At 36.2% G+C, this 230686-nt stretch carries 207 protein-coding genes and 3 pseudogenes; 118 read left to right on the top strand and 92 right to left on the bottom strand.

The features are described 5' to 3' along the window. Positions 1-71: 71 nt before the first annotated feature. Positions 72-377: a hypothetical protein gene (locus tag JML65_RS06740; protein ID WP_202270306.1), complete on the bottom strand. Its 306-nt coding sequence runs from the start codon at positions 375-377 to the stop codon at positions 72-74. Beyond that, on the bottom strand, positions 364-651 hold the full coding sequence (locus JML65_RS06735) for a helix-turn-helix domain-containing protein (RefSeq protein ID WP_237390800.1): 288 nt from the start codon (positions 649-651) through the stop codon (positions 364-366). Before JML65_RS06735 ends, JML65_RS06740 begins: the two co-directional genes overlap by 14 nt. 312 nt (positions 652-963) lie before the next feature. Between JML65_RS06735 and JML65_RS06730 the strand changes: the two genes are divergently transcribed. Further along, positions 964-1923, top strand: a complete 960-nt coding sequence (locus JML65_RS06730; protein WP_202270305.1) for a hypothetical protein — start codon at positions 964-966, stop codon at positions 1921-1923. A gap of 597 nt (positions 1924-2520) precedes the next feature. On the opposite strand, the gene JML65_RS06725 is transcribed toward JML65_RS06730, so the two are convergent. From JML65_RS06725 to JML65_RS06700, 6 genes are all read right to left on the bottom strand, one after another. Next, positions 2521-2928, bottom strand: coding sequence for a DUF6527 family protein (locus tag JML65_RS06725; protein WP_202270304.1), 408 nt, complete (start codon positions 2926-2928; stop codon positions 2521-2523). Continuing rightward, positions 2915-4093 carry a ThiF family adenylyltransferase gene (locus tag JML65_RS06720; RefSeq protein ID WP_202270303.1) on the bottom strand — a complete coding sequence of 393 codons (1179 nt, stop codon included), beginning with the start codon at positions 4091-4093 and terminating at the stop codon, positions 2915-2917. Before JML65_RS06720 ends, JML65_RS06725 begins: the two co-directional genes overlap by 14 nt. Then, a complete protein-coding gene (locus tag JML65_RS06715) occupies positions 4068-4769 on the bottom strand; it encodes a multiubiquitin domain-containing protein (protein WP_202270302.1) in 702 nt (233 codons plus the stop codon). Before JML65_RS06715 ends, JML65_RS06720 begins: the two co-directional genes overlap by 26 nt. 342 nt (positions 4770-5111) lie before the next feature. Further along, entirely contained in the window at positions 5112-7598 is a 2487-nt protein-coding gene (locus tag JML65_RS06710; RefSeq protein ID WP_202270301.1) for a S8 family peptidase, read from the bottom strand. Positions 7599-7601: 3 nt separating this feature from the next. Further along, complete coding sequence (locus JML65_RS06705; RefSeq protein ID WP_202270300.1) at positions 7602-8804, bottom strand: AAA family ATPase; 1203 nt, start codon at positions 8802-8804, stop codon at positions 7602-7604. 827 nt (positions 8805-9631) lie between these two features. Continuing rightward, on the bottom strand, positions 9632-10864 hold the full coding sequence (locus JML65_RS06700; RefSeq protein WP_202270299.1) for an MFS transporter: 1233 nt from the start codon (positions 10862-10864) through the stop codon (positions 9632-9634). Between the two features lie 121 nt (positions 10865-10985). On the opposite strand from JML65_RS06700, the gene JML65_RS06695 reads away from it, so the two are divergent. Then, a complete protein-coding gene (locus tag JML65_RS06695; RefSeq protein WP_237390799.1) occupies positions 10986-11843 on the top strand; it encodes a helix-turn-helix domain-containing protein in 858 nt (285 codons plus the stop codon). Between the two features lie 60 nt (positions 11844-11903). Here JML65_RS06695 and JML65_RS06690 read toward each other — a convergent pair whose 3' ends face one another. The 10 genes from JML65_RS06690 to JML65_RS06645 all read right to left on the bottom strand — a co-directional run bounded on the left by JML65_RS06690 (position 11904) and on the right by JML65_RS06645 (position 21061). Then, a complete protein-coding gene (locus JML65_RS06690; RefSeq protein WP_410669002.1) occupies positions 11904-12866 on the bottom strand; it encodes an alpha/beta hydrolase in 963 nt (320 codons plus the stop codon). 228 nt (positions 12867-13094) lie between these two features. Then, positions 13095-14033, bottom strand: coding sequence for an EamA family transporter (locus tag JML65_RS06685; protein ID WP_202270297.1), 939 nt, complete (start codon positions 14031-14033; stop codon positions 13095-13097). A gap of 3 nt (positions 14034-14036) precedes the next feature. After that, a complete protein-coding gene (locus tag JML65_RS06680; RefSeq protein ID WP_202270296.1) occupies positions 14037-15200 on the bottom strand; it encodes a MalY/PatB family protein in 1164 nt (387 codons plus the stop codon). Beyond that, positions 15190-16065, bottom strand: coding sequence for a DUF3737 family protein (locus JML65_RS06675; protein ID WP_202270295.1), 876 nt, complete (start codon positions 16063-16065; stop codon positions 15190-15192). Before JML65_RS06675 ends, JML65_RS06680 begins: the two co-directional genes overlap by 11 nt. A 356-nt stretch (positions 16066-16421) precedes the next feature. Continuing rightward, entirely contained in the window at positions 16422-17171 is a 750-nt protein-coding gene (locus tag JML65_RS06670) for an SDR family NAD(P)-dependent oxidoreductase (protein WP_202270294.1), read from the bottom strand. Positions 17172-17213: 42 nt separating this feature from the next. Next, on the bottom strand, positions 17214-18392 hold the full coding sequence (locus JML65_RS06665; RefSeq protein WP_202270293.1) for an NAD(P)-dependent alcohol dehydrogenase: 1179 nt from the start codon (positions 18390-18392) through the stop codon (positions 17214-17216). Between the two features lie 38 nt (positions 18393-18430). Then, a complete protein-coding gene (locus tag JML65_RS06660; RefSeq protein ID WP_202270292.1) occupies positions 18431-18889 on the bottom strand; it encodes a cyclophilin-like fold protein in 459 nt (152 codons plus the stop codon). Between the two features lie 5 nt (positions 18890-18894). Beyond that, on the bottom strand, positions 18895-19371 hold the full coding sequence (locus JML65_RS06655; protein ID WP_202270291.1) for a cyclophilin-like fold protein: 477 nt from the start codon (positions 19369-19371) through the stop codon (positions 18895-18897). A 14-nt stretch (positions 19372-19385) separates the two neighbouring features. Beyond that, positions 19386-20315, bottom strand: a complete 930-nt coding sequence (locus JML65_RS06650) for a cyclophilin-like fold protein (protein ID WP_202270290.1) — start codon at positions 20313-20315, stop codon at positions 19386-19388. A gap of 185 nt (positions 20316-20500) precedes the next feature. Beyond that, complete coding sequence (locus JML65_RS06645) at positions 20501-21061, bottom strand: DapH/DapD/GlmU-related protein (RefSeq protein ID WP_202270289.1); 561 nt, start codon at positions 21059-21061, stop codon at positions 20501-20503. A gap of 530 nt (positions 21062-21591) precedes the next feature. Between JML65_RS06645 and JML65_RS06640 the strand changes: the two genes are divergently transcribed. Together JML65_RS06640 and JML65_RS06635 are read left to right on the top strand one after the other, a co-directional pair. Further along, complete coding sequence (locus JML65_RS06640) at positions 21592-21819, top strand: hypothetical protein (RefSeq protein WP_202270288.1); 228 nt, start codon at positions 21592-21594, stop codon at positions 21817-21819. Between the two features lie 446 nt (positions 21820-22265). After that, positions 22266-23228, top strand: a complete 963-nt coding sequence (locus JML65_RS06635; RefSeq protein WP_202270287.1) for a hypothetical protein — start codon at positions 22266-22268, stop codon at positions 23226-23228. A gap of 87 nt (positions 23229-23315) precedes the next feature. Here JML65_RS06635 and JML65_RS06630 read toward each other — a convergent pair whose 3' ends face one another. Next, positions 23316-24203, bottom strand: a complete 888-nt coding sequence (locus JML65_RS06630; RefSeq protein WP_202270286.1) for a hypothetical protein — start codon at positions 24201-24203, stop codon at positions 23316-23318. A gap of 194 nt (positions 24204-24397) precedes the next feature. Continuing rightward, complete coding sequence (locus JML65_RS06625; RefSeq protein WP_202270285.1) at positions 24398-25039, bottom strand: hypothetical protein; 642 nt, start codon at positions 25037-25039, stop codon at positions 24398-24400. Between the two features lie 185 nt (positions 25040-25224). On the opposite strand from JML65_RS06625, the gene JML65_RS06620 reads away from it, so the two are divergent. From JML65_RS06620 to JML65_RS23980, 6 genes and pseudogenes are all read left to right on the top strand, one after another. Further along, on the top strand, positions 25225-27960 hold the full coding sequence (locus JML65_RS06620; RefSeq protein WP_237390798.1) for an RHS repeat-associated core domain-containing protein: 2736 nt from the start codon (positions 25225-25227) through the stop codon (positions 27958-27960). Continuing rightward, the gene (locus tag JML65_RS06615; RefSeq protein ID WP_202270283.1) at positions 27960-28463 is read left to right on the top strand and encodes a hypothetical protein; all 504 of its coding nucleotides are present in this window, start codon (positions 27960-27962) and stop codon (positions 28461-28463) included. Before JML65_RS06620 ends, JML65_RS06615 begins: the two co-directional genes overlap by 1 nt. Before the next feature lie 32 nt (positions 28464-28495). Continuing rightward, positions 28496-28690: pseudogene (locus tag JML65_RS06610) on the top strand (RHS repeat-associated core domain-containing protein); the annotation flags it as partial. 264 nt (positions 28691-28954) lie between these two features. Further along, positions 28955-29482 (top strand): hypothetical protein, encoded by a 528-nt coding sequence (locus JML65_RS06605; protein WP_202270282.1) that lies wholly within the window; start codon positions 28955-28957, stop codon positions 29480-29482. A gap of 6 nt (positions 29483-29488) precedes the next feature. After that, complete coding sequence (locus JML65_RS06600) at positions 29489-29884, top strand: hypothetical protein (RefSeq protein ID WP_202270281.1); 396 nt, start codon at positions 29489-29491, stop codon at positions 29882-29884. 60 nt (positions 29885-29944) lie between these two features. Next, positions 29945-30070, top strand: a complete 126-nt coding sequence (locus tag JML65_RS23980; RefSeq protein ID WP_262896489.1) for a hypothetical protein — start codon at positions 29945-29947, stop codon at positions 30068-30070. 130 nt (positions 30071-30200) lie between these two features. On the opposite strand, the gene JML65_RS06595 is transcribed toward JML65_RS23980, so the two are convergent. Then, positions 30201-30575 (bottom strand): winged helix-turn-helix transcriptional regulator, encoded by a 375-nt coding sequence (locus JML65_RS06595; protein WP_202270280.1) that lies wholly within the window; start codon positions 30573-30575, stop codon positions 30201-30203. 113 nt (positions 30576-30688) lie between these two features. On the opposite strand from JML65_RS06595, the gene JML65_RS06590 reads away from it, so the two are divergent. Next, positions 30689-31657 (top strand): NmrA/HSCARG family protein, encoded by a 969-nt coding sequence (locus tag JML65_RS06590; protein WP_202270279.1) that lies wholly within the window; start codon positions 30689-30691, stop codon positions 31655-31657. A 597-nt stretch (positions 31658-32254) separates the two neighbouring features. Here the strand turns inward: JML65_RS06590 and JML65_RS06585 are convergent. The 5 genes and pseudogenes from JML65_RS06585 to JML65_RS06565 form a co-directional block, all read right to left on the bottom strand. Then, positions 32255-32485: a hypothetical protein gene (locus JML65_RS06585; RefSeq protein WP_202270278.1), complete on the bottom strand. Its 231-nt coding sequence runs from the start codon at positions 32483-32485 to the stop codon at positions 32255-32257. 145 nt (positions 32486-32630) lie between these two features. Beyond that, positions 32631-33647, bottom strand: a pseudogene (locus JML65_RS06580) (TraM recognition domain-containing protein); the annotation flags it as partial. Between the two features lie 3 nt (positions 33648-33650). Beyond that, positions 33651-33809 (bottom strand): annotated as a pseudogene (locus JML65_RS24095) (tyrosine-type recombinase/integrase); the annotation flags it as partial. Positions 33810-33872: 63 nt separating this feature from the next. Continuing rightward, entirely contained in the window at positions 33873-34691 is an 819-nt protein-coding gene (locus tag JML65_RS06570; protein ID WP_202270277.1) for a phage integrase SAM-like domain-containing protein, read from the bottom strand. Between the two features lie 110 nt (positions 34692-34801). Beyond that, entirely contained in the window at positions 34802-35422 is a 621-nt protein-coding gene (locus tag JML65_RS06565; RefSeq protein WP_202270276.1) for a helix-turn-helix domain-containing protein, read from the bottom strand. Between the two features lie 669 nt (positions 35423-36091). Between JML65_RS06565 and JML65_RS06560 the strand changes: the two genes are divergently transcribed. Genes JML65_RS06560 through JML65_RS06550 form a run of 3 tightly spaced genes read left to right on the top strand, consistent with a single transcriptional unit; the run spans position 36092 to position 37160 of the window. Then, entirely contained in the window at positions 36092-36673 is a 582-nt protein-coding gene (locus JML65_RS06560) for a hypothetical protein (RefSeq protein WP_202270275.1), read from the top strand. Position 36674: 1 nt separating this feature from the next. Further along, the gene (locus tag JML65_RS06555; protein WP_202270274.1) at positions 36675-36812 is read left to right on the top strand and encodes a hypothetical protein; all 138 of its coding nucleotides are present in this window, start codon (positions 36675-36677) and stop codon (positions 36810-36812) included. Positions 36813-36818: 6 nt separating this feature from the next. Then, positions 36819-37160, top strand: coding sequence for a hypothetical protein (locus JML65_RS06550; RefSeq protein ID WP_202270273.1), 342 nt, complete (start codon positions 36819-36821; stop codon positions 37158-37160). Between the two features lie 47 nt (positions 37161-37207). Here JML65_RS06550 and JML65_RS06545 read toward each other — a convergent pair whose 3' ends face one another. Both JML65_RS06545 and JML65_RS06540 read right to left on the bottom strand, forming a co-directional pair. Further along, on the bottom strand, positions 37208-37795 hold the full coding sequence (locus tag JML65_RS06545; protein ID WP_202270272.1) for a recombinase family protein: 588 nt from the start codon (positions 37793-37795) through the stop codon (positions 37208-37210). Positions 37796-37855: 60 nt separating this feature from the next. After that, a complete protein-coding gene (locus JML65_RS06540; RefSeq protein WP_202270271.1) occupies positions 37856-38398 on the bottom strand; it encodes an antirestriction protein ArdA in 543 nt (180 codons plus the stop codon). A gap of 379 nt (positions 38399-38777) precedes the next feature. Here JML65_RS06540 and JML65_RS06535 point away from each other — a divergent pair, with 379 nt between their 5' ends. From JML65_RS06535 to JML65_RS06505, 7 genes are all read left to right on the top strand, one after another. Then, positions 38778-41399, top strand: a complete 2622-nt coding sequence (locus JML65_RS06535) for a P-loop NTPase fold protein (protein WP_202270270.1) — start codon at positions 38778-38780, stop codon at positions 41397-41399. Continuing rightward, the gene (locus JML65_RS06530) at positions 41392-43074 is read left to right on the top strand and encodes a DUF6035 family protein (protein ID WP_202270269.1); all 1683 of its coding nucleotides are present in this window, start codon (positions 41392-41394) and stop codon (positions 43072-43074) included. Before JML65_RS06535 ends, JML65_RS06530 begins: the two co-directional genes overlap by 8 nt. 341 nt (positions 43075-43415) lie before the next feature. Beyond that, positions 43416-43811, top strand: a complete 396-nt coding sequence (locus tag JML65_RS06525; RefSeq protein WP_202270268.1) for a hypothetical protein — start codon at positions 43416-43418, stop codon at positions 43809-43811. 1 nt (position 43812) lies between these two features. Continuing rightward, on the top strand, positions 43813-44343 hold the full coding sequence (locus JML65_RS06520) for a hypothetical protein (protein WP_202270267.1): 531 nt from the start codon (positions 43813-43815) through the stop codon (positions 44341-44343). Between the two features lie 4 nt (positions 44344-44347). Continuing rightward, positions 44348-44668, top strand: a complete 321-nt coding sequence (locus JML65_RS06515; RefSeq protein ID WP_202270266.1) for a hypothetical protein — start codon at positions 44348-44350, stop codon at positions 44666-44668. A gap of 331 nt (positions 44669-44999) precedes the next feature. Continuing rightward, positions 45000-47081, top strand: coding sequence for an ATP-dependent nuclease (locus tag JML65_RS06510; RefSeq protein WP_202270265.1), 2082 nt, complete (start codon positions 45000-45002; stop codon positions 47079-47081). Next, positions 47072-48763 carry a UvrD-helicase domain-containing protein gene (locus JML65_RS06505; RefSeq protein WP_202270264.1) on the top strand — a complete coding sequence of 564 codons (1692 nt, stop codon included), beginning with the start codon at positions 47072-47074 and terminating at the stop codon, positions 48761-48763. Before JML65_RS06510 ends, JML65_RS06505 begins: the two co-directional genes overlap by 10 nt. 73 nt (positions 48764-48836) lie before the next feature. On the opposite strand, the gene JML65_RS06500 is transcribed toward JML65_RS06505, so the two are convergent. The 6 genes from JML65_RS06500 to mnmE form a co-directional block, all read right to left on the bottom strand. Then, positions 48837-49733 carry a hypothetical protein gene (locus JML65_RS06500; RefSeq protein ID WP_202270263.1) on the bottom strand — a complete coding sequence of 299 codons (897 nt, stop codon included), beginning with the start codon at positions 49731-49733 and terminating at the stop codon, positions 48837-48839. 17 nt (positions 49734-49750) lie between these two features. Next, positions 49751-50059: a helix-turn-helix domain-containing protein gene (locus JML65_RS23975; protein ID WP_202270262.1), complete on the bottom strand. Its 309-nt coding sequence runs from the start codon at positions 50057-50059 to the stop codon at positions 49751-49753. 257 nt (positions 50060-50316) lie between these two features. Further along, positions 50317-51384 (bottom strand): hypothetical protein, encoded by a 1068-nt coding sequence (locus JML65_RS06490; protein WP_202270261.1) that lies wholly within the window; start codon positions 51382-51384, stop codon positions 50317-50319. Then, positions 51381-52607, bottom strand: coding sequence for a tyrosine-type recombinase/integrase (locus JML65_RS06485; RefSeq protein WP_202270260.1), 1227 nt, complete (start codon positions 52605-52607; stop codon positions 51381-51383). The genes JML65_RS06490 and JML65_RS06485 overlap by 4 nt, the downstream gene beginning before the upstream one ends. After that, positions 52600-53151, bottom strand: coding sequence for a helix-turn-helix domain-containing protein (locus tag JML65_RS06480; protein ID WP_202270259.1), 552 nt, complete (start codon positions 53149-53151; stop codon positions 52600-52602). The genes JML65_RS06485 and JML65_RS06480 overlap by 8 nt, the downstream gene beginning before the upstream one ends. Before the next feature lie 267 nt (positions 53152-53418). Continuing rightward, positions 53419-54804: a tRNA uridine-5-carboxymethylaminomethyl(34) synthesis GTPase MnmE gene (gene mnmE, locus JML65_RS06475; RefSeq protein ID WP_047486685.1), complete on the bottom strand. Its 1386-nt coding sequence runs from the start codon at positions 54802-54804 to the stop codon at positions 53419-53421. Between the two features lie 435 nt (positions 54805-55239). Between mnmE and JML65_RS06470 the strand changes: the two genes are divergently transcribed. Both JML65_RS06470 and JML65_RS06465 read left to right on the top strand, forming a co-directional pair. Next, entirely contained in the window at positions 55240-56292 is a 1053-nt protein-coding gene (locus JML65_RS06470; RefSeq protein ID WP_202270258.1) for a hypothetical protein, read from the top strand. A gap of 19 nt (positions 56293-56311) precedes the next feature. Further along, on the top strand, positions 56312-56827 hold the full coding sequence (locus JML65_RS06465) for a hypothetical protein (protein ID WP_202270257.1): 516 nt from the start codon (positions 56312-56314) through the stop codon (positions 56825-56827). A 1036-nt stretch (positions 56828-57863) separates the two neighbouring features. Here the strand turns inward: JML65_RS06465 and JML65_RS06460 are convergent. Continuing rightward, positions 57864-58334: an Lrp/AsnC family transcriptional regulator gene (locus tag JML65_RS06460; RefSeq protein ID WP_047486679.1), complete on the bottom strand. Its 471-nt coding sequence runs from the start codon at positions 58332-58334 to the stop codon at positions 57864-57866. 142 nt (positions 58335-58476) lie between these two features. Here JML65_RS06460 and JML65_RS06455 point away from each other — a divergent pair, with 142 nt between their 5' ends. The 8 genes from JML65_RS06455 (at position 58477) to JML65_RS06420 (ending at position 70969) form a co-directional block, all read left to right on the top strand. Continuing rightward, positions 58477-59868 (top strand): MFS transporter, encoded by a 1392-nt coding sequence (locus JML65_RS06455; protein ID WP_202270256.1) that lies wholly within the window; start codon positions 58477-58479, stop codon positions 59866-59868. Positions 59869-59987: 119 nt separating this feature from the next. Continuing rightward, on the top strand, positions 59988-60737 hold the full coding sequence (locus tag JML65_RS06450) for a metallophosphoesterase (RefSeq protein ID WP_202270255.1): 750 nt from the start codon (positions 59988-59990) through the stop codon (positions 60735-60737). A 262-nt stretch (positions 60738-60999) separates the two neighbouring features. Further along, complete coding sequence (locus tag JML65_RS06445) at positions 61000-61914, top strand: helix-turn-helix domain-containing protein (protein WP_084087223.1); 915 nt, start codon at positions 61000-61002, stop codon at positions 61912-61914. A gap of 217 nt (positions 61915-62131) precedes the next feature. Further along, a complete protein-coding gene (locus JML65_RS06440; protein ID WP_202270254.1) occupies positions 62132-63277 on the top strand; it encodes an efflux RND transporter periplasmic adaptor subunit in 1146 nt (381 codons plus the stop codon). Positions 63278-63286: 9 nt separating this feature from the next. Continuing rightward, entirely contained in the window at positions 63287-66427 is a 3141-nt protein-coding gene (locus JML65_RS06435) for an efflux RND transporter permease subunit (RefSeq protein WP_202270253.1), read from the top strand. A gap of 17 nt (positions 66428-66444) precedes the next feature. Beyond that, entirely contained in the window at positions 66445-67857 is a 1413-nt protein-coding gene (locus JML65_RS06430; RefSeq protein WP_228450282.1) for an efflux transporter outer membrane subunit, read from the top strand. A gap of 59 nt (positions 67858-67916) precedes the next feature. Next, positions 67917-68471 carry a DUF2652 domain-containing protein gene (locus tag JML65_RS06425; protein WP_047486658.1) on the top strand — a complete coding sequence of 185 codons (555 nt, stop codon included), beginning with the start codon at positions 67917-67919 and terminating at the stop codon, positions 68469-68471. A gap of 326 nt (positions 68472-68797) precedes the next feature. Next, entirely contained in the window at positions 68798-70969 is a 2172-nt protein-coding gene (locus JML65_RS06420) for an outer membrane beta-barrel protein (RefSeq protein ID WP_047486654.1), read from the top strand. A 571-nt stretch (positions 70970-71540) separates the two neighbouring features. Here JML65_RS06420 and JML65_RS06415 read toward each other — a convergent pair. The 5 genes from JML65_RS06415 to JML65_RS06395 all read right to left on the bottom strand — a co-directional run bounded on the left by JML65_RS06415 (position 71541) and on the right by JML65_RS06395 (position 77566). Further along, entirely contained in the window at positions 71541-73805 is a 2265-nt protein-coding gene (locus tag JML65_RS06415) for a glycoside hydrolase family 3 C-terminal domain-containing protein (protein ID WP_202270252.1), read from the bottom strand. A gap of 190 nt (positions 73806-73995) precedes the next feature. Continuing rightward, on the bottom strand, positions 73996-74802 hold the full coding sequence (gene metQ / locus JML65_RS06410; protein WP_179140087.1) for a methionine ABC transporter substrate-binding lipoprotein MetQ: 807 nt from the start codon (positions 74800-74802) through the stop codon (positions 73996-73998). A 69-nt stretch (positions 74803-74871) separates the two neighbouring features. Continuing rightward, entirely contained in the window at positions 74872-75528 is a 657-nt protein-coding gene (gene metI / locus JML65_RS06405) for a methionine ABC transporter permease MetI (RefSeq protein ID WP_115917357.1), read from the bottom strand. Continuing rightward, positions 75521-76549 (bottom strand): methionine ABC transporter ATP-binding protein, encoded by a 1029-nt coding sequence (locus JML65_RS06400; RefSeq protein ID WP_047486640.1) that lies wholly within the window; start codon positions 76547-76549, stop codon positions 75521-75523. The genes metI and JML65_RS06400 overlap by 8 nt, the downstream gene beginning before the upstream one ends. 18 nt (positions 76550-76567) lie before the next feature. Further along, positions 76568-77566: an EamA family transporter gene (locus JML65_RS06395; RefSeq protein WP_202270251.1), complete on the bottom strand. Its 999-nt coding sequence runs from the start codon at positions 77564-77566 to the stop codon at positions 76568-76570. A 632-nt stretch (positions 77567-78198) separates the two neighbouring features. Here JML65_RS06395 and JML65_RS06390 point away from each other — a divergent pair. From JML65_RS06390 to JML65_RS06310, 17 genes are all read left to right on the top strand, one after another. Then, positions 78199-78951: an SDR family NAD(P)-dependent oxidoreductase gene (locus JML65_RS06390; protein WP_202270250.1), complete on the top strand. Its 753-nt coding sequence runs from the start codon at positions 78199-78201 to the stop codon at positions 78949-78951. Positions 78952-78966: 15 nt separating this feature from the next. Then, positions 78967-79401: a MarR family winged helix-turn-helix transcriptional regulator gene (locus JML65_RS06385; protein WP_084087239.1), complete on the top strand. Its 435-nt coding sequence runs from the start codon at positions 78967-78969 to the stop codon at positions 79399-79401. A gap of 212 nt (positions 79402-79613) precedes the next feature. Beyond that, positions 79614-80546, top strand: coding sequence for a ring-cleaving dioxygenase (locus tag JML65_RS06380; RefSeq protein WP_047487149.1), 933 nt, complete (start codon positions 79614-79616; stop codon positions 80544-80546). Between the two features lie 67 nt (positions 80547-80613). Continuing rightward, positions 80614-80910: a GNAT family N-acetyltransferase gene (locus tag JML65_RS06375; protein WP_047486631.1), complete on the top strand. Its 297-nt coding sequence runs from the start codon at positions 80614-80616 to the stop codon at positions 80908-80910. A 165-nt stretch (positions 80911-81075) separates the two neighbouring features. Then, positions 81076-82029 carry a VOC family protein gene (locus tag JML65_RS06370; RefSeq protein ID WP_115917360.1) on the top strand — a complete coding sequence of 318 codons (954 nt, stop codon included), beginning with the start codon at positions 81076-81078 and terminating at the stop codon, positions 82027-82029. Positions 82030-82034: 5 nt separating this feature from the next. Beyond that, positions 82035-82655: an alpha/beta hydrolase gene (locus JML65_RS06365; protein WP_202270249.1), complete on the top strand. Its 621-nt coding sequence runs from the start codon at positions 82035-82037 to the stop codon at positions 82653-82655. A 106-nt stretch (positions 82656-82761) separates the two neighbouring features. Beyond that, positions 82762-84372, top strand: a complete 1611-nt coding sequence (locus tag JML65_RS06360) for a Na+/H+ antiporter (RefSeq protein ID WP_115917362.1) — start codon at positions 82762-82764, stop codon at positions 84370-84372. 145 nt (positions 84373-84517) lie between these two features. After that, positions 84518-84829 carry a hypothetical protein gene (locus JML65_RS06355; RefSeq protein ID WP_047486620.1) on the top strand — a complete coding sequence of 104 codons (312 nt, stop codon included), beginning with the start codon at positions 84518-84520 and terminating at the stop codon, positions 84827-84829. A 10-nt stretch (positions 84830-84839) separates the two neighbouring features. Beyond that, positions 84840-85424: a Crp/Fnr family transcriptional regulator gene (locus JML65_RS06350; protein ID WP_047486617.1), complete on the top strand. Its 585-nt coding sequence runs from the start codon at positions 84840-84842 to the stop codon at positions 85422-85424. A gap of 562 nt (positions 85425-85986) precedes the next feature. Then, on the top strand, positions 85987-86862 hold the full coding sequence (locus JML65_RS06345; RefSeq protein WP_202270248.1) for a pirin family protein: 876 nt from the start codon (positions 85987-85989) through the stop codon (positions 86860-86862). A 44-nt stretch (positions 86863-86906) separates the two neighbouring features. Next, positions 86907-87596: a hydrolase gene (locus tag JML65_RS06340; RefSeq protein ID WP_047486610.1), complete on the top strand. Its 690-nt coding sequence runs from the start codon at positions 86907-86909 to the stop codon at positions 87594-87596. A 60-nt stretch (positions 87597-87656) separates the two neighbouring features. Next, positions 87657-89429: an amidohydrolase gene (locus JML65_RS06335; protein WP_202270247.1), complete on the top strand. Its 1773-nt coding sequence runs from the start codon at positions 87657-87659 to the stop codon at positions 89427-89429. Between the two features lie 184 nt (positions 89430-89613). Continuing rightward, positions 89614-90045, top strand: coding sequence for a DoxX family protein (locus JML65_RS06330; RefSeq protein WP_202270246.1), 432 nt, complete (start codon positions 89614-89616; stop codon positions 90043-90045). Then, positions 90042-91409, top strand: coding sequence for an alginate export family protein (locus JML65_RS06325; protein WP_202270245.1), 1368 nt, complete (start codon positions 90042-90044; stop codon positions 91407-91409). The genes JML65_RS06330 and JML65_RS06325 overlap by 4 nt, the downstream gene beginning before the upstream one ends. Positions 91410-91610: 201 nt before the next feature. Beyond that, a complete protein-coding gene (locus tag JML65_RS06320) occupies positions 91611-92339 on the top strand; it encodes a M17 family peptidase N-terminal domain-containing protein (protein WP_202270244.1) in 729 nt (242 codons plus the stop codon). Between the two features lie 82 nt (positions 92340-92421). Further along, positions 92422-92853 (top strand): hypothetical protein, encoded by a 432-nt coding sequence (locus tag JML65_RS06315; RefSeq protein WP_202270243.1) that lies wholly within the window; start codon positions 92422-92424, stop codon positions 92851-92853. Positions 92854-92978: 125 nt separating this feature from the next. Next, positions 92979-95105 carry a type IA DNA topoisomerase gene (locus tag JML65_RS06310; protein ID WP_202270242.1) on the top strand — a complete coding sequence of 709 codons (2127 nt, stop codon included), beginning with the start codon at positions 92979-92981 and terminating at the stop codon, positions 95103-95105. Positions 95106-95486: 381 nt separating this feature from the next. Here JML65_RS06310 and JML65_RS06305 read toward each other — a convergent pair whose 3' ends face one another. Beyond that, a complete protein-coding gene (locus tag JML65_RS06305; RefSeq protein WP_202270241.1) occupies positions 95487-95888 on the bottom strand; it encodes a hypothetical protein in 402 nt (133 codons plus the stop codon). A gap of 297 nt (positions 95889-96185) precedes the next feature. Between JML65_RS06305 and JML65_RS06300 the strand changes: the two genes are divergently transcribed. The 4 genes from JML65_RS06300 (at position 96186) to JML65_RS06285 (ending at position 100010) form a co-directional block, all read left to right on the top strand. After that, positions 96186-96608, top strand: coding sequence for a PaaI family thioesterase (locus tag JML65_RS06300; protein ID WP_047486584.1), 423 nt, complete (start codon positions 96186-96188; stop codon positions 96606-96608). Positions 96609-96729: 121 nt separating this feature from the next. After that, positions 96730-97074 (top strand): phage holin family protein, encoded by a 345-nt coding sequence (locus tag JML65_RS06295; RefSeq protein WP_202270240.1) that lies wholly within the window; start codon positions 96730-96732, stop codon positions 97072-97074. Positions 97075-97423: 349 nt separating this feature from the next. Next, positions 97424-99418: a S9 family peptidase gene (locus tag JML65_RS06290; protein WP_202270239.1), complete on the top strand. Its 1995-nt coding sequence runs from the start codon at positions 97424-97426 to the stop codon at positions 99416-99418. Positions 99419-99515: 97 nt separating this feature from the next. Then, positions 99516-100010: a DNA-deoxyinosine glycosylase gene (locus tag JML65_RS06285; protein WP_047486576.1), complete on the top strand. Its 495-nt coding sequence runs from the start codon at positions 99516-99518 to the stop codon at positions 100008-100010. Positions 100011-100583: 573 nt separating this feature from the next. Here JML65_RS06285 and JML65_RS06280 read toward each other — a convergent pair. From JML65_RS06280 to JML65_RS06255, 6 genes are all read right to left on the bottom strand, one after another. After that, entirely contained in the window at positions 100584-101618 is a 1035-nt protein-coding gene (locus JML65_RS06280; RefSeq protein WP_202270238.1) for an aminoglycoside phosphotransferase family protein, read from the bottom strand. After that, positions 101609-102517: a sugar phosphate nucleotidyltransferase gene (locus tag JML65_RS06275; RefSeq protein WP_202270237.1), complete on the bottom strand. Its 909-nt coding sequence runs from the start codon at positions 102515-102517 to the stop codon at positions 101609-101611. Before JML65_RS06275 ends, JML65_RS06280 begins: the two co-directional genes overlap by 10 nt. Next, positions 102507-103904: a Gfo/Idh/MocA family protein gene (locus tag JML65_RS06270; RefSeq protein ID WP_115917379.1), complete on the bottom strand. Its 1398-nt coding sequence runs from the start codon at positions 103902-103904 to the stop codon at positions 102507-102509. Before JML65_RS06270 ends, JML65_RS06275 begins: the two co-directional genes overlap by 11 nt. A gap of 226 nt (positions 103905-104130) precedes the next feature. Further along, entirely contained in the window at positions 104131-105207 is a 1077-nt protein-coding gene (locus JML65_RS06265; RefSeq protein WP_202270236.1) for a serine hydrolase domain-containing protein, read from the bottom strand. 88 nt (positions 105208-105295) lie between these two features. Next, on the bottom strand, positions 105296-106831 hold the full coding sequence (locus tag JML65_RS06260; protein ID WP_202270235.1) for a hypothetical protein: 1536 nt from the start codon (positions 106829-106831) through the stop codon (positions 105296-105298). A gap of 58 nt (positions 106832-106889) precedes the next feature. Further along, positions 106890-107582 (bottom strand): AIM24 family protein, encoded by a 693-nt coding sequence (locus JML65_RS06255; protein ID WP_047486564.1) that lies wholly within the window; start codon positions 107580-107582, stop codon positions 106890-106892. Positions 107583-107830: 248 nt separating this feature from the next. Between JML65_RS06255 and queA the strand changes: the two genes are divergently transcribed. The 5 genes from queA to JML65_RS06230 all read left to right on the top strand — a co-directional run bounded on the left by queA (position 107831) and on the right by JML65_RS06230 (position 113180). Then, the gene (gene queA / locus JML65_RS06250) at positions 107831-108880 is read left to right on the top strand and encodes a tRNA preQ1(34) S-adenosylmethionine ribosyltransferase-isomerase QueA (RefSeq protein ID WP_047486560.1); all 1050 of its coding nucleotides are present in this window, start codon (positions 107831-107833) and stop codon (positions 108878-108880) included. A gap of 70 nt (positions 108881-108950) precedes the next feature. Next, entirely contained in the window at positions 108951-109985 is a 1035-nt protein-coding gene (rlmN, locus tag JML65_RS06245; RefSeq protein WP_047486557.1) for a 23S rRNA (adenine(2503)-C(2))-methyltransferase RlmN, read from the top strand. Between the two features lie 74 nt (positions 109986-110059). Next, complete coding sequence (locus JML65_RS06240; protein ID WP_202270234.1) at positions 110060-111010, top strand: sterol desaturase family protein; 951 nt, start codon at positions 110060-110062, stop codon at positions 111008-111010. 241 nt (positions 111011-111251) lie between these two features. After that, entirely contained in the window at positions 111252-112130 is an 879-nt protein-coding gene (locus tag JML65_RS06235) for a hypothetical protein (protein ID WP_084087276.1), read from the top strand. A 72-nt stretch (positions 112131-112202) separates the two neighbouring features. Then, positions 112203-113180 carry a polyprenyl synthetase family protein gene (locus JML65_RS06230; protein WP_115917385.1) on the top strand — a complete coding sequence of 326 codons (978 nt, stop codon included), beginning with the start codon at positions 112203-112205 and terminating at the stop codon, positions 113178-113180. Between the two features lie 55 nt (positions 113181-113235). Here JML65_RS06230 and JML65_RS06225 read toward each other — a convergent pair whose 3' ends face one another. Together JML65_RS06225 and JML65_RS06220 are read right to left on the bottom strand one after the other, a co-directional pair. Then, positions 113236-114027 carry a hypothetical protein gene (locus JML65_RS06225; RefSeq protein WP_202270233.1) on the bottom strand — a complete coding sequence of 264 codons (792 nt, stop codon included), beginning with the start codon at positions 114025-114027 and terminating at the stop codon, positions 113236-113238. Between the two features lie 184 nt (positions 114028-114211). After that, positions 114212-114505, bottom strand: a complete 294-nt coding sequence (locus JML65_RS06220; protein ID WP_047486547.1) for a hypothetical protein — start codon at positions 114503-114505, stop codon at positions 114212-114214. A 137-nt stretch (positions 114506-114642) separates the two neighbouring features. Between JML65_RS06220 and JML65_RS06215 the strand changes: the two genes are divergently transcribed. Further along, positions 114643-117075: a thiamine pyrophosphate-dependent enzyme gene (locus JML65_RS06215; RefSeq protein ID WP_202270232.1), complete on the top strand. Its 2433-nt coding sequence runs from the start codon at positions 114643-114645 to the stop codon at positions 117073-117075. A 170-nt stretch (positions 117076-117245) separates the two neighbouring features. Beyond that, a complete protein-coding gene (locus JML65_RS06210; protein WP_202270231.1) occupies positions 117246-118097 on the top strand; it encodes a GLPGLI family protein in 852 nt (283 codons plus the stop codon). 43 nt (positions 118098-118140) lie between these two features. Here the strand turns inward: JML65_RS06210 and JML65_RS06205 are convergent, their stop codons facing one another. Beyond that, the gene (locus JML65_RS06205) at positions 118141-118557 is read right to left on the bottom strand and encodes a carboxymuconolactone decarboxylase family protein (protein WP_202270230.1); all 417 of its coding nucleotides are present in this window, start codon (positions 118555-118557) and stop codon (positions 118141-118143) included. Positions 118558-118773: 216 nt separating this feature from the next. On the opposite strand from JML65_RS06205, the gene JML65_RS06200 reads away from it, so the two are divergent. Both JML65_RS06200 and JML65_RS06195 read left to right on the top strand, forming a co-directional pair. Next, positions 118774-119505 (top strand): hypothetical protein, encoded by a 732-nt coding sequence (locus JML65_RS06200; RefSeq protein ID WP_202270229.1) that lies wholly within the window; start codon positions 118774-118776, stop codon positions 119503-119505. A gap of 179 nt (positions 119506-119684) precedes the next feature. Further along, positions 119685-120254, top strand: coding sequence for a class I SAM-dependent methyltransferase (locus tag JML65_RS06195; RefSeq protein ID WP_202270228.1), 570 nt, complete (start codon positions 119685-119687; stop codon positions 120252-120254). Between the two features lie 31 nt (positions 120255-120285). Here the strand turns inward: JML65_RS06195 and JML65_RS06190 are convergent, their stop codons facing one another. Beyond that, positions 120286-120669, bottom strand: coding sequence for a winged helix-turn-helix transcriptional regulator (locus JML65_RS06190; protein ID WP_202270227.1), 384 nt, complete (start codon positions 120667-120669; stop codon positions 120286-120288). A gap of 166 nt (positions 120670-120835) precedes the next feature. Between JML65_RS06190 and JML65_RS06185 the strand changes: the two genes are divergently transcribed. Then, on the top strand, positions 120836-121897 hold the full coding sequence (locus JML65_RS06185; protein WP_047486540.1) for an NADH:flavin oxidoreductase: 1062 nt from the start codon (positions 120836-120838) through the stop codon (positions 121895-121897). A gap of 464 nt (positions 121898-122361) precedes the next feature. On the opposite strand, the gene JML65_RS06180 is transcribed toward JML65_RS06185, so the two are convergent. Continuing rightward, on the bottom strand, positions 122362-123564 hold the full coding sequence (locus JML65_RS06180) for an aminopeptidase C (protein WP_047486539.1): 1203 nt from the start codon (positions 123562-123564) through the stop codon (positions 122362-122364). 317 nt (positions 123565-123881) lie between these two features. Here JML65_RS06180 and JML65_RS06175 point away from each other — a divergent pair, with 317 nt between their 5' ends. From JML65_RS06175 to JML65_RS06125, 11 genes are all read left to right on the top strand, one after another. Then, positions 123882-124400: an RNA polymerase sigma factor gene (locus tag JML65_RS06175; protein ID WP_047486537.1), complete on the top strand. Its 519-nt coding sequence runs from the start codon at positions 123882-123884 to the stop codon at positions 124398-124400. Positions 124401-124412: 12 nt separating this feature from the next. Next, on the top strand, positions 124413-126860 hold the full coding sequence (locus JML65_RS06170; protein WP_202270226.1) for a vWA domain-containing protein: 2448 nt from the start codon (positions 124413-124415) through the stop codon (positions 126858-126860). A gap of 64 nt (positions 126861-126924) precedes the next feature. Then, the gene (locus tag JML65_RS06165; RefSeq protein WP_202270225.1) at positions 126925-129693 is read left to right on the top strand and encodes a hypothetical protein; all 2769 of its coding nucleotides are present in this window, start codon (positions 126925-126927) and stop codon (positions 129691-129693) included. 3 nt (positions 129694-129696) lie between these two features. Further along, positions 129697-134214: a TonB-dependent receptor plug domain-containing protein gene (locus JML65_RS06160; protein ID WP_202270224.1), complete on the top strand. Its 4518-nt coding sequence runs from the start codon at positions 129697-129699 to the stop codon at positions 134212-134214. 131 nt (positions 134215-134345) lie between these two features. After that, positions 134346-134849 carry a GbsR/MarR family transcriptional regulator gene (locus JML65_RS06155; RefSeq protein ID WP_115917399.1) on the top strand — a complete coding sequence of 168 codons (504 nt, stop codon included), beginning with the start codon at positions 134346-134348 and terminating at the stop codon, positions 134847-134849. Positions 134850-134997: 148 nt separating this feature from the next. Then, positions 134998-135810 (top strand): DCC1-like thiol-disulfide oxidoreductase family protein, encoded by an 813-nt coding sequence (locus tag JML65_RS06150; protein WP_202270223.1) that lies wholly within the window; start codon positions 134998-135000, stop codon positions 135808-135810. A gap of 10 nt (positions 135811-135820) precedes the next feature. Next, entirely contained in the window at positions 135821-136603 is a 783-nt protein-coding gene (locus JML65_RS06145) for a fatty acid desaturase (protein ID WP_202270222.1), read from the top strand. A gap of 2 nt (positions 136604-136605) precedes the next feature. Continuing rightward, the gene (locus tag JML65_RS06140) at positions 136606-137061 is read left to right on the top strand and encodes an SRPBCC family protein (RefSeq protein WP_202270221.1); all 456 of its coding nucleotides are present in this window, start codon (positions 136606-136608) and stop codon (positions 137059-137061) included. Positions 137062-137135: 74 nt separating this feature from the next. Further along, positions 137136-137840, top strand: coding sequence for a YqjF family protein (locus tag JML65_RS06135; protein WP_202270220.1), 705 nt, complete (start codon positions 137136-137138; stop codon positions 137838-137840). A 79-nt stretch (positions 137841-137919) separates the two neighbouring features. Beyond that, positions 137920-138819, top strand: a complete 900-nt coding sequence (locus tag JML65_RS06130; protein ID WP_202270219.1) for a TIGR01777 family oxidoreductase — start codon at positions 137920-137922, stop codon at positions 138817-138819. 48 nt (positions 138820-138867) lie between these two features. Then, entirely contained in the window at positions 138868-140310 is a 1443-nt protein-coding gene (locus tag JML65_RS06125) for an alpha-L-fucosidase (RefSeq protein ID WP_202270218.1), read from the top strand. 60 nt (positions 140311-140370) lie between these two features. Here JML65_RS06125 and JML65_RS06120 read toward each other — a convergent pair whose 3' ends face one another. Further along, positions 140371-141252, bottom strand: coding sequence for a hypothetical protein (locus JML65_RS06120; RefSeq protein WP_202270217.1), 882 nt, complete (start codon positions 141250-141252; stop codon positions 140371-140373). Positions 141253-141739: 487 nt separating this feature from the next. On the opposite strand from JML65_RS06120, the gene JML65_RS06115 reads away from it, so the two are divergent. From JML65_RS06115 to JML65_RS06105, 3 genes are all read left to right on the top strand, one after another. After that, positions 141740-142003 (top strand): hypothetical protein, encoded by a 264-nt coding sequence (locus JML65_RS06115; RefSeq protein WP_047486520.1) that lies wholly within the window; start codon positions 141740-141742, stop codon positions 142001-142003. Positions 142004-142230: 227 nt separating this feature from the next. Further along, positions 142231-143619, top strand: coding sequence for a dihydrolipoyl dehydrogenase (gene lpdA, locus JML65_RS06110; protein ID WP_047486518.1), 1389 nt, complete (start codon positions 142231-142233; stop codon positions 143617-143619). Between the two features lie 100 nt (positions 143620-143719). Further along, positions 143720-145663, top strand: a complete 1944-nt coding sequence (locus JML65_RS06105; protein WP_202270216.1) for a S9 family peptidase — start codon at positions 143720-143722, stop codon at positions 145661-145663. 169 nt (positions 145664-145832) lie between these two features. Here JML65_RS06105 and JML65_RS06100 read toward each other — a convergent pair whose 3' ends face one another. Together JML65_RS06100 and JML65_RS06095 are read right to left on the bottom strand one after the other, a co-directional pair. Beyond that, entirely contained in the window at positions 145833-146654 is an 822-nt protein-coding gene (locus JML65_RS06100; RefSeq protein ID WP_202270215.1) for a hypothetical protein, read from the bottom strand. Positions 146655-146724: 70 nt separating this feature from the next. Next, positions 146725-147300: a Crp/Fnr family transcriptional regulator gene (locus tag JML65_RS06095; RefSeq protein ID WP_047486516.1), complete on the bottom strand. Its 576-nt coding sequence runs from the start codon at positions 147298-147300 to the stop codon at positions 146725-146727. A 191-nt stretch (positions 147301-147491) separates the two neighbouring features. Here JML65_RS06095 and JML65_RS06090 point away from each other — a divergent pair, with 191 nt between their 5' ends. Next, positions 147492-148292: a patatin-like phospholipase family protein gene (locus JML65_RS06090; RefSeq protein ID WP_047486514.1), complete on the top strand. Its 801-nt coding sequence runs from the start codon at positions 147492-147494 to the stop codon at positions 148290-148292. A 90-nt stretch (positions 148293-148382) separates the two neighbouring features. Here the strand turns inward: JML65_RS06090 and JML65_RS06085 are convergent, their stop codons facing one another. The 5 genes from JML65_RS06085 to JML65_RS06065 all read right to left on the bottom strand — a co-directional run bounded on the left by JML65_RS06085 (position 148383) and on the right by JML65_RS06065 (position 153223). Further along, positions 148383-148823: a hypothetical protein gene (locus JML65_RS06085; protein ID WP_084087319.1), complete on the bottom strand. Its 441-nt coding sequence runs from the start codon at positions 148821-148823 to the stop codon at positions 148383-148385. 930 nt (positions 148824-149753) lie between these two features. Continuing rightward, entirely contained in the window at positions 149754-150458 is a 705-nt protein-coding gene (locus JML65_RS06080; protein WP_047486512.1) for an ABC transporter ATP-binding protein, read from the bottom strand. A gap of 80 nt (positions 150459-150538) precedes the next feature. Continuing rightward, the gene (locus JML65_RS06075) at positions 150539-151090 is read right to left on the bottom strand and encodes a hypothetical protein (protein WP_202270214.1); all 552 of its coding nucleotides are present in this window, start codon (positions 151088-151090) and stop codon (positions 150539-150541) included. Positions 151091-151476: 386 nt separating this feature from the next. Beyond that, positions 151477-152172 (bottom strand): LytR/AlgR family response regulator transcription factor, encoded by a 696-nt coding sequence (locus tag JML65_RS06070; RefSeq protein ID WP_202270213.1) that lies wholly within the window; start codon positions 152170-152172, stop codon positions 151477-151479. Then, on the bottom strand, positions 152165-153223 hold the full coding sequence (locus tag JML65_RS06065) for a sensor histidine kinase (protein ID WP_084087325.1): 1059 nt from the start codon (positions 153221-153223) through the stop codon (positions 152165-152167). The genes JML65_RS06070 and JML65_RS06065 overlap by 8 nt, the downstream gene beginning before the upstream one ends. Before the next feature lie 183 nt (positions 153224-153406). Between JML65_RS06065 and JML65_RS06060 the strand changes: the two genes are divergently transcribed. After that, positions 153407-154525: an acyltransferase family protein gene (locus JML65_RS06060; protein ID WP_202270212.1), complete on the top strand. Its 1119-nt coding sequence runs from the start codon at positions 153407-153409 to the stop codon at positions 154523-154525. Positions 154526-154642: 117 nt separating this feature from the next. Here the strand turns inward: JML65_RS06060 and JML65_RS06055 are convergent, their stop codons facing one another. After that, complete coding sequence (locus tag JML65_RS06055) at positions 154643-155458, bottom strand: helix-turn-helix domain-containing protein (protein WP_115917423.1); 816 nt, start codon at positions 155456-155458, stop codon at positions 154643-154645. 57 nt (positions 155459-155515) lie between these two features. Further along, a complete protein-coding gene (locus tag JML65_RS06050; RefSeq protein ID WP_202270211.1) occupies positions 155516-156511 on the bottom strand; it encodes an SDR family NAD(P)-dependent oxidoreductase in 996 nt (331 codons plus the stop codon). Positions 156512-156708: 197 nt separating this feature from the next. Here JML65_RS06050 and JML65_RS06045 point away from each other — a divergent pair, with 197 nt between their 5' ends. Then, a complete protein-coding gene (locus JML65_RS06045) occupies positions 156709-158037 on the top strand; it encodes a retropepsin-like aspartic protease (RefSeq protein ID WP_202270210.1) in 1329 nt (442 codons plus the stop codon). Between the two features lie 135 nt (positions 158038-158172). Here JML65_RS06045 and JML65_RS06040 read toward each other — a convergent pair whose 3' ends face one another. Together JML65_RS06040 and JML65_RS06035 are read right to left on the bottom strand one after the other, a co-directional pair. Then, positions 158173-159636, bottom strand: a complete 1464-nt coding sequence (locus tag JML65_RS06040) for a RagB/SusD family nutrient uptake outer membrane protein (protein ID WP_202270209.1) — start codon at positions 159634-159636, stop codon at positions 158173-158175. A gap of 8 nt (positions 159637-159644) precedes the next feature. Then, positions 159645-162599, bottom strand: coding sequence for a SusC/RagA family TonB-linked outer membrane protein (locus tag JML65_RS06035; RefSeq protein ID WP_202270208.1), 2955 nt, complete (start codon positions 162597-162599; stop codon positions 159645-159647). A gap of 791 nt (positions 162600-163390) precedes the next feature. Here JML65_RS06035 and JML65_RS06030 point away from each other — a divergent pair. The 3 genes from JML65_RS06030 (at position 163391) to JML65_RS06020 (ending at position 166242) form a co-directional block, all read left to right on the top strand. Further along, entirely contained in the window at positions 163391-164176 is a 786-nt protein-coding gene (locus JML65_RS06030) for a hypothetical protein (RefSeq protein WP_202270207.1), read from the top strand. Positions 164177-164321: 145 nt separating this feature from the next. Beyond that, on the top strand, positions 164322-165227 hold the full coding sequence (locus tag JML65_RS06025; protein ID WP_202270206.1) for an NAD(P)H-binding protein: 906 nt from the start codon (positions 164322-164324) through the stop codon (positions 165225-165227). A 94-nt stretch (positions 165228-165321) separates the two neighbouring features. After that, positions 165322-166242, top strand: coding sequence for an AraC family transcriptional regulator (locus JML65_RS06020; RefSeq protein ID WP_202270205.1), 921 nt, complete (start codon positions 165322-165324; stop codon positions 166240-166242). An 85-nt stretch (positions 166243-166327) separates the two neighbouring features. On the opposite strand, the gene JML65_RS06015 is transcribed toward JML65_RS06020, so the two are convergent. Further along, on the bottom strand, positions 166328-166507 hold the full coding sequence (locus JML65_RS06015; RefSeq protein WP_202270204.1) for a hypothetical protein: 180 nt from the start codon (positions 166505-166507) through the stop codon (positions 166328-166330). Between the two features lie 102 nt (positions 166508-166609). Next, positions 166610-166825: a hypothetical protein gene (locus JML65_RS06010; RefSeq protein WP_202270203.1), complete on the bottom strand. Its 216-nt coding sequence runs from the start codon at positions 166823-166825 to the stop codon at positions 166610-166612. A gap of 243 nt (positions 166826-167068) precedes the next feature. Between JML65_RS06010 and JML65_RS06005 the strand changes: the two genes are divergently transcribed. From JML65_RS06005 to JML65_RS05965, 9 genes are all read left to right on the top strand, one after another. Then, positions 167069-168589: an adenosine kinase gene (locus JML65_RS06005; RefSeq protein ID WP_202270202.1), complete on the top strand. Its 1521-nt coding sequence runs from the start codon at positions 167069-167071 to the stop codon at positions 168587-168589. Positions 168590-168853: 264 nt separating this feature from the next. Next, positions 168854-169603, top strand: a complete 750-nt coding sequence (locus tag JML65_RS06000; protein WP_084087346.1) for a sulfite exporter TauE/SafE family protein — start codon at positions 168854-168856, stop codon at positions 169601-169603. Positions 169604-169616: 13 nt separating this feature from the next. Continuing rightward, positions 169617-169859 (top strand): MoaD/ThiS family protein, encoded by a 243-nt coding sequence (locus JML65_RS05995; RefSeq protein ID WP_084087348.1) that lies wholly within the window; start codon positions 169617-169619, stop codon positions 169857-169859. A gap of 5 nt (positions 169860-169864) precedes the next feature. Further along, the gene (locus JML65_RS05990; RefSeq protein WP_115917442.1) at positions 169865-170281 is read left to right on the top strand and encodes a molybdenum cofactor biosynthesis protein MoaE; all 417 of its coding nucleotides are present in this window, start codon (positions 169865-169867) and stop codon (positions 170279-170281) included. Positions 170282-170328: 47 nt separating this feature from the next. Continuing rightward, positions 170329-171204 carry a formate dehydrogenase accessory sulfurtransferase FdhD gene (gene fdhD / locus JML65_RS05985; protein WP_202270201.1) on the top strand — a complete coding sequence of 292 codons (876 nt, stop codon included), beginning with the start codon at positions 170329-170331 and terminating at the stop codon, positions 171202-171204. Beyond that, the gene (locus JML65_RS05980; RefSeq protein ID WP_202270200.1) at positions 171201-171551 is read left to right on the top strand and encodes a DUF7009 family protein; all 351 of its coding nucleotides are present in this window, start codon (positions 171201-171203) and stop codon (positions 171549-171551) included. Before fdhD ends, JML65_RS05980 begins: the two co-directional genes overlap by 4 nt. Before the next feature lie 20 nt (positions 171552-171571). Beyond that, entirely contained in the window at positions 171572-173965 is a 2394-nt protein-coding gene (locus JML65_RS05975; protein WP_084087355.1) for an FdhF/YdeP family oxidoreductase, read from the top strand. Positions 173966-173978: 13 nt separating this feature from the next. Beyond that, positions 173979-174491 carry a molybdopterin-dependent oxidoreductase gene (locus JML65_RS05970; RefSeq protein WP_237390797.1) on the top strand — a complete coding sequence of 171 codons (513 nt, stop codon included), beginning with the start codon at positions 173979-173981 and terminating at the stop codon, positions 174489-174491. Positions 174492-174517: 26 nt separating this feature from the next. After that, positions 174518-175432: a bestrophin family protein gene (locus tag JML65_RS05965; protein ID WP_202270199.1), complete on the top strand. Its 915-nt coding sequence runs from the start codon at positions 174518-174520 to the stop codon at positions 175430-175432. A gap of 36 nt (positions 175433-175468) precedes the next feature. Here JML65_RS05965 and JML65_RS05960 read toward each other — a convergent pair whose 3' ends face one another. From JML65_RS05960 to moaA, 5 genes are read right to left on the bottom strand one after another with little or no spacing between them, the layout of a single operon-like run. Continuing rightward, complete coding sequence (locus JML65_RS05960) at positions 175469-176509, bottom strand: ThiF family adenylyltransferase (RefSeq protein ID WP_202270198.1); 1041 nt, start codon at positions 176507-176509, stop codon at positions 175469-175471. 5 nt (positions 176510-176514) lie between these two features. Continuing rightward, positions 176515-177126: an NTP transferase domain-containing protein gene (locus tag JML65_RS05955; RefSeq protein ID WP_202270197.1), complete on the bottom strand. Its 612-nt coding sequence runs from the start codon at positions 177124-177126 to the stop codon at positions 176515-176517. Further along, the gene (moaC, locus tag JML65_RS05950; RefSeq protein WP_084087363.1) at positions 177104-177583 is read right to left on the bottom strand and encodes a cyclic pyranopterin monophosphate synthase MoaC; all 480 of its coding nucleotides are present in this window, start codon (positions 177581-177583) and stop codon (positions 177104-177106) included. Before moaC ends, JML65_RS05955 begins: the two co-directional genes overlap by 23 nt. Positions 177584-177588: 5 nt before the next feature. After that, on the bottom strand, positions 177589-178833 hold the full coding sequence (locus JML65_RS05945) for a molybdopterin molybdotransferase MoeA (RefSeq protein ID WP_237390796.1): 1245 nt from the start codon (positions 178831-178833) through the stop codon (positions 177589-177591). Then, complete coding sequence (gene moaA, locus JML65_RS05940; RefSeq protein ID WP_202270196.1) at positions 178790-179776, bottom strand: GTP 3',8-cyclase MoaA; 987 nt, start codon at positions 179774-179776, stop codon at positions 178790-178792. Before moaA ends, JML65_RS05945 begins: the two co-directional genes overlap by 44 nt. A gap of 200 nt (positions 179777-179976) precedes the next feature. Here moaA and JML65_RS05935 point away from each other — a divergent pair, with 200 nt between their 5' ends. Next, positions 179977-180819 (top strand): helix-turn-helix domain-containing protein, encoded by an 843-nt coding sequence (locus JML65_RS05935; RefSeq protein WP_202270195.1) that lies wholly within the window; start codon positions 179977-179979, stop codon positions 180817-180819. 11 nt (positions 180820-180830) lie between these two features. Here JML65_RS05935 and JML65_RS05930 read toward each other — a convergent pair whose 3' ends face one another. Continuing rightward, positions 180831-181778, bottom strand: coding sequence for a beta-1,6-N-acetylglucosaminyltransferase (locus JML65_RS05930; protein ID WP_047486473.1), 948 nt, complete (start codon positions 181776-181778; stop codon positions 180831-180833). 445 nt (positions 181779-182223) lie between these two features. Here JML65_RS05930 and JML65_RS05925 point away from each other — a divergent pair, with 445 nt between their 5' ends. From JML65_RS05925 to JML65_RS05915, 3 genes are all read left to right on the top strand, one after another. After that, entirely contained in the window at positions 182224-182928 is a 705-nt protein-coding gene (locus JML65_RS05925; protein ID WP_228450287.1) for a DEAD/DEAH box helicase, read from the top strand. Between the two features lie 76 nt (positions 182929-183004). Then, positions 183005-183199 carry a cold-shock protein gene (locus JML65_RS05920; protein ID WP_047486471.1) on the top strand — a complete coding sequence of 65 codons (195 nt, stop codon included), beginning with the start codon at positions 183005-183007 and terminating at the stop codon, positions 183197-183199. 255 nt (positions 183200-183454) lie between these two features. Further along, positions 183455-183997, top strand: a complete 543-nt coding sequence (locus tag JML65_RS05915) for a MaoC family dehydratase (RefSeq protein WP_237390795.1) — start codon at positions 183455-183457, stop codon at positions 183995-183997. A gap of 68 nt (positions 183998-184065) precedes the next feature. On the opposite strand, the gene JML65_RS05910 is transcribed toward JML65_RS05915, so the two are convergent. From JML65_RS05910 to JML65_RS05895, 4 genes are all read right to left on the bottom strand, one after another. Further along, positions 184066-184854: a hypothetical protein gene (locus JML65_RS05910; protein WP_202270194.1), complete on the bottom strand. Its 789-nt coding sequence runs from the start codon at positions 184852-184854 to the stop codon at positions 184066-184068. A gap of 25 nt (positions 184855-184879) precedes the next feature. Beyond that, positions 184880-185104 carry a hypothetical protein gene (locus tag JML65_RS05905; RefSeq protein WP_202270193.1) on the bottom strand — a complete coding sequence of 75 codons (225 nt, stop codon included), beginning with the start codon at positions 185102-185104 and terminating at the stop codon, positions 184880-184882. Continuing rightward, positions 185097-185435, bottom strand: a complete 339-nt coding sequence (locus tag JML65_RS05900; protein WP_047486466.1) for a cupin domain-containing protein — start codon at positions 185433-185435, stop codon at positions 185097-185099. Before JML65_RS05900 ends, JML65_RS05905 begins: the two co-directional genes overlap by 8 nt. Before the next feature lie 142 nt (positions 185436-185577). Beyond that, positions 185578-185796, bottom strand: a complete 219-nt coding sequence (locus tag JML65_RS05895) for a hypothetical protein (protein ID WP_202270192.1) — start codon at positions 185794-185796, stop codon at positions 185578-185580. A 422-nt stretch (positions 185797-186218) separates the two neighbouring features. On the opposite strand from JML65_RS05895, the gene JML65_RS05890 reads away from it, so the two are divergent. The 7 genes from JML65_RS05890 (at position 186219) to JML65_RS05860 (ending at position 193494) form a co-directional block, all read left to right on the top strand. Then, a complete protein-coding gene (locus JML65_RS05890) occupies positions 186219-187316 on the top strand; it encodes a calcium:proton antiporter (RefSeq protein ID WP_115917459.1) in 1098 nt (365 codons plus the stop codon). A 258-nt stretch (positions 187317-187574) separates the two neighbouring features. Beyond that, the gene (locus JML65_RS05885) at positions 187575-188135 is read left to right on the top strand and encodes a helix-turn-helix domain-containing protein (protein WP_228406264.1); all 561 of its coding nucleotides are present in this window, start codon (positions 187575-187577) and stop codon (positions 188133-188135) included. Positions 188136-188654: 519 nt separating this feature from the next. Beyond that, positions 188655-188924, top strand: a complete 270-nt coding sequence (locus JML65_RS05880) for a hypothetical protein (protein WP_052188562.1) — start codon at positions 188655-188657, stop codon at positions 188922-188924. 66 nt (positions 188925-188990) lie between these two features. Further along, positions 188991-189485: a CinA family protein gene (locus JML65_RS05875; RefSeq protein ID WP_047486461.1), complete on the top strand. Its 495-nt coding sequence runs from the start codon at positions 188991-188993 to the stop codon at positions 189483-189485. Positions 189486-189645: 160 nt separating this feature from the next. Further along, positions 189646-191598, top strand: a complete 1953-nt coding sequence (locus JML65_RS05870) for a KUP/HAK/KT family potassium transporter (RefSeq protein ID WP_047486459.1) — start codon at positions 189646-189648, stop codon at positions 191596-191598. A gap of 177 nt (positions 191599-191775) precedes the next feature. Further along, a complete protein-coding gene (locus JML65_RS05865; RefSeq protein ID WP_202270191.1) occupies positions 191776-192258 on the top strand; it encodes a hypothetical protein in 483 nt (160 codons plus the stop codon). A gap of 72 nt (positions 192259-192330) precedes the next feature. Beyond that, positions 192331-193494 carry a serine hydrolase domain-containing protein gene (locus tag JML65_RS05860; protein WP_202270190.1) on the top strand — a complete coding sequence of 388 codons (1164 nt, stop codon included), beginning with the start codon at positions 192331-192333 and terminating at the stop codon, positions 193492-193494. Positions 193495-193701: 207 nt separating this feature from the next. On the opposite strand, the gene JML65_RS05855 is transcribed toward JML65_RS05860, so the two are convergent. Together JML65_RS05855 and JML65_RS05850 are read right to left on the bottom strand one after the other, a co-directional pair. After that, positions 193702-194232 (bottom strand): DUF4442 domain-containing protein, encoded by a 531-nt coding sequence (locus JML65_RS05855; protein ID WP_202270189.1) that lies wholly within the window; start codon positions 194230-194232, stop codon positions 193702-193704. 5 nt (positions 194233-194237) lie between these two features. After that, a complete protein-coding gene (locus JML65_RS05850; RefSeq protein ID WP_202270188.1) occupies positions 194238-194786 on the bottom strand; it encodes a TetR/AcrR family transcriptional regulator in 549 nt (182 codons plus the stop codon). A gap of 207 nt (positions 194787-194993) precedes the next feature. On the opposite strand from JML65_RS05850, the gene JML65_RS05845 reads away from it, so the two are divergent. After that, on the top strand, positions 194994-195404 hold the full coding sequence (locus tag JML65_RS05845; RefSeq protein ID WP_202270187.1) for a 5-fold beta-flower protein: 411 nt from the start codon (positions 194994-194996) through the stop codon (positions 195402-195404). 152 nt (positions 195405-195556) lie between these two features. Here the strand turns inward: JML65_RS05845 and JML65_RS05840 are convergent, their stop codons facing one another. The 3 genes from JML65_RS05840 to JML65_RS05830 all read right to left on the bottom strand — a co-directional run bounded on the left by JML65_RS05840 (position 195557) and on the right by JML65_RS05830 (position 197801). Then, complete coding sequence (locus JML65_RS05840; RefSeq protein ID WP_202270186.1) at positions 195557-196045, bottom strand: hypothetical protein; 489 nt, start codon at positions 196043-196045, stop codon at positions 195557-195559. A gap of 339 nt (positions 196046-196384) precedes the next feature. After that, entirely contained in the window at positions 196385-197233 is an 849-nt protein-coding gene (locus JML65_RS05835) for a sialate O-acetylesterase (protein WP_202270185.1), read from the bottom strand. A gap of 1 nt (position 197234) precedes the next feature. Then, positions 197235-197801 (bottom strand): TetR/AcrR family transcriptional regulator, encoded by a 567-nt coding sequence (locus JML65_RS05830; RefSeq protein ID WP_202270184.1) that lies wholly within the window; start codon positions 197799-197801, stop codon positions 197235-197237. A 243-nt stretch (positions 197802-198044) separates the two neighbouring features. Between JML65_RS05830 and JML65_RS05825 the strand changes: the two genes are divergently transcribed. After that, entirely contained in the window at positions 198045-199292 is a 1248-nt protein-coding gene (locus JML65_RS05825; protein ID WP_202270183.1) for a hypothetical protein, read from the top strand. A 219-nt stretch (positions 199293-199511) separates the two neighbouring features. Next, positions 199512-199664, top strand: a complete 153-nt coding sequence (locus JML65_RS23820) for a hypothetical protein (protein ID WP_237390794.1) — start codon at positions 199512-199514, stop codon at positions 199662-199664. 58 nt (positions 199665-199722) lie between these two features. Here the strand turns inward: JML65_RS23820 and JML65_RS05815 are convergent, their stop codons facing one another. After that, positions 199723-199914, bottom strand: a complete 192-nt coding sequence (locus JML65_RS05815; protein WP_202270182.1) for a DUF5808 domain-containing protein — start codon at positions 199912-199914, stop codon at positions 199723-199725. 143 nt (positions 199915-200057) lie between these two features. Then, positions 200058-200516, bottom strand: coding sequence for a hypothetical protein (locus tag JML65_RS05810; RefSeq protein WP_115917478.1), 459 nt, complete (start codon positions 200514-200516; stop codon positions 200058-200060). A gap of 739 nt (positions 200517-201255) precedes the next feature. Between JML65_RS05810 and JML65_RS05805 the strand changes: the two genes are divergently transcribed. The 3 genes from JML65_RS05805 to JML65_RS05795 all read left to right on the top strand — a co-directional run bounded on the left by JML65_RS05805 (position 201256) and on the right by JML65_RS05795 (position 207444). Beyond that, positions 201256-202434, top strand: coding sequence for a hypothetical protein (locus tag JML65_RS05805; protein WP_202270181.1), 1179 nt, complete (start codon positions 201256-201258; stop codon positions 202432-202434). 19 nt (positions 202435-202453) lie between these two features. Beyond that, complete coding sequence (locus JML65_RS05800; protein WP_202270180.1) at positions 202454-205936, top strand: T9SS type A sorting domain-containing protein; 3483 nt, start codon at positions 202454-202456, stop codon at positions 205934-205936. Between the two features lie 1073 nt (positions 205937-207009). Next, on the top strand, positions 207010-207444 hold the full coding sequence (locus JML65_RS05795; RefSeq protein ID WP_202270179.1) for a bleomycin resistance protein: 435 nt from the start codon (positions 207010-207012) through the stop codon (positions 207442-207444). 132 nt (positions 207445-207576) lie between these two features. On the opposite strand, the gene JML65_RS05790 is transcribed toward JML65_RS05795, so the two are convergent. Continuing rightward, positions 207577-209979 carry a hypothetical protein gene (locus JML65_RS05790; protein WP_202270178.1) on the bottom strand — a complete coding sequence of 801 codons (2403 nt, stop codon included), beginning with the start codon at positions 209977-209979 and terminating at the stop codon, positions 207577-207579. A gap of 428 nt (positions 209980-210407) precedes the next feature. On the opposite strand from JML65_RS05790, the gene JML65_RS05785 reads away from it, so the two are divergent. Continuing rightward, positions 210408-211352: a pentapeptide repeat-containing protein gene (locus JML65_RS05785; RefSeq protein WP_202270177.1), complete on the top strand. Its 945-nt coding sequence runs from the start codon at positions 210408-210410 to the stop codon at positions 211350-211352. A 45-nt stretch (positions 211353-211397) separates the two neighbouring features. After that, positions 211398-211616 carry a DUF4287 domain-containing protein gene (locus JML65_RS05780; protein WP_047486426.1) on the top strand — a complete coding sequence of 73 codons (219 nt, stop codon included), beginning with the start codon at positions 211398-211400 and terminating at the stop codon, positions 211614-211616. Positions 211617-211753: 137 nt separating this feature from the next. Here the strand turns inward: JML65_RS05780 and JML65_RS05775 are convergent, their stop codons facing one another. The 3 genes from JML65_RS05775 to JML65_RS05765 form a co-directional block, all read right to left on the bottom strand. Further along, on the bottom strand, positions 211754-212542 hold the full coding sequence (locus JML65_RS05775; RefSeq protein ID WP_047486424.1) for a PhzF family phenazine biosynthesis protein: 789 nt from the start codon (positions 212540-212542) through the stop codon (positions 211754-211756). Between the two features lie 193 nt (positions 212543-212735). Next, on the bottom strand, positions 212736-213272 hold the full coding sequence (locus JML65_RS05770) for a DUF3575 domain-containing protein (RefSeq protein WP_202270176.1): 537 nt from the start codon (positions 213270-213272) through the stop codon (positions 212736-212738). A gap of 89 nt (positions 213273-213361) precedes the next feature. After that, positions 213362-214516: a helix-turn-helix domain-containing protein gene (locus tag JML65_RS05765; protein WP_202270175.1), complete on the bottom strand. Its 1155-nt coding sequence runs from the start codon at positions 214514-214516 to the stop codon at positions 213362-213364. Positions 214517-214759: 243 nt separating this feature from the next. Here JML65_RS05765 and JML65_RS05760 point away from each other — a divergent pair, with 243 nt between their 5' ends. Next, the gene (locus JML65_RS05760; protein ID WP_202270174.1) at positions 214760-215845 is read left to right on the top strand and encodes an alpha/beta fold hydrolase; all 1086 of its coding nucleotides are present in this window, start codon (positions 214760-214762) and stop codon (positions 215843-215845) included. Positions 215846-216165: 320 nt separating this feature from the next. On the opposite strand, the gene JML65_RS05755 is transcribed toward JML65_RS05760, so the two are convergent. The 3 genes from JML65_RS05755 to JML65_RS05745 all read right to left on the bottom strand — a co-directional run bounded on the left by JML65_RS05755 (position 216166) and on the right by JML65_RS05745 (position 220200). Continuing rightward, on the bottom strand, positions 216166-217650 hold the full coding sequence (locus JML65_RS05755) for a GNAT family N-acetyltransferase (RefSeq protein ID WP_202270173.1): 1485 nt from the start codon (positions 217648-217650) through the stop codon (positions 216166-216168). 217 nt (positions 217651-217867) lie between these two features. Continuing rightward, entirely contained in the window at positions 217868-218920 is a 1053-nt protein-coding gene (locus tag JML65_RS05750; protein WP_202270172.1) for a serine hydrolase domain-containing protein, read from the bottom strand. A gap of 155 nt (positions 218921-219075) precedes the next feature. Beyond that, a complete protein-coding gene (locus JML65_RS05745) occupies positions 219076-220200 on the bottom strand; it encodes a helix-turn-helix domain-containing protein (protein ID WP_202270171.1) in 1125 nt (374 codons plus the stop codon). 729 nt (positions 220201-220929) lie between these two features. Between JML65_RS05745 and JML65_RS05740 the strand changes: the two genes are divergently transcribed. From JML65_RS05740 to JML65_RS05730, 3 genes are all read left to right on the top strand, one after another. Beyond that, positions 220930-221937 (top strand): OmpA family protein, encoded by a 1008-nt coding sequence (locus tag JML65_RS05740; protein WP_202270170.1) that lies wholly within the window; start codon positions 220930-220932, stop codon positions 221935-221937. A gap of 167 nt (positions 221938-222104) precedes the next feature. Then, a complete protein-coding gene (locus tag JML65_RS05735) occupies positions 222105-222587 on the top strand; it encodes a hypothetical protein (RefSeq protein WP_202270169.1) in 483 nt (160 codons plus the stop codon). Further along, positions 222562-223107 carry a helix-turn-helix domain-containing protein gene (locus JML65_RS05730; protein WP_047486412.1) on the top strand — a complete coding sequence of 182 codons (546 nt, stop codon included), beginning with the start codon at positions 222562-222564 and terminating at the stop codon, positions 223105-223107. Before JML65_RS05735 ends, JML65_RS05730 begins: the two co-directional genes overlap by 26 nt. Before the next feature lie 136 nt (positions 223108-223243). Here the strand turns inward: JML65_RS05730 and JML65_RS05725 are convergent, their stop codons facing one another. Next, on the bottom strand, positions 223244-224065 hold the full coding sequence (locus tag JML65_RS05725) for an alpha/beta fold hydrolase (RefSeq protein WP_202270168.1): 822 nt from the start codon (positions 224063-224065) through the stop codon (positions 223244-223246). Positions 224066-224342: 277 nt separating this feature from the next. Here JML65_RS05725 and JML65_RS05720 point away from each other — a divergent pair, with 277 nt between their 5' ends. From JML65_RS05720 to JML65_RS05705, 4 genes are all read left to right on the top strand, one after another. Continuing rightward, complete coding sequence (locus JML65_RS05720) at positions 224343-224933, top strand: Crp/Fnr family transcriptional regulator (protein ID WP_202270167.1); 591 nt, start codon at positions 224343-224345, stop codon at positions 224931-224933. A gap of 183 nt (positions 224934-225116) precedes the next feature. Continuing rightward, on the top strand, positions 225117-225509 hold the full coding sequence (locus tag JML65_RS05715) for a Rid family hydrolase (RefSeq protein WP_202270166.1): 393 nt from the start codon (positions 225117-225119) through the stop codon (positions 225507-225509). A gap of 542 nt (positions 225510-226051) precedes the next feature. Then, on the top strand, positions 226052-227161 hold the full coding sequence (locus JML65_RS05710) for a serine hydrolase domain-containing protein (protein WP_202270165.1): 1110 nt from the start codon (positions 226052-226054) through the stop codon (positions 227159-227161). A 236-nt stretch (positions 227162-227397) separates the two neighbouring features. Then, positions 227398-228360, top strand: a complete 963-nt coding sequence (locus JML65_RS05705; RefSeq protein ID WP_202270164.1) for a beta-1,6-N-acetylglucosaminyltransferase — start codon at positions 227398-227400, stop codon at positions 228358-228360. 309 nt (positions 228361-228669) lie between these two features. Here the strand turns inward: JML65_RS05705 and JML65_RS05700 are convergent, their stop codons facing one another. Next, on the bottom strand, positions 228670-230571 hold the full coding sequence (locus JML65_RS05700; RefSeq protein WP_202270163.1) for a reverse transcriptase domain-containing protein: 1902 nt from the start codon (positions 230569-230571) through the stop codon (positions 228670-228672). Positions 230572-230686: the final 115 nt, after the last annotated feature.

Here is a 230686-nt window from a genome sequence, read left to right as displayed (position 1 = left end):
TTCGGTTACGAAACTTGAAGTATTATCTTCGAACCAGTTTCTTGCAGATATTGATCGAATTTTAAATGTACTTAATAAACAATTTTGAAGTTTAAAAAATCAATAGTGCTTTTACAATCTGGATGATATGATGGTGTATATTTTATATAACCAAAATCTTGTAGTTCCTTAAAATATTTATGATAGGTCGGAGTCGTTTTGATGTGTGATTGAAACATCAATTTACTTCTACTAACGAATATAATTTCTTTATCATTTTGGATGTATGCGATTTTGATGATTGCAAGTAATAATGTAATATGCCATACAGTGAGTCTTTCATCTGCTGTAATTTGAATTAAATAATTGAGCCAATTAACTGTATTATCCTTTTTCATTTTCAAACAATTTTTTTAAATCATCTAAATTGTAATAATACGATCCTAAGACTTTTTTAAATTTAACCTTTCCTGTTACCCTAAGATTTTGGAGTGTAGCTGGAGAAATATTCATGAAAGCTCGTACAGACTTACTTCTTATCCATTCTGGATCTATATTCTTTGGCGTAGATCTAACAGAGTGTAGTTTTTCATCAAATATTCTTTCTATATCAAGCAATAGTTGGATTTTAAATTCCTGCAAATCTTCTTTTGTTAATAATGATATTTCCATTTTTAATATTTACATCAAATATATAATTAATGTTATTATTTGTTTGATTAATAGTTGTTTATGTTTGTTTTTTTTAGTATGAATAAAGTTTAATATATAGTCAATTTAATAATGGCTCAATACTTTAAAAAAAGTTTGATATAAACGTCTGCAATTAGGAAATGAAAAGAAAATGTAGGACAAAAAATACTTTAGTTAAGGGGTGACAATCAATTGATATAAATTCACGAAGAGTTTAAAAAGATATAAGTTTTCAGCTATCTCTTTTTTAATTGTGTATAATGATTTGTTTAACCTTATTCGTAATTGAGTATGATTATTAAGTATTATTTAAATTCGGAAAGTAATAAAAATCTCTACTGCCAGCTTAGTGATGAAAATATTAAAGTAACCTTTGATATGAAATATAATATTGATCCTCAAAGTTGGGATTATAGTAGTGAGAAATTATGTAATTCAGATCCTCATTTTTTTACCTTAAAAAATTTTAAAATACATCTCTTCAGTAGATCTGTTGAGTTACAAAAATCCGGAAAAGATTCGGTTGTAGAAGTCTTAAAAGAAGAAGCTTTACATTTATTTCATGATTCTGGGATTAATGGAATTTCTAAGAATGTCTTTAATTTTTATGCAGATAAATTCGGATTAGATAGATATGATAAGTATATACGGGCATTTGAAAAGTATACAGGACTACAACAGAAAGATTATAAAGTTGAAATTATAGGTTACATGCTACATTTTCATACTGAAAATGTAATCTATGAAATGGATACTTATACCGGGAGATCTTTGTTGCTTAAGGAAATTATTAAAAACAAAAGATATTTAGATATAATGGAGTTGACTGAGGTAAGCATGTGGAGTGAAATATATGATGAAAATATTGGTAAGCATAACTTCCTTTCTAAGATGTCTGACGAATTTGAGATGTGTCTTAATGATAATTTTAAGAGGACAGCAGTATTGATAGAAGCAAATGAGAGTATTAAGAACAGAAAAACTGAGATACGAAAAATGTTCCAAAAGTTTATTGATCAATCCAATAAAAATGTTAATTGGATTGATTTAGCTTGGGAAATAAGTGAAGAAATTCTATTTCCTTTAGCGGTTATTACGATGACAAGTATATTTGATTTAACCATTTGTTGCCAAGAATATTGTGAGTTGAATTTCTATAATGAGAATGAAGAATGGGAGACTGTTTTTCTGGATTGTGGACTTGAAGAAGATAATAGCATTCAAGGGTTTCATATTAGACTTCTTAAGTAAAGTAGATTCAACAATTGATTCATTGAAATAACTTTAGAGATTTAGCAACTCTGTAAAAGAGGTTCAGAGGTTCGAATCCCTATCTCCATTTAGGGAGTCTTTTACAAAAGATTCTTTTTTAGCATTAACAAGTACTTCTATTTCATTTTCAAATGATTCTGGAATAAAATATTGAATATTGTAAGGTTAGAGAGGAAGGGATTCGAACTTATTTTGTTTTTAACCCTGTTAGCGCTGTTTTCCGACTGTTGTTTAATCGCTTTGCCACGATTCTGCCACAATCTTTGTTTATGCGCTCAAAACTGCGTTTTTTATGTCTCGGCGGAAAGGGAGGGATTCGAACTAACTCGTCCCAGCCACTTTTAAACCTCATTTTCAAGTATATTTTAAATTACTGCCATGATTCTGCCACTAAAAATTATAGGCAAAATTCAACACTTAATCATTATATAACGACTTCAAAGAACAACCATAAATCTGTAATGTCAAAGATAATAATTATATATTATTTGGTAATACACGGTTTTATGTAGTGTTTAAAACCATCTAATTATATCAGGCCAATATTAATAAGTAGCCTGATATTAAAATATGAACCTAATTAAAAAACTTGAATATACGTTTCCAAATACTAGATTTAGGAGATTGTAAATCGTCTGCAACTACTGTCGCTTTAGGTTCAAAATATTTATCCTTTATCGATAAGTCTTTTTCACGCCCTCTTTCTATTTCTTCTTGTGTCCAACGACCGGCAAACTCGATATTATTATTTTTAATCCAGTAATGAGATTTGCACTTGAAACTCCAGTTTCCGATGGATGGGTAAAGCGTTATCGATTTTCCGTTGAAAGATAATTTCCAATCGGTAGGTGAGATGGGTGTTACAACCTCATTCCCACAGCCACACGCACATTTATGAATGGCAGTGCAATATTCTAAGGATATATATAAAACACCTTCTTCAATATGTTCTGGAATAAAATCCACAAATTTATGTCGTAGCATCTTCATTAAAAATTTTAGATACACCGATAGAATAGGAGCTGTGATGTTCATTCTCTAAATCAACATAGATCCCGCTATACTTCTTCCATTTTAAAATGGCTAAAATACCGTTCATTGCGTTTAGTTCTGCAATTTGAATATTAGAACCATATTCGTTATTATCAGAATCGTCTGAAAAAATACGTAGAGGTAAGTGGTCGTTTTTCGTTGGGTTAGCGGAGGTTACTCTTAGTGCGCCAGTGAGCTTATCGTCAACAATGTTTACTCCAAGACCAACATCACTAAATGCTACACCTTTATCCACCAAATAATCTGTTATCAATTTTCGTAAAGTATTTTTATCTATGCAAATAAATACATAGTCTAGATGAGATAATTCACTCAAATTTTGTTTTGTGATAAAATAATCGTGAACGAAAATGTTTTTGTGCATACGTGAATAAATTTCATAAAAATACTCAGTTTTTTTCTTGTTCATCTTCAAGTCCTCGATCGATGCTGCTCCTGGCGATCGAAAAGCATTGTGCTGATCAAAGTAATCCGCATCATAAATATGAATTTCTTTTACTGGAGTTTTGGTTACCATATCCAGGATATAGGATCCGGTTCCACCAAGACCAACAATGCCTATCTTCTGGTTGCTAATTTTACTATTTATCAATTCGATATTTGCCCGACTGGAATTTGTATCAATATATTGAAATACGGTTTCGTTACTGTTATCTTCAATTACTTTAAACGTTTGTGCAGTGACCGTGGAATCGGTATATTTAGCCGGACCAGAAATTAAATCCACATATCGCGTAACCTTTTGGTAATAATCGGGATAGCCATTGGGTGGCTTATTTGAAAAAGTTTTACTTACCGTGATTTCATGATTCAGCGCTGTTGGCAAAGGATTGTTTTGAATTGAAGTAATGTACGATCCATCTACTTCGCAGGGATCATCTCCAATAAAATATATTACGTGGTTGTCGGGTGTAGTTGTTCGTTCACTACTACTTAAAGTAAGTGTAGATACTAAAATGCCATACTGTATTTCTTTAGCAGTATTCATGTAGGGAATGTGATGGATAAGTAAATATCCACCACGTACCTCAATTTCATAACCATCGTCTCTCAGACGTTTAAGGTCGGGACTATGATTTATCAGTTGCTGTGACATCGAAAATCATTTTATTTTTAACACGAACCTCAGAACCCTTAACCATTGTGCCTTCAGGCTTAGGAGACCAGCCTCTACTATATGTAACTGTGTAGCCTTTGCCTGGGCTAGGGTCATATATACCAAAAGCTAACACCACAAGCTGCTCAAAAGAAATGTTTTCCTCAGTCCAATTATGCTGACGGGCATTCACTATTATCGTAAATTGCTTCGACTTTGGTTTTGAAAAAAAACGCTCTTTACCTGGCCGTGCTAAATCAACCTCTTCATCGTCGAATATCAGATCATCCTCCCAATCAGCATTAATATCCAGAAAAATATCATCCTGATCAGAAATATTTCCTAATTGCCTAATCTGAACCCCTCGAATATGCTGCTTGTACCAAATGAAAGAAACACCATTGATAAAGAATTCAAGCTTTTTCTTGGTGAAAAAGTACTCCATTTCAGGTCTTGCAAGGTTTACCCGTGTCTCATTATCTATCAGCTCATCTTGATAGGGTTTGGCTATTGATAGGTAAAGTTCTGTTTCCAGAGGAATGCCCGCAAGTTGCTTCAATTCAGCGCCTGTTATATATTGTTCGAATGTTTCGAAATTCTTTCCCTCGACCACAAACTTTAGTGGTGTTTTAGGGGTAGGGGTATTTGACCCCTCAGGTAGATTATTTAAATCCATCGTGATTAAATTAAATTTTAGTTACTAATAAATGATTATTACCTATCATTTCGGTAATAAAATGGGACTACACCCATAGTAATCAACAGTTAACTTGCAATAAGATATTTACTTAGTTATTGCCAGGCCCTACTAGCTGGATTATCCAGATTAGGTTTAAAATCACGAAAAGCTTGTTTTATTCAAATAAAGGAAGTAGTTTTGAAGTGCAAATAAAAAATCTACCGGTAGCCTTGCAAGGGCTGTCGTTCCTTTAAGGAATCAAGCCAGGTGGTTTTCGCCTGGTTTTTTTATTAATTTCTTTTTTATTTCATTATAATACTTATTCTGTTTTTAATCAAATTAAACACGTGGCACAACTCGAGCTGCTGTTTTTATATCAACTGCTCTCACACCCAACGATTGAAGCATCTGTCTCATGTCATTAAAAACGGGCTTCTGTTTTGTTGGGTCGGAAATAGTCAGTATTGCGGTGAATGGTACACCTTCCCGAGGAATGGTGACACCATCACGTGCTAAATATTCCACATCTAACTTCCATTCTGTTGTCGGTCCAACACCCCTTGGAAATGTCTTTTCGTATACCTTTACCGGACTCCATTTAAATGAATGCTCTATAAGATCCTTTTCATAAAGACTTCCTTCGCCTTCATCGGGGGTATAGATTGCATTTAGACGACCAAGATATCTGCCATCTTTTTGCATCTGCCGTAAGGCTGCATCTATATTAATACGAACAAACTCAGATCCGTAGTTGTAGTTCAGTCGTGGCGTGCTAACAATCGTCAGCTTGGCGTGTCCCATGCATTTTCCGTTCTGCACCAGGCTGGGTGGCCACGAAAACTTAAAGCTCATTTTATGCCCACTGATTGCTCTATTTGCGAAAACCAGTGTAATTGCTGATGGATCTCCATTTAATATCTCGTTCGAACCATTTGGGATTCCAAAGCCTACAAGATCTTTTGTAACGTTCCTTAAATTTTTGTCGTTCATAGATTCAGGTAGCATCGCATGATGGACACTGAGCGCTATAAGAGTTTCTCTAGAGACCATTCCCTCAATGTTGTGATCCAAACTTGCTAAGGTTTTTGCTACATTTGGGGCCGCATAACTAGTTCCGCAGCCATCTACGACCGAACCGCTTGGGTCTAACGATAGTAATCCGTGACCTAAGTTTGAATGCTTCGTGCCAGAACCTCCGACATGAGCCAAATCAGGTTTAAGTCCCGTTCTTAGACCTGGTCCCCTGCAGCTATAGTTGCTTAATGCGTAGGGTACCACGTTGTCCAGATGGGGCGGGTTCAAGGCTGCAACACTTAAATTTCGACAGCTTTCCGCTGGCTTTTTCATGGCGTCATTTCTGGAAGACGCCAATGTTTTTAATGCTTCAAAATGATCTTCTGGCCATTCCTTTCGCATATCTCGGGGGTGAGTATTTCCAGCAGAAATAACAAATATAATATCGTTTTCCTCTGCAATCCTGTCAAGTATTTGTGCAGGGAAACTGTAACCGGTTGTAGATACATGTTCTTCGATATTTAAGCTGAAATTAAATATTCTCACACCAGTTCTGGCTTTCAGATCCTGTACAGCACTTTCAAGTTCGTCAAAGAATTCCATAGCCCTCGAAAAATAGGTGTCATATCGATCTGGTTTTGGTAATATGTCAAGATCGATGATTTTGCATCCGTCAACTTCTCTACAAATAGCACTACCATTTAAGGTCTGACCAGCTATTGCAAGACCTGCAATAAAAGTTCCGTGGTTTTCGTCCTTATCAGTTGGACTTATTAAACCCCATCGTTCTTCAACCCAGTTGCCATATACATCCGATACACCCCCATCAACAATACAAATCTTTGGGTACGATTCATCTTCGTAGAATTCTGGAACAGGAAAATAATCACCTTTTTCCCAAGAGTCTATTGAATCACTCTGTTTTACAATCGGGGGTAAACTAATCTTTTTAACCAGTGGATGATTTCCAAGGAAGGTTAAGAGAATATTGTGCCTTTCCACATTCAGATCGATTTCTTTTTTGTCTTCATTTTTATTGCTTGAAGAACTTTGAAAAACAAGCTGGATTACAGCAGGTAGATCACTTTGTTCTAGTTTTACTCCATAAACGGCAGAACTGTCACCTGTAGCAATTCTTGAAACCACTAAACCTTTTAAGATATCTCTAAGTCCAAGTACAAAAGATTGAAATAGATCAAACTTGTAAGATGGTAATATGTCCCAGTCCTTCCTTAATGGAATGAACTCAAACAGTTCTATTATATATGAACCGCCCGTCTGCGGATTAGACAACCATTCCACTGCATCTTTTGTGGAAAAAGTTCTCTTATCACTTGCAGTATAAGGTAGAATTTCTTGGATAGCACCAACTTCACTTTTTAGTCTGGAAGGACTTGGTTCAAGCTTACCGGTAGTTTTGTTTTCTTTGTACCTTGTTTCTGTTTCGGCCTGGCCTACACTATTACTTATAGTATCGATCGCGTCTGGATTCAATTCTACAAATAGTTCTCCTAACTCACCAGCTCCAATAACCGGCGCAATGTCTTTTTTAAATAATTTAGTTGTAGGGCGATGGCTTTTTGCTAGGGCAGCCTGTTTCAAATTCACTTTTGCGTATGAAACCTTTGCAAAACTACTGACCATTTGCATGTTTTTGATTTCATTAAGCTGATGTTTAAGGTTTTCTCGATGTTCTCTAAATTCTGCATCGCTTCCCGCGAAAAAGTCTTTTGCGGGACCACCTCCATTATTTTCCAACGCTTCTATGAAGTCGCTGGAATTTAAAACGATTTGAACAGGACTATTTGCCATAACTTAAATTTTTTCAGGGTCTTTATGCTTAGATAATTGCTTGCTTAAAGTAGACGCTGTCATACCGAATAATGGTGCAATATCTTTTTGTTTAAATGAATACACTTTATCATTTAGTAGCATAGCTATAAATTGATCATCACTATGTAACATGACATTTCTTTTCTTAGTTTCCACTCTGCCGGAATTTAATAAAGTAAACTGCTTGATTATGTCTACGAAACTAATTTCCTTATTAAGAACAGAAGATCTTTTTAGCCATTTCGCGAGCATTTGCGCGTCTGCACCCGAAGATCCTTCCAAAGACCAAGCTAAAAACTTTATTTCATTGTCATCAAAATCTAAAGGTGCTACGAATTTTTCTAATAAGTGTATCATTACCTCAGGATTTGGCTTAGGTATTTCTACTTGAATATCAAACCTTCTCCAAATGGCCGGATCTAATAAGCTTTCATGATTTGTGACACCTATCGTAAATCCCTTTTCTCTTCTCGTATCCAGACTTTGCAGTAGAGTATTAACTACTCTTTTTACCTCACCAACTTCCTGTGGATCATTCCGGAGTTTCGCGATTGCATCAAACTCATCAAGTAGCAATACGCAATTATAACGATTTGCAAATGCGAATAAATTCCCAATATTTCGGGATGTAGTTCCTAAATAAGAAGACATTAAGCCTTCTAATCTTGCTAAAACTACCGGTAAGCCAATTTGTTTAGCAATCCACATTGCTAGATGAGTTTTACCTGTTCCTGGTGCACCATAAATTAAGCATGAACTCGCAGGATTGGCATCTACCTCCTTTAATTGATCGAATTTATTCCATTCGTCAACTACAGATTGTATAGCTATTTGTATGTTTTTATCAAATAAAGGTTCCTCTGATGGAAGATTATCTGGAAAAAAAATCTCAGCTAAAGGGGTGGACGTTTCTTTATCAACTGGAATTGCAGTTTTGTGTGTTATTTCTTCTCGTGTGGTAACAATGAACGATTTTTGCATTTTACTTGGTGACATTTCAGCGCTCGCCTGTGAAGACGATAGGATTCCTTCTAGTGATTTTGCTTCCTTACTGTATCCATCCTTTTCGAAACTTTCCTGCAATCTTTTAATTTGATGTAGGACTGCATCGTTAGGTGTGGCTAGCGCAGATCGGCAAAGAGCCTGAACTATACTAAAGTATTTGATCATCGTGATATCTTTCATAATATTTTACATAGCAAATATAAAGATATAATTTCCATAAATACAAATTAAATTTCCTGTTTTTGATATTTATTTCCAAAATAACATAATAATTTCCATATTTAAATTTTTATTGCATATTGTAATATGCTTATAAACATCATTTTATAAATAATGGATCACTTAAAAGCCATAAAAAAAACTTCAAAATTTCTATTCAAAATATTGAAGTTTTATGGATGGCTGCTATGAAACATGGAGAGAAGTTTAGCTTTGTTAACCAATAAGAGATGGATTGACAAAGGAGGATATATCGGGTTGCCTCAAAAGACTTTAAATCTTCTTGAATGTCTAGGTGTTGATCTCTACTGCGATCGGAACCATCCTTTTCAAATAGTATAAGACCTCTATTTTAATCCTTTTTGAATTACTGCCACGATTTTGTCAACTGAATATAAGTTTACCGATTACCAATAAAGTAAACTTCAAAATTCTATGTCGAACATGAAGTTTATTCTGCTGGTAGCCATTTAGCTTGACTCTGTTAATTCAACTGCACTACGATAGTCGGGGTGATAGGATGGCTTAAACTTAATGTAGCCGTAATTATGTAGTTCCTTAAAATATTTATGATATGTGGGCGTTGTATAGATATGGGACATGACCATGAGTTTACTTCTGCCAACCCGTATTATTTTGCTCAATAGGCTAATCTTGTTATGGCAAGGAGAAGTTAAAAGGCATTCAAATCTTACAGTACACAACAAAATTAAATAATCTGCTGTGTACTCATGTTACATTTATTACAATTAAAATGTCAGTTATCGAACCTTTATGTCTTAAAGCTGTTACTTACTATCGGTATATGAACTAAGCGTTCCCTGAAGTTTTTCTGATGACTTGATTATAATCGTCCTTTTGCGGAATGCAATCATTGCTGCTAATGTGCCAACAACAGCACAGCAGATGCTGAAAGTAAATACACCATTTGTACCTGCTAAATCAAAAGTAAATCCACCGACTGAAGCCCCGATTGTAATGGATAGCTGTATGACCGCAATCTGTATACCTCCTGCGCTTTCGGCCTCATCAGGTACGGTGCGTGTCAGCCAGTCTACCCAACCCACCTGTATCACTCCAAAGAACATTCCCCATAATGCTACCAATATTGTTGCAACGATTACCAGGTTACCAAAAGCCATAAGCCCCAATACGGAAACACTCATTAATAAAGCCGCAAGAATTAACGAACGGTTCATATCCCATTGCAAAGGGTAACGTGAAAAGGTAGCACCTAAAAAGTTAGCTATTCCGAATACCAGTAACACCAAAGTCAGTGAATTGCCGTGAACATCTGTTATGGTTTCGAGGAATGGTCTTAAATAAGAAAAGAAAATAGCGTAGCTCATAAAAACAAAAAATGTGGCTGCCATTCCCGTTTTAATTTTGGGACGGGTAAATATCCTGAACAGAGACCTCAATTTTGTCGGACTTCCATTTGGCATGGATGGTAATGAACTTAGCTGCCATATAAAAGATATTACACCAATTATCGCTGTAATAAGAAATACGTTTCTCCAGCCAATGTGCATTCCGAGGAAGCTGCCAAGCGGTGCGGCGAGGACTGTTGCAACAGATACAGCTCCAAAGATGATAGATAAGGCTTTGGGAACAAGGTTTTTGGGAACTAACCTCATTGCAGTAGCCGCAAGCATTCCCCAGCAGCCCCCAATGCCGATACCCAATAGCACCCGCCCAATCAAAAGCACAGTGAAATTTGGAGAATAGGCAACCAGCAAATTTGAAACAGTAAGCAATACACTGAACGACATGAGTACCCATCTCCGGTCTATGCGTTGTGTCAGCAATGCCGTGAACAAGCTGGCCACCATCGCAACAGCGGCTGTCACGGATATTGCCTGACCTACTACACCCTCGCTCACGCCCAAATCAGATGCCATAGGAGTTAGCAAACTTGCGGGCAGAAACTCCGCTATTATAAGCCCTGCTACTGCAAGAGCGATTGAATTTACCGCATTCCATTGCGGCTGTACATTTATTTCTGTAGTCTTATCTTCCATTTATTTTCCTGTTAATAATAACTGGAGCAAAATTACCAAGACGATTGTTCCGTTATGTTATAAATTATACAGGTATAATGTCAAATATTACCTATTTTTGTAAGCAACTTATATTACTGTTATGATGCAGCCCGAAGAAACGCAAAAAATAATACTATTGAAAGCCCCTTCCGTGGAGCAATTTCCGGAAGATTTTCAGTCACGTTATCACACCCATGTCTATTGCCAGCGGGGCAACATCAAATTCAGGTTCAATAACCAGGTCTTTGGATGTAAAGCAGGGGAGTTTATTTTTTGGCTTGCAGGTAGTGAAGTTTCAGAAATATCACTATCCAAAAACTTCATGGCAACAATACTGTTTGTGGAAAAGGATTTTCTCATGGACAATCTTCCTAACCTTACTTTAGGCATAGATTCGATTGTTCACCATCGGATAAACCCGCTATTGCACCCGGATAAAGAAGACAGGGAAAAAATCTTAAAAAATTTTCAATTAATCTATGAAAGGTTTGAAGATACCGACCATCGTTTTTATGTTGAAGCCCTGAAGTTACAAATGCAACTGTTTGTACTGGAAATGTGGAGCATTTTTGCAGGGCAGCTTGATAGGCGTAGGCGTTCCATACAGTCGGGAACATTGTATGAAAGGTTTGTACAACTGGTGGAAGAACATTGTATGAAAGAACGAGAGGTACGGTATTACAGCAATGAATTAAATATCACGCCTAAATATCTGAACCAGATCTGCAAGGCGAATACAGGTGTTACTGCTTCCCAATGGATACAACGCTATACGAAAGAACGGATTATCGTTTTGCTGCGGGATAAAAACCTGATTATTTCCGAAATTGCAGATGAAATGGGGTTTTCGAGCTACTCATTTTTTACCCGATATGTAAAAAAGGTGCTGGGCATAAGTCCGAGCGAATACAGGCAGCGGTTACAAGAAGAGGCAGCTAACAAAAGGACAAAAAAATAAGACTGTCATTTTTTGTTTGACAGCCTTATAAAAAATTTATCGAAAGAGGATTAAATTTCTTTACTTCAAATTATCCGCAAAGAATTTTTCCAGTTTATCAAATGGAATAATATCAACCTTGTCATACAAATCCACGTGAACAGCATTAGGAATTATGATTAACTCTTTCGGTTGGGAAGCTGCTTTAAAAGCGTCTTCGCTGAAATAGCGTGAATGTGCTTTTTCTCCTGCAATCATCAAAATCGGTCTTGGGGAAATCTCTTTGATATAGGTTAAAATGGGCATATTCATAAAAGACAAGGCATTTGTCGCATTCCATGCACCTGTTGAGTTTAGAGAACGCTCGTGAAACCCTCTTGGTGTACGGTAGTAATCGTGATATTCCTTAACAAACTGCGGTTCATCGCCCTTTAGTTTTTCTGCGTTTAATATTGCTCCGGGCTGGAATATTCCTGCTTCTGCATCTTTCCACCTTTGTTCACCCAATTGCTCTAAAACTTTAGTACGTTGTTCCAATGTTACAGCATCATTATAGCCTTTTGACATTACTCTTGTCATATCATACATACTGGTTACTGCAACGGCTTTAACACGTTTGTCTACAGCAGTGGCATTTAAAGCGAAACCAGCCCAGCCACAAATTCCGATGATACCAACTTTGTTCCGGTCAATATTTTTCTGTATGCCCAGAAAATCTATTGCCGCACTAAAATCCTCTGTGTTGATGTCGGGCGAAGCAACGTTACGAACTTCGCCACCACTTTCTCCTGTGAATGAAGGGTCGAATGCAAGAGCCACAAAGCCACGTTCTGCCATCTGATTGGCATACAAACCCGAAGACTGCTCTTTCACCGCACCAAATGGCCCGCTAATCGCCAACGCAGGTAGCGGCTCATTGCCGGGATTTTTCGGCGTATACAAATCGCCTGTCAGTGTAATGCCGTAACGATTTTTGAATGTTACTTTTTGACGTGTTACTTTATCGCTCAACTTAAATGTATAATGTTCTTCTGTTTTACTCATTGGTTCTGATTTTTTTGTTTCCTCATCCGTTTTTTGCGCTTGCTGACAAGAGCCTAAAATCATTAAGACTGCTGCCATTACTATTGTTAATTTCTTCATCTTATTTCTTTTTTTAAATTACTAGAATGTAGTAGTTTATATTTTTTAAACAATACAAAGTTAAATACCAAAGGTTGTATCTATGCTACATATTTTACCGTAATAATGTCAGATATAGAACCTTATTCTTTACAACTCTTTCTTCTGTTTTTTTAATCCTATGATGCTTACGCTTGATAGAATGATGATAAGCCCGATTATTTGAAATGCCGATACCTGTTCGTTTCCAATTCCAACGCCAATCAGAATAGCTATTACAGGATTGACGTATGCGTGTGTGGCTATTTCGGTTGCGGGGCGAATCTTTAAAAGCCATATATAGGCTGAATAAGCTAATATTGAACCTAATAAAATCAGATAGAGTAATGAGAGCCAAGAGGAACTTGAAACCTGCACCCATTGGATTGTGGTTGTTTCGCCTGTAGAAAAGGCGAAAATCCAAAACATAACACTTGCAAAAAGCATCTGCCATGCCGAACCTGCAAAGGCGTTTACTTCTTCGCTTTTTGATGAACGGTATTTGGTATAAAGCGTTCCAATCGCCCACGAAATACAACCGATAACCAATAAAAGAATACCGTAGTGCCGATGTTCGTGTGTTACTGTATCATAACGAAACTGCTCTATATAAAGCATTAAAACACCGAGAAAGCCGATAATAATTCCCGAAATTGTCCGTAAACTGCTGAAATTGGCTTTCCACATTCTTACATCAAGTGCCATTATCCAAATGGCTGTAGAGCTTGCCACAATAGCAACCAGGCTACTGCTGACGTACTTTTGTGCGAGCATGACGACTGCCATATCAATAAAGAGCAATACAATACCGCTAACCGCAGATTTTTGTATCAGCGTTTTGCTGAATACAGGCTCACCCTTAAACCAGCACCAAAGCAATAAAAGCAATCCGGCAGAAGTGAAACGCAATGCTCCGAGTAAAAACGGCGGCAGCCCTTTGAGGGCAACACCAATGAAATAGTAGGTTGAACCCCAAACAACAAAAATCAGGAAGTAAGCAATGATAATACCCAATGCTGATACACCTTTTGTGTTCAGTTCCTCCTTCATTAGCTACTGCTGTTTTAGTAAATCGTACATTTTTTCTAATCCCTCTATAAGTAGCTGACGTGGGCAGGCGATATTAATGCGGATGAACCGTCCTTCCTTATCGCCATACATCGAACTGTCATTGAGCCACAGCTTTTGTTCCTGCAATAGTTTTTCAATAATTTCCGTACTCGGCATTCCCACCGCTCTGCAATCCACCCAAACCAAATAGGTTGCCTCTAATGGCAGTACGCATAAATGGGGCAATTGCTCCTTAAAGAATTGTAAAAGCATCTTATAATTCTCCCGCAGGTATAGTTTTAATTCCTCCAGCCATTGCTCCCCTTCATTATAGGCCGCTATAAGGGCTTCGACGGCAAAAACATTGATTTCGCACACTTCGTTTATGTTGAGTGCCTTGTCGATTTTCTTTCTGAAAGTTTCGTTTTCGGCAACGATATTGGCGACCTGGATACCTGCCATATTAAAGGCTTTGGTCGGTGCAATGCAGGTAACGGAGTTTTTCAAAAATGTTTCGCTGATTGATGCAAACGGCGTGTATTTGTAGCCCTCGTAGGTCAAATCACAATGAATTTCGTCTGATACTACGATAACATTATTGCTGAGACAGATTTCCCCGATGCGTGTCAGTTCTTCCCGTGTCCATACCCGGCCAGCTGGATTGTGCGGATTACAGAGCAGCATCAGTTTTACGTCAAAGTTTGCCGTTTTCCTGTCGAGGTCTTCAAAATCTATGCGGTATGTTCCGTTATCCAACACAAGTTCATTTGTTACCAATCTGCAATCGTTGTTTCGGATGCTCGAGAAGAAGCAGTTGTAAACTGGCGATTGTACCAGCACTTTATCGCCTGCTTTTGTCAAGGCTTTGATAATGGCAGACAAGGCAGGAACTACACCCGAAGTAAAAAGAAGCCAATCTCTGTTTAGGCTAAAACCGTGTCTTCTGTCAAACCACGAAATGGTCGCCTCGAAGTATGCCTGTGGAACTTTGGTATAACCGAAAATTCCGTGTGCTGCTCTTTTTATCAAAGCATCTATAACAGGCGGTGCGGTGCGAAAATCCATATCGGCAACCCACATTGGCAAAACGTCCTCGTCTTTTGCCGTGTCCCATTTGTAAGAGTTGGTGTTCCTGCGGGGTATTATCTCATCAAAATTATATGGCATCGCATTCCTCTGTTACACATTCTCCGGTTTCGATGATTTCACAAGCTCCGGGATTTCTGTAGTTCTCGTCCAAAATAATTTCGCCAATGCTTTTGGCTTTGATAACTCCGCTCAAAGGATTTTTAACACTTATGATATGGTTGGTAATTTCGGCGTTTACGCTGCTGTACTCAAATGAAAGATTACAGTCGTCCATAAACTCGCAGTTTTCCAAAACAAGGTCGGTGCAATAGCAAAATGGCTGCTCGCCTCCGATTTTGCAATTTACCAATCGCAGGTTTTTGGAATGCCAGCCTAAATACTCACCAATGATTACCGAATTATAAACCGTTACATTTTCGGTTTTCCAAAAAGCATCTTTACTGTCAAGATAGGCGTTTTTAATCACGATATTTTTAGCACCATCGAAAGAATAATCGCCCTGAAGTTTAAAACCTTCAATCTCGATATTTACACAGTTCATAAAAATATAGGGCGCTTCTTTGGCTTCAACATTTTTGATTTTGATGTTACGGCAGCTCCAAAGGGTTTCGCCTGCGTTAGGGAATTTTACGTTTTCAAGCTCGATACCATCTACTTCACGGAACATTTTAGGAGCTTCGACAACGCTGTCAATCATTCGGATATTTTTTGAATGCCAAATGGCAGCACGGCTGTAAACGGTAAACAAACTATTTTTGATAATTGAATTGTCGTTATGCCAAAACGGGTATTTGCACATGAAAGTGCAGTTGTCTGCTTCAATATTGGCGGCTTCTTTCAAAGCCGATTCGCCGGGATAAAACTTTACATTATCCAGTTTAAGGTTTTTTGAACCGTATAGAGGGCGCTCTCCCTCATAAAATCTATTGCTGATTGTATCCATATCTCTTTTTACTTATAAATGACCAGTATACAAAGCTATTGGCTCTATTGTATATGTATGTTACAGATTGTACCGTTAAAATGTCACATATAAAACCTATTGCGTTAAAGAATGTTAAATTAAGTATCTGCTTATTTTAGAAAGGGTTTGAAGTCCGTATCGGGTGGGTCTTCTTCCATCATTTGTTATTGGCGAGTTCTGTTATTATTCCAACTGTTAATGTTCTTTATGTTATTACAAGCGGAGGCGAAAAAGTTTCTAAATAAAAAAATGGCGATGGTATTTGAACCATTGCCATTTTTTATTTTAATCTGTTTAGTGTTATTTTTCTGTTTCGCCTGTTCTAAATGAGTTTCTTAAACAATGCTCAAACCTCCATCCACTGAAATAGGCTGACCTGTAATATAGCTTGCTGCCGGACTAAAGAGCCACAATACGACTTCTGCGATTTCTTCAACCTTACCCAATCTTTTAATGGGTGTACCGTTCTTAAATGTCTCTTCCGAAAACTTGCCGCTTTTTATCATATTGTCCACCATTGGGGTTTCAATAGTACCGGGGCAGATTGCGTTAATCTGAATACCATGTGATGAGTATTCTACTGCCGCACCTTTGGTCAAACCCAAAACGCCGTGTTTTGCAGCGTGATAGGTAGAAAGACCCAATCCACCTACTAATCCTCCAATGGAAGAGTTGTTGACAATAGCACCGCTGTCCTGCTTTTTCATTTGCTGTATCTCGTATTTCATACATAGCCAAACACCTTTTAGGTTGATGTTCATCACCCGGTCGTATAATTCTTCGGACACTTCGTCAATAGGTGTAACGGGCATCATAATCCCTGCATTATTGAAAGCTGCATCCAATCTTCCGTACACCTCAACGGTTTGTTCAATCATTGCTTTTACTTCTACATCTTTACTTACGTCACATTTAATGGTAATGGCCTGTCCGCCTTTGGTTGTAATCTCATCCACTACCGATTGTGCAGCTTCTTCAGAAATATCCGACACAGCCACTTTCGCACCTCTGCTGCCAGCCATAAGGGCTACAGCCTTTCCCATACCACTTCCGGCTCCGGTTACTAATACTACTTGTTCTTTCATGATATTTACTTATTCTTTATTACTGAATTAATCAAACTTACGTTAGAAAGTTGTCGCATCTATGACGTAACGGTAACGAGCCTGATTATTGACTACTTTATCCCAGGCATCATTGATTTCTTCTGCCTTAATTACTTCGATTTGCGGGTATATTTTATTTTCGGCACAATAATCCATCACTTCCTGTGTTTCAGGAATGCCACCGATGAGCGAACCGTTAAAGTTTACCCTGTTGAAAATCATATTGAAATTATTGATGGTGAGTTCGCCATTAATAGGTTGCCCCACTTGCGTGAAAAATCCGTATTTCTTTACACAATCAATGTAAGGGGACATTTCGTAGGCATAGGGAACCGTTGAAATCATAAAGTCGAGTTTGCCTTTGTACGGTTTTAAATCTTCCGCCGATTTTACCACAATTACTTCCTTCGCACCAAAGCTTTTGATGTCTGCAATTTTGGACGGTGAAGTGGTAAATGCATAAACATCCGCACCTTTGGATACCGCTAATTTTACAGCCAAATGCCCCAATCCTCCAATGCCAATCACACCAATTTTGTCGCCTTTTTTAAATTTCACTTTCATCATTGGAGAGTAGGTGGTAATTCCGGCACAAAGTAATGGTGCAGCATATTTCAAGTCGATACTTGTTGGAATTTTAATTGCAAAATGTTCCGTAACCACGATGTTGTTAGCATAACCACCCTGCGTAATTCCAGATGGTGATGACCCTTCGGGAGAGCCATAAGTCCCTGTCATTCCTACTTCGCAATGATGTTCTTCTCCATGTTTGCAACTTTCACATTCCATACAGCTATTTACCATACAGCCCACACCAGCTTTCTCGCCCACCTTGAATTTGGTCACATTTTTGCCAACGGCGGTAACGATGCCTGCAATTTCGTGTCCCGGAACCTGTGGATATTGCTGCTTGCCCCAATGCCCTTTAATGGTATGGATATCCGAATGGCAGATACCCGAATATTTTATTTCAATTAAAATATCGTTTTCGCCAACAGGTCTGCGTTCAAATGTCCACGGAGCCATTTTACCCGTTGTGTTTCTTCCTGCGTAACCTTTTGATTTTATATTATTGCTCATATTATTGTTGCTATTGGTTTGAGAAAAAAGGTTTAGAGGGCTTACAAGCATCAACCCTGCACCTGCGAGACTTGTTTGCTGAATAAATTTCCTCCTGTTGAGATTGTTTTCCTTTTCCATAATTCAAATATTATTAACTGCGTTTGTGATTGACTTTCTTATTCTAATTCAAACTTAACATTTACTGTCCCGGAGCCTAATGCGGCTGCGTAACCTGATGTATTATCTACCTTTCCAATTCTCGTATAGTTATAAGACGTTGAGAATGATTTGTAGAATAAAACCAATGTACGGCTGCCGTAAAGCATAATATCTCCGTTCTGTATAGAGCCGGGATTTCCAGCGTTGGATGGAAGATTATTAGGGAAGTCGTAAAATTTTTCATTATTGTTCAGTTCGCCCATATTCATAGTAAGCGGCAGCATTGCTTTGAATGCGCTTGCAGTGGCGTTATCATAAAGCGAAGCGCTAAAGACGGAAGAACCAACTGTTATTTTCAGCCTATCACCGGAAACAGGGTCGTTTATAATCGGGTCATCATCTTTACTGCAACCTACAAAGGATAATGTAAATGTTAGAGCAACTATCGCTACAAATAATCTTTTAATATTTTTCATACTCTTTATAATTTTTCCAGTTCAAACGTAACCGTTACATCTCCCGAACCCAATGCAGATGCCAACCCTGTTGCATCGTTTACTTTTCCCAATCTCGTGTAACTATAAGAGGTTGTAAACGTTTTGTAAAATAACACCAATGTGCGTGAACCAAACAGCATCAAATCGCCGTTTTCGATAGTACGGGGATTTGATGAATTTGTTGGAAGACTTTTCGACAGGTCTGTATGTTTTTCGTTGCGAAGATGGTCTGCCATTTCTAAAGTCAAAGGCAGCATTTTCTTAAATTCTTGTGCCGATTTATTGTCTGCAAGTGTGGCTGTAAAGGTTTTTGAGCCAACCTTTATTCTGATTTTCATCGTTTCCATTTTGTCTCCTGTTTTTTGCTCTGTTCCTGAACTTTGATTATTGTTTCCACAGGCTGACGCACTGCTGCCTAGTACAGTAATTAAGAGTGCTGTTAAAAAAAATAGATTTTTCATATTTTCTGTATTTTTTAATCCAATTCATATTTTACGGTTACGCTTCCCGAACCTAAAGCGGCAGTCAGACCCGTAGGGTTATTAACCGTCCCAATCCTTGTGTAGCTGTATGAAGTGTTGAATGTGGCATAAAACAGTACCAGTGTGTTTGAACTGTATAGCATCAAATCGCCGTTTTGTATCGTACCGGGGTAGGTGTGGTTTGAAGGAGGATTACTTGGCAAACTGGCAAATTTTTCCACTCCACCCAATTCACTCATATTAAGCGTAAGTGGCAGCATTGCTTTAAAGGCGGTTGCCGTTGCATTATTGGCCAAAGTTGCATTAAACACGGTTGTACCTACGGTTATTTTAAGTTGATTGGAACTTGATGTAGCATTCCATTTGGCATAGAGGGTAACATTACTATTCAGCGTGTAGCTGCTTCCTCCGGCGTAATCTGTCCCTGTACCATCAGCACTTGTGTTCCAGCCAGCGAAGGTATGACCGCTGCGACTGAACCCTGTTCCGCTGTTCAGTGTAACGGTCGTTCCTCCGTTTTGGGTAACAGCTGAGGGGGCTGTACCACTTGTTGCTCCATTGGTGATGTAGGTAAGTGTATATTGTGTAGTGCTTACTGCTGTCCAGTTTGCATAAAGGATAACATCGTTCGCCAACGTATAGCTGCTGCCTCCTGCATAATTAGTTCCTGTACCGCTGGCATTGGTATTCCAGCCTGCAAAGGTGAAACCGTTTCTGCTTAACCCTGTTCCGTCATGCAATGAAATATTGGTTCCACTTACCTGTGTAATGGCAGTGGGCGTAGTTCCGCTTGCTCCATTGGTATTATAGGTCAGGGTTGAGCGGGTGATAGCAGGGTCATCATCTTTGCTACAACTTGTAAAACAGATGAAAATTGTCAGTAATGCTATAAGAGATATAGCCAGATTTTTAATATTTTTCATTCTTTACCGTATTAAATTAGTCACCATGTTGCTTAAACTATTCTTACGCCATTGGAAGAACGTTCAAAACACCGCTAACGGCAACAATACAAAGGTAAAGTTTGAAGGCTGTTTGTATGTTACAGATTTTACAGTGATAATGTCACATATAATACCTGTAACATACTTTTGTTTAATTCATTCAATTAAATCTCCTTAATGATTTTTGCAGGAATACCACCTACAATTGTATTATCAGGAACATCTTTGGAAACAACGGCTCCTGCGGCTACCACAGCATTTTCACCAATTGTCACTCCCTGTAGAACGGTTGCACCAGCGCCAATCCAGGCATTCTTCTTAATATGAATAGGTTTGGGGATTAATGAGTGTCGTTGTTCGGGCGATAGACCATGCCCCTCTGATAATAGACTTACTTTTGGCGCTATTAGCACGCCGTCTTCAATGGTAATTCCTCCCAAATCAAGGAATACACAATCAAAGTTGATAAATACGTTTTTCCCGATTTTTGTATGCTTTCCATAGTTGATGTACAGGGGAGTGAAAACGGCAACGCTTTCATCAATTTGCGAACCTGTAATTTCGCTCAATAAACGCCTTACTTCGTTCGGGTCGGCTGTGCTGTTCATCTGAAGCAGCAACTTTTTTGTTGCAAAAGATGCCTCCCGCATTTTATAGGCTTGTGGGTCGCCCGGTAAAATAACCTCACCGTTTTTTAACCTTTCAAATATGTCTGTTGTTTCCATAGAATTAGATTTTTGTTATACAAATTTAAAATAAAAGTCTTGCAGTCGTGTTACTGTAAGGCTCAATTACCATTTCTGACGGACTTGTTATTTTAATTTACTAATGAGAGTTTACTCTTATTGCATTAAGTGCTGTGAATTGGGGTCGTTTTTAATGCGCTCAATTTCAATCGATACAATATTCAGAATGTCCAGCTTTAGCTGTTTGTAACTGTTCTCGATTACCAGCTTATAAAAGGAATGTAAAGTAGGATATTTCTTTTTATTTTCTTTCTTTTCCGAATTGAGTTTGTAACTGGTTAAAGAAAAACAGAGATTCTGTTACAACTTCCCTTAATCTAGGTACTCAAATTGTGTTCATAGTTCTGGACTTTGTCATAGAAAATAAAAGTAAGAACATTTTTAAAATTGAAAGCAGCGGGACTTGTAGGTATTTATTCATAAGCGTTAGCAGGTAGTTTTGATAATGGTGCTACATATCAAAAATTTGATTCAAATGCTATAATTGCTACCAAAAAAATGAAATTACTATGGACACTATCAAACTCGAACAGGCAATTATTGATCTTACAGGACATAAAGTACCAGTTTTAAAAAATGGACTTTATGATCGGTTCCGCTCAAATCAGCCTGTATCTGTTATTGGAAAAGAAAGAAGGATATTGATCTTAGCTGGTTCAAGACCATCCAGATACAGAAAAAGGACGTTGGATGGGTGGCGATATCTACAAAGATCCGAACCATACTTTTTTAAATAGTATAAAACCTCTATAGTAATCATTTACAATTTACTGCCATGATTCTGACAAATGAATATAAATAGTTGGTTAAAGCAATGAAAAAACTTCAACATTAGGTTCTATGGAATATTGAAGTTAAGTTGGTGTCATTAATTATTGCTGCAACAATTCAACAGTACTTCGATACCCAGAGTGGTAGGAAGGAATATATTTAATATACCTGTAATTCTGAATTTCCTTAAAGTATTTATGATACGTTAAACTAGGTAAATAAAAATATAAATAATCTGAAATATTTCTTGATACTGTAAAATGAACTGTATCAGAATGATAAATTAAAGATTTATTTTAGATATTCATTATGAGTATCAACAAGAAATAATTTGATTTTTTAGCGAATTGATAAGCAATAAATTATAATTCTTTATTGTTATTAATCTATCTAAACAATAAAATTTATGCTTATGGAAATAGATCTTATGGAAATACTTTTAGAAGGAAAACACAGCTTTGAATTTCAGGACTACTGTGAAAGATATTTTGATGCTGTTTATGGAACAGACTTTCAGCGGGTAGCTTCCTATGGAAATAATGGAGATGGGGGTAAAGATGGATACATTTCAGAAACCAAAGAATATTTTGCTATATCTTCTAGAAGCGATGTCAAAACAAAGATCAGGCAGGACTTTGTCAGCTGTGTCACTAAAAATTACAATATTGAAATTTTCAATTTTGTTACTAATCGAATTTCTACTTCTGATGAATTGGCTGTGGTTGATAAATTAAGAATGGATAATCCAGGCATCAAAATTAATGTGATCACCCATAAACATATGGCGGCTAAAATAATGAAGATGCCTAGCCAGCAAATTAGGGCAATACTTTGTAGATCTGTGGATTTTCAGGATGATCATACAGTCTTTTTCACAGCAGATGAAAACAAGAAGATATCATTTCCTTTCTTGCAGTCGGTCAAAGATTCTTATCCTTATTATCTAATGGTACTGGTACTATTTATTTTGGTGATAGGGATTGGAGTATATTATCTATTTTCGTCAAATGAGCGTGTCTGGAAAATTTCAATGATGAGTTTGCTTTGTACTCTTCCAGTATTCTTATATTTTTTTAAAGATAAACTGCAAAAAAACAAATTCCCACATAAAATTTTATACTTGGTTTTGGGTGAAAAATTGCCTGTAGAGAGAGAAGTTTTGTTTGATGAACAATCACATATTTCAATTCGCAGAAATGCACCTTGGCATTTTACTTTTAACATAAGATCTGCTAATTGTATCAAAAAGGGATGTAGTGGGAAGGTTTACTTATATCGGTCTGAGCAATATAACCTCATTGGACGATGTGAAAATGATAAGATCAACCATGTTTATAAAGTTGACAGTAATTTTTATGGTGATTTGCTTTTGTAATAACTGATTTGTTAGACCAAATAGAAAATTAAAATACATTTTGGAGACTCCTGATAAAGAGGATGAATAGAAACGCTTAGATTTTATCTAGGCGTTTAAGGGAATCACATTATTTGGATCAGACTTGTCACGGAACTCAAATCTGTTTAAATCAACAACAAATGTCGTTCCCTCGATCAATAGCTCCAATTGTCCCAGCTCATTCCTGTTAGCCGGTATAATCTGGCTAATTTCATCGAGACTGTACGCAAGATCGTATTCAAGCTTTAAGTCATGGTATATGAGACCGAATTTAAGTGGTAAATTTGTAGCATGGTTTTTCCCTATTGGGTCAATTGTTCGTACGTCTGGAATCTCTACAAGCCTTACCGTTTCAGTATTCATGACACTTTCCTTTTTGAGATCAATAACGCGTCCGCTTATGGGTTCATATAATATATTATATGTTCTATTTTTGTCACTGTAATAATCTCCCAACCCTTTGAGCTCAATATCAGGTTTTCCCTCAATGGACCAGAAAATATCATTTTCAGGATCAACAACATATTGATTTCCGCAGATGTTCACTTTGACAGGATGACCATCAATTCTCTTGTTGTAAACTTCTTGGTTGACCATTAATTCAAAGTCAGTTTTCTCCATCATATCTTTGGTAGTACACCCATACTTCTGACTGAAACCCAAAGGATCAATTTCAGTAATCCGTGGTATTTCAACAATAACGCTGGTCTCAAAATAAGGATCAAGGATTATTTTTCCAGTGTCATCAAAACTGGGATCGATCACGATAAAATCATGATTTTTAGACAATGGGCTATAATTAAAGGAATAGTGTGTCCCATGATCTTTCATATAAGCAAAGCTGATAGCATTGCTTGGATTCTCTTTTTCAATTAACGCAAGCCTGTCAATATCAAATTGAAAAATTGTTTTCTCAATTTCAACCTCCGGTAATTTTCTGTTTTCTTTATCCATAATAATTTGATTTATTTTATGGGTAAAAATGACCTGAAAATTAATGGCTTAATATAAACATGAATTCTATGGAAATATTTGGCGTTTACAGGCATTATTTTAGTTCAATACATTAAAATTGAACGGGTAGATGACACACTATATGCTGAATATTTTTTGTTGATAGTTTCTTTGGTGGTCTCAGGTAAGGGGCTTTAAATCTTAGGGCTATTTCGTTTTTTATGACTCATAATTTCGTTTGCTCTAGGTGAAATTCGCATCTTTTTAGTCTCTTTAGGTTTTCGGAAATGATACAGTTTCAAATATTCTCTTGTTGTCAAAAGCTTGCTGTTAAGCTGAGTTTTATTGATTATTGATGGTTCATCCATTACTAAATCAATATGTTTAATTGCTTCGCTTACACCAAATTGAGTTTTTTTACCAGACTTTTGATGTTCGGGGAACAATGGAGTAATTATCTTAAAACCATATGAAAATTTAAGCTTTTCATAAACAATGGTTAAATTTCCATTTTTATAATCTGCAATCAAATGATTTTTATACTCTTTCCAGGCAAATCTTTCATCATTATCATATATAGGAACTGATGTAGGTATATCTAACCTTGCAAGTTCAAATTCTTTATTAAGGAGAGTCTTGACATCTATCATCTGCTCGGTTGCTTCTGCAGTGTGTTCCATCTTTAAATCATGATAAAACAATTGGAGTTTCCCATTAGATTCACATCCGTTTATTATGGCTAAAGGATCTAAATTACTTATCATTGGAATCTTATAAACAATAAAATTTTTAACAGTTTGATCATATAAAACATCAACGATCTGATTATTTTCCATATTGAAATACAAGTAATAGGAATCATCATCATCAATAAAATAGTCATAATAGTAATATGCTAGGTGGATATCGTTCTCAGGATCGTCCAAAGAATGTAGAGAATTTTTGAATACATCAACTTCGAATATTTGACTGCCGAAAGGGCTGGGAGTATTTTATCTATGACAAGGCAGACCGTATGATTATGTCCCAGGACGCTGTAATGGGAGCAGCAAAACAATGGCTTTTCACTAAGTACGATGATTCTGGCAGGCCTGCATATACGGGTATCTACACATCCGATCAAGCGAACGGACCTGCGGGAAGAGAGATTGAGCAAAACCGTGCAGATGCACTCGCTAGAAATAACGTAAAGAGAACATCAGCGGTTGGTTTTACAGATGTAAGCGGAATGCAGGTTTATTATGATAATTCTGCTTCCAGTTATCCGAATTCCGGAATTAAGGTAATGAGCATTAATTATTATGATACTTATCCTGCCGGAATGCCAGCTTTTACCAATACCTTCTCTCAGGATGTATTATATGATAACTCTTCTGATGTCCGAACCACAAAGGGGCTTCATATGGCATCATTTGTGAAGAACATTGAAGATGATAAGTGGACAAAGAACTATACGTATTACGATACCAAAGCAAGGCAGATTGGGACATTAACTCAGAATCATCTTGGAGGGTATACAGATACACAGCTTGAACTTGATTTTTCAGGAGTAGTAAAAAGATCGATTACCCTGCATCAGAAAACTGCTGGAGAAACTAGTGTTATGGTGAAAGAACGTTTTGTGTATGATAGCCAAAACAGATTAAAGCAGAATTTTCATCAGGTGGACAATCTTAGTGAAGAACTTCTTGTAGAAAACACTTATAATGAGCTTTCCCAATTATCCAATAAAACTGTTGGTAACGGTATTCAGAGCATGGATTATACTTATAATATCCGTGGGTGGATGACTGATATCAATAAAAATCAGATGAGCGTTGCCAATATGGGCGGAAAGCTGTTTACCTACAAAATCAAGTACAATCAGAAGCAGGGAATCACCAATCCTGACACCGCTTTATTTGCCGGAAAAAATGTAGAAGCAAAATATAACGGGAATATTGCGGAAGTAGATTGGAGGATTGTTGAGTCGACAGGAAGTTTCCCCTCTCTAACGCCTAAACGCTATGGATATGTATATGATAAATTAAACAGACTTACCTCAGGATATTATCAGAACCCTAACAATCAGAACAGTAAGGAGCATACCGAATCCGTAGATTACGACATCAATGGAAATATTACCAGCCTTTATCGTACATCGGTACAGAAAAGTGGAGAGACAGTTCCTTCATTGATTGACAACCTGGTATATACATATACTGGAAACCAGGTGACCAAGATAGATGACATCTCTCAGAACCCTTCGGGATATGAGGGTGGAGGTCAAACAATAAACTATACCGCAAACGGAAGCATGAAGAATATTTTGGATAAGGGGATCAATACCATATTGTATAATTACTTGGAACTTCCAAATGCTGTAACCGTCAATATTCCATCGGGCAATGAAAAAGCTACAATCAATACCCTGTACGACGCAGATGGCACAAAACTCCGTAAGATTAATAATACGGTGATTGATGGAGTAGCTGGGCCAACCACTACAAAATATACAACGGACTATCTGGATGGATTTCAGTATACTAAAAAAGAGTTTATAACTCCAGGAGACGGAAGCTCAGCATCTTATTCAGCTACATCAGAAACGGCGAAGGCACTTGAAACAGAGGCTTATTCTTTCGATCAGGGGCTTTTACCTCCTGCAGAGCTTCCCAGGGAAAAGAATCCGGATCTTCAATTTTTTCCGACCTCAGAAGGATATTTTGATTATGCAAAAGATCAGTATATTTACCAGTATAAAGATCATTTGGGTAATATTCGGCTAAGTTTTGGGAAAAACAGCGCAGGAGTTCTTGAAATTACCGATGCTAATGACTATTATCCCTTTGGTATGAATCATCTGAAAACAGGAAACTCATTCTTTGCACCGGGCAGTTATAAAAACTACAAGTATAACGGAAAGGAGTTGCAGGAGACGGGTATGTACGACTATGGAGCAAGGATGTATATGGCTGATCTTGGAAGATGGGGTGTAATAGATCCATTGTCGGAGAAAATGAGAAGTTATAGTCCTTATAATTATGCGTTTAATAATCCAATAAGATTTATAGATCCAGATGGTAGAGCTCCTTTTACTGATTATAAGCTTTTACAAAATGGTGAAATTCAACGAATAAATTCTCTTGATGGAAGTGAAAAGAGAAAAGATGATAGACTTTTCACAACAGATGTATCTGGAAAAGTAACATCAAAAAGTAGTGTTTTTACAATCGATAAAAATAATGCTAGTGATATCTCTATAATAGGACAATTAAGTCAAACGAATGATGCTAAATTAAGTGATTATAAAGGAATGGCAATGAATCCTTTCTTTTCGGAAGGAATCACCAATAATTTAAATATAGCATTTAACTTATATAATTTTTTAGATAACAATACAAGCACTGGAATTGAATTTACTCTTAATAAATATAGTGATAAAGGGAATGATTTTTTTCAAATTGCTTCTATGCACGATTATGATACCTCTGTTATCCGTTCAGATATACAATCACAGGATAATTTAATTTGGTCAGTTCACAATCATGATGGACCTACTGGATTAAATTATAAAAATGTATCAAATCAATTTGACACTGATTTTAATTCAGCAAAGAGAATTATGTGGGCGAATTACAAGAAAAATTTAGGGTATCCTAGTTTTTTTATTGTAAATGATAATTTGAGGTTGATTCAAGTAACAAGGAATGGTCCAAATACAACTACAACGTATCAATTCAATACTCAGTTTTTAAAAACTATAAAAAGAAAATAATGAAAAATCTAAGTTTAACAGTAATATTATTATTGTCTTTATCATGTTCACAAAAAAAAAACTATAGAGAAAATAATTTTGAAAATAACTTATTTGCAAAAATTGACTCGTTCTATTGTGACTCAGGAATAAAAAGACTATTGATTGTAAGACATCAGAAACTTAACAAACAAGATTTTATACAGATTAAGGTTGGTTATGATTACGATCTAGATTCACTAACTTATTGCAGGGAAAAAAATCATGTATTTTCTGTCTTCTACAATGATAATTATTTTAAAAATAAACTTAAATATAATATCGTTAAAAAGGATTCTCTTTTAAAAAATTATGATTATTTAAACAATAAATATTCTGGAAATATATTATATCATAACCTTTGTGATGAAATATACGAAGTTAATGATGAGAGTTTAATTCTATTAAATAAAAACAACCCTATTATTAAACGATTGTTTAATTACACCTCTGCATTTGTACCAGAGCCACCACCAGCAAAATAGTGATAGTAATTTTCGCTGAATCCTGCTAAAATTATAATAATAACGGAAAGGAGTTGCAGGAAACAGGTATGTACGACTATGGAGCCAGGATGTACATGGCTGATTTAGGAAGATGGGGTGTTGTGGATCCTTTAGCTGAACAATATAGAAGATGGTCACCTTACAATTATGCAGTAGATAATCCAATAATGTTTATTGACCCTGATGGTCGTGGTACAGAAAGTACTCATACAGATAAATTTGGAAATGTAGTGAAGGTTGTAGAAGATGGAGATTTAGGGGTTTATCGTCATAATGGTAATACTAAAGAAACCCAACAAGAACTTAATCAAAAGTATTCTAAAGAAAATACTTCGGGAGGTGGAGAGAGAATGACAAGAACACTTGTTTGGAATTCCTTTACAGAATTTGATGGAAGTGGTTAGGAAGCAGGTAAAATAAATTTTGGATCTTATCAAGCAAGAGATTGGTTGGCAAATTTCAGCAAAGTAATGTCTAATGATAATAAATTCAAAGGAGGCTTTTTTGCAAGGATGAGTTATGCTTGGAATGGAGGTAATGGTAATAAGTATGATTATAAAACACAAAATGGAAACGGGTTATACGCCGGTTCACAAATAGCAGAAGGCGTATATGTTTCAGCCAGAGATGTTGGAAATTTTGCTGTAGGAAGGGCCTCTTCAATAACAGGACAGCCTAAGATGGATTTCATGCTCAACGCAGGAGGATTTAATTTAACTCATAGTAATGTGTATGTAAATCAGATGACAGATAGTTCTTTTTCTAAAACGTCTTATGATTTTCAAGTGGGAATGGTTGGTTCTTTAATTAATCACATATATTCAGCTAAATCTAATAAGGATGGTGAAATAGATGGTTTGATTAATAATTTTAATAAAAATAATAATGCTGGTTGGAATATAGCACCAAACATCACTCCAGGAATGGGCTGGAGGGTAGATTATAAAGATCAAACTGTATTTTTCCCTCCTAAAAAATTAAATGAACCTACAGACTAATATATTATGAAGAATATCTTATTTTTATCATTAATAACATTTACATTAATTTCTTGTAATAAGAAAAATGAAACTATTTTATTAAATAATATTACCAGTAAAAATACTTTTTGGAGTTTGAAAATAATTGATAAAGACAAAACGAATTATCTTGGTCAAAATTATGTTTTTCAAAATAATAAAACCTATTTATTGTACCAATCTTTTGCGGAAAATAGTTTAGGAGTTGAGTATCTGGATTTACATTCTAATGAAAAAAGAGAATGGGATTATAAAAATCAAAGATTTTATTTAAGTATCAGTGATCCTAATTTTGTTTACAAAGTAGTTAATTATAATAAAGATACTCTCTGGCTTAAAAATAATCATAATGATTTTATTTTAATTAAACATTATAAATGATTTTCTATTTCCTTTATTAATCCAGTATTAAATAAAGAGAAAATTTTAAAGAATGTGGGAATGCACCGTCAGATACGAAAAATCATTAAGTCTAAAGGAGCCTTCAACTCCGAACAGGCGCTAATGAAATTGATGTATCTGATCATAAAGGATATCGCAAAAAAAATGGACGATGCCAATGCATAACTGGGGCTTGACCATATCCCAACTTTATATTAGATTTGGGGATAGGCTCAAACTCGAAAGAGGTTTTTAAATTTTAATCCTATGACACAGTTGGTGTTACACTCCCTTACAGTAGAACTTAATATACATTTTATTCTGCGGAAACGAATTCTCCTTTTTCATTGACAATTTCATTGCCCCATTTAGTAATGGCTTCTAAAACAGGGACAAAGCTGCTACCGAAATCGGTGAGGCTATACACAACTTTAATAGGCGGTTTTTTGCCATATACTTTTCTGAAAACAAGACCATCTTTTTCTAATTGCTTTAACTGTAGACTCAAAGTCATTTCGGTGACAGAGGGTATTTCTTTGCGAAGTTTGTTATATCTTTTGGGTTCGTCCTTTAGGTGATAGAGGATGACTGCTTTCCACTTTCCACCTACCAAATCCATTGTTAGACTTACTGTACAGGGATAAGCTTTCCCATTCAATTTTACAAAATCACCAATACATTCCGTTTTCATATCTCAAGCTTTTTGGGCCTATCTATTTTGATAGTTATTGCAAAAGTAATATACTAAAATTAGTTTTGCAACTATAATAATTATAGTATTTGAATTTATTAAATAGAAAAAGAATGAGAACAGACTTAAAAGAGAATGTACATGGCTACAAGCCCCTCATCACTGTTGTTGGGGTATTGGGTAAGCAGGGTTTAAGTGTTGCCCGAACATTGTTGGAAAGTGGACGTTACCGGGTACGGGGGATTACCCGACGTATTAATTCAGCAGAAGCGATGAATTTGGCTAAGCAGGGGCTTGAACTTGTGGAGCTACCCCTCGACCTCGGATATAAAGAAGATTTTATAAAGGCTTTTCGGGGTTCAGATGGTGTTTTTATGATGACACCGAACATTGCTCCGCCTGCAACCCACGAAATGGAATTGGGAAAACAATTAGCAGATGCAGCAGTTGAAGCAGGGGTGCGGCATATTGTATTCAGCAGTTTAGAAAATGTAGATAAAATTTCGATGGGTAAAAAATTTGCTCCTCATTTTACAGACAAGGCTAAAGTTGAGGAGTATATTCGGACACTCCCTATCACAAGTTCATTTATTTACATGTCCTTCTTTTATACCAATCTGTTGGAATTCTATACGCCTAAGATTAAAGGTGATACCCTTGTATTTCCGATTTATTTGCCAAAGGATTTCCGTGCGCCATTTGTTGATCCACTTACTGCGACGGGGCCCGCCGTTCTGACAATTTTTTCAAATCCAGACAAGTATGCGGGTAAGTCGTTGCCTGTAATCGGAGAGATGATCTCACCTCGGGAAATTGTCGACACATTTGTCAGGGTTACGGGAAAAAAAGCGGAATATAGTTCTGCTTATACGCGAGAGGAACTACTTCACCATTTCCCTGAATTCGTTTTAAATGAGACTTTGGTACGTGAGCTTCTGGGAATGGCGGAGTATGCTGTTGAATACGGCTATTTTAGAAAAGACCGTGACCTGAAATGGAGCAGACAAGAAAATCCCCCCACGCTCACCTGGGAACAATTTCTTCGAACTACTGGTTGGAAAGGAGAAAAGCTTTCGTACTGATCCGCGTCGCATTGATCCGCATTGTACCATCCTCAGCAGGTAGATCTGCGTTAATAACCTGCCGGTTTGCCTTTTGAGAATCAACTATCCTCTCTTTAAGCTGCTACCAAAGTATAGGGTAATACGTCAAAAATTGCCGCGTAAAATGCATTATTTCAATTAGTTGTAATTTAATCAACTTGTTGAATAATTTGATCAAGTGCAAAAAAGAATTCAGTATTAAATTTGAAAAGTATAAAACTGAGAAGCTACCACCATAATTTATTGTTAGTGTGTTTAAAGATTTGCTGGTAGCTCTCAAGTTTTATTATGGTAACTTGCTTGGTAAGGACAATATGTACAGTCGAATATAAGTATTCATTAGGTATGATTATGTCCAATCATTGAATGAGAATACCATGTAGACAGGTTTAAATCAAGCTAAATTTTCATATTTTAATTCTCGTAAGTCTAACGGCTGCCATTATCTAATTTTTTTTCATAGCCATATATCTGGTAGCTGTTACGACTTTTTATTCTTATTCAGGTGATAACAATATGGATGGGTACTTATTAAAAGTTTGATTTAATACAATTATTTAATAAGCCTTTTCTATTTTAGCTTTTTGAAATCCCCAAAAAATCAGTCTCTTTAACAATAAGGCCTTTAACTGAATTACCCTCTAATTCAGTTTTTATATTGTTAATTTTCATTTCTAATGTCTTAAGTTCTTCCTCCTTTTTCTGGATAAGAAGATAAGGGAAAATTTTTAATCTAAATGATTCTTGTGGAAGGCCTGAAAATACCAATATTTTTAGAGTCTGTACTTCTTTTATCCTGATAACCATATATAAATGTCAGCTAGTGAAACAAATTTCTTATACTAAATCTAATCCTTTACTAAATAATTTAAACTGACGTAAATATAAAAATAAGGCATTAACAGGAAACAGCTTAGGTATCAGACTAAAACTGCTCTTTTTTAGTAAAGCACTATTTTTTTTTGTGCAGGTGAGCTAAATCTGGGTCATTGTTGATTCGATCCAATTCTTGTTCAATAATTCCATTAATATCTAATTTAATTTGCCTATAATTCCTTTCAATAACTTGTTGCATATTATCATTTCCATTTTCATCAATAAAAGATGTGATTTCGGGGATTTTTTGATACGATTTTGTCTCTGCTGCGACCTTTTCATTGTCCACGACAATCTGGGCATGAAATATCTTCTGTTCGATGCGCTCATCGAAGTTGTCCGCAACTGATCCTACAAACATTCCTTGGGTCAAGGTACTAATCTTTGACGCTGGAATCAAACTGTCAAGCTGTGTTGAAATGGATGTAGATTTATCATTTCGGTTGATGGTCATACTTTGTCTTTTCTGCAAAACTTTTCCAAAGCGATCAGAAAGTGTCTTTGCGGTCTCTCCGACGACCAAACCACTAATTATATTACCTACTAAATTTTGTATTACTTTACTTTCTTTATCACCGTAATCTCTCGTCAGCTGCGAGTAGTCCTGAATACCAAAGAGAGACGAGATTTTCAGTGAACGTGCATAAGAAATATAGTCTAAACCACGTATATATATTGTTGGTAACTCATCAATGATAATGGAACATTTTAGTTGATCTTTTTTGGAAATTAGTTTAATAATTCGTGAGTTATACAATCCTAAAGCTGCAGAATAAATATTTTGCCGATCCGGGTTGTTGCCAACACATAGTATTTTTGGTTCCTTCGGGTTATTAAGATCTAAAGTGAAATCATCTCCCGACATAACCCAGTACAATTGTGGAGAGATCATTCGAGACAATGGGATTTTAGCAGAAGCAATCTGCCCTTGTAACTGGTCCTGTGCGCCACCAAGCCATGCATCCATAAAGGGGGACATATAGTTTTCCAATTCTGGATATGAGGTCAATATGGTAAATACGTCCTCATACTTTTTGTTCAACAGCTCTATTGCGTGAGGGAAGGTACAATATCTGCCCTTAATCTTAGCATAAATTTGTGTAGTTTTTATATCCTTATGACCTAGGAGTTTTGAAACGGTATAAATATCTGTCCCAGCTGCGATTTGTAAAGTTGCAAATGTGTGTCTGAAGCCATGAAATGTAAAATGCTTAGTTATTTCAGCATTGATTAGCCATTTTTTTAAAGCTGATACAACATGGTCATATTTTAATCCCTCAAAGACCTTGGAATCTGGCTTACCACGGGTACCTAATAATTAGATCACCTGATCTGAAACAGGATAATATTCCGCACTTTCTGTTTTCTCTTGATTATAAATTATGTAATAGTTCCCTTCAGTACCATGAATTTCATTCCACAGAAGCTTTTCAATATCCGAATACCTAAACCCTGTCATGGCAGAAAACAGTCCTGCTTTTTTTACAATAGGGTTGGGGCAATCGGCTAAAGCAAGGATTTCTAATTCTTCTAAAAATAAAAACGGTCGATGAGTTTCCTGAGGCTTAATACTTTCTATTATTGAACCTAAATCGGTTGGTAAGAAATGTTTTTTAAAGGCTTCTTTTAATGTTAATCTGAATCGACTATAGTAAGCAACTGCTGTATTTTTTTTTATTCCTTTTTTTTTTCTTCCAATAGAGGGGCATGATAAAAGATAATCCGCATATTCTTCACATAAAGTTTCATTTAGTTCAATGTGAGGAACGTTAGATCCTGCAAATGAGATAAAATATCGAACTGACATAACCCAATTAAAGCAGTTACCTCGTTTGGCAGCTTCATCTCTGAAGAAATCTAAGAAATTCGATTTCATTTTAGCATCGGATGTAAAATCAAATCTTTTGCTCTGTAGTTCGATCTGACGTTGAGCCCTTACATACTCAGCTAAAGCGAGGGTTTCTTTGTTTAAATCTTTTTCTGTTTCGTTTTTTGGACGATTGTATATATATAATTTTAAATATTGCTTTCTCTGCATTATTCCAGTATCTGGATTATAAATTGGTGGGTATATTTCCAGATATAAGGATTGTCTATTTCCCGAAATAGGTTTTTTCCTTAAAGTAACTTTTGACATAATATCTGATTCTAGTGTTAATATTAAATAGTGGATAGTCTTCTTCAACCTTAATGGTTGCGGAAGGTTCTATTTGGCCTAGAAGTGCCAAATTCAGTCTCTATAAATTATTAACCACTGTATTTGCCCAGTAAAATTCTCTTCAGCAAGTGTTCGATCTTTACTTTAGGGACATATACAAATTTTCCCTTTTGGAATTTGGGGATGTTATGTCTTGCTATAAGACTTTTTAAAGAAGTTTCCGAAATACTGTATTCTTTTTGAATTTGCCCAATTGTAAAACAATCTTTTAATGGTGTCCATTCAAGATTTTCTGAATTTTCAGTTGGAGTATTATTAGCTACAGAGGGCCGGATCTCGAATAATCCATCTATATCTTTTTTCAATATTCGTATCCTTCTGATGGACAAATTTGCAGAAGGAATTCTTCCACTAATGACCATTCTATAAATAGTTCTTTTGTCACATTTCAATAATGCAGCAGCTTCTTTTACAGTTAAATAATCAAGGGTTTTTATATTAAAGTATCCTTTATCCCTTTCGATACGATTGATGGTTTTATCCGGTTTTTCAGTTTCCGCTTGGCTTGCTTTAATTTTCTCCTCTCTGACTTTTGCTTTGTAGGCTCGTTTAGCACAGATATCACCACAGTATTTTGTTACTGTAGTTCTAGCGATGAATTCCGTCCCACAAAACTCGCAGATCTTCTTGATTTTAATATTTGAACTCATAATATTTTATTTGTGGGAGATCAAACACACTTAAGATACAATAAGGTACGTTTAGTAGCATTAAGGTTCAATAAGATACCTTAAGTGACATAATCTCTCCCTGGTTAAAAAAAATAAAATATTTATGGTTTGGGGGGCAAATAGGGGGCAAATTTTAACAAAACAAACCAACATCCGAAAAACCATTACAAAATCAATTGTTTTGTAATTAGTTGATAGTCAGACTGTTGGTTTGTTTTAGTTTGTTCTATTTTGTACGTCTACTTTCCGATACAAAAGTAGTTAATACTGATTATCAATTATTTAAAATAAATAGTAGCAATATAGAATCAAATAAAGCTGTTCTTCAAATTCCCCATGACAATATTTACTTAAAATATTCGCAAGAATTTCATCATGGTAAAAATACCATTTTAGGTATATAGAATAATAAACAAAAGATTCGTTACTAAGTTCTAATTCAGACCTTTTTTGTACAATTCAGACTTATCTAAAATATCAGTTACGTTTTTATTAGGTGCTCCACCCTATTTTTGTTTTATATTCTATTGAGTTACTAACATTCAACATATTGAAGTTGATTATTTTTAGCAAAATCATTATTTTTACAAAAACTTAAAACATAAACTCTATTTTTTCAATAAGCTAAATATGGGTTAATTACAATTTATGGCTAACCAAAGTAGAAATAACAAAAAAATTCAAGATTTTGAAAAGGAAAAGCTACAAGCTATTCTACAATATAAAGAATCTGTTGAATCGACCCGTGGTAAGAGTCAAGACGATTTTGAAAAGTCTATCTATTTATTAGGAAGCGGAGGTTTAATTGTCTCACTAATGGCTATTGAGAAAATCATAGAGTTGATAGATATTATTGCGTTCAAATATTTTTTTGTGATTGGACTTTTTTGTTTCGTAGCAACTTTGTTTTCAAATTTATTATCTCACAAAAAATCTATAACTGAGTCTGAAAAGATAATAGATAAAATAAACCAAGAGCCTAATTGTATTTTTGAAGATGAGTTTACAGAAAGTCTTGAAAATGGAAATAAAAAAATTGATATTTTAAACAGAATTTCTATAGTAAGCCTAATAACTGGTATTATAAGTATTTTATTATTTTTCACTTTAAATTTTTTTACTATGAGCGATAAAAAACCACAACCACAGAATCCTCCTAAACCACTAACAGAAGAAAAAGGAAGAACTATTTCAACACCACCCAAAATAGTAGCACCAAAAAAGAACTAACATGAAAGACAAATTACCACATAAACCACAAGTTCCAACGGGGAAAACAGATATTAAACAAGATATGGGAAAAGCGCAAAATGGTAGAAAAACTCCATCAGCGCCAACATTTTTAAAACCACCTCCAAAAAAATCATAATATTTTATGGAAGAGCTATACGAATGTCTTGTTAAAATCCCAAGTCCTGAAAAATTTATTTATTATAAATCTTTAGAGGACGCCCAAAAAGTCTTTATAAAGATTATTAGTAATTATAATATATTCATTTCTGATAACCTTAGCTTTGAGCCAGAAATACATAATTTCAAATGTAAAATTGCAATTAAAGATAGTGAATTGATGTCTTTCTATGAAAAGGAGAATTTTGAGTCAACAAACATTTATAAATTTAATATTAAGAAAGAAAATAATAAGATTTATATGCAACTGTTTGTAGATGGTTACCCTGACTATCCAATTGAAATAATTGGTAAAGAGATTGTATAAATTCTGAATTAAAGAGCCTTTGTGGCTCTTTAATTATTTATTTCCCATTATACATTATTTTTGACTTTCTGAACAGTTCCAATGCTGACTGAGCAAATTTTTGCAGTGTCTCGGATTGAATTTCCTTTCTTTAGGCTCTTAATCACCTCTTTATATTTGAAAAGGAAGTCTTCTATACTTTCCGTAGAACCTTTCTCACGTCCTTTGTAGATCCCTTTCGCCTTTGCAAGCGCAATTCCCTCACGCTGTCGTTCTAAAATGGTTTCTCGTTCCATTTCGGCTATGTTTGCCATAACAGAAATTATGAGTTTGAATGCCTGATTTTCTTTTCCTTTGATAAGACTTTCTATTCCGAGATTATCTACTTTAAGAATAACACCTTTTTCTTTGAAAAATTCCAAAGTAGTAAGAATGTCATATAGGTTTCTTCCGAGCCTGTCAATAGAACTTACCGAGACGTAATTAATTTCGCCCCCTTCAATAGCCTTTATAAGTTCTTTTCCTTGTTCTCTATCCTTGAAGGGCGTGGAACCGCTAACAATATCAGTAAATACTCTTTCGCCTTGCGCTTGTCTCTCTTCCTGTCTTGCCGTGTTCTGCGCTCCTGTGGAAACTCTTATATATCTTGCTTTCATAATTATAAAATGTTATAAAGTACCCTGTATCTAAGCAAGGTGCAAAGATTATTGTTGTAATTAGTTTCTGAAATAATACCCGTTAGAACTCATATAATCATACATCAAATGTCTGGCGGTTGCTTCCCAATCAATATAAATGTAAAAAGGCAGGTTTTCAGGTATTGAGCCGTCCTGTTCTAAAGTACACTGCGCAAAATCTTCATCCGAACTGTACTCGCCATAATAAGAGTCTGAAAGCCTCTCTAACAGGTCGCTTACTTCCTCATGATAATAACTCATGCATTCCGCATAGGCTTCTATAACCTCGAAATCATAATCTGAATTGTCAATTTGTTCGGCTATTTCGTAAATATCTGCTGAAAGATGACATTCGCCGATTAGCTTTTGTTTGATAAAGAACTGATTACATTCGTAGTCCTGAAACATAAATTCGGGATCTTGTTCGTCTTTGTGTAGTTCTAGCATAGCTTCTAAAAGCTCGTCATAGTTTGAATAATCTGATAGTTTCAGCCATGAGCCATAAATACTCCCTGAATTGTACTTGCCGTAAGTACCGACATAGATTTGGAAGTCCTCCAAACAATTTTGTAACTTTGTCATTGTAGATAGGTTTTAATTAGCGTTAGAATTTTTTACACTTCCCCATTCAATATTAGTAGTATTGATGGGGTTTTTTGTTGGTTTTTATTACTCGAAAACTATGCCAAATGTGTGAATTTTAGGGTACTTTTGAATGAAACAGAAGAAATATTTTAAACCTGTACAAAATTCTCTCAAACCCGTTCTAACTTTGGGTTACAGTCTAAAAATGTTCAGAAAAAGTGTTCAGGTTTTTACACCTCCCAAAAACTTTTACCCGACTTTCTACAGGTGGGGGTAGTACCAAAAACTTGCCCTATGGTGGGGTACTTTTGCTTAGATACCTTCTATATTGATAGATATTGTTGAGATTTATAAATATATTTGTAAAAAGCATCAGATGAAGTATATCGAAAAGCATAAAACCTTAATTATTTTATTAGTTTTTTTTGTAGCCTTTAACCATTTTCTAACCTCCCTCTATCAAGAATTTATTGTTGATAAATTTTTAGTAAAAGCAGACAATTCAATATTGATGGACGGTATTATTATTTTGCTTTTTATCTTCTCTATAATCTGGACTATATCGAAAATAAAAAAAGGATTTTTTGTAAAATCCGAAAAACTGATTTATCCAGTCATTGGCATCATTGCTTATACAATAATTAGATTAAATTATTGTGATTCTTTGATTCCCTTCAAACATTTCGAAGTTCTAAAATATTTTGACTTTATATATATCATTTGTTTAATTCCTGTTGCTTTAACACTTGCTTTACCAAAGCCAACTAATAATAATCAAAATGATAAATTTTATGATGATAACCCTATTGACAAAAGTGATAATGATATTTTAGGAAGGAAAACAAAGGCAATTCAAATTGCCAGATTGGTAAAAAATAACAAATCAAAAAGTTCAATTGCTATTGGAATTGTAGGTAAATGGGGTGATGGAAAGTCTTCATTCATGAATTTAATTGAAGAAAATTTAAAGGAAGACAAAAGATTTATAATCGTACAATTTAATAGTTGGCTTAATATTTCAGTCAAATCAATTATTCAAGACTTTTTTAATACCGTTGAAAAAGAAATCGCGCCTCATAGTTTTGACATTTCTAAAGAACTAAAAAAATACGCAAGTAACGTTTTATCAGTAAACAAAAATACTACCACTGAAACTCTTTTAAATACCGTTAATTTATTGCCCGAAAATAGTCTTTCGGACGAGTTTGATAGTCTAAATAAGCTTTTAAATAGGTTGAATAAAAAGGTTATTGTTTTTTTTGATGATTTAGACAGACTACAGCCTAATGAGGTATTTGAAGTTCTAAAATTAATAAGAAACACCGCATCATTTGATGTTTTCAACTACATTGTAGGATATGACAAAGAATATATTAATGAAGCACTTAAAAATAATCAAATCCCAAATCCTGAAAAATATTGTGAAAAAATATTTTTGAAAGAATTTCCATTAGCTCCAATAACACAAAAAGACATTAATAAATACATTAAAGTAAGATTTATAGAATTTCTGCCAACAAAGCAGGATGAGATAAATGAAGCATTTTCTGATATCAACTTACACTTAGATTACTACCAAGGAAATGTTTTTGCTTCTATTAAGAATATCAGAAATGCTAAGAGATACTTAAATGAGCTCCGAATAAGTATAGAAGGAATAGAAAATGAAGTTGATTTGAAAGACTTCATGTTAGTAAAACTCTTAAAATTCTCATACTATGATGTTTATAGATTATTGTTTGATAAACAACAGTTTATTGATAATCGAGGGAACGATGGCTATAATGGACAAGAAAAGTTCAATAATTATAAATTGAGAGAAAAAGAGAGTGACACGAAGAGCTTACCTTTTTCTCTCAACAAATCATTTAATAAATCAGTACTGAAAGATACAATTGAAAAAATGGGAGTTTATAGCAGTTCTGATATTATAGATATTACGGTAATCTGTAATAGAATCTTCAAAGATAATTACATAAAGGGAACTACTACATCACTTTCTTTAGCTTATGGTCAAAACTATTATAAATATTTCAATGATGAAATTAGTGATACAAATTTTCTGAAAGAGGATTTTTTAATTTTCATCATTTCAGATTTTTCAAAAATGACAGAAATTGTTAATAAAGCGAAATCTGAAGACAAACTAGTTGATTTAATGCTGTTTATATATAAATTGAACATTTTTGAAGATATAGCTACAAAAAGTCAATACGAGAACTTAATAAAAATATTATTTTACATTGCTAATTTAGATTCGAACGGAAGGCAAAGATATTTTGGTATAGATGAGAAATTTCTTTACGAAACCATGAGTAACTATAATAATAAATTGGTTACAACATTTGATTATAGTAACGAAAATGAATTAAAACAATTTCTAAAGTCAGTATTTTATCAAGAAAAGATTTATTATGACTTTGAAGTCGATTACTTAAAAAATATATACAATTATTACGGCACAAGTGATTCTTTGAAAATACCTTTTACGAAGGAAGAAATCATAGAATACTTAGTGTTTTGTTTCAATTGTAATATTAAACAAATAGAGTCCATAGATTCTGTTTTTTGGGATTGCTATGGTCTGTGTTTCATAAGAGATTGGAGAAAAGCAGACTCAAGAAATTACACTAGTTACACAAAATTTATTGAGCCAAATAAGGAGAAATTTTTAGATGAAATTATGCCAAGATATTTGGATGATTACTTAGTGCGTATAGTTATGCCACAAGACTGGTATGGAGAAGATAAAAATAATTTTAAAGTAGGGATATCAAACAACTCGCCAATTGGATTATTTGGTTCAATTCAAGGTCTTATTGATTATCTTGAATCTGACAAACTGAAACAAAAACTCTCCGAGTATCCGTCAGAATTTATTACTGAGTTTTTAGATTTCGCAAAAAAACTAGAGAGTGAAAAAGAATTAATTGATTATAATTTCACGTATCATCCTATGAAACAAAAACTTGAAAACTCAATAAGAAGTTATGACTAATTCAAGAAGTATAAAATTTGCCAAAGACAAAATCACAGGAAAATATTTAAGTGCTGACGAAATCTTCAACGATAGACAGGTTGGCTTTGAGTATAGAACACAATACAACCGCAAGGAGATTAAGCCCTATTGTGTTGAATGTGGCGAGAAATTAATCATTTCTTCGAGTAAATATCATAATATTCATTTTAAGCATACTGATTCGGAAATACCTTGTATTTTAAAAGAGAGTCTTTCGCAAGAAGAAAAAGATATTTTTTCTCAAATTAGTCACACTAAAGAGTCGGAAAGACATATTTATTTAAAAAATTCTATCGGTGAAAAGCTTTTAACAACAAAAGATGTTAAAAATGTAAGAGTAGATGACCATTTTATTTATGATGGTTACGACAAAAGAAGACCCGACGTTTATTGTGAGTTTTTAGATAAAAAAATTGTTTTTGAGATTCAACTTTCACAACTTTCTCAGAAATATATTTTAAGTAGATATGATTTTTACAAAAAAAAGGAAATTTATTTAATATGGGTATTAGATGATTTAAACATATTAGAAGGTACTTCCCAAATGGCAAAAGACATCAAATATCTATCAACCCATCAAAATTATTTTAAATTCGATGAAAGTTCAGACAGTCTGTATCTTGAATGTAAATATAAATCTACTCATTTATCATCCATAAATGAATTTTATGATACATGGAATACTGTCAGAATAGGATTAGATTATCTATATTTTGATAATGCTAATAATGAAGTATTTTTCTATGATTTTGGAAAAGAAAAATTTCTTATTGAAGAAGTTCAAAGAAAGAATAGGATTGAAGAACAGAAGCGAAAAAATGAAGAAGAAAAGAAGAAACGCTTACAGCAGATTAAATGGAAAGTCGATGCTATCTGTAGTGAAATTAATGAAACCAAGAATAGTGTATTAAAAAATTTCAGCGCAATAAAAAATAAACTTTTTAGTTTTGATTATGAAGAACTTGACCAATTAAATAAAAAATTATCAATTGATTCTAAATTTGCACTTCAACGTTGGTTAAAGTTGGCAGATAATGAAAGTTTCAATTTCCTAAAATTTATTTATGAAAATTATGATTTTGTTTATGATATTAATATTGTAGACCCAGAAGGAAATACAGTATTAGATATTCTTTTCAAAAGAAAAGATTTGAAGAACAAAGACTTAATATTTGAACTTATTATTAAGCGTGGATATAAAATCAATGACAGAGATGAAAAATACTTGTTTGAATTTTATAAAGACACTCCAGAAGTAGCTGAAAATATGATTATGCTTTCTAACTTCGCTAAAAACTTTGAAAATTCGAGTTTTAGAGGATATTTATTTCAGTTTAAAAACATAATCAGAATTATTGAATCAGCAAAGCAAGGCAGAATTATTGGATATGCCTTTAAGGATGATGAATGGATAAAATTCGCTAATAATACCCTTTATTCAAATGCAAAGTATTGGGAGTACATAGAAATAGCTTTCAAGCATTATGGATTATATGATAAATTAATTTTACTTGATAGAAAAAAAACTTTTCAAAATAAGCTGAATCAATATTATACTAATCCTGAAAAAACAGACCATAGCTTTAAATGGATTTTTAGAGAACTGTATCCTGAATTAGTGAAACCTGAAAAAGATTTTGACAATCCATTCTAAAGAAAAATTCAAAATCAGTCAAATGGTGTTGATTTTTTTAGCACTTTTGCAAACTATAAATATTGAAAACGGTTTAATTATTGATATAAAAAAATTTATCTAAAAAGCTAACTAGCTATTTTAGAAGACATCGACGATAAAATAAGTGTTGACTTATTTGCTTTGGCAGAATAAAATTTGGCGATTTTAAAATACAAACAAAGGCAAATAGTGGATACCCACCCTATGGTGTGGGGATTCTGCTTTTGTTTGTAGGGTTACGCCAAATACCTTTTCTGACGAAGTGTGAATTCCTCACACTTTTTTTATTGCTTAAAATCAATCATAAAAATTTAATAGAAATGGGTATTTTATTTTCCACAGACACCGTAAGAAGCCTTAACAAAAGGCAAAAATTGGCAATGCTAACAGTCGTAAAATCAATTTCCGACAATGCAACAGATTCAACAAAAAGATTAAATCAACAAAAAATCCTTACCAAGTATCTTTCAATATTCGAGTTGAACGACATTGCTATGTCAAATTATGAGCAACATTTAATAAGAATTGATTTAAGAAGCCTAAATCCGAATCAACGAGAGTATTTTATTGTAATGGGGCATGAGTTACTTGGCGCAATTCAAGACAGAAGATTGGAAGACTACAACATTTTATTTGAAGCTTTTCAAACCTACGGCAATATAAGTAGTTCAGAATTTTCAGGTACAATTGAACGCTTACGAGGAAACAGCTATTAATATGAGCCGATTATTTACAGTCTTTTTTTTGGCAGTCTTTATAGTATCTTGTTCAAACAATGATAGGGGCGAACTTGAAATCAATTGGGGAATTGTTGGCTTACTTTCGTTTATTGCATTTGGATATTTTTTAAGCAAAAAGGAAAGAAAAGCCGAAGATGAAACCCGAAATCTTAACGAACAAGTCAGAAATCAAAGAGGAAACCCAGTGACACAAAAACTTGTCTTTAATTACAGTAAAATCAAATTCACACACGAAATAACTTTTAAACCGATTCAAATTGCAACAGCTGAGGTTTACAAAGACAGATTTGAAATTATAATTTACCCCTACTCCGCATATTCGGGAACTTACGTTATTGTCAAATCTCAAAAGCAGGGCGACGGAATCCTAAACACTGTTGTCAAAGTTGACGGCGGGAATTTTTCTCAATACAATTCTCAAAAGCCTTGTTTCGTTCACATATCCGAACGAGCAAACATTCTTAAAATATATGATGAAAATCGAATTGGAATAATCTTAAAATTTTAAATACATGAAAAAATTAATTTTTACTTTAATGTTCGCATTACCAACTTTTTATTTCGCACAGGAAGAGAAACCGAAAGAATCACAAACAGCTAAAGAATGTGATTTGCCGAAAGATTTCAAAGAACCAATCAAAAATAACAGATTAAAGAAATTTGTTGCCATTGACAACGGTGTTGATGAAAAAGAGGTAACTATAATCAGAGCGCAAAATGGATTCGGTAGTGGGATTTATACAGCCTGTGTGAAAGGACAACCAATCCAATATCAAAAAATGGGAACTGTGTTTATGCGCGAAGGAAAAAATCCTTTTAACAATGCAAAATGATATTGCAGTTTCAGAGAGCGTGTACTCCACCATTTGAATTTAAACAGTACAGCATTTGGGATGATGTATCACTTATTTTGATACTGTTTGTATATCTCATTTTGTATATCGGAAGTGCCTATTACCTAATGAAAGGGTTGAAACTCACAATCAATACACTGAAAAAGTACTTCAAAAAAGAAAAATGCTAATGCTTTAAAACCTGTTTATAACAGGTTTTTTTCTTGTATTCACTTAAAAGCAGTAGTAATTTGTAATATTTATGGTTTCCCATAATTCAGAGATTGCAAAAATTCTTAAATTGTTAAAAAATAAAAACTAATTCCTAAAAATGTTTATATCACAAATTAAAATTGAAAATTTTAGAAATTTCAAAGAGAAAACTATATTATTCAATGATGGCATCAACGTTATTATTGGGCATAATAATTCAGGAAAGTCTAATCTTATTAAAGCTCTTTCTTTAGTACTGGACAATCAAAGGTCAAAAAAATTAGATATTGACGATTTTAATCAAAATATTACGTTACCAGAGCTTAAAGCTAATCCCCCTAAAATCAGTATTGAGGTAACAATCAAGAAAGGTAGCTTTGAAAGTGAAGATGATTTGGTTACTGTAGCAAATTGGCTTACAAAATTAGATGTTAATTACGAAGCTACATTAACTTATGAGTTCTTTTTACCCGAAAAACAAATAACAAGTTATAAAGAAAGATTAGCCGAAATTCCTGATGACGCTTCAGACGCAATTTTCAAATGTTGGAAAACTATTAAGCATGATTTTTTGAGGTTTTATACTCATAAAATATGGGGAGGAGATGTTCTTAATCAAAATAGTGCAGATTCAGAATCATTGAACAAATTTGATTTTCAATTTTTAGATGCTATAAGAGATGTTGAAAGAGATATGTTGACAGGCAGAAATACTCTTTTAAGGGAAGTTTTTGATTTCTTTATGGATTATGATATTAAAATTGATTCGACAAAAGATTCAGCACAAAAACACGGAGAAATAAAGGTTAGAAAAGTTGATTTTTCTCATAAAGCACAAGTTTTAGTAGATGACTTAAATGTTAGAATAGCATCTGGTAAAACAGAAATACTTTCTTATGCCAATGATACAGGAGCGTCATTCAACAATGCTAAACCAGATTTTGAGGGAATAATTTCGGAATTAGAAATGTACAATGTTTTAAAGTTAATTGTTGAATATGAAAGCGGAATAAAAATACCTGCAACACATAATGGCTTAGGGTATAATAATCTAATTTATATGTCATTGCTACTCGCAAAAATGCAAGTCAATGCTGATCCCAATTATTTAGATAATAATGCAAAGGTCTTTTCAACATTAGTAATAGAAGAACCAGAAGCACATTTGCATCCTGCAATGCAATATAAGTTTCTAAAATTTTTAAATGAAAATAAAAGAAAAAGAAAAGTAAGGCAAATATTTGTTACAAGCCATTCAACACATATTACATCTGCTGTAAACCTAGATGAAATTATTTGCTTACATAATGATGGTAGTCAAACAAACGTTGGTTATCCTTCTAAAACTTTTGTTGATGCAGCAGGAGTAGTACAAGAAAATAGCAAAAAATATGTTGAAAGATTTCTTGATGCAACAAAATCAGATATGCTTTTTGCACAAAAAGTCTTATTTGTTGAGGGACTTGCAGAACAAATTTTAATGTCAATTTTTGCAAAATATCTTGATAAATCATTAGAAGATAATCATGTAGCTATCATTAATATAAATGGAAGATATTTTGACCATTTTTTATATCTCTTTGATACTAATAAAGAATTTGCAATTTCAAAACAAGTTGTTTGCTTAACGGATAAAGACCCCCAAAGAAGAAATAAAACTATAACGGGAGCTCGATTTAATAAATGTTATCCTTTTGAATATGATATTGACTCTACTACCTACGAATATCAGAGAAATAGTATTGATAGTTCATACAATGAGGGAAACCATCCCAACATAACCTTCTATTCACAAAACGATGCTCAGGGTAAGACTTTAGAATACGAGATTGCATATCATAATCCTAATTCAAAACTAATCTTAACAGATTTCATTGATAATCGAGAAGAATTAGAGGAATTGATGAGGTTGTATAATGATGGTACTTCAACAATTGCACAATTCATTGAGGAATTGAGAAAGAGCAAAGAAAATGATAGAATTATTGAAAGTATTAATAATGTAACTACTTTATCTGACGATGAGAAGAAAAGGTCAATAATTGCTTCTCGCTATTTAAATTCAGTCGGAAAAGGCGAAAACGCTTTAGACCTAGCACTAAAATTGAAAAATAATCTTGAAAAAAGAGGAACTTCAGAATATCAAGATTTTATAATACCTGAATATATACAAAAAGCAATTAATAAGTTATGTCCGTAATAGAAATAGATTCAGATACATCATTGACGAACGTTGATACTCATTTTAAAGTTTCAGCGGGTCCAGGAGCAGGAAAAACATATTGGATTGTCAATCACATAAAAAATATTCTTTCTAATTCTGACAAATTAGCTAAAACAAGAAAAATTCTTTGTATTACTTACACAAATATTGCTACAGAAACAATATTAAAAAGATTAGGTAATGCGTCTGTGCAAGTTGAAATTTCAACTATTCATAGTTTTCTTTATAATCATATTCTCAAACCATATGCTTCATTTATTGCGAGTGATTATGATTTAAATGTCTCTCAGATTGATGGTCATGATGATATAATATTATCAAACTATAGTTTCCTTAATAATTGGAAAGCTCGTACAAGGCAACAAAGACTGAATGATGATAAAATAATTATTAAAGCATTTAATAATTTGAAATGGAAATTCAATGATGAGGGCGAATTAGTTGCAAAAACCGATTACCCTTTTACGATAGGTGGATATCCTATTAGAAATGATTCATATATGGAATACAAAAAGATGGCGTGGGAAAAAGGAGTTATTCATCATGACGATGTTTTATTTCTAAGTTATCAAATCATTAAAAAGTTCCCTTTTGTATCATCAGTCATTTCTGCAAAATTTCCTTATATTTTGGTTGATGAATTTCAGGATAGCAATCCGATTCAAGTTGAAATATTAAAAGAGTTGGCAAATTTATCTAAAATAGGAATTATTGGAGATGTTGCTCAATCCATTTATGAATTTCAAGGAGCAGATTCCGAGCAATTCAATTCTTTTAATTTACCTTCACAACAAAACTTTTTTTTACTACATAATAGAAGGAGTTCGAACGAAATAATAGACTTCTTAAACTCAATAAGAACCGATATCACTCAACAATATTATAGAAATATTACTGTAGATTCACCTACCTTACTTGTTGGTGATATGGTTTCCGCACTTCAACAAAGTAAAAGTGATTGTGATGGTGACATATATACTCTATCATACAAGAATATAACTTCAAATGCATTAAAGGCAGAATTAAATGGAACAGGAATAAACGATAACTTGCTCGAAGAGCTTAGATATAATGATTCTAATAAAGACAGAGTTAATTTAATTTATACTTGTGTAAAAGCTATTGCATATACTAAAGAATCAAAATTTAAAGATGCCTTAAACACATTTGAAAAATATTTTAATTTTAAAAGTGATAAAATAAAAGGAAGGAAAAAAGCATTAAAATACATTTCAATTTTAATGGAGAACTATGAAACATATAAAACCTATTCTTTACTTGAGTTTTCTAACTTTATAAAGGATAATATTGACACTACATTAGTAAAAGTTTCCAGAGGAGCAGTAAAAACTCATTACGAAAATCATACTTTTGAGCAGTTCTATTTGTGTGTTAAAATTCCAGAAGATAAAAGTTTTCATAAAACTATTCACAAAGCAAAAGGTGACGAATTTGATAATGTTCTACTGATATTAACTGACGAAAATGACCTCAAATTTATAACTGAATCAAACTTACAACATGACGAAAAACATAGAATAAGATATGTTGCTGTAAGTAGAGCGAGGGATAGGCTATTTATTAGTGTACCAAGTTTAGATAGTGCTTTAGAGACTCAATTATCAACAAATTACAATTTTAATATTGTTAGGCTTTAAATAAAAGTAGGAAAATAATTTCCTACTTTTTTGTTGTAACAACAGTTACGGTAACTTATACAATGTCCGTAAACTAACTATCTAATAACTCTCCAAACTTACTATCCATAAGGTCTAACAGTATGTTTTTATGTTCCAATAAATTATTTTTATCAAAATATGGATAGACTTTTTTTGATTCAATTTTGAATTTATCGTCATCCAATTCTGACCAAAATTTATGGGCACAATATTTATAAAGCTTATTTTTCTTATAATTTGTGAATTGTCTGTTTTCAATATCATCTACGGACATTAGCTTAAATTTCACAAGATTGTATAGCTTATCATACAAGAAAATAAGATTATCCCTATCTTCCAAATCACTTAACACAAAGATTCCATTTTTATTAAATTCTCTTTTATCTAAAAACTTAACTTCAACTCTCAAAATATTCTCTCCATTACATTGTTGTCTGCCTTTGTGATAAATTTTCAATCTATAATTACCTTTTTCAAATTCTTTATACACTTGTTCATCATTGGGTGGAGGTAATTTTGATGCAGGACAAAAATCGTAAAGCACACATTCATTAAGAATAAAGTGGTCTAAATCAAAAGGCAATCTTAAATTCAAACCAAATTCTAAACTTTGTGAAAGGTGTAGATTTTCAGGAGAAAATTTAATTTGTTCCTCCAAAAAATCAATGGAATTTACAATCGCCGAGCGACTAAAATCATTATAATTCCCATCAATGTTATGCACAAACTTATTATAAAAATGATGTAGTGAATTGTGAATATATGCTCCTTGATTGGTAATTTTTAGTTCCATATTTTCAAAGTCCTTTTTGTATGTTTCATACAAAACAGCTTCATTTTTAGTTTTATCAAATCGTGAATAGCTGATTTTTTCGAGATTGTAATTTTCTTTCATTATTCCAAGAATTTCATTTTTATCAGGAAAATATGCTTTGATGTAATCTATCATGTCTCTAAGAATTAAGATTAAACATATTTTCTACTATCAAATCCACGATTTACTTCAGCACCAATCATTGAAATTGATTTGTACTGAATTCCTGAAGCAATCTCCTTGATTAACTCACGTTTTAAAACAAGAAACTTATTAGTAATCTTGCATTTGTATGCAGGAATTAATCCTGAATTAATCTTTTGAACTATTACTCGCTCGTTCATATCGAGAAGTTCTGCAACATCTTTTACTGTTAAAACAGCTTTTGAAAGAGCTATTTCACTCAATTTTTCTAATTCTGTTGCGTAAGCAGTTAAGTAATTTTTTACTTCTGTCTGCACCAATTTTTCGATTATTAAATCGAAATTTCCGTTATGACTGGATTTCGTCGTGTTATGTTTTACTTCCATAACACAACACCCATCAACAATTTAGCAATAGTGCCAAAAATGAAAAAACTCCCACGTCACCATAGGAGTTTTAAATATTTGATTTTAAACACATTATGCAATTAATAAAATAACATCTGATTAATCAACTCAAATTTTATCGGAAAAAATGAAAAAAAATGAAAAATTTTTCAAAGGTGGAGTGAAGATTATGCGATAATTTTTTTCAGTAAGTCAAATGTGCTTTCAAGGTCAGCTAAAATTTTAAAATTAGTTGATTTCTTTTTGCTTTTAAGTTCTTCTCTTGAAATCTCCGAATCATTTTTAAGAATAAAATAATCAGCCAAAATTTTCCAATGCTCTCCTTCTGCATCCTGAATAATTTTATCATCTTCCATTATTTTATAAAATGTAGCTAAAGATGTAATATCTTTCTCCCAAAGGATTTTTGGTAATTCTCGTCTTTTGTTGTCGAAAAGGTCATAAACTTGTTCAAAAGTGGTTATCTCAGAAATAAATCCTTTTTCTATCAAATTTTGTTTAATGGATTCAACAATTTTGGTTCTTGCTTCCATATCTTTTAAGTTTTTATAGGTTTTTCTCGGTGCAAACTTAAATGATTGAACTTCTTTCTTAGAAGGATAAACAAGCTTTTTTAAAGCTTCAAAATTTTCAGTTGTAAGATAATCTACAAAATTTGAATAAAAGTCTCTAAACACTTCTAAATAAACCTCTTTAACAGCCATTCCATATTTTGCAAAGACATTTTTCTCTTTCCTAATTGCATCATCTAAATCGAAGTAATCATTGAAAAGTATTTCTGTAAGCTTGTTTATGTATAGATACTTATTTTTAGAAACAATATATTCGTGTCGGAGTAATTTCTGAGATTTAACTTTCTCCTCTATTAAAGCATTATACAGTGGCTCAAAGAAAGATACTATTTTTAATTCTCCGTTTTTATCTTCAATGCGCATTTTACCCTCAACTTTATATTCAAATTCATACTCTTTAACATGAATAAAATAATGATAGGCAATAAGATAAAAATAATCTCCTCTCATAAAGATATTTTTAAACATATCAAATCTCTCTATTTTTTCTTCATCAATTTTCAATGTTCTTATTGGCAATCTTTCTCTATCCAAAAAGAAATATCTAAGCCTGAAAAACGGATACATACCAAAATCAGTTGCATCTGTATGACCTTCTTCATAATTTTGGAATAATGATGAAAATGTAAAATCCTCATCTTGAATTGGTAAAAAGTCTATCATAGTCCTAAAATAATATTATCAATAGTGCTTATTTTTCGTTTGTCAACAATTTTTGCATAAATCTCTGTAGTACTAACATTTTTATGTCCCAGCATTTTTGAAATTAGATAAATATCTGCTCCTGCTTCTAATTGTGCTACAGCGTACGAAGTTCTGAAATTATGAAATGTTACTTTCTTCTCAATTTCTGCTTTTAAAAGCCATTTTCGTAAATTGTCATTTAGCGAATGATAAGCAATTCTTTCGAAAACAAAGTCAGTTCTGTTTTGTTTATCTCCCATAAGATTTATCGCTTCTTGGGAGATGGGATGATATTGGAATGCCGAGGTTTTCTTCATCCTGAAATCTATAAAATCTGTATCATGTCTTCTAACAACATCACCCCATTTTAGATTTGATATATCCGAATATCTCAACCCTGTTAAAAGGGCAAAAACACAATGTTTTTTTAAAACTTCATCGGGAAACTCAGTAGCAAATAGGATTTTGCACTCATCAATTGTTAGAAAATTCTTCATCACTTCTTCCTCTTCTATCCATAAGATTCTACCTTTGAAGTTTTCAGAAAGATAATTTTCTTCATAAGCCATTTCTAAAACCTGTATAAATCTTATAAAATAACTTGCTGCAGAATTTCGTTTTAGCTTGTGCTTTTTACTTCTTAATTGAAAAGAATTAAGTAGCCTATTTTTAAAATCTTCAATCAACGCTTTATCAATATCACTAAAAAGCTTATTACCATAATATTTAGAAAAATATCCATAACTAGCACTCCATGCCCCCGCTGATTTTGTGGCATTTTCTGCTTTTTCCTTAAAATACTCTGTAAAAATTTTCTTTTTATTTTCAGTTAATTTTAAGCCTTTCAACTCGGCTTCTGTATAAATATCTGGACTAATTATTTCTTTAAATCTCTTGGCTCTGTAAAGTTCAATCATCTCATTAGTCTCCTTATTATGGTGTTTTTGAGCGGGAGTCAATGTTAATTTCTTAGGATTACCATTTTTATCTTTTAAAATTTCAATTTTTGACTGTTTCTTCCCATTTGCATCTGTATAGTACACAGTCTCGCTTTGAAATTCATTATAAATAAAATAACTCGTTTTTTCATAGCGAGTCTTTTTTCCAGTTTTTCGATTGAAAACAGGAGGATAAAAATTTAGTGAAAGATTACTCTTATTACCTTTTACAAGTTTTTTTAGCACTGTTACTTTTTTACTCATTATTGAAAATTGTATTTACTAAGTTTTTGGGAACATAAACATTTTTACCTTTTGGAATTTTCGGAATATTATGTTTTTTGCATAAATGATAAAATGAACCTGAACTCACTTTAAATGTGTCTAAGACTTCGTTAATCGTGTAATAATTATCATCGCAGAAATACGGTAAATTATATTGTTTTCCTTCGTTATTTTCGGCTTTTTGACTAAAGGGTATATCTAAGTCAACCTTCCTAATTCTAACCGATTTAAAGCCTTCTAATTTGCTTAATCTACCATCTTTTAACATTCGATAAATTGATGTTCTACTAATATTAAGTAAGAGCATAACTTCTTTGATGGATAAGTAATCTTTCTTTTGGATTTCTTCAATATCATAACCTTTAATTTGTACTTCTAAATCCTTATCACTTGCTTGAATCTTTTCATCACGCTTTCTCTTTTTGTAGAATTTCTTAGCACAGTCATCGGAACAGCATTTTGTTGTAGTCTTTTTAGCTACAAACCTATTTCCGCAGAATTGACAAATTTTATTGACTTCCATAACGTTTAAATTCTCCCCAAAAATGTTTCATATTGTTTCCCCATGTTTCCCATTGTTTCAAAATGTAACATTTTTTAACGATGAAATTACAAATTTTATTCCAAATCAAATTCATAGAAACGAAATAGAAACAAATAGAATGTATATATACTGCAATATTAAATTTTGAAACAAAACGAAATGCAAATAAAAAACCCTTTAAACATTATATTTAAAGGGTTTTTCGTATTATTATAATTGCAATCTATATACAATCTAAAACACTACCTACTTTCCAATACAAAATTTCGAGAAGATATTTCCTAATATTTCGTCATTAGTGACTTCCCCTGATATCGTTCCAAGGTGTTCCAGGGCGTTTCTCAGCTCATACGCTAAAAGTTCTGTAGAAATCTGAACAGAAATAGCTTCTTTTACCTGATGTACAGCGTCCAGTGATTTATGCAAAGCTTCAAAGTGACGTTGGTTGGTAATCACTACATTGCTTTCTTCCGTTTTTAAGTGCTCAACATAAGATGATAATTCATTTTTAAGATCCTGAATGTTTTGATTTTCAACAGCAGAGATCTTAATGAAATCAAACTCATGGGTGAATGCACTTCTGAAAATATCTTCTACCGCTTCATATTTGGTAGGGATTACTTCATCAATTTTGGTAGCACAGATGATCAGCTTAAGATCATCTCTCAGCAATGAGGTGATCATTTCAATATCCTCTGAAAAGTCTTCTGTAGCAGCATCAGCCAGATAGACCAGGATATTGGCGTTTTCAACCTTTTCTTTGGCTTTCTTTACTCCGATAGCTTCTATTTCATCTACCGTTTCACGAAGTCCTGCAGTATCAATTAATCTGAAGGCATTTCCTTTAATATGGAGTACTTCCTCAATGGTATCTCTGGTGGTTCCGGCAATATTACTTACAATAGCTCTTTCTTCTTTTAATAGAGCGTTAAGAAGGGTAGATTTTCCGGCATTCGGTTTTCCGATAATAGCAACGGCTGTTCCGTTCTTAATGGCATTTCCGTACTGGAAGCTTTCGATAAGAGAATTGAGTTTCAATTCAATTTTATCCAACAGCCCACTCAACGCGGTTCTGTCGGCAAATTCCACATCTTCTTCCGCGAAATCAAGTTCCAGTTCGATGAGAGAAACAAAATTCAGAAGATCGGTTCTTAAGAATGAGATCTCGTTGGTAATTCCTCCCTTTAGCTGGTTAATGGCAACCTTTCTGGAAGCTTCATTTTCTGAAGCGATAACATCGGCAATTGCTTCTGCCTGGGAAAGGTCAATTCTTCCATTGATAAAAGCACGAAGGGTAAATTCTCCGGCTTTAGCCATTCTTGCTCCATTTTTAATCAGGGTTTCAAGAATACGTTTTCCAATATGTGGCGAACCGTGGAAGGCAATTTCCACTGAGTTTTCTGTGGTGAAACTTTTCGGAGCCAGAAAAATAGAGAGCATCACTTCATCAATTGCTTCTTCACCATCCATAAAATATCCGTAATGAATGGTATGGGACTTCTGTTTTTCCAGTTTTTTACCCGGAAAACTTTTCTGAACTATGGGTAATGCTTCATCTCCCGAAACTCTGATAATGCCTAAAGCACCTATTCCATTGGCTGTCGCCAGTGCACAAATGGTATCGTTATTCATGCTGCAAATTTAAGCTTTTTACGGCAGATTTTTAATAGACTCTATCATACACATTATCTATTATCTTGTTGGGCTTAAAAAGGCATTGTATAGAAGCTGTAAGTAAAGGTGGTATAGATATCATGAGAAATGTCATTTTATTATTTTATGATATTGTTATTGAAATTTTAAATAATAAGGAAATATTTAATAAATGGATATAGGTGCTTTTAATCTTAATGTATTGTTATTTAATTTTTTAGGTATTGTTTTAATCTCTTTTTGTTGAATTATTCTTTTGCAGAATTATAAATTTCACCGCAGAATTATGATAAATATTCTAATATCAGATTTTAGTTTGGTATGTTAATTGTAAGTTAGGCCCTCAACACATTAAAAAAAATTACATATTAATTATTAAAATATGTAAAATGTGTTAAAATAGCTTAAAGTCATATGAATAATTTAAATTTTATTGGAATTAACAAGAAAATATTTTTTCTGTTAATTTTTGTTTTCTACGGCATGGTCAATGCTCAGTGTATTCCTTATACAGGACAGGCAATACTTACGGGTAATACCTATTGCCTGAATGGAAACCTTACGGTGAGCAGCAGTATTGCAATTCCCAATGGGGCAACACTTATTATACAATCCGGGCAGTTACAGTCTGTTGATATTCAGGTTAATGGGGAATTGGATATCCTGGATGGAGCAAGTGTGAAATCTACGGGATCCATTACGATTGGAACATTCGGAACTCAGAAAAATTCAAAAATTAAATTAGGGAAGAAATCATTTCTATCTCTTACCGGATCTGTTTCTCAAGGGGATCCTTCTTTTATGGGGGCATTTCCAGGAACCAGCTCTGTTATAGAAATGGATGCAGGGAGTGTTGTGGAAATATGCGGAACATTTACCCAACAATCAACAACTTATCCTTCCGTTAAATATATAGGAGCTCCCAATGGAAAGGCTTATTGTATTGCAAAAGCTGATGTAAGTGGAGGAGGTCCCGGATCTGTTATCAGTGATGATAGCCAGATTGTTGCCATTGCTATGGGATCCGTTAGTGATCTTGGTGCTGGTGGTTCAAGTTTTTGTGGTCCAAATGCCACACAGGCTACATGTCCGTCTTTATGGCCTGATGGATTATCAAATGATAAAATGAGTTGTGGTAATGCTCCTACTATTATCAATGAAATTGATGATGTTTGTACAAAGCCCGGTGCTTTAGGAACTCCTGATGGTTTTACTAAGTTTGGAATTACTGTACAACAGAAAAATACGGCGTGGCCGGAGAATATTCCTAACGGTTTCATTGCTTTGGAATCTCAGAATAAAGGTTTTGTCATTACAAGAGTACAGCATGTAAGCCAGACACCACAACCTGGTGATGCTATCGCTGACCCAAAAGAGGGAATGCTTTTATATGATATTCAGGATAAATGTGTGAAGCTTTATAACGGTACAGAATGGAAATGCATTGAAAAAAGCTGTAATGACTAATCTAATCTATAATATACACATGAAAAATATAAAAAATATCAGTATCGCAGCTGCTCTAATCATTTTTAATTCCTTTTTTGCCCAGGTAGCTATTGATAAACAATCCGTAGACGGTAACAGTACGGTCTTGGATTTTAATAATGTTTCCAGTAACACAAAAGGATTAATTCTTCCGGCAACCTCTGGGCTTTCCACGGGAGCTTTGGTCAATGGAACTTTTATCTTTGATGTAAGTGATAAAAAAGTAAAAGTATATGAAAATGATGGGTGGAAAGACTTGTCAGAGGTGGGAAATTCAAATGCTGTACTTATCAATAATTCGGCAGAATCAGGAAAAGGTGTCGTGATCGGGGAGTCATCCAGTTCTGCAGACGGAGTTTTGGTGCTAGAAGCTCAGGATAAGGCCATGATTCTTCCAAAAGTGGCAATACCTCATGTCAACGTTAAGAATCCATACCCTGGGATGATCTGCTACGATACAGCCAGTAAGACATTGGCTATATTTGATGGGTCGGTTTGGAATTACTGGAAATAAACCCTACATCATAAAAACAGATCTTTTTAAGATATGCTCAAAACAGCTGTATAATTTCTATACAGCTGTTTTTTTTATGAAAAAATAAACGTACTAAAATTGTTGGGTGGTTTTGATGAATGAAGGTAATATACTGGCCTGTACCAGGAATATAGCCGTCTTTCAAGATTTTAAGAAAAGGTTCCCCATTGGGATGGGGTAACCTTTAATAAACAAATAATATAAGTTGTAATATCTTAAGATTGATTCATCCCTGAAAATACTTCCCGATGGGTTGTATTGTAAGATATTATTTTCATCGTAATGTAATGTGTCGATAGGCCTCTTTTTTATTTGTGTTTCTATTTTGATATTATTTGTTTAATTTTTTTAAAAAAGCCTCCCCCTTTTAGTTTCATCATTCGTGTGCTTATCATTTGTGTTGTGTTTTTTACTTTTACTAAATCTAAATCACTTAAAAGGAGGAGGCTTGCAATTCACTTTCTACTTTTTCTATACTAATTTTAAGGTCTCTGGTTTTATCTTTTTTTCTAAGTTTATATTTTTCACATTGCAAACATATCTAATAATGATAACTATTTCCAAAAAATAGCATACGACACAGCTACATCACCTATGTGTGTAGTGTGTTTGTGTATTGATAATCAATTGATTAATTTTATGTTGTTTTTGGAGTACAAATAGAATAAAAGAAATGGAAAATGATTTTTTTCGTGCGGTATACAAATTATTACCACCCATGCAGGTGATTTTTGAATAATAAAAAACACTGAAAAACATAAATTTTATGTTTTTTATTATGGAATAAGCTTTTGGGAAATTGTATTTTTTTTGAAAAAAATAAGATGTTTTTACTGGGGAGTTATTGGGGAATTAAAATTTTAAAACTGATATCTGTTTCAGCAGGAAACAGGAAAATAATATGGATTAAAATCTTAAAATGAAGGAAAGTGTTTAATTTTTTTTACATAGTTCCCACATATCTTTATCATCTTTCGGGGGACCCAAAAATGAAGCTGATTATACGCTGAAAAAATTAAAGAATTTGAGCGCTTTCTTTGATGCTGCTCATCACAAAAATACTTTTTGTCTGGCCAATTCCTTCAATTTCTGATAGCTTGTTTACAAAAAACTCATGAAATTCATCCATATTGGGAGCCAGGATTTTCAACATAAAATCAAAATCACCACTGATGTTATAGAATTCAACAACTTCCTTCAGTTTTCCAACCTCCTCAATGAATTTTCCTGCTGTTTTTTTATTGTGAACATTCAGGGCAATCATACAGATGACCATCATTCCCTTATTCACCTTTTTACGGTCTACTACGGCAGTATATTCTTTAATAATCCCTAGCTTTTCCATACGCTTAATACGTTCATGAGTAGGAGTGGGGCTTAGATTGATCCTCGCTGAAATATCCCGGACACTCATTTTAGCATCCTTCTGGAGAAGACGGAGAATTGACAGGTCTTTTTCGTCCGGAGTATAATTTTCTGTTGGCATTTGTTCTGTTTTTAGCGTAATATTTTGTCGATACAGATGTTTTGTTCTTTATTTCTACGTCTGGTTATATTATTGTTCCAAATTTACTGTAAAATTTTCACATATGTTCTGTTAATTTTAATTTTGCAGGAAATTTGAATATATGGATACAAGGAAGAATGTAATATTAATTTTAGCATCGGTGGGAACATTTGTAGAGGCTTTGGATATTGCCATTATTAATTTGACGATTCCTTCTATTCAGGAACAGTTTCATATTGGTGCAGGCACCGTTCAATGGTTGCAGACCCTCTATGTATTATTTTTTGGAGGTTTTCTGATCATTGGCGGAAAGCTTTCCGATCAGCTGGGAAGAAAGAAAATGTTTTTGTTGGGAGCTTTCATCTTTATGTTGACATCATTAGGTGCCGGATTATCTGAAAACTTTGAATCATTAGCTGTATTCCGTGCTTTGCAGGGATTGGGAGCGGCGTTTGTAATGCCGTCAGCACTGTCTATTGTGACGAATACTTTCAGAGAGGAACAGGAGCGAAACCGTGCCATTGGAATTTTCAGTTCTTTTGCAGCCATAGGCTCCGGAAGCGGTCTTTCTGTAGGAGGGATTATCAGTACTTATCTAAGCTGGCATTGGGTATTCCTGATCAATGTTCCGATTCTTCTAATAACACTGATCCTGTCTTACTACTATTTGCCAAAAGATGAGAAAAGTGAAACCGTGCAGAAAACAGATGCTGTTTCAGGAATCCTGATGGTATTAGGTCTTTTAAGCCTAACCTATGGAACACATGAGCTGATTCATATTAAAGAGCAGCCTTTCCTGGTGATAGGATCTTTAGTACTTGCCGTGGTACTTTTAGTATGGGTCTTCTACCGATTGAGGTCTGTAGCTGAACCGTTAATTGATTTACAACTATTTAAATATAAGTCATTGGTGGTTTCTAATGCGGCTTTCTTTAGTCTTGGAGCATTCTTTATTGGGTTTTTATTTCTGATTTCGTTAATGCTTCAGAAAGATATGGGATACAGCGCTGCTTCAGCAGGATTAATGCTGGTTCCCTTCAGTATTGTATCTGCTTTGACCGCTAAATTTATTTTACCTCAGGTTTCTAAACGATTAAATTCTTCCCAAATGGGAATTTTTGGATGGTTATTTATGCTGACGGGAGGAATATTATTATTGGTATCTGTCTATACGGGACATCCGTTAACACTAGTGTTATTGGGAGCTGCGTGTATTTCAGGAATTGGAATGACCTTCTGTTTTACAGCTTTATCCGTCATGGGAATTCAGGATGTTGAACCTTCCAATTACGGTGTGGCATCAAGTTTGAGTTCTACAAGTTACTTCTTGGGAGCTGGGATTGGTTTATCCTTCATGACTTTAATGAGTCAGATTTTTCCATCAGAATTTGCGGTGGGAAGTCTGAATCTGATTATTCTGATTGGTTACGCTGTTTTAGCACTGGGAATGTTATCCTATTTTATAATAAGAAGCTTAAAAGTGAAACGTGCTGAGATGGCAGTTTCATCATAAGCGGCCTTAAAATGACACAAACTATATGAGAGAGGAATCGGTACTTAGTGCCGGTTCTTTTTTGTTGGAAAAAAGTATTCATGGTTTACATATTAACTTGTTCTTTTTATTTTTGCGGTATGAGAATACAAATCATTAGCGATCTTCATCAGGAATTTGGAAGTACTGAACTATGTTTTGACAATTCGGATGTTGTCATATTGGCTGGAGATGTAAACTTAGGAACCAAAGGAGTAGAATGGATAAAGTCTAAGATTCCGGATAAGCCGGTAATTTATGTTCTTGGTAATCATGAATATTATAAAGGAGCATATCCAAAAACGCTTTACAAAATTAAAGAAGCGGCTCAGGGCTCAAATGTTTTTGTACTTGAAAATTCTTTTGTGGATATTGGCGGAATCCGTTTTCATGGAGCAACATTATGGACTGATTTTTCGATTTTCGGGAATGCTATGGAGTACGGAATGCTATGTCAGCCTAAAATGAATGATTACAAAATGATAAAACGTGATCCGTCTTATTCAAAACTGAGAACGGTAGATACATTTAAGATACATCAGTTTTCAAAATTATGGTTGCAGGAAAGTCTTGAAAATTCAAAAGGACTTAAAAATATTGTAGTCAGCCACCATGCACCCAGCATTCAATCTGTACCTGAAAATTATAAGGAAGATCCACTGACTTCCGCCTATGCTTCTAATCTTGAGGAATTGATAATAGAGTACCACCCATTGTACTGGATTCATGGACATATTCATACTCCCTGCAGGTATAAATTGGGACAAACCGAAGTCATCTGTAACCCACACGGATATATTGATGAAAAATATAACGGGTATGACAAGGAATTGATTATTGAGGTAGTATAAAGAGCACATAGGTGGCTGTACCGATTTACTTATTTTCATTGTGCTGTATATTTTCAGGTTGGAGTAGGATTGGTGAATAATGCAATACTTATCAATAATTGAGTAATCATTTAGCCAAAACATAAAAACAATATTTTAAGCGAAAAAGTGAGACGTATGCCTGTTAAAAATAACAGGCATCCTTTTTACCTTGTATTCCTTTGTTCTATTTCAGCCTTCGAAATTTTTTTATTCACTACCTTCGTGGCCTAATCTATCTTTGATGGCTAAAAAAAAACAGACAGAACCTGATTTTGTTTCACAATTGGCTTTTGATGAAGTTCTGGAACAGGTAGAATTTGATCTCAGGATCAAAGAATTTGTTGTCATGGAAATTGACAAAGCAAACTACATCATACAACCTAATATTCCTTACCGTTCAGACTATTTTTGTATTTTTTTAGTACAGAGGGGAAGTGTCAGTTTTCGACTCGATGATACCAGCTATGAGGTATTTCAGGGAGATGCCGTTTTTTGTCCAATGGCAGAAACTTTTTGGGTAGAAAATATCGCTGAGGATTATAGCGCTAAATATATTTTCTTTTCTGTAGACTTTATTTCTCAGGCAGGATTTAATTATAAGTCGAATAATGTGTTAAAAAGCCTGTCATCAGACCCTACTCATATCATCAGGAATGAGCCTGATATGTACAGGAAGCTTCAATTTCATCTTGATGAATTGAGAGTGCTGAATAATAAGGAAAAAGACAATTATTATTTCAATGAAATGATCTGGCATCACTTTTCGCTGGTGATCTACGAGATTGATAATTATTTCAAAAAAATAGAAAAACCACATCTGGTTACCCATAGAGAAGATGAGCTTACCACGAGTTTTTTTATCCTGGTTCAGGATCATTTCAAAGAAGAGCACAATGTTCAGTTTTATGCTGATAAATTATGCATCAGTCGGAAATACCTTACCAAAGTCATTAATAAAACGATGTTTAAATCTCCCAGAGAAATTATTCATCAGGTATTGGCTGTGGAAGCCAGGCTTTTGCTTAAAAACCCTAATTTAAACATCAATGAAGTCGCTCTGCAGCTGAAGTTTTCAGACCAGGCCTCTTTCAGTAAGTTTTTTAAAAAACATACAGGCAGGTCTCCTTTGGAATATAGAAAAGATGATTTATACTGATAATGAATGAGTTATATTGATTGACGTCTTTTTGCTAAATTTAAAGTGTAATTTTGATTAAAAATATGAATATCTCTCATTTGAATTACCTATAAATGATATTTCTCATGTTTTTAAAAACTAGGCGTCTTTTTGACAAAACAAGAAGTTTTTTGAATAATCCTATTGAATTTTTTTCGTTCGAATTTTGTGCGGTAAATTTAAAAGGAATATTGTTATGCAAAGATTTTTAATTCAGAAATCAACCATACTTTTCCTCTCGCTTATTGTCTTGGCGGGATGTAGGAAAAACGATCAAAATCAATCTTATCAGCAGAAGGCGCCGGAACTTCCTGTAGAAACAGTGAAGCAGGGAGACGCTTCTGTTTCCAGGGAATACGCAGCATCTGTAGAGGGAATTTCTAATGTTGAAATCAGACCTCAGGTAACGGGATATTTAAGTAAAATTTTTGTGGACGAAGGAGATTTTGTAAGAGCGGGGCAGCCTCTTTTCAAAATTGAAGATCAGGTCTTCAGAGAGCAGCTTAAAAGTGCCCAGGCAGCTTTGATTACTGCTCAGGCAAACCTGTCCACCTCTAAAATTGATCTGGACAGAAAGAAGGAGCTATTCAGAAATAAAATGGTTTCGGAAATTCAGGTAAAAGAGGCGGAAGCATCTTATAATGCTGCAAGAGGAACGGTAAGCCAGACCACATCTTCTATTGAATCTGCAAAGATTAATCTTAATTTTTCTGTGATCAAGGCACCGGTAAGCGGGTTTATCGGAAGGTTCAATTACCGTTTGGGAAGCTTAATGACCCCCGGAAATCAGGATCCTATCACGCTGCTTTCAGATATTCATCAGGTGTACACTTACTTTAGCTTGAGTGAAAATGATTTTAATAATTTTCAGAAACAATATACAGGAAGCAATATTGATGAAGTGATCAAAAATACACCGGCAGTTTCTTTATTGCTTTCGGGCGGTGAGAAATATGCTGAAACAGGAAGAATTGATGCTGTAGAAGGGCAGTTCAATAAAACTACAGGTTCTATTACTTTAAGAGCGAAATTCAACAATCCAAACAATATTTTGAGAAGTGGAAATACTGGAAAAATAGTGCTGGATCAGTTTTACAGCAATGTTGTTTTACTTCCTATTGCTTCTACAAGAACGATTCAGGATAAAGTTTTTGTATTTACCATCAAAGATGGAAAGGCAGCCATGCTGCCCGTTGAGGTCAATGGAAAAGCAGGAGATCATTTCATCGTATCTACCGGGCTTAAGGCTGGCGATCAATACATTGTTTCCGGCTTCGACAGATTACAGCCGGGTACTCCTGTAGTGGCTCAGAAGAAGAATGCTCAACAGAAAAAATCGTAAGAAGAAATCATGTTAAAGAAAATTATAAAAAGACCCGTACTGGCAACGGTAATCTCCGTATTGCTTGTTATTCTGGGGATTGTGGGTATGGTAAGCCTGCCGATCACAAAATTTCCGGACATTGCACCGCCTACCGTAATGGTAACCGCGGCCTATCCGGGAGCCAACGCTGAAACGATTGCCAGGTCCGTAGCTCCACCCCTGGAAAATGCGATTAATGGAGTGGAAAATATGGACTATATTACTTCTACAGCAAGTAATGACGGGACATTAAGTATTACGGTTATTTTTAAATTGGGAACAGATCCCGATCAGGCAGCCATTAATGTTCAGAACAGGGTAGCACAGGTAACCAACCAGCTTCCTGCTGAGGTAATCCAGGCCGGAATTACTACCGTGAAAAGGCAAAACAGTATGATTGCCATGGTTTCCCTGACGAGTAAAGATGGTTCTATGAATGATCTTTTCCTTGAAAACTATGCCAAGATCAATATTGTCCCTGAATTAAAAAGGGTAAAAGGAGTAGGAGATGCTATGGTATACGGAAATAAAGATTATTCAATGCGTATATGGCTGGATCCGAATAAACTGACCTCCTATAATCTTACTCCTGCAGAAGTTTCCCGTGCTATTCAGACCCAAAACCTTGAAGCCGCACCGGGAAGATTGGGAGAGAGAAGTAAAGAGGTAATGGAATATGTACTTCGCTACAAAGGAAAATTCACAGAGCCGGAACAGTATGAAAATATTACGATTAAAGCACTGAACGATGGTTCTGTCTTAAAATTAAAGGATATTGCCAAAGTAGAATTTGGGGCTTACAGCTATACGGTTTCTTCCAATTATAACAAAAAGGCTTCCGTAACGATGGCTATTTTCCAGATGGCAGGTTCCAATGCCAATGAAGTGCAAATTGCTCTTCAGGAAAGAATGAAAGAACTGGAAAAATCTTTCCCTGAAGGAATGGCTTATGAAATTCCCTATGCTACAAAGGAAGCGTTGGATCAGTCTATAGAACAGGTGATTCATACTTTAATTGAGGCGTTTATCCTTGTATTCATTGTGGTGTATATCTTCTTACAGGATTTCCGCTCTACTTTGATTCCGGCCATTGCAGTTCCGGTATCTATTGTGGGAACCTTCTTTTTTATGAAAGTTTTCGGGTTCTCCATCAATATCCTGACCTTATTTGCTTTGGTGCTCGCCATTGGTATTGTAGTGGATGATGCCATTGTAGTCGTAGAAGCTGTCCATGCTAAAATGGAACATAAAAAACTGAATCCGAGGGCGGCAACGATGTCAGCCATGAGCGAGATTACAGGGGCTATTGTATCCATTACCCTAATTATGTCTGCGGTATTCGTTCCGGTAGCCTTTATGAGCGGTTCCACAGGACTGTTTTATCAGCAGTTTGCATTAACCTTAGCTATTGCCATTATTATTTCTGCCGTGAACGCACTGACACTGAGCCCGGCATTATGTGCACTATTCTTAAAACAGCATCACGGTGGTGCTCATGAGAAAATGAATTTTAAAGACCGCTTCTTTGCCGGTTTTAATGCAAGCTTCAATAAACTGACATTCCGTTACGGAAAAGCGGTATTATTCCTGTTGAAAAAGAAATGGATTGCTTTCATCCTGATCTTTGCATTCGGAGGACTGTTTGCATGGATGTCTATGACCACCCCTAAAGGGTTTATTCCGGATGAAGACCAGAGTTTCATTATTGTTACAGCGAATCTTGCTCCGGGAGCATCGAAAGACAGAACATCAAAAGTAGTGTCTGATACAGAAGATCTCCTGATGAAAAATCCGGCCGTAGATAAAGTGATTTCTGTAGACGGGCTGAACTTATTCAGTGGTTCGATGTCTTCTTCTGCAGCTTCTATATTTGTTAAATTAAAAAAAGCAGGACAAAGAGGGGCTGTCAATAATATCAATGACATTATAGGGCAAACCCAGGGAATACTTTCTCAGGATAAAAGAGCAAACTTCCTTGTGATCAATACCCCAACGGTAGATGGTTTTGGAAATACCAGCGGAATGGAGCTTGTGCTTCAGGACCGTACGAATGGCGAACTTCAGAATTTAGGAAACATATCTTACGGAATGATGGGTGCTTTGATGCAGAGACCGGAAGTTGCGGTAGCATTTACAACATTTGATGTTACCTATCCTCAGTTTGAAGTCCTTGTCGACGAAGTGAAATCTGCCCAGCTGGGAGTCAATGTTTCTGATGTATTAGGCGTAATGCAGGGGTATTATGGAAGTATTCAGGCTTCGGATTTCAACAGATTTGGAAAATATTATAGAGTATTGGTACAATCCACTCCTGAGACAAGACAGGATAAAGAATCCCTGAACGGAATCTTCGTTAAAAATAACCTGGGACAAATGGTTCCTGTCAATACATTGGTAAGCTTAAAACAAGTGACAGGAGCTGAAGTGGTAGACCGTTTTAACCTTTTTAACTCATCTAATTTAACTGTAATGGCAGCTCCGGGATACAGTACGGGACAAGCCATGGCAGCTATTGATGAAGTAAGCAAGCAGGTACTTCCTCCGGGATATACATATGATTATAAAGGAATGAGCCGTGAAGAAGCAGGATCCAGCTCACAGTCGGTGATGATTTTCGGATTGTGTATTGTATTTGTTTTCTTCCTTTTATCGGCTCAGTATGAAAGCTATATTCTTCCATTGGCAGTATTGATTGCTATTCCGGTGGGACTATCAGGAGTATTTGTTGGGATTACAATGGCTGACCTGTCTAATAATATTTATGTTCAGATTGCACTGGTGATGCTGATCGGGCTTTTGGCCAAGAACGGTATCCTGATTGTGGAATTTGCTATACAAAGACGTAGAGCGGGCAAAAGCCTCATTGCTTCTGCCGTTGAGGGGGCCAAAGCCCGTTTGCGTCCTATTTTGATGACCTCTTTAGCATTTATTACCGGATTACTTCCGTTGATATTTGTAGTAGGTCCGTCAGCGTTGGGTAACCATTCTATCGGATATGCTGCCATTTCAGGGATGCTTTTCGGAACGATCTTAGGAATTTTTGTAGTTCCTGTTCTTTTCGTGGTATTCCAGGCTTTACATGAGAGAATCAATGGAAGAGTGGTAACGGATGCTGACTGGGAATATTAATTCAAATGATTTTAAAAATGAAAATTAAAAATATAGCCTATATCGCATTCATTTCAGGAACAGCCATATCCTGTAAAGTTCAGAAATATGAGCGCCCTGAATTGAAAATGCCTGAGGCTTTCAGAAGTGACAGTATAGTTGTGGAACAGAACGAGAATATCGCCAAGATCAGCTACAAAGATTTTTTCAAAGATCCTGTTCTGGTAGGATTGATTGACAAAGCGATGGTTCAGAATAATGATCTTCAGCTAGCCTTAAAACAGATTGAGTTTGCTTCGCTGGCTTACAACCAGAGTAAGTGGGCAAATGTTCCTACTGTAAGTGCTGCTGCCAATGCAAATATTAACCGCCCTTCGGATAACAGTATGAACGGGATGATGGCAGGGCAATTCATGGGGAAAAGATATATGGAAGATTATACAGCTTCTATAAATCTTTCCTGGGAAGCGGATATTTGGGGAAAGATCAAAGGAAGAAAAGAGCAGGCACTGGCCGAATATCTTAAAACCCAGGAAGCCGGAAAGGCTGTGAAAACACAGTTGGTGGCAGCAGTAGTGCAGGGATATTATAATGTATTAATGCTGGATACTCAGTTAGAGATCACAAAATCCAACCTGACCTATGCAGAAAATACCCTGAAGTTTTTGACAAAACAGCAGGAACTTGGATTGACCACAGCGCTGGCGGTACAGCAACAGGAAATCGTAAGGGATCAGATCTTAAAATCAATTCCGGCTATTGAAAGTTCCGTTACCACACAGGAAAATGCACTAAGCCTTCTTACGGGTTCAATGCCCGGTAAGATTGAAAGAAGTGCAAGCCTGAATACGGTGCAGTCTCCGGATCATATTGCAGCAGGTATCCCTTCAGAGCTGTTAAGCTACAGACCGGATATCAAAAGTGCTGAACTTGAGGTAAGGAAAAGTGCTGCGGCTATCCATGTGGCTAAAATGAGCATGTATCCTTCATTGAACATTACTGCTCAGGGTGGAGTGAATGCTTTTCAGATCAGCAAATGGTTCAGTGTACCGGGCTCTCTTTTCGGGATGGCTGCCGGAGCTATTGCACAGCCTATTTTGAATGGTAAGCAGCTGAAAACCCAGTATGAGCAGTCGAAGGTGTTGGCAGATCAGGCTGAGATTACCTTTAAACAGTCTGTTTTAAAAGCAGTGGGTGAGGTTTCTGATGCTTTGGTACAAATTAAGAAGCTTGAGGAGCAGCAAAAAATAGCGGAAGGATTGGCTTTAAAATCTAATGAAGCGGTGAAGAAAGCTGATATTTTATTTAAATATAATTCAGCCACTTATGTAGAGGTAATCATTGCACAAACCAATAAGCTTCAGGCTGAGCTGGACCTGGCTTCCCTGAAAGCGCAAAGACTGAATGCAATAACGGCACTCTATCGTTCTGTAGGAGGCGGATGGCAATAAAGTAAAATTGAACCTGCTTCGTCTTTACCGATGAAGCAGGTTTTTAATCCATTATCATTATGAAGAATACAAATATACAAGAGGGAATCATTCTTATTCCGGATTTTAGCGGATTTACAGAATTTGTGTTCAATACCAAACTTTATACAGGAGAATATATTGTAAGACAACTACTTTCTACACTGATCGATGTGAACGGTCGCTATTTTGAAATCTCAGAGATTGAAGGAGATGCCATTTTATTTTACAGATATGACGAAAATCCTTCCTATCAGAATATTTCAAAAATACTCATGAAAATGAGGAATGCCTTCAATAAAAAAATTGAAGAGCTCAGTAGAAGCTTAAGTACTACTATAGCATTGTCCTTGAAGTTTATTGTACACTACGGAACATTTTCGCAATATAATATCGGAAGTTTTAGAAAACTATACGGTAAAACTATTGTAGAAGCTCACCAGCTTCTGAAAAATGGGCTTGCAGAACAACCCTCGTATGCGTTATTCAGCAATTCCTTTTTAGAAAACAGCAACAATCAGGAGACTGATCTTAATAAGGATAAACTTCGCTTACCGGAAGTAGGCGTTATCCAGTATTTTGAAAATATAAACTAGCATATTTTTTAATTTTAATCCTTGTAAATTTGCTATTGCTAGCGGCCCGGGTGAGAGAGACCCGGGCTTTTTTTGTTGATGACAGAACTATTAAATTATTTTTAAGGGAGAAGTAAAATTTGGAATAATATATAATTTCGAATAGTTTGTTGCAGATGTGATGGGTATAAGTTGATTTTATTGTTGTTTTATCTTATTTTTCTGATTTTCTGCCAATTGAAAATAGTGTATGTTACTAAAAACTAAGTATTTATTTCGCCTTTTTCAATATTGGGTGTAACAAATACCTCCCCATAGTGGTCTTATAGAATAAACTATAATTTCAAATGAAAACAATTTTATTTCCAATAGCATTATTAGCGGGTTCTTTGACCCTGGCCCAAACCCAGGTTGTGAAGGATACGGTAAAGCAGAAAGAGATTGAAGCCGTTACGCTGGTAGCCAGAAAGCCGACGGTAGAATCCAAGGTAGACAGAACGGTATTTAATGTTGCAAACAGTGCTATCCTTGCTGGAAATACAACATGGGATGTTCTGAGAATGACTCCTTTGGTGAGTATTGATAATAATGATGATGTAAAAGCTGAGGGACAAATGGTTACGGTATATATCAATGACAGAAAATCTGTTTTTACAGGTAAGGAATTAAAAGAATATCTTAAAACAATTCCTGCCGATAACCTTATGAAAATAGAAGTGATTACCAGCCCTTCATCACGTTATGAAACCTCAGGGTCTGTTGTCAATATTGTTCTTAAAAAAAGAGATGACGAAGGGTTGAAAGGAAGTATATCACTCAACAACAGACAAAGTACCAAAAACTCACAGTACACAAATATCAATTTGAACTACCATAAGAAAAAGTTTACACAAACCCTTATAGGAGGTTATAATAGCGGTAATTATGTGCAGAAAACCCAAACTTGGGATAACCGATACGAGAAGAATAGGCATACCGAATTCAATCTTGAGAACATAATGAGAAATGAAAGTCCTTCTCTTTCTTCTACTTCGGAATTTGAAATCAATGATAAAAATAATTTCGGCCTTGTGATGGAGTATTCACAGAGCAGGAATTTACTTTCAGCAGCATCTGATGGGTTGACTTCACAAGATGGAGATCCCGGTCAATCTTTTCACCAGATTCAAAATAACTGGGGATTCAGACGTAACTTGGGGACTAATGCTTTCTATAAATACTATGATAAAGAGAAAAACAGGATTTTAGATATTAATATTGGAACCAACTATTCCAGTGATAATAACGACAATTTGATTGACAAGCAGATTAATAAGCAGGGTGTGAAAACAGACCAGCAGCTGGGGGTGATCAGTACAAATCAGATGCGTAATTACTATCTGAAAATAGATTATACACAGCCTTTTGGTAAATCAGGCGGTACGATGGAAGTGGGAGGGAAAACTGAATTAAATAACCATGTTATTCCCAATAGCCTCTATGGGTTCAGTATTAATGATCCTTCATCCGATTATTCTAATCTATCAAAAAATGACAGATTTCATTATGAAGATAATCTGAGCTCTTTATATGCCAATTATAGTAAAACCTTTTTCGAAAAACTGGAAACAAGAGTCGGAATACGATATGAATATATTGATTATAAAGTAAGACAGGATGTGGCGGGTACAGAGAGAAGAGATTCTTATGGTACTTTTCTTCCCAATTTGTTGTTGAAATATAGTTTTTCAGACAAATATGATCTGAGTTTTACCTATAACAGAAGTATCTGGAGACCATGGTATTCTGAATTTAATCCTTTTCTGATGCCCGAAATTAATGGTACCTATTCCAGAGGGAACCTTAACCTGAACCCGAATCCTAATGACAGGCTTTATCTGAAGTTTGGAATTCTGAAAAAATACTTTATCTCTGCAAGGTATATGCATACCAATCAGGATTACTGGACGACTTATGTGACAGAAAACGGAAGAACGGTTTCATTACCGGGGAATTTCGATGGAAAGGTTGAAAAATATTACCTTTTTGCCAATACCAATCAGAACTTCCTGAAAAATAAGCTGAACGTAAATGCCGGATTTGGATGGTATTATATCAATAATAAAGATTTTAACGAGAAAAACAAACTGGGAGCTAAAGATTATATCAGTTACTGGGGAGCCTCTGCCAATCTATCATATACCAATCTTTTTAATAAAAACATTAACCTGAGTGCGTGGGTGGAGCTTGCCAATCAGAATAATGGAAATTCATATGCTAATAATACCAATGTTTTCCACAATATTTCTGTCACCAAAATATTTCCAAAAACCCAGATGGAACTAAGCATGCAGCTGATGAACATTTTTAAAAGACCTTACGGTGATAACACCACCTATAGCCAGGACGGAACTTTCAGAGAGTATTCAAAATGGGACTGGTACGGAGTTTCCCTGACGTTTGTAAAGCGTTTTGGAAACCAGAAAGTAAAAGAAAATACCAAAACCGATGTAGAGAAAAACGCTGGCGGAGGAAAGTAATATACTATTTGTTAGATCAATACAAAAGCAGGTTCTATCGGGAACCTGCTTTTGTATTTCCTGCAGGAGACCTTCTCAACAGCTTATTTATAACTTGATTTAACTGAGGTGTCTAAAAAATATTTTGTGACTTTTGGATACGTAAAAATAATATTAATGGACGGAAAAGAGATCATATTCGAATGGTGGTAAAAAACTGATATGGGTTAACCACCCCGTCAAAAATTCTTTGAATTTTCGGCACCCCTCCGGAGGAGAATAATAGTTTGCTTTTTTAACTCTTAGGTTGAGAATTGAAAGGTTGTAATATATTATTGGGTACAATGAAAAAGAAAATCAGAGATTTTCAAACAACTTATATGAACTTCTCTGTGGCTTATTGATAACTAAGTATTAGTAAGGTGTTTTCCACACCTTTTGTGGTTTGTATGTTCTCTCATAGTTTAGAGTTACCCCGGTCTTTTGAGATTTGCAGAAACAAATAAAAAGCAGGTTCCGATTGGAACCTGCTTTAATTAATTCTACAAAATTAATTTCAGAAGTTAACTATTCAATACTAACTTCCATATTTCTATTTTAAAGTAAACTTTACCTTTGTTTTAATAGCATCTGAAGAGTTTCCGATCAGTGCTTCGAAATCTCCAGGTTCGGCTACCCAGTCGTGTTTACCGGCGTCAAAATAACTTAATGCAGTTTTGTCGATGGTGAAGGTTACTTCTTTTTGTTCTCCGGGATTTAAATATACTTTTTCAAAACCTTTCAGTTCTTTTGCAGGACGGGGAACAGATGATTTTAAATCACTGATGTAAAGCTGGGCTACTTCAGCACCGGCTTTCTTTCCTGTATTTTTAACACTAACTGTAAAAGTAATGGTGTCATCCTGTGAGATGACCGTTTTATCCGCTTTTGCTTTTCCAAACTCAAAAGTAGTATAGCTTAATCCATGTCCGAAACTGAATAGAGGCTTGATATTTTTGGTGTCATGCCAACGGTATCCAACGAAAATTCCTTCGTTGTAGGTAATATTGATCGGGTTCTTCTGGTCTTTTCCTTTTCCTGCTGCAAATTCTTCTTTTTGTCCCGGATATTCTCCAAGTTGATGAGCTGAATTATCTTCCAGTTTTACAGGGAAAGTAAAAGGAAGTTTTCCGGAAGGATTAGAATCCCCCGCCAGAACGGAAGCAATAGAATTTCCTGCTTCGGAACCCAGATACCATGCCTGTACAACACTTGGAACTTCCTTAATCCATGGCATGGCCACAGCATTTCCGGATACCAGTACCACGGCAAGATTTTTATTGGCTTTTGCCAGTGCAGAGATGACATGATCCTGGTTGTAAGGTAATCCATAGCTTTTTCTGTCATTTCCTTCACTGTCCTGGAAGTCTGCTTTATTGAGTCCGCCTACAAAGATGACGTAATCTGATTGTTTTGCCAGTGCTACAGCTTCATTCAATAATTCGGCTTCAGAGCGGCTGTCTTTTAAGTCCTGTCCGGATTTTACACCGTTGTACTCTCCACCGATATCTCCTACATAACCTCTTGCATATTGAACGTCAGCCTGTTTTCCAAATCTGGATTTGATTCCGTCCAGAGGAAGGGCTTCGTATTTTACCTTTAATGATGATGAGCCACCACCTACAGTCATAATCTTAATAGCATTTTCACCAATCACAGCAATTTTTTTAGCTTTATTAAGATCGATGGGAAGAACATTCCCCTGGTTCTTTAATAAAACAATTCCTTCCTCACCAATTTCCTTGGCTACAGCTTTATGCTCTTCGGAAGCAATATTTCCAAAAGGCTTGTTCCTGTTCATGGTGGTCTGATAAGCAAGACGAAGCAGCCTGGTCACTTTATCATCAAGTTCAGTAGTTCCCACTTTTCCCGATTTAATCAAATCAAGATAAGGCTTTGCCAAAAAGTAGTTGTCATAAGCATTTTTAGTTCCGGCAGAAAGTCCATTGGTCCATGTCCCGAATTCAAGATCCAACCCGTTATGGATGGCTTGTTCCGTATTATTCACAGCTCCCCAGTCGGACACCACCACTCCTTTATATTTCCATTCTTTTTTCAGGATGTCATTCAGAAGATATTGATTCTGGCTGGCATACTGACCTTTATACATATCATAAGCCCCCATAATGGTCCAGGAATCTCCTTCGGTTACTGCCGCTTTGAATGGAGGAAGGTAGATTTCATAAAGCGTTCTGTCATCTACGTTCACGTTACTGGTATGACGGAACATCTCCTGGTTATTAAGGGCAAAATGCTTTACAGAAGTGGCCACCCCATTAGATTGTACTCCCTTAATATAAGGAACTACCATTTTTGAGGTCAGGTAAGGATCTTCTCCCATATATTCAAAATTTCTTCCGTTCAGGGGAGTTCTGTAAATATTTACTCCAGGTCCTAAAAGGATATCTTTTTTCCTGTAGCGAGCTTCTTCTCCTAAAGCCTTACCATAGTTCCATGACATTTTTTTATTCCATGTAGCAGATAAAGCCGTCAGGGCAGGGTAGGCGATGATAGAGTCATTGGTCCATCCTGCCTGATCCCATTCGTCCCACATGACCTCAGGACGTACCCCGTGAGGCCCGTCAGTAGTCCAGAATTCAGGAATTCCCAATCTGGGAACACCCGGTGAGCTGAATTTCGACTGGGCATGCAGCATAGCCACTTTTTCTTCCAGTGTCATTCTGGAAAGAGCATCCTGGATACGTTGTTCTACAGGTTTGGATTCGTCTAAATAAACCGGTAGAGTATTATTTGTCTGAGCCATATAAGAAACAGAAATAAGGGTGAATAAACTTACAATGGCGGTTTTCTTTAACATAATGCCTTTTTATTTGATTGTAAGCAAAAATAGCTAAAATTTTTATTATCTCAAATTGAGAAAATGAAAAATAATCTGTAAAAAAACTGTCTACATAATTGTTTGACAGTTTTGTTATCTGTTTAAAGCTGAAAATAAAAAGCGGGATAAAGATAATTCACTTTTGGCTTTCAGATTCTCAAATTCAAGATTACCATCCTTTCACGGCTCCTCCTTTGAAAATTTCTTTGGCTTTCTTCTCTACTTCATCAGATTCATAGGCTTTAACGAAATTTTTTACCTTCTGACTGTTTTTGTTGTCCTGTCTGGCAACCACTACATTGACGTATGGAGAATCTTTATCTTCTTTGAGGATACCCTGTTTTTCAGAATCCAAACCAGCCTGAGCTGCAAAATTATTATTGATAATACCCACCACCACATCTCTGTCATCCAAAACTCTTGGAATCTGTGCGCCTTCAATCTCCATAATTTTCAGCTGTTTTGGATTTTCTGTAATATCGGTCACTTTTGGAAGCAGTCCGACACCTTCTTTTAATTTTAATAAGCCGTTTTTCTGTAACAGAAGCAGTGAACGTCCTCCATTGGTAGGATCATTAGGAATGACCACGGTATTTCCATTCTGCAGCTGACTTATATTTTGAATTTTTTTTGAATATGCTATAATAGGGAAGACAAATGTATTTCCTACCACAGCCAGATTATATCCTCTCTGTTTGGATTGTTCGGTAAGATAGGGAACATGCTGGAAAGCGTTGGCATCAATATCCCCGGTGGTCAAAGCTTCATTGGGAACCACATAATCATTAAAGGGGATCAATTCCACTTCAAGGTTGTATTTTTCTTTCGCTACTTTTTTCGCTACTTCAGCAATTTCCTGCTCCGGGCCATAGGTAATTCCCACACGGATAAAATTAGGATCATCTTTCCTTCCGGAACATGCCGTGAATAATAATACGCCGGCAGCAAATAAACTTAAAATCTTTATTTTTTTCATTGTCATTCTTTTAAATAAGAAAAAAGGAATCGTAAAAGGACCACTTCTGCTCCTTTACTCACACACTTTCTATCTGTGATCAAAGCTTTTTGACAGCCGATCTCCTGCAAACTGTATAATAAATACCAACAGAACAAGTAAAACCAATACCGTATTCATGATTACTATATCATAACCAATATACCCGTATTGATAGCCAACCTGTCCCAATCCGCCGGCACCTACCGCACCGCCCATCGCAGAATAACCTACCAGAGTAATCAAGGTGATGGTGGCATTATTGATAAGTGAAGGAAGGGCTTCAGGAAGTAATACTTTTCTGATAATCTGAAAAGGGGAAGCTCCCAACGCTCTGGCTGTTTCTATCAAACCATGAGGAACTTCAATAAGGCTGTTTTCCACTAATCTTGCAATAAACGGAGCAGCTCCTATACTTAAAGGAACCAATGCTGCGTTAACTCCAATGGACGTTCCTGCTAAGATTCTTGTAAAAGGAATCATCCATACAATTAATATAATAAAAGGAATGGCACGGAAAATATTCACCAAAATGGAGAGTGCTCTGTGATAAACCATATTTTCCAACAGCTGACCTTTTCTTGTTAAAAACAGTAAAATCCCAACCGGAAGCCCCAAAACGAATCCAAAAAATCCGGATACGAATGTCATATAAATTGTTTCCCAGGCTCCTTTTGCTAAAAGAGCAATTACCGTATCACTAAGCATATCCTTTTACTGTATTTTGAATTTTGTTTTGATTGAAATAATAGATGGCCTGTTGATTTTCGTCTTCTTTTCCCTGAAGTTGAAGCAGCAGTTTTCCAAAGTTGGAGTTTCCAAGATATTCTACATCAGCCTTCAAAAGTTTATAGGGAATTTTATATTGAGTATATAATGTTGAAAGAAGTTCCTCAACACTTATATTTTCGTTGAGTTCTATTTCGACCAGCGGAAATAAACCATCCTGTGGTTCTTTCTGAAGTCTGTTATTGAGTTCCTGTGGCAGGGTCATGTTATCTGAATTTATAAATTGTCGGATTACCGGATTTTCCCGATCCGAAATAATCTCACTTAATGTTCCTTTTGCTAATAATTTTCCTTTGTCTATCACGGCAACGTGGTTGCAGACTGCTTTGATAACCTCCATTTCGTGAGTGATAAGGAGGATGGTAATTCCTAGTCTTTGATTGATATCTCTTAACAGCTGTAATATAGACTGCGTAGTGGCAGGATCAAGAGCACTGGTGGCTTCATCACAGAGTAAAAGATGAGGGTCATTGGCTAATGCCCTGGCAATGGCAACTCTCTGTTTCTGACCTCCGGAAAGGCTTCGCGGATAATCATGGGCCTTATCCTCAAGGCCTACAATTTTCAGAAGCTCATTTACCTTTCTATTAATCTGATCTTTATTTGCATGATCCAGCTCCAAAGGAAGAGCTATATTATCAAAAACAGTTCTCGAAGAAAGAAGATTGAAGTGCTGGAAGATCATCCCAATTTTTTTACGCTCTTCAGCCAGTTGCTTTGAGCTTAGTTGAGTGAAATCCTTTCCGTTAATAATAATCTGCCCTTCGTCCGGTCTTTCCAACAGATTTACCGTACGGATCAGGGTGCTTTTTCCGGCCCCTGAAAATCCGATAATTCCTACGATATCTCCTTTCTCTATAGTGAGGCTCACACGATCCAGCGCCTTGAAAGATTGCTTTTTCTGATGGAATGTTTTTGATATATTTCTGATTTCTATCATTCTGATGTCTTATACTATTTAAATAGGCTGGTATCGTCTGCCTGTTTTATTAAAAAATCGTTTCACTCTTCTTAACTTCACTTTTGACCGTTTTGAAAGTTTAAAATATTTGGTGACATTTGTCAACAATACTCCCAGCAATATGATGGATAAACCATACAGCTGACCTCCATTGATGCTCTGATTGGCAACAATCCAGCCTGCAATAACCGTTACAATAGGGTTAATGTAGGTATGGGTGCTTACCAAAGCGGCGGGTTTTACGGACAATAGCCAAATGTACGACAAATAAGCGACTATAGATCCAAAGAAGATCAAAAACAGAACACCCAGCCATGCTGATAATGGGATGGCGGAAACTGAAAAACCGGTCCATTCTTTACGTAAAAATGCAATAAGAAAAGAGGCTAATCCAGCTACTATAAGCTGTTGAGCAATATTCATAAAAGTAGATTGTGAAGCCGGGTTTTTCTTTGAATATAAAGAACCCAATACCCAGGCTATAGAACTTAATCCTAACACAATAAAAGCGGTAATGCGGAGATGACCGTCAGTGGCTGCATGTGCTGCCGTTGAATTGACACTTCCTTTTAAAAATAATACCAATCCTACAAAACCAATCACCAATCCTATCGGAATAAACTTATCTGAAAAATAATATTTCCAGTTCTTTCTGTCAATGGCAATAAACCAAAAAGGTCCGGTTGCAATAGAAATGGCCGCTTCCGGTGCCGTTACATACTGCTCTCCCCAAGCCACAAGACCTGTTCCTCCGGTAAGAATTAAAATACCGGTAATTGCATTTTTTTTCCAGTTGATTAGTGTATTGGCCTTTTCTCCTTTGGACAGGAGATATCCTATCATCAGAATTCCTGCAACCAGAAATCTTAATCCCGAAAGAATGAACGGAGGAAAACCTTTCAAACCAAATGATATGGCTAAAAATGTAATCCCCCATATTACATAGATGTTGGTAAATGCCAATGGGACCAGCCATTTGTTTTTAGAAGTGCTCATTGTTATTTTTTAATGTTGTTTGTTGTTAATAAAAAAGGCTCTACAATGTTGTAGAGCCTTTAAAAAATATGTTATATAAAAGTAAGGTCATCCACAGTATTCTTGATGTATAGGCATACAGATACACATCATCATGTTTTTGATGGTATGTTTCTTTATTGAATTATTTTTTAATTCTGCCTTCATTTTATTTTATTTCCTGAATACGATTGCAAATATATAATATAATTTTTATTAGTCCACTAAAAAAGTAGACTTTTTGAACATTAATTTATTGTTAATGATTTAATTTACTATAAATGAGTAGTTTATATGTTGGTGTTTTTTTATGATAGGTTTTGTTTTAATAGTTTTTAATTCATTTTTTGTGGAAATGTGAGGGTAGGTACTGTTATGAAATAATTAAAATAAAGTTGATATTTTAAGAATTACGTAAAATATAAGGAATGGCTATCATCTTCTTTTTCTGTTGCTCTTTCAGCTTACCAATCAAATGAGAATAATGTTTTAAATAATTATCTATCAGTTTGTTATAATAGTAATAGTAAATTTAACATTATTTATGACTAGACATTGATGATTAGTCATTAATTTTGAAATGAGAATTTTATTAATTTAAAAAACAACTTATTATGAAACGTTTTGAAAACAAAGTAGCGTTTATTACAGGGGGAAACTCCGGAATAGGTAAAGCTGTGGCTGTATTGATGGCAAGAGAAGGCGCAAAAGTGATGATTGCTGACATTCAGGAAAATAAAGAAACACTGGAAGAAGTTCTGAAAGAAGGGACTGATGCCAGATTTATTACCTGTGATGTTTCTAATCCGGAAGATGTAGAAAAAGCTGTTGCAGAAACCATTGAAGTATTTGGAAGTCTGGATATAGGGGTAAATAATGCAGGAATTGTAGATGCGTCTCCCATTCATGAAAAATCAATCGAAGAGTGGCAGCGTGTGATCAATATCAACCTGAGTGGTGTTTTTTATGGAATGAAATATCAGATTGCCCAGATGAGAAAGCAGGAAACCGGAGGGGCGATCGTGAATATGGGATCTATTATGAGTCAGGTTGCGGAATTTGGAATCGGCTCCTATGCTTCTTCAAAACACGGTCTGGTGGGACTTACAAAAGTAGCTGCATTGGAAAATGGTACGAATAATATCCGTGTTAATGCTATTGGCCCAGGCTATATAGAAACCCCTTTATTGATGGATAATGCTGCACAGAATGTTGAATACAGATCCTATATGGAATCTAAGCATGCAATGAAAAGATTGGGAAAACCTGAAGAAATTGCAAAAGTAGTCTTATTTTTGGCTTCAGATGATGCAAGTTTTTGTACAGGAGCCTATCTTCCTGTAGATGGCGGTTATCTGGTACAGTAATTTATAAATAATACAATGGAAAAAGATCTTCAGGAAATACCTCTCCGCCGGAAACTCGGTATCAGCATGGTGGAAACTTATAATAGTGTTTATGAGCAGTCCCAGGAATTTTTTGCAAAATATGGACTTACTTCACAGCAGTATAATGTACTTTCTATTCTGTATGATGCAGGAACGCCACTGTCTACGTCGGCTATATTAAAGAGAATGCTTGAGAAGAATGCCGGAGTTTCCAGGTTGGTAGATCGTCTTATAGCTAAAGATCTTGTTGAAAAGAAGGTGAATCCGGAGGACAAACGTCTGATCGATGTACAACTTACGGGTAAGGGTGAGGTTCTATACCATGAGGTTTTTACGGCACTTCCGGATGTGGATGCAGTATATAAGAATTTGACCGATACTGAAGTAGAATTGCTTATGACTCTTTTGTCAAAGATTAGAGAGAGTTGATATCAGATTCAGAATGATGAACACTTCTCAGGTTGTATAGAAAATACAGCAATAACAATGATCCGGGAACCGGACACATCACTTACTCAATTACTTAAAATTTTTTGACTCCTGAAAATTCAGCTTTATGCTGGATTTTTTTTTACATTTATTAAACTAGTTAAATGTACAGGATTTCTATGGTCCATAATTTAGCATCAAAATTAAAAGACATGGACAATAGAATATTAGGTCTGCATCATATCACAGCTATTGCAGACAACGCAAAAAGAAATTTAGATTTTTATACCCAGGTTTTAGGGGTAAGACTGGTCAAGAAAACAGTCAATTTTGATGATCCGGGAACGTATCACTTCTATTTTGGAAATGAAAACGGAACACCGGGAACTATTCTTACTTTCTTTCCCTGGGAAGGAATTGGTCAGGGTACCAATGGAAGCGGTATGGCTACTCATATCGGATATTCAGTTCCGAAAGGAAGCCTGGAATTTTGGAAAAGTCGTCTTCAAGGTTTTAATGTAAATCTGGAGGAAGGGGAAATCTTTGGGGAAAAGCTGATCTCTTTTAAAGATCCGGATGGCCTGCAGTTACAGTTTATAGAACCATCCGCTGAGGATCACCGGAAAGTATGGACTACTGATGATCTCAAAGAAGAGCATGCTTTAAAGGGATTTCATAATGTCACTTTAAGTCTAAAAAAAGCTGATCCTACCCTTAAAGTTTTAACGGATATTTTAGGATATGATCTGCAAAAACAGGAAGGGGAAAGATACAGACTGGCAACGGATGCTATCGATACAGCCAATCTCGTAGATATTATTGAAAGTGATAGCATTCCATCCGGAAGGAATGCTGCCGGAACCAATCATCACATTGCTTTTAGGGTAAAAGATGATACTGTTTTAATGGAATACCGTGAAAAAGTATTATCTGCAGGCTTAAGTATCACTCCTAAGATCAACAGAGATTATTTTTACTCACTCTATTTCCGTGAGCCTGGAGGTGTATTATTTGAAATTGCCACAGACAATCCGGGGTTCACTGTAGATGAGCCACTGAATGAACTGGGTACTCACCTGAAACTTCCTCTACAGTATGAAGGAATACGTGATAAAATAGAAGAAGCCTTACCGAAGTTATCATAGATCATTACTTAAGTCTTATAAACACCCTAATTTTGACACTCATAATAATTCTATAAATACTACAAAAATGGAAAGAACAGAAATAGTTTTAGAAGGAAGAAAAGGAGAAATTCAACTTTTCTCTGATGATCTTAAAGCAGGAAAAATGGACATTTCAGTAATTGGAAAAAAACTGACGGTCTACCATACTGAGGTGAATACGGAATATGAAGGGAAAGGCTTTGCCAAAATTTTATTGGAAAGACTGGTTTCTTATGCGAGAGAAAACGATTTGAAAATTGTACCCTTGTGTCCCTATGTTCATGCACAGTTCAAACGTCATCCGGAAGAATATAATGATGTGTGGATGAAAGAAGTATTGTAATGAATGACGAGTAGGGGATAGAAGAGATCTCAACTTAGCGTATTTACCAATTTGCCTGATCGTCATTTTTCCCTTTCTTCCTGCGTTGGAATAATCCGGAAATAGATTTAGAAACTTCACATTACAACAATCAGTCAATAATTTTAACTTTCAATTTTCAACTTTATGAAACTTATCACAGGATTGCATCACGTTACGGCTATTACCGGCAATGCTCAGGAAAATATAGATTTTTATACCGGAGTTTTAGGACTTCGATTGGTCAAGAAAACAGTCAATTTTGAATACTCCGATGTTTATCATTTTTATTTCGGCGATGAATATGGAACGCCGGGAACTATTTTGACAACTTTTCCTTATGGTAAAGATCTGATTAACGGAAGACATGGCAAAGGAATGCTGAATACTACTGCTTTTTCGGTTTCTATGGATGCATTGGAGTATTGGACAAATCGTCTGGATCAGTTTAATATTCAATATAAACAGCCACAGCAAAGATTGTCTGAAGAAGTTTTTATTTATCTTGAAGATTTTGATGGGTTGGGACTGGAGCTGGTTTTTAATGATAAAGACCAAAGAAAAGGATATAACAACGGCTATATTCCCAAAGAATATGCGTTAAAAGGAATTCACCATGTGGAAATCTGGCAGGATGCCTATGAAAGAACAGCTGCCCTTTTAACGACTCAGATGGACCATAAAGTTATTATTGAAAGTGCTGACAGACTGAGACTGGGAACAGAAGATCTGCCGGGACACTATGTGGATCTTTTGTATATGCCTAATGCATTAAAGGGGTTGGCAGGAAGAGGGACTGTTCATCATGTAGCTTTTGCCACTCCCGATGCACAGTCACAACTTGAGATGGTAGACAGGCTCAATGCCTTCGGTTTGGAGCATACGGAAGTGAAAGACCGGAAATATTTCACGTCAGTATACTTTAAAGAGCCCGGTGGTGTGTTGTTTGAAATTGCCACTTCCGGTCCGGGATTCGATGTCGATGAAGAAGCTGCATCATTAGGGGAAGATTTGATGTTACCGAAACAATTTGAAGAACAGAGAGAACGTTTAACAGAAGTTCTTCCAACAATCAATTATCCAACAGAAAAATTCAGATAGAAATAATGAGCCATATTTTAAACATAAAAACAGCAGGAATACCATTAAAGCAGGCAGAAAAAGCCTTGATTATGATTCACGGACGCGGTGGAAGTGCTCAGGATATCCTGAGTTTGTCCCAACATCTGAATGTAAAAGACTATGCATTACTAGCCCCACAGGCTCTGAATCATACCTGGTATCCCTATTCGTTTATCGCACCGGTGGATCAGAATGAACCATGGTTATCATCTGCCCTGGAAATGGTAGGAGAAACAGTAAAAGCTGCCACAGATGTAGGGATTAAACCCGAAAATATTTATTTTTTCGGATTTTCCCAGGGAGCGTGTCTTACATTGGAATTTTTGGCCCGCAATGCACAAAAATTAGGTGGAGCGGTGGCTATTATCGGAGGAGTGATTGGTGATAAGATCAATCGCGATCACTATAAAGGTGATTTTGCAGCAACGCCGGTTTTGCTAGCAACCAGTAATCCTGATTTTCATGTTCCTGTAGAAAGAGTCTATGCTACAGTCAATATTTTAAGAGAAATGAATGCTGAGGTTACCGAAAAAGTCTACGCCAACTTCGGACATTCCATTAATCAGGAGGAGATGGAACTGGCGAATTCAGTTATATTTAAATAAATTAAAAGATAGTATTGTCGAAATTCAGTAGAGGTGGGCTTTAGCCCACCCGACAATATATCATTAATCCATAGGCTTTAGCCAAAACTTATACCCTCTAAAGAAGATGCATGAACAACTACTTTTAATACTAGGACTTTTATTACTCGTTATGATGCTGGTGATGCTGGCACAGCGCATAAGGATTGCTTATCCTATTTTTCTGGTACTTGCGGGATTAGGAATCAGTATGATTCCGGGAGTACCTGTTTTAAAGCTGGATCCCGATATTATATTTTTAATCTTTTTACCTCCCCTTTTATATGAGGCGGCATGGTATACTTCATGGAATGATTTCTGGAAGTGGAAACGCCCCATCAGCCTGCTAGCTTTTGGGCTGGTTTTCCTGACCTCTCTGGTCGTTGCTTATACTTCACAGCTTCTGATCCCCGGTTTTACCCTGGCATTAGGCTTTTTATTGGGAGGTATAGTTTCACCACCCGATGCTGTTGCCGCAGCCACTGTATTAAAAGGATTAAAGGTTCCCAAACGCACCCTTGCCATATTGGAAGGTGAAAGTCTGATCAATGATGCCTCTTCACTGATTGTTTTCAGATTTGCTTTAGCTGCGGTAATGACCGGAGCTTTTTCAATGCATGAAGCCACCGGTCAGTTTTTTCTTGTGGCAGGAATGGGGATTGTTGTAGGGATTATCGGAGCTCATATTTTTTACGCCATTCATAAGTTTTTACCTACCACCCCGGCAATTGATGCTGCTATTACGGTAATTACGCCTTATATTTTATTTCTTTCCGCAGAGCATTTCCATTTTTCAGGAGTGATGGCTGTGGTAAGTGGAGGACTTTTTATGTCATTTCGTGCCCATGAGATTTTTAAAACCGGAACGACAAGAATTAATATGACGGGAGTCTGGAATACGTTAATCTTTGTAATGAACGCTTTGGTCTTTGTATTAATAGGACTTGAGCTTCCGGATATTATCAATGGTTTAGGAGAAACCTCTTTAATGGAGGGCATAAAATATGGTTTGATTATAAGTGGTATTGTCATTGTGGTTCGTCTGTTATGGATTTATCCGGTGGCTCATCTTCCAAGATGGTTGAGTAAAAAAGCCCGACGTGATCCAAGTCCGGGATGGAAAAATCCCTTGATCATCGGTTGGGCCGGGATGCGGGGCGTTGTTTCTCTGGCAACAGCCTTATCTATTCCGGTTATGATGAATGAGCAGTCTCAGTTTCCCATGAGAAACCTGATTATTTTTATCACGTTTATCGTTATTTTTGTGACGCTGGTTTTCCAGGGACTTACGCTACCTTTAATCATTAAATTAACTAAAATAGAGGAAATAGATCCTATTTTACCTTCTCATGAGCAGCAGGCAGGAATTCAAATGAGACTTGATCAGCTGGCAATTGACAGGCTGAGTAAAGAATATGAACCTATGGTAAGCAGTAATACCCTGGTAGAGAACCTTAAAAAAGCATTGGAAAATGATATTAAACTCCACCAAAACCATCTGAGCTCTATTGAAATGTGCACCAACAGACAGAATGATATGAAGGAATATCATAAGATCATGCTCGACATTATTGCATTACAGAGAAAAGATTTATTCAAAATGAAACGTGAAAAATTATTCAGTGATGATGAGATCAGAAAAGCCGAATCTCAGCTGGATTTGAATGAATTGAAAATAACGGGGAATAAACATTTGTAGGAGAATTGAGAGTTAAGAGTTAATAGCTACGAAAGTAAATTACTTATTATCTTTACACTTTCCAGTTTCATACATTACATCGCTTTTACCTTTAAACTCTCAACCATCAACTCCTAATCAATAAGAACCATAAATCCTAAACCTAATGAAAACATTACATTTTTTAGTCATCGGAAAGAATCAGGAAATTCTGGATGTTTTACAACGCATTATAGGAAATAACGAGGGCTGGACGTCTGAGATTCAAAGTGATGAAAATGCCAGTTATGACTATATAACAAAAAATAAGGTAGATATCGTTCTTCTAAGTTCCGGATTATCTGATGACTTTGAAAAAGAGATGAAGATATTCTGTGCCCATTTAGATAAAGATGTTAAAGTGATTGACCATTATGGAGGAGGAAGTGGACTGTTAAAGAACGAAGTTTACAGTCTTTTTCCTAATTTGCAGGGGTAAACTTTAATTTATGTTTGAAAATATCATCAGGAATATTGAACGATTCATCACTATAAGTCCAGAAGAAGGGAAAATTTTTACAGATGCTTTGGTTTGCCAAACATTTCCCAAGAAAACCGTTTTATTAAGAGAAGGAGAAATCTGCCAGTTTGAAGGATATATTCATAAAGGATGTGTAAGAATGTACTGTTTGGATGATAGCGGTTCTGAAGTGACCTTATTGTTTGCCATCGAAGATTGGTGGATCAGTGATATTGCTTCCTTTCATGAGCAAAAGCCCTCGAAAGTATATATTGAAACCCTGGAGGATTCAGAAATTTATATGTTGAATCCTACGACCAAAGAGAAGTTATTACAGGAAATTCCCAAGTTTGAAAGAGTTTTCAGGATGTTGGTACAGCGGAATTTAACGACCCTGCAGAGCCGCCTGGTGAATACCATTTCAAAGACTGCCTCGGACAGATATATTGAATTTATCAAAGTATATCCGTCCATACCCCAAAGGGTTGCCCAATATTATATTGCTTCCTATTTAGGAGTGTCAAAAGAATTTGTAAGCACGATCAGAAAACGCTTGGCTTCAAAAGAGAAGTAAGCAGGTGAATTTTTCACCACAGATTACTCAGATGAACACAACTGTTTATATCTAAACCGTAAACTCTATCAAATTATTTGATGTGTATCAAAATCTGCGTCATCTGCTCGAAAAAATATCAACCACAAAAGTCACAAAAGTTTTAAACACTTAAGATTTATAAAGTGACTACCACACTGCTGAAAAGTACACTTAAGTTTTTTTTATATTCCCCTCCTCTGGAGATGGCGAAAATTCAAAGAATTTTTGACGGGGTGGTTAATGATGTAAATTTGTTTTTAACCATAGAATAGTATGAATATTTCTTGGTGAAATCTACTTGATCTGCTCAATCTGCGAGATTCATAAAAAACTCTTCCCTTACATTGGAAGTCAACAATTTTATTGAAGATAAAATCTTTAAACCTTTGCGCTATACCAGCTGCCAAAGCAGTTTATATACCGGATATTTTTATATCCGGATTTTTTTTGCTGAAAAGTGATTTATTAAACTAGTTAAATGTGCAGGGTTTTTCACCACTGTACATTTGTCCTATCAAAAACAAACAAATAATAACTCGATATGGACAGAAAAGATTTTTTAAAGAAAGGTTTATTAGGAACAGGAATGTTTGTAGCATCAGCTTCTCTTGGAAATACCATAAAAAATGAGATTGATGAAATCGAACCACTAGAACCTATCGGATACAATCATTTACCGAATACGGAATCAAAAATTAAAGACAACTCTGTCATCCATAAAGCAGATTCACGGGGAAAAGCGGATCACGGATGGTTGCTAAGCCAACACACTTTCAGCTTTGCCAACTACCATAATCCTGAAAGAATGCATTTCGGAGTACTGAGAGTTTTGAATGATGACAAAGTAGAAGCGGGGAGAGGATTTGGAACTCATCCTCACGACAATATGGAAATCATCAGTATTCCTCTGGAAGGAGATCTTGAACATAAAGACAGCATGGGCAATACAGCCGTTATCAAAAGCGGGGATATCCAGGTGATGAGTGCAGGAACCGGAATTATGCACAGCGAATTCAACAGAAATAGTGATCAGCCGGTCAAATTTCTCCAGATCTGGGTGTATCCCAACAAAAGAAATGTAGTCCCAAGATACGATCAGATGACATTAGATAAAACAAAAAGCCAAAACCAATTTCAGCAGATCCTTTCTCCAAATACCAATGACGAAGGAGTCTGGATTCATCAGGATGCATGGTTTCATCTGGGAGTTTTTGAAAAGGATAAGACAGTCAGTTATCAGATCAGGAAACAGGGAAACGGAATCTATGCTTTTATCCTTAAAGGAAGTGCAGAAATCGAAGGCCAGCCAGTAGAAGAAAGAGACGGGTTCGGAATGTGGGATATCAAAGATTTAGATATTAAAATAACCGGGGAAGGAACGGAAATCCTATTGATGGAAGTACCTATGACTTTATAAAAATAACTCAATAACAATAACAAACAACATTTAAAGTAAATATTATGAAAAAATTAATCCTATCATTTGTAACAGGTTTACTCTCATTAACAGCAACAGCTCAAAATCCTGGAAAATCATTATTAAATCCTGGCAACCATGCCTTGGTACTTATTGATCACGAAGGGCAGATGGCTTTTGCAACCAAAAGCATAAGCATGGAAGAGTTGAGAAATAATGTCGCCCTGGTAGCTGGAGGATCAAAGATTTTTAATGTGCCTACAGTGGTAACAACCGTGGCTGAAAAATCATTCAGCGGACCTGTTTTTCCTGAAATTTCAGCAGTATATCCGGAAGCAACAAGTGGATATGTAGACAGAACAACCATGAATACCTGGGAAGATCTGAATGCTCACAAAGCCATTACCGGAAAGAATAAAAAGAAATTGGTTTTTGCAGGATTATGGACCAGTGTATGTATCGTAGGACCTGTTTTATCCGCAATAGACGAGGGATATGATGTGTATGTCGTAACGGATGCTTCAGGTGATATTTCTAAAGAAGCCCATGATCAGTCGGTTACCCGTATGGTTCAGGCAGGAGCACATCCAATCACTTCTGTTCAATATGTGTTGGAATTGCAGAGAGACTGGGCAAGAAAAGAAACATACAAACCGGTAAATGACTTGATGAAAAAATATGGTGGAGCTTATGGTATCGGAATTCAGTATGCTCAGGAAATGCTAAAACATTAATGGTATCTGCTGCGGCAGGCCGAAAGTCTGCCGCATTCTTCAAACTTAAATAATATGATAATGAAATTACTGAATACACTTATACTTTCCGCCGTCTTAGGCACAGGAGTCTTACAAGCTCAAAAAGCGGATATGATTATTACCAATGGAAAGATCACAACCATGGATGATAAAAATCCTGAAGTACAGGCTGTCGCCATAAAAGACCATAAAATTTTACAAGCGGGAACGAATACCCAGGTTTTAAAATTAAAAGGTGGCAATACAAAGGTTATTGATGCCAGAGGAAACAGAGTTATTCCGGGATTGTTTGACAGCCATCTGCATGTGATTCGTGGAGGAAGATTTTACAATACAGAACTTCGTTGGGATGGCGTGAAGTCTTTAAAAAGAGCATTGGAAATGCTGAAAGAACAAGCACAGAGAACACCGAAAGGTCAATGGGTAAGAGTGATTGGTGGTTGGAATGAATATCAGTTTGAAGAAAAACGACTTCCTACATTGGCTGAGATTAATGAAGCGACAGGAAATGTACCCACTTTTATCATGTATCTCTATGGGAAAGCCTGGTTGAACAAAGCCGGATTAAAAGAACTGAACATCAATGAAGATACGCCTAATCCTGCACAAGGTTTAATTGAGAAAGACAATAATGGAGATCCCACAGGATTGCTGGTGGCAGAACCCAATGCCTTCATTCTTTATTCAACACTTGCCAAATTACCGGAATTGAAAGAAGAAGAAAAAGTAAATTCTACGCTTCAGTACATGACCGAGCTGAACAGACTGGGGGTAACAGCTGTAATGGATGCAGGTGGAGGATTCCAGAATTTCCCGGATGACTATGGAACAACAGATCAACTGAACAAAGAAGGGAAAATTACCGTTCGCCTCCCTTATTATTTATTTGCACAGAAGAAAGGTTCAGAGCTTGAAGATTACACCAAATGGGTAGGAATGGTTGACATTGATGACCATGGTCATAACGATTTCAATGAAATAGATTATCATGTTAACGGAGGAGGTGAAAATCTGGTATCAGACGGAGCTGATTTTGAAAACTTCCTTTTCCCAAGACCGGAACTTCCTGCTACCATGGAAAAAAATATGAAAGATGTGGTAGGTCTTCTGGTTAAAAATAAATGGCCTTTCAGAATTCATGCGACCTATAATGAAAGTATCACAAGATTTTTAAATGTCATTGAAGAGGTTAATAAAGAAACTCCCTTGAACGGATTGGTCTGGTTTATTGATCATGCCGAAACCGTAACCGAAGACAATATGAAAAGAATTAAAGCTTTGGGAGGTGGAATTGCCATACAGCACAGAATGGCTTATCAGGGAGAAAGCTTCATCCACAGATACGGTAAAAAACCTGCTTTAGCTTCCCCACCTGTGAAAAAAATGCTTGAAATGGGAATTCCTGTAGGCTTGGGAACAGACGGTACCCGAGTGGCGAGCTATAACCCATGGGTTGCCTTATACTGGATCACAACAGGGAAAACAATCGGAGGAAATCAGGTGATGGCTAAAGAAAATACCCTGGACAGAAAAACAGCTTTATCACTTTCTACTTATCGAGGTTATGAATTAATAAAAGACTCTCAGAAAGGGAAAATACAAAAGGGATATTTTGCAGACCTAACCATTTTAGATAAAGATTATTTTATGGTTAATGATGAAGAAATTAAAACCATTACTTCAAAACTCACCATCGTTGATGGGAAAGTAGTCTACGGAGATGAAACTTATAAAACAGCTGCTCCGGCACCGCTTCCTGTCATTCCGGACTGGTCACCAGTAAAATACTACGGAGGTTATCAAACAAAATAATTTTAAACCACAAAAGCTACAACCACTTCAACTGAAAGGGCAAAAATTCCCCTTCTCTGGAGGGGTGGCAAAAATTCAAAGAATTTTTGACGGGGTGGTCAGTATAAAATCCTCCAATCATCCGTGTCAATCCAATCTGCGGTTAAAAAAAACAAAAATAACCTTTAAAAATTTCATTCAAATCATGAAAAAAATAATCCATATCATCACCAATACAAATCCGGGAGGAAAATTAACCGATACAGCACTTTTAGTGTTCAGAGTTTTACTTTCAGTGGAATTAATCGTAGCCCACGGATTAAAAAAATTAGGAATAGGTGTTTCAGAAGCAGAACAGGTTCCGAACCCGCTGCATCTTCCGGAAGCATTCAACAGTCTTTTTGCCGATGCTGCCAACCTGGTATTTCCTGTATTTGTAATCCTGGGCTTTTTCACAAGAATTGCAGTATTACCCATTCTGGCGGTGACACTTACAGGTTATTTTATTCTCCATTGGAATGATGCATTATTGGTAAAAGATACGCCCTTTATGTACAGCTTGTGCTACCTTCTTTTGCTGTTTATGGGTTCGGGGAAATATTCGGTGGATAATTACTTAAGAAAGATATCATCATGAGAAAACTGATTGCCATCGTACTGTTTCTGCAGATTTTTATTCCCGTTCAGCTTTCTGCCCAGTTTAAGCTGATGAGGTTTGATGAAGATTATGCTGCCTATAAAGACTCTGCAAAGACCTTTTACAACTCCATAAAATATATTCCCCTTACAGAAAAAGCTAATAATTATCTGTCGCTGGGAGGAGAAGCAAGACTGGAATTTGTTGATTTTAATAATGAAGATTGGGGAAGGATGGGAATTGGAAGCAATCCTTTTCTGATCCAGAGGTACAATGTGCATGCAGATTTGCATCTGGGCTCACGGGTAAGAATTTTCGGACAGGTGAGAAGTGCATGGGAAAATGGAAGAAAGAACGGTCCAAGGCCTATTGATGAAGACCATTTGAATATTCAGAATCTTTTCATTGATGTTGATGTTCTGAACAATGAAAAAGAAAAGCTTACAGTGCGTCTGGGAAGACAGGAACTGGATTATGGAAGTGGAAGACTGATCTCCGTGAGGGAAGGTCCCAATTTAAGACTCTATTTTGATGGATTGAAATTCATGTATAAAAGAGGAAACTTCAGATCTGATGCGTTTATGATGGCAGCCAGCGAAATCAGTCCGGGAGCATTGGATAACAAATCTTCAAAATCAATTAATCTTTGGGGAAGTTACAATACATGGATTATTCCCCGAAGTGGAAACCTGGAGTTGTATTATTTGGGAATTCACAGAAAAGAGGTACGCTTTGAAGATGGGTTTTCCAATGAAAACAGGCATACTTTCGGAGGAAGGTTCTGGAGATATGGGGGAGGTTTTATTTATAATTTTGAAGCGGCCTATCAATTAGGCAGCTTTAATAAAGGAAATATCAGCGCGTGGACGGCTTCTGCAGACATAGGATATATGTTTGAAAATGTAAAAGGAAGACCGACCATCAATCTTAGAAACGACTATATCTCTGGAGACAGCAATAAAGGGGACGGAAAATTGGGAACATTTAATCCTCTCTTTCCGAAAGGAGGATATTTTGGATTTAATCCTCAGATTGGCCCTGTGAACTTAATTGATATTCATCCCTATGCCACCATTGATTTAAGTGAAAAAATAACAGTGCAGGCAGACGTAGTTTTCAACTGGAGGTATTCTACCCAAGATGGGATTTACAGACCCAGCGGAACATTGAATCTGCCTTCTTCCAACTCAAAAAAGAGATACATCGGAACCGCATTTTTAGGAAGTTTCAATTATAAGATCAATCCATTTTTAACCTTTAACACCGGAATACAATATTTCAATACCGGAGCCTTTATCAACGATGTAATTGACAACCACAAAGACGGACTTTTCATCAACTCCAGAATCGTATTTAAATTTTAAAAAAAACACAGGGAATTTGAAAATCTGAAAATGAGATAATTTGAAAATAAATTGAACAATTATCCCACATCAATGTCCATCTTCACCACAGAAACTACCTTTGAAAAAACAAATAAAAATAGCCGGAGCGAAGCGACTTGCGTCTTAAAGACATCGCATCTCGCACCCCGAACCTCGTAACAACCAACAAAAATAAATCACATGAAAAATACACTAAAACAATCACTGGTAATTGCAGCTTTAGCATTATCTACACTCAACTTTGCACAAACCACAACTACAGCTCCTGCGAAAACAACAGCCATCGGAACTTCCAAAACCTGGGGAACCGTAGACGGAATTTCCATGATAGGATTGGTACAAGGTCCATCATCTGCTGACGCCCAGCTTCAGGTAGCCTGTGTTTTCGAATATACAGAAGGAGACATCTTCAGTGCTCAGGCATTACCCGCTAAATTGAACGGATTGGTTCACCTGGATGAGGCTTTAAAAGGAGAACTTACCAACCTTAGAAAAACAGGACAGTTTCAGGGACATTCTTTAGAAACCATTTTAATTACCCCACCGACAGGATCGATGTCTGCAAAGAAATTATTGCTGATCGGTTTAGGTGACCGTAATAAATTTACACCTGATTTAATGACTTCCGTAGGCGAAGTGGCAGCCCGTGAAGCTATGAGATTAGGCGTTACCAATTTTGCCTTTGCCAGTGACCTGAAAGATGCCGGAATAGATTCTCCAACCGCTTTGGTAGCTGGAAACGTAGTCAAAGGAATTGTTCATGCTAACCGCTCTGAAAATTACCTGAAAGAACACAAACTTTCCACCACAAAAAAAATAGAAAAAGTATACCTTCTGGCTGGTCCTGCCTTCTTTGAAACCGCAGGCGGTGGAATTTCCGATGCCATTTCAGAAGTAAAAAAGAAATAATGAACTTAGTTTCATTAATATTGTTGATCCTGCCCCCTTTTCATAAGGGGGCTTTTGTTATATTTACTTTTTAAGAAATGATATGGGATTAGGACTTGAAATAAGTTTTGTGTTTGATAAAGAGGAGCCTCTATGGCAATATCTAGACCTGAGAGATCGATGCCATTTTGACGGAAGAGAAGGCTTAAATCTGGTGATGACCGGTGATGGTATGGAAGATGATGACCGGTTATTGTGTCAAATAGAAAGAGTCTTACATATAGACTTGAAGATATTGGATTTCTGGAATTTTTATGAAGAATATATTGATCTGGAGGTTTTAAGATCTAATCTGGTACAATTGAAGAATGCATTGAAAAACCAACCTGATTTCTATAAAAAGATAGCGTATGGACATGATATTGAAGAAGGTTATCTGAAGGAGAAGTTTGTTGAGGATGTGAATTTTCTTATTGAAAGGCTGGATCTGAATATAATAAATGGTGCAGAAAAAGTAATGTTTGTTAGTTTATAATTAATAATATTGCTGGCAGGTTTGGGATACCCGTGCCAACAACTTATCAAAGATCAGCTCCCAACTAAATTAGCTAAATCCAAAAAAAATCCCGATTTTTGCACCCCTACAATAAACCCGAGTTCATGAAATTATGTATTGCCGAGAAACCCAGTGTTGCCAGAGATATCGCCAAAGTATTGGGCGCTACCACGCCTAAACAAGGTTATATGGAAGGAAACGGCTATTGCGTAACATGGACGTTCGGACATCTTTGTACCTTAAAAGAACCTCACGACTACGGTCCGCAATACAAATCATGGAATTTGTTTCTGTTGCCTATTATTCCCAGCAGCTTTGGGATAAAGCTTATTCCGAATAAAGGTGTAGAAAACCAGTTTAAAGTTATTGAAAGATTGGTAGAAGAATGTGATGAGGTCATTAACTGTGGCGATGCCGGGCAAGAGGGAGAATTGATCCAGCGTTGGGTACTGCAGAAGGCAAAATGCAACAAACCGATCCAGCGTTTATGGATTTCTTCACTAACGGAGGAAGCTATCAAGGAGGGTTTTGCCAGTTTGAAACCCGCTGAAGATTATAAAAACCTGTACCTGGCCGGAAATGCAAGAGCCATAGGAGACTGGCTGTTAGGAATTAATGCGACGAGGCTTTTTACCAAAAAATTCGGAGGAAACAAAGCCGTTCTTTCTATAGGAAGAGTGCAGACTCCCACACTGGCTATGCTGGTGCAGCGTCAGAAAGAGATCGATGCCTTTACTACAGAAGAATATTGGGAGCTGAAAACGAAATACCGTGATGTTATTTTCAATGCTGCGATTGACCGTTTAAAAACCTTGGAAAGAGCTGAAAAAGGGCTGGAATACCTTAAAGTAAACCCTTTTGAAATCGTTTCTTTCGAAATAAAAGAAGGAAAAGAAAAAAATCCAAGACTTTTTGATTTGACGGGACTTCAGGTAGAAGCCAATAAAAAATATGGATATTCGGCAGAAAACACGCTGAATTATATCCAGAGTCTCTATGAGAAGAAGCACGTAACCTATCCTCGTGTTGATACCACCTATCTATCCGAAAGTTTATATCCGAAAATAGGAGGGATTCTTCAGAAAATGTATCCTTATCAGGACCTGATTGCTCCATTATTAGAAGCTCCGATTCCAAAATCGAAAGCTGTTTTTGATGATACCAAAGTAACCGATCACCATGCGATCATTCCTACAGAAATTCCACCTTCTCAGAATCTGAGCAGGGAAGAAAAACTGATTTATGATCTGATTGCGAAACGTTTTATTGCTGTATTCTATCCGGAATGTAAAATTTCCAATACTTTAGTGGAAGGAAAAGTAGGAACCATCCCTTTCAAAACAAGTGGAAGACAGGTTCTTGAAGCAGGATGGAGAGCTGTGTATGCTAAAGAACCTAAAGAAGAAACCACAGATAAGGACAAAGAAAAAGAGGAAGAACAGACCATCCCCGAATTTATCGTGGGTGAAACAGGACCTCACGATCCAATGATCCACCAAGGGAAAACGACACCTCCAAAACCCTATACTGAAGCAACATTGCTGCGTGCGATGGAAACTGCCGGGAAACAGGTAGAAGATGAAGAACTGCGTGAAATGCTGAAAAACAACGGAATCGGAAGACCATCTACCCGTGCCAACATCATCGAAACCCTTTTCAAAAGAAAATATATCGAAAAGAAAAGGAAAAATCTGATTGCTACCCAAACCGGAATTCAGTTGATTGATACTATCGAGGATGAACTTCTAAAAAGTCCGGAACTGACAGGTGAATGGGAATCAAAACTTCGTAAAATTGAAAAAGGAGAATATGAAGCCAATCTTTTTAAAGAAGAACTGATCCAGATGGTTACAGAACTGACGGAGAAAGTGGTATACGGAAAAGGAAAAGTGATTACCCTACAGGAAGAAGAGAAAGAAGAGGTGAAGGAAAAGAAAAAAAGAGAACCTGCACAGAAAAAAGAACTTCAGTCCTGGGAAGAAACAAAATGTCCAAAGTGTAAAGAACATAATCTGATTAAAGGAAAAACAGCAGTTGGATGTTCCGATTTCAAAAACTGTGGTTTTAAAATTAGTTTTGAAATTTTTGGCAAAAAACTGTCGGATAAACAATTGATGGATCTGGTGTTAAAAGGGAAAAGCTCAAAACTAAAAGGCTTCAACACTCACCCGGAAGGATTAACAGAAGGAGTTCTGACTTTAAGTGATGATTTTAATGTATTGCTTTCCTAAGGCTTATACAAAATTTCCTTCAGAATTATAAATGACAGATTTTGTCTGTCCACTCATTTTGTCATTCCGTAGGAATCTAAGCATAATAAGAAATAAAAATCTGCTTGATCTGCTCAATCCGCGAGAGAACATATCAACCACAAAAGTCACCAAAGCTTTAGACACTTAAGATTTATAAAGTGACTATCACCCTGCTGAAAAGTACACCTAAGCTTAATGAAAATCCTTGATTTACTTATATATGTTTAGATTCCTACGGAATGACAAGGGGTATGGATAAGCAAAATATTCGCCTCAGGAAGGTTGGCAAAATTCAAAGAATTTTTGACGGGGTGGTGATCTAGCCACAAAACACCTGTCATATTTCTATCAATTTAAAAATTACCTGAACAGCCTGTCATACCATCCACTGATATCTTTTTTAATAGACTCATGGTATTTGCACAGGACCTGGGCCAGCTCCAGATCGGATCTTTCAGACTTATATGTGTTCAAGGTAAGATATCCGTAAAAATTTCCATCCTGATCAACAATAGCCGGAGGGTAGGAGGCATAAGAGTTCCAGGGAGAGTAGGTGCTGTATGGACTTCCATAATTTCCGTAGGTATTCCAGATTGATTTTGAACTGTATACATTTCCATAGTCCCCGTAAGTGTTCCACACCGAATCCTTATTAAAAGTATCACAGTTTAAACATCCCAGGTATTGGTTTTGATCGGAACCTCCATATAAAGATAAAGTCTGGGCCTGAAAAGCACAGCACATCAGAATGCTTACAAACAAAAAAAATCTTTTAAAACCCATATGACCATCCCTTTAGTACAAAGCTAAGCTTTTTATCTTGTAAAAATAAACCATCCTGATAGGTTTTAAAATCCGTAAAGTTTAATTTATATATGTATTAAATACATTACGGTTTTCATTCCGGGTAACTTTCTTCTTCACAAAACATGACTCTTACAATAATTAAAAATCCTTTTGTTGCTGGAAATAAATTATATACCTATCATTCAATTTTTAGCCTTTTCATTCTTTACTTTTTAAATCAATCTTTACATTTACATCCAAATTCAAAAAGCAATGACTCCAGAGAAAACAAAACTTATTACAGACAGCTTCAACCGGTCAGAAACATTGAAATTCTACAGGGCAGAACTGCTGGAAGTGGAAACTGATTTTATTTCTATAAAAATTCCTAAGATGGAAATGATGACCCGGAAAGCGGGAATGTTCAACGGAGCAATGATAGCTTCTTTAGTGGATGTTTCTTCAGGATATGCAGCGGTGAGCCATTACAAAGAGGATTGCTATGTGGTGACGGTTGAGCTAAAGGTGAACTATTTACGGCCTGCAATGGGTGATGCCCTGATATCAAAATCATATGTCATTAAAGGAGGGACCAAAATCAGTGTGATCAGAACGGAAATTTATGTTCAGAATGAAGGTTTAGATTCAGACAGCCATGTGGCCACTTCATTGGTGACCATGATGAAAATAAAATAAAAGCTTTACGGTTGTAAAAGGCCAAAATATTCTTTAAACAAAGGGATTCTATTGGATTATTTTTACCGGAATGGAATGGCTTTTGCTCCATAACCCCCATAAACATTAAAAAAATAATAATATGAACTTAATTATCAGATTATTTGTTACAGCGATAGTTGCCTATCTTTTAACAAAAGTTTTACCGGGAGTCCATTTTGAAGGATTTTCAACGGCCCTTATCTTTGCCATTGTACTGGGAGTCCTGAATATCTTTGTGAAACCTATTTTAAGTCTTTTCGGACTTCCTCTTACCATTATTACATTAGGCTTCTTTGCCCTGGTAATTAATGCGGCAATTATTATGCTTGCAGATTATTTTATAGACAGTATGATGGTAGATGGTTTCTGGTGGGCATTTATATTTAGTATTCTATTGTCCATTGTCACTTCTTTGGCAAACTCAATGTTCTCAGATGGAGAGTAATTGATTAACGATACAAATGAAAAGGTCCGTTGGTTTTTACTGACGGACTTTTTTTGTGGGTACTCCCGAGCCATGAGATTGTGATACTCCTGTTTAACCATTCCCCTCCTTCGGAGGGGTGGCGAAAATTCAGAGAATTTTTGACGGGGTGGTTAAAAGGTATTTTTCACACTTTACATACAGAATATACTAAGATATCTCATAAATACTAAGAGAATATAAATTTTAGTGTTAATTATTTCGGTCATTTTTATTTTAAATATTAACTTTGGCAATCTTTGAATCTAATAAAAGGATTTTATGAAACCATACCGGTTTTATATATCCGTTAAAAAATGAATATCAACATATGAAACTTAAGTACAGTCTGCTGGCTCTGGCAGCTCCGCTTTTAATGAATGCACAACAACTAATGACGCCTGAAATTCTTTGGACTTTGAAAAAAGTTGGAGTACAGGCCGTTTCACCGGATCAAGCTTCCCTTATTTATAAAGTAGGACAGGTAGATCTGAAAACAGAGAAAACAAAAAATGAGAACTATTTTCTGAATGTTCTTAATAATCAGTCTTCTAAAATAGATTTCGGAAAAAAAGCCCTGATTCAATGGGATAAAAATGGAATCTATGCACAGGAAGGTGACATCATCTATCTTTCAAAAGATGCCGGAAAAACCTGGACAGAATTTTATACCATAGGTGAGGTGGATAATATCGTTATTTCTCCCGATGGTAAAAGAATCGCTTTCAGTAAGCAGGTTCTGGTTGAGAAACTGATGGGGAAAGATAAATACAATGATACTCCCAAAACAACCGCTCAGGTATACACGGACCTGAACCATAGACATTGGGATTATTTCAATGAAGGGAAATACAACCACGTATTTGTAGTCAATACTTCCGATAAAGTAGATGTTGCTAAAGATCTTTTGGAAGGGAAAACCTGGGATTCTCCTCAAAGACCTTTCGGAGGTGCTGAAGATTTTATCTGGAGCCCGGATTCTGCACAGCTTTTATATGTGACCAAACCTAAAAGCGGTAAAGAATATGCTACAAGTACCAATACGGATATTTTTGCTTACGATCTGGCTTCAGGTACTACAAAGAACCTTACAGAATCTAATAAAGGATATGATCTTAATCCAAAATTCAGTCCGGATGGAAAATCATTGATCTGGCAGAGTATGGCCAGAGACGGGTATGAAGCGGATAAAAATGATGTAAAGATCATGGATTGGAAATCAGGTAAGACGACGAATCTTACAGCAGGTTGGGACGATAGTGTTTCAGGAGACGTGCTTTGGGGAGCTGATTCAAAAACAGTTTACTTTACGGCAGCCTACAGAGGAACAAAACAGCTTTTCTCTCTGGATTCAAAATCAGCGAAAATACAGCAGATTACCAAAGGAGATTTTGACGTTAATGAAATCTTTACAGACAATAAAACTTCCCTTTTAGTAGGAAGAACAGATGTAAATCATGCTACAGAACTTTTCTCAGTAAATCTTAAAAACGGAGAAATGAAGCAGGTTACTGAAGCCAATAAAGAAGCGTATGCTAAGTTGGCTCAGGGTAAATCTGAACTTAAAATGGTAAAAACTTCGGATGGTAAAGAAATGGGAGTATGGTTCCATTATCCACCAAATTTTGATCCGAATAAAAAATACCCAACATTGGTATATTGCCAGGGTGGGCCACAGTCTGCACTGACACAGTATTTCAGCGTAAGATGGAACTTTGCTTTAATGACTGCCAATGACTATATCGTAGTGGCTCCCAACAGAAGAGGAATGCCGGGATGGGGAACAAAATGGAATGAGGAGATCTCCAAAGATTGGGGTGGACAGCCGATGAGAGACTATCTGGCAGCAACTGATTATGCAAAAACATTACCATACGTAGATGGAGATAGAGTAGCTGCTGTAGGAGCAAGTTATGGTGGATACAGCGTATTTATGCTGGCAGGAATTCACGAAAACAGATTCAAAACGTTTATCGCTCACGATGGATTATTTGATATGAAATCATGGTACCTGACCACTGAAGAACTTTGGTTTGCAAACTGGGATATCGGTTCTCCATGGGAAAAACCACAGCCAAAAGCTTATACAGAATTCAACCCAAGCAATTTTGTAGAAAAATGGAATAAGCCAATCATGATCGTTCAGGGAGGAATTGATTTCCGTGTACCTTACGAACAAGGGCAGGAAGCTTTCCAGGCTGCAAAATTAAGAGGTCTGAAATCTAAATTAGTTTATTTCCCGAATGAGAATCACTGGGTACTTCATCCACAAAACGGATTGGTATGGCAGAGAGAATTCTTCGATTGGTTGAAAGAAACATTATAAAAGTAATAACAATTACATATCAATAGAAACGGGCTTTGGCCCGTTTTTTTATGGTGAAATTTCCCATGGCATTGAGTCAAAATTTATATATTTGAGTATGCAAAACCGTATTTCCTCATTTTTACCGCTTATCGATATGCAGTCTGAAATTTTAATTTTAGGTTCCATTCCGGGAGTGAAATCATTGGAAAAACAGCAATACTATGGCCATCCACAGAACAAATTCTGGAAGATTATTTTTGAATTACTGAATGAAGAATTTACAGAAGATTATGTGGAGAGAATCAATATTTTAAAGAAATACCATATCGCTCTCTGGGATGTTATTGATTCCTGCGAAAGAAAAGGAAGCCTGGATTCTGAGATAAAAAATGAAGAAGCCAATCAAATTGCGGAGCTGTTGGAAGAATATCCTAACATCAGAGCTATTTTCTGCAACGGAGGGAAATCTTATAAAAGCCTGCAGAAACTCTTAGGGAAAAACTATAGGCTCCCTGTATTTTTATTGCCATCCACAAGCCCGCTCCATACCATTTCCTTTGAAAAGAAATATGAAGAGTGGAAGAAGATCCTGGAATTTCTGGATCGATGATTCAATGCTTAAAATTGAATAGGAAGGATAACGGTCTCCATTGAGATTCTTTAAGAATGACAAAGTACGTGGATAGGCTACTTATAGTATTTGTCATTCTGTAGTAATCTAAATATAAAATATTAGCATAATAAAAATCTGCTTGATCTGCTCAATCCGAGAGAGAACATATCAACCACAAAAGTCACAAAAGCTTTATACACTTAAGATTTATAAAGTGACTATCACACTGCTGAAAAGTACACTTAAGCTTTTCAAAATCTACGATTTTCATAGTCAATATGACAATGGAAGCTTCTATATTCCCCTCCTCCGGAAGGGTGGCAAAAATTCGAAGAATTTTTGACGGGGTGGTTAATGATGTTAATTTGATTTTTGACCACAAACCGAAGATCCAATTTAATCAAAAGTTCGATGAAAGTCTATAATTTTATTGTGTATACGTGTTTAGATTCCTGCGGAATGGCAAGAGAATGGAATGATCCATTATTATCTTTTTTACGCCATAGGAATAGAGAAAGTATCAGTATTTCTTACTGTATCAACAATCTGATCAATCTGTTAGGCTGGAAATCAATCAGCTTTCAGATATCTTCTCAATCCTTTTAACAGTTTTAGCTGATTGCGCGTTCTGTTGAGATTGTGTTCAGTATACTGTATAGCGTAGTAAGTACTTCCATTCAGATAGTCGGTCAGAAAACGAACTGCCTGAATATAGATCACCACCTGGGCTGCATAATCAAGATGCTCAAGTTCTTTGAATACCAGCTTTTCTTTTAAATGAAGAAGGAACCCGTCTTTTACCGCCCTGTATATTGATGGACTGAAGTTTTTCAGAGCACTGCCATCATCTTCATTTGTTGTATTGGTGTAGGATCTGGCAATATCTCCAAAGTCATATAATAAAGTAGAAATCATGATGGTATCCAGATCAATAACAGCCAGAGGACTGAAGTCGGTATTAAAAAGGATATTTCTGACATTAGGATCTCCATGTATGATTCGGCGGGGAAGCGTATTATTTCTTTCCATTTCAATCCAGTGCTGAGGTAAGAACAGTAAATCATTGACCTCTTCAATCTCGGGAGAAGCTTTTTCTATCAGGGCTACATCGGCAGCCTGCAATGAATTCCTGTAATCTGTAATTCTTTTTTCAAAATTGATAAAATCAGGAATTGGAGACTGGATATCCGGAATATCTCCTGTATTAATGGCATTAAGAAAACATCCTATTGCTTTTGCAGATTCATAGGCAGAGGCTTGGTCATGAATTTTAAAAAGGGTTTGTGCATTTTCTATAAAACTGGATAACCTCCAGGAATCCATATGGTCATCATAGACGATAAAACTTCCTGCCAAAGAAGGGATGGGTTTGATCAGCTGCAGAGGATAATTGTCATTTTCTAAACGTTGATTGACAATAATATGATTGTTGATGATGATCTCCGGCTGTTTGAAAACGGCATGATTGATCTTTTGCAGGATAAACTTTTTCTGCTGGTCTTTATCTTCTAAGAGGTAAGTGGTATTGATCAGTCCATCTGTAATAGGTGAGATGTTATAATTATTTGTACCAATGAATTGATTGACAATGCTGTTTAGTTCCATAAATCTTCCGGGTATCTGTTTTTTTGAATTTCTGAAGTCAGAAAATCTTTAATGCTCTTTTTGTCGTCTGCGTATGTTACTCCCATCCATTGGGAAGGGGAGGTTTTCACTTTTACTTTCACCTTTTTTTCATCTATCATTCTCTGTAGGGCTGAAGGAATATAAAATTCCTGAGTAGGCATCGGACCTGATTTTATAAAATCATAAAAATAGGTTTCCAGAGCACTAAAAATACCGGGATGGAAAATGAAAAAGTTCATGGATACTAATGTGTCGGGAGCTATTTTTACCGATTGCCCGTTTTCTGTATACATAATTGAGTCATTTACCTTTTGAATAGACGTCTGTTCTTCTACTTTGATCAGGAAACTGTCCGGATCTAAAGTGCAGATTCCCCTTGCAACAGTTCCGTTACCACTTAATGTAGTACTCACGGGATAAGCTGCCATAGCCAATCTTGCATCGGAAATATGATGAAGGTCAATTTCGTCAGCTGCCAGCTGATAGGCTTCTTTTCCGTAAAAATCATCTGCATTAATCATGACAAAAGGCTCATGTATAACGTCTTTTGCACAAAGAACAGCATGAGCGGTTCCCCAGGGTTTCTGCCGTTCTGAATAATCAAAATGATGAACAGGAATATGGTCCATTTCCTGATACACCCAATGCAGCTCAAACCCTTTTGTTTCGGATAGAGCATTGAGCCGTTCAATATAATTTTGGGGGATCAGCCTGTTGACAATAATGACTACTTTACGAAAACCAGCCTCCAGTGCATCATAGATAGAATACTCCAAAATCGGAGAACCGTTATCAAGTATTCCATCCACTTGCTTGAGACCTTTATAACGGCTGCCTAATCCGCCGGCTAATATGAGTAATGTTTTTTTAGAACTCATCGGTCATTCCAAATACAGGTTTACGGGTCTTCCATTTACCATTGGTGAAATCAGGAATCTCAACAACCTGGCCGCCCTTGGCAATAGATTCTTCACTAAGCGGCGTAATAGAGTACCATAAAGCAAGGTCATAAACATCCATTGGAAATTCTATATTGCGTTTGATACATTCAATAAAAGTATTCATCACAAAGAAATCCATTCCGCCATGTCCTGCACCTGCTGCTGTATTTTCAAACTTCTTCCACATCGGATGATCGAATTCTTTCATCCATTTTTCCGTATTTTCCCAACGGTGGCTGTGGTTCATTGTTTTTTCAAAATAAATATTCCCCTGGTTGAAATCTCCCCATCCGAAATCCTGCCACAATCCTTCAGTTCCCTGTACACGGAATCCAAGATCATAAGGTCTCTGTAAGCTGGTATCGTGGGTTAACAGTATTGTCTCCCCATTGGCACAGGCAATTTGTGTAGTGACGATATCTCCCTGATTGAATTTTACCTTGGCATTCGGGTGATTTTCTCCACCTTTAGCATGTTCTACGATATATTTATGTAATCCTACAGATTTTGAAGAGAATGAGGAAAGTCTTGTTAAACGGTTTCCACGGTTGATATCCATCATCATGGCAACCGGCCCTAATCCATGCGTAGGATACAGTTCTCCATTACGTTTTACATAATGTTCAGTTCTCCATTTTGCTTCACTGAAGCCTTTTTCTCCAAATTCAGCTCCGGAATTATAAGGGTTTACTCCGTCATTGAAAAGGACTCCTCTCAGATCGTGCTGGTAGCCACCTCTTCCATGAACCAGCTCTCCAAACATTCCTTTACGGACCATATTCAGAATAGCCATGATATCTCTTCGGTAGCATACATTTTCCATCATGAAAATAGGAACCTTTGTTTCCTCATATACTTTCACAAATTCCCAGCAATCTTCAAGCTTAATAGCTCCGGAAACTTCCATTCCAACAATCTTTTTGGCGCGCATAGCTTCCACCCCCTGCGTAAGATGCCACTCCCATGGAGTTGCAATAACAACCGCATCTATTGTTTTTGATTTTAAAAGATTTCTATAGTCATATTCTCCGTTTGAAAACTCCTGAGCAGCCGATTTATTATTGTCTTTTAATATTTTCTGAGAAGCTGCAAGCATTCTTTTATCAGGATCTGCAAATGCTATGATCTCTACATCATTACGTTTTGCCAGTAGTTTTACATGTTCCTGTCCACGAAGCCCAACACCGATAAAACCGACGCGGACTTTTTTATCTGTTTTAAAATCATTTGAATAGGCAAATAAAGAATTGGGTACGACCAATGCTCCAAAGCTCGCCAAAGCTGCTGTTTTTAGAAAGTTCCTGCGGGAAGTACTATTGTCCATCTATTTTTTTTCTAAATATATTAAAACTTTTGTAAATCACAGCGAAGAGAGGGCGGTAATAAGTTGTGGTGAGAAGGGGGGAGAGTACTAGAGTTTGAGAGTATTAGAGTATTAGAGTATTAGAGTGGGAGAATATAAAATAGCTTTTGGTGTACATATCTGATATCTAGTATCTGGACATCTGACATCTAATATTATCCCCTCTTACTGCTAATATTATCCCCTCTTACTGCCCCAAATAAGCCGTAATCAATTTTTCTCTCATTTTATTCAAGTATTTAATGTCTTTTGTATTGGATAGAATAATTAAGGTCAGATCATTTTTATCGGCTAGATGTACCCAGTTGGCACTGTGTCCATAACCTTCTCCCTGACGTTCCACAAAAAGGGTATGTACAGAACCAAAGTTTTTAGGGTACACCCAAAATCCCAGTGCTGTATCTTCCAGTTTTTTATCCGGAGTAAGCATGGTATTCAATGTTGCTTTATTAATCAGAGTATGGTTAAAGAGAGCCTGATCAAAAATGAGAAGATCCTTGGGCGTAGAATACATGGCTCCGGCAGAATAAAAATTGTCAATATAGGTGTTGGTAGGGGTGTGGAGAGCAAAAACATTGGTGTCATCAGCAGTATAGCCCTCATCAATATTTTTAATGATGTCATTATGGTGAAGAAATCCTGTGTTCTGCATTTTCAGAGGAATTAATATCTGTTCTTTAAGGACGTCTTCAAAAGGCTGATGGTATATTTTTTCAATAATCTTTCCAAGAAGGATAAAATCCCCATTGTTATAACTGAATTTCGTACCGGGCTTATCGATCAGTTTTTCAGAGAGAAAAGTACTGATGAAATCATCCAGATCCCATAACGTATTATCATAAGCCTGATGAATGAGCTCAGGAGAGCTGATGTCTTTATTTTCTCTTCCACTGCTATAGGTGAGGAGATTCCTTATGGTTGCTTTTTTTGCTGCTTCCCCTTTGTATTCAGGATAATAAGTGGAAATAGGAGCGTCTAAATTTATTTTTCCTCTTTCATAAAGCTGCATGATCAATGCTGCAGTAAAAGTTTTGGTAAGTGAAAAGATATGAAATCTGGTTTCATCTGAAAAAGGAATATTATAATGCCTGTTTGATAACCCTTTATAGGTAAGTAATTCAATTTTGCCACCTTTCGCAACCAATACACTCCCATTGAAATTATCTTTTTTTACACAGGAGTCAATGACTTGCTCAACTTTCTGTATCTGCGGATAGGCCAGATGAATCATCATCATCAGGATTCCTGAAAGTATTTTTTTCATGGAAAATATATTTTTAGTTTAGTACCGAATTACTTACGTTAAAAGTAATCAATTATTTATGTAGTACAGATCAAATTATATTAAGTATTTATTGGCCTATCCATGCATTCCTTAAAGCTAACTGTTTTGAATCGGGGTTGGAGGAAAGACTCACTTTTCTGGTAGTTTCATCATAAGTAAAACCCACTTTTGCCAGATATTCTTTCAAAGGAATGGGTTGGGTACCTTCAATAAAGTCTCTGAAAAATGTACGTATTTCCGGGAAAGTCATTTTGGTAATTTCATCAAACAGTTCATCATCATTAAAATATTTGCCTTCTCCATATTTTTTCATCAGCTGCAACATCAGATCCTGGGTACCCATTTTTCCTCCGGAAAGCTCCCGTAATCTGATATCCAGACACATGCCCAGTAATGGTCCTTTCTGATAAAAATTCATATACTGGTCCTGTCTTTCCATGGCATTTTTGCTGATCTCCGTAAAAGATAGCGTGTTGTCAAACTCTTTCATGCCCTTTATCTTTTCTTCCAGGGTTTTTGCAAAATCCTCCAGGCTTATCATTTTTTGTTTTATAGGCATGTGGATGGTGGCATATTCTGTCATTCCCTCATATAACCACAGATGTTTGGATAGGGTAGGATTTAGAAAATCATAATGCTGAATCTCTCCTGAATGAATGTTGAGAGGCGTAATAATATGAAAGAATTCATGGGAAGCTACTCTGTTTAAAGCAAAAGGAATAAAATTCATACTCCCGGAGCGGTACAGGCAGACTGTCGAATGAGAATGCTCCAGCCCATCTCCCATAAATCCCTTTTCATTAGCAGATTCATAATAAATCAAAAAGGCATATTTCTTTACCGGTAGCGACCCTCCCAGATAAGCTTGCTGGTTTTTCAAAATGTTCTCTAGTTCAAGAGCTATTTTTTTTGAATAATGTCTTTCTTTTTTATTATAAAATGAAACAAGAACCTCAGTATGGCCTATTTTCAGCCAGGTGGTATCAGGAACACAGTATAAGACAGGAGAGTCTACCAACTGGCGGTAATCTTTTGCCCATACTATATCGGTGTTTTTATTTTTCTGTTTGTAATCCAGAGCAGAAGAGGCATAAAAATCTTTATTTTTTGTAATGTTGATTTGGTAGGGAATATCTTTCATTTCCTCAAAATATCCCACTAAAGAATTGTAATTGATGACAAAAACACTGTCTTTAATAAATGTGCTGCCGGCAGATTTGGCTTCATGGGTATCTTTTTCTAACGAGTCCCATCCGTCTGCGACCTGATATGATATTTTGTTGACATGCTTAAGGTCATGTACCATCCAGCTGTTTTTGTCCAGACGTTCGGTAAGTATCTTTTTCCCTTTTTTATCCGTGGCAACAAGATTGGAGACATACTGCCCGAAATTCATAGCCTGATAAAATCCGGGAACAAGTTTGGGAATGATAAACTTCCCTTGTGTAAGATTGTTTTTGGGTGGGGTAAAAGAAACTGTGACTTCATCATTCGATACATGATGAAGATCGATATGGTATGTGTAATTTTCCTTTGATGCCTGGGCAATAATTGTAGAAGGAAACAGAACCAGTACAAAAACTAATTTTATCAGGTTATTCATCTGCTTTTGTTTTTTTAACTGATACGAAAGTACAAAAATTGCCCAAGGTTAAGGAGCTTTATTTTTCTGTAAAATACACTTCTTCATACGGTTGGATCAGTACCCATCCGTTTCCTGAAAACTTCATTTGGAATTCCTCTCCGCTTCCTCTTCCGATAAGACTTTTAAAGGAAACATTTGTTTTCAGCTCCGGGCTTAGGTTTCCGGACCATGCCACAGTAGCATTAGGATCTGTGAACACAGGAGTGTCAGGAGTAACCAGTAAAGTCAAAGGATCACCATGGGTAGTTATGGCAATATGACCCGTTCCCGAAAGTTTGGCCTGAAAAAGACCTCCCGACATCATGCCGGCAACACTTTTAAGCATCGTTATGTCACTCTTTACACTTTGCTCATGCGCTAAAATATCATTACCATTCACGCATACAGATTCGTTATTTAAATACAGAATACGGACTTTTTTCCCCGAATCTGCTACATACAATTTCCCCGTTCCTTCAGCTTTCATCAGCCTGGCACCCTCACCGCTGATCGCTTTCTTTAAAAGATTACCAATACCTCCGGCCAGCATTCCCTGTCTTTCAAAATTGATATTGCCCACATAGCTTACCATGCTGCCTCTTTTTGTCCATACAGCCTGGTTATTAAGGTTGATCTCTAAAAGATGTTTGGTCTCCAGCTCAAAATAATCTCTTTGTTGTGGATTCTCTTTTGTTTCATTGATAAAAGCTTCAATTGAATATTTGCTCATAATTGTAATTATTGATGTTTCATGTATGGGTGAGTATGAATTGTATATTTGTGATAAAATTGACAATTCAGTACATAACTTTTTTATCTGAGACTAAATTAATCTTTTTTTCGGTTAAAAATTCCCGTGAAATCACGGTTTTATATTTCATTGTAAATAATACTTGACAAAGGGGTCTTGAATGTCGTATATTTGCACTCCGAAAATTACACCTTGTAATTTCAATAATTTTTAAACCGTAATTTAAAATGAAAACATCAGATTTTAATTTTGATCTTCCTGAGGAATTATTAGCAGAGCATCCATCAGAACACAGAGACGAGGCTAGATTAATGGTTCTTGATAGAAAAACAGAAACTATCGAGCACAAATTATTTAAAGACGTTGTGGATTATTTTGATGAGAAGGATTTATTTATTTTTAATAATACTAAAGTTTTCCCTGCACGTCTTTATGGAAATAAAGAAAAAACAGGAGCTAAAATTGAAGTTTTCCTTTTAAGAGAGCTTGATAAAGAAACTCGTGTTTGGGATGTATTAGTAGATCCGGCAAGAAAGATCAGAATTGGTAACAAATTATTCTTTACTGAAGATGAATCTTTAGTAGCTGAGGTAATAGACAATACCACTTCAAGGGGTAGAACTTTAAGATTTTTATTCGACGGTTCTTACGATGAATTCAGAACAAAACTAAAGGAATTAGGAGAAACTCCGCTTCCAAAATATATCAAAAGAGCAGTAGAACCTGAAGATGCTGAGAGATACCAGACGATCTATGCAAAAATAGAAGGAGCCGTAGCCGCGCCTACAGCAGGTCTTCACTTCTCAAGACACCTAATGAAAAGATTGGAGATCAAAGGGATTGATTTTGCTGAAGTTACGCTTCACGTAGGATTAGGAACATTCAACCCAATTGAGGTAGAAGATCTTTCTAAACACAAAATGGAATCTGAGGAAATCATTATTGATGAGAAAAATGCTGAAATCATCAATAGAGCTGTAGAAACTCACAGAAGAGTTTGTGCCGTAGGAACTACTACCATGAGAGCATTGGAAACTTCTGTTTCTTCAAACAAAAAAATCTCTGCTTTCAATGGTTGGACTAATAAATTCATTTATCCGCCTCACGATTTTGGAGTAGCTAACTCAATGATCACCAACTTCCACACGCCAAAATCAACATTATTGATGATGATTGCAGCATTTGCAGGAAGAGATTTCGTAATGCATGCTTATGAAGAAGCCGTAAAAGAAAAGTATAAATTCTATTCTTACGGTGATGCAATGTTAATTTTATAAAAAGATATTAGGTTATAGGTTGCGGCTAGATTAATAGCTGCAGCCTGTCATCTACAACCTATCACCTGAAATGAAAGATATCCGTATATTATCATTAGACCAGCTTAAAGACTACTTTGTATCTTTAGGAGAAAAACCGTTTCGTGCGAAACAGGTCTATGACTGGCTATGGAGTAAAAACCTCCACTCGATTGATGAAATGACGAATCTTTCGAAATCACTTCGTGAAAAAATTTCCGAAGAATATACCATTAATCCCGTTTCTGTAGACCTTCTTCAAAAAAGCACAGACGGAACAATCAAAAACGGAGTAAAACTCCATGATGGATTATTGGTAGAATCTGTTCTTATACCAACAGAAACAAGAACTACAGCTTGTGTTTCTTCACAGGTAGGCTGCTCACTCAACTGCGAATTCTGTGCTACGGCGAAACTGAAAAGGATGAGAAACCTTGAAGTGGCGGAGATCGTAGATCAGGTAGCCCTGATTGACAGCCAAAGTAAAATGTACTTTGAGAGACCCCTTACCAATATCGTATTCATGGGAATGGGAGAACCAATGATGAACTACAAAAATGTAGTGGAAGCCATCAGAAAGATCACCCAGCCGGAAGGTTTAGGAATGTCTCCAAGAAGAATTACCGTATCTACATCCGGAATTCCTAAAATGATCAAAATGCTTGCTGACGATGAACTGCGTGTGAAACTGGCATTATCCCTTCACTCTGCCATCGAATCAAAGCGTAATGAGATCATGCCTTTCTCAGATAAATTCCCGTTAACGGATATCATGGATTCACTTCAGTACTGGTACCAAAAGACAGGTTCAGTTATTACGTTTGAATATTGTGTCTGGAAAGGAATTAACGATGGGGATGAGGATATTAAAGCTTTAATCAAATACTGTAAACAGGTTCCTTCTAAAGTAAACCTTATTCAATACAACCCGATTGGAGACGGAAAATATGATCAGTGTAACAAACAGGCGGAAGAAAACTATATTCGTCAGCTTGAAAATGCCGGAATTACGGTAATGGTCAGAAGAAGTCGTGGTGGTGATATTGATGCTGCCTGCGGACAATTGGCCAATAAAGCTACCGATTAAAATTTCCTTAAAAAAGGTTAAAACCCCCTTTACTACATTGTCTAAAGCCCTACCTTTGCACAAATTATTTTGTGATGATGGACTTTTTTATGAATGAAGATGGGTTAGAAAATGTATATGCATGGTCAATTCCACTTCACGCTACAGTTATCTTGGCTGAAATGATTTACAGCCATATTTCTGAAGCTAAATTATACAGTGGGAAAGATCTTGCAACCAATGTTTACCTGGCATTGATGAACTTCGGCCTCGATCTTATTATGAAAGCTTTTGCAATGGGGGTAATGTTTTTCTTTTACCATCACAAGCTTTTCTCATGGGATTTTAGCATCTGGTATTTTTTGATCTGTTTTGTTGTGACAGATTTCGCCTATTATGTGCTGCATTATGTGGATCACCGTTCCAGAGCATTCTGGGCTGTTCATATTACACACCATAGTTCAGAGTATTTTAACCTGACAACAGGATTCAGAAGCCCTGTGCTGCAGCCACTTTACAGATACCTATACTTTTCTCCTCTGGCCTTTTTGGGCTTTAATCCCTGGCATATTATGGTGGTTTATGCCATCGGACAGGTATATGGAACCTGGGTGCATACACAGACCGTGAAGACTATGGGAATCCTGGAATATATTCTGGTAACCCCTTCTCACCACCGTGTACACCATGCCTGCAATATTAAATACCTGGATAAAAATATGGGAATGTGCCTTATTATCTGGGATAAAATATTCGGGACCTTTCAAAAAGAAGATCCCAATGTTCCTATTAAATACGGAATTTATCCAAAAATGCCGGATAACCGACCGGATACCGTTCTTTTCTATGAATGGAGGAAAATCTGGAAAGACCTTAAACAACCGGGATTAAAATTCACAGACAGAATCAATTATATTTTTAATTCTCCGGGATGGAGACATGACGGCACTGGAAAGACCGTAAGACAATATCAGAAAGAGTATTTTGCAAGACAGGCTAGAAAGAAAGAACAGCCGCAAAATCAGGAAACACAGAAAATTGCTTAACCTATAAGTTAATTTTAAATAAAAATCTATCATGAGAACGGGCTTTTTAGCCCGTTTTCTTTTGAGCTCATCCCGTCCAGTCTCAGATTTTCCACTCCTTTTCGGGGAGTAAAATGATCATACATTAAACTGTGGTCTTTCTTTACAATAATCAATGAGCAAAATGTACTTATTTTTTTCACCCCGCGAATCTCAACCCCCGTCTTCTCTCTGTTTAAACTTAAAGCCTTATTTTTGTCTTATGAAAAAAATCCTTCTGGTTACTAGCCTTATCATTGGTCAGTTCGCATTTTCACAGCAAACTGATTTTCTGAAAATAAAAAAATACAGAGTCAGTTATCTGGATCATAAAATTGAGGAAACTTCAGGATTGAGTATGTTCAATGGAAAATTATATACCTTCAATGATAGCGGTAATGCTCCGGAATTGTTCGAGATCAGCAAAACGTCAGGAGAGATTTTACATACTTTAAAAGTAGATGCTAAAAACACAGATTGGGAAGCTCTTACCAATGATGGCACTCATTTTTATATAGGAGATTTTGGAAATAATGATGGAAGCAGGAGGCATCTTAAGATTTTTAAAGTGCCCGTACAGAATGATAGCCTGCAAAACAGCAGCCTAAAGGAAATTCTGTTTCACTATCCTGAGCAGACGGACTATATATCCAGCTATTATAATACGGATTTTGATGCAGAAGCCATGGTATATGCTCATGGGAAAATTCATCTTTTTACAAAAGAATGGGCAGCGAAAGCCACCACACATTATACAATAGAGCCTGAAGTATATGAAAAGCAAGGAGCTGTAAAGACGGAATCTTATAAAACCAATTTTATGGTAACGGATGCCGCTTACTTTGATAAGAAACTTTATTTAGTGGGCTACACCAAGAAAACAGAGGTTTTTCTGGATGTTTTTACGGAAACAGAACCGGGGGTATTTTTTAAAGAAAGACCCAGGCATTATTATCTTGGAAGTGCTACAGCCATTGGGCAAATAGAAGGAATAGCAGTAGATGAAAGCGGAATATATTTATCCGGTGAAAAATTCAGATATTCAGTAGTGAGAACAAAGCAGGCATTTTATTTTATTCCTAAAGAAAAACTCAAAGATTAATTTTTCTTAAAATTGACCGAAAAAAATTATCTTTGTGAGAATAAATAATTATTCACCCAGCATTCGCAGATTGTGGCAAACATTGTAGAAGACATTAAGCAACCGATCAATGAGGAAATGAAACTTTTCGAACAGAAGTTTTATGAATCAATGCAAAGTAAAGTTCCCTTATTAGATAAAGTAACCCGCTTTATTGTTACAACCAAAGGGAAACAGATGCGACCTATGTTTGTATTTCTTTGCGCTAAACTGGTGGGTAATGTTAATGAAAAGACCTACCGTGGAGCTTCTATGATTGAGCTGATTCACACGGCTACCCTGGTACATGATGATGTAGTGGATGAAAGTTTCAAACGTCGTAATTTCTTTTCTATTAATGCTTTATGGAAAAATAAAATTGCTGTTTTAGTGGGGGATTACCTTTTGTCAAAATCAGTATTATTATCTACAGACCATAAGGATTACGATTTACTGGGTGTCATTTCCAGAACAATCCGTGAAATGTCCGAAGGAGAGCTTTTGCAGCTTGAAAAAGCCAGAAAGCTTGATATTACAGAAGATGTTTATTATGAAATTATCCGTCAGAAAACAGCGACTTTAATTGCTGCCTGCTGTGAAATTGGAGTGCTTTCCAATAATGCGGACGAAATACTTGCCAAAAAAATGCAGGATTTCGGTACTTACACCGGGATGGCCTTTCAGATTAAGGATGACCTTTTTGATTATTTAAGCTCTAATGTAATTGGAAAACCTGTAGGAATTGATATTAAAGAGCAGAAAATGACGCTTCCTTTGATTCATGCTCTGGAAACAGCCAGTGAAAAGGATAAGAAATATTACTTTGATACCATAAAACGTTATAACAATAATCCTAAAAGAGTAAAAGAGCTTATAGAATTTGTTAAAAGTTCCGGAGGATTAGAATACGCAGTAAAAATCATGACAGAATTTCAGCAAAAGGCTAAAGATATTCTTAATGAGTTTCCGGACTCTGAAGCGCGAAGCTCTTTACATAGTATGCTGAGCTATGTTATTGAAAGGAAATTTTAAGAATAAAAATACATAATAAAAAATCGGAGTGCTTATCGCATTCCGATTTTTTCTTTTAAATTTTCTGAATCGTTACGTTGGTTACATTTCCACTTCCGGTACTTCCGGTTTCCGTCGCCAGAACTGTACAGTTTTGATTAGGTGCAGCTGTAAAACGGATTTGATAACCGGCAGTTGGAATGACCAGCATGGTGGTATAATTCATAAGCTCTCCTACGGTTCCGGAAGTTGCTGTAGCATTATAATGACTTCCCCTTCCCAGATAATTGGCATCAGGAACAGGACGTACTCCCAGAAGTAGCTGGGTTCCGGCTGCCGCATTTGAGAAACTGGCCTGCAGGGTAATCAGGTAATTTCCCGGCTGGTTGAAAGTCAAAATTCCCGTACTTGTATTATAGGAATAAAATGGCGAAGTTGCTAATGGAGTAGAAAACAGTAATGTGGTAATAGAAAGCGTCGTAAGACTTTGGCTGGCCGTAAGACGGGCATGAAATAACGAATAATCCGTAAAATTGATGGTCTTTAATACTCCGTTTGCATCGGCTACTACAACCCTGTCGTTTCCTCCCACCCCAATATTGGAGTTAATATTTCGAATTCTGACATTTCCTGAACTAACATCCAGTTTGTCCGTAGGTACAGTAGTTCCAATACCTATATTTCCTGTTCCCGTTACAACAAAATCATTAGCCTGCTGCAGTACAGAAGGACTTCCGGTTGTCGGATTATCTTTTGCTGCATCCACGTGGAAGGCAGCCTGGGGATTACTTGTATTGATCCCTACCTGTGCAATTGTAAGCGTAGGAAATGCCCAAGCATTTACCAACGCCAATAATGTAATTTTCATCTGTTTTTTATTTTTTTGAGATATGCAGGAGTGAAATTACAAATATGATAGTGAAAAAACAAATATATCATTATGTAGTGACTTGATTGTTTGTTTAGGTGTTTTTTATTTATTAATTTTAATCTTTATTTATTTAATTAGTAATTTTAAACAGATTTTAAAGCGATAAATAGGATAATATTAATTAAAGTATTTTCATGGTTACAATAATAACAGCTAGAACTATACAAAATAAGGCGAATAAAAATAAATAATCCGCAATAGTCTCAAACTTGCTTTCCTTCTTTTCTGCTTTTGTTCTGATAGCCAGAAAAGAGAAAAAGCAACTGCATGCGAAAAGTAGGCAAGCTAGCCCTGCAAATTCGTCCAAATATGTATTGCGACTGATTTTACTGATTTTCAGTGAAGTAATAATGATCAGTGAGAATCCTAAAAGATTGCTCGATGCATTAAGAATATGAGGTGACTTTTTTTCCATCTTTACAATTTTTTTCAAAATAAAGCACAATTTTTTTTATTATCAAATTTTTAAAAAAGATTATTAAAAATTAAAATTAATTTAAAAAGTGTATATTAGCAAAATACTTGAAGAATAAAAAACTTTTTTACTTAGCTATGCAAACAACCTATATTGAAACACAGCAAATATCCTTTCAAGATTTTAAAAATCAGATACTTGGAGATTACAAGTTAGGAAGGATCTCTCGTGAAATGTCTTATCTCGGAAGAAGAGAAGTTCTCACAGGAAAAGCTAAATTCGGAATTTTTGGAGATGGTAAAGAACTTCCTCAGTTGGCAATGGCGAAAGTTTTCAGAAATGGTGACTTCCGTTCAGGATATTACAGGGATCAGACTTTTGCATTAGCAGTAGATGCTTTAACAGTAGAAAGCTTCTTTGCACAATTATATGCTGACACCAGCGTAGAAAGAGAGCCGGCTTCAGCAGGAAGACAAATGAACGGACACTTTGCAACAAGAAGTTTACATGAAGACGGAAGTTGGAAAGACCTTACAGCACAGAAAAATATTTCTTCTGATATTTCTCCCACTGCAGGACAAATGCCTAGATTGTTAGGATTGGCTCAGGCTTCTAAAATCTATAAAAGCGTAACCTTTGAAGGTTCTGAAAAATTCTCGAAAGGAGGGAATGAGGTTGCTTTTGGAACCATTGGTGATGCCTCTACAGCAGAAGGTCATTTTTGGGAAACATTGAATGCTGCATGTGCGCTTCAGGTTCCTATGATCGTATCTATCTGGGATGATGGTTACGGAATTTCAGTTCCTACAAAAAATCAGAGAGCTAAAGCAGATATCAGTGAAATGTTAAGTGGTTTCCAGAGAAAAGAAGGAGACAACCAGGGTTGTGAAATCATCCAGGTAAAAGCTTGGGATTATCCTGCCTTATTAGATGCTTATGCAAGAGCAGAACATTTTGCAAGAACAGAAAGTGTTCCCGTAGTAGTGCATGTAGTGGAAGTTACTCAGCCTCAGGGACATTCTACATCTGGATCTCACGAAAGATATAAAAATGAAGAGCGTCTTGTTTGGGAAACGCAGTTTGACGGACTGGTAAAATTCAAAGAATGGATTTTGAACTATTCTATTGAAATTGAAGGAAAAGATGAAGTCATTGCTACCGTTGAAGAACTGGATGCCATTGATGATGAAGCTAAAAAAATAGCAAAAGCAGGTCAGAAAGTGGCTTGGGACAGCTATCAGAAAACAATTACAGATTTGGTGCAGTCTATCTTGCCTTTAGTGGAAAATCTTAAAGGTCAGAATACTGAAGTTGAAGCTTATATTGCTCAATTCAACAAGCTGGTTTCTAAAGCTAAAAAAGATGTTTTCCACTTAATCAGAAAATCTTTACTGGCAACAAGAGGAACTCATTCTGCAGAAAGAAATCAACTGATGCAGAAGTACAATGAAGTTTTTGAAATTGAAAAAGACAATTATTCTTCTCACCTGTACTCTCAGTCTCAATGGAAGGCTGAAAATGTAAAGGAAATAAAGCCGGTATACTCGGATAGCTCTGAAGATGTAGACGGAAGAGTAGTGGTAAGAAATAACTTTGATAAAATTTTTACAAAATATCCTGAAACTTTAGTATTTGGTGAAGATGCCGGAAATATCGGTGACGTTAACCAGGGGCTTGAAGGAATGCAGGAAAAGTATGGCGAATTGCGTGTAGCAGATACCGGAATTCGTGAAGCTACCATCCTTGGACAGGGGATTGGTATGGCAATGAGAGGATTAAGACCTATTGCCGAAATCCAGTACTTAGACTATGTTCTTTACTGTTTACAGGGGATGAGTGATGATTTGGCTACCGTACAATATAGAACAAAAGGGGGGCAGAAAGCTCCTGTAATCATCAGAACAAGAGGCCACAGATTAGAAGGAATCTGGCACTCAGGTTCTCCAATGGCGGGGATTCTGAACCTTTCAAAAGGAATCCTGGTATTAGTTCCAAGAAACTTAACAAAAGCTGCAGGATTTTACAACACGATGCTTCAGACGGATGAGCCTGCAATTATTGTAGAATGTCTGAACGGATACAGATTAAAAGAAAAGCAGCCTGATAACTTAGGTGAATTCACTGTTCCTGTAGGTAAAATTGAAGTTACGAAAGAAGGGAAAGACGTTACATTGGTAACTTATGGGTCTACCTGGAGAGTAGTTTCTGAAGCCGCTAATGAATTAGAGAAATTAGGAATCTCTGCAGAGGTTATTGATATCCAGTCATTAATTCCTTTCGATTTATCTCACGAAATTGCTGAAAGTGTTAAGAAAACAAACAGATTAGTAGTTATTGACGAAGATGTGGAAGGGGGAACAACAGGATTTATCCTACAGCAGATCTTAGAAAAGCAGAAAGCATTCAGATACCTGGATTCAGATCCGTTAACGATTTCTGCCAACGATCACAGACCAGCATATGCAAGTGATGGAGACTACTTCAGTAAGCCGTCTACAGACGATATGGTAGAAAAAATCTACGCTATGTTTAATGAAACCAATCCTCAGAAATATCCTGCGATATTCTAATTAGGATTAAAGATAAATTTTAAGCCGCTTTCAATTTCTGAGAGCGGCTTTTTTATAATATGGCTAAAAATAGAAGATCTTATTTGTTTTATTAATTTTTTAGGAGCAATTATTCAGTTTTACTTTTGTAATTATAAAAATATGTGCATTTTTATAACGAAAACACCTTTATGGATTACACTAAAAAACTATTTCAATTATTAGCCTTATTTATCAGTATTTTATTCTATTCTCAATCAGATAAAAATGATGCTCTACAAGGGGACTTTACTTATATACTAAAAGCGAAGTTAAACAAACAGACTCCGGATTATATACACGAAGAATTTTTCTCTTTACAGGTTGGGGAGAAGCGCGCTTTTTTTGCAAGTACACAATCTATTAAAAAAGATTCAGTGCTTGGAAAATCTTACGTAATGGGTAATAATCCTGATGGCAGCATAACCATTAGTCTTAAAAATGGGACTTCAGTACCTAAAACAAAATTTCCATATACCATTATACAGTCCAATGAAAAAGTACAGTACTTTCAACCCGTTGGAATGGCTGTGCTTACATATCAAGAGCCGGTAATAGGGAATTGGAAGCTTATTGATGAAGTAAAAACAATCAATGCAATCAGCTGTAAAAAAGCTGCAGTTACTTACAAGGGAAGAAACTGGATTGCCTGGTATTCAACTGAGATTCCACTTCCTTATGGACCTTATAAATTCAGTGGATTACCGGGATTAATTATTAAAATAACAGATGAAAAAGGAGAATATGATTTTGAACTTATAAAGTCTGTCCCTACTTCTGAATTGGCAGGAAAATCAATTAATATAAAGAAAACCAGATATACCGAAGCTGTTGAAACCACCCAGCCCAAATTTGAACAGGCATTAAAAGCCAGTAATGATAATATTGCAGGTGTACTGGCGAGTTATGGGACTACAATTTTAAGTGGACAAGAGAAGATTAATCAAAGGCAGAAAGAATTGGAACTCAATAAAAAATATTTAAACCCAATAGAACTTGAATAAATTATAGTTGATGGGTTGCCGGATACAGACAACCCATTTACTGTTAATCTTGCTCAGCTAAAGTAATTCGCAGCTTATTCAAAGTACTCATCAAAGTAATACTTGAAGTCAATTCTACAATTTCTCTTTCTGTAAAATACTGCAATAAACTTCCTTTGATTCTCTGCCATTCATTATTGTTGAAAGTGACAGCTTCTGCCCATTCTAAAACAAGCTTTTGTTGATCATTGAAGACATTGGTATGTTTCCAGCCTGGAAGTCTGTTTACGACATCCTGTTCAAAGCCAAAGTTGAGAAGTTCCTTAGCATGATAGCTGCAGCAGTAAGCGCAGCCATTAATTTGAGAAACCCGTAATTCTGCCAATGCAATCAGTTTTTCATCAACGCCGGATTTTCGGATGCTGGTGTGTGCTTTATACAGATGACCAATAGTTTCCTTCGCAATTTCTTTGTAATTCATAATGAAAAATTTTTCTACAAATTTGAGCCAGAAATAATGAAGAAACTATATACTTACCTTTTCGTAAGCTACGTACTTTTTTGAAAGCAGATAATGAAGATATCAGAACTGTAATTTGTACATTTGAAACGAGGAATGTCAAAAAATATCATGAAAATTCTCCATTATCTTTTTTTCGTACTATTACTGTTAGGTTGTAAGGATCATGCAAAACCTATGGAAGAACAACCTCCAAATCGTAAGGAATTTCTTCGTAGCTATGTGAAAAATCCAAATCTAAATGATAGAATGTGTAAAGATGATATTGAACAGGCTGAGAAAGATTTGGAAAAATATAAAAATATTTATGTAACTACATCTTGTTTTGGTTGTAAGACATCTCCTTATGCAGATGAAATAATAGAATATGCGGCAAAACAAAAGATAGAAGTGATAAACGATATTTATAGCTGTGTTGTGATGGAAGGGCAAACTAAAGGATGTTATAAAGCCATGATTGATTTAAAAATGGAGAGAATTCACGGAAAAGATTTTCGTCAGAAAATTGAGCATGCAGCTGAAGAGTTAATGATTCAAAATATTGAAGCAGGAACTAAAATCTTAAGTATTTATGATTTGCCGGAAGAAGATATGCCCTATTTCATAAAAGAAGGCAAATTCATAAAAGATGAGTATATTCTAACGATCAAAACAAAACTCTCGTTAAAATATGAACTACATACTACTCCTTTTATGGATATAAGCTTTATTGTTGAAAAAAATGGAAGTATCAGTCATTTAAAGAATGAAAACTGGGTAAGTGGTTTCAAAGTGAATGAAAAGTATAAAAATGAACTTGAGAATATCGCAAAAAACAAAATTTTGACTGATTATTCTCAATGGAAGCCTGGGAAATATAAAAATACGATTACAAGAGTAGTCAATCACTTTAGAGTTCATTTCAATTAGAAAATTAATACCATGAAAATTACCAAATTAGTTATTCTTTTCAATTATAAAAAGATCCTGCTGGGAATAGTGGTATCACTTTTTCTTTTTATTCTTTCATTCCAGCTTGATTCAGCTGTTTTGTTATATTGTTGAGAGTATTGGGTATTCTTATTGTTTTGAATATCATCGCGTCTCTGATGGCTTCTTATATTCTTTATGATACTTCTGATCTTTATGAGTTGAATGATCTAAAGCACGATATAGACTGGAATGCAACTGAAAATGCTATTCTCATTCATGCGAGTTTTGATCCCTTATCCCGTAGATTAGAAGAAAAGTATCCTCACATAGAGCTTACGGTTTGTGATATTTACGGAAACCGCCATGAAGATGAAAGAGGGATTGAAGTGTCTAAAAAAATATTTCCTCCCAATCCCAGAGAAATCAGAATATCTCCGGATCAATTACCTTTTGAGGATAATTCTCAGGATGTGATTCTTGCAGTTACAGCCCTTCATGAAATCTTAGATCATGAAAAAAGGGTTTTGTTTTTTAAAGAAGCCAAAAGGATACTGAAGAAAGGAGGTCTGATTATTATTTCTGAACAGTTCAGAGATACAACCAATTTTATTTTCTTTAATATCGGAGCCTTTCATTTTTTAAGCTGGAAACAATGGAAAAGTTCTATAGCTCCATCTGGATTGAAAATAATCGGAAATAAAAAGATAACCCCTTTTGCGAATATGTTAATTGTAGAGAATAATTAAGTAGTAAGTGAAGTTATCCTGCCAAATATAATCAGGCATTCGCTGCTTTTTTCTTTTCCTTTATCAATTCTATACAATCTTCCGAATAGGTTCCTTTCACCTGGTATTTTGCTTCCCATTCTTCCAATAGATATAAAATAGGCAACAATGCTAATCCTTTTTCCGTAAGAGAATATTCTACCCTTGGAGGAAGTTCTTTAAATTCTTCACGGATCACCAGACCATCACTTTCCATTTCCCGTAACTGGTCAGTCAGAACCTTTCTTGAAATAACATTAATACGTACAGCAAGCTCTCCAAAGCGTAATTTCCGGTCTTTGATCACCAGTACAATAATGGGTTTCCATTTGCTTCCCAATGCGGCCATTGCCTTACCCAAAGGGCAGCTGTATTGCATTAATTCATTCTTTTTCATAGGGAGATATTTATTTTTTAAGCACATATAGAATTGAGATTCCATATGTTACTTTGATGTTACTAATGTAAGTTACTGCGAAGTTACCACTATTTTTTTAATAAGAGATACAAAAATGAACTATTATTAGTTACTTTGTGTAACAATTATAAAACAATATTTAAAAATGAGCACATCGTCATTATTTAAACCGTTTCAATATAAGAATTTACAGCTTAAAAATAGAATTGTAATGGCTCCTATGACCAGAGCACAATCTGATAATGGAGTTCCTACACAGAATATAGCAGACTACTATGGGAGAAGGGCAGCTTCAGAAGTTGGATTGATCCTTTCTGAAGGAACTGTCATCAACAGACCTGGGTCGAAGAACTTACAGAATATCCCGGATTTTTACGGCAATGAAGCCCTAAACGGATGGAAAAACGTCATTGATACCGTACATCAGAATGGAGGTAAGATGGGGCCACAGATCTGGCATGTAGGGGACACAAGAATGTCTGAAGATTATCCGCTGGTTTCTATGGAAAAAGCTTCTACAATGACCATTGAAGATATTCAGGATACTATTGCCCAGTTTGCGGCATCAGCGAAATCTGCAAAAGATCTTGGTTTTGACTGTCTTGAAATTCATGGAGCACATGGCTACCTTATCGATCAGTTTTTTTGGGAAGTAACCAATACCAGAACAGACGAATATGGCGGTAAAACATTAAAAGAAAGAAGCCGATTTGCCGTGGAGGTAGTAAAAGCCATCAGAGCAGCAGTGGGAGAGGACTTTACGATTATCATCCGTCTTTCACAATGGAAGCAACAGGATTATAAAACAAGGTTAGCATTTACTCCCAATGAAATGGAAGACTGGTTATTACCTTTAAAAGAAGCTGGAGTAGATATTTTCCATTGTTCACAACGCCGTTTTTGGGAACCTGAATTTGAAGGTTCTGATTTAAATTTTGCAGGATGGGCTAAGAAAATTACCGGTCAGCCAACCATTACGGTAGGTTCTGTGGGATTAAACGGAGACTTCCTTAATGCTTTTGCCGGTCAAGGGACAGAAAAAACTGACCTTACAGAACTGATCAGAAGGCTTGATCATGAAGAATTTGATCTGGTGGCAGTAGGAAGAGCAATCTTACAGGATCACCAATGGGTCAATAAAATCAAAGAAGGAAATACAGCAGAACTTCTTGATTTCTCAGCAGAAAGTATGGGCGTATTATTTTAAATGGAGTGGTGAATAGAGGATGAGTTTCGCTGTCAATTTTTTAACAGCATATTTTATTCACTGCGAAGCAAAATTGACGATTCACCATTCAGTTTATCATCATAATTCACTTTATTTTATATTTAATTTTTTCACCTATTTATTAAAGAACCGGCTTTCAGAAATTCTGAAAGCCGGTTTTGATTCTAGTTCTGGTATCTCCATGCCGTAACGGCAGATTCGTAAATCCAGTCCACTAGCTTTCCAAACTCTTTCCAAAATATGCAGCAGTTTTATGTTGGATGGATTTTGCAATATGTAGTGAAAGGAATTAATATATGTTATCCTGTTTGTATAGGATTCTGCACAAAAAATACTGGGTATGAGAAGTCGGGATAAAACAAACCCGCTCCCGGATTTTCCGGGAGCGGGTTTTTAACAGATTTAAATATCTAAAACTGCCTTATAGCGGCAGAAGTGATTTCCTATAAACCAATATTTTTTGTTGGTTTCAACTGCTTCAAAATACTTTTTGGAATTGCATTTTTGTGAACCAAAATAGCAGTTGATTTGTATTCAACATAAGGTCTTGATACATAAAGGTATCCTGCAAAGTCATTGGTAACTCCCCAAGAATTTTTGACCATATAATATTCTTTACCGGTCTGGTCTTTGGCCAAACCTACGATATGCATACCGTGGTCATCTGTTGTAGAAAGGTTGTTTAGAGCTTTCTGACGCATATCTTCAGTAATTGTTTTATCCTTTTTAGGCTCTGTAAACAACGTCTGCTTATTTTCAGCCGTAATTTGCTCTAAGTCCATATCAGGAACATAAGCTACCCCATTTTTGTAAGAGAAATAAGGCTCAGAAACATCAGTTGCCCACCCGATAGAATATCCTTTATTCACAGCATTGTCGATAATAGCTGTAAAATCTTTCATTGGAACATTCCAGTCAGAATCATGGCTCCAGTTATCTGGAATTGGAACTACAAATTTCTGATAATAAGGATAATCTTTGTAAGATGATAATTCTACATAATCTTCAGGATTAATTCCTACCACTTCTTTTGCGAATGTTTTGGGAGTGTAGTTTTTCCCCTCATACGTAAAATTAGCAGGTACTTTTCCTAAATATTCATCAAGAATAGCATCCACAGAATCCATCCAGTTATCAGAAAGCTTTCCTTTTGAAGAAGCCTGAACCAGACTATCCAATACCGGCTTTATTTTTCCTTGCATTTCTTTGAAGTTGTTCACTGTTTGTCCGGCTTTTAATCCAGAATAAACATCTTGAGGAACAGCTCCATACTTTTTGTACATATTGATTACATCGTGAAGTTCTCCACCGTCACCCCAACTGATAGCTCCGTTATTTAAAACATATAACTTCGCTTTATCATGATAAGAGTTTCTGGCCGTGAAAATTTCAGCAAGATCTACAGGCTTTTTGCCCATTCTCTGCATTTCAGATTCAAGGAAAGAATTTCCTGAGTAGCTCCAGCAAGTTCCTGATGACCCCTGGTTCTTTACAGAAGTAGCACCAACGTCTTTTAGCGTTGTGAACTGAAAATTAGCATTTTGTGAGTGGTTATTTTTTAACTTATTGATTAAGTCATCTTGGGCAAACATCATACTTCCTGCAGACAAAACAAAAAGCAATGATGCGATTTTCGCATTTTTCATTACTATAAAAAGATTATTTGTATTAATAGTCGTTGATAATAGAGATTTGTTACAGAGGGAAAAGTTAAATGTAAAATGAAAAAAAATTCATAAAAAACTAAAAAAAGTGAAAAAGCTAAGAATAAATTTTAGGATTGAGAATGAAAAACAGATTCAGGATTAATCAGTACATTCATTTTAGAGCTTCCCCGGATCCGCTTTTCTGCTTTCTCAGCGGTCTTTGCCTATTCATATATTTACTCTATTTTAGGAAAAAGTTTACCATGTTTCCAACCTACTCAAAAGTTTCTGCATCTATCCTGATATAACTCCTGACTATGGAACGAAAATTATTATTAGAATGCCAGCGTAATGACCGCAATGCCCAGCGGAAGGTTTACGAGAAAATGGCGGGCAGACTGTACGCTGTCTGCAGACGCTATCTGAAAAATGATGAAGATATTGAAGAAGTATTGGCAGATACCTTTTATAAGATCTTCACAAAGATTGACCAGCTTCAGAATCCTGAAACTTTTGAAGCCTGGGCAAGGAAAATTGCAGTGAATGAATGTCTGCAGAAACTAAGAACCAATAAAGTGATGTTTATTTCTTTAGAAGACAACTTTAGCCACTCTTCAGATGGAACGGCTGAAAATATTTCTTTTGAAAAAGATATTATGAGCCTGCTTAGTTTTCTTCCCGAAGGATGCAGAGCAATCTTTAATCTTTTTGCCATTGAAGGCTATCCTCACAAAGAAATTGCCACAATGCTTTCCATAAGTGAAGGAACATCCAAATCTCAGCTCAATTTTGCGAGAAAAAAATTACAGGAACTCTTGGTGAATCAAAACATTTAAACTTTTACAACAATGGAAAATAATCATATAGATCAACAATTCAATGAAGCTTCGAAGCTTTCAGAAGAACCTACGGTTTTTCCTGGTTTTGAAAAAGTCTGGGGAAAAATTGAAGAGAAATTAGACCATAAAGAAGAGAAAAAAAGGACGATCCCTATTTGGTTCCCTTACGGAGTTGCAGCCAGTCTGGTCATAGGGTTAGGAGCTTTATACTTTCTGAATACAAAAGATGCATCAGAGTCTGTACAGCAGTCAATAGCAGATATCAGCACTTCAAAAGAATCTGTTGCCAGTACTAATATTGCCCAAATCGACAGTATAACAAAGATGAACATTCAGAAAGATAAAAATAATGCTGAGCCTGCTGTAGAAAAAATAGCTGTTCATACAGATCCGGTTCCGGGGCAGCCTTTTGATGTGGCGATGCCGTTACCTGTGCCTGCCCCACCTATACCATCAATTCCTAAAATCCAGGTGGCAGCAAATGAATATTATGTGCAAAATGCCAAAAATATTGAAGTTTCAGACAGAAGAAAAGGGGTATATCCACCAGATGGTTATTATACCCAAAATAAAAACGCTGGCGAATATACCCAGCCAATTGAGGAGGTTGTACTGACTGCAATGGGGGTTAAAAGGTCTAAAGCTTCCACGGCATCAGCATCGAGTGTTATTACTTCAAACAGTATTGCTCCTCAAACCTCTGTTGTCAGTACTTTACAGGGAAGAGTTGCAGGAATACAGATAGGATCATCAACAAACAATCAGGTAAAAATCAAGGGGGCGGCATCTGTTGCTCCCGGAAAAGATCCTTTGTACATTGTGAATGGAAAAATTGCTGATGCTGATGATTTCAAAGCGTTGGAACCCAGTAAAATTGAAAACGTAGCCGTATTAAAAGATGCAGCAGCCACAGCATTATACGGAAGCAAAGCCGCTAATGGAATCATTGTGGTTACCACCAAAAAACTTTCAAGAAGGGAAAGAAAAAAAATAGAAAAACTTCAGGAAGAAATCAATAAACAGAAACAGATTTCTCCTGTAGCCAATGATGAAAGCTATGATGCTTTTATAGAGAATCCGTTTGAACTGACCCAAAGTCAGCCATTATCTACATTTTCTATAGACGTCGATAATGCTTCATATTCCAATGTCAGAAGAATGATCAATAATGGAGAAGCTGTCAATAAAAATGCAGTACGGGTAGAAGAGATGATCAATTATTTTACATATGGTTATCCACAACCTAAAAATGCAGATCCTTTTTCTATTAATACGGAATATAATAAAGCACCATGGAATCCTGATCATCAATTGTTGAAAATAGGACTTCAGGGGAAAAATATTCCAATGGATCGTTTACCTGCTTCCAATCTGGTTTTTCTTATCGATGTCTCCGGATCAATGGATGAACAGAATAAGCTGCCGCTACTGAAATCATCTTTTAAGGTACTGCTGAATCAGCTCAGACCTAAAGATAAAGTAGGAATTGTAGTATACGCAGGAAGTGCCGGAATGGTCTTACCTCCCACATCAGCTGGGGAAAAAGATAAAATTATTCAGGCTTTGGATAGATTACAGGCTGGAGGAAGTACAGCAGGAGGGGAAGGAATTGAATTAGCCTATAAACTAGCCCAGGAAAACTTTGTAAAAGACGGAAATAACCGTGTGATCATTGCAACCGATGGAGATTTTAATGTTGGAGAATCATCTACGGCAGATCTTCAGACGCTTATTGAAGAGAAAAGAAAATCCGGAGTTTTTCTTACCTGTTTAGGCTTTGGAATGGGCAACTATAAAGATAATACCCTGGAAACCTTAGCAGATAAAGGAAATGGAAATTATGCCTATATTGACAATATGCAGGAAGCCAATAAGTTTTTGGGAAGAGAATTTGCAGGAAGTATGTATGCCATTGCCAAAGATGTAAAAATTCAGATTGAATTTAATCCGGAGTTTGTAAAATCCTACCGATTGATCGGCTACGAAAACAGAAAGCTGAGAAATGAAGACTTTGTGAATGATAAAATAGATGCCGGAGAACTGGGAAGTGGGCATACGGTTACCGCTTTGTATGAGATCATTCCTGCCAATGTAACATCTGATTTTCTTCCTAAAGAGAGTGGACTGAAATATACACAGACTATCTCTTCAAAGAAATTTGGAGAAGAGCTGGCTACGATCAAATTCAGATATAAAAAACCGGATGAAGAAAAAAGTCAGGAGATCAGTCAGGTCGTTAAAAGTTCTGACCGTAACATCTCTTCAGCAAGTCCGGACTTTAAGTTTGCTTCTTCCGTAGCATGGTTTGGATTGGTACTAAGAGATTCCAAACTGATTAAAGGAAAAGACTTACATGCAATTGAGAATTTGGCCAAAGAAGGGAAAAGTAAAGATGAAGAGGGATATAGAAGCGAATTTATAAGGTTGATAGAGATTTATAAGACAATTCAAAAGTAATCCATGAAAAAAGAAATTTCCTCGGAAGTTTCTTTTTTCATATTTTTAAGCATACTAATAATCGATGAAAAAGAATTATCTGCTGTTATTACCCTTTACGGTTGGCCTATTACAGGCACAAAATTCAAAATTATATTATTCCGGAAAATTTTTAACGTCTAAAAATAAAACACAGAGCTTTCTAAAAGTCTATAATAAGAACAACGGTACTTATGAACTGACTGATGAAGAAGGCTTTGCAATCATTGCTGCAAAACCTTACGACACGCTCGTATGGAATCAGGGGGAAAGTACTCATGTTATTTCTTCTTATGAGGTTAGAGAATTAAAAGCTATTCTTGAAGGCCAGACGGAGAAAAAAAGTGTAGAGAATACATACAGCAAAGCCTATGATAGTATGGTTTCAAAAGAAACTGAAGATGAGTTCAGTATTGAAAAGGCTAAAACATTTTTAAGTAAAAAATCCAACAATAATTTTTACAACATAAGAAGGTTAAGGCAAAAAAGTGATAGTCTTTATACCCTAAAAGGTCTTAATCAGAGAACGATGGTTCTGAATGGAAGCTTTACTAGCTCTCTTGATATTAAAAGCAGAAATGCTGTTCCCAGAATTCAAGATAAATATGTGCAGGGAAGATCAGAAAATGGAAGTCTTATTTGGAATGGACCTGAGACCAACGAAATGTTTAGCTTTGGACCGGATATTTCCACTTTGGGATTTAGCGGATTAGCTTATGAATACGATCAGAATGGAAAGTTGATTCCATGGGTTAATGGACTTCCTCATGCAAAAAAATATAATAACGGTCTTTTTAAAACAACAGTAGGTTACAATAATCAATTGAATATAAGTGCTTTTATAAAAGAAGGAAATAATGAAAAAATCCGGCTTTCATTCAATTTGGGGCAGCAAAAAAACCAGATGTATTTCATAGATCAGTTTGATATTTCCAATACATTTAAAGCAAAGCTGAATACAATTTTTGGTGGATATGCTGTAAATCTTGCTTTTAATTACGAAGAAGATAAAGCAACCAATACCAATAGAATAGGACTGTTCAACAGAGCATATCAGAATTCACTGTTAGCACCGGTTTCTTTTTCAAATGAGCAACAGGTTGTATTGAATAACGGTTCACAGAGAAGTTACAGTATATATGCTGACAATCCATCATTCCTTTTTGAACAGGATAGTAAATACCGCTATCAAAGCCTTCAAAGACAATTCAGCCTTAATATTGCTAAAACATGGGGAGATTTTAGATTAAATCTTAGCCAGTCTTATGAAAACAATAGTATCCAGAACCGGGATCATTATAAACCTTCTACATATGGTTTCAACAACGGATTACTTAATGAAAGGATGCAGAATAACAGTTTATACTATTCTAACGTGCTGGGAACCTATATATTGGGATATGATGATTTTAAAAATACATTCAACCTGAATTTTATTTTAAATGATAGAAAATCAGATGTTTATAATAGCCTGACTGATCGAAATTCTCTTTATCAGAGAACTTCACAAGATTATATTTTTAACTATAATATGGACATCCGTGATTATGATTTTGATGCAGGTTTTAATCTTGGAAATTCATTTTATATTTCCAATACATCTATTAAAAATAACTACTGGCTTCCCAAAGCTAATTTCTATTTGAAATTCAGTGAAATCTTTAATTGGATTAATTATAGTTTTAAGTTGTTTGGAAGCTATACCCAATTAAGCTCTGAGCCTGAAATTACAAGGTCATATGCATCATATGCTACAACGTTACTGAAGGCAGAAAATTATAATCAATATTTCCCTGCACAGGAAGCAGAAAGGTTTAAAGATTTATCCAATATTAATACCAGAGAATGGAAATTAGCAGGTAAACTGAACTTTAGCTATAATATAAGTATTGAAGGAGAGTATTTCAACAAAAAAACTATCGATGATGTATTTCCTGTATTTGAAAACAATCAGCTGAAACTGAAAAATATGGCAGATCATACTTACAGCGGATATGAACTCAATTTTGCTTTTGACCGGTTACGTCTGGGGTATGATGTTTATATGATGCACAAAGTTTCATTTTTCAAATATAAAGATGTTGTAAACCGCATAGCCCCCGGATATCAGAATATGGCCGTTTCGGGGTTTAAAGACATTTATAAAACATTGACAGAAGGACAGGTGTTGGGTGTTGTAATGGGAAGCTATTTTGAAAGGAATGCGGCCGGACAATTAATTATTGATGAGTATGGATTCCCCAAAAAGGCAGCAGGAATGAAAATTATTGCAGATTCTACACCGGATTTCGTTATGAAGTTCAGTCATAGTTTTTTCTACAAAAGACTTTCTTTGGACATCAATTGGGAGTGGAAAAAAGGCGGTCAGCTCTGGAATGGAACACAGGCTGTTCTCGATTATTACGGTCGTTCTTACGATTCAGGAGATGAAAGAAACATAAAAAATTATGTTTTTCAAGGAGTACAGGCTAATGGAAATTCCAATCAAATTCCTGTAGATTTCTATGATTCTGGCCGCACTGTTCAGGAAAACAGATGGACCAGATATGGTTACTTGGGAGTGGCGGAAAACTATATTCAAAATGCAGATTATATAAGGATCAGCAATATTTCACTGTCTTCCAGTTTTCCGATAAACTATGGGAAACAGAATGTTAAGCTTACTTTTTACGTGAATAATCTGATGCTTTGGCAGGCCAATAAAGGAGTAGATCCTAATCAGAATTTTTATGATATGGATAGCGGAAGAGGTTTGGACTTTTTCAACCTTCCTTCTTTTAAAACATTTGGCTGTATTGTTTCACTCAAATTTTAACCTATGAATTTCAAATTTATATCACCCTATATCATCTTGTTGAGTGTACTGTTTTCAACTGTTTTTATGAGAGCACAGCAGCCATTTCAGGATTTTGAAAAAGAAAAAACCTACATTCAGACCAATCATGTTTTTTATAAACCTGGTGAAGGCATGTATTTTAAAATCTACGTTGTAAAGGGGAGCAATAACCTTCCGGTAGAAGAAAGTAGGATTGTTAATTTTGAAATCATTGATCCGGCAGGCAGCGTTTTAAAAAAATTAAAATATGAAATTACCAATGGATACGCCCAGGGCTATTTTTATTTTGATGAAGATATGAAAGGTGGGGAATATACAGTCAGAGCCTTTACCAACTGGATGCAGAATGAGGAAGTAAAAAATGCTTTTGAGAAAGAAATTACTTTACAGAAAATTGTATCTCCAAGGATTTTAATGAAACTTGATTTTCCTAAAAAAGGATATGGTCCTGGAGATGAAGTGACAGCCGATTTTTCAATGAGAAGCCTGAACAACCTTCCAATTCCTTTTTATGAGGCAGACTATATGGTAATGCACAATGGAGAAACCATTTCAGAAGGGAAACTTATCACCAATAAAGAAGGTAAAAAGCAATTAACGTTTAAACTCCCTGAAGTTTTGGAATCCTCCGATGCTCTTTTGAATATTAAAGTGAATTTTGATGGGTTTACAGAATCTATTTCGAGAAATATTCCCATTGTTCTGAATAATCTGGATGTGAAATTTTTACCTGAAGGAGGAACTTTTATTAATGGAATAGAACAAAATATCGCCTTTAAAATTTTGAATGAGTTTGAAAAACCTGTAGACGCTGTTCTAGCTGTTTACAATCAAAAGCATGAAAAGATAAAAGAAATTTCGGCTTATAATTTTGGAATGGGAAGTTTCCGTTTTACCCCTAAAAAAGGAGACACCTACTATGCAAAAGTTTTAAAGCCGGAAAATATATCCCAGACTTTTAATTTTCCGGTGGCAAAAAATGATGGACTTGTTTTAAACATTCAAAATAAAAACAAAAACCTGACTTTTACGATTATTTCAACAGAGGAAAAAACGATTGTTTTGAAAGGAAGCTTCCGTGGAAAAGAAGTGTATAACAAAGTTTTCGCATTAAAAAAAGGAATCAACTCACTTGAAATTGCAGAAAAAGATTTCCCGATAGGAATCTGCAGGTTCACCGTTATGGAAAGCAATATTCCTATTGCAGAACGTATTGTTTTTACCAATAAAGAGAATCAGCTGAATATAAAAATTAAACCTGTAAAGAAACATTATCTACCCAGAGAAAAAGTAATTCTGGAGATTGAAACAACAGATGAGAACAGCAGACCAATTCCTGCGAATCTTGGGTTGAGTGTAGTAGATGATAAACTTTGGACGTATGCCGACGATAAGCAGAATCATATCATTTCATGGCTTCTGATGGACGCTGAGTTGAAAGGGAAAATTGAAAAGCCACAGTTCTATTTCGATAAAAAAGAAGAAAAAGCAGATAAAAGTTTGGATCTTGTTATGTTAACGAATGGTTACAGATATTTTGAGCTTATCCCGGAAATCATAAAAAACAATAAATACAAATACCTTCCTGAAAGGAAAAATACAGTCTATGGAGTAGTAGAAGATGAAAACAAAACCCCTGTGAAGGCAGAAGTTTTTCTTTTGGATATATATGATAAAAAAATTCTTAAGCAGGCCGTAGCAGAAAATGGGAAGTTTTATTTTTCAGATTTAAATGCAGGTAGTTCCTATAAAATTATTGCCAAATCTTTACAGCCTAAACATAAGCTGAAGATTAGGGTGTTGTCTTATAATCTGGATATTAATCCTTTAGCAAAACAGAAACTTACCAATATAGATGTGGAAGAAATCATAAATGAAGGAGAAAGAAGGGAAGAAACAATAAAAGAAAACAGAACTAATAAACAACAGTTAAATAAACCAGGGCGCTCAAGAACTGATACCATTCAGAATAAAAAGATTGAAGAAGTAGTCGTTGTAGGCTATAATGTCAATAAAGATAAAGCTTTAGCTACTTCTACAACAATACTATCTTCTACGGAACTTCAGAATCCCAATATAACTTCATTATTGAGTGGAAAAGTAGCAGGTATAATTGTAAAATCTTCAGAACAGGCAGGGGCGGGACCCCAGATCAACATTAGAGGAGCTGCTTCCATTCCCAATAAAAATCCATTATTTATTGTTGATGGAGCTCCTGTAGAAAACTTTAATACTACCATAAACCCGAATGACATCAACAGTATAGTCATTCTCAAAGATGCTGCTGCTACAGCTATTTATGGTAGTAGAGCCGCAAATGGAGTAGTGATTATTAGCTCGTCCAGAAACAGTAATTCAGAAATCAATTTTGATATCACCCCGAAATCATACATTGCTGTGGAAGCTTTGCCACATGGAAGATTTATTTCATATGCTTCATCTAGAGAATTTGTCTATCCTGAATATAAAACAACTAATACATCCTACCGATTTGATTACAGAGAAGCTCTTTACTGGAATCCGGTTGTGGAAACGGATAAAAATGGAAAAGCAAAAGTGGAATTTTATAATTCAGACGCCAATTCTACTTTTAGGATTATGGCAGAGGGTATTTCTGCAACAGGACTTTTGGGAAGAGATGAAAGCACCTATGCTGCGCAGAGCATTATTTCAATAGATGCTAAAATTCCGCAATATCTCACAAGAACAGATATGATGACCATTCCTGTCATTATTAAAAATAACTCGCCGGAGACTCGCATAATGTCTATGGATGTGATAGTGCCCAATTATGTAAAGCTGGTGAAGGCTGATACTCTTATTACCCTCAAACCATTGGAATCAGGAAGGTTATTTGTTACAATACAAACCGATGAGTTGGTGAATTCTGATATCCAGTTTACTGTAAGGTCCGAAAATTTTAGAGAGTCAATGATTCTTCCATTTAAAGTGGAAGAGAAGGGGTTTCCCTATCATTTTTCAGTTATCAATAATAAAAAAGAAGAGATAAAAATAAATATTCCAGAGTATATTAACGGAAGTTTGTACTCTTCTTATTATATATTTGAAAATAGGGCTCTGCAGATGTTTGAGGATATAGAAGGGTTAAAGAAAGAACCCTATGGATGCTTTGAACAGCTTTCTTCAACGGTCTATCCCAATATTTTTATTCTTGATTATTTAAAGTCGACTAAAAAAATCGATATCGTTACAGAGAATCTTGTCATGAAGAACCTGAAAAAAGGTTTCCAAAAAATGCTGAGCTATAAAAATAAAGACGGAGGTTTCGGGTATTTCAACGATACTGAATCAGATGTAGCGCTTTCTGCATTTGCCCTATTAGAATTTACAGATTTAAAAAAATATGTATATCCAGATGCTAAGATGATTCAGGGACTTTCTTCATTTATTTTATCCAGGAAAAATGCAAACGGATTATTTGAAGTAAGAAGATGGTATGAATCAAAGGATACCTATACAGAATCCTCGTGGTCAAGAAATATGTATGTCGTATATGCTTTATCTAAGCTAGGCTTTAAAAACGAAATTGAAGATTCCTTTAACGTAATGATGAAAAGGGCTTTGGCCACTAAAGATTCTTACCAACTTGTTTTACTTGCTAATGCTTCTGCAAACCTTGGAAAACAAAAGGAATATGATGATCTGATGAAGATTCTGTATCAACAGTATGAAACAAAGAATGCAAAATCCAGAATTACATTTACAGGTTCATGGGGACGTTCTGCTGATGCAGAAACTCTTTCATTGTATATGATGGCGCTTCAAAAAGATGAAAAACTGAACCAGTTGAAAATTGCGGAAGCTGCAGATCAGCTTATGGGCTTTAATGGATATTTTGGGTTTGGTTCTACTCAGGCAACAACGCTGGCAATGCAGGCTATGTCTGAGTTTTTGTCCAAAAATGAAAAATTATACGGAACTGAAAAACCGGTCATCACGATTAATAAAGCTCAAGCCTTGCCTAATATGAGTCTCTCATCAGCATATAAGACAGGAGAAAATAATATCCATATTTATTATCCGTCTCAAAATGGACTGACTTACAAGCTGGAATATCAATATCATACACTGCAGGCTCCGGTAAGCAAAGATGTTCCTCTTATAATGGAAACAAAACTAAAATCAGGAGTGTCTAAAGTAGGAGAGACAAACAGAATGACCATTGCTATTAAAAATAAAATAAACGGACAGTTGCCAATGACCATAGCCAAAATTGGTATTCCTGCGGGGCTTAGCCTGCAAAATGCTTTACTTAAAGATCTGATTGATAAAAAACAGGTTTCTTACTATGAGATCTTTGATAATTATCTTGTATTGTACTGGGAACATTTTAATGCGCAGGAAATAAAGACAATCAATCTGGACCTTAAAGTAGAGTTTGCAGGAACGTATACCGGGAAATCAAGCAATGTTTATCTTTATTATATGCCAGAAGCAAAGTACTGGAATCAAGGAATAACGGCAAGCATTGAACCTTAATTTTAATTTTTATAAAACGGAACAGGCATCTACAAAGGATGTCTGTTTTATTTTAAAATTAATTTTCAAAAATTATTGAAAATTCGAAAAATATAATTAGATTTGTAATAGAAATTGAAAAGCTAAACACAATGCAACTTTCAGAAGCAAAAGAAAAATATATTCAAACCTGGGGAACCTTTGCTACCAATTGGGGAATTAACCGTACCATGGCACAGGTACATGCCTTACTGTTGGCAAGTGATAAACCTTTGTCTACAGATGAGGTAATGGAGCAGCTGGAAATTTCAAGAGGAAATGCCAATATGAATCTGCGGGCTTTAATGGATTGGGGTATTGTAAGAAAGGAATTTATTAAGGGAGACCGGAAAGAATATTTCGTAGCAGAAAAGGATGTGTGGTACCTGTTCAAACAAATTACCAAGGAGCGTAGAAAAAGAGAAATTGAACCTGTCATTTCTTTCCTTGAGGAACTGAAGAATATTGAAGATAAGGATTCGGAAGGGGCAAAAGAATTCATCAAGTTAATGGAAGATTTCAGCTCTGTCACTGGAAAGATCAACAATATTATGGATCTGGCGATAAAAAGCGATGATCATTGGCTGGTAGGAAAAATTACTAATTTATTGAAATAGAAAGAGGATGAAAATCCTTTTTTATTTCAAATTAACTTTCAAAAATTACTGAAAGTTTTAAATAAATAATAATTATGAAAAACTTTATCATTCATTTATTTCTGATTTTGTATTTCAGAAAAAGAGGAACCCATTAAAAATAATGACCATGAAGACCTTAAAAAATCACACGCTAATCTACGACAACGAATGTCCGATGTGTAATCTATATTCCCGGGGCTTCACAAAATCGGGGATGCTTGATGAAAACGGCAGAGAAGCTTTTACAGAAATTTCATCAAGAAATAAAGACCTGATAGATGTCCATCGGGCAAAAAATGAAATTGCATTGGTAGACGATAACAGCAATGAAGTGATCTATGGATTAGACAGTCTACTTCTGATTATTGGAAATTCTTTCCCACAGTTGGAAAAGATAGCAAGACTACAACCTCTTTATTGGTTTTTCAAAAAACTCTATTCTTTTGTCTCTTACAATAGAAAACAGATTATTCCATCAGCAGAAAATGGTGCAGAAGACGCCTGTGTTCCTGACTTTAATTTAAAATACAGATTATTGTATATAGCGTTTGTTGCGGTTTTCTCTGCCTGGATTTTAAGTATGTTTTCCGGAAAGCTGGGGGTAAACTTGGACCGTAATTTCTTAAGAGAGTTTGCCGTTTGCCTGGGGCAGATCTTCTGGCAGACTGTTTTTCTAAGAATCTATTTAAAAGATAAAATCTGGGATTACCTGGGAAATATGATGACGGTTTCTTTAATCGGAACCCTACTCCTGATACCGACTTTGTGGACAGATTTTGATTCTCTTCTTTACATGATTTATTTTGGAATTGTAGTCTTTATCATGTTTCTGGAGCATTTGAGAAGGTGTAAAATACTAAAGCTCAATTATATTTCTACTATTTCCTGGATTCTATTCAGAACAATAGCGTTGGGTATCATTATTCTGACAACTCTTTAAAATAAAAACAATGAACCACCTGGAACTTATCAGACAAGTAGAATGGAAAGATCTTAAAAAACTTTCTGTTAAAGAAATGTTGATTGAAAATAATATCAGCCTGCCATGGCTTTTTATTTCATTGATTTTAGCGTATCATGGGTATTATGGGATCGCATTGCCGTTTTCAGGATTTTATTTTCTGACAGCACTGAGGCAGGTACATAACGGTTTTCACAACTCATTGGGAACCGGAAAGTTGCTGACATGGCTGTCACTGTATCTGAACAGTATTTTAATGATGGCTTCTATTCATGCGGTAAAGTTCAATCATATCAGACATCATAAATTTTGTCTGTCTGAAGAAGATTATGAAGGAAAATCTGCTTCTATGAAATGGTATGAAGCTATTTTATACGGACCCCAACATATGTTTTTGATTCACTGGATTACTTTAAAAAAAGCAAATACAATGTATGTGAAAAATATGATGGTAGAGCTGCTTTCAATAGCTGTTTTTATATCTGTCGTATTCTATTTTCAAATCCACTTTCTGATGTACCACCTACTGATCATGTTTTTTGGTGAACTCTTGATGGCCTTTTTTGCGGTGTGGACAGTTCATCACGACACTCATGAAAATCCAAATGTAGCAAGAACTCAGCGGGGATTTTGGAAAAACAAACTGACCTTCAGTATGTTTTATCATATGGAACATCATCTTTTTCCCGCCGTTCCCACCATTAAACTCCCCGAATTGGCAGAAAGAATAGATAAAACCTTACCGGAATTACATAAAAAACAAACTTTTTGAAAATGCCTGAAATATATTTGGAAACACTAATCGATGCTGATATACACCATGTTTTTGATCTGGCAAGAGATATTGATCTGCACCAAAAATCAACTTCAAGATCCAATGAAAAAGCAATTGCAGGACGGACATCCGGCCTGATTGAAAAAAATGAAACCGTGACCTGGAGAGCAAAACATCTGGGGGTCTATCAAACCCTTACCACTAAGATCATCAGTATGGAAAAACCACATCAGTTCACCGATATTATGCTGAAAGGCGCTTTTAAATCTATGCGCCATCAGCATATGTTCAGAGACGTAGAAGGAAAAACTCTGATGACAGATCGTTTTGAATTTGAATCTCCATTCGGAATCATAGGAAAACTGTTTAATACAATCTATCTCACTCACTACCTCAAAACCTTTCTTCTGGAAAGAAATGAGTTAATAAAAACCATCGCTGAAAAACTGAAATGAGGGACTGAGCAACTATTTAATCCGGGATAGAATACAAGTTTATTAAAGATATAACGATCAAAAAATACACGATTATGAATTTTTTAAAAGCCGAATGGCGTAAATTAGCCATTATTAATTACGAAGTCGATCCTGAAGTATTGCTGACCTATTTACCTCAAGGGACTGAGCTGGATTTTTATAAAGGGAAGTGCTATGTAAGCTTGGTGGGTTTTATGTTTTTAAATACAAAATTATTAGGTTTTCCTATTCCTTTTCACAGAAATTTCGAAGAAGTAAATCTTCGGTTTTATGTAAAGAAGTATGAAAACGGAATTTGGAAAAGAGGAGTGGTTTTTGTCAAAGAGATAGTCCCTAAACCGGCTTTGAGTTTTGTAGCCAATTCTATTTATCAAGAAAACTATCATACAATGCCTATGAAAAATAAGATCTGTGAGAGTGGCAATGAGCTGCTGATCAAATATTCCTGGAAAGACAAAAACTGGCATTCCATTCAGATTACAGCGGAGAATACAGCACAACCCATGGAGTCTGATTCTGAATTTGAATTTATCACAGAACATTATTATGGTTTTACCAAAAAAGATCATACAACTTCAGAATATGAGGTCTGCCATCCAAAATGGGAGTTTTATCAGGTGAAAGATCATGAACTGGAAATTGATTTCGGAACAGTCTACGGTCAGGATTTTGAATGCCTGAACCTCCAGAGACCTATTTCTGTAATGCTTGCGGAAGGTTCTGATATTAAAGTGAAAACGAAGAAATATATAGGGTGAAAGAAACTTATTGGAGAAGACATCATATAAACATTGTAAAATCCAATACCTTATACCTCAAATTTTTAAACCTTAGAAAATGAAAATTATCATAGCCGGTGGGGCCGGATTTCTTGGCGACAACCTGGAAAAGTATTTTACTGGAAAAGGCGATCAGGTACTCATCTTAACCCGAAAGCCCAAACGTAAAAATGAATTGTACTGGAATGCAAAAACTGTAGGGGAATGGAGAAATAGCCTTGAAAAAGCAGATGTTCTGATCAACCTTACAGGAAAATCTGTTGATTGCCGCTATACTGAGAAAAATAAGCGGGAGATTTACTCTTCCAGAATAGACTCTACTCAAGTATTGCAGGAAGCCGTAAACAATTGCCTGGATAAGCCGAAAATCTGGCTGAACGCAAGCTCTGCAACCATCTATGTACATTCAGAAAAACATTTGAATACTGAGGAAAATGGGGTGATAGGCGATGATTTTTCAATGAATATCTGTAAGAGTTGGGAAGAAAAGTTCTTTACCGTTAAAAATGAAGAGACCAGAAAAGTAGCACTCCGTACCTCTATTGTTATGGGAAATAACGGAGGGGCTTTTCCAAAATTAAAACTGATTACAAAGCTGGGCTTGGGAGGCAAGCAGGGACGAGGTCAGCAAATGGTAAGCTGGATTCATATTGATGACTTCTGTAAAGCTGTGGAATGGATTATAAATAATGAAAATATTCAGGGAGCAGTCAATGTAACCGCTCCAAATCCTGTATCCAATGAAGAGATGATGAGAAAATTAAGAAAACAGCTGAATATTCCTTTTGGACTTAATGCACCGGTTTGGCAATTGGAAATAGCCTCTATCCTGCTGAAAACAGAGACCGAGCTGTTGCTCAAAAGCCGGAACGTTTATCCTGAAAAACTGAGTAAAACAGGATTTGAATTTTCTTATCCCGGGATAGATGAAACTATAGATCATCTTTTGAAAACCTGATATTGTATTTCATGGAAAGATAATTAAATTAGCCAAAACGATTTCCATATGCCAGCCAGACAAAAAACAAAAGTTATTGTTCTTTCTTCATTTTTGATTACTGCAAAGCTTTTATCTCAAGCCCATAATGTTTCTGAAGGGTATCAAAAGCCTGTAGATCCTGTTGTTGCAAAAAATGTAGAAGAATGGCAGGATCTGAAATTCGGTTTGTTTATGCATTGGGGAACTTACAGTCAATGGGGAATTGTCGAAAGCTGGAGCTTATGTCCTGAAGATGAGTCCTGGACTCAGAGAAAACCCGAACATGGGAAATCGTATTATGAGTATGTGAAAAACTACGAAAACCTTCAGACCAGTTTCAATCCTGTAAGGTTTAATCCTCAAAAATGGGCGGATGCCACAAAAAAAGCAGGAATGAAATATGTGGTTTTTACTACAAAACACCACGATGGTTTTGCCATGTTTGATACAAAACAGTCCGATTATAAAATAACATCAGCAAAAACCCCGTTTTCGAAGAATCCGAAAGCAGACATTACAAAAGAAATTTTTAGTACATTCAGAAAAGAAGGTTTTAAAATCGGAGCTTATTTTTCGAAACCTGACTGGCATTCAGACGACTATTGGTGGTCTTACTTTCCACCGAAAGACAGAAATGTCAATTATGACCCTAAGAAATACCCTGAAAAATGGAAAAGCTTTAAGAACTTTACTTTTAATCAGCTGAATGAGATTACTTCCGGATATGGAAAAATTGATATTCTTTGGCTGGATGGTGGTTGGGTCCGCCCTTTCAATACAATAGATCCAAAGGTAGAGTGGCAGAGGACTATCAAAGTGGAACAGGATATTGACATGGATAAAATAGGTGCAATGGCCCGCAAAAATCAACCGGGGATTATTATGGTAGACCGTACCGTTCCCGGAAAATGGGAGAATTATATAACCCCCGAGCAGGCTGTTCCGGAACAGCCTCTTTCTGTTCCTTGGGAAAGCTGTATCACTATGGGCGATTCTTTCTCCTATGTTCCTAATGATAATTATAAATCATCTCAAAAAATCATTGAAACCCTGGTGAAAATTATTTCCCGGGGAGGAAATTACCTGATGAATATTGCACCGGGCCCCGATGGTGATTATGATGCCGTGGTTTACGAAAGGTTAAAAGAAATTTCCGGTTGGATGGAGAAAAACCAATCGGCGGTGTTTGCAACAAGAAGCGTAGCCCCTTATCATGAAGGAGAATTTTATTATACCCGGAGCAAAGATGGCAATACTTTAAATATTTTCCATCTGGATACGCAGTCAGAATACCGGGCTCCGTCAGAGCTTACCTTTGCTATTCCAGAACAATTCACTCCAACATCACTGAAAATTCTCGGCATTTCTTCTCAAGTTCAATGGAAGAAAAACGGAAGTACAATTAAAGTACAGCTTCCGCAAGACCGGACAGCATTAAAATATGCTGCTGTCATTCAGATAAGGCAGTAAATACAAAATAAAAAAGAGCAGAATGGATCTGCTCTTATAAAATATAATATTTTAAAATCTTTAGTATTTTCTGGCCAACAGAAGGTTCAGTAAGAAGGTACCGGTCCAGTTACTGTTGTTGGTACCGTTAGTTCCAATGAAATCTATACGGGCAACAGATACGGTAAGTCTGGTTTTTCCACTTGTTCCGTTATTAGCAAGACTTACAAATGATGCTGTAAATACATCAGGAAAACTTGAATTATTTCCCGCTGTAAGAATAGGGTACATATTGGTTACGTTGAAAGGGGCTCCCTGATATTCATAAACAATAGTCATTCTACTTGTATTGGAGTACGAAGCTGTATGGGCATTGGTTACTGATGATTTACTGATAATCCACCATAGATCTGTTCCTGATCCGGTATCATAAGAAGTATTGGCATGGTTTGTCCAGTCTGCAACTCCCGGTGATCCGTTTCCATGAGGAGGAATAGACAATTGAGAACCGTAAATCTCCACGTTACTTGGCTTAGGAAGAACGGTAAAAGAGAGATCCCAAGTTCCACCAGTAGTATTCGCATTGTTCACTACTTCCGCATAAGCTCCTACCGGCACTACAAAAGAAGGAACAGGAACACTGTCTATTCTCAAAGTATTACCTCCGGAAGGTTGAATGGTAAGGTTAGAGGTAGAAATATTTTTAATTTTATAAATCCTACCAGTATAGCTGCTTGTTCCACTTCCAATAACCGGAAGCGTAAAAGTGGTATTACCTGTCCCGTTATAGGTAATATAATGATCAGTAGCGGTAATAGCATATGTGTTCGTTGTTACTTCCTTGTAGCCCGCTCTCAGAGATCCGTTTACTGCTAAAGTACTGTTGGGAGTTGAGGTGTTAATACCAACCTGTGCATTCAGCGTAAGTGCCCCGAATAAGAAAATCGAAATGTATTTTTTCATATTCATTTTTTTTAATTGTTTGTACAAAAATATAAAAAATTCATACGTAATTTGCTTTATGTTAAACATTTTATATATTCTTAACATAAATCTCCAATGCGTGATATTTACTATTTGTTAGACTTATTTTTAAACAAGCTTATAGGTAATTCTCTCATTTTCTGAAAGATAATAGCTATAATGCTATCGAAAATAACCTTCACAAATGATCCACTCACTTTCTCTATTCATCAGTAATCAAGATGGCTTTTTTTGTCTTTTGCAGACTATTTTAGATTTTTTTTTTCAAGTAAAAATAGTAGATGTTTTATATTTTTATGGTGCCGGAATGAAAATTAATGGAAAATAAATTATAAATATATTTTATTGTATAATCTTAAATGCAATTTTTTGAATATGGTATAGTATGTGCATTCTTATGATGAAGATGAATAATTTTAATTCAATATAATTAATTGATTAATATTATTTTAAAAATATAAACATCATGAATAAGTTATTTATTTCCACGTTGTTGGTACTAGGTTTATCAATGAATGTTTGTGCCCAAAAACGCCCACCTCTTCCTCCACATCCGTCAAAAACTGAGCTGGTAGATGCTAAAATGCGTGAACTCGATAAAAGATACAATACTGAAAAGAAATTGATTTTGAATCATCCGCTTGCGACCAAACAGATGAAAAGAGATCAATTAAAAGCTTTAAATAAAAGATATCAAAGTGAGAAACGATTGCTTAGAAGTCTTAAATAATATGGATTTCTTACACTTATTAAAATAAGATAAGTCAAATTTCACATGTTTGATTTTGTGAAATTTGTAATTCTCTATATGATTTATTGAAAAGGGGTGCTATTGTGTACTCTTTTTTTTATTTAAAATTGAATGAAATAAGCTTGTTGGTGCATTTTTAGATCAATTTCCAGAAACATGAAACATCCAATATTTTTCCTTAAATTCGCATAAAAATTTTTAAAGTAATGAATTACGATATTATTGTCATTGGAAGTGGTCCTGGTGGATATGTTACTGCGATCAGAGCAGCACAGTTGGGTTTCAAAACCGCAATTATCGAGAAAGAAAACTTAGGAGGGATTTGCCTTAACTGGGGATGTATTCCTACTAAAGCTTTATTGAAATCTGCTCAGGTTTTTCATTATATTAACCATGCTGAAGATTACGGATTGAATAAAGTGGAAGCTAGCTTTGAGTTCCCGAATGTTATTCAGAGAAGCCGTGGGGTAGCCAGCAAAATGAGCAAAGGAATCGAATTCTTAATGAAAAAGAACAAGATTGACGTAATTCTTGGTACAGCAACTGTTCAGAAAGGTAAAAAAGTTTCTGTTACAGATAAAGATGGTAAAGTAACTGAATATTCAGGAAGCCATATTATCATTGCTACAGGAGCTCGTTCAAGAGAATTACCAAACTTGCCACAAGACGGTAAAAAAGTAATCGGATACAGACAGGCATTATCTCTTCCTGAGCAGCCAAAATCTATGATTGTTGTAGGTTCTGGAGCAATTGGAGTAGAATTTGCCGATTTCTATAATACAATGGGAACAAAAGTAACTGTTGTAGAATTTATGCCAAATATCGTTCCTGTAGAAGACGAGGAAATCTCTAAGCACTTAGAGAAATCTCTGAAGAAGACAGGAATTGAAATCATGACCAACGCTTCTGTAGAAAGTGTGGATACAAGTGGAGAAGGAGTAAAAGCTACTGTAAAAACAGCTAACGGAACTATTACCTTGGAAGCTGATATCTTATTATCTGCTGTAGGTATTGCTGCGAACATCGAAAACATCGGTTTAGAAGAAGTAGGAATCCAAACAGATAAAGGAAGAGTTTTAGTAAATGAATGGTACGAAACTTCAGTACCGGGTTACTATGCGATTGGAGATATCATCCCAACTCAGGCATTGGCTCACGTAGCTTCAGCAGAAGGAATCACTTGTGTTGAGAAAATCAAAGGATTACACGTTGAAAAAATCGACTATGGTAATATCCCTGGATGTACTTACTGTCATCCTGAAGTAGCTTCTGTAGGTCTTACAGAAAAGCAGGCTAAGGAAAAAGGATACGAAATCAAAGTAGGTAAATTCCCTCTTTCTGCAAGTGGTAAAGCTACTGCAAACGGAAATACAGATGGTTTCATCAAAGTTATTTTTGATGCTAAATACGGAGAATGGTTAGGATGTCATATGATTGGTGAAGGAGTAACAGATATGGTTGCTGAAGCTGTGGTAGCAAGAAAACTTGAAACTACAGGTCATGAGATCATCAAGTCTATTCACCCTCACCCAACTGTTTCTGAGGCGATCATGGAAGCAGCAGCAGCAGCTTACGGTGAAGTGATTCACATTTAAGACATAAAAAAAGAGCAAAACTCTTTATTAATGATATAAAACCACAGATTTTGTCTGTGGTTTTTCTATTAAAAATACCTAATTTCGGTAAAAAATTAACATGAGGAATAAATCTATCATAGCCGCTTTTGCTTTAGCAGGGACACTCTTCTGTGCACAGGAAAAAAATGAATTTGTAGCTCCCAATGAAAACCTTGTTGCACAAAATATTCTGCCAATTCCCAAAAGTTTAGGCCAGAGTCTCAAAAAATATTCTGAAAGCAGAAATGCCTCACTGGCAGATATACATCCGAACGGAAATGAAATTATTGCCGTTACCCGTTTTGCATCTACCAATCAGCTGTATAGAATTGCTAAGCCTATGGGGGCCAGAAGACAGATCACCTTCTTTGATGAACCTGTTAATACTGCTTCTTATGAGCCCACAAAGGGGGAATACCTGGTCTATTCAAAAGATACGGGAGGAAACGAATTCGGGCAGCTTTATACATTAAACCTCAAAACATTGGAATCTAAACTGCTTACCGATGGAGGAAGAACCCAAAATGGTGGTATCACCTGGAAAAAAGACGGTTCAGGGTTCTATTTTACCTCCACCAAAAGAAATGGGGGTGACCGTGATATTTATTATATGAATCCTTTAAAACCTGAAGAAACCAAGCCCGTTCTGGAACTTAAAGGTGGTGGATGGGGAATCAGTGATATTTCTGATGATCATAAGAAGCTGCTGATCACAGAATATGTCTCTGCCAATGATTCTTATCTGTATATCTACGATACAGAAACAAAAAAATTAGAACCCGTTACAGACAGAAAGGAAAAAGGAATTGTTCAGCTTAATGCTTCTTTCGGTAAAAATCCTGATGAAATCTACTATATTACAGACAGGGATAATGAGTTCAGCAGACTGGCTGTATTCAATCTAAAAACAAAAAAGATCAGCTATCTGACGACTTCTATTCCATGGAATGTAGAAAATTATGATCTTTCTAAAGATAAATCCAGGCTTTCTTTCATTACCAATGAGAGTGGGATCAATAAACTGTATCTAATGAATACATATAACCGGAAATATACACCTGTAAGCGATATTCCTGTTGGCCTTATCGGTGGAGGAAAATTTTCAGGAGATGGAAAATCCCTGTATTTCTCACAGTCGGCAGCTAATTCAGGATCAGATATCTATAAAATGGATATAGCTTCTCAAAATATTGAAAAATGGACAGAAAGTGAGCAGGGAGAAATGCAGCCTGCAGATATGGCTATTCCAAAACTGATAGAATGGAAAAGTTTTGACGGCATGAAAATTACAGGATTCTACTATCCTGCGCCAGCAAAGTTTACCGGGAAAAGACCGGTTCTGATTTCAATTCACGGAGGTCCGGAAGGACAGTCTATGGCTACATCACTTGGGCAGGCCAATTATTTCCCCAATGAAATGGGGATCGCAATGATTGCACCTAATGTAAGAGGATCTTCAGGCTTCGGAAAGACTTATATTGCAGCAGATAACGGATATTTGAGAATGAACTCTGTGAAAGATATCGGGGCTTTATTAGATTGGATTGCAACACAACCTGAATTGGATAAGGACAGGATTATGATTACAGGAGGAAGTTACGGAGGATTTATGACGTTGGCTACAGCATATGAATATGCAGACAGAATCAGATGTTCCATGGATGTAGTAGGGATTTCAGACTTCAATACATTCCTTAAAAATACTGAAGAATACCGAAGAGATCTGAGAAGAGTAGAATACGGTGATGAAAGAATCCCTAAAATGGCAGAATTCTTCACCAAAATTGCTCCTTTAAATAATATTGATAAGATTAAAAAGCCTATGTTTATTGTTCAGGGAACCAATGATCCAAGAGTTCCTGTATCAGAAGCTATTCAGATGAGAGATAAGCTGAAAGCTCAGGGAAAAACCGTATGGTATCTGGAGGCAAAAAATGAAGGGCATGGCTTTAGAAAAAAAGAAAACATCGATTTTCAACGCCTTGCTATGATCAGATTTATGCAGGAATATCTGTTGAAATAGATAAGATATAAAACTGTTTATATTCTGCGTTTTAAAAATATATCTGTTAAAATATTTAAACGAGGCTTATACAATAAGCCTCGTTTTTTGTACAATTAAAATGAAATATATTTTCAGCCATAAAGGATCACAGCTTAAGTTTTATTTTTCTAATAAATAGATATGTTGCTTATTGTATTGGTACTGCGGAAATAATATTTTCACCCCAATTAGAACCTCCCAAGCGGTCTAAATAATTGGAAGAGGTAGGATTGCCGATCACTTCGGCATTTCCTACAATAAGCCAATATTTTTTATTAATCCCGGATTTGTTGTTAATTATGAGTTGTCCATTAGCGATATTATATTTTAATGATCCTGTAGGAACTGGCCCTTGTAGCATACCGCTGATTTTATCTGCATTTCCTTCTATGTCCTGGCTTTTATCAGTAAAAGTTTGAGAATCTGAAAAAGTGGATCTGAACCAAATATAATCGTCTTCATCTAATACAGAGTTTGGATTATTTACAGATAAAAGATTTACGGTTACAAGCCATTTTCCTGGAGGAAGTTCAATGCTAGAACCTGTATGATGGTAATTATAATCAAAGAAAAAAGGAAGATTATATCCATTTCCCATGATTCCTACCACAAGCTCTAAACTCTGTCTTTTCCATATTCCTACACCATTTTCATCTGATGTAAGGACTTTGTTTTTACCCTGTAGCCCATCAGTAATCATAATTCCTGGAACAGGAGTAGTTGGGGTTCCTGTCGTTGATATTTCCAGTTTTACAGAAGGAGATATTGATCCGAGACCCACATTTCCAGACTGTGTAACAATAAAATCATCCGTGGATTGGGTTAATGATGGAGAACCGGAAGATGGGTTGTTTTTTCCTCCGTCTACATGGAAGGTACCCATTGGGTTTGCTGTATTTATCCCTACCTGTCCAAAAACAGAAATTCCAGTAAAAATAAAGGACGCACCGAAATGTTTCAAAAATGTCATGTGTTTTTTGTTAGTTTGATTAAGCGCAGCAAAATTAGATGAGCATCTTTGATTAGACAATGAACAAATGTTAATAAATTTGCCTTTTGATTCTGCTTAAAGCCTGAGGAGTGATTCCTAGATAAGATGCAATATATTTTTGAGGGATTTCTTTAATTAAAATAGGATTTTCCTTAAATAAATTCTCATATCTTTCCTTAGCAGAATATCTTAGAAAGGAGTACAGTCTTTGGGACCGTTCGAGAAATAGATTTTGATGGGCTATTCTTCCAATACGTTCTGCAGATTCTGTTTTTTTATAAATATCCTGAAGATCTTCATATGTAAACCTATAAAGCACTATATCTGTTAATGCTTCAACTCCATATAAGGAAGGGGTTCTGGTTATAAAAGACTCATCTGCACAAACAAATTTTTTTTCAAACATAAAATCATAGGTAATATCCGTTTCTTTATCATAATCTGTTGGTACGAAAAATCTCAATGCCCCTTTAGATAAGAAAGAAAGCATATTTTCCTGCCCGCCGGCTTCAAGAATGATCTCTTTTTTCTTAAACTTTTCTATATAGAATTTTGATGCAATAATTTCCCAATCTTGATAGGTAATGTCGAAATTAGTCTGTAAGTATAAATAAATTTCCTCCATGTGATGACGATAGTCGGTTTGTGATAACTGGCAATTTTTTGTGAATTTATTAAATTTTCTGTCATTTACGTGAGTATATAAAAAAATAAATAGAAACAATGATTATTGCATATTTGTTAAAATAATTTTAAAATCAACATATTTATTAAAATTAATCTGATTTTCTCAGCCTGATTTCTTACATTTATTCTATGAATTTTGAGAGAGTAGGACTTGTTTTATCAGGAGGTGGTACGAAAGGAATCGCCCATGCAGGAGTATTAAAATTCTTGAAGGAAAAAAGCATAGAAGTAGATATCCTTTCATGCTGTAGTGCAGGATCTATCGTAGGATGTCTGCATGCTGTTGGCAAAACACCTGAAGAAATTCTTGAGTTCTTCAATTCAATTTATTTTTTCAACTGGAAACATTTTACCTTCAACCAGCCAGGATTGGTTTCTTCGGTCATTTTCAGGAATTATCTTAAACCTATTTTTCACGATATGAAATTAAAGGATTTGGATATTGAAGTGAAAATTGTAGCCACAGAGCTGGTTTCCGGAACACAGAAAATTTTTGATGAAAATTTTGAAATAGTAGATGCTATTATTGCCTCTTGTTCGATTCCCGGAATCACAACACCTTACATCATTGATGAAGAAATGTATTGTGACGGGGGAGTGCTCAATAATTTTCCGGCAGACATTATCAGAGACGAATGCGACAAGCTTATCGGAGTTTTTGTATCACCGCCTCATGATACCAATATTAATGATTTAAAATCAATTAAAGCCATTGTTTCACGTTCTTATGACCTTCTTTCCTATAGGATCGAAAAAGTGAAGTTTGAGTATTGTGACTGGTTTATTACTTCACAGAAGCTGTCAACATACGGAATGTTTGAGCGTAGAAAAGACAGGCTGGAGGAAATTTTTGATATTGGGTATAAATCCGCTGCAGAAAGTTTTGAAGCCAGCCAATATCAGACGGAGCTCAAAAAATTAGGAACATAAAAATAAATCCTGCATCATCATGCAGGATTTTATCTGATACAACGTAAAGGAAATATGCTTTATGGATTGAAATCCACGTTGCATCTATTCTTAGTTTTTAACTACCTGCCCGTCCTCACGTACAATTTCACGACCATTTTCGTCATTTACAGTAAGGGTGTAGGGTGCTTTTTTAGGTGAATCGGTAAGATAGTTTCTCCAAACCTGATAACTGTACCCCTGATTGTTAAAGTCAATATAATAGTTTCCTCCTGTACCGTCAGGAACCAGTTCACCATCACTGATGATCATACTTGGTTTTGCCGTGATTTTAGCATTTGCATTCCATGACTGATACAAATACTTGCCGTTGGGCTGTTTGTCAATTCTTATCTTAAATTTTTTTGTTTTAATAATGACCGTTTTGGGTACTTTTTGAAAAGTAGCATAAGAGGCTACACGGTGGTCTTTAGATTCATTCGGAACTTCTTTTGCATATACAAAAGAAAACTGAGCCAGGCAGAAAGTCCCTAATAAGAAGCTTTTAATCATATTTTTAAAGGTTATTGGTTACTAATCAGAGTTTCATCAAATATAAAGCCATTTTTACAGAGATAAGGTATCGGATAGAATGGAGTTGTCTTTATGCTCTTCAAAAATCCGAAAAATCTGAAAAGATGAGCTAAGTATAGCAAAGAGAATTAGAAAGCTTAGATTCTTACAAGCTAAGAGATAGAGAATAGAGTCTACCTATGCCATTGTCATTCCGTAGGAATCTAAACACATATACACAATGAAATCAGAGACTTTTATCAAAATTTTGATTACATCGGATCTTCGGTTTGTGGTCAAAAATCAAATTTGTATCATTAACCACCCCGTCAAAAATTCTTCGAATTTTCGCCAACCTTCCTGAGGCGAATATTTTGCTTATCCATAAACGATATATTTTCTTAACACTTTAGATCACTTGAGAAAGAGCAAAAATTATTATATATAAGAAGTTCACTTGAGAAGAAAATCAAAGATTTTCATTAAGCTTAGATGTACTTTTCAGCAGTGTCATAGTCACTTTAAATCTTAAGTGCCTAAATCTTTTGTGACTTTTGACTACGTCGAATCTTCGATTTGTGATTGATATGTTCTCTCTCGGATTGAGTAGATCAAGCAGATTTTTATTTCTTATTATGCTAACATTCTATACTTAGATTCCTACGGAATGACAAAATGAGTGGACAGACAAAATCTGTTATTTATAATTCTGAAGGAATCTAGATTTGTATACACAAGAAAATCAAAGATTTTCATTAAGCTTAGGTGTACTTTTCAGCAGTGTGATAGTCACTTTATAAAATCTAAAGTGTCTAAAGCTTTTTTGACTTTTGACTACGTCGAAATAACATTCATCGACTGAAAGGAGATAATCTTCGATTTGTGGTTGATATTTCTCTCGCAGATTTATCTTATCTAAAACTGTAAATTTTAATTGGATAGAGCGGTATAGCTTGCAAAAGCCTCTTCCAGGCTGTCAAATCTACCCTTAAATTCATCAATAGAGCAGTCCTGAAGGATATTCCCCTGATGAATCAGAATAACACGGGAACAAAGAGCTTCCACTTCCTGCATGATATGCGTAGATAGTAAAACCGTTTTTTGCTGTCCGATTTCCTTTACCACATTTCTGATCTCAATAATCTGGTTGGGGTCAAGCCCATTGGTTGGCTCATCCAAAATTAACAAATCAGGCTGATGAATAATAGCCTGGGCCAGCCCTACACGTTGCTTATATCCTTTAGATAGCTGACCTATTTTTTTTGATTTTTCCGGAGTGATCCCTACAAGCTGAATCACTTCATCAACTCTGGCCTCAGAAATTTTATGAATGTTTGCAACAAACTGAAGATATTCCTTGATATACATTTCCAGGTAAAGCGGATTGTTTTCAGGAAGAAATCCTATTTTTTTCTTGCTTTCAATAGCATGTTCAGAAATATTTTGACCATTAAAAATAATTTCACCTTCATCAATTTTCAATGCACCAACGATAGATTTCATCAAAGTAGATTTTCCGGCACCGTTAGGACCAAGAAGACCGATGATCTCATTTTTATCAATAGAAATGTTGATATTGTTAAGGGCAGTTTGTTCCCCAAACTTTTTAGTCAAATTGATTATCTGAAGTGGCATAATAATGAATGTCTTTCTGCAAAAATAAAATAAAAAAACTCATTCGATGGAATGAGTTTCACAATATTTTTAAATAATATTTATTTTTTTGATTTCTTCCCATTACCAGTGGATCCCGGGGTTGCTGTAGAGGCTGTATTGGCACCTGATTTTGAATTTACAGCAGATCTTTCATATAATGCATATTTACCATTCGTTTTACCGAAAATTTTCTCAACCTGTTTTTTGGTTAAAAACTGAGATTTTCCCACATACTTTCGGTTTTTGTTGATGATCTGAATAAACTGGACCGTCGGCTGACCGTAGTTTTTTTCATAGTGAAGCTCAATAATATCATTAGGAAGTTCCAGAATGATATTTTCATCAGGAACAGCCGTTATAAAGCCTTCCATGATAAGTTTATAAAGTCCTGATACATCTCCATTCAGGTTTTGGAATGAGAAGGATCGGATGGTATTCAGGTTGCTGGTGTTCAAGTCCTGGTAATTGATTGTAAACTTATCTTCCTTTTTATATAAACCTACGGAATTATCTTTACCAATTTCCACTAAACTCTCATTTTTCAACACTTTAATTTGTGAGAAAACTGAAATGCTGAACATGCATGTAATAAGTAGAATTATTTTTCTCATGAATTGAATTTTAATGTTTTACAAATTGGTGTACATAAACTTACTAATAAAAAAGTTAAATAACAATTTTTATTTGTTAAACAAAAGTAACACTTTTTTTTGATATTCATAAGGAATTGCCTGTGGGAGCTATGGATTGGTGTTTGTTTGTAATGAATTGTAAATCATTTGTTTATTGTCTTTTTGTGAATGTACTCCTGTTTGAATCTCTGAAAAAAGCAGATCAGAAATTATAGGGTGTAATGTATTGAAAAACAGGTTGGAAATGAGTTTGCAGCGTATTGAATTAAAAATTATTTAAAATAAGTGTTGAATTTTATGATGATAAAAAAAGAAATGATGGTGCAAATAGCATTTTTGACGAAACCGATAATTCACCAATAAGCTTATAATAATCTGTTTTTTGACACTGCGGATATGAAAGCGTCAAATTCCTGGCGATAGCTTCTTCCAACAGGAATATGATGATTGCCAAGAAGCACTTCGGTGGTGTTGAAAGCACTAACGAAATCAATATTGATCAAAAATGATCTGTGAATTCTTACGAAACCTTTGGAGGAGAGGGTTGCTTGTAGATCTGTTATTTTATTCTTTGAAATAAAACTCTCCTTTGTGGCCAAAACAACCTTGATATCATTTCCCTGGCTCTCAAAATAAATGATTTCCGAAAGAAAAATTTTGCGCTGCATTCCTTCTGTCCTGAATATGATAAAATCTTTCTGAGGAGCCGCTGTATTTCTTAGAATACGTTCTACCGATTTAAAAAAGCGTTCAAAAGTAATGGGTTTAAGAAGATAATCTACCGCTTCCAGCTCAAAACCTTCAATGGCAAAATCACGGTAGGCTGTGGTGAAAATAGTGGCTGGCTTCTGAGACAGTGATCTTAAAAAATCAATTCCGTTTAAGTGGGGCATCTGAATATCCAGAAACATCAGCTCTACAGATTGACTCTGAATCATTTTATAGGCTTCCATTGCATTGTCAGCTTTCCCGATCAGTTTCAAATGATCGATTCTGGAAATGTGATTTTCCAGTAACTTTGCTGCCAAAGGCTCATCATCTACGATAATACAGTTAATCATATTGTGAAGGAGTGATTATTTCAACTTTAAAAATATTGTTTTCCCGGGAAATTCTGAAAGTAAAATTTTCATCATAATGATGCCGGAGCTGTTTTTTGATATTTTGAAGACCAATTCCTTTCTCATTATCAGTCTGATCCTCATGGTAAGTATTTTCAATTGTAAAGACTGAATGTTGGGGGTTGGTTTCCATTTCTATTTTTATTTCTGTCTGCTGGATATTTTTTCCTGCGCCATGTTTAAAAGCATTTTCTACTAAACTGAGATATAAAAGCGGAGGGATGGTATTGGAAGAATTTAGTAGGACCTGCTTGCTTATCTGTAACCTGTCCGTATGGTAGCGGAGACTTTCCAGAGCGATATAATCTTCAATAATATCCAGTTCATCAGAAACGGATACCCATTTTTTCTGTCCTTTGTATAAAATATAATCTAAGATATCCGAAAGCTGGCTAATGGACTGGGAAGTCTTTTCAGAATGGCTGAGGGAGAGCGAATAGATATTGTTCAGTGTATTAAACAGAAAGTGAGGGTTTAGCTGGGATTTGAGGGCTTTCAATTCCAGTTCAGCTTTCTCTTTCTGCAGGTTGGCTGCTTTTTCTTTTTCATCTTTGTAGCGGATAAAAAACATCATTGAAATAAAAATGAAGGCCCCGCTGATGATCGGAAAAGTATAATGAATTAAAAGGTATTTCAGGTCTGTGAAAATACTGAAAATACTGTCTTTGGTTTCATTGATAAAAAAGGGCTCGGCAATATAAACAATAAAGAACCTGTTGATGACTGATAGGAGATAAAGGCTGATGATAAGAAATACTGAACATTCAAGGTATTTTTTCTTATCAAAAAAATGCCTGATGAGGATAAAATAAATAAAATTAGCGGCAATAATCTGGAAAATCCAATGACAGAAATTATAAATAATTATGTCTGAAGATAATCCATCGTATTCTCCGTAATTTCTTGCGGTTCCAAACAGAAATAAAGCTGTCCAAAAAAACAGCTGGAAATATAGGGTACGTCTGATATGAACCTCTGACTCATTTTTCATCTTCAAAAATATAAAATCTAAAGTAGAGCTGACGAAAAATGTTGCTGACGACGATCAATTGGAGATGAACAACCTTATTTGATATTCAGAAGACTTATTGTACTGTTGACATCAGTTGAGCTGTTTTCCAAATGTCACGGTAAAAAGTATTCCGGAATCTGATAACATTTGCAAAAAAATGAAATGAAAGAACAGTCGGAAAGGTTGTATGGGTTGGATCACCTGAGATCCGTGGCCATTGTATTGGTTTTAATGTATCATTATCGGGCATTCAGGCACCCGGCATGGATTGACAGTATTGGCCGATTCGGCTGGACGGGTGTTGATCTTTTTTTTGTTTTAAGTGGTTTTTTAATAGCAAGCCAGCTGTTTAAAGAAATAGAAAATAAGCAGACCATCAGTCTGAAAACATTTTATATTAAACGTTTTTTCAGGATTATTCCACCTTATGGGGTTACGCTGTTGCTGTATTTCATTTTTCCTTTTTTCAGAGAGAGGGAAGCACTGCCGCCTGTATGGAAGTTTATTTCCTTTACCCAGAATTTTGGATTGAATGTTATTGATCAGGGTACATTTTCCCACGCATGGTCATTGTGTATTGAAGAGCAGTTTTACCTTCTCCTTCCTTTGTCTCTTTTGATGGTAAAACGGATCAAGCTGTTTCAATATCTGGCTTTTTTAATTATTCTCCTGATCCCTTTTTCTCTGGTACTCAGATTCTTTATGTGGAATCAGTTTTTAGTTTCCGTTGATAGCAATTCTATGGAGTTCTGGCGTTTGTGGTATATGAAAATCTATTATCCTACGTATACCCGGTTAGATGGTCTGGGAATAGGCGTGCTTATCGGTTATTTAATGCGTCATTCATCGGTTTTTAAGAGGTTTGTTCATCATCATGGAAATAAACTTTTTTTCCTGGGATTGGTACTGCTGGGAGTTTCATTCTGGGTTTGTAATGAGCAGGGTTCAAAAGAAGCTTCTGTCTTTGGATTTACTTTGGTGGCTGTTAGTTGCGGAATACTGGTAATGTCTGCTGTATCTGAATCTTCATTTCTTTCCCGGTGTAGATGCTATGCTACCACGCAGCTGGCTGCTTTATCTTATGCCATATATCTTTCACATAAAGGAATTATCCACATGGTACAAAGCGGCCTGGATAATTTGGGAATTCAAACTTCAGACAATATAAGCCTTATGATCTGTTTTTTTGCCTGCATTGGAGGAGGATTGCTATACAGGTTCCTCATTGAAAAACCATTTTCGAGACTTAAATACAAACTGTTGAATGCGAATTATCATTAACAATAAAAATCCCCAAATAGAAATACTTTTTGGGGATTTAATTTCTATAATGCCAGGAAAACAGCAAAAATTAAGACTTCAAATAAAAACAGTCCTATTCATCTGAAGAGATAAGTTTTATGGTAAGCCTGGCTTAAGCTGTGTTGGCGATATTCCATATTTCTTTTTAAAAGCAAAAGAAAAGTGGGAGAGGTCCTCAAATCCTACTTCAAGGAAAACGTCTTTGGGTTTTCTGTTTTTTTCTGACAGCTGGTAATAGGCCAGTTCAAGCCTTTTGGCAATCAGCCATTTCTGGGGAGTATTGTTAAAATGCCTTTTAAAATCCCGGTTAAAAGTAGACAGGCTGCGACCCGTGAGGTATCCAAGTTTTTCCAAAGGCATATTGAACATGAAGTTCCGTTCCATAAAATGGATAAGGTCTATTTTTCCCGGAGCATCGAAATGGGCAAGAACTTTATCTACATCAGGATTTACCGATCTGAGGATGGCTATTGCTTCGGTTATTTTAAGGGAAGCAATATGTTCAGGAAAGGTTTCCTCCATTTCAAAATAAGGAAGCAGAGAGTTTAAATAACTTTTCAGTAGCGGATGGTTATTAAAACTGTAAATACATTGCTCCGGCCGTATGGGTTTAGGTAGATCAATTTTTTCATAATAATGTTTCAGGCGTTCTACCGAGAGATGGAGGACGACTGTTTTATGAGGCAGCCCGTCCTTAGGATAGTTGACAACTGTAGCCAACTGATTTCGGGGAATTAAAAAAGTATCGCCGGCATGGAAGTAATACGTTTTGTCTGCCTGTATGATTTTGGTTTCACCTGAAATAAACCAGACCAGCATATGATCATCAAACATAAGATCTGACTTGAATAGTTTATCCTCATAGCAGGATAATTTGATCTCCTTTGTCAGGTATTTTGAAATATGATCCATGGCTCATGATATTTTTAGACTAATAAATATAATACATTTTGCAGTGTCTTTTTTGCCTTATTCAACCGGAAAACGGATGCCTGTTATTTTCTCACTCCAATCCCATAAACGGGTGGCACTGGATTGATCCAAAGAATAGGGTTTTACCCCTTTTGTTATTGCATTTTCAAGGGCTAATGGGGCAATATCCGTATCTTCACAGTAGACTCCTCCGATAGCATTAAGTTGTGGGCTGGTAGCACACCATACTGTTGTGGCAGCACCCTGAGGAATTGTTTTTAAGGTAGAGAGTATTTCCTCAGGAATATTCCCGTGAGCGTCTGCCAATCCCATTTTTTGGAAAAGTTCCAGGGGAGCTTCTCTTCCCAGTTCTGTACCGGCAATTGATCCCGGATGTAGAGAATATACTCGTACTCCTGCTGATCTTGCCCGGTTATCCAATTCAAGAGAAAAAAGATTCACTGCTGTTTTAGATTGTCCATATCCCTGAAGAGTTTCATATTCACGGGTAAGGAAATTAGGATCTTCAAAGTTGAAAGGAGCAAACTGATGTCCTTGTGATGATACATTAACCACTCTGGCTCCCTGGGCACTTTTAAGAGCCGGCCATAGCCTTGCTGTTAACTGAAACTGAGCGAGGTAATTTGTAGCCAGCTGAGACTCAATACCCCGTTCATCTTTACGTAAAGGTACCCACATAATACCTGCATTATTGATCAGCAGGTGAAGAGACCTTCCGGATGCGAGAAATTTTTGGGCAAAATCATCAATAGACGAGGGGTTTATGAGATCCATAGGCTCGATTTCTACGTTTTCAATTCCCTTCAGGTTTTCTACGGCCTTTTGTATATTCCGTGCAGGGACAATAACTGTTGCTCCCGCTGCAGCCAAAATTTTAGTCGTTTCCAGACCGATACCTGTATTTCCTCCGGTAACAATGGCGATCTTTCCCGTAAGATCAATCCCTTTGATCACTTCCTCTGCTGTCGACTGTGCATTAAACCCTGAAATAATAGGCTTTTGCATTGTACCTTGATAATTACTGTTTTGCATTGTTTTGGTATTTAAATGTTATACAGCAAAGGTATTCCGGATTTATTCTTTTCATTTTGTTGTAAGCGTCAATTTACTTTGTTGTAACTGTCGTGGTATTAGTTTTCTGTATTCTGTCTGAATATCATTTTAGAGGAATTTTTACGTTATAACATGAGCAGAATTAATAAATTAGCAAGTCAGATAAAACTCAATACATGATCACTATTACAATGAAGAATACATTAAGCAGGCTGTTAAAAACAGAATTATTCGGAAAGATAAAAACAATACGCACAGCAATGTTGTTTGCTTTGTTATGTATTTCTTTTACAGGATTCGGGCAGACACCTGCTTCTGCATTTGATATGATATACGGTCAAATGAAGCAAAAAAATTTTTTTGAAGCCCGTACATCTTTTGCTGTGCATAAGAAAAAACTGCCTGTGGAATATCAGTATTTTACAGAAGCGGTACTTGATAATGCATTTAACAAACCTGAAGAATCTAACCTGAAAATTACAAAGCTGGAAATGCTGAAGTCTTCATTTCCGGATTCCCTGATGCTTAAAATAGGGCGTATAAAAGAAGATAACTGTATGAAACAGTATGATTATGCCGGAGCTAAAAAAGCGGTACAGGGAACTCTTCAACAATATGACAGGTTACTTACACAAGATGAAAAGGATGATCTTAAGAATAATCTGAAAATCTGGACCGCGCTGGAAAATGAGCCCCGTCAGAAAATTGTCATGAACGGTTCAACCCGTTTGAAAATGGAAAAAGATGCGGCAGGGTTGAAAAACCTGAAAGTGGATATTGGAGAAGGTACCATGAACTTTATTTTTGATACGGGTGCCAATATTTCTACAATTTCAACTTCAGCGGCCCAGCGTTTACATATGAAGATCATTCCGGCTGCTATTGATGTAGATGCCATTACCGGTATTTCTGTTAAAGCTGATCTTGCAGTCTGCAAAAAACTGGTTCTTGGAAATATTACCGTTGAAAATGCTGTATTTCTGGTGTTTGCAGATAGCGCACTCAGTTTTCCTCAAATCAAATACCGGATCAATGGTATCCTCGGTTTTCCTGTAATCGAAGCATTAAAAGAAGTTCAGCTGACTAAGGACGACTACTTTATAGTGCCAGACACAGAAACGAAAATAAATACAGTCTCCAATCTGGCTATTGACGGATTATCTCCCCTTATTTTTATCGATGGGAAACATTTTTCATTCGATACGGGAGCGGACCATACCATTTTGTATGCCCCTTTTTATCAGGAGAATAAAAAAAATATTGACAGGCAGTATCAGGTGACTAAGATCAGCATGGGGGGAGCCGGTGGGAAAATTGAATATGACGGATTTAAGATCAATCATACTTTTCATATCCTGGATAAGAAAATTCCTCTTGAGAATGTAAGTGTGCTAACAACCAAAATTAATAAAGAAACGGTTTACGGAAATATCGGACAGGACGTGATCCGTCAGTTTAATACAATGACCATGAATTTTGATCAGATGTTTATCAAGTTTGACTGATCAGAGGTAGGAAATTAAGAAGACTTATTATTATAATAGAATAGCACCATTTAATGAAAATGGTGCTATTCGTTTTAATGAACAGGAAAAACCTGTTCTAGATACAAAATATGATTGATATGAATGTGACTTTATTTACGGATTCTGGGTGATCTGTGGGTTGTTATTGATTTCTTTATTAGGGATCTGAAACCTGAATTTGTCCGGTGATAGATTAAACCTTCCGAAAGTATGGTTCGTTCCCGGGTATATCCTTTCTAATGGGGTATTTAATCTTTTCATATCAAACCAGGCGTAGCCTTCTCCCCAAAGCTCTATTCTTTTTTGAAGGATAATTTCACTGATCAGTTCATTTCCTGTTTTTGAAGAAAGGGTGTATGCCTTATCTCTTTTGGATGAAATCTCAAATAATACCTGTCTGGCCTCGGCTTCTCTTCCCTGTCTGGCAAGGGCTTCAGCTTCTATATAGTAAAGAGAGGAAGCTCTGATATAGATATAATCGCCCTCAAAAAGACTAGGATCTTTAAACTTCCAGCTTACATAGGCAGGATAGTTTTTGGTTTTTCCATTAAAAGTATATGAAGCACTTTGGCTGCCATTGAAAACTTTTTTCCGGTAATCCGTTTCCGGAATAGCTTCATAAAGACGTTTGTCTATCAGTTTACGGATCTGCGCAGCTCCGGCATAGCCTTCATTGGTATTATCGAACATAGAGAAGAAAGAAGCATAATAATTCCCGATACTCATAGTGGATATGGTATTGTGGAATCCCCATATTACTTCGGGATTGCTGACAGTAGAGAATCCGGTAGTGGTATAGTCGTTTTCTGTCATCAGGGCAATACCCTGTTTACTTTCTTCTGCATATTGGGCAGATTTAGCATAATTTTCTGTTTCCAAAAATACTTCAGCAGCAATAGCCTTAGCTGTTCTCTGATCAATCTGAGCTTTAGAAGGGCGGGCAAAAGTATCCAGAAGGACAATAGACTCTTCAATATCTTTAACAATTTGCCCATATACTTCTGAAACAGTTGATCTTGGAAGTCCCTGGCTTGGATTACTGCTTGTCAGGACTAAAGGAACGCCGGGTTCCGACTGATGTTCTTTGTAGCTGTTAGCATAAAAACGTACCAAATAAAGATAGGAATAGGCTCTTAATGCAAGCAATTGCCCTTTAATAGCTCTGTTTTTAGTACCCGTATCATTTTTCAGATCATCAAGAAGCTTATTGATTACAAATATTCTTGCATAAAAAGTGGTCCATACAATTTCTGAGGCAGAATTGCTGGCATTGGTTGCTTCATAATTATAAAACATTCCCAAATGCTGATTGGTAGACTGTATAACATCATTGGACATCAGGTCTGCACCTGCTTTTATTCCCATAATCCCAAAATCGGAATGAGAGGTCGTTCCTCCGGCTCCATTGCTTCGGAGATCAAGATAGATTCCGCCCAATATTTTTTCAGGGCTTGATGAGTCATTATTTAATTGCTCTCCGGATATATCGCCTTCCGGCAGCGTATTGAGGTCACTGGAGCAGCTATGGGCTATCAATCCGATGCTTATAGCAGTTATAAAGTATTTTATTGTTTTCATAAGTTCTTTTAAAATGTTAGTTTAAAGCCGAGAGAGACACTTGATAGCGTAGAATATTTGTATGAATCTGAAACTCCGGTTAATGAAGTTCTGGGATCATATCCTTTTCTCTTGGACCATAGGTAGAGGTTGTTTCCTGTGAGGTAAACTTTTAAACCGGATAAACCAGCCTGTCCTGCAAAATCATCAGGCAGCTGATAAGACAGCGTAACATCCTGAAGACTGATATAATCTGATTTGATGAGATAGAGTGTTGAATTTCCATTCTGATTGGTTGATGTCAGGTCCACTCTTGGTAAAGCTGCACTGGGGTTTTCAGGAGTCCATGTTTTATCCAGATCCGTAGAGTAGTTAGAGGCATAGGTATCCGAATGGAATAAGCTTCTGTAAATATCATCATATCCATAGCCGCCAAACTGATAAGCAAAATTAACAGACAGGTTCAATCTCTTATAGGTTACATCTGTTCCAAAACCACCATATACCTTAGGAATAGCTGATTTCCCAGTATTGTAGTCTGTAGCCTCCTTATAATTATTGGTTATGGTTTTTTCTTCCTTTTGAGTGGTTGGGTTGATGGCTGTACGATACCATAAGGCATCCCCGTTATTGGGGTTTACACCGGCAAACTCCTTAAGATAGTAGGTATATCTGTCGCCGCCTTCCGCCAAAATAAACAGGCCGCTGACAAGACCCGTATTTCTCTGTTCAGCAGGTAATCTGGTAATTGTATTTTTATAATGGGTCGCATTGGCGTAGATATTCCATTGGAAATCATCGGTACGAAGAACGTCCACATTGATATTAGCCTGTACACCTCTGTTTGTCATGTCTCCTATATTTCCATATTTCACATAAGATCCTGCATTGGAGGGAGGAAGAGGAAGCGTATAAATCATATCTGAGACTTTCCTTTCAAAATAATCAGCATTTAAGGTAATCCTGTTTTTTAACAGGGAGATTTCAACACCGGCATTCAGATTCTTGGAAGTTTCCCATTTTAAATCTTTGTTTCCTTGCTTTTTGAGGGATAGCACAGGCTTGTCATCCCCAAAATTGTTGATCCCATAGATATCCTGATACGCATAATAATCCCTATTGGTACCGTCTAACAGGATATTGTCATTTCCCTGCTGTCCGTAGGAAGCTTTTAACTTTAAAGAATTGATCAGCGTATTATCTTTAAGAAAGTTTTCTTTGGCCACATTCCATGCTACTCCCAATCCATAGAAATTTCCCCATCTGCTTTCCGGAGAAAAAACAGAAGAGCCATCTCTTCGTACATTGGCATTAAAGAAATATTTACTGTCATAATTATAGAGTAATCTGGAGAAATACCCTTCTACAGCGTACTCATAGCCATTTCCGGATAAGTCTGTTATTTTTACGGCATTATCGAAAGACAATGAATTCGGTAATAAAAGTTGTTGTTTTGATCCGGAAAATCCTTCATTTTTTATTTTGTTTAATTCGTGACCTACAAGGATGTTGAAACTATGATTACCCAATTTCTTTTGATAGGTAAGCAATTGCTGATGATTCAGGGTATATTTGAAAATTGAACCTTTGGAAATAGTACCGCCCACGGATGATGAGGTACCTCCTTCTGTATTTCCAAACTGAAGGTTGGTGACATTCTCAAGATAAGCTCCGAAATTATAAGTAAAGTCTAATCCTTTAATGATTTCATAATTTAACCCCAGGTTGATATTCGTAATGTTGCTGGTGGTTTGAGATTTATCCTTTTGGAGATTGCCCACCGGATTTTCAAACACAGCATAAGATCTTGTAGCTCCATTAGGACCTTGCCCGTCACCATAATCATACAGAGCATTTCCATTAGTGTCATAGAGCTGCTGATAATTATTATCTCTGAGGAAAACAGGATAAAAAGGAGATATATTTCTGGCAAACTGAAAAGGATTGGAAAAACCACCTGACTCTCCAAAATCCTGCTTGCTGTAAGTATAAGAAAGGGCTGTAGTTAATTTTAGTTTTGAGGTAATAGAGTAGTCCAGGTTGGATCTTATCCCAAACCTTTCAAATCCGGAGGAGATAAGGTAGCCTTTATCATCCAGGTAGTTTAAGGACGTATAAGATTTTACCTGATCACCATTGGCACTGATTCCTACAGTAGCTTCCCTTCTTAGGGCAGGTTTAAACAGCAGCTTTTTCCAGTTATCCTGATACAGTAACTGAGCATCCGGATTAAATTGACCGTCTTTTGTAATCAGCTGATTAAAAGGAGTGTTGTAAACATTGTATCCCAATTTGCTTAAAGCAGCCAATCCCGCAGCATGAGGACTGGCAGCAGAAGGTATAGCACCCGGTTGCTGGAGTCTTGCCACTTCTCCAATCCTTGCCCTGTTATAGTATGCGGTATAATAATCCTGTGGAGAGGTATAAACCGAATAATCTTCAATAGATCTGAAATTAACCCCGGTTCTCACATCAGCTTCAATATGTAACCCCTTCGTTTTACCTCTTTTGGTGTTGACAATAATAACACCGTTGGCTCCTCTTGATCCGTATAAGGCATTGGAAGAAGCATCTTCAAGAAAGGAAATACTTTCAATATCTGAGGCTGCAATACTGTTGAGGTTTCCGCTGTAGGGGATACCGTCCAGAACGATGAGTGGATCACTGGAGGCGTTAATAGAACCTATTCCTCTCATTCTTATAGTTGGCTGTGAGCCGGGTTGTCCTGAAGAAATTACCTGTACACCGGCAACCTTTCCACCAATTCCCTGAAGAATGTTTCCGTTTTGAAGATTAGACAGGTCTTTAGCTTTTAAGGACTGTACAGATCCGGTGATCTCTTCTTTTTTCTGTTTTCCAAAGGCTACCACCACCACTTCTTTGATCGAGGTTTCTTTGGAGAGGCTGTCTTTACTTTGTGCAAAGCCATATTCTGCGAATAAAAGCACAGCCAATACACCAAGTTTGCATTGTTTTTTTCTCATTATATTATCATCTTTAAGTTTAAAATCGTAGGATATGACGGCCTGTACTTCCAGTTAAGGAATAAGAAGTCCCGGCCTCCCTTTTTGGGGAGGTTTCAGTGAAAAGCTTATAATGGGTACAGGGTTAGTTAGGCCTTGAAATAAAAGGCCCTACAGTATCAGATTGTGTATGTGAAGTTATGACATCATCATTGTACACATCGAAAATTCAAAACACATATTTTGAGAAGTATGATCGTGCTGTGAAAGACATAGATATGCACTGCGGTTATGTTGGGCAGACATCCTATCGACGATGGTGAACAGGTAAGTATCGGAGTAATTTTTATTCATGAGAATAAAGTTTATTTTTTTTAACTGTGTCAAAATTATTTAATTATTTGTAAACCCTTATCAATAGGGGATATGAGATATATCATATAAGTCTACTAATTTGGTAGGGTAATAAAGAATTAAGTATTTTGAGTGTGTATTTTAAATGTAATATATTTTAAATCAGAGAGTTATTTATTTCGTTGAAATGCGAGATAAAGTCTCTATTAAGCTTCTTGTATGGTGTGAATAAATCTTAATAATAAAAGTCTATTGTTTTTATAGACTTTTTGTTTATTTTATTGCGGTGCTTACCAATGTATTCATAACGGATGGTTACTATAATTAGCTTTTCAATGCTGTTTTCAGAATTTAAATTATTGTATTATAGTGATATAGATTAGATTTTATATTTTTGAATAATATTAGTTATCTTATAGAAAAACGTTTAAAAGTTTAATACATATAGATGGTATAACATGAAAAACAAACAAAAAATACTTGACAATTATTTAAAAAATTCTAAAGGTTTTATTGAGCTCCATTTAAAAAATGTATGGTCTTTGCATAAAGCTGCATTTATTATTTTTTTTATACTTCTTACCAACTTTACCTACGGACAGGGTGTTGATATCGGACAATTTGCAATCTGGAAAGCTAAAGATGGCCAGTTACGGAGTTTTGAAGAAGGATATAAACAGCATCTCAACTGGCACAAAGACAATGGTGATAAATGGGGATGGTATGGATGGTTTATTATTTCAGGACCTAGATATGGACAATTTGTAGATGCTACTTTCGGTCATGCATGGGCTGATTTTGATAATGCTGTAAAGCCTCTTGATGACATGGCTGACAATAAACTGCATGTTTTTCCTTTTGCTGATGTACAGATCATTTTCAAGGTTGCAGGAATTCCTGAAGCAAGTAGTGCCAATACACCCGGAATGAAAACAAAATTTATAAAACTTGTAACATTAACCGTAGATGATATGGAACAATCTCTTAAAATGAGTAAAAAACTAAAAGATTATTATAGTTCAAAACAAATCAAGTTTTATAAGACTTATAAAGTTGTGGATGGGGGAAATATTAATCAAATGATCTTAATGCTGGGTTTTGACAACTGGGAAGATTATGCCAAAAGTGAAGATCTTAATAAAAAAATTGCAGAGTTTGAACAGATTTTGAAGATTGATACTATCCGTTCCATTGTTAGTGAAACAATGATATACCGGCCAGATTTAAGTTTCTTTCCCAACTAAAAAACTTAGAATCAATAATGGGAAAATAGAGAAGTTGTGTTTTGAACTTTATGTTAGGTTTGCTTTTGGCTAAGAAGAAGTGAGATTGAGCGAAGTCTGTTTTAAGCGGTATTCAGAATTTTACATCAACAAAAAATAGATAAAAATGAATATTGTTTTAACAGGTTCCATCGGGAACATTGGAAAACCACTTACAGAAGAGCTCGTACAAAAAGGACATTCGGTAACTGTTATCACCAGTACTACAGAAAGAGTATCCGCTATTGAGATGCTGGGAGCAAAAGCTGCTGTAGGAAATATGTTTGATGTAGATTTTCTGACCAAAACATTTGAAGGGGCAGATATTGTTTATTTAATGGAAACTATGGAGGCCGTGGGAGATCTATTTGATAAGAGTATTGATTTCATTGGTGAAATCAGTAGGATAGGGCACAACTACAAAAAAGCTGTTGAACGATCCGGTGTTCAAAAAATCATACATCTCAGCAGTATCGGTGCACATACCGACAAAGGAACAGGTATCATTGTTTTTCATTATGATGTAGAGCAGATACTCAGAGAATTGCCAGAGGCTATTTCTATTAAATTTATTCGCCCGGTGGGTATTTACTTCAATCTGTTTTCCATGATTACCGGCATCAGAAACAAAGGAACGATTCTTTCCAACTGGGGAGGTGATAAAAAAGAACCCTGGGTTTCTCCATTGGATATTGCAGAAGCTATTGCAGAAGAAATTGAAAAACCCTTTGAAGGAAGAAGTGTTCGTTACGTAGCCAGCGATGAGGTATCTCCCAATGAAATTGCGAACGCTTTGGGAGCGGCTATTGCTAAGCCGGATTTACAGTGGCAAATCATTCCGGATGAGGAATTATTCAATCATTGGGTGAATATCGGATTCAATGAGCAGGTGGCAAGAGGTTTTGTAGAAACCCAGGCAGCACAGGGGAGTGGTATATTATACGAAGATTATTATCAACAGAAACCTGTTTTAGGAAAAATAAAGCTGGCAGATTTTGCTAAAGAATTTGCTGCTGCCTATCAAAATGAATAATACATAGCGCATCACTGGCAGTCTCAATACATGATTGATAAGGTTGAGACTGCAATGCTGGTGCAAATCACCACAAATTAATAAGTTTATCCCTATGGAACAGCGGATTACAAAAAGAATAAAAACCATTACTGAATTTCACCGGTCAAGAGGTTTGCCCCATCCCGAACATCCCCTGGTGAGTGTGGTTGATTATAGTACCGTTATCCGGCCTGAAGATATTGGTGAGGCCAACTGGGTATTTGATTTTTATATGATTTCTCTTAAAATAGGAATCAATGGTCAATTGAAATATGGACAGCAGGAATATGATTTTGATGAAGGCACCATGTTTTTTATTTCTCCCAACCAGGTCTTCCGGATTGAAACTGAACCCGTTCTTCAGGAAAAGCAATCCGGGTGGATGCTGCTGATTCATCCTGATTTCCTTTGGAATACCCCTCTGGCAAAAGTGATCAGGCAATATGATTTTTTTGACTATTCAGTACATGAAGCTTTATTTCTTTCCAAAAAAGAGGAAAAAACCATCAATGAAATTATAGAAAATATTGAACAGGAATATCGGGCTACTCTTGATAAGTTCAGTCAAAATATTATTATTTCACATATAGAAACCCTGCTCAATTATTCCGAAAGATTTTATGAACGTCAGTTTATAACCAGAAAAATTACCAACCATCACGTTCTTAATCGCCTGGAGGAGGTGTTGAATGAATATTTCAATGATAATGCCCCGGTTTCAAAAGGATTACCCACCGTGCAGTATATTGCCCAAAAGCTGAATATTTCTCCCAATTACCTGAGCCGGATGCTTACCACACTTACAGGGCAAAGTACACAGCAACTGATTCAGGATAAATTGATTGAAAGAGCCAAAGAAAAACTCTCTACAACAGATGAATCCATAAGTGAGATTGCTTATGATTTAGGCTTTGAGCATCCCCAGTCTTTTACCAAACTGTTTAAAAATAAAACGAAGCTTTCGCCGCTAAAATTCAGAAATTCTTTTCATTAAATGAGGATTAAAAGCTCCGGATAGGATGCTTGTATAAAGGAATCAGGATATGTTGGGTCTAATGGAAGAATAAAATGGAAATACTTTAATGTCCATAGCTTACCACTCTTGAGATCATCCAGCCTTCATCAGTATGCTTCCAGATATCAACAAATTTGAACGTTCCACAATGGGTTAAAACTCCATTTTCCAGACGACAAAACTGATGTCCTGATTGAATAGCTCCGTAATCTTTAACAGGATATACTTCTACAGTACCCGGCACAAGTACTCTCCTGGTGTAGGCATAGCTTTTAGCAACCCTTCGGAAATTATCAACGGTTTCTTCGCTTCGTATCCAGACAATCCACCGGTATCATGGAAAAATTCAAGGTCTTTGGTGAAAAAAAGTTTTGAGTTTGTCAATATCTCCACTGTTGGCAGCACTGAAAAGTGTGCTGTCCCTTTCCATAATGGTATGATAGAGTTCCCGGGAAACCGGAGTGTAGGATTTTGTTTGCGAAAAGGCTGCCGACCCTAATACACTACATATCAGGATAGAGAAAGAGCGTACCCCTATTATGTTTTTTGTAAAAATGTTCATTGAATAAATCTAAGCGTTAAATTTTGATCAGCATTTTTAAAAGAATCCATTTATCTATGAAAGCTTGAAATATCGATGGTTACCATAAAAGAAATGATAATATGAAAAGAGGCGGTATAAAAATTAAGCCCATTTTTAGGAGGTATTGAGAGTATTTTTGTAAAATTAATTATATTTTTGATGATGATTTTATTTGTACAATTGATATTCGTGATCAATTGTGTAACGTGAACCCTTACTATTATGATGAGAAAATATTCTACTTATATCCTGCTTTTTGGATTTCCTTTGTTCGGATGCCAAACTAAGGTGGTTGAAAAATCCACCTATGAGCAGAACTGGATGTTGTTAGAAAAAGATAATAAAGCACTGGCTTTTGATGCCGATATACACTTATCTGATGCTGAACTTACATTGGATAAAAGATTATTTGAACTACGAAAACAATTCCTTAACGAAACAGAGAAACAGAAGATCCCTTTATATAACAGTTCTTTTAACGAATTAAAACCGTTGATAGAAGACAGTAAGCTGTATAAAGTTTTTCAAACGATGCCTAAAGGTGGTCTGCTGCATACCCACAGTGGGGGAGTTACCGATATGAAATGGGTGATTGCAGCAGCAAGAAAGTATAAAGAATGTTATGTCTATGACCAAAAAGATAATGATAAGTTTATTGTAGGTCAGCTGGCTTTTTTTGAAAATGGGAAAGTTCCCCAAGGATTCGTCAGTCTTGATAAAAAACTTCTTTCAGATCCTCATTTTGAAAAAGAGTTATTGGAGCTTCTCACTCTGAAGCGGGATAAATTATGTACCTATACCAACTATTGGATTGAGTTTGAAAAACGTTTTCAACGCATCAATCTGCTGTTGCCTTACCGTCCTTTCTTTAAAGAATATTATCTGAAAGGCTTCCAGGATCTGGCGAAAGATAAAGTACAGCATGTGGAAATCCGATATGTTTTTGAAGAGCTTTATGATTTCCAACATGGAAAATACCCTTTAAAGAAATCGATTACCGACCTGCAGGATATCGTTAAAGAAGTACAGAAATCAGACCCTCAGTTCAGCCTGAAGCTCATTTATTCAAGTTTTAAGTTTTTAGATCCTCAAAGTATTGAAAAGCAGCTTGAAACAGCTTTTGAACTTAAAAAAGAATTTCCGGATATGATTTCCGGTTTTGATCTTGTTGCAGATGAAGCGGCAGGCCATAGTGTTTCTTTCTTTGAGAAAAACTGGACCGCATTGGACGGACTTAGTAAAAAATATGGCGTAGAAATGCCTCTTTTCCTCCATGCCGGTGAAAGTAATTCGGTCTTTAATAAAAATGTTTTTGATACTTCATTGTTGAATAACCGAAGAATTGGTCATGGTTTAAACCTGATCTATTTTCCGAAAACGATGGAGCTGATCAAAAAACAGAATAAACTGGTTGAGGTAAGCCCAATCAGTAACCAGATTTTAGGATACGTAAGTGACTTGAGGAATCACCCGGCAAGAGTGTTATTAAGTAATGGGGTACAGTGTTCCATAAACAGTGATGATCCGTCGGTATATGGATATGAAGGTCTCAGCTATGATTTCTGGGTTGCTTTTGTCTATTGGGAGCTGGATGTGAAAGCCCTGAAAAAATTGGTTTTCAATTCCATTACTTATTCTTCTATGAATGATAATGAAAAAAAGGTTGCCGTTGCCCACCTGAATAAACAGTGGAATGATTTTATTCAGCATGCTGCCTCAACACTAATGCAGCCTGCCAGGTAAATGTTTGATTTCATTACAATAAAAATAAAATAGCATCAGTTTATGATGCTATTTTATTTTGTGACCTGCCCGGAATGTTATTATAGAAAATAGATCAGTAACATATAGTAAATTAACAAATGACATTTGATTCAGAGTAGTCGCAAATACAATACACATTCAATGATATTTTTGTCACAAATAAGCACATTTACTTTTCCTTTATTTGTACGAACTGATGACTAAAAATCAGTATTATTGTAAGATCAATAATTGATACACTTTATGGGACATTGGGAAATCATCTTGTTCTTTCTGGTGATAGCTTTTGTTTATTCATCAGTAGGATTTGGAGGAGGGTCAAGTTATCTTGCTGTTTTGGCAATGTATGGACTTCCATATCAGGAGATACGCCTGATAGCTCTTATATGCAACGTGATTGTCGTTACGGGAGGAGTTTATATTTATATTAAAAATAAACAAACCGATTGGCGGAAAATACTGCCCATTACCCTTGTGAGTGTACCCATGGCCTATCTGGGTGCCATATTGAAGATCAGTCAGGAAACTTTTTTTCTGATCCTGGGGATCACCCTGATTATAGCAGCCATATTGTTATGGATAAAAACAGATGCAAAGAACAACGCTGAAATATCACAGGATTCACAGGCATCCGTCATTCGGAATGGCTTTTTGGGAGGCGGAATCGGGTTTCTTTCTGGTTTGGTAGGTATAGGAGGGGGGATCTTTCTTTCCCCACTGCTTAATCTGCTGAAGTGGGATACCCCAAGAAAAATTGCCGCCACCTCCAGTTTTTTTATATTGGTTAATTCCATATCAGGAATTTTCGGACAGCTCACAAAACTATCCGTAGATATGGACTTCTTTAGAATTCTGAGTTTATGTCTGGCCGTTTTTATCGGTGGACAGATAGGTTCCAGAATGTCTCTGAAATGGAACCCCTTAGTTATAAAAAGAGTGACAGCTGTGCTTGTTCTGGTAGCGGGAATAAATGTTTTAATAAAATACTGGTAAACCCCAATTAAAAATGAAACTTAATATATTGGCGTTCGGAATAGCAAAAGATATTTTTGGAACACCGGACATGGAAATAGAAACCACAGAAGACTTGAATGTCGGACAGCTAAAAGATATTCTGGAAGACCGTTTTCCACAGCTTAGAAAACTGAAATCTTATTTTATTGCTGTGGATGAAGAATATGCGGATGATGACCGCATTATAACAGGTACTAACGAAATAGCAGTGATCCCTCCCGTAAGCGGTGGATAAAAAGTATGATTGATATAAAAATAACCGACCAGGCACTGAATATAGCTGACTGTTTAGAGGTTGCCCATGATCTGGGCAGCGGAGGAACAGCCACTTTTATAGGAACCGTTCGTAACAGGACCAAAGAAAAGCCTGTTGTCCGCCTGGAGTTTGAATGTTATCAAACTATGGCGATTAAGGAAATGCAAAAGATAGCCGACGCAGCTGCTGCTCTGTTTTCCGTTCGCAATATAGTGGTTCATCATCGTGTAGGGATACTATATCCCGGTGATGCGGCAGTGATCATTGTTGTCAATGACGGACATCGTGAGGCAGTTTTTGATGCCTGCCGGTATATCATTGATACCTTAAAACAAAAAGTTCCGATCTGGAAAAAAGAAATTTTTGAAGATGGAGATGAATGGGTTTCCGCACATCCGTAATGGTAAGGAATAAAATTTCGTATATTTACTATAATACTTCTTGTTAGATGAAAATCAATACCTTGAAATATAATTCAGTACAGAAGATAGAGATTATCAAAGTTAAGGATAACACAAGTTTTCCCTATACGGATGATATTTCAGTGGAAGAACCATTGGAAATCAGGATTTCATTCGGATCAGAATCCTACAGGGAGACGAAAAACCTATCCGTTACCATGAGAACTCCCGGAAATGACGGGGAACTGGCAGCCGGTTTTCTATATACGGAAGGGATTATTGAAGACCCAAAGCAGATCAGAAATGTACAGCATGCTCAGGAGGCATGTTCCAGAACCAGTGAAAATGTGATCATCGTTGAACTTACAGAAGGATTTGTTCCACAGCTGATGAAAACTGACAGAAATTTCTATACCACCTCCAGTTGCGGAGTTTGTGGAAAAGGATCCATCGAATCAATACGCACTGTAAGTGCTTTCCATAAACTGGAAAAAGAAAAAAATACCCTCAATCTGGAAACCATCTATCAATTATCAGAGAAACTAAAATCTTTTCAGGATAACTTCAGTGCCACAGGGGGAATACATGCTTCAGGCATTTTTGATCTGGAAGGTAATCTTCTTGCCGTGCGGGAAGATGTAGGAAGACATAATGCACTGGATAAATTGATAGGATATGCCGTGTTCACTGACCAGCTGCCATTGAAACATAAAATTTTAGTGTTAAGCGGAAGGGCAAGTTTTGAACTGGTTCAGAAAGCGGCAATGGCAGGTATTCCGGTTATTGCAGCAATAGGAGCTCCCTCCAGTCTCGCAGTAGATCTGGCAAAAGAGTTTGATATCACTTTACTTGGGTTCCTTCGGGACAACCGGTTTAATATCTATCACTCGGGGACTAATTTTGAAATTAAAAATTTGATATGAAAATAAGAATAAAAGATAATTCCGTGAGATTCCGAATTACCCAATCTGAGGTTACGGAATTGCACAAAAATGGAATGATCTCCAGCACGACACAATTTATAGACAACCCATTTATATATACTGTTGAAAAAACAGATGAACAACAGCTGTCAGCTGCATTTGTAGAGCATACAATTGTAATGAAAATTCCAGGTTTTATGGTAGAAGAACTGGCTACTACAGATAGGGTGGGTTTCGACGGATTGAGCGGAAAAGTTCAGCTCCTGATAGAAAAAGACTTTGTATGCCTTGATAATACCATAGAGGATCAGAGTGATAATTATCCGAATCCAAATATGAAATGCTAACCCCAAAAAAATAAAAGGCGATGGAAGAACATGATAACAATAAAATAGAAAAGGAAATTAAGAATGAGCCTCAGGCAGAAAATCCTTACAGATTACTTGATCTAAAACTTACACATGTTGAAAAATCAGCTGCCGGAATTCCTGCAGTATTAGCTGCTTTTAGTGATTTATTTGAAGAAAAGGCCCCTATTCGAGGGATGAGGGCTTTATTTAAAATGAATCAGATGGGTGGTTTTGACTGTCCCAGCTGCGCCTGGCCGGATCCGGATGATGAACGTTCGGTTCTTGGTGAATATTGTGAAAATGGGGCTAAGGCTCTAGCAGAAGAAGCGACAACCAAAAGAGTTACCCCGGAATTCTTTAAAGAAAATTCTGTATTTGATCTGGCAAAACTGGACGACTACGAGATCGGCAAGATGGGAAGACTTACGGATCCCATGTACTTGCCGGAAGGAGCTACTCATTACCAACCGATAAGCTGGGATGAGGCTTTTAAAAAAATAGCAGGACATCTCAATGCACTGGAATCTCCGGATGAAGCAGCCTTTTATACCTCCGGAAGAACGAGTAATGAAGCATCTTTTGTTTATCAGCTGTTTGCAAAGGAATTCGGAACCAATAATATGCCTGATTGCTCCAATATGTGCCATGAAACTTCGGGATCAGCACTGCGTCCTACCATTGGAATTGGTAAAGGTACAGTGACTTTGGAGGATTTTTACGAGGCCGAAGTCATTGTTATTATCGGACAGAATCCGGGAACCAATGCTCCCAGAATGATGAGTGCTCTTTCAAAAGGAAAAAAGAATGGAGCTAAGATTATAGCCATAAATCCATTGCCGGAAGCAGGTCTTATGGGCTTTACCAATCCACAGAGTGTTAAAGATATTCTTAATGGCGGAGTACAGCTGGCTGATCTCTATCTGCCCGTTAAGATCAACGGTGATATGGCTCTTTTAAAGGCGTTGGAACTTTTGTTGATCGAATTTGAAAAGGAAAATCCTGGCTCTGTGTTTGATGAAAATTTTATTACAGAAAAAACAGTAGGATATGAGGATTTTATCAGACAGTTTGATCATTATAAACTAGATGAGCTGGCTTCCCTTTCAGGAGTTTCGAAAGAATTAATCTATGAGGCTGCAGTAACAATAGCATCTAAAAAAAGAATTATTTTCAGCTGGGGAATGGGGCTTACCCAACAGCCCAATGGAGTGGATATGATCCGTGAAATTCTCAATATTCTTTTGCTAAAAGGGAGTATAGGCATACCTGGAGCTGGGGTTTGTCCGGTTCGGGGGCACAGTAATGTTCAGGGAAACAGGACCATGATGATTGACGAAAAACCTACAGATGAACAACTTGACCGTCTCGAAAAGTTTTATGGTTTCAAAATGCCACGCAAGCACGGCTATGATGTCGTAAGAGCAATTAAAGCCATACATGAAGAAAAAATAAAGGTCATGTTCTGCATGGGAGGAAACTTCCTTTCGGCAACACCTGATACCACTTATACAGCCCATGCCCTCAGAAAACTTAACCTTCTGGTCTCTGTTTCTACCAAACTTAACCGGGGACATCTGGTTCATGGAAAAGAAGCACTTATCCTGCCGACCTATGGCCGCAGTGATAAAGATATTGTGAATGGTAAACTCCAGATCGTAACAACCGAAAACTCTATGGGGGTAGTTCAGGATTCAAAGGGAATACTGGATGCCGTATCCAATAATCTGATCAATGAAACTCAGATTGTCTGCCGTATGGCAATGGCTACTTTAGGAGAAAGATCTGTGGTCAGCTGGCAGCGTTATCATGACAGCTACGATGCCGTAAGGGATGATATCGAGCAGTGTATCCCGGGTTTTGAAAATTATAACGTCCGTGTCCGCCAGAAAGGAGGTTTTTATCTTCCGAATGCTGCACGGGATAAACAGGAATTCTCGAAAGAACTGGGAGGGCGTGCCCCTTTTACCCTGACAGAAGTACCGGATAATACGCTTGCTGCAGATGAATATATGATGGCAACCACCAGAACTCATGACCAGTTCAATACAACAATCTATGGATTGGATGATCGCTACCGCGGGATTAAAAATGAGCGCAGGGTAATATTTATGAATCAGAATGATATTGATAAAGCAGGTTTTAAAGCCGGAGATCGGGTAGACCTTTACAATTATGATGACGGGATAGAGCGTGTAGCACCACTGTTTATCATTGTTTCTTATCAGATTCCGGAAAAAAATACCGTTACGTATTTTCCGGAAACGAATGTCCTGGTATCCGTCAATAATGTTGTCAAGGAAAGTAATATGCCCGCATCAAAATATGTGAAAATCAAAATTATGAAACATGACCCCGAAGTATACAAAAAAGTAGATCAGATGCTCTATCAGGGGGCTATTCAAAGACCGTAATATAAAATAAACGATGAGTATAAATCAGAAATCTCTATATTTAGGCAAAATATGGATATTCGCCCTGTTTTTGATTGCGGGCATGGTATCTGCCCAGTCGCAATTTAAATTAAAAGTAAGTGGGGAGGTATCACAGCCGCTGGAGCTCTCCTTATCTGATCTTGTAAAAATGCCCAGAAAGGAAGCTAAATTAAAAGATAAAGAAGGAAATGTTCATGTGTATACAGGAGTTTCTGTTCTGGATATTCTTGCCAAAGCCGGGGTTCCTTCCGGTAAAGAATTACACGGTGAAAACCTTTCCAAATACCTTCTGGTACAATGTACCGATGGATATCAGGTTTTATTCTCTCTGGCAGAGCTGGATCCGTCGATTGCAGATAAAAATGTGATTGTAGCAGACACCACAGACGGTAACCCATTATTGAAGGAAAAAGGTCCGCTCCGTATCATTGCCGAAGGTGAAAAAAAACCGGCCCGGAGTTCTTATCAGGTAGAAGCCTTGATTGTGGGGCATATTAAAAAGTAATTGTAACAAGTAATGACAAAGAAAATATGATTATTAGGAAAAAAGAGCACTGGTTTAAAATGCTTTTTGTTTGGCATGGATCTGTATTACCGGCTCTGTTGCCGCGTTTGTTGCTTCTTTTTGTATTTTCTTTGGGAGTGGTTTACTTTCGTGGAATTGTTTTTTCCTTTAAGATTCCGCTTAATCCCGCACCGCTTACTTTATTTGGTTTTGTACTTGCTCTTTTTCTGGGATTCCGTAATAACGTAAGCTATGAAAGGTTCTGGGAAGGACGCAAATTATGGGGAGCTTTACTGAACACTTCACGGTCACTGACACGCCAGGTACTGACTCTTGGGAATATAAAAAATGATACATCAGTCACCGAATTTATTGACCTGCTCAGTTCTTTTATTTTTGCCTTAAAACATCAACTCAGAGGAACGGATCCTTATGAAGATTTAAAGGACAGACTGGACGGAAAAAAACGGGAAACTGTACTTGCCGCGAAATATAAACCTGCAGTTATTATGAAATTAATGGCAGACTGGGTCAGGGAAGCAAAAGAGGGCGGTAGGATCGACTCTATTCAGCAGGCGCGTTTTGATGAGAACCTGGATAAACTTTCAGATATTGTAGGAGGTTGTGAACGGATTGTTTCCACGCCGATACCCTACAGTTACCGTGTTCTGCTTCATCGTACAGTGTATATCTATTGTTCTCTGCTGCCTTTTGGATTAGTAGATACTTTAGGCTGGTTTATGCCCCTGATCGTTGTATTCGTAGCGTATACATTTGTCGCATTTGAAGCCATAGCAGATGAAATTGAAGAACCCTTTGGTACAGACGCTAATGACTTGGCATTAAATAGTATGTGCGAAATGATCAATGCTACCATTCATGAAATGGCCGGAGAGACCATTCCTGTGGTGCAGAAATCTTCACAGAATATTATCGATTAAATATTTTCGGACATTTTAAAATCTGCCTCAAGGATTTTAGGGATACATTTTATAAATACCATCCTGTAAAGAAAACACCGCTTTTCCGGGAAAAGCCTTTTTAATTTTCCGTGCTGCTTCCTTGCTGCGTTTTCCGGACATGCAGTAGACTAATACCTGGTGGGAAAAACCGGAGATTTCATCAAAATGATTTTCTAATTCATCCAGAGGAATGTTCTTTCCGCCAATATTGAAATTCTGATGTTCATGGTCATCACGTACATCGATAAGATCAAAATGTTCTTGATTTTCTTTAAATTCTTCGAAGGTAAGTGTGGGAACAGTCTGGGGAAGATCTGTAATTTGAACTGAGGATTTTCTCAGCTTTATAATTTGTGTTTTTCCACTCATCATATTGATCATCCATAATTTCCCGGCTAATATATCTTCGGAACCTGTAAGATATTTAATAGCTTCATTGGCCTGCATGCAGCCAACGATTCCCGCCAGTGGAGGTGTTACGCCACCTTCCTGACAGTTAGGAATCTGAGATTCTTCAACATTGGGAAATACATCACGGTAATGGGTGGAATAGCTTCCGTCTTTCTGTAAAACATTCCATAGGCTGACCTGGCCCTCATATTGATAAATTGCACCGTATACCAATGCTTTTCCTGCCAGTACACAGGCATCATTCAATATATATTTTGTTTCAAAATTATCTGTACCTTCAATAATCAGGTCAAATTCTGAAATCAGATCCATTACGTTTTCAGAAGTCACCCGAAGTCTGAACGGAATGATTTGTACAGATGGATTTTGTTGCTGTAACTGTTTTGCAGCCACATCCACTTTAAACAATCCGATATCATCCGGAGTATATAAAATCTGCCGGTGCAGATTGCTTAGAGAAACCTTATCATCGTCTGCAATACCTATTGTTCCTATACCGGAAGAGGTGAGGTATTGTGCACACGGACAGCCAAGACCTCCCATTCCTACGATGAGCACCCTGGCATTTGTAAGAAGATGCTGTGCAGAGCTGCCAAATCCGGGTAAAGCCATCTGACACTGGTAGCGTTCTAGATTCCCTTCCATCTTTATTATTTTTGTCGGTTCAGTGCTCGTTCTGCTATTGCTGCTTCCTCAGGGGTGTTCACATTCATCAGAGCATCAGGATCTTGAGGTTCTAAAATAAGCGTATCACTATTGATCAAAACCTTTCTGGGACAGGTATTCCCTATACCCAGAAAATTCAGGAGCAGCGGATAGCTCTTAGGCTCCCAGATGGTAATTAAAGGTTCCGGTAACCCATCAAAAGGGCTTTTATAGGTAGTGGCCGCTTTTTCAGGATTTCGTGAATGCAGTAAAAATTCCAACGATTTTTTATCCAGCAGGGGCAGATCACAGGCGACCACCAGCCAGGCTTTATCCCGCTGGGAACGCAGTGCAGAAAGAATACCACCAAAAGGTCCCATGTTCAGAAAGGTGTCTGTTAATGGATGATACTGCCTGTCAAAATTTTCTAGCTGATCCTGGCGGCAGGAAATATAAACCTCATCACAAAATTCTGCCAGCAGATCTGCTGCAAAATAACGCTGTTCTTTCCCATGCCAGTTCATCAGATCTTTGGGAGTTCCCATTCTTTGGCTTTTTCCACCTGCCAGCACCAGGCCGTTGATGGATGGAATTTTATTCTGTTCTTTTGAAATCATTTTTTCCGCCTGTTTTTTCTATTAATTTAATCTCCTTGATAGTGATATTGTGGCTCAGGGCCTTACACATGTCATAGATAGTCAGTGCAGCTACAGAAGCTCCTGTGAGGGCTTCCATTTCTATACCTGTTTTGGCTTCTACCTCTGCAGTACAGTATATTTCAATTTCATTACGGTCGGTAAGTTCTATATCAACCTTACAGTTCTCAAGTCCTATCGGATGGCAGAGAGGAATGAGTTCGCCCGTTTTTTTAGCAGCCATAATTCCGGCAATGATTGCGGTTTGAAAGACTGAACCTTTTGGGGTATTGAAGCCTCCTTCGCTAAGCTTTTGTAAAATATTCTCAGGAATTTCCACTATTGCTTTTGCAACAGCTTTACGGCGGGTTATTTGTTTTCTGCTGACGTCAACAATAGAAGGCTGCAGTTTTTTATTGAGATGTGAAAAATCAGTCATAATCTTTAAAAATTATATTTCCATATGGGATATACCTCTCCTTTTTTAAAATGATTCTGCTCCAAAGGCAGTTCTATAAAAGCATCAGTTTCGGCGAGGTGTGAAAAATCACCGGAGCCGTTTGTATGAACGGATTCAGCGGTAAGCTGTCCTGAGGAGTTAATATTGAGCTTTACCTGTGCAAAATACTGAAGCCCGAATGGAAAGTCAATATCATCCTGCAATACCGCAAATAAAGGTGAAGTTGGAGGTGTTTCCAACGATTTTTCCAGCCAGGGAATGAAATAGCGATGCAGACACATAAATACTGAAACAGGATTGCCGGGAAACGCAAAAACAAGTTTCTGATCTTTGCTTCCAAACCAAAAAGGCTTTCCGGGTCTCTGCTTTATTTTGTGAAAGCGTTTTTCTATTCCCAGTTCCCTGCATACTTCAGGTAAATAATCAAATTTTCCCATAGAAACGCCACCGCTCAAAAGAAGTACATCATACTCCTCAATACAGCGGGCTAGTTCTTTTTTGATCTCTTCATAATGATCATTGACATGAAGGGTATCTGCCTGAATCCCATATTTTTTCAATACAGACTGTATGGAAACTCCATTGGAGCGCCTCAACTGAAATGGGGTAGGAACAGACTCTGCACTTACCATTTCATCTCCTGTAGAAATGATGGCAATCTTGGGAAGCTTTTTAACAAATAAAGTCGTTTTTCCAATAGAAGAAGCGATACCAATGATGGCAGGACTGATAATCTGGCCGGCTTTGACCAGTATTTCTCCCGCTTTTTTATCTTTTGCTTTAAGGTGTATGTTTTGCCCTTGTTTTATATCAATATTGATATGTGCCGTTCCATGATCAATTGAAATATCTTCGTAACGGATTACCGTATCCGCAGAACTGTCCAGTGCAGCACCTGTCATAATTTCAATACAATCCTCTTCCGAATGGATAGAAACAGAAGGTTCTCCGGCAGATTGTACCGCTTTAATTTTAAATGAACGGATTCCTTTTTCGTAGGCATGATAGCTGATGGCAATTCCATCCACAGTGGGCCTGTCAAAAGGAGGGAGATCCCGGTCTGCTTTGAGATCTTCTGCCAGGACTCTTCCTAATGCTGAGTCGTAATGAATGAATTCCTTTCCAAAATCCTGTGCCTCGGAAAGGATGATATTTTCTGCCTGTTGTACGGTAATCATTTCCATCTTATCCTCCGATTGTTGCCATAGACTGATGGATCTGTGCAGCATTCAAACCTGATTGTTGAGCTTCCCATCCGTCTTTGGGTTTGTGATGTATAGTATTGATGATTGTATTTTTTAGTTCCTCATTCGTTTTTCCAGCACGTATTTCGTCTTTTAAATTAACTCCGCCGCTTTCATACAAACAGCTTCTGAGCATACCCGTTGGGGTGATACGTATTCTGTTGCAGTCTCCACAAAATGAACGGGTATATGCTGCAATGATTCCAACTTCACCCATAAAGCCCGGAATCTTATAATTATAGGATGTGGAGCTTTTAGGATCTGCTAGTTTTTGAATATCAGGAAAATGCTCCCTGATATGCTGGTAGATCTTTGAGTGATTCCAGTTCAAAAGGATGTCTTTATCATTCCCGTTAAATGGCATTTCTTCAATAAAACGGACATCTACGGGAAGGGATTTTGTAAGCATAACCAAAGGAATGATATCTTCAATATTTTGATTTTCCATCACTACGGTATTGATTTTTACCTTGATATCATGTTCGATAAGGCTTTCCAATGTTTTGATGACCTTATGATAGCCCTTTCTGCGGGTAATTTTGAAAAAACGTTCTTCATCCAGGGTATCCAGACTAAGATTGACTGATTTTATTCCAAACTCCCTGAGCTGTGGAATGTACGGTTCGGTCAGAAGCCCGTTAGTGGTTAGGCTAAGGTCGCTAAGACCTTCCAAGCGCGATATTTTTTCGATGAGATCAATACTGTTTTTTCTCACAAAAGGCTCTCCTCCGGTGATGCGGATTTTATTGACCCCGAGTTCCGTAAAAACAGAACATATCCTGAGCATTTCTTCATCCGTCATCAATTCTTCCTGTTTAATCCATGAAAGCCCATTTTCCGGCATACAGTAGGTACAGCGTAGATTACACCGGTCCACAACAGCCAGTCTGAGGTAATTAATTGTTCTTCCAAATTTATCTTTCAGCATGGGGATAGAAATGTCTTATGACAAATATACTGATTGTTTTCCATGAAGCGGACTGATTCTGAATTTAGGAGTAAACAACAATACTTTTGTCACTGTTTCTGATAGTTTGTCTGCTTCAGGCATTTAATTCTAAAGAATTTCCGTTTTGATGAAAAAATATGATAGAGTATTTTATAATTTAGCTGGTATAATAATGAGCAATGGAAAAGGAAAGGATTTCAAACCAATTACCCCATGAAAGCACCCCAAAAGTCGATGTAATTTATCAGGATGAAATAAGTTCTTCCGAACTCAATAATTTTCCGGAAAACTCCTTTACCATTGTTATTTTAGATGAATGCCGGGATGGTGAATGCATTACAGATATCAATACCTATGATCTGAATTCCAGGCAATTGTTTATACATCTGCCTCAAAAAGAATATATCTGGAAATTGCCTGCTGATGTATCGGGCAGAAGGCTGATTGTTCAGGATTCTATTCTTGAAACATTCTCTCCTACCTTAAAGCATACCTTTTCACTGCATAGCAAATATGAAATGATAGAGCCGAATGATGAAGCGTATGATAAACTGAGTGCAGAATTCAGTGCTATCCGGAAGGAGATTTATTCCGAGATGATATTTCCGGAACTTATCAATGCCAGGGTAAGGCTTTTAGCGCTCATGATCAATTTATGGGTAGAAGAAATATATGGTAAATCTGTTCTGAATCACCATGACAATCTTGCCTTCAGGTTTCATTCATTGGTTCAGAAGTATTATAAAACACAGAAAAATGTGTCTTTCTATGCACAGGAGCTATGTATCACCCCTAATTATCTTGGGGTTATCAGCCGGAAACAATATAAAATTTCACCCCTTGAATTTATCAGAGAAAGAGTCTTATTAGAAGCAAAGAAATTATTGCACAGCTCCGGAAAATCGATCAAAGAGATTGCTTATGAACTTGGATTTCGAAATCTTTCCCATTTCTCTTACTTTTTCAGATCACAAACAGGAATGACTCCCAAGAACTATCGGACGGCTATGAGCAGAAGTTGATGTATTAGAAATCAGTTATTTTGATAACCATCCCTTTTTAATTCTTTCTCAATTTCATCAATTTCCGGTAAAGGAAGAAGAAAAGAGTTTTCAATATAAGTCAGGATATTTTCATCAGTTTTATTATTTATTTTTCTGATGAAAAGCTGGTTACTGGATTCCAGTTTTTTAATATAAGTCAGGATGTCCTGGTTGTTTTTGAAAATAGATTTCTCAAATACGGCTCTTTTATCATCATTAACAATAATATCATTGAATGTTGTGTTCATAAGAACGGTCTGAAAAAACGATTCAGCAGGTAAGAAGGTATAAAGATAGTAATCTTCAAAGTCCATTACCCTTTTATTGTTAGTAAGGAATATGCAGGTTTCTCTTGTAAACATAAACCATTTTCCACCAATATAAGGAGTGACCCCTTTCATAAATTCTCTTTTATAAATGAATGAAGAGATGACGTAGGCCAGTTCTGTAAAATGATTCTGTATTCTCTGCAGGGTATCTGGTCTGTAAAATTTTTGATCATAATAAAAGAGATAATTTCGGCCTTTATTGGCTGTCAGAAACTTGCGTATGATTTTTTGAGATTTAAGCGGATAATCTTCACCGCTTAGGTTAATGAAATAATCCCATTCCCGGTTGACATTCAGGAGAAACTCCATGGCGTTGAGTTCGGCCTGAATCATGCTGAAACCTCCCGATACAATATTCATGCTATCTAAAATATAGACGTTAGGAAACTGAACGGCATACTGCTGGATCTCTTCTGTGAACCTTGGAGTAGATTTCCGGTCAATATGAATAAGATAAAACTGATCCCGGGTATAAATCTTCTGAAACATGGCCTTAAATACTTCAGGCTTGTGATGCACCATAATAAAATAAGCAATTCTTACGTGCGGGGCAGCTTGTAAAGGTAAAGTTTTTCGTTGGGGATCTGTTATGGGAGAGGGGGTTTGCATATTTCGGAAGATTAAAATCATCCGCGCCTGCAAACAATTCATTTAATGTGCATAAATTACGAATATATTTTTGATAATCAACTAATTAAATATGATTTTGTTTGTTTTCTTTATTGTAGGTTTGCAGAACGTTTATAAAACAGGTCACTGCCTTTGCTACTCTGTAATAGTTTAAAATCACAATTTTTTCTGTCAGTTTTGCTTTTTCAGCTACCATTTATAGTCTTCATTCAATTGCGGAAAATAGAGATTATAAAAGTCCTATTGTAAATAGGAGCGATACGTTATTGCAGGTTAATCAGTACTATTTAATAATATTGGTACAGCCTGAGCAAGCAAAATGATAAGCTGAAAAAGAGTATTCCTTATTTGTTTATCCTAATATATCAACACAAATTCTGATAAACAGATTTGCTTACAAACTGCCGGAAATCCGGAATTTATAATGAATTTTAAAAATTTAAACTTAATCAATCCCATTATCCGCGCTGCTACAGAAGCTGGCTACTCAAAGCCTACTGAAATACAGTATACTGCCATTCCACAGATTTTAGCAGGAAGGGACATTATAGGATGTGCAGAAACGAGTGCCGAAAAAACGGCTACCTTTGCTATGCCCATTCTGCAGTTACTGAAAAAGTATACCCCTGAACATAAAGAAATACGGGCTTTAATACTTACCCCGACCCGCGAACTGGCCTTAGAGATAGAAGAAAATTTGGGGGTATACAGCAAGTATTTACCATTATCCCAACTTTCTATTTATGGCGGTGTTTTAGCCGGAAGCCAACTCGCAGCACTCAGAAAAAGAGTGGATATTCTGGTTGCTACACCCGGAAGGCTTTTGGATTTAGTGAATCAAAGACATATTGATCTCTCTAAAATTGAGATTCTTGTGTTGGATGAAACAGACAGAATGCTTGACATGGGGTTGGTCAGTGATTTAAAAAAGATTCTGAAGCTGGTTTCTCCGAAGAAGCAGACCCTGTTCTTTTCGGCAACCCTACCGCTAAACGTACGGAAATTTGCGGAAACCATCCTGAATAACCCTGTAGAAGTTACAGGAAACGCTACATATCCGCTATCACAAACTATGGATCCTTCAGTTTTCTTTCTAGAGAAAGAGAGTAAAAAAAAAATGATTTGCTGATGGATCACCACTATTTTATAAATAAATCTGTAGAGTTTACAGATCAAAATACATACAATTTTTAATAATAATTACAATGCAAGAAGGCACCGTAAAATTTTTCAATGAAGCAAAAGGCTTCGGGTTTATTTCTCCAGCAGACGGGAGTAAAGACATATTCGTACATTCTTCAGGATTAAACACAAAAATGATCCGTGAAAATGATAAAGTAGTTTTTGAAGTACAAAAAAGTGATAAAGGTTTAAACGCTGTTAATGTAAAATTAGCATAATTAAATCCTGTTTGCAGATGTGAAAATTCTGTGCTGCATACCAGCAGTCTGATTTTTTACAGATGCAAAATCCATTCACTTTTAGTATCTGGAATATTGTTTGAAAGAACGTTAATGTAAGTTACATTATGTTCATTAACCTCTTACTTCATGTAAGAGGTTTTTTAAAGATTTGATGGAATGAGAATAAGTAGATTTAATATGGTCGTCACAAATTCGGACTGATATTTGAATACTTAATGTATATACATTGGTTTGAAACAAAGTTATTATACCAATGGAAATAACAAATGCAAATGCTCACCCAATAGACAGACCTCATCGGGTCAACAGAAGAATATGGTTACGATCAACAGTTATAATGAATATAAGGCGTATGAAGGTCAGATGATTGGAGTTTCCGGCTGGCATACGATAGACCAGGACCAGATCGACAAATTTGCAGAGGCCACCTTAGATTATCAATGGATTCATGTTGATAAAGAAAAGGCAAAAAATGAAGGCCCTTTTAAATCGACTATCGCTCATGGCTACCTCACTTTATCCTTGATTCCCTATCTCTGGAAGCAAATTGCCGATGTAAGAAATGTAACCATGGAAATCAATTACGGGATTGAGAATTTTAAATTTGGACAGGCAGTTCCGGTCAACAGCGACGTTCAGTTGCAAGCTACGGTAAAATCAGTAACCAATCTTAAAGGAACTGTAAAAGTATTGGTTGAAGCTAAGTTATTAATCAGAGACCAGCGAAAACCGGCCTATACGGGAGATGTTATTTTCCTTTACCATTTTTCCTGATAGATCCTTTGTTTTTCTTAGAGTACAGCAGTATCAATCCGGAATTACAGATGATTCCATACCGGAAGCTATCTCTCATCCTTTCCATTGATCCATCTTTTAAGCATGACCCGTTCGGAGGGGGATTGATGTACACCACCTGAAAGCAGGTTTAATAAAGTGTCCCAAAGATTATTTTTTCCATTCAGTTCATTGTTATAGTTTGTTAATGCTTTTAAATACTCTTGCTGGTAATCTGTAGCCTCTTTTAAAGTATAGTTTTTAGGAATATTTTTAATAATATCCAGGGTGATTGTATTGAGAATTTTAGGGGTAAATTTTTCAACAAAGTCTGATTCAAGCCTACATATGTTGATAAGAGGAACGATTAAAGAAAAGATTTTGTCATAAAAATTACATACGGTTGTTTTCCAGGATAACCTTTCTGCTTCCGGCAAAATTTGAATGCCAAGCTGTACCATTTTTTCATGATTTTCAGTTAAGTCTTCAATATAGATTTTGTTTTGTTGCCAGAACAGAAGGGAATTAAATTTATTTTTTTGTGTAATATTCTCTTTTACATATTCAAACTGAAACCTGATATAGCCTAAACTATCACTTATATAGGCTAAAATAGATTGCCACATATTATGCTTGCTTAAGGCACAGTGAGTACTGAATACTAACCTGGATTTGTTATTCAGATGCTGTAATTCTTCTAACATCCGAAGAATTTCCGTGATATCATTACTTAGGGTACTATTAATATTTCTGATATAAAATAAAGCAACAAACTGAGAATAGTACGTTCTGTCTGAAAGGTTCTTTTTATTTCTTAGACCCAACTTATTTTTTGGATGCCTGAATAATTTTTTCATGAGAATCCTATTTGGAAATTATACATTAATGTCTTATTGTACCAATGCTTTTTTCAAAGGATTTTTGCTGCATTATTAATGATACGAGGTATTGCCTCAAATCTGTAATGGTGATATTTTTTTCTGTAAAAGAAAAAAACAGAGGGGTCTCATCTAAAAGCTCATACAGTTCTGGAAATTTTTTCTGAATTTCCACAGTAGTTTTAAAGATCTCTTTTGTTAAGCTGGATCTCTTATCTATTTTATTCATAGCCGCTTTTTATTATTGTTAGAATCATTTTAAAGCGTTTATTTCCTTTGATAGCATTCGATTGATGGGCAGGGATGGTAATGCATTCACCTTCTTCCAAAAAATAAGGATTTCCGTCAATTATTATTTCTGCTTTCCCTTCAATAATCTGTATAAAAGTATCAAAAGGGGATGTCTTTTCCGGCAGCCCTTCTCCGTCATCAAATGATATAGCACTGATATTGCCGGTTATTTTTTCTATTATTGTTCTGCTGAGTACAGAATTGGAAAGGTAGCCTACAATCTGGCTGGTCGCATGTATTTTTGATTTCTCAAGTTCTTTATGATTCATCACGGTTAGTTTTGAAAGTAAAATGTATGGTGTACTGTACATAAAAAGGGATAGAACCTCCTAACTTTCTATCCCCCTTTTAATCAAAACTCTCTGAAAGATATAACTCTATGCATAGGTTTTAATTGCTATTTGGAAAGAATTATGAAAGATTTAGTTCTTTTATAATATTCATAACCTCTTCACGATTTTTTCTCAATCTGTTACCAATTCTTTCAAGCATTTCCTTTTCCTTCCCTTTTTCAAGCTTTAAATCATGGTCTGTTAATGTAGAGAATTTTTCTTTCAGCTGTTTAGACTGTGCAATCCAGTCTCCCGGAGTTTTAGAAAATTCGTTGTCTTTGTCGTGGTTTGTGTCCATAATGTGGATTTTGGTATAACATCATTGTTACTATACAAAGTTGGTTTTTTTGTAATTCATTGTATTGTAGATTGTTGTTTTAATGTTGCATATATCACACATATTGCAAAGCTTCTATGTTGTTTTCCATAATTGAGGAAAAAATTACCTGTAAAGAGAGGAAAGTCCTGTGGCTTTTTAGAATTGCATTGATACGGGTATTATTTTAATAAATGCTTGATAATTTGTATCTTAGCGCAATATTACGTTGGATTGCCAATTTAAGTTCTGGGCTATTACTTTTTTATATCATTTAATTTTCAATTGGGCATCTCACACATTTCAAATCTATAATCCCAAGCCCTTTTCAAAAAGAAAATATAATCCTGCTGAGTCTCTCCAAAGGGGGAGTCAATCATTAAAAAAAATTAGTACTGTTTTTTATGAAGAAAAAAAAATATTTATGGATGTGGACATTTTTGGTTCCCATTTTAGCCTGGCTCTTTTATTTTGGAAGTGCTGTTTTTTCCTCAGGTTATTATTCTATACTCCTTGCCTTATTTCTTATGGGAAGTGTCCTTGCGGCAGTGTACCATTCTGAAGTCATTGCCCATCGTCTGGGTGAGCCTTTTGGAACTTTACTTTTGGCATTTGCCATTACGGTAATAGAAGTCGGGTTGATTATTTCCATAATGCTGGGAGCCAAAGGGCTGGAGACCATCACCCTTGCCCGGGATACCGTTTTTGCAGCCGTGATGATTATCCTGAACGGGATTATCGGGAGCTGCATTGTGATAGGCTCTTTAAGATACAGGGAACAAAGCTTTACTCTGCAGGGAGTAAGTACAGCATTGATCACTCTTACTGCCGTAATTATTTTTGTTCTTATCTTGCCCAATTATACGGTAAGTCATCTCGGTGGCGAATATACCTCCTTTCAGTTACTTTTTATAGCCTTGATTTGTTTGGGGTTATATCTGGGGTTTACCATGATTCAGACGATGAGACACCGGAACTTTTTTATTTCCCCGCAAAATAAGCTGCAGGAAAACATATCAGCAAAAGATCATCAGGAAAAATCTTCCAAAAAAGAGCTGTATATCAGTGGGGTACTGCTGCTCTTAAGCTTGGGAGTGGTCGTTTTCCTGGCAAAGCTTCTTTCAAAAGATGTTGAAAATATAGTGGTTTCAGCGGGAGCTCCCAGATCTCTGGTAGGAATCATCATTGCCGGTATAGTTCTTCTTCCTGAGGGGCTCGCTGCATTGAGAGCTGCAAAAAGTGATGAGATCCAAACCTCACTAAACCTGGCTTTCGGGTCTGCTTTAGCAAGTATTGGGTTAAGTATTCCAGCCATTGCCATTATATCTGTCATAACCGGTATAAGAATGACATTAGGAATAGACATTAAATCAACGATACTTTTGGGGCTCTCTCTTTTTATTATTACCGTTTCACTGGCAACAGGCAGAACCAATATTATGCAGGGAGTGGTGCTTATTGCTATATTTTTAATTTACCTTTTCATTACAGTAGTGCCTTAATAAGCATCTGTATTGGGTTTATTTTAAATTCCCGTTTCTCTTTTATTGATTTTGAAGGACGTGTTTTGCTGGATTTCGTTTCTTTTGACATTGTCCCTGTTTTTGAGTATATGTAAATTTCAGTCATTAAAGAAGGAAAGCGTTGTAATAGTCTTTCAATTTGTTATATAAATCATAGGTATTCTGATTTAATGGAGTAACTTTGAGTGAATGACTGTTAAGATGATGATGATTAACAAGCTGTAAACAGTAAGGATCATGAAGTTATACATAAAATATATGGTAAGCCTACGCTGCAAAATGGTTGTCCATCAGGAACTGGAAAGACTGGGGATTAAAGGGGCTGTCGTAGATCTGGGTACAGTAGAATTATTAAATGATATCAGTGCCGAACAAAGGCGTGTATTGAAAGAAAATCTGCTCAAAACAGGGCTTGAAATATTGGATGACAAAAAAAGTATTCTGATAGAAAAAATAAAGAATGTAGTAACGGAAATGATTCATTATTCTGATGCTCTTCCCAAAGAAAATTTCTCAGACTATGTGAGTGAAAAGCTTGGGTACGACTATACCTACCTTGCCAATACATTTTCTGAAGTGAAAGGAATGACCCTGCAGCATTTTATTATAATCAATAAAGTAGAAAAGGTAAAAGAATTACTACTATACGATGAGCTCAATCTTACAGAGATTTCCTATAAGCTTAACTACAGCAGTGTTGCGCATCTTTCTAACCAGTTTAAGAAAATCACCGGACTTTCCCCTTCATTCTATAAACAGTTGAAGAAAAAACGTCTTGGAAATTTAGAAGATTTGTAAAAAGGTGTGATATATGCAAGATTATTATAAATATATGTAGCGTAACCTATTCTGAAACACCCATCTTTGTATCGTAGTATTCTTGTATATTAAAGAATACAGTGTCTATAATAATCGATTAATATGATAAAACAAAGACTGTGAGGATTTGAAGAACAGTCTGAGAATATAATAACGTCTGACAGTTGAATAAACATATACCGGGAAATTAGAAAAGACCCAATATAAACCATGAAAAAGGGGTTAAAATCCTTAAAAAACATTCAATTTTCATAATGAGCTTATTAAAATCTGAAAAAATAGTAGATCTGTTTTCAGAAGGTTTTAATTATAGGATAGAAACCCATTGGTCTCTGTCCTTTTTATCCATAATGTAGCTGAAAAACTGATTGATTGACCATAAATTTCACATAGAGAATATCCAAATAATACTCCTATTTGAAAGATCATTCATATAGGAAACAGCAAGGCCCGGTTTTATATATAAAATCGGTTTCCATTAATCCCAATGCCAAAGTCATGAAAACAATACATCTCTTTCAGTTTAAAAATTCCATTTCCCGTAAAATTCCATTTTTTAATGAAGAACACCGACTGGATAGCTTAAATGATTTAATGACCTATGACCTGATCAATACAGAAAAGGTGACTGAGTTCATCATTGATATTCATGATGACTTTGTTTTTGAAGATACCTCAAGAGGTGATCTTTTAGAGATGTGCAAAAATGCTAAAGAGACCATTGAACATTATTTTGTTACAGCATTGGATGATTATGATGTTCTTTGAGAATGCATTTCAATGGAATAAATAGATTTTACAAGTTTTTTAGATCAACATTAAATAATAGGTATCATGAAATTCCAGCAAAACTTACTTGACTATATCAGTACTTCGCTCATTACAGTGAACGAAACCGTTTCTATTGTAGAAAGTGTAACTTCAGGATTAATACAGCTGGCTTTTTCTCAAATGCCCAACGCAAGTTTATTTTACAAAGGAGGGATCACAACATTTACCTTACCTGAAAAAGTCAAATTCTTAAATATTAATCGAATTGAAGCTCAGGAAAATGATTTTGAAACTCAAAACATGGCGGATATAATGGCTATAAAAGGAGCTGCCTTATTTGAAACGGATTGGGGAATTGCATCTACAGGATATGCCGCATCTGTGAGGAATTCAGGATTTAAAGTTTTTTCATTTTGTTCATTTAGTTATAAAGGGGAGACTATACTTTCCAAACGCATAGAACTTCATCAGAAAACCCAGGGTTTGGATGCCCAATTATATTACACAGAGTTTATTTTAGGATGCTTTAAAAGTGCCCTTAATCAAATATTAATCTAATAATAAATTGGTAGGACCGTAGGCTGCTGAAAAGTAGTGATCGGCATTAAATTGGTTCATTATCAAGGGGTTATGTTACAATAGCTGCAAGTCTCTGAAAAAATATTCCCAATTCTCATTTCATTGCAAAAATTGGTTTAATTTGCAGTAAAAACTAATTATGTCCGGACAGCACACCTCAGATTTTCATAAGAGGATTACCCTTGCAGGATCATTGATCGCTATAGGAATTGTATTTGGTGATATTGGTACATCTCCACTCTATACACTCAATGCCGTTTTTCATCATAAGCTTATTACCGAAGCGATTGCCCTTGGCAGCTTAAGCTGTATTTTCTGGACGCTGGTTTTCCAGACAACCATCAAATATGTACTCATTACCTTGCAGGCTGACAATAATGGTGAGGGAGGAATTTTCTCTCTTTATGCCTTAGTGCGGCGATACAGTGGCAAATGGCTCGTTTTTATTGCCATGGCGGGTGGTGCATTTTTAATGGCTGACGGTATTATTACTCCACCCATTTCGGTGTCTTCCGCTGTAGAAGGTGTTCAGGCTGTAATTCCCGGTTTTAATACAGTTCCGGTTATTGTTGGAATTCTGATACTGCTGTTTATTTTTCAGCAGTTCGGGACCGATAAAATAGGCAAGGTTTTTGGCCCTGCGATGATTATCTGGTTTGGATTCATCGGGATAATAGGAGTGATGGCCATAGGCAGCAACTGGGAGGTCTTTAGAGCCTTAAATCCTTATTATGCCTATCAAATGCTGGTAAATGAGCCAAAAGGATTTTGGCTGTTGGGCAGTATATTTCTGTGTACAACAGGGGCTGAAGCTTTATATAGCGACATGGGGCACTGTGGCAGAAATAATATCAGGTTCACCTGGATCTTTATAAAAATTGCATTGATACTCTGTTATGCCGGGCAGACCACCTGGCTTCTCAATCATGTAGGAGAGGAGGTAGGTAGCTTAAGTCCTTTCTATCATATTGTTCCGAAATCAATTTTCTGGCTGGCTTTATGCATTGCAACCTTGGCAACGATTATCGCTTCCCAGGCATTGATCAGTGGTTGTTTTACGCTGATCAACGAAGCCATACGGCTTAATATATGGCCAAAACATTTGGTGCTGTTTCCCAGCAATGTCAAGGGGCAGCTCTATATTCCTGCGATCAACTGGTTTCTGATGTGCGGATGTGTGGGCATGGTCCTGTATTTTAAAGAAAGTACTAAAATGGAAGCTGCATTTGGACTCAGTGTGACGCTTACGATGCTGATGAGTACTATTCTGATCAATGCTTACCTTCGTATTAAAAGAGTTCCGTTTGTTTTTAACCTTCTGATCACAAGTGTGTTTTTAGCTATTGAGTTGAGCTTTTTAGGGGCTAACCTACAGAAAGTTAAAGATGGAGGATGGATCACCCTGATCCTTGGTTTTTCGCTGTTTGCCGTGATGTATATCTGGTGGAGGGGCAGACAGATCAAATCGGAGATTCAGTCATTTGTAAAACTCTCCGATTATCTTTCATTATTGACTAAACTAAGTACGGATGAAAAAATTCCGAAATATGCAACCAACCTGGTCTATCTCACCACTTCGGATTCAGAAAAGAAAATTGAAAAAACTGTCATGGATTCGATTTTAAAATTTGGTCTTCCAAAGCGTGCTGATATCTACTGGTTTGTGCATGTCAATATTTTGGATGAGCCTTATGCACAGAGGTATTCCGTAGATACCATTATCAGAAATGACGTGTATTATATTCAATTCGATCTGGGCTTCCGCGAGGATCCCCGGATAGGGTATTATTTCAAGCAGGTAGTGAATGATATGATCGGAAATAACGAGGTAGATGTTGAAGATTCTTTAGAGCAGGCCTATCAGCAGAATAAAATTGGTGATTTTAAATTTATGATCATGGATAGCTTCCTTTCTTATGATAACAGAATGCCATTTTGGAAAAATTTTATCATGAAGGGATATTATAATCTGCGGTATCTATCCGTAAAAGACTATATTAATTTTGGATTGGATAAAAGCCATATCGAAGCGGAGCAATATCCGTTGGTCGTGGTTCCATTTGCAGAAAATAAACTTGTGAGACAAGGCTAACAACTTTGGTATTTAAGAGATGAATCCTATTGAAATAGATAAAAAGGCAGCCCTATAAGGCTGTCTTTTTGCTTTATTATAGCAGAGAGCTGATCCATGAAACCAGTTCATATGGTAACGCATGATCGCATCCGTGAGGAGTATATTGTTTGTTGCAGAAAATCATATATTTACAGTATGGGAGAACTATTAACTGAGGAAGTATTTTCAGCACCAAAATGGCAGAAAATAACCTATCGTATACTAAGTATTTTGGTATTTGCATTAGGTATTAATGTTCTCATGATAAAAGAGGCAGGGTGGCTGCTTTTTTTAGCTCCCCTGATTTTCTTCATTTTCGTTTCCATGTTTGTATATACCCGTCAAAAACTGATTATTTCAAATGATGAAATACATCTTGTTGGTGGTTTTAAGAGGCATTTTATTTCCTGGAATGCTATTACGAAGGTTGACATGATGAGGCTAGGAAAATATAAAACACCGACAGCTACGATTTATTATGCCGGCGGACAGCTGAAATTGAACAAAAGTTTTTACCTTGAACCTCAATTCAAAAGAATTTTATTACTCCTGGAAGCTAAAACTAATCCGGAAATATTTACAAAGACATACTGGGAAGCTCGCAGTCAGATTAGCCAGGATTGGGGGTTGGAAAAATAGTAGAAATTGGCCTTACGTTTCATTATGGTTTGCCGTATGCTGAAACGGCAGGTATTACAAATACATAGAAAAATGATCAAAAACAGGATACAGGGACTCGTTGCTTTTTCTTTTACCGCACTTCTTTTTTCCTGTTCAGCCACAAAACAGGGGGTTGAACGTGGAAATACAGAAAATATGGTTTCCCAAACAGATTCTCTCTATATGGAAATCCAGCGTGTAGGTATGGAAGCTACCAAAAATAATCATGTTCCCGGGGTAGCTATAGCGGTTATCCAACATGGAAAAGTTGCCTGGACACAATCTATTGGGTTTGCTGATGTCGAAAGTAAAAAACCAGTCACTCCGGAAACCATTTTTAATGTGGGTTCTGTATCCAAAATGGTATCTGCATGGGGATTGATACAGCTGACGGAAAAAGGGCTTGTAAAACTGGATGATCCGGTTGATCAGTTCCTGGTACGCTGGAAGTTACCCGCATCTCCATATGATAGATCAAAAGTTACTTTGCGGCGTATTCTCAGCCATACAGCCGGACTTTCGGTGCACGGATATGGAGGCTCAGAGCAGGGAACTCCGTTGTTAAGCTTAGAAGAGTCGCTTTCAGGAAAGACCAAAAGAAATGGGGAAAGTGTACGCCTGATCAGCGAGCCGGGAACGAAATGGGAATATTCAGGGGGTGGCTATACACTTGCGCAGTTACTGCTTGAAGAAAGAACGAAAGAAAAGTTCGCGGTCTATATGAAAAAAAATGTTTTTGAACCTTTAGGATTGAATCATACCCATTATGAATGGACAGAAGATATGATGGCAAATTCTGCAACGGCTTATGACGCTTCAGGGAAACCCATAAAGAACAGGATATTTACAGAACAGGCAGCAGCAGGGTTACAAACAACAGTTTTAGACCTGGCTCATTTTGCAGAGCTATCTATAACCTCTGATCCAAGTCAATTGAATAAAGTTTTGAAATCCACAAACCTGCAGGTAATGGAGAAACAGATTTTACCCTTTTCTGATCAGGGAAAAAGTGGCCTCGGCTATCGGTTTATGAATTATGAAGGGCTAGAAACAATTGGACATACCGGAGAGAATGAAGGCTGGAGTGCCGGTGTGTTTATGCACCTTCCCACAAAGAGTGGTATTGTAATACTCTGCAATGGCTCTAATGGAGACCGGGTCTGGTATCCTATCTACCAGAGTTGGGCAAAAAGAATCAAAGAAAATAAAAAGTAGTTCATTTGTCTTAAGTATTGACTAATATTGAAGCTGTTGAATGATCTGTATTGGATAGAGAAGAGAAGGAGGAGTAGAATCCGTCTGTAGATTTTCAGGAATGAAGCGAAAACCAGATTTCTCCCCCTTGGAGTTCAAGCAGTCGGTCAAAAATTAATAATGGGAGTTTTCATAATACCTGACAGGATGATGAATAGATATTGATTATTATTGATTTTTCCTTTTGAACTCGAGTTTCTTTTTGTAAAACGCTTTATCTGCGATGTAAATGGTTTTGTCCACTTCACAAAAAATGGTCGATTTATCTTCGTTGGTTAGAAAGGTTTGCTTTACAATTTCAATCTCATTTTCGGTGGCAACACGGTTTTTAATTTCGGTTATTTCTTCGTCTGAAAAATCAAAATCAGCATAAAGTGTTACATTGCCGGGGCGTTTGAAACGGATGGTTGCCGCTTTATCCCATACCACATATTTATTTCCGAGAAGATGGGTGAGCTGTACCATAAATATAGGATCTGTGGCCGAAGACATACTGCCTCCGAAAATAGTTCCCACATAATTTTTATTTTTATAGCTGAGAGGCAGCCTTATCTTTATATGATGCAGGTCTTTGGAAGCGTAGCTGATTTTTGCGGTTGTCCTGCTGTACATGGGAGAAAGATTAAATCCCCATTTGAACATTCTGCTCATTCCCACATATTTTTTTCCGATTACAGACAATGTTTGATAAAATGTCATAGTATTTATTTTAGCTGGTTCACGATTCCTTGTATCACTTCTATTACTTTTTCTTTGGGATAAATACGGCCTATCTGGGCCAGTCCCATCAATGAACTTAAGATCTCAATTGCTTTATTTTCAGTATTTTCGATGAACTTAAATTGATGGTCATCAATTCCGGTATTCAGAATTTCAATGGTGTGTTGCAGAATAGTCTGACAAAATTCCATACTCTTTTCTTTCAGGGCAGGTTCTATGGTATTTCCGTCACTGGCTAAAGTTCCTATCAGGCATATTTTGTTTTCATTGATTAGATGAATGTAGTATTGCCCCAGTTGATGTAGTCTTTCAAATGCGGTTAAATCAGCCTGTTTACTATGCAGACTTTCAATTTTCGTTTTGTGATTCTCAATGATCGCAATACCTAAATCCGTTTTTGTTGGGAAATAATAATGTATCGAAGCTTTTTTAATCTTAATCCGATCTGAAATGTCTGCATAGCTGAAAGCGTTATATCCCTTTTCAGTTAATAATTCAGAGCTAACGGCTATTATTAAATCTTTTGTTTTCATCTACCTACTAGTTGGTAGGTAAATATAAGAAAATATAGAGAATAAAATCAAAAATGGGAGGTAAAAATACTATAGACTTTAAAATTCTATCTTCGTTACCCATCTGGCGATGAATATCTTGCCGAGGACTGTCCTTTTTTAAAAATTAATCAATAATTTTAATACATCGGCTTCACCCCAATAATAACCTCTTAATATTTTAAAACCATGAAAAAAATAGGCATCATTTGTTTCTTTCTGCTCAGCTTTTCCGTTGCAAGTGCACAAACAATAGAATCGGGGAGCCGCAGTACGACGGGCTACATCAAACCGGATGGAACCATTGAAAATAGCAGCCGTTCCACAGTGGGATATATCAGTGCTGACGGAACCGTCGAGAATAAAAACCGCTCAACCATCGGGTACATCAAAAGCGACGGTACCATAGAAAACAGCAGCCGTTCTACTATAGGCTATGTTAAAAAAGACGGCACTGTAGAGAACAGCAGCCGTTCCACTATTGGATACATCAAAGATGATGGAACGGTAGAAAACAGCAGCCGAAGTACTATAGGGTATGCCGTAGGAATTAAAAAAGAATGGGCAGCAGTAGTGTACTTCTTTTTTAAGTTGGATTGATGATCTGCGCAGCAAAAAGGCAGTATCCCGTTGAGGGAAAAATTCGACGGGTAAGTTTTACAAATCTTATTTTTGTGATCGTTTGCCTGAAACAAAATCTCCAAAGTCGGTAGACTTCGGAGTATAGGTGAGCCCAACATGAGCTTCTTCAATTATTTTTTTTGTTTCAATGAAAAATTATCCATATAAACTGCCTGGTGGACTCCATTCAGTAAGACTTTCAGGGCTAGATGGGTATCTTTTTTTACAGAAATAGTGAGCGTCTTTTTATCGCCGGTTATCTTGGAAGGTTTCGCTATTGAAACATAGGATTTGGTATCGGAGGGATTGTTGACGGAGAGAATTTCCAGGGTGGTTTCTCCTCCATTGTCTGAAATATCAAAACTAAGCGTATAGGCTCCTGCTTTAATTTTTGGAGTAATTAAATACATATTTTCTCCCGGGCTGTACATCGAATAAAATATAATTTTTTTGTCACTGGCATACAGCATAGATTTTCCTCCTGCCTGGGCAGTCCAGAATTTGTTGATGTCTTTCCATGTATCAAAATTTTCTGTGATCGTGGATACAGCTTTACACTGTGCTTTTACAGTTAAAAATCCTCCCAAAGTCACCATTCCGGCCAATATGATTCTTTTCATAGGTTATATATAATTTACTGTAAAAATAGGTAAAAAAGGTTATGCTGGAAATATCTGGCCAAATAGAGTAGAAGAGGAGAGTGGTGTTATTTTAAACACTTAAGTTATTTTAGATAACAAGCTTTGTGCACAATAAGTACACCTAAGAGAAAAAATCTTTGATTTTTAAAAACTTAAGTGTCCTTTTATCCGATGTCATTTTACGCTAACTTAAGTGAACTAAAGTGTTTAGGATAAAAGCTTTTGTGTCTTTTGTGGTTAAAAACATTCTTATGAGATAAAAAGTTTACACAGCTTTATAAAAAAACAAATATAAAACCGGTATATCAATACCTTATTTTATCTCCCACTTAGGATAGCCAATTCGGCCAGATAATCCTTAGGGTCAATATTCCCAACGGCAAACTCATGTTCCAGCAGCTTTATTTTTTCTGTTTGGGTGTATGGGCGATTATACATTGCAGCCAGTCTGTCTTCTTCATCATGCAGAGGATCGGGAAGATGTTTTAAATCCCGAAAAGCGTTATAATACCTGATACCCAATATTCTTTGGGACAGAGCATTGAAGTGAATGCCATCCGCATTGGCCGTAAGTTCTTTGGCGGTAACAAAATAAGAGTTGGCATGATTCCTGGCAAAATCTTCCAATGCTTGATTAATTAAAGGGTAGGACGCAAAATATTGCCCAAAGATTCCATGGGACAAGAAGTCTCCTAAACCGCCTATTATAAGTGGAACTTCAGGAATATGCAATTCCCGGCGTAGTGCCTCCATAATTACAGAAAACTTTTCACCGTATTGCTCAGCTTTTTCCGGAGAACAGTCACTTTCACCCTGATGCCAGAGGATGCCTGAAAGCTGGCTTGTTCGTTGTGCAAGTCTGGCCTGTGATATCGCATTTTCAAATAAGGCACCTCCCACCGCCCAGTCATCAAGGCTGGTTCCTCCATCTGCACAGGGAATTAATCCTATCTCATGCTGCTCATTGTCGAGCCTCCACGCAGCGGCAAATGAAGAGGCAAGCCCCACACCGGCACTGGGACGGTCAAAATTAATAGGTTCAGACATGATTTGCCATAGTCCGTTTCTTTGCATCTTAATATGTTCATCATAGATAGCAGGGACTTCTTTGCTATAGCCACGGCCAGCCATATTAGACTGACCAATCATTAAAAAGGAATGTATCATTTTATCTGTTTAAAGGTATACCTATACTTCTGCTGAATGAAAGCCAGGCCAGCTTCTTTACTTCATTCTGGGCAATATCTCCGGATCTGAATGCGGTGATGGTTGCGGTAATCACACTGGTGAAAATAATTCTTATCCAGGGTAATGGAAACCGGTCATCTATTACCTGTTCTTTTTGTAAATCCCGGATGGCACCAAATAGCTGATTTCTTGTTTTAAAATAGGCTGCACTTTGTTCACTTTCGTAGGGTATAGAAGAGGATTTTATGTCGTCATTGAGTTTAATGAGAAAAGCATACTTTGTACCGCTGTCAATTCCTGCATATAATAAATATTCGAGTTGTATCAGGGGATCTGTGGAACGGTTACAGGCGTTCATCGCTGCAAGTTCCCATACCTCCATCATATTCTTATGGCATGCTTCTAATAATTCCTGACGATTTTTAAAATACCGGTGAAGAGTTCTCCGGTTAATGCCACAACGCACGGCAATATCTTCAAATGTTGCCGAAAAATTCTCATTTAAAACTGATATAGCAGTATCAATAATTTTTTGCTGTGTACTCATCTGTTTTTTATTGCCTCAAAATTACGACAAATGTCTCAAATATGAGACATTTTTTTTAAATGATAGAACTTTTCAATAGACAGGCGGCTATGGAGTGCTGTAAAGGGGTGGCAGAATCATAAAATTAATACAGATTTAATGCTGAGGTTACCCCAATAAAAACGGAATCTGCTAGTTTCGTACGCAATTTATAAACGGTTGTTAAAACGTTTTTATCCCTTATCACACGCCAAAAAACGAATCATGATTCAAAAACAATTTCTTGGATGGATGTTTATGCTTATCCTGGCAAGCGTTGGATGCCAGAATAACGAAATGGCTTCAGCTTCAATGGAGGAAGAGCTTCCGTCAAAATCCAACGCGAGCAGAGCTGCTACAGAAGTCAGTGTCAATCCTTATGTAGACACCAGTACGTATATCAGTTCAGGTTTTAGCTTTTTAAACCCATCCCAGGTTAATAAAAACCGCCAGGCCATTGGCGGAAATGCATATACCGAAGTCTATGGATTCAATATTCCGGAAGAAAACAGGGTAAGAGGAATCCGCTGGAACGCCGATGATGAAACGACCTCCATCTGGCGGCCACAGGGCATTGCCGGGTTTACCAGAGATGGTGTCCGTTATCTGTTGGTGAGCTGGTATGCAAAAGATAATGCCGAATATAAAGGTTCCCGCATTACCCTGATCGACATCAGCCCTAGTTCAAGTACCTATCTCACATACCGGCATATCCTGCTTGTGCAGCCTGATATCCCTGCCAGTACCACCACGCATACCCAATATGGCTCTTACGCCCCACTGAAAGTACATGCCGGAGGGATTGCCTATTTGAAAGGTAAGATTTATCTCAGCAGCACGAATCTCGGGGTTCGGGTATTTGATCTGGATAAAATCATTGAAGTCAGTACCGGGGACACGACCAATGAAAAATGTGGTAAGGATGCCAACGGTAACCTATTCGCCTTCAATTACCGTTATATATTGCCCCAGACAGGGTATCAGAAGATCAATAACGCCAATCCTTTTTCCACCATACAGGTCAATGAGGAAGGCACTCAGTTCTGGACCGGACAATATTATGCCGGCAGTGCCGATGCTTCCATTGTCCCACAAGTCTTTGGCTTTCCTGTAGATGCCAGTGGAACACTTCAAAACTCAGGGATTGTTGCCGTAGCGCCTAAAAACAGCCTTTTTGCCGATAGCCATGCCCATGGCATCCAGGGCGTATTCCGGAAAGGAAACCGTACATGGCTTTCCTGCACCGGATCTCCAAGCAACTCTTACGGTTCCAATGCAAGACTCGCCCGGTATACCGATGGAGCCGATGACACCGTACGCTACCGATGGCCCTATGGTGCGGAATCCCTTTATTATGAATCCCAATATAACTATCTGTGGAGCCTCACAGAATATGAACCCAATGCCGGAGCCCAGAATGGCAGCCAGGTCAATAGATGTATTTTTGCAGTGGATTTTTCGAAGTATGAATAGAGGAATATAGAGTAGGATTAAAAATAAAAAGCCCCATCGCTGCCGCATGAATCCTTTCGTGTGGTTTCTATTTCAATCACTTTCTCATAAAGTTTTTATCTTTATAAAACATAATTAATAAGTCGTAATTACAAATTCCACAATCCTGAAGGTTTATATTTCATAAGCTTTGCTGTTGTAGGCCGGGATAATAAACCTATTGAGTTGTGGAGTAACAAAGTGATTAGGCAGAAAATTAATTATATCCATCAAAATCCCATAGAAGCAGGTTTAGTATTCCGTGCAGAAGATTGTAGCTACAGTAGTGCAATAGATTATGCTGATGAAAAAGGACTTTTAGATGATATTGTTGTTTTTAGAATGTTTGATTAATAGTATTAAATACCACACGAGATTCGTGTGGTAGCTGAGAATAAATTGTTTAGAACAATTACATCTTTTTAATAGATTCTACTACGAATATAAATACAGTAATTACTAAAAACATTGCTAAAATAGAATAAGGATTAGCAAAGTTAACCGTCCAACCTAAAAATTTATTTCTTTTCGGGGGGAAAAGTCTCTTGTCATCTTTATTATAATAAAAAATGCCCAATTTCCAATGGTCTTCGTCTTCTTCCATAACATAATATTTTTTTGGTTAAATAAAAGGTATTTCTATCTAAATGTAGTATTAATGCTCTTATCATCGAAAACATAAAAGAAATAAGACCATGAACTATAAATATACTGAAATGAAATAAAATGCTCAAAAACAAGAAAAACCTAGCGAACAATAAGATATATTCCAACACCAACTGCGGCATACGCAACAACGGTAATAATATCAGCTATGGGTTGTGAAAAACGTTTTTCGGCAATTTTCTCGGCATTGATCTGGTTCTTATGGAATTTCAAAATTTTCTTGGGATTATGAACGGGGTGTGCTACGAGGCTGTCGCTTTCCCACTTGTCAACGATTACTTTATAGGATCTGCCTTCAACGTCAATTTTAACATTTTTACCTGATGCCAGTTTCTCCTGAATATTCACAGGAGCAGGGGCTTGTGGTGCGTTCAGGCTTTCAGCGGGCGTATTTTTCATTTGCGGAGCAGTAGTACTGGTGGTATTCTTTTTAGAATCCTGCTTATTGTCGGCGGCCGGATCCACTTGTTTTTTTACCTGGTAGGTATAGCAACTGCTCAGAGAGAATGATATAATGATGAGATAAAGATACTTTTGCATGAGCTAAATTTAAGAATTAAACGGAATATGTAGGAGTTTCTTTTAAAAGATCCTGTAAAAAAATATCGAAAGTCTTTATTTTTTTATGAAACCGTTGTACAAAGTCTCCTGACTTAGAGCCTGCAAAATAAAAAAAAATCTTTGAACATACTTCAAAATCAGGAGACTTCAGAGAACAGGGGAGCGGAGATAAAAATTCCTTTTTACTTTTTTAGTTTTGATGATCCATAATAAAAATATACTTTTGTAATCAACAACATAAAGTAACAAATTGTGTTGTTTCCTCTAAAAAACTAAAAACTAACCAGAAAACTAATTACATCATGAAAAATGAACAAAACTACGCTGTGCCTATTTTTACGGATACGTCAAAACTCATTGTTTCCATCAATTTAAAACAATACTAAGTTAGCATAATTTTTTAGCGCCATAAACCATATAGGGCTTATTTGATTATTTCTGCCAACCAGAGATAAAGAATAGCATGACCGGTACTTTCGCTTTCGATCTGGGGGCGGGCAATGCCTTTATTGAAATTTAGGGACGTTTCATGCGGTGCCAGTGATGCTGCTATTTGAGCTAAGGACCTCTTTCAAAGTCAATGGTTATTCATGGATGTAAACCCTTATACTATAATCCTGTGCTCAGCAATAGGATGGATGGGAAAATGGCAGCTAACGAATGATTTAAAAACCAAACAATATAATTTAATATTAAACTCATTAATTTTTACACTATTATGACAAAGAAACTACTAATCATTGCCTTCACAGGCTTATCGTGTACTATGGCTTTTGCAGCTGATTTATATGTTCGGAATGGGGGAGCAGGCGGTGCTTATCCTACCGTAAGTACGGCAATCACAGCGGCTTCAGACGGAGATCGTATCATCATTCAGCCTAAAGCGAATGGAGAGGCTTATGTAGAAAATCTGATTATCAACAAATCGCTGACTCTTGTTTCCGAAACCAATTATGCCAAATATATAATTCAGGGAAATGTCAGCATCAATCCGGCAACAGGAAGAACGGTGACCATCAGCAATCTGAGTTCAGGTTATTACGGCATTTACAATGTAGAGGCAACTTTCCCAATAGGTACAGGAAGAACTTTTATTAATATTGTGAACTGTGATCTGCATAATGTTTTGACAGACAAAGTCAATTTCACTACAAATATCTCCGGCTGTACAATTAGTGGAAACCTGAAGTTTTCCCACGGAAGATGTACCACGAACAAAGCACAAAGTATTGCCGTGGTAGCTACGCAGGATAACAGTCCTATTGGATCTGATATTGAAGTGTATGGTAATGTATCTAAATCATTTATATCCAACTCACAGGCCAATTATAATTTTAAATTCAGCAATAATTTTTGTGCCGGTATTTATATCTATAATATTAAACCGGGAAGCTCTAACGAAATCACCAACAACACCATCTATAATCCTTCTCCCGCAGATATGGGTCCGTTGTACGTTAACTTAGGTAATAATATCAATTTGGGGAATATTCTTATGATGAACAATGCCGCTTCTTTTGTGGTAGGAGGCACCAATGCCTGCATTCAAAACAAAAGCACTAGCGTGAGTATAACAGCTAGCTACAATGTATTCACCAATACTTTTGTAACAGAAGGTAATATGACGCAAAGCGACAATTCAGGATCAATGAACCTGAACTTCGATAATATAGCATATACTCTAACCGGTATGAATGTAAATGCCGGAAATCCTGGTATAAAATACACCGATTTAGACTTAACAAGAAACGATGCCGGGCATTACGGAGGTTCTAACAGCTGGGCTAATTACTGGCCTGCAAATAATGATAATAAACCTCAGGTAAACTATCTGTCAACGCCAAGATCTATTACCAGCGGAACTTTTAATATGAGTGGGTCTGGTTTTTCTAAATAATTTCTAATGATATAACAATATGAAAAATTATATCTATAGTATAATTGCTTTGTTGATGGTCATGTTGTGTCCGGCACAAGTATTGATCAACCAGGCAGAATATTTTTGGGATATCGATCCGGGAACAGGAAACGGAACTCCGGTATGGGCTGCCGACGGAACTTTCGACAATGTTGTGGAACAGCTTTCCAAAACAGACATTGCTACGCCGGGGACCGGTTTACACAAATTCTATATCCGCGTCAAAGACAATACGGGAGTTTGGGGACCTGTTTTTACCAACATTATTGATATTAAGTCCAATCAGGCCTCGGCAATAATCGCTGTTTCCCAGGCTGAGTATTTTTGGGATACAGATCCGGGAGCAGGAAATGGGAATCCCGTATTGGCTGCCGATGGAACTTTTGACAGCGTTATCGAACAACTCGCTACAACAGGTGTTGCCACACCGGGTAGCGGATTGCATACATTCAGTGTCCGTATCAAGGACAATATGGGCTTTTGGGGACCTGTTTTTACCCATGTCATTAATATTCAGCAAACTTCAGCATCTCCCATAATCGCTGTTTCTCAGGCTGAGTATTTTTGGGATACTGATCCGGGCATAGGAAATGGAATCGCTTTATTGGCTGCCGATGCAAATTTTGACGGTTCTTTTGAGCAACTGACTGATGCCGGGATTGCTCTGCCTGCTAATGGCCTGCATGTGTTTAATGTCCGTGTCAAAGACAATACGGGTATTTGGGGTCCTGTTTTTAGAAATGTTATTGATATACAGACCACAGCTTTTACAGGTTGTTGGCAAACCCTTATTACCAGAGGAGACTATTCGGTAGGACTCAAAACAGACGGAACATTGTGGGCATGGGGCGCTAATAGCGATGGACAAATAGGGGACGGAACCACAACTTCCAGATCTGTTCCTGTAAAAGTAGGAACCGCAAATGATTGGAAAAGCATTTATGTTGGCCATAGACATACCCTTGCCATTAAAACAGATGGTACCATGTGGGCATGGGGAGATAATGCATATGGGCAATTAGGTGATGGAACTGTAATTGACAAAACAGTTCCGACTCAGATAGGAACCGCAACAAACTGGCAAAGTCTTGGTGGTGGAATTGAACATTCAGTAGGACTCAAAACCGATGGGACACTTTGGACCTGGGGACGTAACAACAATGGGCAGCTGGGAGATGGAACTACAGTTTCAAAAAATATCCCAACACAAATAGGAACCGCCACCAATTGGAAAAGTATTCGTGCTGGAAATCATCAGACGTTAGCGATAAAAACCGATGGAACGCTGTGGGGATGGGGAATTAACACCTCGGGCCAACTTGGAGATGGAACTTCGGTTTCAAAAAATATTCCAACACAAATAGGAACTGCTGCCAATTGGAAAAGTATTGATACAGGAATGCAACATTCGGTAGGACTTAAAACTGACGGAACGTTATGGGCCTGGGGAAATAACAATAATGGACAGCTGGGAGACGGAACTACAATTTCAAAATATACCCAAACACAAATAGGAACCGCAACTAACTGGCAAACTGTAGCAGTTGGAAATGGTTTTTCATTTGCAACGAAGACAGACGGAACAGTTTGGTCTTGGGGCAGCAATAACTTTGGGCAGTTGGGTAATGGTACCACTGGAGGAAATAGTACATCACCTGTACAAGTAGATTCCTCTTCAGACAATATGCAGGTTTTTGCCGGAGAAAGTCATATTCTTGTACAAAAATTTGATGGTTTTCTAAAAATTTGTGGACGAAATGATAGCGGGCAGTTAGGTGACGGAACGAGAGTTAACAAAAATGCATTTATTTCTATGGTTTGCCCTGGATATTGTATTCCTCCAACACCATTTTCATCAACCAATATTACTGCTGAAACGGCTACTCTTAACTGGACAGCAGCTACTGTGACTCCTGGTCAAGGGTATGTGTATCTTTATAGTACCAGCCCAACAGTGGGAGGTATTCAAGGATCTGTTCCTTCTACTTCTACAACAGCAAATTTGAATAATTTACTGCCTGACACCACTTACTATTGGTGGGTAGCATCTAATTGTGGATTCAGCCCCTTTACATGGATGCAGGGAGGTTCCTTTACTACACTTCCTACCACTGCAACCGGCTGTTGGCAAAGTGTAAGTGGAGGTGTTGATTACTCAATGGGGATCAAAACAGACGGAACATTATGGGCCTGGGGAGATAACTATGATGGACAGCTGGGAGACGGAACTATGATCATTAGAAAAACCCCAACACAAATAGGGACCGAAAATAATTGGACAAAAATAGTTGCCGGGTCTAATTTTTCAATAGGTATGAAAGCCAATGGTACAATATGGACCTGGGGAGAGAATAACAAAGGGCAGTTAGGTGATGGAACTACCACCACGAGAAATATTCCAACACAGGTAGGAGCCGCCACAGACTGGGCGGATATTGCAACGGGAGAAAAACAGACGTTCGCTATAAAGTCAGATGGGACACTTTGGGCCTGGGGTTATAATAACAGGGGACAGCTGGGTGATGGTACAATCATTAGCAAAAATATACCTGTGCAAATAGGAACTGCAACAGACTGGCAAAGTATCGCCTCCGGACAATCTCATACCCTTGCTATAAAAACAGATGGAACGCTATGGAGCTGGGGAGAAAATTATTATGGACAATTGGGTGATGGTACTGGAATAGATGTAAGTTCCCCTATTCAAGTAGGAACTGCAACGAATTGGAAAACTGTTACTGCAGGAAATGATCATTCAATAGCCATAAAAACAGATGGAACATTATGGAGCTGGGGGTATAATAACAGGGGACAATTAGGTGATGGAACTACAACCCGAAAGAATATTCCGACCCAAGTAGGAACAGAAGCCAACTGGCGAAGTGTGAAGACTGGTATATATAATTCTTCAATAGCCATAAAAACAGATGGAACATTATGGAGCTGGGGGTATAATGGCTGGGGACAGTTAGGTGATGGTACAGAGATAGATAGACCTACACCAATGCAAGTAGGAACTGCAACTGACTGGCAAAGTATTGCCATCGGAGCTGATAATGCACTTGCGATAAATACTAAAGGATCGCTGGCAATCAGTGGCTATAATCTCAAGGGACAGCTAGGAGATGGTACATATGTTCAAAAGAAAATCTTCATACCTGTTGCTTGTGGTACAGGTAGCGGTACTGTTCAGAAAGTTTCGACTTTAGCTAAAGCTGGTTTAGCGGTAGATGAAGTTTCTACAAAGGCAGATCATCTGAAAGTCTATCCAAATCCGGTACAGGATATCCTGACCATTTCATTTGATCAGAAGATGCTGTCGGTAGCGGTGTACAATGCTGCGGGACAACAGGTGCTTACGAAGGTAATCAATGATACGAAAGGAACGATTGATGTTTCCGGACTCGTATCAGGGGTTTATCTTGTTAAAGTGAATGCTGCTCATGACCTTGTAAGAATGGTGAAAGTGATCAAGCGATAACCTGTAAAACCTTAATACAAAAACTAAGATTTCTTTAGACCTGAAATCTTTAAAAATAGCGCCACTTATCTTTAAGTGGCGCTTTTATTTATAATGAACAGAAAAACAAATCACCGCTGCCGCATGACTTCTTTCATGTGGCTATTATTTCAGTTTAAACTTTTTATTTTAATAACAAATCGAAGATTATCTCCTTTCAGTCAATGAATGTTATTTCAACGGAGTTAAAAGTCACAGAATATTTTTAACACTTTAGTTATTTTTAAGTTTCCAGCTTTGTGAATATCAAGTACACTAAAGTTTTATGAAAATCTTTGATTTTCTTCTAAAGTGTACTTATTGATGCAGGAAGCGACTCACCTTTCTTAAGTGATCTTAAGTGTTCCAAATAATAGATTGTATGAATTTCATTGTGTTTGAAGAATTGGAAATCTGTAAAAGTTTAAACAGGTTTTTATAAAAATGTCAATTCTACTTCTTATACAAATCTTTATCTAAATCACATTCCTTAAGTTTTTTTTTAATTAAAAAGATCATGTAATGATGCCGTGTTTTTCTAACGCAAAGTTTTAGCTTCATTATGCATATTTTCAGGGAGCAAAGAACAGAATCAACTTCGTTGATTCGTCGAAGCGTATGCATAGCCATATCGCTTCATCAGCGACAAAGTCGCATCACTTTGCCCACTTAAACTAAAGCGGAATTATTCATCAACTTTGCGTTAATCTTTCTAATCAAAAAATAATGTAATGATGGCGTGTTTTTCTAACGCAAAGCTTTAGTTACATTATGCATATTTTCAGGGAGCAAAGGTTGGAATCAACTTTGTTGATTCGTCGAAGCTTATGGATAAGCATACACCTTCATCAGCGACATTGTCGCTTTCTTTGCATCCTTATAACTCAAAGGCTTGAATCTTTTCTTTGCGTTTTTTTTTAAAGCAGCTTTCCTTTTTACCGTTGCTGCCGTATTATTGTATCATGCAGCTTTTATTTCAACCCCTTTCTCATAAAGTTTTTATCTTTGATTCAGGACATTTTGAGATAAACCAGCTCAAAAACTATTCAATAGCTATGAATGCAGATACTATAAAATTTAACAGGTTAATTCCTGAATTATTGGTGACCGATATTGGCAATTCTAAGAAGTTTTATATGGAACAATTGGGATTTACATTGGAATATGAAAGGGAGGAAGACTGTTTTGCACTGATTTCATATGAGGGTGCTCAGCTTATGCTTGAGCAGGACAGTTCCGATTCATGGTTGACTGACCAGCTTGTTTTTCCCAGAGGTCGGGGTATTAATTTTCAGATTGAAGTAAACTGTCTGGATGATATTATTAATAAAATTGAAACGAATAAGTTGGCTTATTTTAGAGAACCGAAAGAAATATGGTATAGAATAAATACGATGGAAGAAGGTGTTAAGGAGCTCCTTATACAGGATTCTGACGGATATCTTTTGAGATTTCAGCAATATCTCGGAGAACGGGAAGTGAGTCAGTAAACCGGTTACATCTCATCTTTGCGTTTTAAAAAGCTTCAGTATGCCGTTTTACAGAGAAAAGCACCGGACATGATTGGATTAAAAATATAAAAGCCTTTCAGAAAAACTGAAAGGCTTTTATAAAGAAATCTATTATTTAAAAACTTCATTCTGATAAAGAATATGGTCGTCTTCATCAAAACTGATGATCAGTACCTTATATTGTTTTGCAGTGTCGTTATTGAAAAATTTAATTCTCGGTGGCACATATTCGCTGTCAAATAAATTAGGATTCCAGTAGAGTGTTTCCCGGGTGTCATTTTCAATTTTCTTTTCAGGATCATCGGTATCCAGGGTTTCAATAAGAAATTCCGAAGGCCGATCATAGCCTTTTATGACAGATGAGTTGTTCTTTTGTGCTTCTTTTTCATTGCTTTTAGGTTTCATATTCCCTCTCATCGTGTAGATCAATACAGCATTGCCCACTAATCCGGATCCTTTGATGATTTTCACCATGGCAATATTGCTTATAGGAACATTCATAATCATGCCTGGTTCAGTAGCCATTTCATCTAAATAGAGCTGAGCTTTACTGCCCCGGATGTAGGGAACATTCTCGCCTAAGTTATTTCTTTGGAATACAAGGCCGGCAGCCCTCCCTTGTAGCCAAGATAATATATCGGTTGACCCTGCGGCATGTTGGTCTTCGTTGACAAAGTCGAAAATCGTAGAATTCAGGGAATTAAACATTCCGCTAGACAGTTGACTGTTTAATTCTACCGTTGGATCTTTCTTTTTTCCTGTTAATTTTACTTCTTCAATCTGTACATCAGAACTCCCGTTTTTTCTGCTGTTTTTCTGGTTGTTGATAGCCTTGGTAATAGATGGAGGAAGAGTTTTGTTTCCGCTGGTTTTTACTAAGGTATATTTTGTACCTGGAAAATTGCCTTTAAACGGTGTGGGAGTAACCAGTGGTTCTACGGTGACAAATAGATTGTCAGTGCTTGATTCCTGATTATTTTCTGAAGTTGCAAGAACAGAAACATTCAAAGGTTCAGAGTAGTTAAGATTATCTAAATAGATATATCCGTTTTGGTCTGTTTTAGACGGGGTAAGCGTGGGTTCATTTTTACCTAATTTCAAAGCTAAAATTACACTGGAGTTGATGAGCAGGGCATTGTTTTTAATAGGTTTTATCCTGTAAGAAAGAAATTGCTGGGAATTGGTTTTAATGGCTGGTACAAATCCGCTCAATAGGGAATTCCAGTCAAATCTTTTCCAGTTTTCAGAAATAAGTAGTGCATCCAAAGCTTCAGTATTGGCATTTTTAGAAAAATATTGGGCCGGACTGTCTATTTTTGAAGTAAAATCTCCCGTTAACCAAAGCCTGCTCAGCATATTTTCTTCTTCCGGAGCCTGGGTACCGTCATCCTCACTTACCAAAACAGTATAATTTTTAAAATACGATTCCGGGGAAAGGTCAATACTGTTGAAAGATCTTGGCGTCTGTTTTATATTCTGAGCTATAATTTCGGCTTTCTCAATATGTAAACTATTCGGCTTTACAAAGCAAAGTCTTTGGGCTACCAGATGATCTTGCTCATCAAAAATGGCTAACTGTAAAATACCGTTGGCTTCATTATTGATTTTTGCGGGAATAAGACTGGAAGCTTCATTGATCAATTGGTTAATATTGGCTTTGTAAGCAAGGTGGTTATTGATGGTTCCTACAATTTTATAGTTCTGAAGTTTCTGTTTTAAATTAACTCCTTTTAGGGTGTATTTAATTCCTTCTTTAGAGTTGTAAACTTCCAGATGGACACCCATATCTGTAACTTGTGGCAGATCTACCGTTTTACTTTTTCCGGTGTTATCCTGAACGATAACCTGGTATTTTTTTCCTAACGCTGGAGTTATGCTAAAAGAAGCGACATTTTTATCAAAAGAGGTAAAGGTCGTGATGGGTGCATTGGGACTTTGGGTATCTATTACTTTTCCGGTCCACGTTGCCGGTAGAGGAGTATCACTTGATACCCTTACGGCAAATTTCGTAGGCATACCGTTGATGAAAGTTCCTCCTTCCGGAAAGGCTTTAGCAGACCAATCAGAACTTTTGGCAATCACTAATGATTCTGTGGAGGTTGGGTTGTAAACCGGAAGCGTTTTCACAATCTGAAAATCTTCACTAAAATTAGTCATGTAAGGGGTGTATGCTCTTACAAAATAGACTTGCTCCGGAAGGTTCTCTTTCAGCTGAAAATCTCCGCTGCCCTCGCCATTGGTCAGAAGTACCGTTTTCCAGTCTATTAATTTCTTATCGGAATTGTACAGCTCCACAAATAGAGTAGTAGACAATGCAGAACGGTTATAGCCCTCAAATACAAAACTTTTGAACCAGATCTTGTCCCCAGCTGCATATTGTGATTTGTCCGTCAGTATATAAACTTTTTCCTGTTCGTAATTATTCTCGAGATTGGTAATTGCCTTTTCTAATTGACTTTGTGCCAGTACAGGTGATACTAGTGAAATAAGCAATACACAGAATATATTTTTCATAGAAATCTTAACGCATTTTAATTCAGTGCTAATTTAATCATTTAAAGACTTCGAAAATTGATATTTAGGGGGTTATTTTGCAATGTTCAATAAATTATTGTTGTAAAAAAATATATATGAAATTTTTTTAATGTTTTTTATCTATTTTCGATAAAAATTGTGAGACGTTTTGATGAAGATAAGAAGTAATTAGATACAATAATTGTCATTAATAAAACAGGGATTAATATTATTCCTCAGATTGTATGGTGGAGCAATTTTATCATGGTAAATGATGAATATCTACCTTGTCTTATTCAATACTACTATACGTTGTCAAATACAACTGCAAGTAGTGTAATTACAACTAAGAGTATCTATAATCCTGATAGATATGGATAATCCTGGAGCTATCTTTGTCCTGTCAAAAAGACTAAAAATACAAGAATATGGATATAAAGAAACTAGGCGATAAAATCGTTCAGGCACGAAAAGAAAACAGAATGTCCCAGGCGCAGCTTGCACAACTTTTATTTATCAGTCCGCAGGCGGTTGGAAAATGGGAGCGTGGAGAATCAGTACCTGATTTTATTACCATTAACCGTCTCTCTGAAATTTTTAATTTAGACCTTAACTATTTTTCAGAGAATACACCTGCTCAAAAAGAAGAGTTGGCCATTAAAAATAGGGCTAATAACACTGACCAAACTGGGCAAAAAAATAATGCAGAGATGGCCCCTTCAATTTCTGTAAGTGAACCATTACTGACTAATTTTAGCGGAGGAGCTTTTGTAGGGACAGATTTTGCTGGAGTAAACGCTCCGGAGAGAAAATTTTGGGGAAGTGATCTGAAAGGAGTAGATTTCTCCGAAGCAGATTTAAAAGGCAGTTCTTTTAAGAACAGTGATGTGAGTGATGGTAATTTTGAAGGTGCGGATCTTACAGATTGTGTGCTGGCTAATAATAACCTCTCTGGAACAAACTTTAACAAAGCTGTTTTAGTCCGAACAGAGTTTTCCTCATCTGATCTTACTCACGCAAGATTTACCGATATCAACTTAATTGATGTAAAGATGGTGAGCGGTGATCTGAGAAAAACCATTTTTGAAAACTGCGAATTTGACGGGGTAGATTTTAGTTCTTCAGACATGAGCGGGCTGTGTCTTGATAGACAGCTTTTCATTAATGTAAAATTCGATAATGCCTGTCTAAAAGGGGTTTCTTTTAAAGGTGCTGCATTAAAAAATGTTTCTTTCCGATCAACATTTGCCCTTACCAACAGATATTATAAAACCCTTAAAAGTATTGATTTTGATGGAGCAATGATGGATAAATTAACCTATGCAGCCCTTAAAGGAGCTGGGGTAGATTTACCGAATGTAACAAAAGTATAGACACTTAATAATTAGAAATAAAAAGTAACCAAAAAATAAAATATTATGTCATTTCAAACTTACATTAAAAACATTGAAGAAAAAACCGGAAAGTCCCGTTCTGATTTTGAAAATTTAGCTGCTGACAAAGGATTTACCGAAGAAGGAAAACTAAAAAAGGGAGTAAAAGCAACAGAAATAATCAATTGGTTAAAAGAGGATTTTGAATTAGGGCATGGGCATGCTACTGCTATGTATGCCTATATTAACGGAAAGCGTGAATAAAAATAAACTTTTATACCCTTACAGTAATAGGCACCTATTTTCCTAAATAAGTGCCTATTATAGTTGATGAACCTGAAAGGAATATTTTCAGATTACTTTTTTATAAAATTGAGTTGTTGAGCTTAATCAAAACAATACTATTCTATCCATAGATGTCCTGTAGAATAGGTTCTGGCTTTACCTGCCACAATCACTCTTTCATTTTTATTTTCACAAAAGAGCTGGCCGCCTCTTTCTGATAGCTGGCGGGCGAAAAGCTTGTCTTTCCCCAATCTTGATGACCAGAACGGAATAAGCGAGCAGTGTGCAGAGCCTGTTACCGGATCTTCAAGAATTGACGACTGCGGGGTAAAATATCTTGAGACAAAATCACTGTCAGTACCTGCCGCTGTCACCACAACACCTCCCGGATCCAGATTGATGAGGTCAAAAACAGATCTTTCAATTTTTATTTTTTTGATGTCTTCTTCAGACTCGTATACCAGGACATAGTCCCTTGATTGGAAGACTTCCTTAGGCTGTATATTCAGAGATTGGGCTATAGCATCCGGAAGAGTGGATGCTTCAGGCATTCTTGACGGGAAATCCATATAATAAAATCCGTCTTTTACATCCACGGTTAATTCTCCGCTTTTGGTTTCAAAAACAATTCTGCTGTTCTGATAGTCTAAGATGGAAGCTAAGCAATGAGCCGTAGCAAGGGTAGCATGCCCGCATAAATCCATCTCTATTTCAGGAGTAAACCATCTCAGGTGAATGGTATCGCCATTATCAATAAAAAAAGCGGTTTCTGCCACCGCATTTTCACGGGCTATTTGTAAGAGAGTCTCATCGGGTAGCCAATGCTGTAAAGGAACAACACACGCAGGATTTCCATGGAAAATCTCATCTGTAAACGCATCTATTTGATATAATTCTAACTTCATGATTGATAAAATTTCTGTCCGTAACAAAGATAATTTATTTCCCGGACTGACCTTGGGTTGAACGGTATTCTTGTGAAGAAAGTGCTAAAGGAAAAGCATAAAATCCCAACTTTTGTCAGGATTTTATTCATTCTTTAATTTTGTACTTTATCCGCCGCGAACAAAAGGCTTCTTATGCTGCAGTTTTTAGATATTAAAATCGGTAGCCAATACTCAATCCATATTTTGCAACCACATCATGATCTGTTTTGCCTGCATTGAACATAAGTTTTCCGTAGCCTAAGTTGGCTTCAACAACAAATCCTTTTTTTGTAATCAACTTCCAGCCAAGGCCAGCACCCAGTGCAAGATCATAAACATCTTTATTCTCAGTGAATGTCACGTTGTCTGGTGCGTATATTTTTTTCCCATCAATGGAAGTGAACATTCCAAATCCTTCGACAAAAAAACCGGAAGCATATTTTTTTCCAAAATAATATCTGTAATAAGGGGAGATGTTGTAATTCATATCCTCATTTTTTGTCTTATCGTAAACAATAAATGTAGAGACCCCCAATGATGAATGTTTGTTGAGGTGTCGTTCAAAACCTACTTCCACAGAACCGGATAACGGCGCAAGTAAATTCAGTTTAATTTCATTGTTTTTCTGATAAGGATCACCCGTTTCACTTTGAGCATTAACAGAATAAAAAGCAAACAAAATGATGAGTAGTGAAAAGTTTTTTTTCATAAAAAAGTTATTTGAATTATTTAAATGCAAAACTCAAATAATTCAAATTACAACAGGTTTCAAAAGCTTAAAAATGGAGAAAATGGTACTTATTTAACAGTATTTTTATATTCATTGGGAGTCTGACCCGTCACTTTTTTAAAGGCTTTAAAAAAAGTTGTTTTTGAAGTAAAACCCGCTTCTAATCCCATTGTCAATAGATTATAGTTGTCATATTCCGGATCTGATATCATTTCCTTAACAGCTTCCACCCGATATTGATTGATATAATGAGCAAAGTTGTCTCCTGTGATCGTATTTACAATTTGTGAAACATATCCTGCGCTTATGCCTAGTTTTTCAGCAACTTTTTCTCTGTTTAATGTACTGTCTGTATAAATGTGCTTGTCTTTACAAAGAAGTTCCAGTTTTTGAAAATAAAGATTGTCAGCCGTTATAGATTCTCTGGATTCTTCGGCAGTGTTATTTTCTTGCGTTATACTGCTTTCGGCAGCTTGCAGATTAGGATGTATAATAACCAAATCGTTGTTTAGAAAATGGTAGACAGCATCTTTGTTTTTGGCAAGCTTATATTTGTAAATACCTATATAGGCTGTCCAGTGCATGATAAATGTTGCCGATAAAGCCAGTCCACTCATGGTAGAGGAAATGTCTATTCCAAAAAAGAAGCCAGTCATATACGTAATTAGCCAGGTAGATAACAATAAATAGAGGGTGGTTAATAAGGTAATTACCCATCTTTTCTCTTGTGGGTCTTTTAAGTGCCTTATCATAAAATAAGAGTAAAAAGGTGGAAACAGGATGATGATAAAGGCAAATAAAAGCTGAATCAGCATAAGTATATTGATGATGAAAATGCCTGAATTTGTGATTTTATAAATCCCTAAAATATCATTAAGATGGTATATAATAACAAAAGTAGAGGAATAGATAAAAGGAATGTAATACAAATAAGCTCTTTGTCTGTTCTTTATGGTATCATCAATTCGGTTTATTATAAAAAGGAAGATGAAGACGGGGAGTAAAAATATCCACTCAATATAGTCCAGAAAACGTAGCAAGGGATAGGACTTAAATGTACCTTCAATTTCAAAAACATAATTCAGTAAAACCATGGAAAGTGCAAATAGTAAGTAGGCTAAATACTTATTTGACTTACTACTGAATAAGGAAGATTTTAAAATAACTACTCCTAAGACGATTCCCTGGAAAATTGCAATATTTAAAAGTGTTGTATAAATCAATTTTTTATAAAAAGGGAGTTAAAGATTTGGTTGAGTATATCACGGTTTAAATATAGCTCTTTCATACGGAAAACAGGGCAAGAAAAAATGAATGAACAATGAAATGAGTGTTATGATACTTAATAAATTTACTATATTGTTACTGTGAAACATAAACGATTGCCTTACAAGTCGTATCGTTTATGTATCGGAAAATAACCATCGTAAATACTACCAATCAAAACAAAGTAAAACATGTGAATTATGAAAAAAAAGATCATTCTATTGCTTTCTTTCATAGTCTATTTATCGGCAGCAGCTCAAAAAAACGCTTCCGTAGATTCCATAACACAACGGAATTTGTTCCAAAGTTTAAAACCGGAATTTGAGAAATACGAAAAACAACACGGAAATTATATCCAAACCAATAATGTAAGAATGCATTATTTGGAATGGGGAGATAAAAAAAATCCAACACTTATTTGGATTCCCGGAACGTATAGCAATGGGTATGAACTGTACGAAATAATAGATCAATTGGTAAAAATGAATTTGCATGTCATTGCCATTGATTACTACGGTCATGGATTTACGCCTATTTCTCAAAAAAATCTGTCTATTTATCACGTTGCAGATGACATTAAATTTCTTTTAGATACAATGAAAATCAAAAAAGCAATTATCGGAGGCTGGTCAAGAGGAGGAACTATCAGTTCGGCATTTTATGATGCTTATCCGGAAATGGTTCAGGCTCTTATTTTAGAAGATGGCGGTTCTGTGGCTTGGGATTTTCAGACAAAGTCGGCTAATATTGGAAAAGATATTGAAGAAACGAAACAGTATTATGCCAACAAAAAAACACTGGTCTTTGATAATGACTTTGATGCGTATTGGTTGATGTATAATAATTGGGGGATAAAAGGAAAAGAAAACGAGAAACTGAAAAAAGAAATTTTCACTTCTTATGCCCGAATAAAGAAAAATACAAACGGAAAATATGAAATAAATCCAGGTGCAGAAGAACTTACCGGCGAGAATTCAGCAGAAGAAAACATTGCCATTATTTACACTCCTTTTACTTCTAAAACGGCTTTTGGTGCTTCAACACATCAATTAAATCCTAAAATAATTTATCGAAATCTAAATACACCTTTGCTCATTTTCGACCCTGTCAGTAAAAATGATTGGTTCGATTTTAAAGAAGAAAATGATAAACTTACTGAAGAACATAGGCCTTTTATTGTTCACAAGGTATATGAAAACACATGGCATGGTGTAAAAGACGAACGCCCGAATGAAGTAGTGAATGACATTAAAATATTCTTATTAAATAATAAACTGATCAAATAAAAATTACCTCTGCTGCGTAAAGTCAGGAGACTTCTGAGAGCTAGGTAAAACCAATTTATATTAATACTGAAGGCTTTTTTAAAGAATTGGGCAATCAGTTCAACTGAAATGTTTGATTTATTTGGATATAAAATAACTTAAGTTTTTTTAAGAGAATAATGTATAGAAGCTGTTGCAAAAATATTTCTGGATTTCTAGCTGTTGAAATAATATTGTATAAGGGCGGTGTTGGGTATGTAGGTGGATAATGGTTTGATTTAATGGAAGATATATCCGATACGGTTGGTGAACAAATCCGGTGATACCGGTTATGTTAATACCTATGTTGGACGGGATAAGATATAGGTGAGCATATTTGGAACATTGATGTGTGTATTTTTAAAATGAACCGGAGCTTGTTCAAATCCCAGTTTTTTAAGCAGGCTCACGGAAGATGGGTTGTCACCGGAAGGGAATGCGATTATTGTTTCAACGCCCATGACATCGAATGCGTATTTGAGTATCCGGACAATAACCTCTCCCATAATCCCTTTACCTTGAAACTTTTCGAGCAGTTCATATCCGATTTCCACAACTCCTTTTGTTGTATCAAAGTTCCAGAGGCACGCTACTCCGATCAAAGCGGGGTTCTCCTGATGTGACACTGCCCAAAATATACATTCATTTTTATTGATCATAAGATCAATCTTACCAATATATGCAATGGTTTCGTCGATACTTGCACAGGGTGTCCTTCCTGTCAACGCAGCAACTTCAATATCCGAACGCAGCTGATAGATTTCTTCTGCATCATTCAATGAAAGCCTGCGAAGAATCAATCTGTCGGTTTCTAATACCGGGAAATTTGAAAAGTTTGGTTGGTGCATTAGGTGTGAGGATCCGATTTTTTCTTTAAAGTTAAATTTTGGATGATACAAACCGTTTGTGAGTGCCACAACTTCTGTAAATAAATTTTTGATAAACACTACATTTTTCTCTGCTGCAGCCAGATCAACCTCCAAAATAGCATTTACTTTTTCTTCCAGATTGGCCGGAGCCATTGCCGCGTTTGAAAGCAATTGAACAGCATATTTATCACTGATAGGGTAGATTGAGTTCAAGGCAAATAAAGCCTCTGTGATGCTTTTTAGAGCACGTGTAAAGCAACCTAACAGATTATACATATCCTTTTGCATAGCAAAACCATGGGCATGAGCCAATGTAAACTCAGCAGACCAAAGAGCCGTATTTATAACACTTGCTTTTAACGCTTGGGGATAGGTTGCTGAGATTTGTTTTAAGCGGTGTAAAATTTGCTTCGGATCAATTAACGGAACGCAGGATACACATTCTGCTAGATAAGTCATCGTAGTAAATCCGTAGGGTGGCTGTTGTTCATAGTGGTTCTCCCATTTCCCAGATTGAGCTTCAGTAATGGTGTTTTCTACCTGATTGATATTGCGATATAAAATATCTATTTTTCCTGTTTGGGTATAGATCCAGGCCCCACCATTTATCCATGGTCCCCATTCGTAAAAACCTACTACTACAGAATCATCATTTATAGAGTATTTTCGGACAATTTCTTTTATCATTTCGATCGAAAAGGGTTCCTTTTCGTAGTAATATATCCCTAAGTCAATATCTGAGCTTTTATTGGCCCTACCAGTTGCATGTGAACCGCCCAATGCAATAGCTTGGATGTTCTCTATTTTGCTTAGATCTTCCGTCAGATGCATAATAAGCTGCTTTTTTGCATCTGTTAAACTTGATATGTCTTTTAAAATCATTTTAAAATCATTTTTAGATTTTATAATTTTCTTCACCCAGGTACATTAAAGGAGAAGGGTGAAAGAAATAGTTCCAATAGAAATCATTAGAATACTACACAAATCAAAAGAGATATTTGAAACGCCTGCTTTTTTCTGAAATTCGGGCATAGCTCAATATTGTGTAACGCTAAAGGTAAAGAATTTTAAATAACGGAGTAAAGGGGGCACCTTCGTTAGGTGAGTACTTTACCAAACCACTGTTGTGTACTGTTTATTTCTTAGTTTTCATTATATCATCATACAGGTTATCCACTACTTTTTCTAAAATTTCTCCAGTTTCATTAAAGCTGGTGTTGGTCAGTATGGATATCCCCATATTTTGTTTAGGATAGATCACCAACCAGTTTTGCATTCCGTAGATACCACCGTGGTGTCTGTACATTAATTGATGATCATTTTCTATAATGTACCAATGATAACCTTCCCAAAAATCGGAACCTTCTTTGTATAGTTTTTTATTAGATTCTTTGACAATAAGATTGGATGGGGCAAGTTGCAGTTTCATATATTTCACCAAATCTGTAGTCGTAGAGTGTAATCCTGAAATTCCACCCCATAAAGTTCTGTTGAAGTTGGGCATTAGCTCGTTTTTATCGTTATAGCCTTTTACCAGTCTTGTTCTGTCATTTTCAGTGAGTGTGAACTTAGTTTGGTTCATGTTATTGGGCTTCAAAATAAATTCAGTGACCAATTCCTCAAAGGGTTTTTGATATACTTTTTCAAGGATATAGGCGGTCAGCTCCGGGGCAGTGTTTGAATAAGAATAGACTTCTCCAGGCTTCGTTTCAATCTTGATGAGTTTTAATCCTTCAAAAAAAGCCTTTTTATTTTCGCTTTTTATTGGGAAATTAGGAAATCCACTGGTATGGGTGATGAGGTGTTTGATTCTTATAGGTTCACCTTTATACTCTAAATTGGGATAAGGTTCATCAAGATAGATTCTGATATCATCCTCTAAATGTATTTTTTGATCAAGTACGGCTTTAGCGGCTATATACCCTGTAAAGGTTTTGGTTACAGAAGCTAATTCATAAAGGGTAGAATCGTTGGGTTTGTTTCCTTTACCAATCGTTAATTCTCCAAAATGTTGTATAGTGGATTCTCCATCTTTATACACAGCAATGGAAACAGAATGAAATCTTTTGTCCTTTAATAACTGAAGAGCATTTTTTGTAATGGCATCTTCAACATTTTGTTGATGGGTTGGGTGAACACTTTTACAGCCAAGTAAGGCAAAAAATAAAATAAGGGTTACATATTTCATGGTCAGAATTTTAATTTGACATTCATAATCTGATGCAAATATGCTGTAGAGAATCTTGAAAAAAGTCCGTATAAAAAAGTCGGACTCATTTTCATGAATAGAATGAGTCCGATTATTTACAATCCAAAGTTCGATTTTTTACAATTAATTAATTATCAACTGTTTCTGAATGCGGTTGGCGTTTGATTCGTATATTTTTTAAAAGAGGTATGAAAAGAAGATTTTGAATTGAAACCTACTTCATACAAGATTTCCAGCACCGTATATTCTTTTTTTGTGGGATCTTTCAGTAGGGTCATTGCTTTTTTAACGCGGTATTCATTCACAAAATCAAAAAAGTGCTGATTGAGGTGATGGTTAATTAAAACAGACAACTCACGAACAGGAATATTCACCTGATCTGCCAATTCCTGAATCGTTAATGAAGGCTCCAGGAAAGGTTCTTTTTCAACCATGAATTTTCTAAGCTGTTCGATCTGAGAACTTTTTGTTCCGTCGGTTGTATGTTCAGTTTCTAATGTTTCAGCAAAATCTTCTGTCGGTTGTAAGGTAGAATCAATTCTTCGAAAAAGCTCAGGATAATTTAATGCCTTTAAGATAAACCAGCAGGCAGCCAGTAAAAAGGAAGCTCCCGCTACAATATGGATCCAGATAAACAGATCGTTGTATGCTGTATATCGTATGATATTTTTAAAAATAATACATACATGGATGAATAGGAAAATCAAGGTAAGCTGAAACAGCCATTGGTATAACAAGGTGTTGGGATTCGTATAGTTTTCAAGATAAATCTTCTTATATTTTTTAAGCACAATGAATACGGCGACGATATAAAAGAAAAACTGCAGTTCCCCGATGAGTTGATACACAAACATTTCAGGGGATTGCCACATCGTTGTAAAGAAGTCCTCTTTAGCAGCACCTTCTGCCAGATAAAGCCTTGGAACTAAAATTAAGTTGGCCACAATAAAAGGAATAAGATGCAATAAATGCTTTCTTTTTAAGGTGAAATCAGAATAACAAACAGCATTCACATACAGATAGAAAAGAGGCATTACCAATAAGTAAGCAGATATTTTGAAAGCTTTCAGATTATAACTCTCCACAAAAAGGTGCATGAAAATTCCACTGATATCAATGGCATTAATGATAAGGAACGCTGCAAATAACCTGCTTTCCAGTTTTCTTTCTGTTTTTACCGTTAACAAAAATACGGCAAGCAGCAGCGATATAAAAACAGCAATCGCAGCAATAACTTCCAGAAAACTTAATTTGTCCATTAGTTTTTTTACAAAAATAGGATATAAGTGATAAAGAAAAATAGATTTTGTGGATAAGAATGTTTCTGCTACGCAATGAATTTTTTGGAGTGTTTAAACTTAACCACAAAAGTCACAAAAGTTTTTATTTTTTTAACACTTTAGAAAGCTTAAGGAGGTACTGCATATTTAAGTTCACATAAGATGAAAATCTTTGATTTTCAAAAAAACTTCAGTGTACTTTTTATACACAACGTATATAACTTAAACAGCTTAAGTGTTTAAAAAATCTTTTGTGACTTTTGTGGTTTAATAAAAAAATTAGACAGTGTTAGTATTTTGATGCTGGTCTGCTATGCAAAGTCTCCCGACTTTGAGCTAGTAGAATAACATCATTTCTTTTAAAGTGCTCCAAAGTCAGGAGACTTCGGAAAGCTAGGGAACAGGAAGAGGTCTATTTATCCATACGCTCCGACGAATCAACAAAGTTGATTTTTTCTTTGCTCTCTTAAAAATCAGCAGTTTCAAAAATAAAAACTTTGCGTCAAAAAAATATCCGTACATTATCTTTTAATCGCTAAAATCCTTAAATCTAGGTACTTTCCCATTCGCATTTTATTTGTAAGTTAGTGCCGCAAAAAAAAAATAGTATAGAAAATATACAGAACAATTTTGATGAAGAAGAATTAGAGCTGTCTTATTGCTCACTATTTGAAAAAAATTAAATACCAAAAACCTAAATTTATTACAATGAAGAAGACACTGATTATTCTATCAATAGGCGCTTTATTTGCTGCCTGTAACAAAAAAGCTGAACAAAAAACAGATAGTGCACAGGATACTGTTGCCATAGAAGATGGCAGAGCTGCAGAAAAATCTCCGGGAGGAGCTACTCAATTTGATATCAATTCAGTACCGGTTTCCAATGCTGAAGTGGGTGAATTGCCCTTTTTCAGTTTTCCCAAAGGGCTGGACTTCCAAAATAAACCGGTACAAAGAAGCTATGATATGCTGTTTTTTCCACTTAAAGGCGTAATGACACCAATAGAAGGGAAAGTATGGAAAACGTACGTAGTAAACGGAAAAAGTAATACAGAAGAGTGGTCGTTGCCTTATTTTTTGAAAAGTTATGATGATGCCATTACAAAAGTGGGCGGTGTAAAAATATTTGATGGTAAAGTTTCTCAGCAAGAGCTTGACAGAATAACACCAGAGGCCAAATATTTTGGAGAGGAAGGTTCTATAGATTACTGGAATGAACCCGTAAAAGTATATATCATAAGAAGACCCAATGGCGATGATATTTATATTCAGCTCTATGGAAATACGGCGACCGGAGCCATACAAATTCTACAGAAAGCACCGTTTGAACAAACGATTTCGATATTAAAATCCGATGAAATAAAAAAAGAATTGGATGCAAAAGGCAAAGCTGTATTGCATATTAATTTTGATACAGACAAAGCAAGCTTACAATCCGATGGCAAAACAGCCGTAGATGAAATCACAAAAGTCCTGATAAACGACACCCATCTAAAACTAGCCATTAACGGATATACAGATAACAGCGGAAATGATGCCCATAATATCCAACTCTCAAAAGATCGTGCTACAGCAGTATTGAATGCGATAACTACTTCAGGTATCGATAAAGTAAGACTTTCAGCAGAAGGCTTCGGCAGCAAAAACCCGATTGCAGATAATAGTTCTGAAGAAGGGAAGGCGCAAAACCGTAGAGTAGAGCTGGTGAAAAAATAAGATAAATCCTACAGTAATAGAAAACTGTAAGTTGTTTTGCTTAAAAAATCGCAGCTTTGATATTACCAGATAAACATCAAAGAGACAACAAAAAGAAACCAGGTAATACATATTGGTGATAAAAGTTTACGTATAACGTAAACTTTTTTTTGTATATTTGTTAAGCAATGTACGTATTAAATAATATTACGGGTGAGAAACAGGCTGCAACAATAACTAAAATTGATGCTGCTGAAATTTCGCAAATCAATAAAACCAAACGGTTTGATTTTAATTGGAACAAAGAAAAAGCCTTTAATGTTTATAAGTTAACAGTAGACGGTAAAGAAGAACCAATAGGGCTGTTATCAATGGAGGAACGACCACAGGATTATGCTTTGGAAATTAGGCTTTTGGCGGCCTCCAAAGAAAATATTGGTCAATCGCAGGAGTATAGCCGAATTGCTGGTTGTCTTATTGCATTTGTATGCAAAGAAGCATTTAAAAAAGGGTTTGAAGGATTTGTATGTTTAAAACCAAAAACAAAGCTTGAGCAACATTATAGGCAGCAATATGGATTTCAGTCAACTAAAATGTATTTGATCACTGAAGGCGAAAATTCATTAAAATTAATTCAGAAATATTATGAAGACAAACAGGAAAGAAATTAAAGAAACAAATTTTTCAAAGTTTACAGGTGAAGAACTTGCGGATGCTTTTGTCTTCCCTGCTGATAAGATTTTGAGTGCGAAGGAGAAAAAAGAGGAAGATGACTTTTGGAAAGCTCGCCGAGACCGATTTGAAAATCGTACTCCCAGAGAAAAAATGTATTCAAGATTGTTACAACTAAAGTTTCAATTGGAAGATTATATAGATAGCAGCCAATATGTGGAAGCTCTTAATTTTGGTTTTTTTTTAAATGAGTATGTTAGCAGACAAGATAAAAAAGATAAGGACTTTGCTGTTGAGGTAGATGTTAAGCCAGCTGTACTTAGCCAATATATTAATAATCACCGAAAACCGACAGATGAGTTCATCATCAGACTTGAATTACACTCCAACGGGATGATTCCTGCGATAAGTTGGTTTAAAGTTATTCAAAAAGATAAAGAACATGAGATCATGACAAGTCAGCAACTAAGAGATGAAGAAAGTAAGCATGTTAAAAATAGACTTGGATTTGCTTATTAACTTTCATTTCTTGCTCCAAAGTCAGGAGTCTTCGGAAAAACGGGTGAAAGAATTAATAACTGTTTTCCTAATGATGTAATCTAAAAATAAAGAGATGAATCAAACTGATTCATCTCTTTATTATATTGCTCTTTTATTAAGCTTCAATAAATTCTAAAAGATCTTTATTAATTGTTTCGTGTTCCGTAGTTGGCATTCCGTGAGGAAAACCGGGATACGTAATCAGTTTTCCGTTTTTCAATAGTTTTGCAGATTTTATAGCAGAATTTTCGATAGGTACAATCTGGTCATCTTCACCGTGAAGCACCAAAACCGGAATATCCACAGCTTTCAGATCTTCAGTGAAATCAGTTTCAGAAAATGCTTTGATTCCCTCATAATGAGCTACAATACCACCCATCATTCCCTGTCTCCACCAGTTTCTTTGTACACCGTCTTTTACATTGGCACCTTCTCTGTTGTATCCATAGAAAGGGAAAGTCAGATCAAAATAAAACTGGTTTCTGTTATTCAAAGTCTGCTCTCTGATCCCGTCAAATACTTCCATTGGAACCCCGTCAGAATTATTTTCACTTTTTACCATTACCGGTGGAACAGCACTTATTAAAACTGCTTTTTTTGCTCTGCCATTGGCATATTTATGCACATACCGGATCACTTCACCACCTCCTGTAGAGTGTCCGATGTGTACAACATCTTTCAAATCAAGGAATTCGACAAGTTCTGCAGCGTCAGAAGCATATTGCTCGATGGTGTGATTATAGATGTTCTGGCTTGAACGGCCGTGGCCTCTTCTGTCATGGGAAATTACTCTGTACCCTCTCTGTAAGAAAAAGATAACCTGTGCATCCCAATCGTCAGATGATAATGGCCATCCGTGGTGAAACATCAATACAGGTCCTGCTCCCTGATCTTTATAAAAAATCTCTGTTCCGTCTTTTAATGTAAGTGTGCTCATAGTTTTAAATTTTTAATGTTAATTGATATTTTATTTTATAATTTTTTGTTGTCTTAATTCTTTAGCAAATGTAGGACAGTTCGCTTTCACTGAAATTAATCTAGTTTAATTTCGTACCTATTGATAATAATTTTTTTGTTTGGACCGTTTAATTGGCTTTCAAATCCAATCTTTTCTTCAGATCATTATTAAATATTAGTATTTTGGTATTATCAAATTGCTTCTGAACTATGAATTTTACAGGCTTTTTGCTAATTTGCAACTGTAAAATAAATGTATGTTTCAAAATATTATCAAAAACATCTCACGATTTGTTACTCTAACTCCGGAAGAGGAAAATATATATGAAGGTTTGCTGACCCTTCAGAAGTACCCGAAGAAAACACATCTTCTGCGCGAAGGGGAGATTTGTCAGTTCGAAGGGTTTATAAAAGAAGGCTGTGTGCGAACCTATTATCTTGATGAAAACGGTTTTGAAGTAACTCTTCTGTTTGCTGTTGAAGACTGGTGGATTACCGATATTGATTCCTTTAATAATAAAACACCCTCGAAGATTTTTATAGAAGCCCTGGAAGACACCGAAATTTATATGTTGAATCCGGAAACCAAAGAGGAACTGATGCAGAAGGTTCCGAAGTTTGAAAGAGCATTCCGGCTGATGATGCAGCGGTATGTGGTGACGCTTCAAAACCGACTGGTTAACACCATTTCTCAACCTGCTACAGACCGTTATCTGGAATTTATAAGGGTGTATCCTAGCATTCCGCAGCGTGTAGCACAGTATTATATTGCATCATACCTTGGTGTTTCAAAGGAGTTTGTAAGCACCATCAGGAAACGTTTAGCAAACAAAGAGAAACAAAAATAATACATAGAAAATTTTCCTTTCCAGGAGAGGCTGTGAAAAATAAAAAATATGAAGGGTGGTTTATACAGAATGTGTAAACCACCTTTTTTATTTAGAGTAAAAAAAAAGTAATTTATTAAACCAGTTAAATTTCTAAGATTTTTATCAGTTCTACATTTGCTGTATTAATTTAAACAATAAAAAATGATACAGGAAAACAAAACAGCAGAAGGCTTGGGAATGCCTTGGGAAGATATCTATGGATACGCACAGGCGGTAAAAAAAGGAAATACCGTTTGGATTTCCGGTCAGTTGGGCCATAACAAGAATGGGGAATTGGCAGAAGGAATGGAAGATCAGATGAAACAAACCTATGCCAATATCAAAGAATTATTGTCAAGATATGATATGACGATGGAAAATGTGGTGGAAGAAGTTATCTATGCAATGGATATGGCAACAGCGTTTGAGGCGAGGAAAAACTTCAAAACAGAATTTTACAATTACCCTAAATCTGTAGCCAGTACAATGGTTGGAGTAAGTGGACTTGCATTGCCGGGACAGCTAGTCGAAATTAAAATTGTGGCAACTGTATGAGTTTACAGTCTTGAATTTTTGGTCCTTTTGTTTTAAGACAAAAGGACTTATTTGGCGTTTCAAAGGAGTTTGTAAGCACCATCAGGAAACGATTAGCCAATAAGGCAAAATAGATCAATAGTTTAACATTATAAAATGCCGGATACGAAAAATATCCGGCATTTTTTTTCGCGGGAAATTCCTGCAATAATAGAGAATTGTAGACTGTTTTGCTTAAAAAAATCCCAACGAAAGCTGGGATTTTTTTTGTTTTAATTTCTGCTGTGCGAAGACTTCTGACGTTGAACTTGTAATAAGATTATTTTCTTTAAACTTGTTCCGAAGTCAGGAGACTTCGGAGAGCGGAGGGCTGGCGATGGGATGAGAATAAGGCTTTACTTCAAGAACAACTATTTTGTAAAGCCTTAAAAAATTGCAGGTCAGACACCAAACAAATAAAAATACCGGCAAATAAGTACCAATTTATGCACTTTTAAGCTTTTGAAACCTCTTCTCATTTTTCTTAGGTGAATTTTGCATGTAAATAATTCAAATTACATGTTATGAAAAAGTTTTTATTACTAGCTGTTATTATTTTTATGACCTCATGTAGCCATGACGATTCACCTGATAGAAAAGCGCAGGCACAGCAAAAACTTAATGCAGCTTTGTCCAACTTCCCAGGCTTAAGCCTTAGTGTAAAGACAGCTTCCGGGAATTATACCCTGGTTGCAGGAGACGCGGTAATTAATGAAAAGCCGATGGCCGCTTCTGCACTTCACTATATGCAGAGTATTTCAAAAACCTTTACCGCAGTTGCTGTCATAAAGCTGGAGGAGGAGGGCAAAATTAATCTCGATGCCAAAGTAAACACCTATCTTCCTAGCATTTGTAATCATCTACCCAACGGAAATATCATTACAGTAAGGCAGCTGCTTACGATGACATCAGGGCTTCCTGATTATTTGGATAGCGATCAGTTTTTAAACGATGTGGTTGCAGGGCCACTGCCTATGACGAGCGAACAGGTATTGAGCTATGTATACAATCAACCCGCAAAATTTGCACCCGGTACCTCATTTGGGTATTGCAATATAAATTATCACCTGCTGGCTCTTATTATTGATCGTGTTACTCAAAACGGACATCGAAAGTATATTACGGACAAAATAATTAACGCCATTGGACTTTCCAATACCTATTATATAGCAGGCTCGGCAAGCACTACCGCTCCCGTAGGAACAACGGCTAACTATCTGCAAATAGACGGCACTTTTACCGATATGAGCAAGTTGCAACTGGGTACAGTACTTACCCTCATTGGTGATGACGGTATTGTGGCTTCCGCTCAGGATATCGCTGGATTTTACTACAAGCTGCTCCATGACAAAACGATAGTATCACCCGCATCGCTGGAAGAAATGAAGATTGCAGTTAATGAGCAGGGTACTCCTACATATGGCTTAGGGCTGCATTTTTATAAAACCAATGGTGGCCTGCAGGCAATCGGCCATGAGGGGAGTGGTGTAGGAGCCGGTGCCTATGCTTTTTATTTTCCTTCCAAAAATACCAGTGTCGTCCTGTGTACAAACACGGGAACGCTTATCGATGCTATAAAAGAGGAACAGTTACGGGCATTGTATGAGGAAATTATAGGGATATTACTTCAGTGAAAACTAATGTAAGCCACTACCTCTCGTTCCTTACTTACGGAGATATTATATTTTATCAACAGTCCTTCAAATTTTATTAATCCGTTCTTTCATAAATCAAAGCTTCAGCGGGTTGAAAATATTTTTTATTTTATTATTTCCAATAAAAACAGTTTAAATTTCGTATATTTATAAAAATGTCTATTAATACTTTATGAAATAAGTTGTAAACATTAGTAATTTTTAAATTAAATAAAATGAAAAGTGTTTATGTAAGCGAAAGCGACGGACATAGAATTGGTGAAACTCCAATGAAATCAATTAGTATAGCATACTTAATTTTAGTACATCGCTTACCGAATCAATTTAAGAAGCTTTTTAAAGCGATCTACGATTCTACTAATTTCTACCTTATTCATATTGACAAAAAAGCCAATCAGGAAATTGGTAAAGATGTAAAGGATTTTTTAAAACAATATCCGAACGTACATATCCTAAACAGTGAAAATGTTATTTGGGGAGGATACAGTATGGTTCAGGCTGAGTTGGATGGTATAAAATACCTGTTGAGTATGGATGCAAAATGGGATTATTTTATCAACCTAAGCGGGCAGGATTATCCGTTAAAATCACAAAAAATCATCAAAGAGTTTTTATCGAAAAATAATGGTAACAGTTATATTAAAATTGATAATCAGGAAAAAATAAGACCTGAAACGATGAATAGAATTGAGAACTATTTTGAAGAACTGGAAGATCGTATTTCTGACAAAACTCATAAGAGAGGCTTCATGAAAGATGTCATACCTTATATCGGAGGGCAATGGATGATTTTGACGAGAGATTGCTGTGAATTTATCAATAGCAATGTTGAGGTTAAAAAATTTGAAGACTATTATTTAAATACCTTAATTGCTGATGAATCTTTCTTTCAAACCGTTTTAATGAATACTTCATTTACAGGGACTTTAGTGAATGATGACAAAAGAGCAATTATCTGGATTCCCGACGGAGATATCAAATTACGTCCTAAAACATTCACCAAAACAGATATCAGCTTTCTCCAAACAGGAAATCATCTTTTTGCCAGGAAGTTTGATGATAATGTAGACAATAAAATCATTGATTATATTAAGATGAAATATGATGAGCCTTTTAAAACATCAGTAAAAATAACCCATGTGAAAAATATGGACAGAAATTTTAAGCATCTCAACTAAAAAGAGTATTGAAATTCTAATAAAAAACCTTTATCAAACTTGATAGAGGTTTTTTTATTGCTGGTAAAAACAGGGACATCTCTGCTGCGCAAAGTCTCCCGACTTTGAGCTGGTAAATAAGATTATTTGCTTAAAACTTGCTCCAAAGTCATGAGACTTCGGAGAGCGGGGTAAAAATAGGGACATCTCTGCTGTGGAAAGTCTCCCGACTTTAAGCTAGTAAATAAGATTATTTCCTTTAGGCTTGCTACAAAGTTGGGAGACTTCGGAGAGCGAGAGAATTATATGACAACTTTCTCAATATTGCTGTTATATAAAATCCTGAATTTTCTTTAGAAGTTTATTCAACTTGCTCTTATATATAAGATATTCCTCTTTGTTTACGGCCCAACTTTCCATAAGCTCTTCTCCAGGATGAGATATATTATTTTTATTTCGACGATCAAAAAACTGCATTGAGAAATTAATTTCTTTAATTGATAATCCTAAACTATCCAGAAAATCAGTCACATTTATTTGGTTGTACTTTTTAAATTCTCTAGCATTTTTATCGTTAATAAAACAGTAATAGTGATAAATATTTAGTAGATGATTAAAGGCAAGATTGTATTTTCCTTCAATTTCAGCTGTGGTTAGCATTTTTATTTGTTGCATCAAAGTATCTTTTGTCGCAAGTATGTTTGGATTAATAGATATATCATTATGATTATGTATAGTTATATTCTTATCTAACATTCTTTTAATGAGGTTTAAATAACTATTACATTCTTCAATATCTATAATTTCTTGATTAAATGCTGGATCTGGGACATTTGAAAGTAAATATTTTTCAAGCAGAAATAAATATTGTGGATTACTTAATTTAAAGTCTTTCTTATCATTTAAAAAATCTTTAAGTAATTTGTTTTGTTTGGAATGTTTCAATAAATAAATTAACGCTTGAGTACTTGATAATGTCAAAACAGGATACCAATTAACAAACATTTGATCAACTAACACTTTTGCATTTGTTGTACCTAAATATTGTTTTAAGGAAGTAGAAAAAATCTCTTTAAGTTTATTACTGTTCTCGGTAGTTATTGAGATTTTACCGGTTGTCCTATAGTCCTTCTTAAGTTTTTCCACAATTTCTTTAATTTCTGTAAGTTTATCTAGTGGTTTTTGTTCTTTTTTTAAACTTTCAGGAATGCTGATGATTTTCTCTTTTTTGATAAATTTTTCAAAATCATCATTGTCACTAATTATAACTGCTTGAGTTTTTAGTTCGTTGATTTTTAAGTCTAGAGTTTCATGTAGAAATTCAGAAATGCTTGTAGTAATGTCGAAAATTTCATCACCAATTATATTATTTTTAATTCCTTTATTCCTTTTGTAAATAAGATAAAAATCGTCAACGTATCGAAAATATACAAAATCCTCTTCTCTTGAAATTTTTAGATTTTGAACAAAATTATCCAATTCAAAAAGATATAGGTAACTCAAAAAATTAGAAAGAATATTTTGGGAAAATAACGGGACACCTCTAAGTGATTTGTTTATGAATAAAAATAAGTTTTTAATTTCTTCGATTGTTGAAATGTCGAAATTGTATCGTTTGGAATTTGATGGGACTGCAAATTCCTGTATAATGTCAATTAGAATTTCAATATTAATTGACTTAAAATAATCTTGAATGTCGAGTTTAATTATTATAGCTTTCTTTTTTTTATTTAAGATATTTTCAATTTGATTGTTAACTTTATTATTAAATTCAACGTAGTCACCTTGATAGTATAGAATTGAATTTTTAGGGATTTCAAAATTTATTTTTCCTCCATAATAGGTAGCGATATTGTCTCGTTTTTCTTTTTTTGTTTCGATTGCTTCATAGGATTCTTTTATTAAGTCAAAGATGTAAAAGCCTAAAGAATAATATAGAACTAACATTTGAAATGATAGAAAATTGAATTTCCGTACACCATAAACTCCTTTGGGGATAAGATAATCAATATTAAAAAAAATGTTATTGTTGTTATAAAGCATATCTTTTTTGATAAAGTCATCATAAAATTTTTGACTGTCAAAACTTTTTATAACATTTTCATTTCTGTAAATTTCAAATTCAAGTGTTTTAAAAGAAAATTTATCATCTTCTATTTGTAACTTTATTAATTCAAAGGCTCTTTCTATGTGATAAACCTTTAAAAAATTTCCAATATTATGTTTTAGCATATTTGTGATTTATGAATTGCTTTTGGTTAAGATATTAATAATAAAAGCTATATCTACATGGGGAACTTACAGTATCATTAATTATTCTACTAAAATTAATTATAAAGTGCTAATT

Origin of the sequence: Chryseobacterium sp. KMC2 (assembly GCF_016756935.1) — a bacterium.
Lineage (GTDB): Bacteria > Bacteroidota > Bacteroidia > Flavobacteriales > Weeksellaceae > Chryseobacterium > Chryseobacterium rhizosphaerae.
This window is presented reverse-complemented; position numbering and strand designations above follow the sequence as displayed.

Coding starts and splice junctions, on each gene's coding strand:
- JML65_RS06740 (WP_202270306.1), bottom strand. CDS start 377: ATGAAAAAGGATAATACAGTTAATTGGCTCAATTATTTAATTCAAATT.
- JML65_RS06735 (WP_237390800.1), bottom strand. CDS start 651: ATGGAAATATCATTATTAACAAAAGAAGATTTGCAGGAATTTAAAATC.
- JML65_RS06730 (WP_202270305.1), top strand. CDS start 964: ATGATTATTAAGTATTATTTAAATTCGGAAAGTAATAAAAATCTCTAC.
- JML65_RS06725 (WP_202270304.1), bottom strand. CDS start 2,928: ATGCTACGACATAAATTTGTGGATTTTATTCCAGAACATATTGAAGAA.
- JML65_RS06720 (WP_202270303.1), bottom strand. CDS start 4,093: ATGTCACAGCAACTGATAAATCATAGTCCCGACCTTAAACGTCTGAGA.
- JML65_RS06715 (WP_202270302.1), bottom strand. CDS start 4,769: ATGGATTTAAATAATCTACCTGAGGGGTCAAATACCCCTACCCCTAAA.
- JML65_RS06710 (WP_202270301.1), bottom strand. CDS start 7,598: ATGGCAAATAGTCCTGTTCAAATCGTTTTAAATTCCAGCGACTTCATA.
- JML65_RS06705 (WP_202270300.1), bottom strand. CDS start 8,804: ATGAAAGATATCACGATGATCAAATACTTTAGTATAGTTCAGGCTCTT.
- JML65_RS06700 (WP_202270299.1), bottom strand. CDS start 10,864: ATGGAAGATAAGACTACAGAAATAAATGTACAGCCGCAATGGAATGCG.
- JML65_RS06695 (WP_237390799.1), top strand. CDS start 10,986: ATGATGCAGCCCGAAGAAACGCAAAAAATAATACTATTGAAAGCCCCT.
- JML65_RS06690 (WP_410669002.1), bottom strand. CDS start 12,866: ATGAGTAAAACAGAAGAACATTATACATTTAAGTTGAGCGATAAAGTA.
- JML65_RS06685 (WP_202270297.1), bottom strand. CDS start 14,033: ATGAAGGAGGAACTGAACACAAAAGGTGTATCAGCATTGGGTATTATC.
- JML65_RS06680 (WP_202270296.1), bottom strand. CDS start 15,200: ATGCCATATAATTTTGATGAGATAATACCCCGCAGGAACACCAACTCT.
- JML65_RS06675 (WP_202270295.1), bottom strand. CDS start 16,065: ATGGATACAATCAGCAATAGATTTTATGAGGGAGAGCGCCCTCTATAC.
- JML65_RS06670 (WP_202270294.1), bottom strand. CDS start 17,171: ATGAAAGAACAAGTAGTATTAGTAACCGGAGCCGGAAGTGGTATGGGA.
- JML65_RS06665 (WP_202270293.1), bottom strand. CDS start 18,392: ATGGAAAAGGAAAACAATCTCAACAGGAGGAAATTTATTCAGCAAACA.
- JML65_RS06660 (WP_202270292.1), bottom strand. CDS start 18,889: ATGAAAAATATTAAAAGATTATTTGTAGCGATAGTTGCTCTAACATTT.
- JML65_RS06655 (WP_202270291.1), bottom strand. CDS start 19,371: ATGAAAAATCTATTTTTTTTAACAGCACTCTTAATTACTGTACTAGGC.
- JML65_RS06650 (WP_202270290.1), bottom strand. CDS start 20,315: ATGAAAAATATTAAAAATCTGGCTATATCTCTTATAGCATTACTGACA.
- JML65_RS06645 (WP_202270289.1), bottom strand. CDS start 21,061: ATGGAAACAACAGACATATTTGAAAGGTTAAAAAACGGTGAGGTTATT.
- JML65_RS06640 (WP_202270288.1), top strand. CDS start 21,592: ATGGACACTATCAAACTCGAACAGGCAATTATTGATCTTACAGGACAT.
- JML65_RS06635 (WP_202270287.1), top strand. CDS start 22,266: ATGGAAATAGATCTTATGGAAATACTTTTAGAAGGAAAACACAGCTTT.
- JML65_RS06630 (WP_202270286.1), bottom strand. CDS start 24,203: ATGGATAAAGAAAACAGAAAATTACCGGAGGTTGAAATTGAGAAAACA.
- JML65_RS06625 (WP_202270285.1), bottom strand. CDS start 25,039: ATGGAAAATAATCAGATCGTTGATGTTTTATATGATCAAACTGTTAAA.
- JML65_RS06620 (WP_237390798.1), top strand. CDS start 25,225: ATGTCCCAGGACGCTGTAATGGGAGCAGCAAAACAATGGCTTTTCACT.
- JML65_RS06615 (WP_202270283.1), top strand. CDS start 27,960: ATGAAAAATCTAAGTTTAACAGTAATATTATTATTGTCTTTATCATGT.
- JML65_RS06605 (WP_202270282.1), top strand. CDS start 28,955: ATGTCTAATGATAATAAATTCAAAGGAGGCTTTTTTGCAAGGATGAGT.
- JML65_RS06600 (WP_202270281.1), top strand. CDS start 29,489: ATGAAGAATATCTTATTTTTATCATTAATAACATTTACATTAATTTCT.
- JML65_RS23980 (WP_262896489.1), top strand. CDS start 29,945: ATGCACCGTCAGATACGAAAAATCATTAAGTCTAAAGGAGCCTTCAAC.
- JML65_RS06595 (WP_202270280.1), bottom strand. CDS start 30,575: ATGAAAACGGAATGTATTGGTGATTTTGTAAAATTGAATGGGAAAGCT.
- JML65_RS06590 (WP_202270279.1), top strand. CDS start 30,689: ATGAGAACAGACTTAAAAGAGAATGTACATGGCTACAAGCCCCTCATC.
- JML65_RS06585 (WP_202270278.1), bottom strand. CDS start 32,485: ATGGTTATCAGGATAAAAGAAGTACAGACTCTAAAAATATTGGTATTT.
- JML65_RS06570 (WP_202270277.1), bottom strand. CDS start 34,691: ATGTCAAAAGTTACTTTAAGGAAAAAACCTATTTCGGGAAATAGACAA.
- JML65_RS06565 (WP_202270276.1), bottom strand. CDS start 35,422: ATGAGTTCAAATATTAAAATCAAGAAGATCTGCGAGTTTTGTGGGACG.
- JML65_RS06560 (WP_202270275.1), top strand. CDS start 36,092: ATGGCTAACCAAAGTAGAAATAACAAAAAAATTCAAGATTTTGAAAAG.
- JML65_RS06555 (WP_202270274.1), top strand. CDS start 36,675: ATGAAAGACAAATTACCACATAAACCACAAGTTCCAACGGGGAAAACA.
- JML65_RS06550 (WP_202270273.1), top strand. CDS start 36,819: ATGGAAGAGCTATACGAATGTCTTGTTAAAATCCCAAGTCCTGAAAAA.
- JML65_RS06545 (WP_202270272.1), bottom strand. CDS start 37,795: ATGAAAGCAAGATATATAAGAGTTTCCACAGGAGCGCAGAACACGGCA.
- JML65_RS06540 (WP_202270271.1), bottom strand. CDS start 38,398: ATGACAAAGTTACAAAATTGTTTGGAGGACTTCCAAATCTATGTCGGT.
- JML65_RS06535 (WP_202270270.1), top strand. CDS start 38,778: ATGAAGTATATCGAAAAGCATAAAACCTTAATTATTTTATTAGTTTTT.
- JML65_RS06530 (WP_202270269.1), top strand. CDS start 41,392: ATGACTAATTCAAGAAGTATAAAATTTGCCAAAGACAAAATCACAGGA.
- JML65_RS06525 (WP_202270268.1), top strand. CDS start 43,416: ATGGGTATTTTATTTTCCACAGACACCGTAAGAAGCCTTAACAAAAGG.
- JML65_RS06520 (WP_202270267.1), top strand. CDS start 43,813: ATGAGCCGATTATTTACAGTCTTTTTTTTGGCAGTCTTTATAGTATCT.
- JML65_RS06515 (WP_202270266.1), top strand. CDS start 44,348: ATGAAAAAATTAATTTTTACTTTAATGTTCGCATTACCAACTTTTTAT.
- JML65_RS06510 (WP_202270265.1), top strand. CDS start 45,000: ATGTTTATATCACAAATTAAAATTGAAAATTTTAGAAATTTCAAAGAG.
- JML65_RS06505 (WP_202270264.1), top strand. CDS start 47,072: ATGTCCGTAATAGAAATAGATTCAGATACATCATTGACGAACGTTGAT.
- JML65_RS06500 (WP_202270263.1), bottom strand. CDS start 49,733: ATGATAGATTACATCAAAGCATATTTTCCTGATAAAAATGAAATTCTT.
- JML65_RS06490 (WP_202270261.1), bottom strand. CDS start 51,384: ATGATAGACTTTTTACCAATTCAAGATGAGGATTTTACATTTTCATCA.
- JML65_RS06485 (WP_202270260.1), bottom strand. CDS start 52,607: ATGAGTAAAAAAGTAACAGTGCTAAAAAAACTTGTAAAAGGTAATAAG.
- JML65_RS06480 (WP_202270259.1), bottom strand. CDS start 53,151: ATGGAAGTCAATAAAATTTGTCAATTCTGCGGAAATAGGTTTGTAGCT.
- mnmE (WP_047486685.1), bottom strand. CDS start 54,804: ATGAATAACGATACCATTTGTGCACTGGCGACAGCCAATGGAATAGGT.
- JML65_RS06470 (WP_202270258.1), top strand. CDS start 55,240: ATGAATAATTTAAATTTTATTGGAATTAACAAGAAAATATTTTTTCTG.
- JML65_RS06465 (WP_202270257.1), top strand. CDS start 56,312: ATGAAAAATATAAAAAATATCAGTATCGCAGCTGCTCTAATCATTTTT.
- JML65_RS06460 (WP_047486679.1), bottom strand. CDS start 58,334: ATGCCAACAGAAAATTATACTCCGGACGAAAAAGACCTGTCAATTCTC.
- JML65_RS06455 (WP_202270256.1), top strand. CDS start 58,477: ATGGATACAAGGAAGAATGTAATATTAATTTTAGCATCGGTGGGAACA.
- JML65_RS06450 (WP_202270255.1), top strand. CDS start 59,988: ATGAGAATACAAATCATTAGCGATCTTCATCAGGAATTTGGAAGTACT.
- JML65_RS06445 (WP_084087223.1), top strand. CDS start 61,000: ATGGCTAAAAAAAAACAGACAGAACCTGATTTTGTTTCACAATTGGCT.
- JML65_RS06440 (WP_202270254.1), top strand. CDS start 62,132: ATGCAAAGATTTTTAATTCAGAAATCAACCATACTTTTCCTCTCGCTT.
- JML65_RS06435 (WP_202270253.1), top strand. CDS start 63,287: ATGTTAAAGAAAATTATAAAAAGACCCGTACTGGCAACGGTAATCTCC.
- JML65_RS06430 (WP_228450282.1), top strand. CDS start 66,445: ATGAAAATTAAAAATATAGCCTATATCGCATTCATTTCAGGAACAGCC.
- JML65_RS06425 (WP_047486658.1), top strand. CDS start 67,917: ATGAAGAATACAAATATACAAGAGGGAATCATTCTTATTCCGGATTTT.
- JML65_RS06420 (WP_047486654.1), top strand. CDS start 68,798: ATGAAAACAATTTTATTTCCAATAGCATTATTAGCGGGTTCTTTGACC.
- JML65_RS06415 (WP_202270252.1), bottom strand. CDS start 73,805: ATGTTAAAGAAAACCGCCATTGTAAGTTTATTCACCCTTATTTCTGTT.
- metQ (WP_179140087.1), bottom strand. CDS start 74,802: ATGAAAAAAATAAAGATTTTAAGTTTATTTGCTGCCGGCGTATTATTA.
- metI (WP_115917357.1), bottom strand. CDS start 75,528: ATGCTTAGTGATACGGTAATTGCTCTTTTAGCAAAAGGAGCCTGGGAA.
- JML65_RS06400 (WP_047486640.1), bottom strand. CDS start 76,549: ATGATAGAAATCAGAAATATATCAAAAACATTCCATCAGAAAAAGCAA.
- JML65_RS06395 (WP_202270251.1), bottom strand. CDS start 77,566: ATGAGCACTTCTAAAAACAAATGGCTGGTCCCATTGGCATTTACCAAC.
- JML65_RS06390 (WP_202270250.1), top strand. CDS start 78,199: ATGAAACGTTTTGAAAACAAAGTAGCGTTTATTACAGGGGGAAACTCC.
- JML65_RS06385 (WP_084087239.1), top strand. CDS start 78,967: ATGGAAAAAGATCTTCAGGAAATACCTCTCCGCCGGAAACTCGGTATC.
- JML65_RS06380 (WP_047487149.1), top strand. CDS start 79,614: ATGGACAATAGAATATTAGGTCTGCATCATATCACAGCTATTGCAGAC.
- JML65_RS06375 (WP_047486631.1), top strand. CDS start 80,614: ATGGAAAGAACAGAAATAGTTTTAGAAGGAAGAAAAGGAGAAATTCAA.
- JML65_RS06370 (WP_115917360.1), top strand. CDS start 81,076: ATGAAACTTATCACAGGATTGCATCACGTTACGGCTATTACCGGCAAT.
- JML65_RS06365 (WP_202270249.1), top strand. CDS start 82,035: ATGAGCCATATTTTAAACATAAAAACAGCAGGAATACCATTAAAGCAG.
- JML65_RS06360 (WP_115917362.1), top strand. CDS start 82,762: ATGCATGAACAACTACTTTTAATACTAGGACTTTTATTACTCGTTATG.
- JML65_RS06355 (WP_047486620.1), top strand. CDS start 84,518: ATGAAAACATTACATTTTTTAGTCATCGGAAAGAATCAGGAAATTCTG.
- JML65_RS06350 (WP_047486617.1), top strand. CDS start 84,840: ATGTTTGAAAATATCATCAGGAATATTGAACGATTCATCACTATAAGT.
- JML65_RS06345 (WP_202270248.1), top strand. CDS start 85,987: ATGGACAGAAAAGATTTTTTAAAGAAAGGTTTATTAGGAACAGGAATG.
- JML65_RS06340 (WP_047486610.1), top strand. CDS start 86,907: ATGAAAAAATTAATCCTATCATTTGTAACAGGTTTACTCTCATTAACA.
- JML65_RS06335 (WP_202270247.1), top strand. CDS start 87,657: ATGAAATTACTGAATACACTTATACTTTCCGCCGTCTTAGGCACAGGA.
- JML65_RS06330 (WP_202270246.1), top strand. CDS start 89,614: ATGAAAAAAATAATCCATATCATCACCAATACAAATCCGGGAGGAAAA.
- JML65_RS06325 (WP_202270245.1), top strand. CDS start 90,042: ATGAGAAAACTGATTGCCATCGTACTGTTTCTGCAGATTTTTATTCCC.
- JML65_RS06320 (WP_202270244.1), top strand. CDS start 91,611: ATGAAAAATACACTAAAACAATCACTGGTAATTGCAGCTTTAGCATTA.
- JML65_RS06315 (WP_202270243.1), top strand. CDS start 92,422: ATGGGATTAGGACTTGAAATAAGTTTTGTGTTTGATAAAGAGGAGCCT.
- JML65_RS06310 (WP_202270242.1), top strand. CDS start 92,979: ATGAAATTATGTATTGCCGAGAAACCCAGTGTTGCCAGAGATATCGCC.
- JML65_RS06300 (WP_047486584.1), top strand. CDS start 96,186: ATGACTCCAGAGAAAACAAAACTTATTACAGACAGCTTCAACCGGTCA.
- JML65_RS06295 (WP_202270240.1), top strand. CDS start 96,730: ATGAACTTAATTATCAGATTATTTGTTACAGCGATAGTTGCCTATCTT.
- JML65_RS06290 (WP_202270239.1), top strand. CDS start 97,424: ATGAAACTTAAGTACAGTCTGCTGGCTCTGGCAGCTCCGCTTTTAATG.
- JML65_RS06285 (WP_047486576.1), top strand. CDS start 99,516: ATGCAAAACCGTATTTCCTCATTTTTACCGCTTATCGATATGCAGTCT.
- JML65_RS06280 (WP_202270238.1), bottom strand. CDS start 101,618: ATGGAACTAAACAGCATTGTCAATCAATTCATTGGTACAAATAATTAT.
- JML65_RS06275 (WP_202270237.1), bottom strand. CDS start 102,517: ATGAGTTCTAAAAAAACATTACTCATATTAGCCGGCGGATTAGGCAGC.
- JML65_RS06270 (WP_115917379.1), bottom strand. CDS start 103,904: ATGGACAATAGTACTTCCCGCAGGAACTTTCTAAAAACAGCAGCTTTG.
- JML65_RS06265 (WP_202270236.1), bottom strand. CDS start 105,207: ATGAAAAAAATACTTTCAGGAATCCTGATGATGATGATTCATCTGGCC.
- JML65_RS06260 (WP_202270235.1), bottom strand. CDS start 106,831: ATGAATAACCTGATAAAATTAGTTTTTGTACTGGTTCTGTTTCCTTCT.
- JML65_RS06255 (WP_047486564.1), bottom strand. CDS start 107,582: ATGAGCAAATATTCAATTGAAGCTTTTATCAATGAAACAAAAGAGAAT.
- queA (WP_047486560.1), top strand. CDS start 107,831: ATGAAAACATCAGATTTTAATTTTGATCTTCCTGAGGAATTATTAGCA.
- rlmN (WP_047486557.1), top strand. CDS start 108,951: ATGAAAGATATCCGTATATTATCATTAGACCAGCTTAAAGACTACTTT.
- JML65_RS06240 (WP_202270234.1), top strand. CDS start 110,060: ATGATGGACTTTTTTATGAATGAAGATGGGTTAGAAAATGTATATGCA.
- JML65_RS06235 (WP_084087276.1), top strand. CDS start 111,252: ATGAAAAAAATCCTTCTGGTTACTAGCCTTATCATTGGTCAGTTCGCA.
- JML65_RS06225 (WP_202270233.1), bottom strand. CDS start 114,027: ATGAAAATTACATTATTGGCGTTGGTAAATGCTTGGGCATTTCCTACG.
- JML65_RS06220 (WP_047486547.1), bottom strand. CDS start 114,505: ATGGAAAAAAAGTCACCTCATATTCTTAATGCATCGAGCAATCTTTTA.
- JML65_RS06215 (WP_202270232.1), top strand. CDS start 114,643: ATGCAAACAACCTATATTGAAACACAGCAAATATCCTTTCAAGATTTT.
- JML65_RS06210 (WP_202270231.1), top strand. CDS start 117,246: ATGGATTACACTAAAAAACTATTTCAATTATTAGCCTTATTTATCAGT.
- JML65_RS06205 (WP_202270230.1), bottom strand. CDS start 118,557: ATGAATTACAAAGAAATTGCGAAGGAAACTATTGGTCATCTGTATAAA.
- JML65_RS06200 (WP_202270229.1), top strand. CDS start 118,774: ATGGAAGAACAACCTCCAAATCGTAAGGAATTTCTTCGTAGCTATGTG.
- JML65_RS06195 (WP_202270228.1), top strand. CDS start 119,685: ATGGCTTCTTATATTCTTTATGATACTTCTGATCTTTATGAGTTGAAT.
- JML65_RS06190 (WP_202270227.1), bottom strand. CDS start 120,669: ATGAAAAAGAATGAATTAATGCAATACAGCTGCCCTTTGGGTAAGGCA.
- JML65_RS06185 (WP_047486540.1), top strand. CDS start 120,836: ATGAGCACATCGTCATTATTTAAACCGTTTCAATATAAGAATTTACAG.
- JML65_RS06180 (WP_047486539.1), bottom strand. CDS start 123,564: ATGAAAAATGCGAAAATCGCATCATTGCTTTTTGTTTTGTCTGCAGGA.
- JML65_RS06175 (WP_047486537.1), top strand. CDS start 123,882: ATGGAACGAAAATTATTATTAGAATGCCAGCGTAATGACCGCAATGCC.
- JML65_RS06170 (WP_202270226.1), top strand. CDS start 124,413: ATGGAAAATAATCATATAGATCAACAATTCAATGAAGCTTCGAAGCTT.
- JML65_RS06165 (WP_202270225.1), top strand. CDS start 126,925: ATGAAAAAGAATTATCTGCTGTTATTACCCTTTACGGTTGGCCTATTA.
- JML65_RS06160 (WP_202270224.1), top strand. CDS start 129,697: ATGAATTTCAAATTTATATCACCCTATATCATCTTGTTGAGTGTACTG.
- JML65_RS06155 (WP_115917399.1), top strand. CDS start 134,346: ATGCAACTTTCAGAAGCAAAAGAAAAATATATTCAAACCTGGGGAACC.
- JML65_RS06150 (WP_202270223.1), top strand. CDS start 134,998: ATGAAGACCTTAAAAAATCACACGCTAATCTACGACAACGAATGTCCG.
- JML65_RS06145 (WP_202270222.1), top strand. CDS start 135,821: ATGAACCACCTGGAACTTATCAGACAAGTAGAATGGAAAGATCTTAAA.
- JML65_RS06140 (WP_202270221.1), top strand. CDS start 136,606: ATGCCTGAAATATATTTGGAAACACTAATCGATGCTGATATACACCAT.
- JML65_RS06135 (WP_202270220.1), top strand. CDS start 137,136: ATGAATTTTTTAAAAGCCGAATGGCGTAAATTAGCCATTATTAATTAC.
- JML65_RS06130 (WP_202270219.1), top strand. CDS start 137,920: ATGAAAATTATCATAGCCGGTGGGGCCGGATTTCTTGGCGACAACCTG.
- JML65_RS06125 (WP_202270218.1), top strand. CDS start 138,868: ATGCCAGCCAGACAAAAAACAAAAGTTATTGTTCTTTCTTCATTTTTG.
- JML65_RS06120 (WP_202270217.1), bottom strand. CDS start 141,252: ATGAAAAAATACATTTCGATTTTCTTATTCGGGGCACTTACGCTGAAT.
- JML65_RS06115 (WP_047486520.1), top strand. CDS start 141,740: ATGAATAAGTTATTTATTTCCACGTTGTTGGTACTAGGTTTATCAATG.
- lpdA (WP_047486518.1), top strand. CDS start 142,231: ATGAATTACGATATTATTGTCATTGGAAGTGGTCCTGGTGGATATGTT.
- JML65_RS06105 (WP_202270216.1), top strand. CDS start 143,720: ATGAGGAATAAATCTATCATAGCCGCTTTTGCTTTAGCAGGGACACTC.
- JML65_RS06100 (WP_202270215.1), bottom strand. CDS start 146,654: ATGACATTTTTGAAACATTTCGGTGCGTCCTTTATTTTTACTGGAATT.
- JML65_RS06095 (WP_047486516.1), bottom strand. CDS start 147,300: ATGGAGGAAATTTATTTATACTTACAGACTAATTTCGACATTACCTAT.
- JML65_RS06090 (WP_047486514.1), top strand. CDS start 147,492: ATGAATTTTGAGAGAGTAGGACTTGTTTTATCAGGAGGTGGTACGAAA.
- JML65_RS06085 (WP_084087319.1), bottom strand. CDS start 148,823: ATGATTAAAAGCTTCTTATTAGGGACTTTCTGCCTGGCTCAGTTTTCT.
- JML65_RS06080 (WP_047486512.1), bottom strand. CDS start 150,458: ATGCCACTTCAGATAATCAATTTGACTAAAAAGTTTGGGGAACAAACT.
- JML65_RS06075 (WP_202270214.1), bottom strand. CDS start 151,090: ATGAGAAAAATAATTCTACTTATTACATGCATGTTCAGCATTTCAGTT.
- JML65_RS06070 (WP_202270213.1), bottom strand. CDS start 152,172: ATGATTAACTGTATTATCGTAGATGATGAGCCTTTGGCAGCAAAGTTA.
- JML65_RS06065 (WP_084087325.1), bottom strand. CDS start 153,223: ATGAAAAATGAGTCAGAGGTTCATATCAGACGTACCCTATATTTCCAG.
- JML65_RS06060 (WP_202270212.1), top strand. CDS start 153,407: ATGAAAGAACAGTCGGAAAGGTTGTATGGGTTGGATCACCTGAGATCC.
- JML65_RS06055 (WP_115917423.1), bottom strand. CDS start 155,458: ATGGATCATATTTCAAAATACCTGACAAAGGAGATCAAATTATCCTGC.
- JML65_RS06050 (WP_202270211.1), bottom strand. CDS start 156,511: ATGCAAAACAGTAATTATCAAGGTACAATGCAAAAGCCTATTATTTCA.
- JML65_RS06045 (WP_202270210.1), top strand. CDS start 156,709: ATGATCACTATTACAATGAAGAATACATTAAGCAGGCTGTTAAAAACA.
- JML65_RS06040 (WP_202270209.1), bottom strand. CDS start 159,636: ATGAAAACAATAAAATACTTTATAACTGCTATAAGCATCGGATTGATA.
- JML65_RS06035 (WP_202270208.1), bottom strand. CDS start 162,599: ATGAGAAAAAAACAATGCAAACTTGGTGTATTGGCTGTGCTTTTATTC.
- JML65_RS06030 (WP_202270207.1), top strand. CDS start 163,391: ATGAAAAACAAACAAAAAATACTTGACAATTATTTAAAAAATTCTAAA.
- JML65_RS06025 (WP_202270206.1), top strand. CDS start 164,322: ATGAATATTGTTTTAACAGGTTCCATCGGGAACATTGGAAAACCACTT.
- JML65_RS06020 (WP_202270205.1), top strand. CDS start 165,322: ATGGAACAGCGGATTACAAAAAGAATAAAAACCATTACTGAATTTCAC.
- JML65_RS06010 (WP_202270203.1), bottom strand. CDS start 166,825: ATGAACATTTTTACAAAAAACATAATAGGGGTACGCTCTTTCTCTATC.
- JML65_RS06005 (WP_202270202.1), top strand. CDS start 167,069: ATGATGAGAAAATATTCTACTTATATCCTGCTTTTTGGATTTCCTTTG.
- JML65_RS06000 (WP_084087346.1), top strand. CDS start 168,854: ATGGGACATTGGGAAATCATCTTGTTCTTTCTGGTGATAGCTTTTGTT.
- JML65_RS05995 (WP_084087348.1), top strand. CDS start 169,617: ATGAAACTTAATATATTGGCGTTCGGAATAGCAAAAGATATTTTTGGA.
- JML65_RS05990 (WP_115917442.1), top strand. CDS start 169,865: ATGATTGATATAAAAATAACCGACCAGGCACTGAATATAGCTGACTGT.
- fdhD (WP_202270201.1), top strand. CDS start 170,329: ATGAAAATCAATACCTTGAAATATAATTCAGTACAGAAGATAGAGATT.
- JML65_RS05980 (WP_202270200.1), top strand. CDS start 171,201: ATGAAAATAAGAATAAAAGATAATTCCGTGAGATTCCGAATTACCCAA.
- JML65_RS05975 (WP_084087355.1), top strand. CDS start 171,572: ATGGAAGAACATGATAACAATAAAATAGAAAAGGAAATTAAGAATGAG.
- JML65_RS05970 (WP_237390797.1), top strand. CDS start 173,979: ATGAGTATAAATCAGAAATCTCTATATTTAGGCAAAATATGGATATTC.
- JML65_RS05965 (WP_202270199.1), top strand. CDS start 174,518: ATGATTATTAGGAAAAAAGAGCACTGGTTTAAAATGCTTTTTGTTTGG.
- JML65_RS05960 (WP_202270198.1), bottom strand. CDS start 176,509: ATGGAAGGGAATCTAGAACGCTACCAGTGTCAGATGGCTTTACCCGGA.
- JML65_RS05955 (WP_202270197.1), bottom strand. CDS start 177,126: ATGATTTCAAAAGAACAGAATAAAATTCCATCCATCAACGGCCTGGTG.
- moaC (WP_084087363.1), bottom strand. CDS start 177,583: ATGACTGATTTTTCACATCTCAATAAAAAACTGCAGCCTTCTATTGTT.
- JML65_RS05945 (WP_237390796.1), bottom strand. CDS start 178,833: ATGCTGCACAGATCCATCAGTCTATGGCAACAATCGGAGGATAAGATG.
- moaA (WP_202270196.1), bottom strand. CDS start 179,776: ATGCTGAAAGATAAATTTGGAAGAACAATTAATTACCTCAGACTGGCT.
- JML65_RS05935 (WP_202270195.1), top strand. CDS start 179,977: ATGGAAAAGGAAAGGATTTCAAACCAATTACCCCATGAAAGCACCCCA.
- JML65_RS05930 (WP_047486473.1), bottom strand. CDS start 181,778: ATGCAAACCCCCTCTCCCATAACAGATCCCCAACGAAAAACTTTACCT.
- JML65_RS05925 (WP_228450287.1), top strand. CDS start 182,224: ATGAATTTTAAAAATTTAAACTTAATCAATCCCATTATCCGCGCTGCT.
- JML65_RS05920 (WP_047486471.1), top strand. CDS start 183,005: ATGCAAGAAGGCACCGTAAAATTTTTCAATGAAGCAAAAGGCTTCGGG.
- JML65_RS05910 (WP_202270194.1), bottom strand. CDS start 184,854: ATGAAAAAATTATTCAGGCATCCAAAAAATAAGTTGGGTCTAAGAAAT.
- JML65_RS05905 (WP_202270193.1), bottom strand. CDS start 185,104: ATGAATAAAATAGATAAGAGATCCAGCTTAACAAAAGAGATCTTTAAA.
- JML65_RS05900 (WP_047486466.1), bottom strand. CDS start 185,435: ATGAATCATAAAGAACTTGAGAAATCAAAAATACATGCGACCAGCCAG.
- JML65_RS05895 (WP_202270192.1), bottom strand. CDS start 185,796: ATGGACACAAACCACGACAAAGACAACGAATTTTCTAAAACTCCGGGA.
- JML65_RS05890 (WP_115917459.1), top strand. CDS start 186,219: ATGAAGAAAAAAAAATATTTATGGATGTGGACATTTTTGGTTCCCATT.
- JML65_RS05885 (WP_228406264.1), top strand. CDS start 187,575: ATGAAGTTATACATAAAATATATGGTAAGCCTACGCTGCAAAATGGTT.
- JML65_RS05880 (WP_052188562.1), top strand. CDS start 188,655: ATGAAAACAATACATCTCTTTCAGTTTAAAAATTCCATTTCCCGTAAA.
- JML65_RS05875 (WP_047486461.1), top strand. CDS start 188,991: ATGAAATTCCAGCAAAACTTACTTGACTATATCAGTACTTCGCTCATT.
- JML65_RS05870 (WP_047486459.1), top strand. CDS start 189,646: ATGTCCGGACAGCACACCTCAGATTTTCATAAGAGGATTACCCTTGCA.
- JML65_RS05865 (WP_202270191.1), top strand. CDS start 191,776: ATGGGAGAACTATTAACTGAGGAAGTATTTTCAGCACCAAAATGGCAG.
- JML65_RS05860 (WP_202270190.1), top strand. CDS start 192,331: ATGATCAAAAACAGGATACAGGGACTCGTTGCTTTTTCTTTTACCGCA.
- JML65_RS05855 (WP_202270189.1), bottom strand. CDS start 194,232: ATGACATTTTATCAAACATTGTCTGTAATCGGAAAAAAATATGTGGGA.
- JML65_RS05850 (WP_202270188.1), bottom strand. CDS start 194,786: ATGAAAACAAAAGATTTAATAATAGCCGTTAGCTCTGAATTATTAACT.
- JML65_RS05845 (WP_202270187.1), top strand. CDS start 194,994: ATGAAAAAAATAGGCATCATTTGTTTCTTTCTGCTCAGCTTTTCCGTT.
- JML65_RS05840 (WP_202270186.1), bottom strand. CDS start 196,045: ATGAAAAGAATCATATTGGCCGGAATGGTGACTTTGGGAGGATTTTTA.
- JML65_RS05835 (WP_202270185.1), bottom strand. CDS start 197,233: ATGATACATTCCTTTTTAATGATTGGTCAGTCTAATATGGCTGGCCGT.
- JML65_RS05830 (WP_202270184.1), bottom strand. CDS start 197,801: ATGAGTACACAGCAAAAAATTATTGATACTGCTATATCAGTTTTAAAT.
- JML65_RS05825 (WP_202270183.1), top strand. CDS start 198,045: ATGATTCAAAAACAATTTCTTGGATGGATGTTTATGCTTATCCTGGCA.
- JML65_RS05815 (WP_202270182.1), bottom strand. CDS start 199,914: ATGGAAGAAGACGAAGACCATTGGAAATTGGGCATTTTTTATTATAAT.
- JML65_RS05810 (WP_115917478.1), bottom strand. CDS start 200,516: ATGCAAAAGTATCTTTATCTCATCATTATATCATTCTCTCTGAGCAGT.
- JML65_RS05805 (WP_202270181.1), top strand. CDS start 201,256: ATGACAAAGAAACTACTAATCATTGCCTTCACAGGCTTATCGTGTACT.
- JML65_RS05800 (WP_202270180.1), top strand. CDS start 202,454: ATGAAAAATTATATCTATAGTATAATTGCTTTGTTGATGGTCATGTTG.
- JML65_RS05795 (WP_202270179.1), top strand. CDS start 207,010: ATGAATGCAGATACTATAAAATTTAACAGGTTAATTCCTGAATTATTG.
- JML65_RS05790 (WP_202270178.1), bottom strand. CDS start 209,979: ATGAAAAATATATTCTGTGTATTGCTTATTTCACTAGTATCACCTGTA.
- JML65_RS05785 (WP_202270177.1), top strand. CDS start 210,408: ATGGATATAAAGAAACTAGGCGATAAAATCGTTCAGGCACGAAAAGAA.
- JML65_RS05780 (WP_047486426.1), top strand. CDS start 211,398: ATGTCATTTCAAACTTACATTAAAAACATTGAAGAAAAAACCGGAAAG.
- JML65_RS05775 (WP_047486424.1), bottom strand. CDS start 212,542: ATGAAGTTAGAATTATATCAAATAGATGCGTTTACAGATGAGATTTTC.
- JML65_RS05770 (WP_202270176.1), bottom strand. CDS start 213,272: ATGAAAAAAAACTTTTCACTACTCATCATTTTGTTTGCTTTTTATTCT.
- JML65_RS05760 (WP_202270174.1), top strand. CDS start 214,760: ATGAAAAAAAAGATCATTCTATTGCTTTCTTTCATAGTCTATTTATCG.
- JML65_RS05750 (WP_202270172.1), bottom strand. CDS start 218,920: ATGAAATATGTAACCCTTATTTTATTTTTTGCCTTACTTGGCTGTAAA.
- JML65_RS05745 (WP_202270171.1), bottom strand. CDS start 220,200: ATGGACAAATTAAGTTTTCTGGAAGTTATTGCTGCGATTGCTGTTTTT.
- JML65_RS05740 (WP_202270170.1), top strand. CDS start 220,930: ATGAAGAAGACACTGATTATTCTATCAATAGGCGCTTTATTTGCTGCC.
- JML65_RS05735 (WP_202270169.1), top strand. CDS start 222,105: ATGTACGTATTAAATAATATTACGGGTGAGAAACAGGCTGCAACAATA.
- JML65_RS05730 (WP_047486412.1), top strand. CDS start 222,562: ATGAAGACAAACAGGAAAGAAATTAAAGAAACAAATTTTTCAAAGTTT.
- JML65_RS05725 (WP_202270168.1), bottom strand. CDS start 224,065: ATGAGCACACTTACATTAAAAGACGGAACAGAGATTTTTTATAAAGAT.
- JML65_RS05720 (WP_202270167.1), top strand. CDS start 224,343: ATGTTTCAAAATATTATCAAAAACATCTCACGATTTGTTACTCTAACT.
- JML65_RS05715 (WP_202270166.1), top strand. CDS start 225,117: ATGATACAGGAAAACAAAACAGCAGAAGGCTTGGGAATGCCTTGGGAA.
- JML65_RS05710 (WP_202270165.1), top strand. CDS start 226,052: ATGAAAAAGTTTTTATTACTAGCTGTTATTATTTTTATGACCTCATGT.
- JML65_RS05705 (WP_202270164.1), top strand. CDS start 227,398: ATGAAAAGTGTTTATGTAAGCGAAAGCGACGGACATAGAATTGGTGAA.
- JML65_RS05700 (WP_202270163.1), bottom strand. CDS start 230,571: ATGCTAAAACATAATATTGGAAATTTTTTAAAGGTTTATCACATAGAA.